Here is a 230,686-nt window from a genome sequence, read left to right as displayed (position 1 = left end):
TTTTTGGGTAAGGAAATTACCAAAGAATCATTATCCGACAGAGATTATAGCTTCAGCTATGCTGATCGTTTTGATGAAAAATTTGATATGGTTAGAGCTATCAGAAAAGGTAATTTTAAATATATCAGAAACTTTCAACCATTTAATTACGATGGTTTAATGAATAACTATCGCTATAAGCAATTGGGTTACCAAGAGTGGGCGCAATTATACGCGGAAAAGGATTTAAACAAAGTACAGTCACAGTTTTTTGAAACTAAAGATTGTGAAGCCTTGTACGACTTAAATAATGATCCATTTGAAACAATCAACTTAGCCAATGACCCGAACTATAAAACTAAATTGGTACAGCTTCGTAGTTTATTAAATAAGCAAATGAAAGGAATGCCTGATTTAAGCCTGTATCCTGAGTATTATTTAATAAATAATGCCTTTGATAATACTGTTAAATTTGGACAAGATCACAAAGAAGATATTGCAAAATATCTTGACGTTGCCAATTTAATGTATGAAGATTATGATGCGATAAAGAACACTTTAAAAGCGAAGCTACAATCTAAGGATACATGGGAGCGCTATTGGGCACTAAATGTTTGCTGCAAATTTAAAACTGAGGCTAAAGATTTATACGCAATAGCTTCAAAAATAACCAAGGCTGATCCTGTTCTAATCAATAGAGTTAGAGCTGCTGAATTTTTAGGTTTATGCAAAAAAACAAACCCTACTAAAGTTATCACAGAGGCTCTTTATCAATCGAAGGATGCCAATGAAGCTTTACTTATTGCTAATTCCATTGTAATGTTACAAGATGGTTATACTAACTACAAGTTTAATCTTGATATTAATAAGGTTAATGAAACTGTAAAATCGGACAAAATGGTTCAATGGAGATTTACCTATCTAGGGTTACTCTAATACTGCAATAAGAAGGGAAGTCAGCTATTAACGTTATATCTCTACCTTATATAAACAACAAAGCCCTCCATGCATCGGAGGGCTTTGTTGTTATACTAATTGTTCAATTATCGTTTAAACGATTTATCTTCTTAGATACTAATCTTCCGATTGACCTTCTGCACCATTTTTACTCTTTGCATATTTCGAAGGTAGTATTCCAAACTCCGCTGTAAAGCACTCTCTAAAATACCTTAAATCATTAAATCCTACATCATAAGTAACCTCTGCAATTGATAATTCACCTTGTTCAAGCAATTGACAAGCGCGCTTTAAGCGGATTGATCGAATAAAGCTACGAGCCTTCTGCCCTGTAAGCGCAAATAACTTCGAATTTATTGTTACCTGATTAAAACCGGATTCTTTAGCTAATTGATTTACCGTAAAATCTGTATTAGAAATATTTTTCTCAACAACCTGTAACAAAGTAGATAGAAAAGCTTCATCCTTACCTGATGGAGCCAATTCAGATGGATTAACAACAATTTTCTCTCTAAATTTTGATTTTAAATCATGACGACTTTTTAAGATAGAAGCCACATGAGCCTTTAATAAATGAATATTACATGGCTTTTTTAAATACAAATCAGCCCCATGCTCAATACCACTTAATTGATGTTCATCAGTTGTATACGCCGTAAGCATAATGATTGGAATATGCGATGTTTCCTGATTATCCTTAATCAATTTAGTCATCTCTGTACCATTCATTTTAGGCATAGAAACATCTGTAATTATTAAATCAGGATTTACCAGCTGACATTGTTCAAGACCTGCTTCACCATCATACGCATTATAAACGTTATAATCATCAGCAAAAGTATCTACCAACCATGCGCACAACTCTTCATTATCCTCAACAATCAACAATGTTTCTAACTTATCATTATTACTTGCTGGTTTAATTTCTATTGTTTTATTATCCTCTAAAATAGATTGCTTATCGTTTTCTATAATCTCAAAATTAGAAACTACCTCTTTAACAGCGTAACTATCCTTTACAAAGGAGTTTTTATTTTTCGGTATTTTCACAAAGAAAATAGTACCTTCATTAGCCTTACTCTTAAACTCAATTGTTCCTTGCATTAACTCAACCAAACTTCTTGTATAAGCCAAGCCAATTCCACTTCCCTTTTTCTTAATATCACTTGGCTGTGACGCCTGAAAGAAACGTTGGTAAATTTTCTCTTGTTCTTCTGTTTTAATGCCTTCTCCATCATCAGAGATCAGGATGGTAAGAAACTCGCCACCGTCGTCAATTAACTCTAAATCTATTTTCCCACCACTAGAAGTGTGTTTGAATGCATTCGATAATATATTATTTATAACCTTTTCTAGTTTATCATCATCGAACCAAACATCATCTTGAACAAGGTGTGAATTAAACTGAAAGTTTATTTTTTTGTTTAACGCAACTGGTAAAAATGATTCATGAATGCGTTTTAAAAACTTTTGGATATTTCCTTCTCCAATAGTTAATTTCAATGACCCTGTTTCAACCTTTCTATAATCCATTAACTGATCGAGCAAACGTATAAGCGATTTAGCATTACGCTGCATAACATGAAGATAGGTATTCATCTTATTATTAGATGTTACTTCTTTCATGCCCAACAGACTCTCTAATGGGTTTAAAATTAAAGTTAAAGGCGTTTTAAACTCGTGAGATATATTTGTGAAAAACTCAAACTTCATTTGAGTTAACTCTTCCCTTTTCGTTTTCTCAAGTTCTGAAATGGTGAGTTCATGTTTACGTTTTATATTGATTATAGAAAACTTACGGAAAAACATTAATAACAAAAGGAAAATTATTCCATATACTACAAACATAGCATTGGTAAGTAATAAAGGTGGCTCAACCTTGATTTTGAGCTTCTTTATATGGTCATTATAAACACCATCACCATTAGAAGCTTTGAGTTTTAGAGTATAGTTACCAGCTTTTAAGTTAGTATACTTTACAACAGCACCAGAATAATCCTCAACCCATTCTGTATCAAAACCCTCTAACATATATTTGCATTTATTACCCGCCGGTAAAGCATAATGCAACGAAGCCAATTGAACTGAGAAACTATTAAAACTATTTTGCAAAGTGATTTCGTCTACCAAGTTAATGTCCTTGGATAGAACTACCTTTCCGAACAAGGTATCTCCAACATTCACTTCTTTATTGAGTACGGACAACTTAGTAAACACAGGTGTTGCAGCACTCCAATCTTTTTTAATCTCTTCAGGATAAAAGGCATTAATACCATTAACTCCTCCAAAAATTAGCTCGCCACTTTTAAGCATGCAAGCTGATAAATCACAAAACTCATAATCTTGCAATCCGTTATTAACATCGTAATTCTCAAATGTTTTTTTCGATACATCAAATTTACTGATTCCTTGGTTAGTTGATATCCACAGGCTCCCAGCTCCATCTTCAACTATGGCCCTTATCACATTATTTATAAGTCCATCTTCTTCTTTAAATACTTCAAATTGGGCTTCTCCATCTTTAAATCCGATGAATTTATTGAGTCCTTCACCCATAGTACCTATCCAAATATCCTTATTTTTTGTTTGTATTATTGGAATAACATAATCATAACTAAGTGCGTTTTCTTTGTTAAGGTCCTCCCTAATTTTTATAATTTTAGGGTTCTTTTTTTGGAGTTCTTCATTTTTAATGATATTAATACCTTTTTCTGATCCTATCCATAAATTACCTTTATCATCAAAACAAAAACTTCGAATTACGTTAGATGAAAGTTCAAATTCTGTAAGTCCAGCTCTAATTCTTTGAAGACTGGATTTATCATATGGGTCGAACCTATAAATGCCCGATTGAATAGATGCAACCCAAACTAAGCCATATTCATCTTGAATAATCGAAAAAACATTGGTTCTGACGTCAGGAAAACTCAATTTCTCACCAGCTACATTTACTAATGAATTATTATACTCGCCGCCAGCAATAATAGATCGTTTCTTTTTATCTTTTGAAAATACTTCTGCAAAACATGATATACCTGTATTAGTTTGAATTGTTTTGGTCGGCTCTCCACTTCGACTTAACCATGCTTTTTTATTATACTCATATATTGCCCCATTATGATCGCCTATATATATAGATCTTTGTGAATCTTGAAAAACTCCTCTAATTTTCCCTGAACTTCCTTCCCCTGAGGCTAAATAATGTCGGAATTTTTTTCCTCTAGGATTTAATTTTATGATTCCTTTTCCATAAGTACCTATATAGATAATACCAGTTTGATCAATAAATAAATCTTTAATTTCAACTTCTGCTAAACCTAATTTAGTTTTCTCTTCTTCAAAATTTTCATCAAAAACATATTGCTTTTCAGAGCTATTGTAAGAATATTTAGTCAATCCACGTTTAGTTCCTATCCATATGCTACCTGCTTCATCAACAACTAATCTTGTTATATATGTATTTAACCTATCAAAAAAAAGATTTCTCCAAGTACCATTTTCAATACTAATCCCATACAAAACTTGAGTTCCTGCTACTATCGTTTGATCAGCATACTGAGCTACGCCCTTAAATGTGCCATACTTATCATTTAGCCTATACTTAAACTCCTCATCATCAAGATATAGCAAATTATACCTTCCCATTAATAAAATGCCACCTTCTTTATCTTTCTGAAATTGAGACTCCGTAAAGTTAACATTATAAGGGTACGATATTTCATTATTCACTTCTGACCTGCCTGATGCTATTTTTATATTACCCACACCTTTTGCGGTAACATACCAAATGGTTCCATTATCATCACATATTAAATCACGAATATTATTACTTATTAATTTATTATGCGAATCATCAGCTGAGAGGTACTCTTCAATAGCGCCTGTTTTTATATTTAACCTATTGATACCTGAATTCATAGTGGCCACCCATAAATTACCCTGTTTGTCTTCATCTATTGCTGTGATTAAACCACTGGATAAGCCATTGATTTCTTTATTGTATTTTTTAAAATCTAGTCCATCATATCTATTTAATCCATCGTAAGTGCCAAACCACATAAAGCCATAGGAATCTTGCAAGATACAGGTTATATCATTTTGCGATAAACCGGTTCGTGTTGTAAGATTTTTAGAGCTATAGTATTGGGCATTTAGGAATTGAGATAGGAATAAAAACACCCCTAAAAGAAATAGATGATATCGCATATATGTATATTTAAACTTGAATCTAATAACGGTAATGAACTACTCAAAGTTACATATTTTTTAACATTCATTACTAAAGAAAATACAAGTCCTAAGATATTATAAAACTATTTAAACTTACACATTAATTAGTAGGAAAAAGATTATCGGTCTTAAGTGACAAGCATAATTTCTTCTTATGAAGAATACCACGTTATAATTACAAAAAAACTACCGAAGCATTTTGCAACGGTAGTTTTTAATTTTAATATTCAATAAGGATCTACCCCATACCGAATAAACTAAAAGTCAACATATTCTGTTGCTATATGCATATCACCAGAAATCGTCAATACTGTATTAGGCACCTCTTCTTCTTCAAACTCAACATCTATACCTACTCTCTTTATATGGGTTGTAGTAATGACAGCTGCCCCTAAACCTTTTTCAATATCTCCCGTTATAACATAACTAAAAGTGTGTGTTTCATTAACAGCAAACTTAACAAGTTCTATTACTTGATTACCATCCTCATCTACAACAGGCAACTCCCTTGTTATTTCTGCGGTGAAGAACCCCTCAGTAATCAAATCCATATTATAAGTTAATGGTCTTTCATCGCTTGTTTCACCCTTTACATTTTCAGTATTTTCTTCTCCTTCCTCAGGAATAACAGGGTGCTCAACACGCTCTAAAATATCCTCACGTGTAAAATCACCTTCTAGTCTATTATTACGAAATACCAGAGGGTTATCCATATAAACGTTAATCTGATACTCAAGCTCATTCTTTTCACTCAACTGCTGAATTTGATATACATCAACAGGTTCTATATTTGGCTTTTCATAATCTATGGTAGGATTTTTTTCGCAAGCCACTAGCATTAAACAAAACACTAATAATAAATATAATTTGCTCATTTTTTCTTTATTTAAATTATTATAAAAAGGAGGAGATTCTACTCCTCCATTTAATATTATAATTCTGTATCAGGACGGCGTTCGTACTCCTTCATTTCAAAATTATCTAAGAATATTAAAGCCTTTACATACGCTGGTGAGGTACCATTATCAAACCTCATAAATACATTCTGATGCTCAAGAAGTGAGCCAATGGTAAATTCAGCAACATGATGTTGCCATTCGTCAGCTGGTGCTACATTAATATCAATAATTTGTGGAGCACCCCAAGAACTAATACCCAACCATAACTTTGCATCAGGAGCTTCATTAGATGTTTCATAAAGGTATTCAAATTCAAACTTATAATTTTTCCCAAGCTCGAGAGGTAGATTAATTGGAGATTCAGCCCATGAGCGCTCTGAATTGGCATCACCAGCAATTGACTGATGTCCATTTGCTTCCAATCTAAGTGAAAAATCTCCTTCAAATGTTGGTTCACCAGCGCTTGATAAACCAGTAATGGCACTACTATTACCATTTCTGTATAGATTCCATTGCTGCCAACCCATATTCCATCCGTTAATTGGTTGATCTGGTCTACCAGCTTCATGAAATTCGCCACTCTCAAAACCATAAATAGATTTATCCGCCATTAAATTAACTATATGCATGTCTACAGGTAAATCAGTAAACGTTTCCAATACACGATTGTCGATAGCTAAAATACTATTTCCGGTATAACTAACTGTAATTATATCTGTATTATAAATTGGTTGTGCTAGAGTAAGCTCGATTAATACTTTTTGCTCGTCATTTAACTTAGCTTTTGATACAGGTATTGTCGTAGACCATCCTTCATGGTTCTCATTTTTAACAGTTACAACAAAATCATTTTCTAGACCTTCAAACTCTTGTGCAAAACTAGTTAATGCAATCTGTATTGTTTGATCTTCACGCTCTATTCCATTCCCTGACACACCAAATGGCTTAGTAGAAGGTGTAACCCTAAATACTAATGGAATAATACTCTCCTTAGAACCTTTAATAAATGCTCCCTCGTCCTTAGGATCTCTAATGATTGTTATTTGCGAAGTATAATCTCCCGGAGCAAAATACTTAGCATCGTATTGTTTTTGTCCAATTACTTCACTAGGAACTATACCACCAATGTTCCAATTGGTTTGATTTGGCCATCCAATGCCCTCATCCCAAGTTTTATCAATGTACCTAATGTACCCTCCAGCTTCAAATTCAAAAACTTGCCATGTTTCAGTATCTTCAGCGTCAAAAACAGAATCGACCGGAAAATCCATTACTAACGAACTAAGAACACCTTCCTCTGTAACATGCCATATTTCGTAAGCAGGAGACATTTCGCCATAAACACGTACAGTAAAAGTTGTATCTATAACATACACTCCTTTTTCTTCATTGTAGTATGATGGGTAATTAGCCTCTCCATTATAAAACACTGAATCTCTAAACTCATTATATAAACGAATCGGGTACTCACCCTCTTTATTAAATAAGATATGAACAGTTTGATCTCGTGATAGTGTATCATCTGTATCAACAATAAACTTTGTGAAGTTAGTATCTTGTCTTGTGATATTCCCTTTTAACCAGTTTACATCACTCCCCTCAGGGAAAGTCCAATAATGTTCTAAAGTACCTTGTGACATATCGGAGAATGAATGATACTTGCCCACCTCAGTATTCAATCCTTTTTTATCATCCTCAGAATTTAACCAACCCACATCTGAGAAGTAATTGATTGGTTCATATTCTTCATCTTGACAGCTTACAGCCAAGACTGCTATAAACATCAAATAATATATAAAATTTATTTTCTTCATTGCCTTAATATTTAAATAATGCTCTTTGATTAAAGATTTGGATTAGATATCACCTCTTCTGTTGGTAAAGGCCAATACGCATGAACATCTTCGATATAGTTTTGAGCAGCTTGAGTAAAATCGATATACACGCCACGGTTAGGATCAGTAGCAAAAATACCATGCTTTAAAACCGCTTGCCATCTAGTAGCTTCATTACCCTCAGTATTAATATATTTAAAATGTTCGCCATAATACCTACGTGAAGATAATTCTCTGAAATACTCTCTTGTGTTAAACCACTCAAGGTTATTGCTCCATCTACGGATATCAATTAAACGTGTGTCCATTCCTTCCATTGATAATTCAAGCGGACGTTCAACATGCATCATCCACATCATCAAATTTTTAGGTTCTTTGATATTCATAAATACGCGCTGATCTAATCCACTTTCAGGATCATAAATTGGGAAATTCGAATCCTCTTGTCCTACGATATTTCTGAAATCAACCATATCACCAATATAAGTCAATGGCTTATTTGAAGTTGGATCTCCTAACTCTGGCCATTCTCCATCTGTTACAGTTCCTAATAAGCGTAGACCTGCTCTATGACGAACTTTGTTAACATATTTAATTGCTTCTGTAGTATTTGTTGCATCAGTACCTCCTTTAATTAAACATTCTGAATACATTAGGTATACATCAGCTAAGCGCATCAAACGATAATTAACACCCGATCGAGCATTTAACTCATTCTCATTTGTACAAATATCCCAATTGGTTAACTTCCTATAATTTGCTGTACTCTGACTGTATTGAAAGTTTGCAACAACAGACGGTTGATCGCCATAATATTCCAATGAATCATCTGGTAAAGCAATAGAATATGAAGCCCTCAAATTATATGGAATTGTTATAGTATCTGTTACAACAACTGTTGAACCATCTTCTTGCTCCTCATCTCTCGTTACAATATCAATGAAATTACGATCATCATTTAAATCTTTCTCATCATCCTTATAAGCCATTATTAACCAACAACTAGGAAAGCAAGTTCTCCATCCTCCTTGCGAAGATAGTTGCTGTGCATAATTACTGTAGGTTGAGTTTGCTGGCGAATAGTCTCCTGCCTCAGGTTTCAGGTTTCTATCATAAGCAATCTCTAATATTGATTCTGAGTTATTCTCCCCATCTGTAGTCATATTATCCTTAATGTGAGATAATTCAAAATACCCACTCTGTATAATATCCTCTAAATAAATTTTAGCACTATCATAATCTACGCCCACAGGTTGTGATAAATAACTCTGAGCCAATGCAAAAGCAGCTGAATACCTTGTAGCTCTTTCTCCGTATGCGAAACCTTGTCTATTACCTACTGCTGGTAATGAATCAAATGCGTACTTCAAGTCCTTGCGATAAAAGTTACGAACAGTTTGTTCTGACTGAATACCTTGATAAAAGTCGCCATTTGCTTCGTCTTCAGGAACAAAATCGTAAATTATTACCTCTCCTTTATTAAAAGAACTAGCTACCCAATAGTGGAAGTAACCACGAAAGAAACGTGCTTCCGCCATTAAGTCTTTCCATTTTTGCTTATCATTAACACTTGACATATCATCCTTAATGCCTTCCAACCCGCGAATTACTTGATTGGCTCTAAAAATGCCCATATATAATTCAGCCCATTTTTGATTAGGTGCTTGATCTGTATTTCCGAAAACTTGATTGTAAAACCTGGCATTTGTGGTGTTTGTAGGTGTTGGTCTTCCTAACCCAGGATACCCCATACCTGATCTTAAGTTCTCTGCAATAATTTGGTGTGCATTTTGACGACGCAATTGATTATACACAGTTATCATTCCCATTTCACAATCGTCAAGATTTTTCCAGTAGTTATCTACTATAATCGTATTGGGATTTGATTGTGTAAGATAGTCGTCGCAACTGCTAAAAGTTACCAAGGCCGCTATGGCAACCGCTACGTATGTTAATATTCTATTTTTCATTTTCAATACTTATTAACCATTAAAATCCTAGTTGAACACCTATTCTGTACTGAGATGCTATAGGATAATTACCCTTATCTAAACCTCTTGTTGCTAGACCATTCCCACCTACTTCAGGATCATAACCTGCATATTTTGTTAAGGTTAATGGATTATCACTAGCTAAATAGAACCTAAGTTTTGAAATACCTGACTTGCCCAACATTTTATTTGGAAGGGTATATCCTAATGTTACGTTTCGTAAACGAACAAATGAACCATCCTCAACCCATATATCGGCAGTACTACTTACATTCCAATCCTGTCTTCCTCTTTGCGCAGGAATACCAGCATAAGGATTCATATCAGACCATTGATAAATATAGTCAGCATGTGTTTCATACTGCATTGCATAGATTTTCGAACCATTAATGATATCGTTTCCAACAGATGCATACCATTGCATTGATACATCAAAACCTTTATACGAAGCATTGGCATTTAAACCCAATTCAAAATCAGGCATACCACTACCTCCGTAAACTCTATCCGCATCATCTAGAGTACCATCACCATTAGTATCTATGTAAATTAGGTCTCCCATATTTGCATCTGGCTTAATCTTTCTATACTCTGCTAGCTTAGATTCTGTATTTACAATACCATCTGTTGGCATCACAAAGAATGCACCTGCTTCATACCCTTCTTTAAGCCCCGATATTTTTTGAGTATTATTAACAGCCCAACCATCATTAAATAAGGTATATGAATCTGGACCACCGGCCATTCTTGTAATTTCGTTTACATTTTTAGTAAAAGTACCATTTACTCCCCATTTCACTTTTCCTGAGTTACGCCATCCTGCCGAAAGTTCAATTCCACTATTTGTCATATCCCCAACATTTAGTATAAGAGTCTGATTTTGACCTGCTCCTGTTGAACTTGGCATTAAGCGAGGGAATAACATATCTCGTTTATTTGATTGATAAACATCCGCTGTAAATGTCAAGCGATTTTTTAGCATTCCCATATCAACCCCAACATTAACCTGTTGTGTAGTTTCCCACTTTACATCGCCATTTGCATAATATTGCTGAACCAATCCATTTCCAAGTGTTCCATCAGCCCATGGATAATCAAATCCGGTTTGAATATTAGAAGTATAACTATAATCAGCAAAATTTTGATTTCCTGTAGTACCCAAACTGGCGCGTAACTTTAAGGAATTCACTGATTTTTTAATGGATGACCAGAAAGCCTCATCAGCAATATTCCATGCAGCAGATGCAGAAGGGAACATACCCCACCTATTTTCCTTAGCAAAACGCGAAGAACCATCACGACGTAAACTGGCACTAAACATATAACGACCTTTATAATCGTACTGAGCACGACCTAACATACCTACTAATGTATTTTCTCTATCTTGACCCCATTGTCCATTTCCAGAACTTGCATTCGGATCGTTAAGGCCACCATTAAGTACATAAACATCGCCTGAAATTAAATCCTTTCTACTTCCTGTAAATTGACCATATGTATATCTTTCAGTTGAGAACACTCCAAGTAAACGAATTTTATGACTATTAATTTTCTTAGTCCAGTTTAATGAGTTTTCCCATGTCATGCTTGTACTACGATCAGCTGTATTTTGAATTTGCGATCTATTTTGGGCATTTTCAACACGCTCACCCGTATTATCATAAATATAAATAGGAGGATTTAATACCACACGTGTTGTGTTCGCATATTTAGCACCGAAGCGGCTATTAAATGCTAAGTTTTTTGTAATACTATACTTCACGTTAAGGTTACCATTAAAAGACTCTCCATTCTTAACGTCAGTTTGCATAAACTTATACATTAAATTACCCAATTGCTGAGTGTTACCATCATCTGAGCCAGTACCTGCGTTAGATACAGATGTATTATTAGGATCTAATGGTTGTTGAAAAGGTTTATATTTATATGCTTCATATAATAATTGATATGGTGCACTTTCCTTTTCATCCACAACCAGACCTAAACCTAAAGTCACACTCCATTTATCTTTTGTGAAATTTGTATTTGTTCTTAAGTTAAAACGCTCATAACCTGAATTTATAATAATTCCATCCTGATTAAAGTATGAACCAACTATACTAAAACGTATATTTTCTTTACCTCCAGAAATATTAATACTATGATTTTGAACTACAGCATTATCACTTTGAATAACATCCAACAAATGGGTATTATTTGTAAACTGAGATTTATCATTATCTAGCTGAGTCCACATAGTATCCCAGTTTGTACCAGTACTATTTGCCTGATAGTTTGTTAGATATTTACCATACCAGTAATCTTCAAATCCTAGTAATTCAATTCCTGAAGTAATTTTTTGAATACCAACATAACTATCTAAATTAACTTTGATAGTACCAACTTTACCTTGCTTAGTTGTAATTAAGATTACACCGGCAGCACCTCTAGTTCCGTATATAGCACAAGACGCTGCATCCTTAAGAATATCCATTGTTTCAATCTCATTCGTACTCAAGTTAGGATTACCATCCTGCGGAATACCATCAACCACATAAAGTGGTCTATTAGAACCATCAATTGAACTTACCCCACGAATTTGAATGTTCGACTCTTCACCAGGAGCACCAGAACTTGCAGTAACATTAACACCCGCTACTTGTCCTTGAAGCGCTGTACCAATATCGGCCGTTGCAATACGGGTTAAATCTTCTGATTTAACTTGTACTACAGCACCCGATATTTCTTTTTTCTTTTGAGTACCATAACCAATCGCTACAACCTCATTTAAACCAATAGATTCAGGTTCCATAGCTACGTTCACAACTCCTCCTTTTGCAATAGCTGTATGATTTTTCATACCAACAAAACTAAAAGTCAGTTCTTTCCCTTGCCAAACCTTAATACTAAATTTACCATCAATGTTAGTAATTGTACCATTTGTTGTACCCTTAACAACAATACTTACTCCTGGTATTGGTAAGCCATCTTCTACGCTGGTAACAACACCTGTTACAATACTTTGCTGAGCAAAAGCACCCATACTTAACAAAGCCATAAAAAGCGTAAGCATCCACCTCCTTGAGGATTTAAACACTCGATTCCGTTCTTCCATAATTATATTTAAATTAAAATAAACCCCTTATACTAGTAGTATTAGCAGTACTATAACAATATTTCACATGGTCAAAACTATCCTAATAAATGTTAATGAAGTATAGTGTAGAGATTGAATATAAGGAGGTAAAATACACTATTTAGGGTGGGTGCAAACTCAGCCAAAGAGGGGTAAATACAAATTTAAACACACTAATACCTTAACTATAATACACATAACAGTTATCGAGCATAAAATGTACTAAACAGCATACACATATGAAAAATTAAGTTTTTTTCGACTTTAAAAATAATTATTAATTGATTGCCAACTAACGTATGTTACTATACGAAGAAGTATGAGATTAGTAATTTTGCATCAGAAAAAACAGGGGATATGGGCTTATAAAAAACAAAAAACTCCAACCTTAACAGATTGGAGCTTTAAAATCATTTAGCTTATTCTATTAAAAAAACACTTCCGTTTCTTCTAGCTCAAGAGTTTTTGTTTCATTCATTTGTGTTACTACAGTATCTTGACAGATTGCCAATTCATAAGAAACCCCAATAACCTCATCACCTGTATCTACTGAATCTGTGACAATGCCTAAATCCTTAATCACATTATCAATCTCTTCGCCTATTAGCGCCTTCTCAACATATCTATTATAGTGAATGTGTTCGGTAAATAAATCCATCGATCCAACATTTACTGCAGTATCCATATGATCTTCTGCGAGAATAATATATTTACGCAGATATGTATCTGAAATATATTCTTCGGCATTGTAATCTGGTAAATCATAATCAACAAGTTCCTTAAAGTCTTCCGTCATGGTAATTTCTTCCCATGTTGTAACACGTACTTTAAATATACTATCTACAATTGTACTATCACTATATTCAGAGGCTAAAAGTTCTTTTACTTTATTATCATTCCACTCAATTACCATTGGCATCTCCCTATAAATATTCATCTTAGGATTGGCTTTGCCATTAATGTTAGTTATTGAATATACTGGCACCAAGTCTATGTCCGCCTTTGCATCTGGTTCTTTTTCGCAACTATATAAGGTTAATGCCAAAGCAAAAACACCTATAACTCTATATATATTTTTTATCATGTTAATAACTTTATTTAGAATTTTTAGTACTGTGTCAACCCCAATAAAATTGGGATTGACGTGTTATTTTTGACATTATTAATTAAGGACGCTCCTCATATTCAAACATTTTGAAATCATCTACATATAGAATAGCCTCTTCACTTTCGTCGCCACTACCGTTATCAAATCTAATAATGAACCCATCTCCTCCAACATTAGTCAAAGTAAATATCTTCTCATAATATTTCCACTCGTCTGAAGGCGTTGCTGTAAATTGACCATTAGCACCCCATGGACCTTGTGTCCACCAAAGTACAGCATCTGGAGAAACATTTGAAGTAGGGTATAAATATTGCATTGAAAGCTTATAAACTTTTCCTACCACTTGCCCCATTCCCAAAGGAGGTTCAATCCAAGTCATTTTAGAGTTAGCATTTCCTGGTTTACCTTCAGTATCATCAGCGGTTAATTTAAGCGCACTTTCTCCTGAGAACTTAAAATCCTGAACTATAGAGGCTGTTCCTGTACTATTATTACTCGTATGGTTCCAAGCTAAATTCCATCCATTTCCATTATTATCTCCTCTCGAAGGATATAAAACTGTAGTCTCAAAACCATAGATACCTTCATGATCAGTTAAGGCAACATTATGCATTATTACAGTTTCTGTAAAAGGTTCAACAGTACGACCATCTAAACTTTTTATACCTGTTCCTGTATAAGCTATCGTAATCTCATCTGAATTATAAATCTCATCTGCTAATTCTAAACTAATAAAGGCACCTGATTCATGATCTGATCGTTTCGCATTTGTTACAGCAATTTGAATTGGAGTAGCTAATACGTCATTATTAACAGTAACTTCAAAACTTCCTTCTTGTCCTGTAAACTCTTTAAGCTTACCCGATATCTGAATCTCAATCGTTTGATTTTCCTGTTCTATAGGATTTCCAACTAAAACTAATGGCTCAGTTGAAGGAACAACCTCAATTTCTAATGGAATAATTACCTTATCAGAACTTGATGGAATATTATTCCCACTCCTATTAGCATTAAGAGAAATATTCTTTACTATTCCTGTGTTATAAAATATTACCGAAAGTGAATCTTCAGAAGAAGAAGCAGGCGTTCCACTAGGAAAATTCCAAGTAACATCAGTAATATTATAAATAGAATCAACATTCTGAGCGAAATGTAATTTTCCACCTGAGCTCATCTGTATCTTAATCGTATCCGCAGCTGTAAAGTCTATTAACTCACCATTTTCTGTATAAACATTATAATCAGCCACTACATCATGATATACATCTACAAAGAATGTGTGATCAAATACATGAAGTCCTAATTTCTCATCGTATACAGAAGAAATTGTACTATCCTTCCCTCTAAAGAAAACTTCTTCCTCAAAGGTATTGTATAAACGAACGCCCTGTATACCTCCTTCTGGGAAATATAAGTGTACAGTTCCATCTGTCGAAATGTCGCCAACTTCACCACCCCCTGAAATTTTCTCAACAAGCATTGTATCATTACGCACTAAATCACCTTTAAGAAAGTAAATTTCAGGATTCAATAACTCCCATTTATGCTCAATAGCCCCTTGAGAGATATCAGCAATAGAAAAATAAGCCCGCTGTCCAATAATAGGCATATATTCAGCACCTTGTCTTGCATATGCTGGTGAATACCACGCAACATCAGAGAAACTATTTGGAGCTACATAATCATCATCATCACAAGCCATAAACGCAAGTAACATGATCATTGTTAATAATATATTTATCTTCTTCATCTCAATTCTATTTATTGTAAATATTCGGGTTTGAAGTTTCTTCCACTAATGGAATTGGCCAGTAAGCATGCTGACTTTCAATATAGTTAGCTGCAGAAGCCTGATACTCTATGTCAAATTTGTCATCTCCAGCAGGTTTTCCATCCCAACCTACAGCATTATCAAAATATGAATCGTAATAAAGGATTGACCCCCAACGAATGTAATTCTTTTTAGTAATTGGATCATAAGGTGCATCTTCTGCCTTTGGGTATAAAAACTTACGAGTACCATCAGTATTGTCTGACCATATTTCTTCAGGGTAAGAACCAAAAGAATATCTTAATTGAGATAACTCTTGGAACCTTTCTTCATAAATTCCCCAACGACGTAAATCCATATGACGCGAAGCATGACCCAAGATTGAGATCTCAAGCGGTCGTTCAACATACATCAACTGATCCATTACTTTTTGAGCATCATATGTTTCTTCATCAAAGGTAGAAGAAGCAAACTCTCCCGTACTTGGACCTAGCAATTGCAGAGCAGAACGATATCTTACTTTATTTATATATGATAAAGCCTCTGTTACACCAGATTCATTTGACCCACCTTCAATTAAAGTTTCTGCATACATTAAAAAGATATCAGCTAAACGAAGCACTCGATAGTTAACTCCGGACTTATAATTCTCAGAATTAGATCTATTAGCATCTATATAACTGTACTCGTTACAGTTCGACATCATTTTAAAAGCCGCTGTACTCTTATTGTTAAAGTTCCAAGCCAAACATGTTCTTGCTAAATAATATTGTGTTGCTTCATCATCTACAAAAGCAATATAAGCAGAGGCTCTTTGGTTATATCTTCTTAGCTCCATGATAACCTCCCCGTTTTCATCCAATACAGGATCTCCTGATACTATATCAATTTGAGGAGTTAGGTTACGTGGATCATTTACATCCATCGGATCTTCTTTATATGCCATTTGCAACCAATAAGCTGGATACATAGCAGCTTGCCCCCACTGCGTTTCAATTGGACTTACGTCATCTCCATATTTAGAAGAAACTCCATCGCCAGAATTAGCAGTTTCTTCAGGTTTTAAGTTTTCTGAATAGACAATCTCTAATATTGCTTCAGAATTCAACTCATTAGTTGAACTTACATTCTCCTTTAAATCATCAGTTAAAGCGTAAGCGTATGCTGTATTATTAATTACATCACCTAAATACACTTTAGCAGAATCATAATTCTCTTGATATAAATATGCCTGACCAATAACAGCAGCAACAGCACCTCTAGTTATTCTACCTTCATTTCCTTTGCTCCATGTGTTAGGTAATATCCCCTCAGTATACGCGGCTTTTAAGTCCGTCATAAAGAAGTTAAATACATCCTTAGAAGAACTTACAGGAATTTGAAAATCCGCAATTACTTCAGGAATTGTATCTCTAATTACAACCTCTCCATTATTAAATGATGAGTGCAAATAAAAATAAAATAACCCTCTAAAAAATAATGCTTGTCCTCGCCAATTATTCCACATTTCCTCATTCACATCAGGATTAAGTTCTTTAAATTTATTTAATCCAATAAGCGCCTGATTCGCTCTAAAAACACCTGTATACAAACTCGCCCATTTATTCTGAATATCTGACTTTGAGTTATTATATGTTTTTAGGTAATAAGAATTCTCCGCATCATTTTGGTACTTATGTGCCATATCAGAACGCTGTGACTCAACTCTTAGAGCCATTAAATTCCTGTCCTTAAAAGCATTATAAATTGCGTTTATACCTAACTCACAATCTGCTTGTGTTTCCCAGAAAACTTCCGTTGTAATCTTATTAGGGTTTATCTGTTGCAACTCATCATCTGAACAAGAATGCAATAACAACCCTCCAACGAAAACTGATACTAATAAAAATATTTTGTAGTTCATTTTAAGTTCTTTTAAATATTAAAAATCAAGTTGTATACCTGCACGATACTGAGCAGCAACGGGGTAATTACCAACATCTAAACCTCTCTTAGAAAGACCATTGCTACCAATTTCTGGATCATACCCATCATATTCTGTAATAGTAAGGGGGTTTTGAGCAGCTATATATACACGACACTTAGATATTTTAGCTTTGCGAGTTAACTTCTTAGGAATTGTATAACCTAATATCACATTACGCAAACGTAGGAAAGAACCATCTTCAACCCATATATCAGCAAAAGATGCAGAGTTGATATGGTCACGTCCTCTAAATATTGGTCGCTGTGAGTATGGATTATCTGGTGTCCATTGGTGTAACATATCTGGGTGCATTTTATTAAACGAAGCATATAATTTACTACCATTAATAATCTCGTTACCTACAGATGCATACCATTGCATGTTAAAATCAAAACCTTTATAAGCAATATCAAAATTTAAACCCGCTTCAAAATCAGGCATACCGCTACCAGCATATGTACGATCAGCATCAGAAATTTCACCATCACCATTTGTATCCACATAAATTAAGTCACCCATTTGAGCAGAAGGAACAATTTTTTGAAATTCAGCAAGCTTTGCCTCCGTATTAACAATCCCATTTGTTGGCATCATAAAGAATGAACCCGCCTCGTAACCATCAGCAATTGCGGTAACTACATAATTGTTTTGTCCATCGGCAACAGGTTTACCATCTGTATAGTAAGAAATTTCCAGATCACCAGGCATACTCACTTCATTTAGGTTTTTAGAGAATGTAGCATTAATTCCCCATTTAAATTTACCCGAATGTCTATATCCACCAGAAAACTCGACACCTTTATTAGTCATATCTCCAATATTCATTGGCACAGTAGAATCACCACCTGTTCCTGCACCTGACGATGCCGGTACTTGAAATGGGAATAACATATCTTGCTTCTCGGTACTATAAACCTCTGCTGTAAAATTCACTTTATTATTAAGTAAATAAACATCGACTCCAAGATTTGAAGAAACAGAAGTTTCCCACATTACATAAGGGTTAGCATAAGAGGTTTGTGCAGCTCCTAAAAATAAAGCCTCACCTTCAGCTGGACCAAAAACATAGTCCTTACCTGTAGAAATAACATTATTATATAGATAATCACCGAAGTTATTATTACCTACTTTACCCCAACTACCTCTAAGCTTAAGGGTATTCACAACATCTTTAATACCTGACCAAAATACTTCATCAGAAATATTCCAACCAGCTGAAAACGCAGGAAAAACACCCCAACGCTCATCTTCACCAAACTTAGATGATCCATCACGCCTAACACTTGCAGTGAATAAGTATTTACCTTTATAATCGTAATTTAATCTTCCTAACATACCAATTAATGTAGTAGTACGATCTTGAGTCCAATTAGTATCTCCTGATTCTGCATTTGGCTCTTTACTACCTCCATTAAGTACCGTAACACTGTTATTATGCAAATCATACTTTGTCCCTAAGTGTTGGTTGTAATCTGATTTCTCATATGTATATACGCCTAATAGTTTGAATTTATGCTTTCCAAACTTTTTAGTATAATTAGCACCCGCCTCGGAAGTAATTTTAGAAGATGCACCTGATGTATTCTTAATACTTGAACGTGTTGTTTGAGCTCTTAAGTTTCCTTCCCAATCAGTTAGTTGAAACAATGGCACTACTTGATTTCTGAATGTATTTTTATAATTAGCACCAAAAGTATACGTAACGTTTAAACCTTTTATTATCTCATAACTCACATTAGTATTTGCATTAAATGCCTTACCTTCTGTAATATCCGTTTGAGCAAATTTAATTGCTAAAGTACTCGCATTAGTAAGGTCATTATCAGAACCTTCACTTGTAAGTGACATGTTGTTTGGATCAATCATTTCACTATAAGGCTTAAACTTATAAGCATCATATAATATCCCCCAAGGTGCATTTTTCTTTTCATCAATACTAAAACCAAAACCTGCACGCACTTTTAATTTCTTTTTACTGAAGTTTATATTGGCTCTACCATTCATTCTTTCATATCCGGAATTAATCAAAGTACCATCTTGAGAAAAGTAGTTTAATATAGCACTTGCTCTTAAATTTTTCTTTCCTCCCGATAACTGAATAGAGTGATTTTGTATTGCAGCATTATCCTCCTGCACTACATCCATAATATTATTATTATTGGACATTAAATGTGGTGATTGCTCTAAATTAAACCAGAAGTTATTTTCATGTTTAGTTGCATCATTATTCACTTGATTTAAAGTCTCAATATACATGTGGTCTTCAAAATCAACTAAGGGCATACCTGATGTAATTTTTTGTATACCATAATACCCATTATAAGATACTTTAATATCTCCGGCCTCACCTTGCTTAGTGGTTATTAAAATAACACCGGCAGCTCCACGAGTACCATATGCAGCAGCAGAGGCAGCATCCTTAAGTACATCAATAGTTTCAATTTCATTAGGACTCAATCCTGGATCACCGTCATACGGGATACCATCAACAATATAAAGCGGGTTATTATTAGCACCTTCAAAACTTGTGGCAACACCACGAATTTGAATATTAGCAGCTTCTCCCGGTGCACCCGAACTGGATTGTACGCTTACACCAGCTACCTTACCTTGTAAAGCATCCCCAAGGTCGGCTGTTGCAATTTTGGTAATTTCATCAGATTTTACCTGAACTACAGCACCTGTAAGCTCCTTTTTCTTTTGAGTACCATAGCCAATGGCAACTACTTCTTCGAGTCCAATTGACTCTGGCTCCATTTTTACATTAATAATACCCCCTTCAGCAACTACAGTGGCATTCTTCATCCCAATAAAACTGAATAGCAATTCTTTACCCTGCCAAACCTTAATATTGTACTTACCGTCCATATTGGTAATGGTTCCCGTAGTAGTTCCTTTAACCACTACACTTACCCCAGGAATAGGCAAACCATCTTCGGCACTTGTTACTGTACCTGTAATAAAACTTTGCTGGGCAAAGACTCCAATGCTAGTAAGACTCAAAATAAGCAGAATCACCCACCTATTTGAAAGGCTAAGCATACGACTTAGTTTCTTCATAATAATTGTTTTTTTACATAAATTTCGGATTAATGAAATACTCAAACTCCTTAGTAAGGAAGGTCAGCAATATTTCACTTTTCAAAATTATCCTAATAAATGTTAACAAAATATGGAGTAAGACCTGAAATGAAAGCGGTAAACAAAGTAACAAAGAGTGGTAAAATAAAAAACAAACAGCGGCAAATGCATAATTAAACATTACAAATCACTGATATGCCGAGCCTTAATTCCAACCACCCTATTTTAGTTATAATATTCTTCTAATTAATAAATATTTACACTTTGTAACTTTTGGAAAGCACTATAAATAATTTAAAAGACAATCCCTGCTAAGAAGGAACTAAAGCCCCGTGAATAACGGCCCATCCACCCTAGTTAATGCTATTTTCAACAAAAAGAGAAACAAATAATTTAATTGCTCTAATTATACCGTTAGTTGTAATAATTCATTACTTGATTGCATTTAATCTAAAAGAAAAGGAAATCTTTATGGTGCAGCTAGATTTATAAGCTTTCTAAGGACTACATGAAAGTAAAACACTAGATAAGCTGAATTGAAAAGGTAGTAACATCGCTATTACTAATAACAGAAATTGTAGCATTCAGTTTCTTGATGATTTGCTTACATAAACTTAAGCCAATACCACTACCATTATTCTTAGTAGTAAAAAATGGAACCCATATATTCTCGAGCACCTCATCTTCTATTTGTGGCCCATTGTTGGAGATGCTGAGTTTACCTTGTTTATAAACTACAACTACCTGAGGTGAAGGGGTATTTTTAAGCGCTTCGCAGGCATTTTTAATTAGGTTGGTACAAACACGCGATAGCATTTGCTTATCGGATGTAATTTGAACTTCTTTTACTTGCACATTAAATACTATATCCGGGCAATATTCCTTACCCAAAGCCACCCATTGCTCCACTTGTTCTTTTAAATTGAAGCTTTCTAATTTAGGTGTGGGAATCTGCGTAAGCGAACGGTAAGTGTTTACAAATTGTATTAATCCCTCGGCTTGGTTGTTGATTACTTTTAAACCCTTTTGGGCTTTGCTTAATTTTTTCTCATCACTGATATCCTGATCGGATAAGTTACTTAGGGTTTGGCTGATTGAAGTGATTGGAGCTAAGGAGTTCATGATTTCATGCGTTAAAACCCTGATGAGTTTCACCCAACTTTCAATTTCCTTTTCGTCGAGTTCAACTTGTAGGTTGCGGATGGATATTAAAGTCAAATCCCTTTGGCGCATTCTGATAGCTGATGCTTGAAACGACAATTGTTGTTTTTGCTGATAGATGGTGATATTTTCGAGCTTACTATCGCCTGGTGTGATGTTAGCAACAATTTGTTTTAATCGCACTGATACCCTATCAAACTGGTTGAGGTGATAAATACTCGGCAGCTTACATAAGTCACGCACCGACTTATTGGCTAATATTATTTTTTGCTGTTCATCTCGCACCATTAAACCCGTGGGCGATTGATCAATAATCGCTTGCAAATAATGCTCCTCAGCCACTGAGTCCATCTGTATTTTCTTTAACATTTGGTTCAGCTGATTCAATGCTTTGTTGAGCTGACCGCTGCTTTTTATGGGTAAATCATCGGGGAAGTTTAAGGTGGTATCTTTATTACGGACTGAATTGATAAAATAACTCAACTTGCGGTTTCCTTCATCGAACAAGTATAAAAAACGCCAAATAGAAAGGGTAATGATGCCAAGAATAAAGCAGATCAATAAGATGTAATAATGCGGATATAATTTAATGGTGGCGATTATTGATGCGCTTATTAGGCCAACAAGCCAAGCAATTATTTCAATTTTGACATTTTTGAACATAGAAGGTTTTTTATGGGATAGAATTAGATTTGGTATTTTTTGAGCTTGTTATACAATGTTTGTCGCGTTATACCCAATTTTTTAGCCACAGCAGAAAGGTTGTCGCCATACTGATCAACACTCGATTTAATCAGCTCTCGCTCCATTTCTTCAATGGTCATGTCGGTATCAAAACTAGGACTGCTCACTGCACTTTGGAACGAAAACAGAGTGGACTCAATTTCATTGGAATCGGATAAAATCACTGCTTTCTCGATGGCATGCTCCAGCTCCCTTACATTTCCTGGCCAAGTGTGCGTTTTCAATCTTTCGGTAGCTTCAGCACTCAGCTTCAAATCATTCTTCTTGTATTTCTTGCTTAATTTATCCAAATAATAATTGGCAATTAACACCACATCGTTACCGCGTTGTCGCAATGCTGGCACTTCTACTTGTATGGTATTAATACGGAATAATAAATCCTGACGGAACAGTTGCTCCTCCACCATTTGATTGAGGTTATTGTTAGTGGCGGATATCAACCTAAAATCTACCTTAATGGGTTTATTTGATCCTACTTTATAAATGGTTTGAGTTTGAATGGCTGTTAATAACTTGGCTTGCAGATTGAGCGGGATATTCCCTATCTCATCTAAAAACAAAGTGCCTTTATCGGCCATTTCAATTTTACCAATTCTATCTTCCTTGGCATCGGTAAAACTCCCTTTTACATGACCAAACAATTCACTTTCGAAGAGAGACTCAGCAATAGCGCCCATATCAACAGATACCATAAGTTGCTTAGCTCGTGGCGAACAGGCATGCAAGGAACGCGCTACCATTTCTTTCCCCGTTCCGTTTTCACCCGTAATTAAAACACTCGCATCGGTGGCACCCACTTTCTGAATCAGTGTTTTCATCTCTTCCATGGGCTTCGACTTACCTATGATGCTAGATACCTCAGGCATTACAGCTTTTTTTAAGGCCGTATTTTTTTCATTCAATTCACTTACCTCATCCTGCTGCATGGTTAGCTTGGCGGCATTGCGAAGCGTAATAATCATTTTAGAATTATCCCATGGTTTTAGTAAAAAATCAGTAGCACCATCCTTTACAGCTTTCACGGCCAATTCAACATCGCCGTAGGCCGTAAACATAACCACCGATATGTCGGGATAATTGGCTTTAATCTGATCTAACCAATAAAAACCTTCGTTACCCGAGTTTACACCCGCATTAAAATTCATATCGAGCAATACCACATGGTACTTTTTCTTCGCTAAGGCAGTGAGCATCCCATCAGGGTGTGATAGCGTTTTTATGTGATCGAAATAATCTTCTAGTAAGAGTTCTAGGGCCGAAAGGGCGCCTGTATTGTCATCAACAATAAGTATATTTCCAGTAGTAGGCATCGATTATGATTTATATGAAGTATTGTATCAAAGATAATTAAGTGTGTAGAAAATTGACAATACCTGTCCATTTTTTTTACAGTTTAAAATAAAGCTCAAATCATAAGTGGTTGATTTATTATTATTTGCGATTTTGGTACACTTTAGGTATTAGATCTGGCAAATAATAATCAGAACTCATGCAAAATCTAAGATACCTACTTACAGTATTAACAATAATTGGTCTCAACCAATGGAGCACAGCACAAAAAACATGGAGCCTGAGCGACTGCGTTAATTATGCACAAGAGCATAACATTAGCATGCAAGTGAGCGAAAACAACAGACGCATTCAGGAGCATCGTGTTACACAAGCCAAAGGCGATTTTTTACCCAATTTATATGCAGGTAGTAACGCTAGTTACAATATGGGACGATCGGCCAACCCGGATAACAACAGTTATTTTTTCGATGACAATTACCAGAACTCTTTATATGCACAAAGTACCTTGGCCATATTTAATGGTTTAAAAAAGCAAAATACCCTTAGAGCCCAAAAATATGCACTAAAGGCGGGCATCAGTTCGGAGCAAAACACCCGAAACGAATTGATTTTAGAAGTAGCGGATTGTTACTACAAATTGATTATTAGCATTGACAAGGAAAATGCTGCTCAAGAACAGTTGTCCTTATCGGAACAGCAATTGCAACGCATTGAGAAATTCCTCGAAATTGGTAAGGCCTCGGAAGTGGAACGCATTGAAATAAAAAGTCAGTTGAGTAATGATGAATACAATTTGATAATTGCCGAGAACGAAGTGACCTTTGCACGCAGTAACTTGTATAGGGTTATGAATTATAAAAATACCGATTCAATTAGCCCCATAAAACCTCCTTTTATTCCATTACAAACAGAGGTAGCCATGGTGGATTCGGTATATACTTTAGCAGCCAATAATTTACCCCGAATTAAAGAAGAAGAAGCCCGACTAGCAGTGGCCAAATATCAGGTTTCCACAGCAAGGGGTGATTTTATGCCAAGCATTAATATGCAGGCTGGCATACAATCAGTCTATACCGATATTAACGACGACCCGTATAAAACCCAACTTAAAAACAACAATAACCAATACATATCGGCCTCCTTAAGCATTCCTATTTTTACGCGCTTAAACAACCGATCGGAAATAAAAATTGCCAAAATAAATAAAAGCAATCAGCAGTTGCAGGTAGAACAAACTTTGCAAATGGTGTATCGGGATATTGAGCAGGTTTGCATTAATTACAATGCAGCTTTACGACTGGTAAATGCAGCTCAAGAAAAATTATCGTATGCCTCGATAGCTTACCAAGAAATGGAAAAGAAATTTGAGCTCGGCCTAGCCAACACCACGGAATTATTTGCCAGCCAAATGCGATTACTGAATGCCAAAAATGAGTTCAGTCAGGCTAATGCCGATTTGGCCATACAGGGTATGTGGCTCAGCTATTTTGCCACGGGAGATGCTTTATTGAGTATCTGATATTACAAATAAATATAGATTCTAACACCTAAAAAATATCAAATGAAAACGCTAATCTTTACATTATTAATAATCACCAGTGTATTTGCATCTGCACAAGATATTCCATTCAAAAAGATACGTATAGTTGAAGGAAACAATACTGTGCTCAATTTTAATTACAAAAAATTGCACCTGGCTGATTCTATCAATAGCGCTGATCTAGTAGCCTTAAAGGAATACGTTCTGGAACACACCAACATTGAAGCCAATAATGATCCTGAAATTTATTTTGAGTTAATGAAATGGGTATCGCAACAATGGAAACACAATGGATGGAATGCTGCCCCCGATTCGCTCAATTCGTTGGGAATATTAAAAAAAGTACACAACGAAGGCGAAGCATACAGATGTGTTGAATATGGCACAGTGTTAAACGACATCCTTAAATCGTTTGGTTATATATCGCGTTCCATCGGCGTAAAGCATAAAGATGTTGATTATGGTGGTGCAGGAATGGGTCACGTGGCCACCGAAGTTTGGTCGAACACTTATAATAAATGGATATTTCTTGATGCTCAATTTGGTATTTACGCCACAAAAGATGGTAATCCTTTAAACATATATGATATCTACCTGATAAAAAAAGCTGGTGATTTTAATCAAATAGCATTTAATGTGGTAACAACTGGTGGTTTGAATGATGAATATGGCAACGGATTTTTAACAAACTACCTAGGGTATATTGATATTTCTCAAACATCAAACAAACTCAATTATTCCTTATCTCTAAAAATGGAAGGCCAGAACGATTATCTCACTTTTCAGGCTTTTCCCTCAAGAAAAACAATTTTTACCGATAATGTTAATGAAGTATATTACAGTTTGAATCAGACTATGATATTAATTGATTATCCTGAGGAGGAAGTGAACAGAGCAATGGGTGAATTCTCTAAACTAGAGATCTCAACTCTAGACGACTTTAATAAAAACATGTCCTTATTTGCGGCACAACCGAAGTTTAAATTATCTTTTGATAACAACATGCCTTGGTTTAAGGAATACAAAGTATTTTTAAATGATGTGCTGGTTCCTATCGAAGATGGTCATTGTTTAGTGAATTTGAACGAAGGGCTCAATACCATAAAAGCCTTTGCTGTAAATGCAAATGGTATTGAAGGTATACCATCGGTACTGAAAATAATTTACGAGTAAAAAATAAAACACTAACAATAATAATACTACTACAATGGGAATGGATAAAAAGATAGAGCAAAAAAATGGGCTCAAGAAAAAACATATATATATTGCCATAGCTACCATCACATTTTTAAGCATTGTGTACTATGCTTTTGGTACAACACACGTTTCCACCTATAGAGCCAACAAAGATAGACTCACGGTTTCTGCGGTAACGCAAAATAACTTTGCCGATTACATTCGTTTAATGTCGCATGTTGATCCTATTTCGGTAATATACCTTGATGCTGTTGAAGGCGGACGTGTTGAAGAAAAATTAATTGAAGAGGGTGCCGAAGTGAAAAAGGGAGATGTGATACTACGTTTATCGAACCCCGATTTAAACTTATCTATTTTAAATAGTCAGGCTAATTTGGCCGAGCAAGAGAACTTTTTGCGTAATACTATGGTGACTTTAGAACAGCAGAAAATTGCCAACAAACAGGAACTGGTTAATGTATCGTACAATGTGATAAGGAAGAAAAGAGCTTTCTCGCAAAACGAAAAATTATATAAGGATGGCCTCATCTCGCAAGAGGATTATTTAATGGCCAAGGAAGATTACGAAATTGCCAATAAACATTACGCGCTTAGAATGGAACAATACAACCAAGATTCTATTTACAGAGCCATACAAGTTGATCGCATGCAAGATAACTTGGATAATATGGAGGCTAATTTGGCCTTGGTGCGTCAGCGCATCGAAAACCTTGAGGTAAAGGCTTCGGTTGATGGTCAGTTGGGTTTATTGGATGCCGAGATTGGACAATCGATATCAAGAGGGAACCGAATTGGGCAAATTAATGTACTTACCGATTATAAAATTGTGGCCAAGGTTGATGAGCATTATATCGAAAGGGTTCGTCGCGATTTAACGGCGAGTTTTGAACGCAACGGCAAAGAATACCAACTGCGCGTTAAAAAGGTATATCCAGAAGTAAGAGACGGGCGTTTTACTGTGGATATGGTTTTTACCAGCGAACGACCAAGCAATATTAGAACCGGACAATCGTATCACGTTCGTTTGCAGTTAGGTGACTCTAGCGATGCCATTTTGGTTCCGCGCGGTAGTTTCTTTCAAAACACAGGCGGACAGTGGATATTTGTGCTCGATCCTTCTGGCGAATTTGCCACCAAACGCAACATAAAAATTGGGCGACAAAACCCACGTTTCTACGAAGTTATTGAAGGTCTAGAACCCGGGGAACAAGTTATTACATCGAATTACGATATGTTTGGCGATAACGAGAAGATTGTGTTTTAAGTTTAGATCGTTATATAAGAGGCTTTGCTTTTTAACACCTGAACACCAGTTAAGCAAACAGCGTCTTTTAGGCTCTATTAGGTTTAATTAATAAAATGAATGAATAATGGTCTGTCGCTTCGTGCCACAGACCATTATTAAGTTATAAATAGCAAAAGCTAATCATCGGTGGTCCATTCCCATTCCCAATCTTTAAAGGCCACTTCATGTGTTGGCACAGTGCCCGTAGCACTTGGATATATACTTATAATCTCTGTTTGCAAACGGGCATCAACCGTATTTCCCCATCCCACTTTTGGCGTTTCTGAAAATACATTTTGGTTAAACGGTTCATTATCTATTTTAATGTACGCTTCCCTATTGGGTATATTCAATGTAAATTCAACTTCGCAATATTCATCACTTGGCTCTAAATTAACACCCATTTCATCCCAACCTTCTCCATTCCAATATAACAAAGCCTTATACCTTGGGTCCCAAGGATTAATGACCCATTGAAATGCTAAACCATAATCGAGTTCAGTATCAGGGCCATCCCATACAAATAAACCACCTTCAACAGTTTGTCCATTATAATCGGTATTGGCTGTAGAAATTGAGTATGGAAGTTTAAACTTATATTTTGCAAAATGATTATCCGTTAATCCTGCTGGATCAACAATACGTTTAAAGGTAATATTATGCGCCATAACTCTACGGTTCAAAACATTTGCCTTTAATACTGATTCACTTTGATTATCAACGGTGCACATATCGTTAATATCCACTTCGGGTTCAGGAGGTAAAGAATAATTACCATCACCAACATTCACAATCCAATTTTCTAAATTAGTTCCTTTTTCAAATCTTGTAACAGTCATAATATCATTTTTAAATTAGAAGTATAATTAGCTGAAGGCCTTAGTACTAATATAACCTAAAATTTACTTAAAGTCACACTTCACAAATCGTAAAACACTCATTTAAAGATGTTTTATCACCACGATAGTAGGTAGTAGGTAGTAGGTAGTAGGTAGTAGGTAGTAGGTAGTAGGTAGTAGGTAGTAGGTAGTAGGTAGTAGGTAGTAGGTAGTAGGTAGTAGGTAAATTTAAAAATAAGTATTTTAATTATTGAGATTCTTTGCGCCTCGTCATGGCGAGGAACGCGGCCATCTTAAGGCGCCTGGTTTTGCAGATCACCTTGAGATCGCTTTGTGCCGCGCGATGACGCAATACTATAATTATCAAATAATAATTTGTCCCTTTGATCTCAGGGAAGCTATCTTCAAATAGTTATGAGCTTCCTTGGGTTCAAGGAAGCCATCATCAGATAGTTATGAGCTTCCTTGGGTTCAGGGAAGCCATCATCAAATAGTTATGAGCTCCCTTGGGTTCAGGGAAGCCATCATCAAATAGTTATGAGTTCCCTTTGGGTTCAGGGAAGCCATCATCAAATAGTTATGAGTCTCCTTGGGTTCAGGGAAGCTATCATCAAATAGTTATAAGTTCCCTTGGGCTTAGGGAAGCCATCATCAAATAGTTATGAACCCTGATAGCAACTAAAATTTACTGATAATGACATATTTATAACTGATAACAATTGAACTCTACACAAACGGTAAGATCTTGACACTACCTTAATATCATAAAATAATTTTTAAAACGAAGGTGTCAAAACCTTCAAAAAAGATCTTACAATGAAAAAAACAAAATTCAGTAATAAGGTAGTTTTCATCTGCTTTATTACCATGATACTTATAAATGTATCAATTAATGCTACAAACTATTACGTTGCAACCTGGGGTAACGATAGTAATAATGGCAGTGAAGGAAAACCTTGGAAAACAATTCAGAAAGCTGCAAATACTGCAAAAGCAGGAGACCAGATCTATATTAAAAAGGGCTCCTATTACAATAACGTAGTTATTAAAAACAGTGGTACTTCTTCAAACTGGATCATATTTAAAGCATACCCCGGACACGAAAAACAAGTGGTACTTAACAACGCTTATTTCATTATTTCTAAAAAAAGTTATATCGCCATTTCTGGCATTAAAGTTCAGAATGGAAAACATGGTTTTTATATAGAGGGTCCTAGTGAGCATATTGAGATTACAAACAACCATACCTATAACACATTTGCTTCAGGCATTATTGTTTGGGGTGTTGCTTATGGACAAAATCCTGGAAACTATAATAACATCAGAAATGTAAAAATTAAAAATAATAAGGTTCAAAAGGCCTGTAATGGTGGTTGGAACGAGTGCATAACCATTGCCAATGGTGTTGTTGGATTTGAAGTAACTGGTAACGAAATTTATGATGGAGGGAATCCCATTAATGGAGGCGAAGGTATCGACATTAAAGAAGGGGCAAAAAATGGAATTATTGCATACAATAATATTCATAACCTTTCGAGAAGAGGAATATACTTAGATGCAGGAGGTTTGCTCAATTTTGCAAAGCCTACAATTAGTAATATTAAGGTTTATAACAATATTTCGCGTAATAATGTTGGTGCTGGTATGGCCATTATGACTGAAGGCAATGGTGATGTGTATGGCATATCTATATACAACAACTTATTCTACTCCAATACCGAAGATGGTATAATGTATTATAAGCATCCGGCAGGATCAGGAAAGATTTATAACATTAGTTGTAATAATAATACAATGTATAAAAATGGCAGATACGGAATATTAGTAAATTTCTCGGGTGCATGGGGACTTCAATTTAATAATAACATCTGCTATGAGAGTTCAAATTCTGATTATAAAAATATTGCAGGTAGTGTTTCTACAACAAAAAATTTATTTAACACTAATCCTCAATTTAAAAATGCCAATGGAGGTAACTTTAGGTTAAATTGGAATTCTCCTGCAATTAACGCCGGTACTTGGTCGGGGGCACCAACTGTTGATTATGATGGAAATGCACGAGTTGGAAATGTTGATATTGGGGCTTTTGAATATACCGCAGGTTTAAAATCAATCTCTGCAACAGAACAGGAGTTTAGCACTACTTGCGATGATTATAAAGTTTTCCCTAATCCTGCTACAAATGTTATTACTGTAAGCATTCCTAAATGTGACAATGAGTTTACATTGAATTTTTATGATGGAATGGGAAAACTTAAAAAATCGGTTCAGTCTAATTCTGTTAGCACAAATGTTGATATAAGCGATTTAGAAAAAGGCATCTATTTTATAGAACTTGGCGATAAAAAGACCCTACGTTTTATAAAGAAATAAACTTTACATTTTTAATATTAAGGTATTAGCCTGAGTTAAATACATCATTAGCTCAGGCTATAAAAACAATTTTACTTACAAGCTCCTAACACATTAAATTCGTCACATACTTAATAAGCTGAGTTCGCTTAAACTGGGAGCACTCAAATCAATAGCTATCAAATATTTTTACACTAGGTGTTAAATAAATTGACACAGTACAAATATCCCCAAAAGCATATATCCTAATTTTCAACACATTAAACATTTGGCACATTTTCAGATATAGCATTGATAACAATAAACACTCTAAACTAATTTATTATGTTATCATTCAGTAGAACTATATTTATCGCAATTATTGCCCTAGTGCTATCTCCAAATGTTAATGCAACAAACCCTAACCCATTAAGCACCGAACAAAAAGTAGCCGACTTTGATAGTTTATATTTTCAACTAAAGGGGGCATTCCCTTATTTCGAAGTAAATAAACGTTTAAACCAGGTTGATTGGTTGGGTAATTACGAGGCTTATAAAACTAGGATTAGCCAAACACAAAACAACAAACAATATTTGGCAGAAATTGATGCCATTATGGATGAGCTCAATTGCGGTCACGCTGATTTATTGCCAACTGTGTATTACAATTATATGTTTACACGATATAGAATGATATCGTGGACTCATAAATCGTACAAAAGACATCTACAAGAATTAAAGAAAAACGATGCCAAACAAAAGAATCAATATTGGGCACACATATACCAAGAATTGCACCCCAGTAAGAAAAGTAAAAAACCCACAGACAATACAAAGGCTACTGAAAATCTCACTTTCGAAATTTATGAAGATCAAAGCTTGGCAGTAATGCATATTAAATCGTTTTCGTATGAGCATGTAAAAGCAGACAAAAAAGCTTTACTCAAGTTTTACGAAAACCTAAATAACTACGAAAACCTAATTATTGATATACAAGGAAACGGAGGCGGAGATACGCGTTACTGGCAGCAAAATATTGTACCGTACATCTCTAACACAACATTAAATTATTCATCTTACACAGCGTTTAAAGATAATGCTGAATTTTACAACTTTGCTGGCCAATTAGAAGGAATGCCTATTGATAGTGTTCCTCTATACAACATGCCAGAAGAATTATATGAAGATGACTATCTGTTTAAGAAATCAAGTTGGTCTTTACATCCCAATAAAAAATCTATTCATTATAGGGGGAAAATTTATGTACTAACCGACCGCAATGTATATTCCTCTTCAGAAGCATTTGCTAACTTCTGTATTAACACTGGTTTTGCAAAAGTGGTTGGAGAAACTACAGGTGGTGACGGTGTTGGTTCTGATCCCTTCTTATTTACCCTTCCCATCAGTGGAATTGTAGTTAGATACCCCGGACTAATGGGGCTAAATGCCGATGGTAGCTCCAACGAAGAAATAGGTACCATTCCGAGTATTGAGATAGAAGGGAATACATCCGAAGAACGTTTTACCAACTTTATAAAAACCATTGATGGATAAGGAATTCAACAATTGCCTATCAAATATTTTTACACCACTTGTCTATAAATTAGACACATTGCAAATAAACAAAAATCACTAAGTACAACATATCAAACACTTACAAGTTTGGCATATTTTAAGCAAAGTACTTTATCAGAATAAATAACAAAACATTTAAACATCAACATTAAACAATAACTATCATGATTAAAACCGAGCAATTATCAAAAGTATTTAGAACAGAAGATGTAGAAACAACGGCTTTAAACAGCGTTTCATTACATGTAAAAGAAGGCGAATTTGCAGCCATTATGGGACCATCGGGTTGTGGTAAATCTACCCTACTTAATATTATTGGTTTGTTAGATAATCCATCCAATGGCAAATACTATTTTAATGGTACCGAGGTAGCTGGCTTTAAAGAGTCGCAACGTACACAGTTCCGCAAGGGAAATATCGGATTCATCTTTCAAAGCTTTAACTTAATTGATGAGCTAAATGTATTCGAAAACGTTGAGCTTCCGCTTACCTACCTTAAAATGAAAAGTAACGAGCGCAAAAAACGTGTAGAAGAAGTGTTGGAGCGTTTAAACATCGGCCACAGAGCCAAGCACTTTCCACAGCAACTGTCGGGTGGTCAGCAACAACGTGTAGCCATTGCCCGCGCAGTAGTCACCAACCCAAAGTTACTATTGGCCGATGAGCCTACGGGAAACTTAGATTCGAAAAATGGTTTAGAGGTAATGGAATTATTACAACAGCTTAACCAAGAAGGTACCACCATTATTATGGTAACTCACTCCGACCGCGACGCTGGTTTTGCGCATAATGTAATTAACCTTTTCGATGGCGAAGTAATTACCGAAAAAGCCAATGCCGAGGTTTCTGAATTACAAAGTGTATAAATAGATACTTCCTTTCAACGCATCCCTAATTTATCATCTCAAATATCTCAATATTATGCTTTCCTTAAAACATACCATCCGCATCATAAGCCGAAACCGTTTAAGTTTCGCAGTAAACTCAATAGGTTTAACATTAGGTTTAACTGTTTGCTTACTTCTTTTTTCATATGTAAACCACGAACTAAGCTACGACAAGCATTTTCCTAATTCCCATAGAATAGTTCGCATGCTTATTGGCTGGCAAATGGAAGATGGCATGGAATATATCCCTATTTGCCGTAGAAGTGCATTTACCGAGATGCCAAGTAAAGTACCTGAAATTGAATGTGCCTATCAGTTATTAAGAAATTCTGAAGCTAATATTGAAAAAGATGGTGAAAATTATGGCGACCTTACTTTAATAAAAGTAGATAGTACTTTCTTTCATGTATTTGGGTTTGAACCTACATTGGCTTCGAAACAACCCTTTGCCAATGAAAATTCTATTATGCTATCGGAAGAGATGGCTCATAAAATTTTTGGAAGGATTGATGTAATTGGAGAAGCGCTGAAGCTGAATCGTGAAGATTTTTTTGTGAGTGCAGTGTACCCAGATATACCAAAGAACTCTCACTTTAAGGCCGATATAATGGTACCCATGCCTAATGGGGTTAACAAGTGGCAAAGTTTGGAATTCAACACCTATTACCTGATTAAAGAAGGTGTTGAAATGAATACCGCAATTGCTAAAATTGAACAGGCAAATCAGGCTGCTCTTGACAAATGGGGTGCACAATTCGGAATAAAAATGGTAAGCAAGGCTGAACCTTTAGAAGGCATGCACCTGTTCACCGTAGCCGATTTTGACCTAGAACCTATTGGTAACATTAAGCAAGTAATAATGGTGGGGGTTATTGCTCTCGTTATACTATTGGCTGCCCTATTTAATAGCATCAATTTATTTTTAGCCACAGGACAAAAACGCTTAAAGGAAATAGGAATCCGCAAAGTTTCTGGTGCTGATAATAAATCTATCATCAAACAATTAATTGCTGAATCGGGCTTAATCAATGCCATAGCTTTAATAGCCTCGTTTATTCTAGCCGCCGAAATAATGCCCTTCTTTTCTGATTTGGTCAATAGAGATATCCCATTGACTACGTTATTTAGTTTTAAAGGCATTGCAATGGCTGTATCCGTATTTATTATGTCAACATTATTAGCTGGGGTATATCCTGTAATTACATTAGTAAAACACAATACCAATGCTATATTCCGCGAAAGCAAAAACACCAAATCAAGTTCTAGTTGGCTATCGCAAGCCATGATTATTACGCAATTAGCAGCTGCAGTGTTAATGTTATTTACTTTATCAGGAATTAACCAACACCTTCATTTTTTACAAAAAAGCGATTTGGGTCTTAACCCTTCAAATGTAATTGTATACAGTGGTATACATGCATCCTTAGACGATCAATTAGAAAGCATTAAGCAAGAGGTAGAAAATATCCCGGGTATTTCAAAGGTTGCTTTCTCTAACCATTCTATGGGTGGGGGTTACAGCGGACAGATGCTACGTTTAAATGGTAGCGGCGAAAAGTATAAAGATTTAAATGAATATAGGGTTCGAGAAGATTTTTGTGATCTATTTGAGCTGAATCTTGAATGGGGCCGCTTCTATAATGCCAATGACAAAGGAAATCAAAAAGTGGTGATTTTAAACAAAACAGCTGCCGATAAACTAGGCCTTAAACCAAACGACACGCGAACCATTGATATGGGCGATTGGAGAATGAATGTTGAGGTAATTGGTGTGGTATCCGATTTCTTTTACGAAGGAAATGCAACCAAAGTAAGACCAATGGCCATATCGAACACAGGAAATAACATGAACCACATGAGTGTGCGATATACCCCTAATGCAAATGTGAATAGCATTAAGGATAATATCGATACAATATTTAAATGTTACGATGCTCAATTTAAAGGCTACAGTTGGTATAACGAGGATAAATTTAGAGAAATGTATGTGCAAGAAGAAAGCATACGCCAAACCGTTGCTTACAGTGGCATGATTGCCCTCTTCATTTGCCTAATTGGAATTTATGCCATTACCGTTTTTAACTTACAAAAGCGTTTAAAAGAATTGGCACTTCGCAAAATCATGGGTGCCTCGGTGCAAGCAATACAAACATTGTACTTGAAAAAATACATCAAGCAATTACTTATTGCAGCACTAATAGCTTTGCCAATAGGTACTATAATTATGCATGAGTATTTCAAGAATTACCCAAAACACGAAAGCATCAATCCGCTTTTCTACATTTTGTCTATTGTGGTTCCGCTGATTATAATCTGCACCATTGTAGCCATTAGAGTATTGTATACTGCCAAGCAAAATCCGGTTAAATCATTACGTTACGAGTAACGAATCTAAAAAAACGATACAATGATCATTCAGAAACTCTTACTACGAAAAATACTTGCAAATAAAAAGGCAAACCTACTTACCTTAATTAGTCTTGTAGTTACATTCGTAGGAATTATAACCTTAACACTATTTATTGATTATGAGTTAAGTTTTGATAAACAACATAAAAACAACATTTACCATTTAAAAACTACGCTTTATCAGGATGCATTACCCATTAATATTATTGAATTAGTTGAGGGGAAATTAACAGATGTAAGCAATGCTACTCTGTTAAGAATAAAGAATGAAGAAGTTTCTTTAGATTATAACGACAACACATCATTTAAACAAGAACAGAAGTTAATATATACAGATGCGCATTTTTTAGAGATGTTCAACTTTGAGGTTGCAAGCTCTAGCATAAACGCAGTATTTAATAAGCCAAATCAAGTATTGTTAACAAAACAATGTGCTCGTAAATTCTTTGGAGATGAAGCCTCCATAAATAAAATCATCTGGATAAAAGAGAAGCAGTACACTGTTGCGGGCATATTATACGACGTTCCGAAAACCTCAACCATACAGTTCGATATGATCACTTCTATACATCCTATAATAGAAGAAAGTAAACGCACTGGTGAGAAAGCTTGGGGATTTATTTCTTTTTTGCAGCTAAGGCCTGATGCAAAACCCGCAGCAACATCGAAACAAATAGATCATCTTCTGGCAGATATACAACCCTTTAAATCTTTACTTACTGTTGTTGAGGATAATCCTTTATTTAAGTTGAGCGCCTTTAAGAATATCCATTTCGATACAAGTAACACTGTATTTAGCTCGTCAAATCCACTAATTTATAGTGTTTTATTAGTCTTTGTTATTATGATAATAGTTATGGGATTGATGAATTACATAAACTTTAAAGGAGAACAAGTTCCTTATCAAACCCAAACCTATTCGCTACTTCATTTTTTTGGGAACTCTAAAAGAAAAGGCCAATTTATTAATATCATAGAATCAATAATATGGTGCCTTATATCTTTATGTATCTCACTGCTTATTCACCAATTATTTTATAATAAATTACAGACCGCATTAAATATCGAGGGACTACAAATAAACGATCGTCTCATCTATATTATATACTTTATATTGGGAGCTGTTTGCTTTGGAATTGCAGGTTCTTACTGGGCTAGTAAACAAATTAAAAATACTCCTCTATCAGATGGCCTTAAAGGAAAAATATTGGCTAAAAATAAAACTTACTTGGTACGAAACATTCTATTAACTACTCAGTTTACTGTGGCTGTTACGTTAACCATATCTGTTTTAGTAATTAGTAAACAACTTAACTTTTGGTATAATTTTGATACGGGCATTAGTACAGATCAGGTAGTTCAAGTCAAATTACCTTCGAGCTTAAAAACGCAACACGAGGCTTTCACAAATAAAATTACCCAAAAATCACTCTGTGCAGATTATGCATTGGCCGATCAAGTGCCAAGTGCAGTAAACAACGGCATGGGTACCGGAATAAACGATAAGCTTGTTAATTTTAAAACATGGGTGGTTTCTAAAGAGTTTATAAACTTTTTTAATATAAATATAGAAGAAGGACGAGCTTTTCAGACCGAGAATGATGCTGATTTGGGTAAGGTAATTATTAACAAAAAAGCAGTGGCTGAAATAAACTGGCCCGATGAAGCATTGGGTAAAACAATGAGTACTGGAGATAAAGGGTATGGAGAAATTATTGGTGTTATGAATAACATACAAATTAATTCACTATACAGCGAAACAGGCCCGCTGCAACTATATTTAAGTGATAATTCTGATGATTTTGATTACTTATTTCTAAGAGTAAAACCCTGTAATTATAAAACGCTTTTTAATGAGATTAATACTGTTGCAAAAGAATTTGATCCGCAAGCAAATCTGGAAATAGAATTTGTAAACGAAGCAAGTAACAAACTCTATGCACAAGAAGAACGGATGGTACTATTTATCAAATGTGTAACTATTTGGTGTATAATAATCGCTTTAATTGGCATGTTAAGTATGACATTATTAGTGGCTCAGAACAAAACCAAAGAAATTGGAATACGAAAAATAAACGGAGCTAGTGTAGCCGATATTCTACTAATAATAAATAAGCAGTTTGGTTTAATTGTTTCACTATCCATTTTAATTGCCATACCCATATCATACATTTTAATGGAACACTGGCTCAGTAATTTTACCTATAGAACTAATATAGGTATTTGGGTATACCTAGTTACAAGTATTAGTACTTTCTTAATTTCAATTGCAGTGGTAAGTACTCATATTATTAAAGTAGCCAAACAAAATCCTATTCTGGCACTTCGTTGCGAATAAATAAAACCTAATACAGATAAAGATCATGAAAACATTCTTCAGAACATACTTCAACCGACTTATAAAAAACAGTACCTACTCTGTTATTACCATCCTTGGCTTCTCGGCTGCCATTACCTTTGCTTTGCTGCTAGGAATCTATCTTAAGCAAGAATTCTCTGTAAACAAACAACAGGTAAACAGCGAACGAATTTATCGTTTAACTCATAATATGGAATGGGCAGGATGGGCTCCACCAATTATTGATTGGATATCGGAGAAAGTTCCTGAAGTGGAATCAGGTTGTCGTATTGGAACTTCAGAAACAGTGGTTACTGGTCTTGATAATCAAAAACATATTACCAATATATTATTTGCCGATTCTACATTTCTGCAAATGTTTTCATTTAATCTGATTGAAGGCAATTCGATAACAGCTTTGCAACATCGCAACCAAGTTATTATTAGCAAAGCATATGCAGTTAGGGTATTTGGTGACAAATCTCCCATTGGACAAACCATCAGTTTTAGAAATGATTATAGCTGCACCGTAACTGGTGTTATCGAAAACTACTGGGAAGATTCATCATTTGCTGAGGCTGATGTGATTCTTAACTTTATGGATACTGAACATTTCTGGCCATATAATGACTTTTTAAATTCTCCGGGCACCAACAACTTCTCTTTATTTTTATTCGAAAAGCAAAATTCAAATTTACCAACGCAACACAATAAGATATTCAATACACTTAAGGAAAAAGATTTTTGGTTAATAAAACAAGGCTATATTAAACAATGCCGTTTAGAACCCTTATCTGAAACATACTTTAGCAGCATTCAAGGTGATGGTGTTCGAAGATCAAACAAAAGCTTACTCTCGGTTTTATCATTAGTGATAATATTAGTTTTGGTATTGGCCATTATCAACTACATTAATTTAGCCATTGCACAAGCCGAAATAAGAGTACGTAACATGGCCATACGAAAATTAGTAGGAAGCACTCGAACACAATTGGTATTTAGTCATATTACAGAAACTACTATTACTTTATTTATTGCCACTGCTTTTTCTTTTATTCTGGCTAGCGCATGCGAACCTCTAATTAACGACATTCTGTCGGCAAACATTCACTTAGCAAATGAAATTAGCCTTGAATTACTTTTACAAGTATTGGGTATTATTATTGGTATTGGCGTGATTTCAGGTATTATTCCAGCTTTAATTATTACCAAACAAAATGCTTTGCAACTGTTAAAAGGTGAAACAAAAAAGAAAGGAAAAGTAAGTTTATTACAATATTTTATTTGCACCCAATTTGTGGTGGTAATTGTATTGATAACATCGGCACTTTTTATCCAGAAGCAAACAGATTACTTACTAAATCAAAACCTAGGTTATAATACTAGCAATATTGCCGAGTTTCCATTAAATATGGATTCCAAAGAGTACAATGCCCTTAAAGAACAATTGTTACAAATACCGGATGTGAAAAACGTAGCTTTTGTTACGGGTAGTCCGATGGATGGAGGTAATAATAACTCGTTTGAATATAATGGCAAACCTGTAAGTTTTCAGGTCTTTGGTTTTGACAAAGCATTTATGGATATGATGCAATTTAAGATAACACCAACAGGAACTGCCTACTCAAAAGATGCTATTTATTTAAACAGAACTGCCATTAAAGAACTTGAGTTGGATGATTTACCTACTTCATTTAAACAGTATGAAGACGGAGACGCGGTTGATGTTATTGGTGTTATTGAAGATTTCACCTTCAGACCAATGCACATGAAAATGGGTCCGGCTAAAGTTTGGCAAAGAAATGAAAGCGCTGAAAACCCTGATGGTGCATGGACTATGTTTGTAGAGGTAGGCAGTGGAAACCCAAATGCAACAATGACAATGGTTCTGGATACGTACAAAAATTTTACTGGAATTGAAGCCATGGAATACCGTTTTATGGATGCCATTATAAACGATTGGTATACAACAGAACGTTCTACTGCTAAAGCTATCTATTATTTTACCATCCTAACCATCATCATTGCATCCATGGGGATATTTGCCATATCAGTGTTTTTTATGCAAAAACGTATTAAAGAAATTGGTATACGTAAAGTAAATGGTGCAACCATCACCGAAATATGCTTAATGCTGAATCAAGGTTTGTTTAAATGGGTAGTAGTATCATTAATTATTGCCACCCCAATTACCTATTGGGGCATGAATCAGTGGCTAGAAAAATTTGCATTCAGAATTAGTCTGTCTCCAACGCCATTTTTAATTGGAGGTGCACTTTGCGCTATTATTGTAGCCATAACTGTTTCAGTAAATACTATTAAATCAGCCAAGCAAAATCCTATTGAAGCCTTGCGTTATGAGTAATACCAACAAATTATCTCTTTTATAATGATAGCCAAAATAAAGCAATCTTTACGCAGTGTAATTAGTATGAAACACCATGCTATCATAAGCATTATTGGTCTTACAATAGGTATAAGCTGTTGCACTTTGGCAACAACATGGGCCTATGTACATTGGTCTTTCGATAAACATATCGATGATGTTGATGATATTTATATGCTCGCTTTCAGTGATACTATTGATAATGAGCTCGATATTGTAGTTCCAACAGTGGCTGCTGAATATATGCGTAATAACTTTTCTGAACTAGAAAACACCGCCCTCTTAAACGTCTGGCCCGAAAGTTTTTCTGTTAATATTAATAAACACTGGCATCAGTTCGATATTTGTATCGCCGATTATCAATTCTTAGAGATACTACCATTCCACTTTATTCAGAAAACTGAAAATCCATTACAAAATAAAGGTGGCATAATTATCTCTGAGAAGGAATCAAATCGTCTATTTGGCTCTACCTCGGTGCTTGGAGAGTCTATTATTTTGCAAGATTCCATCTTATTAACCATTGAAGGCATTTATAAAGATTTCCCTGAAAACACAACGTTTAAGCAACAGGCTTTTGTAAACTTTGAAACATCGCAATTTTACACCAATAATTGCGAAGGTTGGTTCAATTGGTGCGATTACATCATTACAAAAGTAAATACGAATAATGTTACAGAATTAGAGGAGCGCTTAAATGCAAATATGAACAAGGCTGTAGAAAAACTTGATGTAAAAGTTTCACTTTATCCTTACAGTAAGCTACACCTAGAAACTCCATTTGAAGTATCAAAAACCACCCATATTATAGTGGTTAGTTTAGCCGGACTAATTGTACTTTTGATATCTATAATCAACTACTTTTCCTTACTCACAAATTTGTTTTACAAAGGGCAAAATAAGTTTAAATTAAAACGTATTCTTGGGGCAAAACATAGACAAATTATAATAGATTATTGGCTCGATATTTCCATCGTTGTTATTATATCCTCTTTATGTGCCCTTATAATATGCATATTCTGCATTCCATTCTTTATTGAAAAAATGAATGTGAATTTTTTCAATACCATTGGTTATGGAAAGCTACTTTTAATAGTTTCTGTTTGCACTATTACCACAATAATTATCTGTGCTTGTTATCAGTATTTGTTATATGCTTTCGCAAAAAAGAGCACCTACAATAAAAAGCAAAACTTTGGAAAAACATTTAATACCTCAATGGTTATAGCACAATTTGCAATTGCAGTATTTATAGCCTTAAGTGCTTATATAATGCAAAAACAAATTAGTTTTGCTATTCATTCAGATAAAGGATACTCCAACAAAAACTTAATTCAAATCAGTACTTACAATTATCCCATTGATCAGAATTTTGATGTTATTTCAGCAAAGTTGAATCAAAATCCCAATATATTATCCTATAGTTTTAATCAAGGTAGCTTTCAAGAGTTCTCTTCGTCAATTAACAGCTATTCTATTGAAGGAAAAGAAAATGAGTATTGCTATATTTTTAGAACAAGTAGTAATTTATTTAAAACAACAGGAATAAAAATTTTAAAAGGAAGAGCCTTTAATCCAACACAATTTAACGAAGAATATTCCTTAATTATTAATGCCAAATATGCACTCGATTTAGGAGGGTATGATAAAGCATTAACCACACCACTAATTCATAACGATAAAAAGTACAAGGTAATTGGCATTTGCGATAACTTTAATATTGCAAATTTATATACACCCATAAGACAACTGGTGATAACATACAGCGAGCCTTCAAATTATTGTGGATGTTTACTTATTAAAACCAATGGCAACAATGCTGTTGCAATAAAAGATATCAACAAAATATTATCAGATATTTCGCCTCAATCATACATTCTACAAACCATGCAAGAAGCTAGCGCCAATTTATATGTTAATGAGCAAGCCGAAGCAAATATTCTTGGCGGATTTGGTTTACTAACTTTATTAATAAGTAGTATTGGCCTTTTAAGCATGACTATTTTTATTGTGGAGCAAAAAACAAAAGAAATTGGCATTAGAAAAGTTAATGGTGCCAATATTGCTGAGCTCATGAAAATGCTAAATATTAATTTCATTACCAAAGTAAGCATAGCCTTTGCTGTGGCTTGTCCGGTGGTTGCTATAGTTATGCATATATGGCTGCAAGAGTTTGCATATAGAATTACAGTCAATTGGCTGGTTTATATTTTCGCATTTATAATACTAATGGCGCTATCCCTTATATCTGTGAGTACAATAACCTATCGTGCCGCCAAACAAAACCCAATAAAAGCCTTACGTTACGAATAATAAAAACTATATGAAAACAACAACCTTATTTCTGTTTAGCCTAGTGTTTTTAACTAACACGTGCTTTGCGCAAGATTCCATAGTGGACTACCTACTCCATTCAAAAATAGATTTCTATCAGGAGGAGAAAATAATAAACCAACAAGCTATTGATAAGGCCGATATTGTATTCATTGGCGAATCGCATGGATACAATGCCAACCATAAAATTACCAATCGCCTTATAAATGAATATAAACAGGCCTGTGATTTTACCTACATTTTAGCCGAAACAGATTGGGCATACACCGAAGAACTAAATAAACATATTTTAAATGAAGACACGCTTGGCATAAAGGAAATGTTTAATGATGTAAAAGGTTCATTTGCTTGGTGTAAAGAGCAGTACCTGATTTATAAAAATATCATTGCGCTTAATAAGCAAAGTCAAAATAAAATTACCTACATAGGGGTGGATATACCCTCCGGGAACTATACCTATACAGCGAAATGTATACAACACATACTGGCCAAATACCAAGCAGAGGATCCTATACTAAAAAACATTGAAGGCAAATATAACCTAGATAGTACTGAACTATCGCACATTAAAGAACTATTACTTGCATCGGAAAATAAAAACTTCAAGTCCGAAGATCTTTTCTTTTACAAGTACTCATTAAATAATATCATTAATGGAGAGCTAGCACGTGCTGCCGATTACAATTGGGATAAGGTGCGAGACTCTTGCATTTTTGAAAACTACAAAGCCTTGGAAAAGCACTTACACCTACAAACCAAAAAAATGATTGGCACTTGGGGTTATGCACATACAAATCAAGCAGAGTTGGATGGTATAAAATGGTTTGCATCACAATTAAAAAACGATTTAAATAAAAACATTTACACCTACAATATTTTCTATTTAAACAGCAAAAGTATGACGCCCGAGTACTTTTTTCCAGGGGTATTTAAAATATTTAAATCAAAACAGAAATTGTATTATAATACTAAGTTACAAAACAGCAATTCGTGGGTTCAAGATAGTTGGCTAGTAGGCACAAAGGTCTATTTAAACGTACTTAAAAAAGCAACTGATAAAAATAGTATAACTTGCTTTGACATTGATAAACCCAACTCGCCATTCTCACATCAGCCCATTCTCTTAAAGTCTTTGAATATTCAATACAATACCACCGACTTAATGCAATCCATAATTGTGGTGCGCAACTCAGCACCCTCTACTCCATTTGGCGCAAACAAAAAATAGTAGTGTATTTAATAATTGACGCCATTTAGCCCTCTTTTATTTAGATAGAAGAGGGCATTTACCGCTCAATAGTAAGAATGTATGTAGCTCCTAAAGAAAGATTCAATAGGTCCTAGTAATCTCTATAACATCAACGCAATACTTGATTAACTCTTATAATTGAGTTAAATTAATCGATGCTTAAAGAGAAACTTAGAACTTGTATGTTATGAAAAACAAATATCCCATATCGCGTCGCGATTTTATTCGTTTATCTTCAGCAGTCGCTGCCGGAGTAAGTATTGTACCATTCGCATCATCATTTACCAATAAAGCACCAAGCCCCTTAAAAAGAAACTTCGGGGGAATCAACTTTAAGGTAAGTACCCTTGGTCTTGGCGGACAAGCTTCTTTGCAGTGGACACCTGATGATGTTAATCCCGAAGCAATCATATTAAAAGCATTTGACTTGGGCGTAAATTACTTCGACACCTCTAACCTATATGGGCCTAGTCAATTAAATTACCACAAAGCTTTTACCACGCTCAATTTAATACCTGGCAAAAGCAATTACAATAAAAAACTACGCCGCAACATTAAATTAACCAGCAAAACATTAATGCGCTGGGGTAAACCGGGATGGCCCGAACGTGAGCATGTGCGAAATGTATCGAACGGTGAAAATGTGGCTTGTGCCATTGGCGACTTAAAGCGTTCCTTATCCCAAGTTTTTGGCGATGGTGAGGGGTTTTACCCCGATGGAGCTTACCTAGATATTATGCTTGTACATAGTATAACAGGCATTGAGGAAGTTGATGTGCTGTATAAGGGTTTGGATACGCCTTTAAATACCAATGACAACTTTGGAGCACTTGTGGCTCTGCGCGATTATAGAGATGGCACAAACCATACGGGCACAAATCCTAAACACGAAAAGTTAATTAAGCACATTGGTTTCTCGGGCCATCATAACCCCGCTGCCATGATAGATATGATACAGCGCGACGAATATGATATATTAGATGCCATGTTGGTTTCAGTAAATGCCAACGATAAATTGTATTTTAATATGCTTAATAATGTACTTCCATTGGCCAAAGCCAAAGGCCTAGGTGTTATTGGCATGAAAGTTTTTGCCGATGCAGTTATGTACCATAAAGAACCGCGTTTTTCACTCACACCTGCCGATGTATATCGTAAAGTAGGCTCGCCAACCCTACCAAGTAACGAATTGATTGCTTATGTATTAAACTCGCCCTATGTAGATACCCTAATTATTGGCATTGGTAATATCGACGACGACCCGCTAAAATGCCAGCTTACGCAGAATTTTTATGCGGCGCAAATTAAACCCAATACCCTATCGGAACAAGAACAAAAGCAGATTGAAGAAAAAACAAGCAAGGTACGCAATGGGCAAACCAATTATTTTCAGTTACCCAAGGTTAACCTTTCGGCTCCGCGAGATATTACATTTACAAATTTGGATAACAAAACTCGTATTACATGGCAAACCGCTTTTGCTGCCGAAGTACCCATAGCTTATTATGAGGTAATGCAAAATGGCAAAAGTATTGGCCAAGTAAAACACCAACCTCAAGTCAGCAAAAACAAACCATTTAGTTTTAAAACTGATTTAACAGATGCCTCATCAATTGAGGTATTTACTGTAGATGAACAAGGCAATAGAGCTTAAATAAACCTGGCGAATATTTATAAATTAAATACAATGGCATGTAATAAAACAATACATGCCATTGTGATGTATCCCCTGCTCATAAGATTACCACATAAACAAAATAAGACCTTTAACACATCACAACTACAATACATTCCATTCGCCTAAACATATTTACCACTCACCGATTTACCTCCATTCTGTTTATTCTCATGCAATATATTTGAAGAAAAAACAGAGAGTCATGAAACATATTTTACTTTTATCAATCACCTTAATTGCCTTAAGTATACAAGCTCAAAACTATAATTACTTAGGCACCTACACCAGCAACGGAACACCTGAGTATTTACTAGATCCTTCTGACAATGTAAGTCAGGAAACTTTAGATATGATTGCCAACGCTTTACCCGAAGGGTATCCAGTTCCTGATTATAATCCGCATTATATAAGTTCCGGATATGAAACAGATATTCATTTAAATGACAATGCAGAGGTGTTTGTAACCTTTGTTGGTGAGGGCGCTGGTTATAAAAATGTATTGGGTTTTTACACTTACCCAAGCGGTCAAGCACCTGAAGATGCACCAAGTAAAGAAGATATTACTATAATCTTCCCTAATGTATCCGCGCTTTATAGTGGTGGCGGACTTCTTACCGGTAATAAAGTGAAAATTGGGAACTTTAAAGCAGGAACCAGCATTGGTTGGGTACTATTAGCCAATGGCTGGAAAAATGGTGCCGTTACTGACGGGCATTGGCAGGTATATTCAAACACAAACTACAATCCTGAAGCAGATAGCAACTTACGTCAACACAACGTACTATTAGCAGACCCTGAAAACGAAAGAATCATATTAGGTTTTGAAGATATCAGAAGAGATTATGCCTCGTGTGATCAAGATTTTAACGATGCCATTTTTTACGTAACTGCAAATCCTTACGACGCTATTACAACCGAAAACATTACAGATGTTTCAACAGCAACTGATGTTACATCGGGTAATAACGGGGGATTAGAAAGCAACGGTACTCTAGCTGAAAAAATTGCAAAACGTAATTTCTCACGAGGTGTAAAGCAAAATTTTACGAATACTAAATCTGCTCAGATCAGTATGGCAGCGCATCAAAGTTTAAAATCCTCATCGACATCTAAACTACAAACTTATATTCCTTCAACAGGTATGTTTGGCACAGAAACGGCTTATGTATCGAGCCCTGAGGACTTGGTGGAGATTACCAATGCCACTGAAGTATTCTCTGTTGATTATTACAAAAATGATAAACGTATTGCAGTAACTTTAGCAACCTATACTCCCAATGCGGTATACGATCATTCAAAAGCCATCTGCGACCGCTTAAATAACTCAAGCTTACAAGATGTGCGTTTAGTTCAGGTACGCGGACATCAAATTATTCATTCTAAACTACTACGCGCCACTGGCCAAGTAGAAAATACCTTAAGTTTCTCTATTAAAGAAAATGGTAACAATTACGAGCTTTTTAGCTATTGGAATATCGACCAATACCCTGAAGGAAGCTATTATAATTTTCAGATATGGGGTGGTAACAATGCTCAGGTATTTGCCATTGCCAATCAAATTATCGACCAATTTAAATCAGAAAAGAATGTAATCAGCGATGTTAATGTTGAGAAAATACCTAGTGTCTTTGTTAAATCAGGATTCTATCAAAACGGGAAAATACATTTAGAGCTGATAAATAACGATGCCAGTAAAAGTGTAAACTTCAATGCCAATTATAAAGAAACCGAACATTCTTCAAACCAAAATATGAGTAAAGCCGTGGCATTATCGGGTAATAGATATGAAACTGTTATTGTAGAAACTGGAAGTTTATTTGATGCTGGTATCTCACTTAAATCAGATGCTACTGAACAAATGGATGCGCTATACTTGGCCGATGGCCCTTGGGGAGTTGATTATTTAAAATCAAGCGCTGAAGTAAGTTTCTATGATATTTCGAGAAGTACAACAGAAGCTGCTGAAGACAGACATTTTGTGGAACGTAATTTATATACTTCGGGCAAGATTAAAAACACTTTTAATGTATTCCGACAAGTATTACCCGGTGATCAAACTCTAAATGTAACCGATTTTAATACTATTGAATTTACTAGTCAAAGTACACATCCTATCGAATTGGTATTGATGCACGAAAGCATTAATAATTGGGAAAACCGATTCCGCTACATACTTCCGGCAAATACAAATGCAGAAACGTACAGTATTAATTTTAATGATTTTGTGGATAACAACGGCAATAGTGCGAATATTGAAGATGTAAAACGAATTGTATTCTCGTTAAACGGTAATGGAGAGACTTTCGAAGATTTTGAGTTAAGTATTGATGATGTAAACTTCACTACTAAATCAGCAATAAGCACTAATATTATTGAGGAAGAGGCTGATGATACATCGAACAACACAGTTTTTCCTAACCCATTTACTGACCAAACTACCATTAAAATTTCATTTAACATGAGTGCTCCAATTATTAGTGTGTACAATGTAGCTGGTAAATTAGTGGATCAACAAAAATTAAGTGTTGTTTCAGCAAGTAATAGAATACTATATACCAATTCAACACTGCAGAATGGGCTATATGTTTATGTAATTAAAGAAGAGGGTAGTGAGAGTGAGAGGGGCAGATTTATGGTGAGCAAATAAGAATTCGGGATTAGTTCTTATTTAGGTTCGGTGAAATTCACCGAACCTTTTTTTTAGAATCCCTGTAAATTATTACAATTCGGCTTCTAATTCGTTGGCAAACGACAAGTAGTAATTACGAGCAGGCGCATTAATTTGTTGAGCAGCCAACTTTCGTAACAAGGCAATCTTTAATCCAGTAACCTCACTTGTTTTGTAATTAAGCTGCAACAAATAATCAGACAATTGCAGTCCCCATTGATAATCGCCATCTTCAAAGGCACTATTTAAATGCGCCAATACTTTTTCTTCTCCACCGGCCATTTTTACAATGTGCGCTGCCTCATTAACTAATTCTAATGGATAAAGGTGGGTAGGATTACCATCGAACCATCCCACATAAAACGCAAAAATAGACCGAACTCCCCAAGCTACTGAACCATAAAACTCTTGTAAGTTATCTTGCTCGCGCAAATCAGCCGGTAGTTTTACACTCTCTACGGCTTGTTGTACGGTATAACCTTTATTCATGCAAGCAATAGTTTGCTCGTAAACACTTAAAATAGCAGATGCATAGTTTGTAAGATTCTGATGAACATTCGCAGCTCCAGTTAATGGGCGGGTATGTCCTGGAACTAGGTGTTCAACAGGGAAAGTACTCATGGTTTTTACAACTTCGCCCCAAGATTTAACATCTCTATAGCGCGAACCTCTAATGGCATATAAGTTTGGAAATGCTTTGTAATAATTATCACCAGTAAATAATGCCTTTAAACTTGGTGTCCAAACAAATAAATGATCGTTTGTTTCAGCATTTACAGCATATAACTCTAGGTCAATTCCTGCAATAGTAATAACTAGTGAATCGCTAAAAGTTCTATTCGGAGCTATGTAACCCTTCCCTACTCTATCTGTTGGTGTTCTACCCGCTGTTACTCCCCTATTAATAATCTCACTATCGGGTAAGTTACGACCGAACTGACGTGCATTTCTTTTTGCTAAAATCTTTTCCACAGGGGAGTGCTCTTGCAATTCCTCTTTAAAACCCTCGCGGGCGATAATTTGTACAGCTTTATTTGCACCAACAAAAGCGGATGTACCTCCGGTATGATCTTGATGACCGTGGGTGTAAATTAAAGCTACAACGGGCTTATCACATATTTGCTTAAATGCTTCCTCAACTTTCTCTGCAGCGCCTAACGATCTTAAAGCATCAATAATTATAACACCATCATCACCTATAATCATGGCAGAATTTGAACCGTCATATCCCACCGCAACATACACCTGCTCATTCATTTTAATAATCTCAGGTCTAAATTCAGCAGTTTGATTTTTAAGCTTTGTGAGATTTGGGTGTTCTACCTCCTCTTTTTGAGAAGTTTGCTGGCTGCACGAACCAAGCCATAAAGCTCCCACAAGAATGGTTAGTATAATTTTATATTTAATCATATTATCAATTTTAATATTATTTGATCTATCCCTACTCGAATTACACTCTGCCATAACACATTATGCTTCGTAATATCAATCGCTTAAACACAAATATAAAGCATCGTTTTTTACTGAGAGAATTAAAACGTAGAAATAGCAACACTTTAACAGCCAAAAAATAGTTCTCTGGCAATTTTTGGCATAGTGTTTGAATAAACTAAAAACGAAGAGCAAGAGAGTTTTTCATAGATTAGGTTAGGGTTTAGGTTATAAATTGGAAGGTTGCAAAGCCTTCCAATTTTTTAGAAGCACCCACATTAAACAGACATAAGAAGTTTTTTTTCATAGATTAGGGTTTAGGTTAAAAGAAAGGGATTCAACAACGGTTGATATCCCTTTTTTTATGCGCTAAATGATACGCAAAATCAAGTCGCAACACCAATAACCAACCCTCTACAAAGGAGTTACGTCTCGTTTCAATATTAGTTCTGGGCTAAGTTTATATTACAGTCTCAGTATATACTTTGAAGAATTATCATGAAGTAATCATAATTAAGTTGAAAAATATTTGAAGCACCACCCATATTGGCATAAATTACCACTCTTTTGTATATATCAAAACATTATCTTTGCTACCCCCTCATACATAGCCTAAACCTTGAGTATATTGTTATATATTATTGTGTAGGATATTTTGAGCCTAAAAAAATCACTTAATAATTAATATACCCTTGCATGAAATTTACGCAAAAACTCACTAGTGTTTTACTGTCCCTTTTTTTAACCTGCTCTTCAATAATTGCACAAGAATACAGAGTTAATTTTAACGTAGTAACAGAGAATATTTATCCTGAAGAAGTTACTATAATCAATACCACAACTGGTGCCACATACGATGTTAATGGTAACGATCTGATATATTTTGTTGCAGATAATGCTACAAATATTGATAAGGATGCATTTACAGAATCTCCACTAAAAGTTTACCCTAACCCAATGGTAGGTAACACTAACATTGAATTTAGTACTTCTGTTAAAGCAAAAACTATGGTATCTATTTACGATTTACAAGGTAGAGTTGTAGCTAATGCCCTTAACAACCTGGATAAAGGAACGCACAAGTATACTCTATCAGGATTAAGTCAGGGACTCTACTTTGTACGTGTAACATCATCACAATTAAATGCTACTGTAAAACTTGTTTCAAAAAACATGGGTAGTGGTAATCCAAGTTTAGTTTATGCATCTAATACTACCGAACAATGGCAAGTTAGCAATGATGTTAATAAGCAACCAAAACTTAAATCAGAACCAGAAGAAAACAGAATTGAGGTAGCATATAATTTAGATGAGACATTTACATTTGAGGCCAAACAAAATAATGTATACGCTACCGTTAGTAATGTAATTATTGATTCTCATAAAAAGGTTTCCTTTAATTTTCATTATCAAGATCAACAATATTGGACTTCACTTGCCGATTGTGAAACAGGCTTGATAGGTGTATATAAAAAGTTGAGAGATCTAAGCTGTACCAGTCTTATACAAAATACTTTGAGGAGTGATTTAGCATACCCTGGTATAGGGCGCCCTGCTCCAACAAATGCTAGTAATGCAGAAATATATAATCAATTGTTTACAAATGCGTCAGATGCACCTAATCGACAATGGATAAATCATTATTTGGCAATATTTAAAGCCAACAGGGTAATCGAAGGTTTACTGAATATTGAAGCATTATTAAATACCCCAGAGGATAAGGATAAATGGAACTTACTAATGGGAGAAGCACGATTTTATAGAGGCTTATTTTACTTTTGGCTACACTCTAACTTCAATAAAGGAAGTGTTTATTTATTCGAAGATGCTCCTAAAGCGCCAGACGAATATGCTGTTGAGTTACAAGGTGAAGCTAAAATAAGAGCCTTTTTTATTGCTGATTTGGAATATGCTTATAACAACTTAGGTACTACTGCAAAACTTAAGGAAGCAGAGACTGAAGAAGATGATCAGTTTGCATCACGCCCTGTAAAAGCAACTGCGGCAACAGTACTGGGTAAATACTATTTGTATCAAGAAGATTTTATAACTGCTATATCTTATTTAGAAACGATTATTAATAATGACGCATATACCTTGGCCAATGTAGATGAAAATATGACTACAAAGGGTGAGCTTAATAGCGAATCGTTATTAGAGATTGTATGCACTTTCGACAATCATAGCACATATAATCATATAGCTAAGTACATTTCAGCTCATGGAGGGTATAAATCATTAATACCAAGTTGCTGGTTAATTATGGCTTATAAAAATGATAAACTAGATGCAACTGATGCTCGAAATAAATTTTACTATACTGATGAGAATGGAATTCAACAAAGTATTACACGCCCATATTCTTTAAGAGCATCGCACTCTATTGCTCTGCCCGATGATTCATTAGTTTATTATGGTAGTAAACCTGCAATAAATACAAATTATCAATATAGCCAGGGGGTAGCTTATTATAGAAAGTTAACCAATTGGGATATAACAACAACGGAGAACTCAATTGTAGAAGGTTCTGATTTACCAAACTATCGTTTATTTAATCTCACTGATGTTTACTTAATGTATGCAGAGTGCTTAGCAAAAACAGGTAAGGTAAATGAATCTCTACTGTATGTTAATAGAGTAAGGCATAGGTCCGCATTGGAGTTATTAGGTTCAACTGCGGAGTTCACCAATTCAACATACGATAATCAGGATTATACCGGAACTGATGTGATTAACCAATTGATGTATATTGAGCGCCCATTGGAACTATGCTTAACGGGTTACAACGAGCGCCAAATTGATATGCGTCGCTGGGGAATTGCCACTCAGCGTTTTTTCGACTTATCACAGTTGGTTTATCATGGAACACATTACCATTACACAAAACCTGATGGAAGTATGGGTACCAGGTGGGGAAGTATTTTACAAAAAGGAGAAGCCCCAGATAACTACGGCTCTCCATTTATAGATTTTGAACAAGCTGCAATTAATTATTCAGATAATACTAAAGGTTGGTGGCCAATGCCAATAGCAGAATTTGAGAACGCTAATACTGTAAAGGAAATATTTGATCAAATAGTACCTGAAACAGCATTATATGTCATAAACAGTGAGACAGGGCACGATGAATTAGTTTATGAACAAAGTGGTATAGTTGATTGGGATTACTGGGATCATCCTCAGGTATTAGAAACACAAACTATAGAGTTAAATACAGGTGAGAGTATAAAACTCGTAGACAATTCTACTATTGGTAAACCAGATTCGCGTAATTGGGATATTGTTGAGCTTTCATATCGCAATAGTGTTTTAATTGAAGAGGCTAATGAAGCTACAATATATACATTTAATAATGAAGGTACTTATCTCGTATCATTAGGTTCATTACGTTTAAATAATGGACCATATGCTTATAAATCAGCAAACCAGAAACTATTAATTAGGGTATCAGATGCAACAAAAGAGGATATAAAACCCTTGGTTAAAGTTTATAGAGTTTCAGGTGACACCGAAACTCTTGAATTAGAAGTATCTAGTGATGATGTTATTGACGATTCAGAAAATTGGCCAATATTAGAATTAAAGTTTGACGAAAAACTAAAAATTGTTGATGCAACCACGGTAGGAGAACCAAACGAAAGAAATTGGTATGTTGATAGTGAACTTGTAACTACAGGTCATAGCCAATCCCAAGAAATTATTTATATACCTAAAAAATTGGTAAATGATCCATTTATGATAGGAAGACTGATTTCTGAAAGAAATACATTTAACCCTAATGGTAAAATATATGCTTCTGTTGAGGTACCACTAAAAGTTAAAGTTATACCAACAACAAAACCATTTACAATGATATCTGCTCACAGAGAGAATTTGAATAAGATTCAAATTTATTTATCTTCCTCTGCTCAGGATATTGTAGGCGATATTTCTTCATCATTTGCTGTATCTATAAATAATGCGGATGCTGGTGTTAGTAATAAGAATATAGCGGTTTCTGAACTTGATTTTTACAACGACATGAGTTTTATTTTAGAATTAACTTTAGCAGAGCCAATTTATACCAATGATGATATTATATTATCTTACACTGGTTCAAGTTTAATTTCGCTTGATGAAAGAACATTAGAAACATTTACAGAGGTTTCGGTAAAAAATGAAGTAATTGACTTGTGTGAAGATCAAAATATTTATGGTTTTGAGAGTGGAATAATTTATACATATAGCTATGAAGGTGATGATGCATGGAACTATTCTTGGAATCATATAAATGCTAGTAATCCTCCTAGTGATGGCACTATAGCTGTTTCTACAACTAATACTAGTGAAGGTACATTTGCAATGCGATTAGCTTCAACAGGGGCAGTTATGGGAAAATGGTGTTGGGTTGAAACACCGCGAAATATAAAGTTGGTTGAGGGTAAAAGTTATCAGTTTGATTTTGATTATTATGTTCCTTCTGAAGAAACAGTTGCCGTGCCCAGTTTATGGTATAGTGTTGCGCCTTGGGGAAGTCCTGCACAAGAAGAAATTTTGTTAGAAACTAAAGATAATTGGGTAACTAATAGTGTTAAATTTGTTTGGAATAAAACAACTGATAATTTTGGATATATCATGTTAAGATTTGGCAACGGTGGTAATTCTACAAATGAGGCTGTTGCTTACTTTGACAATTTTAGTCTAAAAATACTTGAAGAGCGTCCAATGCCTTGATTATTTTAAATTAAAAATTTAAAAATCGCCCAATTAAAAACCATCAATTGGCGGTTAAAAGAAAGGGATTCACCAACGGTTGATATCCCTTTTTTTATGTGCAAAATATTACAAAAAAAGCACCAGAAATAAATCCTGATGCTAACGTAAAAACAAAAACTAAATTAAATTTTTTTTTAATAATCAACTATTTTAATACATATAACTCATCCTAAACCTTAGGCGCTATAGTGTGTTGCTATTTTGGTTAACTGTCCTACAATTTTTAGTGAGTCTTTCATCGATAATTTTGAACCATCCATATGTTCCCACCTTTTTAGTGGCTGCTCACAAATTAAATCTTTCACCCTTTCTTTACCATAAAAACTTTTCATTCGCATAAAAATCTCAACATCAAATAGCCATTGGGTAACAAATCTTTTATTAAACATATTTTGAGCTATCTCCTTGGTCATAATTTTAGCGCCACATTGAGTATCCTTAAACCCCATTCCTAATATGTTTTGAATGATCGTATTTATGCTTAAACTGATAATCTTACGCGATGATTCTTTAGCAATAGTTGCTCCCATTCTATCAATCCTAGACCCACTTACTATTTGATAATTAGAATGCTCGATGGTATAAGCTAAATCTTTAAAATCTTCAAAATTAGTAGATAAATCGGCATCTAAAAATCCAATAAAGTCGAGCTGCGAGTTTTTACTCAAGTGCAATACACCTTGACGAACAGCCTCTGCTTTGCCTCCATTTTCTTCTAGATCTAATACACTAATTGTATTTAAATTATTGTCTCTTAATTCCTCAATAACCCCTAATGTATGGTCAGTACTACCATCATTTACAAAACATAAATGATAACCTGGATTACGGCGAACAAAGTTTTCAAAAGCTTCACTATCTAGGCGATCTGCCTCATTGTAACAGGGTACAATTACCCCCACACAATGTTTATGAATTATAGTAGACTGCTTTGTTTTTATATTCACAGAATTTGGGTGTCCCTCGTTGTTGAAAATTCTTTTAACTCGCGCTCCTATTTCTTTTAAACTTACAGGTTTCTTCATGTAATCATTAATACCAAGGTTAAATGCTTCCGTAATGGTATTTTCATCCATATTACCCGATAAAACTAAAATTGGCGTGTCAGACTTCTTTTTATTACGAATGTACTTTACCACTTCTAGTCCTGAAAGACCTTCCATGTTAATATCCACTATTACCAAATCAGGATTATACTTATCAAAATTTGCTATCCCATGCATACCTGATATAGCCCTAATTACTTCGTAACCTAATTGTCTAAACCTCTTACTAATTGACATTAGAATCAAATTCTGATCATCTATGGCTAAAATTTTCATGACTCAAAGTTTTTGTTTACATGTCAAAACTAGCACTTTGAGCTAGCCCTATAAGAGCTGCATAGACGAATGGTACTATTGTATCGATAGATATAATATATTAGCAGTTAATTCATCTTGGTAATATATTTAAATATGAAAATTTCTTTTTTAAAGGAGTTAAAACAGAATGGTATCCATTTATAAGGAAATTTAGTTTCCAAGGCAAAATAATAAAGCATCCCTGTTTTAGGGATGCTTTATTATTTTTTAAACTTGTTAAAAATGCGTCTACTTGAATTATTAGGATCTATAATGAGTAGCAATTTTTGCTAGTTGCCCAACTATTTTTATGGAGTCTTTCATTGATAATTTTGAACCATCCATATGCTCCCATCTTTTTAGAGGCTGCTCGCATATCATTTTTTTGGCTCTATCTGCACCATAAAATAATTTCATCCTCATAAATATCTCAACATCAAATAGCCAACGAGTAATAAAAACTGTTTTAAACATATTTGTAGCTACCTCTCTATCCATTACTTTTGCTCCACATTGGGTATCCTTAAATTTCATACCTAAAATAGCTTGAATAATTGCATTGATTGTTAAACTGATTAAAGCCCGAGAAGACTCTTTAGATATGTTTGCTCCCATTCTATCAATTCTGGAGCCACTCACAATTTTATAATTAGAGTGCTGTATGGTATCTACTAAATCTTTAAAATCCTCAAAATTAGTTGATAGATCAGCATCTAAAAAACCAAGATAATCTAATTCAAGATCTTTAGCTAAATGAAGTATACCCTGTCTAACTGCTTCAGCTTTCCCTCCATTTTTCGTTAAGTTTAGAACACTTATAATATCCTTATTCTTTCTTTGTAAATCTTCAAGAAGTTCCAAAGTATTATCTGTACTACCATCATTTACAAAACAAATATGATATCCAGTATTATACTTGCCAAAGTCAGCAAATTCCCCTCCTAATAACCGTTCTGCTTCATTATAACAAGGCACCACAACACCTATACAGTTTTTTTGTAACATAGTTACTTCATCAACCTCCAAATTGAGAGATGCTGGATGGGGTTGATTATTAAATATTCGCTTTACCCTAGCTGTTACCTCTCTTAAGCTAACGGGTTTCTTCATATAGTCATTAATCCCTAATTCAAAACCATCCATAATAATCTCTTCCTCTTGGTTTCCTGAGAGAACAAGTATTGGCACGTTAGACTCTTTTTCATTTCTAAGGTATTTTACCACCTCTAAACCTGACATACCCTCCATGTTAATATCTACAATAACCAAATTTGGATCTTCCTTTTCGAATAGTTTTATTCCCTCTGATCCTGATTGTGCTGTAAATACTTCATACCCCAATTGTGAAAATCTTTTTTGGATTGACATTAGAATGAGATTCTGGTCATCAATTGCTAATATTTTCATAAGTTAAAATTTTGATTAATGGATTATACGTTTTGTTATATGATAAGTAAGTGTTCCATGTATATGTGAGTTTATCTAACGTGCCTTTCGCTATCTAATTTATAATAAATCAATTAAGCAAACAACTTTTCTAAACATATTTGTAGTTCCTTATATTTTAATAAACAGCATATAAATCGTTAATTCCCTTATGAATACTAAGATTAATGCAAATAATTATATTAAATACTCTATATTTATATATGAAAGTGTAATTCGGATGCTTATAAAACTTTATTGAATACCTACTTAAAAAAAGTTACTAGTCAATGAATACAAAAAACTCTTTATTATATATTGCACTTATAACAGCATTGGCATTTCATGGGTCTACTTTATTTTTCACATTAGAAAGTACATATGATGCACTAATTCATTTGTTCTTTGCCGACCATTATGCAAATAGCTGGTTTGATCCTTGGGAATACAGATGGTATACAGGATTTACTGTGCAATCCTACCCACCACTAGTTCATCAGAGTATTGCTCTACTTTCTTATATTGCCGGACTAAAATTTGGATTATTTACCGTTGCTTTTTGTGGTATTATCTTATTCATTACAGGCATATATCGATTTGCTTTAATGTTAACTGGCAACTACAGTGTTGCTGGTTACACAGCTATATTAGCTTGTTTTTCAACAACCTTTATAGAAACGCTTCACCTTTTTGGGCAATTACCTAGCATCGTGGGTGTTTCTGTATTATTACATTCGCTACCTAAAATATATTTATGGATTAAGACTGGAAAAAGGGTAGAACTCGTTAAAGGGTTATCTTTAATTGCCTTAACAGTTACATCACATCATGTTACACCAATTTTTGGTATGGTATTCTTCATTTTTCCACTTATAGGTATGGCTGTTATGGACTTGGCTAGAGAGCAAGTAGACTCCTTTAAAGCAATACGCCTTCTCCACTTTTGGATCGCTTTTAAACAAGCATTTTGGCGCATTGTTGTATTTGGTGGTTGTTCTTTATTTTTAATTATATTTTGCATTCTTCCGTATTGGATTAATTCAAAAAAGAACCCCATAACGCAAGTTGCTATTCCACATGGGTCGCGTGATAATTTTATTGAAGTAGGATCTTCTGGCTTAGTATTTTTTCTAATTCCATGGGGAGTAATGCTTTTTATTATGCCCTATCTTTTTTACCGCTTCTTTAGTAAACGCTATGTTTTCTTCGGTTTGTCTTTAGCCCTATTAAGTCTGTTAGGTACTGGAGGTACAACACCTTTGCCAAGAATGATGTTAGGAGAAACTGCTTTCAATATACTTACATTAGACAGATTTACATTATGGGCTACCATTTTGGCCTTACCCATATTTGGAGAGCTTGTTTACCGATTAGCAGAAGGCGATTTAAAAGCATTTTTCACAAAATACTTTAGCTCAATTTACCACAGGCTTATTGGTGGATTTATGGCGGTAGGTTTATTGTTTATGGTGGTATTTACTGTAAGTCTAAGTTACTTTAGACCATCGCAACCCGAGAAGATTAATATGCTTCCCATTATAAACTTTCTGCATCAAGATCAACACTACCATTGGCGCTACCTAACTTTAGGGTTTGGAGATCAAATGGCCTGGTTGTCTGCACAAACATCAGCATTAACTGTGGATGGAAACTACCATTCTGCACGACGATTACCAGAATTAACAACAAGGGCAGTGGAACGACTTGAGAATTCAAAATTTAGAGGTATTGAAGGAATCGGTTCGTTGCAACAGTTTTTAGTTGTCCCTGAAAAGTATAATCTGAAATATATTTTTTCTAACGATAAGTTTTACGATCCATTACTTTACTTCTGTGGTTGGCAGCGATTAAGTAGATTAGAAAATGGCATTCAAGTATGGGAGAAGTTGGGGGTACCCCCATTATCCAAAATTCTACCAAAAGATGAATCATCAAAGTATATAAACCTGATGTGGGGAATTAATCCCATACTTACACTAATTCTTGCTTTTATAATAAGTATACTAAGACGTTGGTATTTACAAATAAATCCTAAGAAGAAAGGGTGTCCTGATTATTTAAAATTTACAACAAAGTATGAAAGGTTCCCAGGCAAACTAGCATATTTTAATCATGTTTGGGCTTTTATGGTTATCGTATGTTTGGCTTTTGGTATTCACTATTACTACATGAGAAATACTTCTCACGTTAGTCCTGAGAATATTGTAAACGCATATTACGATGCCCTTGATTTTAAAGAGTTTGAACGAGCCTTTAGTTATTTAGACCCCGACTCTGGAGAGGAAATGGATATGTATATGCAAAAAATTGCTGTTACTGATGGATTATTAAGCTCATACGCTAAGTTAGACTCAATAGGAACAACTATAATTGATGAAAAAGATAATAAGGCAATTATTAAGGTTGTTGCAAAATGGGTTACTCCTTTAGAAGTTATTCAAAGAACTTACCGGAGAGAAGTTGTAAAGCACAATGCAAAGTGGTACATAAAGCCTTTAAAATATGGAAACTACATACCTCCAAACCAATTTTACTCCGGCAATAAAAACGAATATTATAACCATGGCCGCAGACGCATTACAACCCAACAAACCAATCACGAGGATGCTCTAAAACAGCCAGTTATAGAAATTCTTTCAGCTAAATTAGTCCAGTTAGATAGTGTTTATGCAATTGTTGGTGAAATTCAAAATGTAGATAATGTTCCTGCCGATGTAAACATTAAGGTTTCCCTTTATAATCAAAACGATCAAAAACTTGCTTCGTACAATTCAAAATATATGATTAAGCATAAACTAATGCCCAAAGAAACAAGCGTATTTAGAGTAGATTTTGAGGGCATAGCTTGGTCGGGAAATTCAGATACTAAACCCACAGTTTTTAATCCCGACGAGTTTACCAGTGTCGACTGGCTGGATAAACCACAAAAATTTAACATCCAATGCGAAGGAAATATTGCCATAACCGATTTATATAAAAGTTTAAATTTACAAGGGATCCAATTTATTGATAGCGTATACTATGGCTCTGTTTTTAACAGCGGACTTCAGGAAACAACTGTTCCCCAAGTAATCGTATCTTACTATAATACAGGGAAAGAACTAATTTGGATTGACAATATATTCATTACTGAAAGTGCACGAATTCATCGTCCACAAACTTTTAAATACAAACCAGTAGACTTATCTAATTTACAGATAATTAGTAGCGATATTAGTAATTGTTTTGTGAATGGTTTATCTAACAAAACAATTGGTAAGATATTATTTCCCTACAGAAATAACGACAATAAAGAGAATCAGTTATTATCTTATAAAAATGATAAATCGGCATATTTAAAATTTGAGACTAATAGTTACATAGGGAATCCTAGGTAAAATAAAAACATGTGTTTTTATGATAAAATGGAATACTAAAATTATATATTTTGCGTGCTTAATAATATTAATAGCTTGTACCAAAGCTAACAAGGTTGAGAGTAGTGCAATCTCATATGTAAGCTACCTAGATACAATTACAGATATTTATGCGGGCAAGCCTGTTGACCTGCGTTTTAGTTATAAAGGAGATAGTGCACTACATTTAATTATAAGTAATTCCTATGTTCAAACTATTCAAAAACCTTTAATAAAAGAGGACACACTAATTTTCAACGTGGATGATCGTATAATCAAAAAAGCAGGATTATGCGAATGGCAACTTGTACATAATGGTATTAGTTTAGAATCTGGTATAATTAACATATTACCTCTAAACCAATCACATAACAATCTAGAAAGTTACCTTGGACCTCGCAGTATTGTAGCTGGAGGTCATGATTTTTCGATGTTAGTTGTTGTGCCAACTGATATCTATGATAACCCATTAATAAATGGCAGTTCAATAATTGTAAGTGAACAATTTAAAAACAAAAGAAATAAGATAGCACTCAAAACAAATGATTTCTTGGTCCATCATAATATTTTTTCTACAAAACAGACAGGTCCTTTTTATATAGCTGCAGCAACAACAAATGGTGAGAGTAAGGAAATGGAAAGCAGCGTTACACCTGCCATACCAGACAACTTTAATATCTACAGCAAGTGTAATCATAATTATGCAGATGGCAATCAATTAATGGAAATATACACCAGTCAGATTAAAGACATTTATAACAATATAATTAGCGATGGAACCATTATAAACTTTACTATTCATTCAAATAAAGATCAATTCTTTTCTGCCAGTGGAACCACTATTAATGGGAAAGCAAATGTTAAATTCTTGCATCCATCCGAAGCTCAATATTGGAAAATAAAAGCTTATGTAGATGGAGCTTCAAGCAGTAACACTATTAAGGTAAATTTTAAACAATCTACCTTGAATTACCAATTATCTTATGATACTACTCAGAGAATTCTAAAAATACACTCTATCTTAAGTTATATGGGTCAGAAACTACCTGATGGTAACATAGTGGAATGCAGAATAATAAATAAACAAGGTAATGTAACCTACGAAACAGAAGTTGATACCCAAGGTGGCACAGCTTTTATTGATCTTTCTACTCATTTCTTTGATGCAGATGTTTATGTTGCTGAAATAATTCTAATGGGAATTAAAAAAACTATTCAAATAGAAATTTATGATGATGTCTATTAATAAAAACCTTTACAGAGTACTTGTTATTATTTCTTTTTTACTAGTCAATGGAATCATAATTTTTGGGATTAGTTCTGCAATAGCATATATGAATACAGGAGCTGATCGCTCTAAAATATTAAATATAGCAACGCCGCAACAATTAAGCAATTCAATAAAGATCAATTGGGAAACGGCCAACTGTATAGGGCGGACAATAGAAAAACAAACTATCTTAAATATTGAAAAGGATTATCTTCAAGCTTGGCAATTAAAACACAATGCACTCAGAGATAATAATTTATACGGCATAAAAAACTACTATACAGATAGTGCATACCAAAATATTAAAAGGACTATACTTTCTAATAAAAAAAAGAAAGTTGAAGTTCAATCAGCTGCTTTAACTCATAATATCGATGTGAAGTTTTATAGTGCAGATGGACATATAGTAATATTAGAAGATAAAAATATTGAGTTAGCCTCTCATTATATTAATAATGGCAACACCATTGCTACAACACAAAATATTTGTGATTATAGAGCAATGCTACTTTTTGAGGATGGTTATTGGAGAATAAGACATTTAAAACTTGAGAAAATTAATAAGCGTGACGAATTACCTACCCTAACTAATGATAGTGTGCTATTAAAGCAAATAGCAGAAATTAAAGGTCTTAATTATTATCCACAATCTGCACCTTGGAAAATGTTTGGAGAAGAATTTGATCCAAAAATAATAGCTGAAGATTTTGCTTTACTAAAAACTATGGGATTAAATACTGTACGAATATTTGTTCAGTACGAAGAGTTTGGTAAAGAAAATGTTGATCAAGAAAAAATTAAGAAATTAAAAAAAACACTCACTTTAGCGGATAATAATGAACTAAAGGTGATTGTTACTTTATTCGATTTTTACGGGAATTATGATGTCAAAGATATAGCTCCAACACTAAAACATGCACATTCTATAATTAATAGTATAAAAGAAGAACCTGCCCTATTTGCATGGGATATAAAAAATGAACCTGATTTAGACTTCGAAACAAGAGGAAGAGCTAATGTTATTTTGTGGCTAAACGAAATGATTAGAAATATGCAAATTTGGGATACAAACCATCCTATTACAATAGGATGGTCAAATACAGAATCTGCTGAATTATTAGCCTCACATCTACACTTTGTGTCTTTTCATGATTATCTCGACCCACAAACTTTTAACGAAAGAGTAGCTAAACTAAGTAATAGTATAAACAACAAAGCTATCATGCTACAAGAGTATGGGTATAGTTCGTATTCAGGTATTTGGAATGCCTTTTCTAGTTCTCAACAAAAACAAAGAGAATATTACAATCTAATGCAAAAACAAATTGATAAATTAAACCTTGGTTTTGTTTTTTGGACTCTTTACGATTTTAATCACATACCCAATAGTGTAGTTGGTTATAAACCATGGCACAAAAGCAAACAAAGCAGTTTTGGTATTATTGATAAGAATGGTAATAGAAAAGAAGCTTTCCCTTTATTTGATGGTCAATAAAAACCTTACCCATCAAACAAAGGGCCAATAAAATAACAATTAGTTAAATCTATGCAGTTTGTGATTTAACTTTCCCTACACGATTACTTTTATCTTTTAATGCAAGAAGTTTATTAAATTCTTCTACATATATTTCTGCAATTCTAGACATTGGTATGGAACAGGCAGCTTCATAATTGGCTACGCCAAGGTCTATTCTATATTGATCATTTACAAGTACCTTTTCAATTGCCTCCGACATTGAATCAACATCCTCAGGAATAAAAAACTCACCCTGATACCCTTCTTCTTTAACTAAAATACTCAAGTCTCCTAAATCTGGCATAGCAACAGCCTTTCCATAACTCCCTGCTTGATGCAAAACACCAGAACTTCCGGTGGTAGAGGTATAAGGAAAAACGGCTATCGCGGCTTCACTAAAAATGACAGGTACATCTTCTTCAGCAACATAGCCAGTAAAACGAATTTTTTCAATATCACTATATTTTTTAGCAACACCATCTAAATAACCAGGAGTATTTGGACTATCAGTTCCGGCAATAACAATTTCAATATCCTCGGAGGTACGTTGGCGTACTTTCTCAACAGCCTCTATCATAGCTTCTACTTTCTTATAAGTTCCAAATTTACCAAATGACATTACTTGTTTAGGCCCGTTTGGAAGGTCATAACTAGGTTCGGGAGGCGTTTCGAAGGAGCCATGTGGTACTAACTTTACTTTTTTTGTTTTATATTTCTCACTCAATACAGTTACGTATTTACTAATGGTTACAGCTACAATATCTGAACTTAAAATAAATCGCGTAAGCATATTCCCTACCCCTCTATAAAGTCTCTTAAGTATTGGATTTTTAGTAAATCCAGCACTTTCTAAATCCACCTGTTCAAGAATATTATGCAACAGAGAAATAGTTGGTATTCCTTTAATTTTATTAACAAGAGGTAGCATTAAGCCCAAGGCTGCAGGTATTTTTTTATCACCAAATTTTAAAAACTGTAGGTTAATAAAAACACAATCAGCCTTAGATTCTTTTATTGCCTTAGAAATACTAAAAAGATTATTATAACTATTGAATTCCCAACATTCCTTAATGGTTATTTTACACCCATCAGAAGAATGCACATTAACTTTTTCGTCTTGAGTTTTATCACATAATAAGATAATCTCGGTAATACCTTTTTGCATTTTAAAGTGCTGTAACAAATGATACCCATATTCATTTAAAGTAACCTTACTTGGTGGATAAGCTGTAACAATTCCTAATTTCATAGCTGTCAGTTTTACGTTGATACTTAATCTTTTATTATTAAATACTATGAGTACCTAAATGGCTACTCGTTATAAGATTATATTCGTCCTTTCTATTTGGTTTATCTTAAACCTTTAGATTTTGATCCATTTATAGTCAATAAAAAAAAAGCCAATTGTGCAAATAAAAGAATAGCCATGGCTATAATTTGCACATGTACAACTTCATATAAAGTATTATGAAAAAACACCACTAAAAAAACTTGTAACAAACCAAACAAACCAGACAGAACAACTGGTAAATATTGATCGAGTGATAAAAAGTAATAGGCAAAAATATTAGCCAAAGCAAATAAGGAAGTAGCTACTGCATATTGCCAAAGTAGCGGAGCCATGCTTAGATATGCAGAACCAAACATAAGAGTAATAATAAGGTTTGGGGCAAAATAACAAGTACATACAATAACAAAAGATAGTACTGCTATCATTGACATGTACTTAAAAAGTAATGGTTTTGTTTTTTCATTATTTTTATTTTTTTGAACAACTTTAGGGAGTAGTAACATTACAAACATCCAAGCCACGAAATATACAACTCTCCCTATTAAGGCCAAAGCAGAATAAAGTCCAGCCTCCGTGTCATTAAAATAATGCTTAACGAGTAACACATCACTATTATTAATAATGATCTGGCTAAGTTCATACCCCGCAGTTACCATCATAAACCTATATATAGGTCTAGTATTTATATTCCTAATCTCTGACTTAGTAACACTTTTATAATTTTTTAGCTTTGATGGGTACAAACCAAATACAAATGATAGAAGAATACCTATAGCAACGATTACTGATGATTCTATACCCGTTAAATAAAGGAAAGAAAGAGTGATAACAAGCCTACTCAGCATTTCTGATTGATACGAAATAGATAGTTTCTTAAATGCCTGTTTTCCTTGATAGGTACCCCTTATTACACTCATTATGAAATATAATGGCACACCAATACCAAGCAATATAAATACTAATTTGGTTTGGGTATGAAATGTTGTTTGAAGCAGGGAAGAGAATATAATTAATAAAACACCAATAATAATACCGGCTATTGAAGATACTACAATTAAAAAATGACGTTGTGCAATCCAATTCTTATTTTCCTGTTCTACGGCAAATCGAGCAGTTGTTAACTGAAAGGTCATACCTAAAAAGGAAAGAATTAATAACAAGGTAATCTGTAAGGCAGCGTTCGCAAATTCAGCAGGACCTAATATCCTACCTAGCAATAGATTATAGAGATAATTACCTCCATTAACAAGTATTACACTTGCCATAAATATTTGTTCCTCACTAATCCTTTTTAAACTTAGCTGTATCATATTGGGCATTAGGCGTTAAACTTATTTTAAATTACACAAAAACACGAACATAAAAAAATAAATATGCTGATATGTAAAAAAAATATTGCCATATGTATTTGGTTGTTAACTAGCTTAATGTAACTTTAATTGAGCCAATTATTCTTTAATCATCATAATTTAGAAGAACATGAATATGATAGTCAAAATTCTAGCCTTAAGTTTTCTTTGTTGCATTTCAGTTCTAAGCAGAGCTCAGCTTAACATGAAAGAAGGATTTGATTATCTAGAAAAAGGGTCTTTTGCAAAAGCGGAGTCATATTTTGCCGAGGTTCTCAATAATTACCCTAACAATAAAACAGCCCAACTCTGTTACGGAAGAGCTGTTGGTTTAAATGGAGATCCTGAAAAAGCAATTAGCCTATTTCAAGATTTATTATTGATCTACCCAAAAGATTTAGAAATAACTCTAAATTATTACGAATCCTACTTATGGGCAAAAAAATTTGAAGAGGCCTTACCTCTGTATAAAAAATTAGTAAGTGACTACCCAAGCAACTTCACTGCGAATCTAGGCTACGCAAATACACTGAGTAATTTAAAAGAATATGAAGCCGCACTTTTGTGGATTAATAAGGCATTAGAATTAAAACCTCAAAATGCGAATGCAAAGGTATCACGCAAGTATATTAAGTTAGGATATGCCAATGCGTATAGCACACAAAAACAATATGCAAAGGCTGAAGAAATGTTACTATCAATATTCGATGATTTCCCAGACGATAAAGATATACTCTTAAATTTAGCTAACCTGTATTTAGTTTCTTCTAATAAAGATAAAGCGATTGATGTATACGGTAAAATGGCAATCTCAAAAATTGATTCTATTAAATCACTTGCAGGAATAAGCTTAGTGTACCACATTGCTGAAAAAGATAAAATAGCATTAAGCTATGCTACCAAAGCCAAAACAAAAAGCTTAAGTATTAATGATTCTATTTCAAATATACTGGCTAATGAAAGGTTTACCCAAGCTTTAATTTGGAATAGAAAATTTAAACTGGCCGAAACCCAATTGGATAGTCTATCATATGAACACAAAAATAAGAAATGGTATTTAGCGCTTGTGGCCACATTAGGCATGTACAAAAGTGAGTATGATAAAAGCATTGATGCTTATAATAAAATATTAGATATTGATAGTGCATCATTTGATGGTAACTTAGGAAAAGCGAATGCCCACTTTGCATCGAGCCAAATAAACAAAGCCTATAAATCGGCTTTCACTACTTTAAAATATTACGACCAACAAAAAGATGCTTTGGCATTTATAGCCAAATTAAATAAGCAATATAGCCCCTACGTGCACGAACAATTGGCATTTACATTCGATAATGGAGATAATAGTGCATTATGGAGCAACACTAGCCTTTACATTCCAATTAATGAGAAACTAACAACTTTTGCATGGTATAAATACCGTAAAACTCAAAATAGAAGTACCCTTTATAATGCAGAATCTAATACTATTGGGGCAGGAGCTTCGTATGTAATAAACAGTAAAATAAAACTTAATGGTCAAATTGGTATAAATAAAGCAAATGCTGATTCGTTAGATTACATGCAACCAACCATTGAATTAACAATGGCTATTAAACCTTTTCCCTTGCATGATTTATCGATTGGGTATAAAAGGGAAATGCAAAATTTCAATGCTGAACTAATTGCTCAAGAAATTGTAATGCAACACCTCAGTATGACCTATAATCTAGGTACAAATATAAACCTAGGTTGGTATACGCAAATGATGTATACTATACAAACTGATCAAAATAGTAGAAATCTATTATTCACCTCGGTTTATTATAACCTACTGAGAAAACCATTACTTAAGACAGGTATTAATTATCAGTATATGAGTTTTAAAGACCAGCTACCAGCCGTATATTTTAGTCCGGAACAATACCATGCCTTAGAGTGGTTTGTTGATTCTCGAGGAAAATTATTTAAAAACACCAGCTATATAAGTAATTTTGCCCTAGGACAACAAAAAGTTGAAGATGATGACCTGAGCACCTTATTTAGAGCTGAGGTAGGCTTAACTCAAGAAATAAGCTCGCGATTATCAGTAAATATATATGGGCTTTATAGCAATGTTGCGTCGGCAACTGCAGCTGGATTTGAATATGTTGAGTTTGGTTTAAAAATAAAATGGCAACTTACTAAGCTGCCATTATTTTATAACAAATTAGATAAACAATAATATTACAGAAGATTTAACCTACGCATAATTTCTGGTCTGTTTGCCCTACTTATTGGTATCACAGATTTTTCAATTAGTATACTATTATCTTCAATATCTACAATTTTAGAAAAATTGATAATATACGATCTATGCACTTGTTGAAATAACTGTTCAGGTAATTTTTCTTTTATTTTCTTTAAGGTAGAGTGAACGCGATAAAGCTCTGTATTTGTTTTAACTTCAATATAATCCCCTTTAGCTTCAACGAATAAAATATCACGATATTTTATTTTGATTAAGCGTCTGTCAATATTTATAAATAACTCGTCTCCTACTTCAGACTCATCACTATTATTTACTGGAGAAGTAACTGTCGTTGTCAAAGAACTTTTGGCTTTTTCAATCTTTTTTATAGTTTTTTCAAAGCGATCAATTGTAACTGGCTTAACAAGGTAATCAATTACAATTTCGTACTCATAAGCATCTGAAGCAAAAGATTTATCCGATGTTGTTAAAACTATATAAGGATCGTACCTTAATGTTTGTAAAAAATCAAATCCTGTAAAACCAGGCATGTGAATATCTAGAAAAATAATATCAACAGTTTCCTTATTTAAGAATTTAATTGCATCAATAGCGTTTGAAAATTCTTCTATAACATCTAAATTAGGAAACTTGCTACAATGTTTACTTATAACCAATCGAGCTAATGATTCGTCATCAATAATTATACAATTCATTTATATGTCTTTAAGATAGGTTTCAATAGTATCTAAAGTAATAAAAAAATCTTGTACTAACGAAACGTTACCTACTTTCAAATATTCTTCATGTGTAATGGCTACATTATATCCTTCTAATAAGCCTAAAATATTAATCTTATTTTTTAGTTTATGAACTACTAAACCTGCCTCTAAGAGTTCTTCTTTTTTTAGGTGTGCTAGGTATTCATCTCTTTCTTGTGGAAACTCAGATTTTAAAACACTTATAAAATGTTTTTCAAATTCCTTATCTCCATCTGCTAATTCTTCTAAGTACAATAAATTAGGTTGTTCCATGGCTTATTTATTTTTGGCTAATGTAAAATAAAACTCAGTTCCTTTGCCTTTAGCCGAGTCTAGGCAAATTTCACCGTTATAAATTTCAATAATCTTTTTAACAATTGATAAACCAATACCAGTTGATCCTTCTTTATTTCCAATAGTCTGAAATATATCAAAAATCTTTTCATGATATTCTGGTGGGATACCAGTGCCGTTATCTTTAATCCTAAAGGTCCAACAATCTCCACTATCCCTACTCCCAATTTCTACAAGGCCTTCTTCACATTCAATATGAGCTACTGCGTTAGTTAATATATTTTGTAGCAACTGATGAATTTTTGTTTTATCAGCAATAATTGTTGGTAAAGTATTAACTATATTAATTTTAACATGCGGTGGTATATATATAATTTCTTCAATCTCCTTAACCACCTCGTTAACATCAACACTAGTATTTTTTGAGACATCATCCTGAATACTTGAATATTGTAATATCCCATTTATAAGGTTATCCATAGCCTCTAACTTATCTTCCATAAGGTTTAGGTTTTGGATTCCAGCATCATCAAGCACATCTCCGTAATCTTCCTTCATCCAAGTTAAAAGGGCATTTAAACTACGTAAAGGAGATTTTAAATCATGTGATACAATATGAGCATACTCTTTTAAAGCAACATTACTCGATTCTAGTTGATTGAGTAATTGTTCCTTTTGAAGCTCAAGTTGTTTTTGTTCTGTTACATCTAAATGAATACCTATGGTTCCTACAACTTTTCCTGTCTCATCATATCTCGGAGCACCACTAATGAGCCAATAACGCCATTCCCCATCTTTATTTTTCACCTGTACTTCGTATGAATCAGAATGATGTTTCAGTCGTTCTTTGCTTTTACTTAAGAGAAGTTCTTTATTTTTTACCGATAATATATCCGCTCCTTTTTCACCTAGTAGTTCTGCCTCTGAATAGCCACTCATTTGGCAAAAACTTTGATTAGCCAAAAGTATAATATCATCATTATTAACCTCAATAAGGCCTAAATTCATATTGGCTATAATACTACTATATTTCTCTTTTTGAATTTCGAGATTACGTCGGTAATTATTTCTTACCGTTACATCATTAAAAATCCATAAATGCCCAGTATATAATCCATTACTATAAATAGGTATATAATCTATTTCAATAATCTGGCCCCCATGCAATTCTATAATTTTACCAAGTACTGTTTTTTTCTCCTTAAGTAAAGTTTGAGTAAGTTTTTTAAATGAAGGTAAATCTACAATCCACGAATCCACTAGATCTGAAACAGAAGACACGTGTTTACCTAAGAGCTCGTCAGGTGATTTTCCTATACTGAATAACTTACAGAACATTTGATTACTAAGAACAATATTTTGCTTCTTATCCTCAAGTAATACCCCCAAATGTAAATTAGAAATAAGCGATGATAAACGACTCTCAGATTCTTTTAATAAATCAGCCGCTTCACGCTCTTTAGTGATATCTTCAACGATAGCCACTTGATATTCCATGATACCTATACTATCTCTTACCGCACTAACCGAAGTACGTGCCAAAAATTGGGATCCATCTTTCTTAGTATAACGCTTTATGAGAGTAAACTTATCAATATCACCTTCTTCCATTTTTTCCATTAAACGAAGGGATTCATCTATGTCTTCAGGTGAAGAAATTTCTTTCACAATCATTCCTTCAATTTCAGACTTCGAATAACCTAGGTAATTTTGAAAAGCTTGGTTTGATTTTATTATCTCACCTTTATCTGTTAAAACAATTCCAAGAGGTGAGTTTTCAACAATAATATCCAATTGTCGTTTTTGTACTGCAAGTAATTGTTTTACTTCTTCTTCTCTAGTAATATCTCGTAATATGCCTTGTGCTGCAATGGCTTTTTTGTGCTTATCGTAAATAACGCTAGCATTAAGCTGAACAAGTATCTCTGATTTATCATTGGCAATAATCTTTGTTTTGAAGTTTTTTATAGTCCCAACTTCATATAACTGTTCAAATGATTTTTTGGATTGTTCGAGATAATCTGGGTGTATAATACTCTTTAAATTAAAATCCTCATCTTTAAAATTATATCCTAATAACGATATGGCAGCCTGGTTCATCTTTATCACCTTGCCACCAGGATCCATAACAATGTATGGATCGATAATATTTATAAAGACCCCTTCTAATTCAGATGTTTTTTCAGACAATAGATTTTCAAGTCGCTCATTGGTTTCTCTCAGCTGCAATGTAAGGTCGTATAAATCTTTCGACTTCTCTTCTAAGATTCGTTCAGCCTGCTTTCTAGCTTTCTTTTGGCGCTCTATGCTTCGTTTTAATATATCTATCTCATTATTAGACATTCTGTTTCGCTTCAAATTTCACCTTAGTTCCATCTTCTTGCAATAATGTATAAGTGATTGATACATCTTTACCAAAGTGACGAAAAGCTTGTTCCATCAAACCATGAGCTAGTGCATATAAACCTCTACTGGATTCATATATTGTAATAATAGAAGTATCTGTTTTCTCCAATACATTAAACGTTGGCAATTCGGCATCGGGATATAGTTTTTTTACGTGCACATGAATATGATCTTCGATGGATTGTATCATATTAATAGGATCTGTATAACTTTTTATCACTTCAGGATGTGCTTGCCCTAAACTATTAAACAGAAACTTACCAAACTCATACAATAAATCATTAATTGATATTTTTACTTTATCGCTTAAGTTTGATATTAGAGTGAGCATTTCAGAAAATTCATAAGTGCCCACAGAAGTGTATATTCCTTCTGATTCTAAATTTGCTTCTTCAATAATCTGATCAACTACTTCAAGACCAAAAGTTTCCTCCACCATTTCGAGGAATTCTGTAAATACAATACCCTTCATAATTTGAATGTTTAAGATTAAGCTTGTAATTATTATAAAATGTAGCGCAAAGTGGATTGAATATCTAAATTAGAACCTTGATTTCATTGGCTTCAGCATATTTTTATTCTTTATCAGTTACTATCTGATAAAAAATAAACTTTGCCAATATAAATCAAATTACCAATCTCAAAACTTTCCTTAAGACCCTTAACTACACCTAAATATAATTATTAACATCGGCAACATGAAGAGACTTTGCTATTTTTATGGCTTAACTAATGAATTAATTTCCCAATACTTAAAGATCTTATCCAAATTTTCTTCATAATCTGCATAGCGTAGAGGTTTTACTACATAGCCTGCAATACCAATTTTGTAACACTCGAGTAAATCTATTCTATTCTCTGAGGTTGTTAAAACTATTGTGGGCAAATATTTTAAGACCTCATCAGCCTTTAAGATTTTCAGAAAATCAATACCACTCATACGCGGCATGTTTAAGTCAAGCAGTATAATATCGGGTTTAACCTGATAGGAATTAAGGTACTCTAAGGCCTCTTCGCCATTTTTAGCCTCAGCAATATTATGGTTACAATTTAACTTCTTCACAGCTCTGTGAAGCTTCATAGTCTCAATGGCATCGTCTTCTATAAATAAAATATTCATACGGCTTACATTATATAGTTTATAGTGTAACAAATATTCAAATATTTGAGGGATTACGTCTCTAACTATCGTTAAAATGCATTTAAGTATCGACGAATGGTAGTTGAGTTTCGATGAATAATTATAAGTATTTTACCACCCAATAATACTTAAATGGAGTAAGCTATACTCTACCTAAACGGTTTGGGTTTCTGATTTTGGCTGGCATTCACTGCTATCTCTAAAATCCTTTTCTTTCGGGTTTCATCGCGTTTAGCCGAAACTATCCAATACAGCAAAATCTTTTTTTCAGACTTGCTTAGCTTATTAAAGTTTGTTTTTGAGCCATTGTACTTTGCCAATGCTTCTTCTAAATCCTGCGGAACTATTAGTGCCTCCACCGAATCCAACAGTATCCAAGATCCATTTTCTTTGGCAAGCGCAATACTTTTATAACCGCTTGCTTGCATAAGGCCTTGGGCAATTAAGATATCTACCTTATCCTTATTAATTCTCGACCAATTACTTTTAGCCTTACGCTTGGTAAAATACTGTTTGTAGCTATTATTATCGATGGTTCTTTTTGTACTATCAATCCATCCGAAGCAAAGCGCTTCATCAACGGACTCACTCCAACTTAAATTATACTGGGGTGAGTTCTTTTTGTAGAAAACAAGCCAAACCGCCTCCTTTTTATTGTGGTTTAATTCGAGCCATTTTCTCCAATCGCTTTTGTTTTTGGGAGTATAATCTTCAATGTTTTTCATAGCAAAATATTCTACCATTCCTTTTTCAGGATGGCATATACAATATCATCTACCCATTCGCCATTAATAAACAAGCTTTCTTTAAAGTGGGCTTCTTTCCTAAAGTTTAATCTTTCAACTAAGCTAATGGAACTCATATTAAGTGGGTCTATTGAGGCAATGATTCGATGCTTGTTTAGCGTGTGAAACAAATAGTCAATCACAGCTTTTAGTGCTTCGCTTGCATAACCTTTACCATGCTGATTCTTTGCCAAGGTACAGCCAATTTCTGCCTGCGCTGCATCAATAAAATGAATGCCTACATCACCAATTATTGTAGATGTTTTTATATCGATAATTACAAACTGAAACCAGGTATCTGAAATGTTAATCTCGGTAGAAACTTTAGCTACAAAGGAGCCTACATCTTCAATAGTTTCAGGAATCCAGCCTTGATATTTATTTGTTTCAGCGTCTGATCGATAGGTAAATATTTCCGCTGCATCACTTGCTTTTATGGGCCTAAGAAGTAAACGCTCTGTTCTTAATTCTAAATGGGTTTTCATACTGTACTTTTTATAGCTTAGAGTAAGTTGTTTATTTAATTATTAAAGGTCAAAGTATATCTTAATACCTTGTAGTACATTAGCCACAGCCACTGATGAAAGAATAAGGCCCATAACCCTGCTGATTATTGCAGCACCACTATTACCTATGTATTTAAATATTTTTGCTGATAGAAGCATAAATATCAATGCGATAAAAATTACAGCCAACATCATTAATGCAGTTAACGATTGATCAACAATGCTGTACTTGCTATTTTCGGTTAGTAGAATGGCTGCAAGTATTGCCCCTGGACTGGCCAAAGATGGCATGGCCAAAGGGAATATGGCTTTATCTTCTTTTTTATCAAGATGAGATAGTTCTTCTTCAGGTTTACTTTCTCCAAAAATCATGGTAAGGGCAAAAAGAAATAGTACAATGCCACCAGCAATCTGAAACGTGGGCAAGGGAATATCAATTGCATTAATAATTATCTCCCCTAATACTATAAAAAACAACAATACTCCTGCGGCAGTTGCTGCAGCTTTAATTGCAATCTTCTTTTTATCATTATTATTGACAGATGCTGTTACTGCTATAAAAACAGGTATAGTACCGATTGGATCAATTACGGTAAAAAAAGTAATAAACGATGTTAATAAGGTATCTATCATATAAATATGGTTTTATTTAGCTTTACAATTATTTATTTTGACCTAACCGAAATTAAAGATTAGGGGAATATAGGCTATCCCTGCAGATCACACGAGTCTCATAGTTTACTTATGCTATGTATAACCACACGTGGAAACACGTGCGCCAGCGGAGTATCGTATTCATTGCTTTCATCTCAGTAAATACTGAATTGTAGTTTACCTCCTTCAATATAAATTGAATAACTTAAATTATTTAATTCCCATATAACATAATAGCTATAGTCATTTTCAAAATTTGAAATATTAGAAAATAAATCTTCTACATTTATGTAAGTCTCTTTTTTATTTGCATCATAAATACTAACCTTATAAATATATGTTGGGGGTTCATTAAAATTATAATTAATTAATTTCTCAACTATATTTAGGTCAACGAAAGTTCCATATACTTGATTTGATAATTGCCCCCAAAGTCCAGTAATATCAGCGGATTCAATATCATCATAATTATTAAAATCAATAGTAATTTGGTACTCACCTTCAATTGTTGGAATCAAAAGAAAGTTGGGATATTGCCAATATTCGCTTTTCAAATTGTAAATTTCAGAATAAGATTTCCCAATAAAAGTTGATAAATCAATAAGATTAATATTCTCATCTACCTGACCTGATTCCTCAGTTTCGTTACTGCAGCTAAAAATTAATGTAACTATTAAAAACAATATAATTGGTTTCATATTTTCTAATTATTTGATTTGCCCATCATGATTGCAAATTATACCCAACGGTTTTAATTAAGGACATTGGCTGATTTGAAAACCAAATCTACAAAAACCAACAGAGCAGAAATTATTGTATGCCCAAAATGTCCAGTTTGATACTGTCTGCCTATGACCATTAGTTTTTGATGACAAACGTCATTTTCACTCTGTTTCTGACCTTCTACGAAATTTAGTTTTTCGGTCTACCCAACCATCTATACGCAATTCTTTACCATGTAAATCATTAGGTATAAACAACTCTTCTTCTGTAGGCAAATAGTTCAAGTAAATTCGAATTGTATTATCTACATTTTTAGTTCTTGAAACATCTAATTGTTTTGCCTTTTCAAACATATCAAAAGATAAGCAATAAATTAAACTCCATTCCATAACATTAAATTCACTAATATTTGTAGAACATTCCCATGCATATTTAGCATAAATATTTCCTAAAAGGATGTACGCAAGACTACAGGAATTATCAATTTTCAATATTCTATCAGCAGTATCTCTGCTTTTTTCATATTCTTTCTTTTCCAACAATTCCATTGTTTGTTTTACTAAAGAAACTACTTTTAAAGAATCCTTTTCTTGAGCATTAACCGTAAAACAGAATATTAAAATTGCTATAGATAGATAATACATTAATTTGCTCTCTCTTTTCATATAGTAACTTAATTTAGGTCAATATATTATATTTCTTAACTAACCTACACCCCACCATATATTCTACATACTCCCCCAATGTGCCAATATAAGTTTATAGCTAGTGCTTATTTTGCTCATGAAACTAGCGAAAATTCTAGTTTATTTTGTTTTATAGGCTCAATTTTTACTCAAATTAAATAAGGTAACAATCATTTGTTATTAAAATTGAGAGGTATTTAATGATAACGATACAATATGATACGCCCACTAATACTTTTACAGTATCCCCTGCACCTATGGGCATCCCCCCGAGGGAATGGCAATAAACTACTAAATATTTAAGGCGTCCCCTAGCGAGTTGAGGGCAAGCTACTAAAGGTTTAGTCCGTCACCTAGACTAATGACATGCTCACCTAGAGGATATGGCACTCCCCCATATTTTCTTGTCGCCCCCTAGAGGTTTGCATAGTCCCCTAGCGGGATACAGCGCTTATTTTAAATAAAAAAAGGCTGCCGTAGTTGGCAACCTTCTTCGTACTTATACCTACAAGGCATAATCCTTAACTAACTTACGGTTTCCTTCTTTTTATTGCGTAAGTATTGTTTGCGTTTGTATTCGCTACTGTATCCGCGTAAGCGATCGCTGTTGCGCCAAAATAAATACTTGCCACAGCTACGTATTTCGTCTACATATCTTTTTAGCAAAGTATACATCTGATCTCTAATAATCATACTATCGCTAGCTTTAAGCTTTTCGCCTATTATCACTAAATATCAATGGCACAAACTAGCAATACTTTTGCCTTTTGTTATATGAGTAAGGTATAAAAAGTCTTACTTTTGCAGCTATGAAAGTTGGAATTATAGGAGGTGGAGCAGCAGGTTTTTTTTCGGCAATTACTGCCAAAGAAAAATACCCCGAAGCAGAAGTGACCATTCTCGAGAAATCGAGCAAGGTATTGGCCAAGGTTAAAATATCGGGCGGCGGACGCTGTAATGTTACCAATGGCTGCACTTCAATAAGCGAGCTTTGCAAGGCCTATCCTCGCGGTGCCAAAACACTAAAAAAGTTATTCCATACTTTTAACACCAAACATGCCATGCAATGGTTTGAGGAGCGCGGTGTTCCCCTAACCACACAAGACGATAATTGTGTATTTCCTGTTTCGCAGGATTCGCAAAGTATTATCGATTGCTTTTTAAAGCAGTGCAAGCAATTGGGTGTAAGCATTAAAACCGGACTTGCCGTTAGTGCTATTAACGAAACAAAGCAAGGCTTGCAGCTTTGTTTTTTAGATGATAAAATGCCTCCGCGCTTATTCGATAAGGTGATTGTTACCACTGGCGGATCGCCACAAGAAAAAGGTTTAGATTGGCTCAAAAATATAGGTCATGAAATTGAAGCACCAGTGCCATCACTATTCACCTTTAACATGCCCAACGAAAAAGTAAAAAAGCTAATGGGCGTGGTGGTTGAAGATGCTTTGGTGAGCATACAAGGCACCAAATTAAAAGCCAACGGTCCTTTATTAATCACCCATTGGGGCATGAGCGGACCAGCCATATTAAAGCTTTCGGCCTTTGGAGCTCGCCTGGCCAACGAGAGCAATTACAATTTTAAGGTTGCCGTTAACTGGTGCAATACCATCAACACCGAAGCCGTAAATGCGCACCTAAAAGAATTGGCCAATGAGAATAAAAACAAAATTGTTCAGAATGTAAAACCCTATGGTTTATCAGAACGTTTGTGGTTGTTCTTACTAGAGAAATGCGACATTCCGCAAACAAAAAAATGGAGCGAATTGGGCAAAAAAGGCATTAATAAACTGAGCAATATACTCACCAACGATGATTATCAGGTAGAAGGGGCTTCGAAATTCCGAGATGAGTTTGTAACCTGCGGTGGTGTGAGCATCAAAAGTATGGATACCAAAACTATGCAAAGTAAGGTTGTTGATAACTTATATTTTGCTGGCGAGGTTTTAGATATTGATGCCATTACTGGCGGATATAATTTACAGGCTGCTTGGACTACCGGATACGTGGCTGGGCAGCTCAATTAATTGAAGCATATTATATGAATAGTTCTACAGTTTTTAGGCAGTAGCCAGTAGTAAAAAATGGAACTATTCAGTATGATTTTCTGCTATCTGCAGGAAAGATTAATGCTAAGTTACAAAAGGCTTTGTAGCTTTCTACGGTATTACGTCGTTGCGAGGAACGAAGCAATCTTAAGGCATTTTACCTTTTGTTTCTCGCCATGACGAGGCGCTTAAATACAAAGCTGTGAAAAAGAACAATATAATAACAAACTAAATAATAACAACTTAGAATTAAAGTTACGAATCATTTAGGACGCTATTGGCCGAATCCTTTTTTATACGTATTCTAAAGCTTAATTTTGCACTCATGAACGGAAAAAACAGAAAAGATATAAGTATTGGTACCGAGGTTAACATTGTATTAAAGCAACACCAACGTACGGGCGAATTAACTCATGGTTTTGTAAAAGATATTCTGACTAAAAGCGCTTTTCATCCCCATGGAATTAAAGTTAGACTTGAAGATGGCGATGTGGGCAGAGTGCAAGAAATTATCGAGGAGGACTAATAAGCATAGTAAGTTAGTTTTTAGACTGTAGACAGTTGTGAAAATACAATGTACTGACTATATAATCTTAAAATAGGACTAGCAATCAATACGCAACAGTTCGATAAAACCCTGTGATGTATTGATATAAGGGATTAACATCTAGTCTTATCAAAAACTCTACAGTCTTCTATCTTCAAACTAAACATCTAATTAAATACCCAAGCTAAAGAAATACCACACATGGAATATATTGAGTACGATATAAAGCAGAAAATTGAAGAAATACTTCATGATAGAATTGTAACACATAGTGTTGAGCTCAATTGCGAATTAATAGGCACATCGCTCAATCGCATCTACGGTAGTAATGTGTACTATAAAGATGAAGTAAATGGCTTTATTGAAGTAATTGCCGATTTCAACTGCAAACTAGTGGATGTGCTAGGTAATAAAACTGAGGAAAAAGGAACATTCACAGGTAACTATAATGTGGATCAGAAACATTTTGAAGATTCTGGTAATTTTGTAAACTTTTAATTCGCCATAAAGCCCCTATTAGAGTGATTAGGCGATACTGAATTGGCAAATGGTGCTAAAATTATTTATTATTGCCTGCGGTTCTAAATAATTTTCTATGAATGCACTAATTTTTGCCGCCGGATTGGGCACGCGACTCGGAAGTATCTCAAAAAATAAACCCAAAGCATTGGTCGAAGTGGCTGGTAAACCTATGCTGCTGCATGCTATCGAAAAGCTATCTGCAGCAGGTGCAACCAATATTGTTGTAAATGTGCACCACCATGCCGATATGATTAAAGACTACATTGCTACGCTTCATTTTACGGGTGTTGATATTTGTATTTCCGATGAGTCGGAAGAACTCTTAGAAACAGGTGGAGGCCTCTTATTTGCTAAGGATTTATTTATTCCTAACAAAGCCATTATATTATATAATGCAGATATTATTACTTCTGCAAACCTTGCTGAGATGATTGCGTATCATAAGCAGAAAAAAGGCATTGCCACATTAATGGTTAAGGATAGAGAAACATCGCGCTACTTCTTATTTAATAAGGATATGAAGCTTTCGGGATGGAAAAACATCAATACCAACGAATTTATATATACACGAAAAGCTGAAAGTTATGAGTCACTTGCTTTCTCGGGTGTTCATATTGTAGATTATTCGATATTAAATTTGCTTGGCGATGTCAGAAAATTCTCAATTACAAATGGATATCTTGATTTATCAAAAGAACATTCTATTTTTGCATGGAAATGCTTAAATAATTATTGGTTTGATATTGGAACACCTGAAAAGTGGGAAAAAGCCAATGATTTTATGAAAAAACAATAAACTCATAATCAATAACTGAAAAAAAAATGACAAGTGTAACTAATACTAAGGATGAGAATATATTCCGGAACTTCTTTAAAGCTATAAGCAATGGAAGTGTGCTATTGATGCTTGCTACCTTTGCCGCGGTAGTTTGGGCTAACGTTGCACACCATGGCTACGAGCACCTTTGGCATGATATGTTTGCAATTGAAGTGGAGATGTTTGCAATTAACATGACCTGGCACCATTGGATCAACGATGGTTTAATGGCCATCTTCTTTTTTGTAGTTGGTTTAGAGATTAAACGCGAATTCTTAGCCGGTGAATTAAGTTCGTTTAAACAAGCTGCTTTACCAATTTTTGGTGCTATTGGAGGTATGATTGTTCCTATCTTATTTTTTGTAAGCTTTGGTATCTCTGGAGATGCTGCTGATGGTTGGGGAATACCAATGGCTACTGATATTGCCTTCTCGTTAGGTATTTTAGGTATGCTAGGAAAAAGAGTACCACTAAGTTTAAAGGTATTTTTAACGGCATTGGCCATTGTTGATGACTTAGGTGCTGTTTTAGTAATTGCCTTATTTTATGGTGGCGATTTAAACTGGACATACCTTATGATTGCCGGCGTTCTATTACTTATTTTAACCGTAGCAAACCTAAGAAATGTTCAAGATCTAAAAATTTACACATTCCTTGGTTTCATTATTTGGTATTTGGTGCTTATGTCGGGTACAGAAGGACCTGGTAGCGGTTTACATGCCACCATAGCAGGAGTGCTTATTGCCTTCACAATTCCAGCACGACCAAAAGTTCATATCGACAAATTTGTACCGCGTATGCAACGTGGTATTTCAACCTTTTTAAACATCCCCAAAAACGCGCATGAGATTGTGCTAAGTGATGAACAGTTAGAAGCAGTTGATGAAATGGAATATGCAGTATCTAAAGTACGTAGCCCATTACAATATATCGAACACCAATTCCACGGTTTCATCAGTATTTTTGTGCTTCCTATTTTTGCATTAGCCAATGCAGGTGTTATGCTTAGCGGCGGACACGAGGGTGCTCCTATCCTCACTTCAGTATCAATAGCTATTGCGGTTAGTTTAATATTTGGTAAGCTGATAGGGATTACTTTATTCTCATGGCTAGCCGTACGATTAGGCATTGCCATTAAACCCAAAGGATCTTCGTGGTTATCATTTGCAGGCTTGGCTTTACTCGGTGGTATTGGTTTTACCATGAGTATTTTTATCGCCAGTTTGGCCTATAGTGGCGACCTACTTAACCAAGCTAAGATTGGTATTTTTATTGGATCAATAATAGCCGGACTTTGTGGTTTCTTCTTACTCAAATATTCGCTTAAGCGAGATGAAGAAGTAATGCAAGGAAAAAAATTATAATACAAAAAAAGGGAGTCCGAACAGGACTCCCTCATAATATCTAGATTATTAACTGAATCTTAAGCCAATAACTTTTTTACTAATTCCGATATTTCTTTACCATCGGCCTTACCAGCTAATTCTTTGCTAGCAACACCCATTACTTTACCCATTTCCTTCATAGATGAAGCACCCACTTTTTCGATAACTGCTTTTACTGCTTCTTCAAGCTTTTCTCCTGTTAACTGTTCTGGTAAAAATACCGATAACACTTCAACCTCAGCAACCTCAGTCTCTGCAAGATCTGCTCTGCCTTGTTCATTATAAATAGAAATAGAATCCTTGCGCTGTTTTACCATCTTAGTGATAATTTTAATCGCCTCATCATCTGTAATCTCAGCATCTACGCCTTTCGCCGCTTTAGCTTCAATTAATTCCTTTTTTACGCCTCGTAAAGCACCAAGCCTTACTTTATCCTTAGCCTTCATGGCTTCTTTGATACCGCTATTTACTTCTTCTACTATTGCCATTATTATATTTTTTCTTAAGTCTAATCTACATTATCATGTAAGTAAGGGTTATCTCTTACTATTTTCGTCTTGCCACTTTTATCTTCAGAAATCGTAAACCTTGAAACTTTAAAGTCTTCCTCTTCAGCTTCGGTACTTTGAAGTTTTACACGCTTACGTTTATATGCTGGTATATTTTCTATTCGCTCAATATACCTATCATCTTCCATATCTTCTTGCGAAAGCTCAAAACGCTCACTAACTCCAGTTTTTATAGCATCTGCTTCAAAGGCTAATTCCTGTTCTCCCTTTGTTTCTTTAGCTGGCTTGCGTGTGGCTGTATTATAAAAAAGATTGATTCGCTTATCGGCATCTAATTCCTCATTCTCCTCAGGAACCTCTCCCACATTTAAATCAATTACTTCCTCGGTATTGTTTTCAACTCGGGCTTCCTCCCCACTACTACCTTCCAAAGTAAACTTCTTTATTTTGGGTTCATTACGTTGAGAAAATTCAGCAATACTTCTTGTATCAAAACCAGTGGCTATAATGGTTACATTTACCTGATGGTCTAAATCAGCATCAGTTCCAGTACCCCATATAATTGAAGCTGAAGCTCCCACGGTTTCTTGAACAAAATCGGTAATTTCACCAACCTCATCCATGGTAATTTCCTCTTCGCCAGAAGTAATATTCAATAGTATATTTTTAGCTCCTCTAATATCGTTACTATTCAACAGCGGCGATTCTAAGGCCTTAGTTATGGCATCAATGGCTCTATTAGGACCATCAGCATTGGCACTACCCATAATGGCAACACCACTTTCGCGCATTACAGTTTCAACATCTGCAAAATCCACGTTTATATACCCATGAACGGTAATAATTTCAGCAATTCCTTTTGCTGCTGTTGATAACACATCATCGGCTTTAGCAAAGGCATTCGATAGTTTTAAATCGCCGTACATGCCACGCAACTTCTCATTATTAATTACTAATAATGAATCCACATTGCGCTCCATTTCAGCAATACCATCCAGAGCTTGTGTTATTCTTAATTTTCCTTCAAAACGAAAAGGAATAGTTACAATTCCTACTGTAAGTATTCCAAGTTCGCGTGCTGTTTTAGCAATAATAGGTGCAGCTCCAGTTCCTGTTCCTCCACCCATACCTGCGGTGATAAATACCATTCGGGTATTATCCTTTAATACCTTTTCAATATCACCAATATTTTCGATGGCTGACTCTCTACCTTTATCCGGTTTATTTCCAGCACCTCTTCCTTCTGTAAGCGACTCTCCAAGTTGTATCTTAATAGGCACAGGACTATTTACCAATGCTTGATAATCGGTGTTACAAACCACAAAGCTCACATCTTTAATCCCTTGACTAAACATGTGGTTTACAGCATTACTTCCTCCACCTCCAACTCCGATAACCTTAATGATACAGTCTTCATTTTGAGCTAACTCAAAGTTCATTATGTCCTCACTCATATCGCTTAATTTTCAAACTCTCTATTTCACAAATAATACAAAATCACACCTATCAGACAAACTTACATTTCCATGTCTTTCTCATCAAATATACCTGCTATTTGATTCTTAAGTGTTCCGAAAAGACTTCCTGTTGTTTCAATCTTCTCTCTTTTCTTTTTCTCCCTACGAGGGGCAGTTGTAATAGGTTTCTGTTCAACCTCAATATCCGGAAATAATTCCTGCTCTACCACCTGTTTTACCGGGTTTTCTACCGCAGACAATAATATCCCTATACTAGTTGAATACATTGGTATTTTTGCAAAATCGTCAGTCTGATTTTGAATAAACTTATTAGGTAAGCCAACTCTCACTTCTAAACCTGTTCGGTACTTTACCAAATGAGATAGATTCTTTAAAAGAGAACCTCCTCCGGTAATTACAATACCAGCACCCAATTTATCATACATTCCTGAAATTTCGATTTGCTGAATCACATAATCAATAATTTCTTCCATACGTGCTTGAATAATATAAGCCAGAGATTTGAAGGAAATTTCCTTCGATTCCCATCCTTCAATTCCAGGAATAGTAACCACCATATCTTCACGCTCCTGATCACCTAATGCACTACCATATTGTACCTTTAAGGCTTCCGCTTGCTTCAGAAGCACAGCGCAACCCTCTTTTATATCAGAAGTAACCACCTGTCCGCCTAATGGAATTACTGCAGTATGACGAATTAAACCATCTACATAAACGGCAACATCCGTGGTACCACCACCAATATCAACAAGCACAACACCTGCTTCTTTTTCCTCTTCAGTTAATACTGCTGTAGCAGATGCTATAGGCTCTAAAATGATATCGTTAATTTTTAAGCCAACTCTGTTAATACACTTTTCAATATTATTAACAGATGCTTTTCGTCCAATTACAATATGATAATTTGCCTCTAGCTTTCGACACGACATTCCGATTGGATTACGAACACCTGGTTCATTATCCACAACATAATCCTGGGCTATTACATGAAGTATATTTTCACCTGGATTTAACGGAATCTTATAATTTTCATGAAATAAAGAATCAACATCTAGTTGTGTAATCTCATGATTGTTATCGATGTACTTATACCCCTTATTCTGACAACTTCGGATATGCTGACCCGCAATCCCAACATAAATATCACTTAGGGTAAGTTCGTATTTATTTTCGATTATGGAAATAACATCTTTGATCGCACTAACTGTTTGATCTATATTTAATACAACCCCACGTTTCACACCTGTTGATGGCACCTTTTCAACTCCAATAATATTTATCTTACCATTGGGTTCAGCGTTTCCAACTACAACTACAATCTTTGTGGTACCTATATCTACTGCTGCAATTAAATTGGACGAATTACTCATAATATTAGCGTTTTGTACAAATGATTTGACCTTCGTATTGTAAATTTATACTCTTATAATTATTCCATTCTCTAGGGTGTAAACCTTTGGTATATAAAGCGTATAAATTTCTCATTTTGATAGGATAGTTTTCTAAAGATCCTAAATATATATTTTGATCTCCTACTCTCGGAGCAAGAGAAAACTCTCCATTCTTTTCAACATATATTTGTTCAATTTGTGCATTCCAAAACGTATCATTTGAAATAAACTGAGCAAATTCTATTACTTCTGTTAAGCTGTCTAAATTATTCACATGACCACTTAAAACCAAAACTCTAGCCGTATATTGGTCAAACAGTGGCATTGATTTACCAAATTCATCAATATAATACGACTTATAACCCGAAAATACTCTTAACAAAGGCTTTCGTTGTTCAATAAATACATTTAACCTACCTTCAATAGTCCTGTATGTTTCACAGCTTTTAATGGCTTCATGTTTGATTAAAAATGATTCAATATCTTCACAATTAATCGACTTAGTGTTTCCTCCCAATAAATTGGGGTATTTTTTAAGAATTACTTCACTAATTTGGTTAGAGTTTACAAATGCGGCATTAGTACTATCAACAACAGCCACACTTACTCCTGTACAAACTTGTTTAGATTTTGTTACCGAAATAAATGCAAATAAAATTGGGAAGTAAGCAATTACCACCACCCACAAAATAATATTTTTAATTTTTGCAACCATTAATAACCAATTCCTTTAGACATTTTAAATATAAAAATTAACTTCTTATCACCCTTATAATTAAGGTACTATTCTATATGTTATTTTTTAATTACTGCTATTTCAGTTTTCCTTAAACTTACTTACTAACTTTTGTATTTCCTTATCAATGTCGCCAGCCCCCATAGCTAATATAACTTGCGGATTTAAAGCCTTGATATGATCATATAAATCGTCTTTTGTACTCACCATTTTTTTATCGAGCTGAACCAGATCTAAAATCATTTCTGAATTGACACCTTCGATAGGTAATTCACGTGCTGGATATATATCAAGCATCACTAGTTCATCAAGCTGACTAAGACTTTTAGCAAACTCTTTATAAAAATCTTTTGTCCTACTATACAAGTGCGGCTGAAATACACCCGTTATTTTTCTATTAGGATAAAGTGCTCTAACCGAATTTAATGTTAAATTAATTTCTTCAGGATGATGTGCATAATCATCAATCAACACTAAATCATCGGTATTAATCTGGTAATCAAACCGTCTTCTTATTCCTTTAAAATTCAGTAAGGCATCCTGCAATTCTTGATGCTGTGCTCCTGCTAAAACAGCTAATGCCAAAGCGCCTATTGCATTTTCAACATTAAGTAATCCTGGAATCCCAAGAGTTAACTGCTTGAATAATCCCTCTGGCGTATTTAAATCAAAACAGTATTTACCATTCTTGAGTTCAATATGCGAAGCATAAAAATTGGCTTCTTCATCATCTAAAGAGTAGGTTAATTTTTGAACTCCTTTATTTGAATTTATTGAGTTATTTAGCTTGTGACTAACTAATAAAACACCACCATCTCTAACTAAAGATGCGAAATCTTGAAATGATTTTTTAATCTCTAAATCCGTTCCATAAATATCTAAATGATCAGCATCCATGGAAGTTACCAATGCAAAATACGGCTGTAATTGCAAAAATGATCTATCGTATTCATCTGCTTCTAAAACAACATAGTCGGATGTATCTGAAAGCAATAAATTGGTTTTATAGTTTTGAGATACGCCTCCTAAAAAAGCACTACAATCTACTTTTGATTGTTTTAATAAATGTGCGATCATGGTTGATACCGTGGTTTTACCATGCGTTCCGGCAACACAAATGCCTTTATGCGCAGCGGTAAGCATCCCTAATACTTGCGAACGCTTCTTTACTTGGAAACCATTATCAACAAAATAATTTAGCTGCTTATGTTCTTTGGGAATAGCTGGAGTATAAACCACTAGTGTTGTAGCAGAGTTTAAAAATTCAGGAGCAATTTCCTCAATTGCATCATTAAACTTAATCGCAATTCCCTCAGTGATTAGTTCTGAAGTTAAAACTGTTTCTGTTTTATCATAACCAGATACAATAAAACCATTGGCATGGAAATAGCGTGCTAAGGCACTCATGCCAATACCACCAATACCAATAAAGAAAACACTTTTTACTTTTTCTAAATTCATTACTTCTTTTTTACTAGGGCTAACACTTCATCTACAATTAAACTTGACGCGTTACGCATTGCAAATTGAGCTATATTGTTTTTTAATTCGGATAGTTTTTTTGTATCCTCAACTAACTTTATCACATCTGGAACTAGAACTTCAACCGCATCTTTATCCGCAATCATCAATGCTGCATTCTTATCAACCAAGGCTTTCGCATTTTTTGTTTGATGATCTTCGGATACATTTGGTGACGGTACAAATACCACAGCCTTTTGCAGCGCCGACATTTCTGAAATTGAAGAAGCCCCTGCTCTTGAAACCACAACATCTGCCAAAGCAAATGCAGCTTCCATATTATCAACAAATGCCATAATTTTAATGGATTCAGTTTCTGATACTTCCTCCATGATGCTTTTGTAATAATATTTACCCGTTTGCCATATTAACTGAATATCATTCTGTGTAAACTGATCTATATACTTTTTTATTCCTTCATTAATTGTTCGCGCCCCAAGACTACCGCCTGTAACAAAAACAACTTTCTTATTTGGGTCTAAATTAAAATAACGAGCCGCTCGTTCGCGTGTAATTCCTTCGAGCAAACTCTGGCGAATCGGGTTACCTGTATAAACAATCTTTTCTTGAGGGAAAAATTTCTCCATGCTAGGATAAGCCACACAAATCTTACTAACTTTTTTTGATAAAATACGATTGGTAACTCCTGGGAAAGAATTCTGTTCTTGAATTAAAGTAGGAATATTTTTATTTGTAGCTACCCTTAATACAGGACCACTTGCATAACCTCCAACTCCAATTACCACATTTGGTTTAAATTCTCTTGTAACCTTTTTGGCCTTTAGCATACTTGCAAAAAGCTTATAGAAGAAGGTTATGTTTTTAAGCGTTAAGCGACGTTGAAAACCAGCAACCGGAAGCCCTACAATTTTATAACCAGCTGCAGGTACTTTCTCCATTTCCATTTTACCTTCAGCACCAACGAACAGAATCTCAATATTTGAGATTTGTTTCTTTAATTCATTGGCAATAGAAATAGCCGGAAAAATATGTCCCCCTGTTCCACCTCCACTTATAATTGCTCGTATTTGCGAATTATCTTTTGTCATAAAAAAGTAACTATACGGTTTGCTTTACGCTTTCTGCTTTTAATTCTTCTGCTTCTTCAATATTATTTCTGCTCACACTTAAAATAGCTCCCAAAGCCACACATGTAAACAAAATGGAGGTTCCCCCCATACTTACCAACGGTAGCGTTTGTCCTGTTACTGGCAATATACCAACTGCCACTCCCATATTTATAAAGCCCTGAAATACCAATAAGTAAGATAGTCCGATGGCTAAAAATGCTGGGAAGGTTCGGGAACTTGCCCTAACAATAACTCCTGCACGATACAAGAATACCATGTAACACATTATAATAATTAAGGCCCCAAAAGAACCAAACTCTTCAACTATAATGGCAAAAATAAAATCGCTATAAGGGTGTGGTAGAAAGTTTCGTTGTTGACTATTACCCGGCCCTTTACCAAACAATCCTCCTGTTGCAACAGCCATTTGTGCTTGTTGCGATTGATAATTACCTTCGGATTGCGTATCATCATCGCTCATAAACCTTTCAACCCTTGCACTCCATGTTTTAGCACGATGAAAGAAGGGCAATTTAGGTGCTAAAAACAACATAAAAGCCACAATTCCGAAACCCGCCAACATCACGTATGATAATTTTTTAATTGGTACGCGACCAATAAACATCATAATAAAACTGATTAGAAAAATCAACATTGCTGTGGACAAATTCTCTTTTACAATTAAACCACAAACTATCATCACATAAACCATAATGGGCTTAAATGCATCTATAGCGCCATCTTCATCTTGATATCTAGCAAGGGTGCGTGCTATAAATGTAATTAACGCAAGCTTTGCTAACTCTGAAGGCTGAAAGGAGATTCCTATTCCAGGAACGGTTAACCATCGTGATGCTTGGTTTAAATTAGAACCAACCAATAATGTGATAAACAGAAGTGTGATAGATACCCAAAGAAATACCGTTGCAAACTTTGCAAATATTCGGTAATCCATAAGGTGAATTGTATATATAATAACCCCACCTCCAACTAAAAATGCCAAATGCTTGAACATGTAGTGGTAGGTGTTACCTTCTTGATATTTATAAGCAAGAGAGCCTGTAGCACTATAAACTGCTAACAATGAAAATGCCGCAAGAATAGCAATAACGCCCCACAAAATAGGATCGCCCTTAAAGTACTTTTGTAAATTTGCTTTTATTCCCATTACTACAACTTATAACTTTCGCACATACTCTTTAAAAAGATTTCCTCTCTGCTCGTAACTCGTGAATAAATCGAAGCTAGCACAAGCTGGCGACAACAAAACAGTCTCGTTTTCAACAGCTAAATCGGATGCAAGCTTAACTGCTTCCTCAATATTATCGGTTTCTACTATCGTTTCAATAAAATCCTTAAAACCTGATGTTAACTTTTCATTATTGGTTCCTAAACAAACCAAAGCTTTTATTTTTTCCGAAGCCAAATGTTTCAATTGCGAATAGTCGTTGCCTTTATCAACACCACCTGCTATCCATATAATTGGGGTATTTATACTTTCTAAAGCATACCATGCACTATCCACATTAGTTGCTTTTGAATCATTGATAAAAACAACCTTGTTAACAATTCTCACTTCCTCTAATCGATGTTCTACTGCAGAAAAACTGCATAATCCATCTTGTATATCTTGATTCTTTAATTCTAATATTAATGATACTAAACTAGCTGCTAGTGCATTATATGCATTGTGCACCCCCTTAATTTGTAATCCCTCGAATGGTATTTCTAAAGCTTTACCATTTAACTGAGCTATAAGGGTATCATTTTTATAAACGCCACCATCACCCTCTAATTGATTAGCAGAGAAGGCTAACTTTTGAGGTTTACATTCAATCTCCTCCAATTTTTGAGTTATGGTTTCATCATCTGAACAATAGATAAAATAATCTTTATCGGTTTGATTTTGAATAATTCGAAATTTAGAATCCACATAATTCTTCATCTCATAATTATATCTATCTAAATGATCAGGAGTAATATTTAATAACACAGCAACATCAGCTTTAAACCGATACATTCCATCTAATTGAAAACTGCTTAACTCAAGCACGTACCAATCCACCTTATTTCCTAATGCCACCTGACGGGCTAAACTTTGTCCAATATTTCCGGCTAGCCCAACATTAATCCCGGCATTCTTTAACAAATTATGAATTAACAAAGTCGTAGTGGTTTTACCATTACTTCCGGTAATACAAATAAACTTTGATGATGTGTACTTTACAGCAAATTCAATTTCTGAAATAACAGGAATCCCTTTTTTTGTTAGCTCCACTATTAATGGTGCAGTATCAGGAATACCAGGACTCTTAACTACAGTTTTGGCTGATAATATAATATCCTGAGAGTGCTTCTTTTCCTCGTAAGCAATTGATGCCTCATCTAGCTCAGCTTTGTAGTTGCTTTTGATTTCAGACAAATCAGAAACAAAAACTGACAGCTGCAGTTTTTGAGCTAACAATGCAGCCCCAACTCCACTTTCTCCAGCACCTAATATTACAACATCAACTCCCATATAGTTTATCGAACTTTAAGCGTAACAATGGTTAATACTGCCAACATAATACCCACAATCCAAAATCTAGTAACAATTTTAGATTCCGTATATCCTTTCTTCTGATAATGATGATGCAAAGGCGCCATTAAGAAAACTCTTCTGCCTTCGCCATATTTCTTTTTGGTGTATTTAAACCAAAACACTTGTATCATAACTGATAAATTCTCCACCATAAAAATTCCGCAAAGAATTGGGATTAGTAACTCTGTACGAATTGTAATAGCAAATACTGCAATTAATCCTCCAAAAGTTAAACTACCAGTATCTCCCATAAAAACTTGAGCAGGAAATGAATTATACCACAAAAAGCCAATGGTTGCTCCTATAAATGCACTCATAAAAACCACCAATTCTTCAGAGTGTGGTATAAACATGATGTTTAAATAATCGGACCATAAAGCACTTGAGGATACATAAGCTAATATACCAAGAGTAGTACCAATAATTGCCGATGTCCCTGTTGCCAGGCCATCCAAGCCATCAGTCATATTGGCCCCATTAGATACTGCTGTGGTAATGAAGATTACCGCAATTACAAAAACAATCCATGCCCATGAGGCTGCCTTATCGCCTAAAAAAGAGACGAACCAGGCATAATCAAATCTATTATTTTTCAAGAAAGGAATGCTTGTTGCAGTTGATTTCACATCTCTGGTAACTTGCTTTTCAATACTTGTTCCATCTTCTAACTGAACTTGAATAGTTTCGCCAACCACATTTTCGCGTACCACAACCGAATCGCTAAAAGATAGTGTTAAGCCAACAATTAAGCCTAAACCTACTTGTCCCACAATTTTATATCTACCAGCTAATCCTTCTTTATCTTTTTTAAATACTTTAATGTAATCATCTAAAAAGCCAATTGTACCTAACCATAGTGTAGATACTATCATTAGTATTACATATACATTATCGAGTTTACAAAACAATAAAGTTGGAACCAAAATAGAGGCAATTATAATTAGGCCACCCATTGTTGGAGTTCCTTTTTTTGCAAACTGACCTTCCAAATTAAGATCTCTTACTATTTCGCCAATTTGCTTTTTTTGCAATAATTGAATAATATACTTGCCAAAGAAAGTACTTATTAACAATGATGTAATTACAGCCAATCCTGAACGGAAAGAAATATATTTAAATATACCTGCTCCAGGTACGTCAAGTTCATTGAAAAACTCAAATAAGTAGTATAACATATTGTTGTAATTATATCAGTTCAAATATTTCCTTAATAATTTCTCTATCATCAAAAGGATACTTTACCCCTTTGATTTCTTGGTAATCCTCGTGACCTTTACCTGCCACTAAAATTATATCACCTGGCCTTGCAAGTATACATGCCGTTTTTATGGCTTCCTTTCTATCAGCAATTGATAATACCCTTAATCCATCTGCCCCATCAACACCTTTCATCATATCATTAATGATTGCCTGAGGATCCTCTGATCGTGGATTATCCGAAGTAAGCACTACTTTATCACTCCCCGAAACAGCTGCTTTAGCCATTTCTGGTCGTTTGGTAGCATCTCTGTCTCCGCCTGCTCCAACTACTGTAATTAAGTTTTGCTCAGTATTCCTAATCTGATTAATGGTTTCTACTACGTTAATTAATGCATCTGGTGTATGCGCATAATCAACTACAGCAGTGATTCCATTATTTGATCGGATAGTTTGAAATCGGCCATCAACAGCATTTAATTTACTTATGGCCAGTAATACTTCATCCTCTTCCTGATTTAGACTCAATGCTACGCCATATACTGCTAGTAAATTTTGCGCATTAAACTTACCCACGAATGGAGTCCATAACTCCTTATTATTAATCTGCAGTTGCATTCCTTCAATCATACTCTCAATAATCTTAGCCTTGAAATCGGCCATGGCACGAATAGAATATGTTTTAACTTGAGCTTTGCAATTTTGCATCATTATCATCCCATTCTTATCATCGGCGTTAGTAATGGCAAATGCATTTTTTGGCAAGCTATCGAAGAAGGCCTTTTTAGCCGCTATGTAAGCAGAAAAAGTTTTGTGATAATCTAAATGATCATGTGTTATATTGGTAAATACTCCACCCTTAAAATTGACTCCTGCAATTCTATTTTGATGGATAGCATGAGAACTCACCTCCATAAAGCAGAACTCACAACCAGCATCAACCATATCGCGTAGCAACGCATTTAATGTTACTGGATCGGGAGTAGTATGCGTAGAACTTAATTTCTTTGAACCTATATAATTTGCTACCGTTCCCAACAGACCACTTTCATACCCTAGGTGTGCAAACAATTGATACAACAAAGTAGCAATAGTAGTTTTACCATTAGTTCCTGTAACCCCAATTATTTTTAATTCTGAAGAAGGATTTCTGTAATAAGCTGAGGCAATTTGGCCTAAAGCAACCGAACTATCCTTTACTAAAACAAAGGTTATATTCTTATATTCTTCATAAGGCATTTGTTCACAAACCACAACAGAACATCCTAAAGCGATGGCTTTACTGATGTATTGATGACCATCAACTGAATAACCTTTTACAGCCACAAACAAATCATTCTCGGTCACTTTACGCGAATCGAAAACTATATTATTAAATACCACAGAATCATCACCAACTATGTTGATAACCTCGGTACAGTTATATATAGATGAAACCTTCATTAACTTAACTTTAAAAAAACTTGTTTACCCTTTACTACTCTTGATCCTGCACTTACAGACTGCTCAGTTACTTTACCCCTGCCAGATACGATTACCTTTAATCCAACATTCTCTAATAAAGAAACTGCATCTTTAGCACCCATACCTTTTACATTAGGTACTAAACCATTTGAAAAGGATTTTCGACTAAAATTAATTTTATGCTCCTGGGCTAGGGTTGAGATCCAATCTGCTTCAACCTCCTTGCCATCTATTGGTGCTTTTATGGTTGTAAACACAGTTAGTAGATCATTTTTAGTACCTCCCTTGGAGTAAGGTAAAACTCCTGATGTCGGCATTGCTTCAACTACTTCTTCTGCCATATCAAAACCCGAAGCATGCACTCGATCAGCGATATCCTTAAAAACGGATCCGGCAACAATATTGCCGTAATATCCCTTGCTCGATAAGCCTTTAACCACAACAATGCAAGAATACTTAGGTCGTTCAGCAGGAAAATAACCACAAAAACTTGCTTGATATTCTACTCCTGAACCACCCTTATAACCTCCTGAACCTTTTGCAACTTGTGCGGTACCAGTCTTCCCAGCAATCTTATAATTACTATTTCTAATATTTTTTGCTGTTCCATTTTCAACTACTCCAACGAGCATCTCATGCACCTTTTCAATAGTTGGTAAAGAACAAATAGATGGATTTATTATTTCTGGTTTGTATTCCTTCTTCAAAGAACCATGCTCGTAAATACCCGTAACAAAATAAGGTTTTACCATCTTACCGTTATTGGCCACGGCATTATAGAAGGTTAATGTTTGCAGAGGTGTCATTTTCACTTCGTAACCAATCGACATCCATGGAAGAGAAACTCCGGACCACGACTTAGAACCAGGATACTTAATCATTGGCTCACCTTCTCCTTTAATTTCAATGCCATTCTGCCTGTTTAAACCCATTGAATACAAACGCTCCACAAAACGTTTCGGATCACTCTTATAATGATCTACGATCATTTTTGAAGTACCCACATTTGAAGACTTTTCAAATACTTGCTGATAAGAAATTTTCCCAAATCCACCTCTATGACTATCTCGCATCCACCTATCGTAGAATTTCATTTTACCATTGCCAGTATCTATTGAATCTTCTAAATTGATATAGCCATCTTCTAATACTGATATAAAACTAGCCAACTTAAATGTTGACCCAGGTTCCGTAGCTTCTCCAATTGCATAATTAAAATGATCTTCAATGTATTTACCATTGCTCGTTTTGTGCAAGTTTACAATGGCCTTTATTTTACCGGTTTCCACTTCCATAACAATGGCTGAACCGTGACCGCCTTCGTACTTATTCAGCTGCTTCATTAACGATTTTTCAGCAACATCCTGAATATCGATATCTAATGAAGTTTGAATATCTAATCCGTTTTTCGGCGCAATGATTTCTTCGGGAACCCACCTGCCGGAAATTCTAGTATAAGCACTTAATCCCTCTCTACCTTTAAGCTCATTATCAAACGCACGTTCAAGGCCAATCATTCCACCTTTTTCTTTTTCTTCGTATAACTTTCCGATAGTTCTAGAGGCCAACATACCAAAAGGTAGTTTTCGTCTATCAATTTGTTCAGTTATAAACCCTCCCCTATTTTTCCCTAAACGGAATATTGGAAATTGCTTTATCTCTTTCAACTCGGTATAAGAAATTCTTCGTCTGTGTATTCGGTAATATCTAGACCCCTTTTGACGAGCTGCAATTAGTTTACGTTTATAGTAAGTTTTTGATTGATCTTTAAAAAATGAAGAAAGACAATATGCTAAACTATCAATATTTGCATTAAATATTTCATCCGTTAAGCCATTTGCTTTCATATCCATATGCAAACGATAACTTGGAACAGAGCAAGCCAATTTACGACCATCGCATGCTAATATATTTCCTCGGTTGGCTTCAATACTTTTTTCGCGATTGGTTAAATGCGATTGCATCTCTCTCCACTCCTCGCCTTCAACTACCTGCAGATAAACAACCTTACCAAAAACAAATATAGCCGCAGCAACTAGGAGTAAATAAACTACCCCTACACGCCAAGTTATGTCTCTTTTAATAGTCATTAATCTAACTAATTATTAATTTTAATACGTCGAGGAGGCTCTGTTAGCTCCTCAAGTTCAACCCCTGCTTCCTTAACTTTATCTAGAATAACAGATTGCTTACTGATATACATTAAATCTGAAGAAGTCGTTATTGCTTCAATTCTTAACTCTTGTATCTCTTTATTTAGGTTGGCATTTTCTTTCAATAATTTCTCAACCTTAAACTGATTAGATATATAATAGAATGCCAATAGGCTCAAAAAACCAAGAAATGGCAATTGCTTTACTACAATTTGACGCGTAAAGAACCTCCCTGAAATCAGGTCGCGCAATGAGAACCGTCTTAATCGCTCATCACCACTACCTACAAATTCTTGATCTTTACTTTTTGCACTATTCATATTCTTTCAGCAACTCTTAACTTGGCACTTCTTGATCTTGTATTACGCTCTAACTCTTCTTCTGTTGGTAGAATTGGTTTACGATTCACTAGTTTAAATGGAACTTCACTTTTACCATAGAAATCTTTATCAGGCTGTGTTTTATCCGGATCTCCGGTTTTTAAATGATTCTTAACCAACCTATCCTCTAACGAATGATAAGATATCACAACCAAACGTCCAGATTCAGCTAGCACATCATTAGTATGACGTAACATTTCCTTTAAAGCATCCATCTCTTCATTAACCTCTATCCTTAATGCCTGAAACACTTTTGCCAAAAACTTATTTTTATCTCTAGCTGGCACACATGGCTCTACAACCTCAAGTAAATCAGATATCATAACAAATTGCGATTCTGCTCTTTTTGATAGAATACCTCGCACCAATTTACCAGCATGTTTAATTTCGCCATACTGCTTAAAAATTCGGAAGAGATCGTTCTCCTCATACTCATTAAGTATATCCGATGCTTTGATTTTAGCATTTTGATTCATTCGCATATCCAAAGCACCTTCAAAGCGAAATGAAAAACCACGCTCTGGCGTATCGAAATGATGCGATGAAACACCAAGATCAGCTAAAATTCCATTTACCTTATCTATCTTTAAATATTTTAAAAAGTGTTTTAAATATCTGAAGTTATGCTGTACAAATATTAAGTTCGGGTCATCTGGTCGATTGGCATAAGCATCCTCATCTTGATCGAAGACAATTAGCTTACCATTTTCTAAACGCTTTAACACCTCTTTACTGTGTCCGCCTCCACCAAAGGTTACATCTACATAATACCCATTCGGATCAATGTTTAATCCATCCAAACACTCATTCAATAATACTGGTATATGATATACGTCTTCCATAACTTACCCTTCAAAATTTGATTTACTTCCTAAAATTGTTTCAGCCATTTTAGCTAAATCTTCCTCACTCATCTCATCTTTCTCATAAGTCTCCTTACTCCATAATTCAATCTTCATATCCACCCCAACCATAACAAGTTCTTTAGGACATTCAATTTTCTCTAACAAACGTTTTGGAATAAGCATTCGCCCATTTGCATCCAAATTAATTTCTGCCGCACCCCTAAAATACTGACGGTAGAATTTATTCTCCGTTCTGTTATAAAGATTTATACGAGACCGAATATCCTCCATTTCTAACTCCCACTCTGAATAAGGCATTAAAACCAAGCAAGGTTCAAACAAATCTTTACGCACCACAAAACGCTCCACATTTAAAGCCACCATAGCTTTTTTAAATACAGAAGGCAACACCACCCTACCTTTGGTGTCAATTTTCGAAACAAAATCACCTATAAATGTGGACATTACGTTTTAGGTATTTTTTTTGTAAAAATAAAAAAATTACCAACCATTATCAACCACTTTTACCCACTTTATTCCACTTGTTGATAAGTTTTCCCTATAAATACATATTTAGATTCTGAGTTATAACAATACTGATATCTACTCAATACGCCAACATCATACATAATCAACAAATTAATTAATGCAGCACAAAGCAATATCTCGAAAAAATAACCGCAGATACGCTCAATACATTATCTTTGCCGATAACCTTATGGTAATTTTGACGTAGTAAGGTCGTGTTAAAACACGACCGATTACTATCTCTTAATTTATTTGATAGAATATTAACAAATGAAACAAGGAAGTACTATTAAAACAAAAATATTAGATATAGATAGGATTTTTAAAGAAAAGAATCCAGGCTTATATAAATGGATACCCAAATTCGTGTTATCATACGTAAAAAGAATAACACATCAGGATGAACTGAATGACCTGCTAAATGACAATCCAGGTTTATATGGAGTAGACTTTGGCGAAGCTTGCACAAAAAAGTTCAACGTTAGCTACGACTCAATAAACTTAGATAAAATAGACAAATCAGGACGGTACTTATTTGTTGCAAACCACCCTTTGGGAGGGCTTGATGGAATCATACTCATGAACATTATGGGACGTTTTTTTAAAAATATAAAATTCCCAGTAAATGATATCCTTCTACATATTGGTAGATTCAATGACATTTTCATACCTATAAATAAACACGGCAGCCAAGCAAGAAGTGCGGCCCAACAAATTGAAAGCACTTTTGCCTCTGAATCTCAGGTATTGTTTTTTCCTGCCGGCTTAGTGAGTAGAAAAAACAATGGCGTAATTAAAGACCTTGAATGGAAAGCAGCATTTGTAAAAAAGTCGATTAAATACAAAAGAGATATCGTTCCCGTCTACATTGATGCCCAAAACTCCAAATTCTTTTATAACCTTGCACGCCTAAGAGGCAAACTCGGCATAAAAGCTAATATAGAAATGCTATACTTGGTAGATGAAATGTTTAAACAAGAAGGAAAAAAAATAAACTTCAGTTTCGGCAAACCAATTAAATGGCAAGAGTTAGAAAATGGAGATAGCGCAAAGAAATGGGCAGAAAAAATAAAAGAAACAACATATAGGTTACCGAAATTAAATTAATTTTGCATTTTAAATCTGTAACACATGGATTCAACACAAGATATAATAGCTCCAATAGCCAAAGAATTATTGGAAGCTGAATTAACCAAAGATAGATTTGTACGAAACACCAATAAAGGTGGGAATAAAATTTATGATTTTGTTGGTACCGAAGCTCCCAACCTTATGAAGGAAGTTGGCCGACTAAGAGAAATTTCTTTTAGAGAAGCTGGCGGCGGAACTGGTAAGGGAGCAGATATTGATGATTACGATATGGCTGAAGTACCGTATCATCAATTAATAGTTTGGGATCCTGACGAAAAAGAAATATTAGGTGGTTACCGTTACATAATGGGTAATAAAATACCGAGAGATGCTAACGGAAATGTTAGACTTGCCACATCAAGAATGTTTCATTTTTCAGATAACTTTCTCGACAACTGGTTACCTTACACAATTGAACTAGGTAGATCTTTTGTGCAACCTCAATACCAATCGAGCAAACAAGGAGCAAAGAGCTTATTCGCCCTTGACAACCTTTGGGATGGATTAGGTTCCTTAATAGTAAATCATCCTGAGATGAAATACTTTTTTGGTAAAGTAACCATGTACGACCACTTTAACCAAGAAGCTAGAGACTTAATATTAAGCTTTATGGCTAAATATTTTGGCGATCCTGATAAGTTAGTTTATCCACTTGATAGCTTTAAACTCAAAGTAGAATTGAGTGATGAAGAGATAAAGAAAATTGTAAAAGGCGACTCATTTGTTGATGATTACAAATCGTTAAATAAAAGAGTTCGAGAATTGGGAGAAACCATCCCTCCTTTAGTGAATGCCTATATGAACTTGTCTCCTTCAATGCGTTCGTTTGGCACTGCTATTAATGATAGGTTTGGAGATGTTGAAGAAACTGGAATAATTATAACCATAAAGGAATTCAACAAAGCAAAAACACAAAGACATGTTGAAAGCTACAACCCAAATGACTTACATTAAAGATTACAAATAATCTATATAACAAAGCACTTCTGTTTTTTCAGTGGTGCTTTTTTTTATTTTGATAATAGAATTGAATTTAATACATAAAACTCCTATTTTCACAAAACAATAATGAACATTCTCTTTTGCAATTCATTATTCCTAATGCACATAGATATACATCATACATGAAACAATACGACTTAATAATTATTGGATCAGGACCGGCTGGATATTCTGCAGCTATCAGAGCTTTAGATTACGGATTAAAGATTTGCATCATTGAAGGATCACACATCGGTGGTGCAGGTATAATGAACGGAGCATTAACCTCTAAAACCATGTACGAATTAAGCATGGACTATTCCGTTGCTGCTCGTACTGATAGAGGATATAGATCCGGCAGTCTCAGCGTTGACTTCAGACAAGTTATAAAAACTGTAATCGACGCTGCAAAAGAGAAGCAATACCAAATGTTAAGTCAGATTGAAACATTCTCTGAAAACAAAAGTAAAAATGGCTCACTTGAATTGGTAAAAGGCTGGGCAAAATTTAAAGATAAAAACACCGTTGAAGTTACCTCTGAAGAGAAAACTCAATTGCTCCACGGAAAATATTTTATTATTGCCACTGGAGCTAAACCCCGAAAAGCACCCGGACTTGAAATAGACCATGAAAGAATTATTGATTCTGAGGACATCCTTAAACTCAAGAAATTTCCTGAACGAATGCTCATTATTGGATCAGGAATAATTGGCTGTGAATTTGCCACCATATTCAGCAACTTCAAACAAACAGAAGTACACCTCTTAGATAGAGCGAACAGAGTATTGCCAAATGAAGATGATGATGTGAGTGATTTTGTGGCCAAAAACCTCGAGAATAACGGAGTAAAAGTTCATCATACTGCACATTTAAGAACAATAAACAAACACAAAGACCACCTAGAAATAATACTAGATTACGATGCTGGAAACAGTAAAGTAATTGAAGTTGATGTTGCCCTAGTCGCAATTGGGAGAGTTCCAAACACCAATAAACTAGGTCTTGAAAATATTGGGATAGAAACCAACGAAAGAGGAAATATAGAGATTTCTGACGAATGCTTACTTCATGACGAAAATAACCACTGTAACATTTATGCTGCTGGTGATATTACAGGTCATACGCAATTATACAGTGTTGCCGAATTCCAAGGTAGATTAGCTGCCGAAAAATTAGCTGATATACCATGCTATGCTCTTGACTATAGCAATATGTCTACATTAATGTTCTTTAAACCAGAACTAGCATCCGTAGGTTTAAATGAAAAACAGCTGCAGGAAAGAAATATCCCTCACAAAGTAGCCTTTTACTCAAACCAACTTATTAACCGTGCCATTGCTATGCGAAATACAACAGGCTTTGTAAAGGTTATGGTCAGCACTGATGAGCAACCTAAAATTTTAGGCATGCGAGCTGCCGGACCCCAAGCATCAGCATATATTGTATCTGTAGCGCACCTGATTAACCAAGGAAATAGCTTACAAGAGGTTCTCAAAATATTCTATCCACACCCTAGTGTTGCTGAGGGAATACAAGAATGCTTACGTACTGTCAGTAATAAATCAATTTATAAACCAGCAGCTTTTCCTGAGCTTATTAAATTAAAAGAGTGGTACCCAGAAAATAAAGAGTAGAATAATCAATCGTCAATCAAAGGATATAATATGAAACTATCTAAAAAGAAATTAATCATTACACTAGCTATTGCTAGCAGTGCTTTATTCTATTTAGTAACGCCTTCTTATTTGAAGAATGCTGTTATATATTTATTCCCTGGAATTGACGATTATACCATTTTTTCAAATAGAAAGATAGAGATTGGAAATAAAGTAAGGCCCTGGAAAACAGCTGATAATTACAACAAACTAAAACTCAAAAAGAAAGAGAGAGAGACATTAGAAAACTACAAATCAATCGCATATCTAATTATAAAAAATGACAGTATTCTATACGAAGAATACTGGGATAATTATTCTAACAGCTCACTATCGAATTCATTTTCGGCAGCAAAGAGTGTTGTTGGTTTGTTAATTGGTGCAGCAATTGATGATGGTTACATAAAAAGTATCGACCAAAAAGTAGGTGAATTTATCCCTGAATTCAACAACCCTCCAAACGATAAGCTTAAAATAAAACATCTTCTTACGATGAGCAGTGGTAGTAATTGGGACGAAAGTTACACAAGCCCCACCTCACTAACCACACAAGCTTATTATGGCAATAACATAACCGGACTTGTTAGTGATTTAAAAATAACCGACGTTCCCGGAAAATACTTTAGTTATAAAAGTGGAGACACCCAATTGCTATCACTAGTCTTAAAAAATGCTACAGAAAAATCGCTTTCCGACTATGCATCTGAGAAACTTTGGAAACCACTAGGCTGTGAAAGAGAGGCATTATGGTCGTTGGATAAAAATAACGGAACAGAAAAAGCATATTGCTGCCTCAATAGCAATGCACGAGATTTTGCTAAGATTGGGGAATTAGTATTAAAAGATGGACTTATTAACAACAAACAAATAATTTCGAAGGATTTCATTCAATCAGCAACTAGTCCAGCAAACTACCTCATTGATTCTGACGACAACAAACCTGTGAATCATTATGGTTATCAATGGTGGATTATTAATCACGAGGGAGATAAAATACCTTATGCTCGTGGAATATTAGGCCAATATATTTTTGTACTAAAAAAAGAAAATGCAATTGTGGTACGCCTTGGGCATAAAAGAAGCAAAAACCTGATTGATCACCATCCTAGCGATTGCTATGAATATTTAACTACTGCCAAACGCTTGCTTAATAAATAACAAAAAAAGGGCTGCAAAAATTGCAACCCTTAAATATCATATCTAAAATTCTGACCTTAGTCTTTTTTAACTTCTGACAATTTAATACTTAACTCATTCAATTGCTCAGTGGCAACTGGAGAAGGAGAATCAATCATAACATCTCTACCTGAGTTATTCTTAGGAAATGCGATAACGTCTCTAATGGTATCTAACCCTGCAAATAACGATGCTAATCTATCAAAACCAAAAGCAACACCACCATGAGGAGGTGCACCATATTTAAAGGCATTCATTAAGAACCCGAATTGAGCTTCAGCCTCTTCTTGAGTAAAGCCTAATAACTTAAACATTTTATTTTGTAGTTGATCGTTATGAATACGAATTGATCCACCACCTATTTCAACTCCATTAATCACCAAGTCATAAGCATTAGCTCTTACCTTACCGGGATCAGAATCTATTAAGTGTAAATCCTCATCTTTTGGAGAGGTAAATGGATGATGCATCGCATGAAAACGTTCTGAATCCTCATCCCACTCTAATAACGGGAAGTCCACTACCCATAATGGTGAAAACATATTCTTATCTCTTAAGCCTAAACGCTCTCCCATTTCTAAACGAAGTTCGCATAAGGCATTTTGAGTTTTTGACTTATCCCCAGCTAATACTAAAATTAAATCACCTGGTTTTGCTCCAAATGCATCCGCCCACTTTTGCAGTGCATCAGCATCAAAGAATTTATCTACCGATGATTTAAAGGTTCCATCTTCGTTACATTTAACGTAAACCAAACCATTAGCACCTATTTGCGGCTTACGCACAAAATCGGTTAATTTATCTAATTGCTTACGTGTATAATTTGCACATCCTTGCGCGCAAATACCACCAACATATTCGGCATCTTCAAACACTTTAAAACCACAATCAGCTAACATTTCTTTCATTTCAACAAATTTCATATCGAAACGAATATCTGGCTTATCAGAACCATAATATTTTATAGCATCTGAAAATGGCATTTGAGGAAACTCAAAATCAAATTCAACATCCTTAATTACTTTAAAAAGATGCTTTGTCATTCCTTCAAATGTACTTAATACATCTTGTTGATCAACAAAGGCCATTTCGCAGTCAATTTGTGTAAACTCTGGCTGACGATCGGCTCTTAAGTCCTCATCTCTAAAACATTTCACAATTTGAAAATAACGATCGAACCCGGCTACCATCAATAATTGCTTAAATACCTGAGGAGATTGAGGTAGTGCATAAAACTCTCCTGAATTCATACGCGATGGCACTATAAAATCACGCGCTCCCTCAGGAGTAGACTTTATTAGAACAGGAGTTTCAGTTTCAATAAAATTTTGGTTATTAAGAAAATTTCTAACCTCGAAACCTAATTTATGACGTAATTCTAAGTTACTACGAACCGGGTTACGACGTAAGTCGAGATAACGGTATTTCATTCTTAACTCATCGCCACCATCAGTTTCATCCTCTATAGTAAATGGTGGTAACTCTGATGCATTCAATAACTTTAATGAGTCTATAAGTATTTCAACATCTCCAGTTGGCATTTTAGCATTTTTGCTACTTCTTTCTGCCACATTACCTGTAACCTGAATTACAAACTCACGACCTAACTTGTTAGCTTCATCGCTTAAGGCTTTATTTGATTCTACGTCAAGAACCAATTGTGTAATTCCATAACGATCTCGCAAATCAATAAAAGTCATTCCTCCAAGATTTCTAACTTTTTGCACCCATCCACTTAGAGTAACATTTTGATTTACATGAGCCATACGTAGCTCTCCACAAGTATGTGATCTATACATTTTATTTCTAGTTTATTATTGCTGTTCCTATTCAACTTATTTAATCAAAATAAATTGATCAAATAAAATCATGCGAAAATATAAAGATTTTGAATAACATTGTTGTTTCAAAGCAGATAATAAAGATAAATATGAGCAAAATCAAGTTCTCGGATGATTACTTCATGAAACAAGCATTAATTGAAGCACAAAAAGCCTTTGATTTAGATGAAATACCTGTTGGTGCTGTTGTAGTATGTAATAACCAAATTATAGCTCGGGCACATAACCAAACCGAACAACTTAATGACGTAACTGCCCATGCAGAAATGCTTGCAATTACAGCTGCTACAGAATATTTAGGAGGCAAATACCTAAATGAATGCACTCTATACGTTACTCTTGAGCCATGTGTAATGTGCGCAGGTGCTTTAAAGTGGTCTCAGATTGCGAACATTTATTTTGGTGCAGAAGATAAAAAAAGAGGTTTTTCAAAATACACCCCCATAATAAAACACCCAAGATGCACTATAAAAGGTAATATTATGGAAAACCAATGCTCTGATTTAATACAATCTTTCTTCCAATCAAAAAGATAAGTTTTATCTAATTATCATTTTTTGTATATTTAGTGCTATGAATTTTAAAAGCATTTTTGAAGAGTTAAAGAATTGTGGAACCAAACAAAATATAAAGGTTTACAGAAAACATGGCGCCAAAGGTGATTTATTTGGAGTTAGCTTTGCCAACTTAAAGAAACTTAAAGCTTCAATAACGCCTTCCTCCAATAAAAAAGACATTAATCATCGAGTTGCGCAACAACTGTGGCAAACAAGAAATATAGACGCACGCATTTTAGCATGCATGGTAGCCGACCCTATTGAAATTACTAGAAATGAAGCCAACCATTGGGTTGCAGATATACAATATTATGTACTAGCAGATTATTTTGCAGAGTTAATTGCACAAACTAAATTTGGCTTGGATATCATGTATCTTTGGATCCAATCTCCCGATGAATATATCAAACGCGTTGGTTTTGCCATATTAAACTTCATTGCCCGCAATGATGACGACAAAAGCGAACTCTTCTTTCATGGGTTTTTAATGAAAATTAAGCAAGAATTACATTTATCTCCCAACAGGGCTAAAGAAGCTATGAATAATTGCTTAATAGCTATAGGAGGAAGAACTCAAAACCTTAGAGAAAAGGTGATAGAGGTAGCCGAATCGCTTGGAGAAATTGAAATAGACCATGGTGATACATCTTGTAAAACATTTATTATAAAAGAATATTTAGATAAAATGTGGGAACGAAAAAAGTAAAAATTTAAATGTCTAAATCTTATATAAGAACAAGAAAGGCGGCCATTGGCCGCCTTTCTTGTTCTTATATAATTACAGTTATTAATTAACTACAACCTTACATGTTTTTCTATTACTTAAGTCTGTATAAACCGATATGATATATACTCCTGGCTTAAAGTTTTCTTCTAACAAGTGCGTTCCGCTATTATGTGAATCGACTTCATAAACCTTAGCACCCCGAATATCGGTAACCGAAATAAACACCTTATCACTCTTACTTTGTTCAAGTAGATTTTCAACAACCGTTATTCTTTCATTAGCAAAATAAGCAAACACCTTTACTTTAAAATCGTCGCTATCATCAATATCTGTTGGTATTTGTGGTTCTGTAACTCTAGAAACAAAAGCTAACTCAAATCTATCTTCTTCGCCACCGGCTAATGCCATAAATTGATATTGAGAAGTACGTAAATCCGTTTCTGTGTCTAATACATTATCTCTCAAATACACTTGAGCCTCACCATCAAACAAATCACTATTAGTAAATTTAATAGTTGATAAAACATCTTTTTTAGAGGAATATCCTAAAGGAATAATATACTCATCTGAGAAATCAGGCATCACGTTAATTGTTAATTTAACACCTTCCTTTTTTGAATAAAAATTAATAAAATCATCAGAAGTAGACATCCTCTTCTTAGAGTCTATATTTGTACTTTGTAATCTACCTGCATCCTTAAAGGCAATAACACTTTCATCCACGCTATTTTCTGTAACTAATGACAGTCGAACAATATCACTTTCGTTTGAACTTGTTGATTTTAATTCCATTGTTTCAGTATGCGTTCTGGCCCCTTTTTTTATCGTAAAGTTATTATTACCACTATTAAGTATCCAAAAAGCTTGCCCTGGTATAACGAATTCTGATCCGCCATTTGCACCTATACCTGTTTCTATATTATAAGTTGCAAAACCTCGAGAACTAAATGTTTCTCCAGTACGCGTATAAACCGTTTTATCTGCTGTACCAAACTCCCATTCTGAAACATTACTAAGATCTAGGTAACTTGGATATGGATTAGAAACAAGGTACCATTCATCAGCCAAATAGTTCTTTGTATACGAACTATTATTATTTAGTATACCAAACTGTGAGATTGTTGCAGGATCTTTAAAGATCACAGAAGTTCCTACTAATGGATCACTCAAAGGATCCCGTGCAGGATACAAGCCTTTACTTATATCAGACCAAGCACCTGAGGGGTAATCATAAAGAAAATAATCATTTCCACCTGATATTATAGCATCATATGACGCAATACTAGCACTTTCTGTTGCATGCCCAATATACCAATACCTACGAGACTCGTAAGACCACACAATATTAGTATTATCACTCACATTACCTAGAGTTATAAATGAAGTAGGTTTTTCATTAGAATTCTCGATTATCAAACCATCATTAGTTAATAAATTTCCATTCACTGTCATTCTTGTGCCAGGTTTTAATGTTAGGCTAGCTCCCGAATTAATAGTAAGGTCATTCACTTGAACTACATTTGAATTTATTGCTGGATCAATTACTGGATCTAATTGAGGAGCTGTTACTGCATTAATAGTTACATGCGATGATGCCGATGGAACAATTGAATTAGTCCAATTAGAAGCATCAAACCAATCTGCATTATTTCCTAACCAAGTATAAGCTGGTGTAAGAATTGACCCAAAAGTAAACACACTACCTTCAGTAAACTCATTAAAGTCAATTTGCAATTGAGACGAAATACTTCCACCATTAGAATCTCCAGTTGTATTAGATACTGCAAGTTGTGACCAAGCATCTGTTGCTAAATCCTGCCATTGCGTTATTCTAAAATTAGCATCTGGATTGACTCCACTCTCCGTATCCCAAGTCAAAGTTAATCTCGCACTTGATCCTGATGGACCTTTAACTTTCCAATATTCATTTTTATTCACAAACTCCACAGGAGCAACCACACTAGTTGGGTCATAACCCCCTGTTGCTGGATTGGTATTAAAATATTGAGCTTCCCACAAACCACTACCTGAAGTATTTGTACTAAATACTTTAATAGTACCATATCTTCCTGAACGTCCAATAGGAAAGTCAAAATACTCATTATGATTGATCATTTTTGCCATTGGCCCTTCTACAAATGCAGAAGAAGTACCTCCTTGTAAAGCTTCAACTTCAGAGTAAGTTAGTGTTAAACTCCCTGCCTCTGTATTTAGAATTCCATTAGTGAGCGTTAAAACTCTATCTACCTCAACACCTGTTTGTATATCAACTCCGGCTGCATTTGCAATTGTTAAGTTATAAAGTGCATTTGATCCAGTAAGCAACGAAGCACCTTTTATATATTGACGCGAAGTACCATCAAATATCATGGTTGCATTGTTTCCTTGACCACTATCTAAATTCCCTGAATTAAATATAAAATCACCCTTTAAACTAATTGATCTGTCAGACTTATTATCAACTAATAAAACTCCTGTTGACTCTATAGTAAGATCACCAAGAATATTTAAATCAACATTTGGTAAGTCACGTTCCCCTGTACCTTGAAACTTTAAGTTATTCACTTCTGATACTCCTGATAAAACAGGATAAGTAATCATGTCTCCTCCAAACTCTAAAGTTCCTCCATCTGCCTTAAAAAACTCGGTATAATCACCTGCCGGTAATGATCCTGTTTCAAGATAAATAGATCCAGTTCCTAATACATTCCCTAATCTATGCCCTTCTGTTCCTTCAATTAAAATACGTCCATCTGTTGCACCACTTATGGTAGTTCTATATGATGATATATAATCGATAGGGACTGCAACTTGATCATTAATAACAACCATAGCACCTCTCGGCCCACCAGCAGGTGGTGTTGGAGCCCAAACAGAGGTGTCATTCCAATCACCATCTTTTACCGAAGTATAAGTAGGTACCTGATCAGGAATAGCTTCATCTAGTCCTGCCGTATAGTCACCTATAATACCATCATCATCTGTAGCTGTTGTAAAATCGAATGTTAATATATCATTAGTAGTATCGATTGTACCAATATCCTTATTCCAATCTCCGGTACCTCTTGATAACAATCTAGCTGTTATATAGTCGTCATAAGCTTTACCTGCTGCAGTAACACTAACCAATGAATTAGGATAACTCATTGTTATAGTACCTGTAAAATCGTTAAAGCCATTGGCATCTATAATCCAATAATACTTAAGTACATTGTCTTTTTCATCCCAAGCAGTAGCACTTAAATCAACTACACTAGGGTGAACCTCCTTAGCTCCTTTAACTCTAATATATGAACTTGAAGAGGTGTTATTGGTAATATTTAAATTTACAGGAGTATAAATTCCTCCCGACCCCAAAGGAAATATAAAGGACTGCGAACCTGGATTTAATAATTTCTTAAGCCCAGCATCTACAAATGATATATTAGTTTGTATCATATTAGTTGCACCAAAACCTGCGATTGAATTTACGGTAGCTCCTTCGTTAAATACAATTAAATTTTTCCCAATATCCAAAATCCCAGATTCCATCTGTAGTAGTTGATTTATCTCAATAATATTTCCATCTTCTTGAGTAAAACCAGCACTATTATCAAGATAAATTCTATCATAAGAACCATTACCATATATACGTTGAGATACTGCACCATTCAATACAACTCCGTCTCCTCCACCTGAAGTAAAACTTCCATTATTAATTATATCACGTAACACGTAAATTGCATTACCTCCATCATTTATAGTTCCTGAATTCAGGGTAAGCTCATATTCTACAGTTAGTTCAGTATTTGTAGTTAATAATAACTCATCACTACCAACATCTTTTGTTAATTTATAAAATGTAGTATTACCTGATATTTGCTGAGCAGAGCCTCCTACAAAATTCACTTCATTATTTGAATGAATAAAGGTGCCATCATTAACAAAATCTCCTGTTAAATTCATATCCAAACCTGCTGCATCTAGAGTAGCTCCAGAGTTAATATTTAATTCTCCCTCAACATTTAGGGGACGCACAGTTAATTGAACCTCAGGATTATTCGCTCCCCCTATATTAATATCGTTTAAAATAATTTTAGAATTAATTTTAAACGAATTTTGATTAGAAGGTGTATCTAAATTAAAAATATTGATTACACTACCATTAGTACTATAACTTGAAGGCTCTAGATGCAAGGCAGCCGCAGTTGGAGTATTTGAATTTTGCTGAATAAAACTCAAGTTACCTCCTGTATGATGGAAGCTACTTCCTGTATTCAGTATTTCTAACATTCCTCTTGTTCCATCTCCGCCAGATGATACTCCTATCTCAACACTACCTCCTGATTGAGTATATTTCAATACGCCAAGCTCGTCAGAAACTGATCTTCGTATTTGAGAACCCACAAGTAAAGTTCCATCACTAATTTCGATACTTGAATTACCTGAAACTGTGTAAACTATTGCATTATCTCCGCCAGACATATCAAGTGTTCCGCCAGACAGCTTCAACAATCCATCGAGTGATAAATTAGAACCTCCATTAATAAATGCAGAACCTTGAATTATTTCCAATCCTGAGGTACTATTAATACTAAAATCATCATTTCCTGTTGAAAGATTAATACTTGTACCTATATTATTAATAACAAACAGACCATTTAATAATTCTAAGGATTTATCAATACCTAAACCATCGGTTGCTCCATTTAGTGTAAAGGCCCCATTAAACTGAGCTTTTATATTAACAGAGTTACCTTTTGTAACAACTATTCTATATAAGTCTGCGATATCTCCATCATGGTAATCGTAAACCATATCGGCATTACCATCTAATATCAAGGTTATTCTATCTTGATCGTCGGCTGTCCAAAACTTTAAACCATCTACGGTTCCAGCTTCAGACTTCTGATAAATATTGCCCGCCAATGCTAAGGTATGCGTATTGATTGTATTATCAGGAGAGTTTACACTAATCAATGCTCCTCTGTTCGAGAGAATTAAATCTCCTTTAACTACAACAGTTCTTTCAATTGAGTTAGGAAAATCAATCCTTGCCCCTCCACCACTTGGGCTACCTTCTACAGGATTTGTAACTTCAAATAATAATAAATCTCGTCCAACAGTTATATCTCCACTGGCACTGTTCGAAAGTACTAAGTTTGCATCACCTAATATTTCAAAATTTCCGTTTGTTTCAACATCATGTGGAAATGTAATATTTCTATTGTTACCTCCCCATCCATCATTAGCAATCATTAAATTTGGGAATAATGATGGAGCGTTATTAAATATTTTATCATTTACATTGTTTTCATATACAATATAAGATGAATCGCTAGCCGCAAAATCGCCAATATCCATCAATGAAAAATCTGGATCTGAATTTCTATTCCAGAACATACCTTCTCCACTAACTCGACCCGCTGTTAATACCCCACTACCATTAATGCACAATGTTGGTCTAAACTGGAATGATGATCGATATACTCTTTCTGTTGGGTTTCCCAAAATGTCTGTCATAGGAGTAAACACCAATTCCGCAACCTGCTCAGTTGTGCCATCAATCCATATACCATGAGGCTCTCCTTCATTTCCAGAACTTCCTGTATTTCCCCATGGAACCCATCCTATAATTGCAATATCTCCTTCTTTCGGATAATCTCCTGCAGCAGGTTGTCTACTATCATGAGGACCATATGAACTATCTAACATGTCACTTCGTGTCCAAGCATTTGTATTTGTCCACCTAGGTTCACGTGAGATATCTCTAGTATAATAAACTTCAGGCACACCCGAAAAACGTGCTACCTCACCAGCTGTGAAATTAGCATTCGCTAAAGTAAAACCTACGAACCCTGCTTGAGTAAACTCACCACCTGTTGAAGAACCATTAAATACAATTCTCCTAGCTGTGCCTGACGTTTCTGTATTAACAACATCACTAATATCAGATATTGGTTCCGACTCATAATATCTTGTATAAGGAGATTCTCCTAAAACATATCCAGGCACATAATTTGCTTCTTGAGAAGCACCTGTAATTTTGTCAATTCCTGTAACATCATCTTTATCTTGATAATAAAACTGAAATGCTACTGTTGGCAATGTATTAAACCCATCATGTGTAACTCTCCAGTAATGCTGAAGTATTTCACTCGAACCGGTTGGGTTAGAAGTCTGCAATTCACCAGATACTGTTCTGACGGTTACATAACCATTATCAACAAAGTCTTTAACTTTAATTTGTGCAGGTCGATAATAAACAGTTGATCCTCCATCGTTTGTAAAACCAATTGGGAAGGTGACTGGACTTCTATTCTTATCCCTATTTCCTTTGGATTCATTTGGTGTATTTTGATCGATCAATAAAGATAAGCCACCATCAGATGCTTTACCGTCGGTATAAATTAGTTTGTTTCCTACAATTCCATCATCAATTAAAGTTAACTCATCTGAGTTATCAATATCTGAGAATAGATCACCACTACTATTAAGGTTCCATATCTCATCAATGGTCAAATTATGGTTTTTAAGATATATAGCTCCTTTTGTAAATTCCATTCTTTCAATTTTCATATCACTAGTTAAAGTAACATGTGTAGTAGTTGGATTTACATTAAACCTCAAGTTTCCAAAAACTGCATCATCAGATGTTTCAATTATAACAGGTGGTTCTTCTCTGAAACGAATTTGAGCTGTACTTGGCGTTCCTCCTGATACCGGATAACTTCCGGAAGAATAATAAGTACCCATTCTATCATTATTAACAATTTTACCCCAGGTTCTAAAGGTCATCCTTCCTTGATCTAGAGTTCCTGATAAAACACTTGCATCACCATTAACATCAATCAAAATTTGATTGTTCTTTATATTCGATTTAGCTACCGTTCGTAATTCGTTCCCGCTTGTTCTGTCTAAAATAAAATTACCTAATTCGAAACGCTGATCCTTATCAATATCATCGTCTCCACCCCCGGAATGCCCCCAATAAAGCGTATCTATTGAAGAGGTTGCTATAGTTTGGTTAAAATAAGTAGTATTAACCTGTGTTGGTTGTTTATTGGTTCCATCATATGGCGATGTACCGCCTGATAAACAATTATAAACACCGCCTTCTTCTATAAAGAAAGAACCACCAACATACAAATCACTTACTACACTATTGGTTGAAAAGACTGATAAAGTAATATCTGGATAGTTTGCATTAGTATCTTCACCTCTAATTCTAAAATCATTTAATACCACTAAAGGTTGCGCCTCTAAATACACATCTGTAGAACCTACATCAATGGCATCATCCAAAACAAACTCGGTCGCATTTACAACAGTTTTAGTCAGGTTTAAATTATAAAATGGTGCTTTTGATGAAATTTTAAAAGTATTAGAATCTCCAATATTTAAATTTACAGTACCCCCTGTCACATTCTGGTTTGCTGTGGAAGAATTAATAAAGATACCACCTTTTGAATTCGCTTTATCAATATTTAAAACCCCACCTGACATTTGAAAAGAATTACCTTCAAACGTTAAGTTAAACGGATAATAGTCGGTATTTGTAGTAGTTGCAGTAACATTTACAACACCTCCTGATTGCTTGTAACCTCCTTTATGCTCAGCTCCTAAAAGAGAAGTCCTAATCTGATAAACATTAAGTTCTCCCCCTTCAATATTAATATACCCATTCTCTCTTAGTGTTATTCCACTATTAACATTAATATTAGCAACACCTGAACTAATTTTAATTTCACCATAAGGTACAATTGCAGTTCCCGTAGTTTTAGATACGGTTCCTCCATCAATCCATAAACGTGCTGCTGTCGATATATTATAATTAGAACCTGTATTAAGTTGGGCAATAGTCACGTTCTGACCAATCCTAACTGTACCTCGCAATAACCCTAAGGCATTATCATTAGTTGCTAATTGAGAAATTGATCCATGGTTGTGATGAGCAGAGCCATACAAATTAAAGTTTGCTACATCAGAAGCATTAATTGACGCAATATAAGTTTTGTCAATCCCCTTATCTATTTCTATTCTATAAAAATTAGTAATACCATTACAGGTAATAACTTGGTTTTTTGTATCATTTAATAAATTAAAATCTACAATACCATCCGTTGCATCACTATTGTAACTTGCAGCAGTTCTATTTGTAAAATGAACAGTACCTCCTTGATTTTCAAAATCGCCTAACAAGCTAAACTGATGCCTTGCATTTCCTGTACCAAGTAGAATCTGTCCGTCTGATAATACAATCGCATCCCCATTAACTCTGATATTAATTGCTTGTGAAGATAAATTATCATTTATGGTAAATATACCTCTCTCAATTCTAAAATCTCCATTAACCGTTAAATCTCCCAATAGCGTAATCTCTGAACCTGATGCATCTAATTTTACATCTACATCAAAAAACTCATGGGAATCACTAATGGCATAACCACTACCATAAAACTCAACTTTCCCTTCATCTTCTCCTGCAGTAATAAACTTTGAGGCATCTCCTTCCGGAAAATTATCTGCTGCCATAGTAACTAATCCGCCACCTTCAATAGTCGCAAAACTATGATTTGATGTTGCTCCTAAATCTAATTCCCCATTTATTATTAACTCAGCATTTGCTAAACCATTAACCCCAGCAGGAACTGTAATTTTTTTTCCGCTCAAAATAACCACCCTATCTGATATTGCTGTTGGGGATGTTATGGGAGTGTAACCTTCTGGATTATTCGGCAAACAACCGCAAGGTTCAAGAGTCCATGCCTCAGGATTATTCCATTCTGAGGTAGATCGCAGTGTATACCATATTCTTCTATCACCACCTTCTAATGGGCTCAAAGTTTCATCCAATGTACCCAAGGTAAAATACCCATTTGAAAAGTTAGCAAAGTCAACATCAAAGTAAATTCTATCTGCAACCTCTACTCCTTTGTTGACAACAGTTACCTGTGAATAATTTCCTCCATCACTACTTTTAGTTAATAGCACATAATTTGTAATGTCCTGAGGAAACTTTCCACCAAGGGCTTCTGATAAATCAAAACTTAATCGAACTGTAGGAGTACCCGTAGTTTCAGTTCTTTGCACATACCATGATCTATTCCATGCACTAGTAGCTCCAGAAGCAGTAACTTGTGCTGAATTAACAAAATCTGCAGAAGTGTTAGACACACCATTATGTGCTGCCGCTAGATAATCTCCATCAGAGGAATTACTTAGTGATAAATATAAACCACTTGAGTTTGCCTCGTTATTCTCTCCATCAGATTCAACACCTACCCCTGCAAAGTCATTGTTATAATTTACATCACCGTCTGAAAAAATATCCTTTGCTACAATAATTCCATATTTCTGAGACAAATAGGATTCTATTATAACTCGTTGAGCAGTATTTAAACCATTTCTAAATACAATTATCTCAGCTATATCACCATTAAAATATCTATTATCACCTTCATCGAATAATCCGATAGTAACATTTTCTGTACGATCAGGAATCGTTACTGAAGTATTTACATGCGACTGATAATCGCCATTATTGTAAAGAGTAAGTGCCGATCCATCATAAATATAACTAGCTATTGCTGGAGAAACGCTAATATTACTTCCTCCTCCTGATGCTTGGTTACTTACATATCCATTTAACTCATAACCATTATTGAAGAAAAAAGCCCATGACTTATTTGATGCATTTAACCTTTTTGATATTATTGCCCTTGTATCATTTGACCCCGAATTTAATACTGCAAAAATGGATAACTCATTGCTATTATCAAGCTTATTCGCACCTGATTGATCATCCAATATTCTAAGGTATTCATTTGCTACCCCGGAAAATTGTAGGGCTGGCTTCCCTCCAATAACACTAGAGTTCAATGTTGGTGGAGTACCTCCGATATGAACTGCATTATTATTATTACCTGATTTATCAAACCAAGTATCAGCATCACCAAATGATGATAAATCTGAGGCATCAAGCCAAATAATATTTTCAGGCTGGCCACTATCCCCATTACTATTACCAATACCTCCAGGACCACTTTGTGCCGATACGCCCAGGGTTAGTACTAGCACACACTTAACTAATAATATAAGTTTTATATTCTTCATAGTGTTATCTCCATAAATTTAGAATTCCCCAATTCTTTTGTTCTTAGTAACATTTAAAACGTTAAGAGGTTCACAAAGTTATTCATTCCCAACGGGGAAGAACTATGAAACACCTCACTTTATGGGAAAGTGATATTATGTATTGATTAACGAGCAATATTAATTGACTAAACATTCTGTATCAAGTTTAGTACTTCATTAAGAGAGAAATCTGCATAAAAAGATAAAATAGAAACTTAATTCTATTTTTTACTTTAGACTCTTATCTTTGCAACAAAATAAAAACAAGAATATTTTGAAGTTTACTGAATTAAATTTAAACGGCCCAATATTAAACGCTATCGATGATATGGGTTTAACTGAGGCTACACCCATTCAAGAACAAATTTTCCCCATTGCAATGTCTGGAAGAGATGTAGTTGGAGTGGCTCAAACAGGTACTGGTAAAACCATTTCATACATATTACCATTGCTACGAAACCTCAAATTCAGTAAGCAAAAACATCCTCGAATTTTAGTATTAGTTCCTACCCGAGAATTAGTAGAGCAAGTTGTTGGTGAATTTGTTAAGCTAACAGAATATATGAATTGCCGCATCAGTGGTGTTTATGGTGGTACTAACATTAATACTCAAAAACAAATGGTTTATGACGGGATTGATGTATTAGTTGCTACTCCTGGTAGACTATTGGATCTTTGCTTAACAGGAACCTTAAGGTTAAAAGCTGTTCAGAAGTTAGTAATTGACGAGGTTGATGAAATGCTTAACCTTGGGTTTAAAGTTCAATTAGAACGTATAATAGACCTTCTTCCTGAAAAACGTCAGAATTTAATGTTTTCGGCAACCTTAACTTATGATGTTGAGGTGCTTATTAAAAAATACTTTTACGACCCAATAAAAGTAGAGGTTGCATCAAGTGGTACTCCGGTTGATAAAATTTTCCAAAGTGGGTATAATGTTCCTAATTTTTACACCAAAATAAATCTATTACTGTATGCGCTAGATACTATGCCAAATGCTGATAAAGTATTGGTATTTGTTAAAAGTAGGCAAATGGCAGATTTATTATACACAAATCTAGAAGAGATATTTGAGGAAGAATTAGGGGTGATTCATTCCAATAAATCGCAAAACTACCGTTTCAGAATGGTAAATGAGTTTGCTGATGGTACCTTAAGAATATTAATTGCAACTGATCTTATTTCAAGAGGTCTTGATATTGAGAACGTAAGCCATGTAATTAACTTTGATATGCCTGATGAGCCTGAAGCTTACATGCATCGTATTGGTAGAACAGGAAGGGCTGAAGCAGAAGGTCAAGCTGTGGCTTTTGTGTCTGAGGAAGACCAAAATATTTGGAAAGAAATTCAAGCTTTAATGAATATTAAAATTGAGCTAGAAGAATTACCAATTGATGTTGAAGTATCAGAACAAATAATCGATTTAGAAGCTCCGGTAATTGCCGGCAAACTATTGGTAAAAACTCCTAAAGTGGATACCTCTAAGGGAGCTGCTTTTCATGAGAAGAAAGACAAAAATAAGAAAGAGAACCAAGGAGGTTCATACAGAAGAACTATAGCAGCCAAATACAAAAAGCCAAAAACTAGAGGTCAAAAACCTAGAGGCAAAAGAAAATAATATAAAGAAAGCCAGTAGCAATTAAGTTACTGGCTTTACTTTTATAAAAAACTTCTTTTAAAACCCTACAGATATCCCTATCTGAAAACCTCTATTAGCAACCTTGCCAGCACTATCTCCATTTATATCGGTTAACCCCCATTGATAACGGGCCTCTATACCAATCATAAGTACATTAAAACCGGCACCTAAATAAACAGGAATATCAAAACCTTTTATATCTAATTCTTCATACCCATCATGCTCACCAACTTTAAAGTTAATACCCGTTCCTCCAATTGCAGAAATAGGCCCTAATTTAGCTTTCAAGCCAATAGGTACGCCTAAATAATTAAGATTCCTGTTTTCATCCAAAAACTTCATACCCATTTGAGTATATTCTAAACCTGCACTTAGGCTTAAGAGAGGTATTAATTGATGCTCTCTAAATGCCCCAATATAAAACCCACCTAAATTATCTCCTAGCGCATCACCATCAGAATAAATATTTGTATTCTGATAACCTGCTCTTACACCCCATTTGTTATCTCCGGCATTAGCCGTAATAAAGGTTGAGGCTAACATCACCATACTTAAAAACAATACTACTTTTTTCATAAATTACGCGTATTACAATAGACGATTCTAATTAGAGTCTATCTTTAGGTTAAAATAATATCATATCGAATATACAATATATTCGTAACACAATAACCATAAGCATTATGAAAAGTTCTTTAAGATGAGACTTTATCAAATCAATACTGCATAAAAAAATGTTAATATAGGTAAGTTATGTGTGTTGAATTTCTATTTTTGTGTTAATTTAAAGTTTCAACAAAATAAGGTTGACTAATGACTAAAAATGAAAAACAACGTTTAGAAGCATGTGCTCATGAAGGGATTGAGTGGAAAAAATGGGGACCCTACCTAAGCGAACGCCAATGGGGCACAGTACGCGAAGATGATGGCAGTACAGATAATCCTTGGATTTCATTTTCTCATGACCAATCAAGAGCAAGAACATATAAATATGGCGAAGATGGCATTGCTGGTATCAGTGATGATAATCAGCATCTTTGTTTTGCACTAAGCCTTTGGAACAAGAAGGATCCTATTCTAAAAGAACGCCTTTTTGGATTATCAGGCCCAAAAGGAAACCATGGTGAAGATGTAAAAGAGTATTACTTTTATCAAGATTCGACACCAACTCATTCATATATGAGGTATTTATACAAATATCCGTTAAATGAATTTCCTTATCAGGATTTAGTTGATGTAAACGCTGCTCGTTCAAAAAAGGATTTTGAATATGAGCTTTTAGATACCAATGCCTTTAAAGAAAACAACTATCTAGATGTTTTTGTAGAGTATGCAAAAAAAGATATTAATAACATCCTAATTAAGATAACTGCACACAATAGAGGTAGTAAGGATGCAAATGTTGTATTACTGCCCACACTTTGGTTTCGTAATACTTGGTGGAACTATAAAACAATTGAACCAAAAATAGAATTACTTGATGATAATTGCATTATTGCAAAACATGACTTCCTAGGAGATTATGTACTGAGTGCTAAAGAAACACCACTATGGTTATTTACTAATAACGAAACCAACCATGAAAAACTTGGAACGGGCAATAATAGCACAAAATACGTTAAAGATGCTTTTAATGAATTCATTGTTGAACACAAATTCGACTCTGTTAATCCTGATAACCAAGGAACAAAGGCTGCAGCAATGTACGATTTAGAAATTCCAGCTGGTGAGAGCATTGAAATTAGTCTAACTCTTAAATCAACAAACAGGGCTAAGTACAGCTTCAAAAGTTTCGAAGAAACGCTCAGTCTTCGAAAGAAAGAAGCAGATGAATTTTATAACGATATTTATCCTCCAGATTCAAGTGAAGACGAACAGCGTATCATTAGACAAGGCTTAGCAGGTATGCTATGGACCAAACAGTATTTTGAATTTGACGTAAGTGAATGGTTAGATAATTATAAAGGTGGTCCCAGAAAAAAACTACGAAATAACGATTGGGAGCACCTTAAAAACCACGATATTATTAGTATGCCAGATAAATGGGAATACCCCTGGTATGCCGTTTGGGATTCTGCGTTTCACACACTTCCTCTTTCTGTTGTTGACCCATACTTTGCTAAAAATCAGCTCGAATTATTTTTACAAGATAATTACCTGCACCCAAATGGACAAATCCCTGCATATGAGTGGAGTTTTAACGATGTAAACCCTCCCGTACATGCCTTTGCTGTTGTTACATTGTATAAAAACAACAAACAAAACCATGGTAAGGGAGATGGCAAATTTCTAAAAACCTGTTTTGAAGGGCTTAATAAAAACTTTTATTGGTGGATCAATCATAAAGACCCCATGAAGAATAATACCTTTCAGGGAGGTTTTTTAGGGTTAGATAATATTGGAGTATTTGATAGAAGCCACGAATTACCAACTGGAGGACATATTGAGCAATCTGATGGAAATGGCTGGATGGCTTTGTATGCTCAAAATATGCTAGAAATATGTCTTGAATTAGTAAGACTTGGCTATGAAGAGTATGAAGAGGCTGTAGTAGATTACTACAACCACTTTTTAGAAATTGCATCAGCAATGGATAAAGTGGGTGAGAACCAAGATGAAATGTGGGACGAAGAAGATCAATTTTTCTATGATGTTTTACGTTTCCCCGATGGCTCTGCTACACGACTTAAAGTTAGATCAATGGTAGGCCTACTGCCACTTTGTGCTTCAACTGTTATTGAGAAACAACATTTAGATCTACTTCCTCCAATTATGGAGAAATATAAATACATGATAACGCGAACAAAACGCTTATCTAAAAACATAGCTAGTCCTTTTAATCAAGGGGAAAATGATCGGCGTTTATTAGGTATACTTAGCCAGGAAAAGTTAACAGCTATTTTAAAAACTATGCTCAATGAAGACGAGTTTTTAAGTGAATATGGTATTCGATCCCTATCAAAATATCACGAAAAAAACCCATACATCTTTTCTTGGAATGATGAAGAATTCAGCGTGAAATATGTTCCTGGGGAATCAGACAGTAGCATGTTTGGGGGAAACTCAAACTGGCGTGGTCCAATATGGATGCCTACCAATACCATGATTGTTCGTGCTTTATTTCAACAATATGCATTTTATGGCGATGACTATAAAGTGGAGTGCCCTACAGGATCGGGAAATATGATGACCTTATTAGAAGTCGCCATTGAAATAGTGAACCGTTTAGAGAAGATATTCTTAAAAGACGAAAAGAACTATCGACCTGTGTATGGCTGGTACAAGCACTTTCAAGAAGACCCTAACTGGGAAAACAATATTTTATTTTACGAGTATTTTCATGGAGATAATGGAGCAGGTATCGGAGCTAGCCATCAAACTGGATGGACTGGAGTGATATCATACCTTATGCTAATGTTCAGAACTTATAATTTTGATCAACTGAAGGATAATGCTCATTGGGATGAGAAAACAGTAAAAAAGCAATAAATCCAAGGAGGCTGTTTTAGTTAAAACGGCCTCCTTTTTTATTGAAATTGTTTCTTATACTGCAAAGGAGATCTACCTTTTAAGCGTTTAAATTGTCTGTGAAAATAGGGTAAACTTTCAAAGCCACAATTAAAACAGATTTGAGTTATTGATGCATCACTATCTTTGAGTAAGCTACATGCCCGTGCAATTCTAAATTCGTTTAAGTAAACGAAAAAAGTTTTTTGAGTGTGCCTCTTAAAAAAAAAAGCAAATGCTTCTTTACTCAAATGAATTGCATCAGCAACATCTTGTAAATAAATTTTGCTAGCATAATTTCGCTTCACAAACTCATATACAATGTTGAGTCGGTTTAAACTCTTTAAATTCGTTTTATTTGCCAACAAACCTGATTTTAGCAAAGTATACTTCTTCTCTGCCTGTAATTGACTCAACAAGTCTATAAACTTTTGTAATCGACCAATTCCGGTACTTTGCAATACGCCTTCAAGTAATGGAAATACTCTATCCGAGAAAGTTCCCGTGTAAGAAATACCCCTACGGGCTTGTTCAAATAGGTTTTCGAATTCTGAAAACTCGGCTAAATCATGTAAAACATCGGGCACCCATTGCATGACTATTGAATGGCATTCGCCTGAATAATCTGCTGCATCCATCCAACAGTGGCTAATATTAGGTGCCAATAATACTAAATCTCCTTCTTTAAAATTTGATAAGTTATCACCAACATAACGAATACCTCTCCCTTTAATAATATATACTAATTCAAACTCTGGATGAAAGTGCAATGGTGTTTCAAAGCTTGGCTTAAGGTATTCATAAATCTTTATGGTATTATTCTTATCATGTGAAACGTCTTCGTAAATAGCCTTCATTTATACACTATTATTTAACAACTACCCAAACTAAATGTACAACACATTAAAATAGGTTATGTTTTAAACAATAAAAGACAAGTTTGTCTTTTATATATCCATTAGATTTACTCTTGCTAACGTATTGCAATGCTACAATACACATTAAATATTTAGCACTCTTAAAGTTGAATAGTTAATTAAATTAATCTCTAATGGAAAATACAATCACACTTCACCGCGATTTAGCGGAATATTCGAATTTAGTATCGAATATGTTCTCATGGCCCAAAACTGAAGAAGAATGGGAACAATACAAATTGAGCGATGAACAAATTGCTTTTTTTAATGAGCACGGTTATGTAGATAATATAAAATTATTAGATGGACATCATGTGAATCAGCTCAACGAAGAATTGTTGAAAATAATGGATACAAAGTATGAAAAGCATGACTTACTCTATGAGTTTCATACCAATGAATCAACTGATCCTGATAAAGTTATTTTCCATTGTTTAGGTCATTGGCGATTAACTCCAGGATTTCATGATGTAAATTGGAACCCTGCTTTTGTTATGGCAGCGCATCAATTATTAGGAAAACAAGGAGTACGTTTTTGGCATGATCAACTTTTTTGCAAACCCGCGAACCATGGAGGTGTTGTGGCCTGGCATCAAGATTACTCGTATTGGACAAGAACATCGCCAATGCAACATCTTACTTGCTGGGTTGGATTGGATGATTCAACTAAAGAAAATGGGTGTTTACAATACGTTCCTGGCAGTCATAAATGGGGATTATTGGATAAGCCAATCTTAACCGGAGAAATGGATGGTTTGATGGAATTTTTAACGGATGAGCAAAAAGCTCAGTTTAAGCCTGTACCAATTGAAATGAAAAAAGGATATGGTGCTTTTCATCATCCTCTGTTGGTACATGGTTCTTTTGAGAACTCATCAGATAAGCCTCGTAGGGCATTTGTGATGAATGTATTTGCTGATGGCACATTAAGTGATTCAAATGATGAGATTTTAACGGGAGTTCCGCCAATTGCGAAAGGAAATAAAATGGAAGGTAATTTCTTTCCGAAGCTCTACCCTTTAAAATAGAGTTTCGAGGCTTGAACACGGATAGCCCGCCCTTTAGGGAAGCCCAAAATAATTTTATTAACATAAAGACTTGCCAAAAATTTAATTATTTTAGCGCAAGTCTTTGTTTATGTAATAGTTGAGTATATGGAAATAAAATACATGTGCCCTTATTGGGGAAGCGAGGAAATGCCTATAGAAGCTTTTATTGAGAAAGTAGCCGCTTATGGATATGATGGCATTGAGATAAATTTGCCAGAGGATAAACTATTTATAAGTAAGGTAGGAAAACTATTGGAAGCGCATAAATTAGATTGTATCGCTCAACAATGGTTAGAACCTCAAGACGAAAGTGCCGATAGTTATTTAAAAAGAATGCTAAAAGCATTGGATTATAAAGCTGAGATTGCCCCTATAATGATAAACTCGCATACGGGCAGGGATTATTATTCATTTAAGGATAATGCTAGAATAATTGAGACATGTTATAAGTTTGAACAGCAGTATGATATTCCAATAGTACATGAAACACATCGTGGTAGATTTCCATATAGTGCTATGGCAACATCTGCATTTTTAAAAGAGTTTGGAGACCTAAAACTTAATGCCGATTTTTCGCATTGGGTGGTGGTATCTGAGAGTTTTTTAGATGAACAGTCGGAACAACTTGCTGCTGCAATTAGCCGCAGTGCATATTTTCATGCCAGGGTAGGACATACACAATCACCTCAAGTAAACGACCCGTTTGCTCCAGAGAACAAATTATACTTAGATACTTTTACACATTGGTGGGAGGCTATTATTCAGCAAGCAAAAATTGGTGGTAAGGAAACATTTTATATTTGTCCTGAATTTGGCCCTGAGCCCTATATGCCAGCAATTCCGTATACCAATATGCCCATTATTAGTCAGTGGGAGGTGAATAGTAAAATGAAAAACTATTTAAAAGCGATATTGTAAAATGGATATTAATAATTTAGGGCATTAAATTGAAAGTGTTACTTTTAAGGCTATTAATTCAAATTCCCTAAACTAAAAAATCATGTGTTTTTCTGCAGAAGTAAGTTTTGGCGCTAGTGCTGTAATATCATCGGTTGGAGTTCTCGCCATTAAAAAGAGCACCTCTAAAGAACAGAAGCTATTTGCCATGATTCCTATTTTATTTGGCATTCAGCAATTTTGTGAGGGCTGGCTTTGGGTAGCACTACAAAATGAGGGCTTCGTTATTACAGAACTAATTGCAACTTATGGTTTTTTAATATTCGCACAGCTAATATGGCCCATATGGGTACCTTTGTCGGCATTTACTTTAGAAAAAAATAAGCGTAGAAAAAATCTAATTGGCTTTTCATTGGCCGTTGGTGTTATTTTAACAGCAATACTAGCTTACCGCATGAGTATTTATGAGGTTACTGCACAAATAGATGCGCATCATATTTTTTATACGGTAGGCCATTTTAAAAGTACCAACTGGTGGAGTGGCATATTGTATTTACTACCTGCTGTTTTTCCTTTTATATTCTCAAGCAATAAGCACATTAACTATTTGGGCATAGCCATGTTGCTGCTTTTTATAGTATCGAAAATATTTTATTTAAAGTATATGATTTCTACTTGGTGCATGTTTGCGGCGGTATTAAGTATTTATATTTTCTACATACTAAAGAAAGAACAAAAAGAAGCTATGTTGCACTAAAATCACTGAACTACCACCTGTTTTATAGGGTTTGTTGTTCATATCTAGTTTTATTTACATTTCTTAAGTCTTAATGTTGCTATTAAATTGGCGAAGCCGAAAATTTAAAATAAATTTGCGCTTTCAATAAAAACAAGTAGTTACTTGAGGATATGAGCGATCAAATTAAACATGAATGCGGGTTTGTTTTAATACGTTTACGCAAGCCTTTAGAGTATTATAAAGAGAAATATGGTACTTGGATGTACGGTTTAAACAAACTGTACTTATTAATGGAAAAACAGCATAATCGCGGACAAGATGGTGCTGGTGTTGCTAGTTTAAAGATCGATCAACCTTCGGGTTCTCGCTACTTAAATCGACGTCGTTCTAACAAGGCCAATCCAATAGCAGATGTATTTGCTGGTCTTAACGATCAGATAGAAAAGGTAGAAGGCATTACTCCTGAATTAATGAAGGACCCAACTTGGGCTAAAGATAATGTACCTTTTGCTGGTGAGTTATACCTAGGTCATTTGCGTTACGGAACTTTTGGGCGTCATAGCATCGACTACGTTCACCCAGTGATGCGCGAAAATAACTGGAGATCGCGTAACTTAGTGGTTGCTGGTAACTTTAACCTAACTAACGTTGATGAAATTTTTAGAAACCTACAAGAGTTAGGACAACATCCGAAAGATTTTACGGATACAGTTACAATTCTTGAGAATGTGGGTCACTTCTTAGATGAAGAGAATCAATTCTTATTCCGCCAATACAAAAACGAAGGATTATCAAATCAAGAGATCTCTTCTAAAATTGAAGAAAACCTTGATGTTAAAAAAATATTAGAACGTTCGAGCCGTCGTTGGGATGGTGGATACGTAATCTCTGGAATGATGGGACATGGTGATGCTTTTGTGGCACGTGATCCATGGGGAATTCGCCCAGCCTCTTATTACATTGATGATGAAATCATAGTTGTAGCTTCAGAGCGTCCGGTAATTCAAACTGCATTAAATGTAGGCATCCGTGAGGTTAAAGAATTAAAACCAGGACACGCACTTATCTTAAAAAAGAATGGCGATGTTTCTGAAGAATTAATTAGAGTTCCGCAAGAGCGTAGAAGTTGTTCATTTGAGCGTATTTACTTTTCAAGAGGAAGTGATAAATATATTTATCAAGAACGAAAAGAATTGGGTCGCTTATTGGCAAAAACACTATTAGAAAAGGTTGACTACAATTTAAAAGATACCGTATTTTCATATATCCCAAATACCGCTGAAACCTCGTTTTATGGTATGATGGATGGAGTTCGTGATTTAACTACACAATGGAAGTTAGATCGAATAATGGAACTCAAAAACGAAATGGATCGCGAGCATATTGATGAAATTTTGAAAGTGCAACCTCGCATGGAAAAAATTGCCATCAAAGATGCTAAAATGAGAACTTTTATTGCTGATGATGCCAGTAGAGACGATTTAGTAGCACACGTTTATGATGTTACCTATGGTGTTGTTAAAAATCAAGAAGATACATTAGTTGTTATTGATGATTCTATTGTAAGAGGAACTACGCTTAAGAAAAGTATCCTACGTATTTTAGATCGTTTACATCCTAAAAAGATAATTATAGTATCCTCAGCTCCGCAAATTCGTTACCCGGATTGCTATGGTATTGACATGGCTAAACTAGGTGATTTCTGTGCATTTAGTGCTGCAATTGAGTTGCTAAAAGAGCGTGGAATGCAAAATATTATTGATGATGTTTACGCTAGATGTAAAGAGCAGCAAAATCTTCCGAAAGAAGAAGTTGTGAATTATGTGCGCGAAATTTACAAACCATTTACGGTTGAAGAGGTTTCTGATAAAATTGCAGAAATGCTAACTCCTGAGGATATTGATGCCGAAGTTGAAGTGGTATATCAAACTGTTGAGAACTTGCATAAAGCATGTCCGAATGACAATGGTGATTGGTACTTTACAGGAAAGTATCCTACTGCAGGTGGAAACAAAGTTGTAAACAACTCATTTATCAACTTTATTGAAGGTAGAAATACAAGAGCTTATTAATAGTAGATTAGTTTTTAGTTTTCACTAAAAACTAATAAATACTTTAAACAAGTTTTATAAAATACAAAAGGGTTTTCAAATCATGAAAACCCTTTTTCTATTTTATAAAGTGTATTACTATTCCTGATAGAAATTCTTAACCGGATTTGAGTACATTTCTAGTAATGTATTTTTCACAAAATCAGTATCGCCCTCTACCCTAGCAATACGCTCTTCCATATAATTTTCAAACCACTTTAAATCTTCAGTAGTATACTTATCTGCAAATTTATTTTCTTTATTCATTAAATCACTTGCAATAAAATTACCTGGCCAAAGCTTATAATTATTGTGTATTTGCTCATCAATAGTTGAGGCTAATTCTTCAAGTCTTTCGTTTTTACCGAGCTTCTCAATACTTTCGAGCTCATTAGCAATTGGTGTTCCAAACGAATAGTGAATACGGCCTTTTCTTCCGTTAATGCCCGATTGCATGTGCTTTAAATCATCTGCAGGCGTCTTTTTATACTCAGGATCTTGACTCTTCAAATAAAACTCTTGAGCTTTTAAATAATCACATGGATCCAATTCATATGAGATAGCAACAGGAACAATCTGAATCTCTTTAAAATTTTCAGCAAAACTATTTTCGCCACTCATGTTAATCATCTTCAAAAGACTCGATTGCGTTCTATCATCACCATCCTTTGATCTTCCTTCGCGCTGCGCAATCCAGATACTACTATTCTTTTCAGTGCGTGCATATCTAATATATTCAGATAGTACTTTAGAACTAGCCAGCATTTGTCGTGCTGGTAAATTACGCTTTACAATAAACGATTTGTTTAATTTAACCACCTTACTTATCCAAGGGTAAATTAACAGATTGTCGCCAATTGCTATTTCAACAGTATCCCGACCGTTTTCAATAAATACTTTATTCATAAAGGTTGAATCAAGCGTTATATCGCGGTGATTAGAAATAAACACATAACCTTTATTTGGGTCCAATTTATCAAGCCCATCAAACGAGATTCCCTGCGAAGTAGTATCTGCAATCTTTTTCACATATGGATAAACTACCTTTTTCTGAAAATCAGCAACATTAGTAATACTTCTCAAGTGCTGCTCAAACCCATCTAGTGGAGTATCAGGAAAGATATTAGAAAGTACCTTACGGAATGATTCCTCCGCTAGTAATTCTGTAAATATATCCTGAAGTTCATCATCATTATAAGGGCGTATTGAACTAAAATATTCGTCTTTTGACATGTTTTTGTAAATTGAATTTGCCACAAAAGTATTATAATCAATTGAGTTATAAAATCAATAAGTAGTTAAATTATCTTATGCCGTTTTTTTAGATGGTGATTTTCTCTTTGGTATAGAACATAAGTAAACGAAGTTGTAAAAACAAAATAACACACCCTATCCATAATTAAAGTAGCCAGAAAGGTAATACTTCAGAACTTTCTTCTATTTTAATACCAGATTATAAGGTATTATCGTTATGGTTTAATTCTCACAATAAGTAAATATATTATCTTTGTATTCAAATTATATAGTTTACAATGGGTAAGAGTTTATTTTTCGGTTTATTTTTAATGAGTGGCACTTTGTGTTACGGACAATCTAATGAAGAGTTTAACTTATTTTCTGAGGTTCAACAACCTTCTGAAAGTGGGTCTCTTGTAATTGCTCAAGATTTTGAGATTGAGGATATCGTAAATATCCATTTAGATGTGAATAAACGAAATACGGGAGTGGATGGTTTTAGGGTTCAATTATTCTTAGGTTCTAATTATAATGCTAAAAAAGAATCCAAGGATGTTAAAACTGAATTCTTATCCTTAATGCCTGATGAATCGATATACGTAATGTACGAAGCTCCTTTTTGGCGTGTTCAGGCTGGAGATTTCAGAAGTAAGAATGAAGCTTTAGTTTTATACAACAAACTCAAAAAGGATTTTCCTAGCTGCTATCCTGTTCCTGTTAAAAACGTTGATTACAATAAGTTTAAATAAGCACACGCAATACTATCATTATAATAAGACTTGTAATTTACAGGTCTTTTTTTGCGTTAAACATCCAGCTAAAGCATACTTTACAGTTTTTTATTCTGTGAGATCTTGTAAAAAACAAAGGCCAGCTTTGTATAAAGATGGCCCTTATCTCCCATATAATTATTTCTTAAAACTTAATATTTACACCTGCAAGGTATAGTACTCCAATTGTATCCATAAATGCGTACTCTTGTGTTTCGTTGTTTAAGGTATTTGTACCATTAATAAAAACCTACGAGTAACATCTTGATTTCATTGAAATAAGTGAATTATCCACCAAATACTTTTATAAACTCTTCTACTTTTGTAACCATATTTTTTGACCCTGCATAAAATGGCACTCTTTGGTGCAATGACGTTGGTTTTAATGCCATAATACGTTGGTGACCATCTGTTGCTCTACCACCTGCTTGTTCCACAATAAATGCAATAGGATTACACTCATACAATAACCTTAACTTTCCTTTAGGAGCACTCTCCGTAACAGGATACATGAAGATTCCACCTTTCAATAAGTTTCTATGAATATCAGAAACTAAAGAACCTATATATCTACTTGAATAAGGTCTGTTTGAAGCAGGATCTTTTTCCTGACAATACTTCATATATTGCTTAACTCCGGCTGGAAACTTTAAATAGTTCCCTTCGTTTATTGAATAAATATATCCATCTTCAGGACTTTTAATTACTTGATGAGATAAGCAGAATTCTCCAATAGAAGGGTCTAAAGTAAAACCACTAATCCCTTGCCCTGTTGTATATACTAGCATTGTAGATGATCCATATAATACATACCCAGCAGCTACTTGCTCATCACCAGGCTGAAGAAAATCTTCCATAGTCGCTTTTTCACCAACCTTAGTTTTACGTTTATAGATAGAGAAGATTGTGCCAATAGAAACATTTACGTCAATGTTTGAAGATCCATCCAAAGGATCCATTAAAAATACATACTTCCCCAGGCGCGATCTTTCATCATCAAAAAAGATAAAAGTTTCGTTTTCCTCAGAGGCGATGGCACACACTTCTCCGCATGAATGCAGAGCACTTATAAAGTGATCATTGGCATAAACATCTAACTTCTTTTGATCCTCTCCTTGAACATTTGTACTTCCCATTTCACCCAAAATATCAACTAATCCAGCTTTATTAACCTCGCGATTAATGATTTTTGCTGCTGTTCCCACATGGTGTAATAAGTGAGATAAATCGCCTTCTGCTTTTGGGAATTTAGACTGGTTATCTAAAATAAATTCGTTAAGTGTTGTTACTTCAAACTGATTCATAGGCTTTTTTCTTTTATGGAGAAGTAAAAGTTTCATAGTTTAATCTGGCTCTCCATCTGTTTATGTTTATTTTAACTGATAATTAACTTCGTTAGTACTCATGCAAATTATTACATTTGTTTTTTGTTAAAATCCATCACAAATGATTCAAGTATATAAGTTTGGCGGAGCATCTGTAAAGGATGCGAATGGCATTAAGAATATAATAAATATAATAACTAAAGCAAAATCGAAACTCGTAGTAGTAGTTTCTGCAATGGGAAAAACTACTAATGCTTTTGAGAGTTTGTTAGATGCTTTTTTCTCTGAAAATACAGAGGAAGTTAATAAAATTCTACAAACAATATATGATAAACATAACCATATTATTACTGAATTGTTTGGAGAGAAAGATCCTTTTATATATGATTTTAATCAATGCTTTAACACATTACGTCAACGCCTCGAGAAACGCCCATCGCTAAACTATGATTTTGAATACGATCAAATAGTATCCTTCGGAGAGATATTTTCTACGAAGATCGTGAGTGCCTATGCTAATTTGATTGCGGTGGAAAATACTTGGGTAGATGTTAGAGAAGTATTAAAAACAGATGAAAACTACAGAGATGCCGGAGTTAATTGGAACCTAACAAGTGAGTTTATGAAGGCTCAATTCAGCTTTAATACTACGTCGGTTTATTTTACACAAGGTTTTATTGGTTCAACAATAAACAATATTTCAACCACCCTTGGCAGGGAAGGATCTGATTATACGGGTGCTGTAATCGCACACATATTAAACGCGAATGCATTAACCATTTGGAAAGATGTTCCTGGCGTATTAAATGCCGATCCTCGCTGGTATGAAAAAGCTGTTTTACTACCTGAGATATCTTATTCAGAGGCTATTGAACTATCCTATTACGGAGCTCAAGTAATTCATCCGAAAACACTTAAACCACTACAAAACAAATCTATTCCTTTATATGTACGATCGTTTATTGATTCTGATAAAGAGGGAAGCGTTATACAAAATTCAGAGGTGAACACTACTAATTTACCTGTATTCATTTTAAAAAAGAACCAAATATTTATTACGGTTTCTCCCAAAGATTTCTCTTTTATTTTAGAGGATAACCTAAGCGATATATTTCATATTTTTAGTGAGCATAAAGTGAAAATAAACTTAATGCAGAATTCGGCACTAAATTTCTCGGTATGTGTTAATGAAGGACGAACAATAACTGCATTACTCGAAGCTCTATCTGCGGACTTTATTGTGAGATATAACACTGGTGTGGAATTATTAACCATTCGATCATATAATGACGAGGTTATAGAAGAACTTACTTTTGGTAAAGAAATAATAGACTCTCAATTGAGCAGAAAAACTGCACGTTTTGTAATTAAAGAACTTAACTAAAGCTCTAAAACTAGACATAAAAAAAGGCAGTAACTTTTTAAAATTACTGCCCCATATTATAATTAAAACTTCTTAAAAATCCTTTAGATAGAACGCCGCTTTATAACCTCTTAATTCATTTGAATCATTATAAAGCTCATAAGCCAACAATATAGATAGTACTTTTTTGTCCATCTTTTTGTTAGCCAAATCCATTTCCCAAGTTTCGGTAAATTGCAACTTACCTAACTTATCTCTGCTATAGTCATCTCGCCGTTCAATCTCTTCAACCTGCTTTATCGACAATTCTTCGTTGGTATAGTAGTTATAGGCTTTCTTTTCTCCATCATATACCATCTTAAACAAATCATCAACAATCTTTTTACTATTAACTCCCTGAAGTTTTGTTGTTTCCCATTCGTTTAATTCGTCTGGGTTTGTAAGTAACACCTCGTAAATAATAGTATCAGCCCAAACAACATTGTGCTCCGGAAGTAATACTTTATCACTATTCAACTCAGGCTGTTGATTACACGAGCTTATAACAATTACCAATAAAAGTAGACCTAGCAGACAATATCTCATCCTCATAAAAACCTAATAATTAAAGGCTAGTCTTTCTCCTTTTTTATCATCATTAAATACACCATTATGAAAAGCTAAATGCCCGTTAACAAAACAGTGGCTTACATAATGTGAGAATTTCTGACCTTCAAAAGGACTCCATTGACATTTAGAATAAATATTACTTTCGGCTACAATCCAATCACTTTGCGGTTCAATAATAGCCAAATCAGCCTTATATCCTGGTCGGATAAAACCTCTATTCTTTACCTTAAATAAGTTTGCAGGAGCATGGCTCATCTTATCAACCACTTCCTCGTATGTAAATACACCTTGATTTACCATTTCGAGCATGGCTACCATGGCATGTTGCACTAAAGGACCACCTGATGGGGCCTTAAAGTAAGTGCCTTTCTTTTCTTCTTTCGTATGTGGTGCGTGATCTGTGGCAACTACAGCAAGTGTACCATTCTTCAATCCGGCACGTAAGCCATCTCTATCCTTCTCAGTTTTAATTGCTGGATTCCACTTTATATTGGCACCATATTTTTTGTAATCGTCGTTGGTAAACCATAAGTGGTGTACACAAACTTCACCCGTAATTTTTCTTTCTTCTAAAGGCATATCTTTATCTAAAAGTTCAAGCTCTTTTGCTGTTGTTAAGTGCAAAATATGTAAACGTGCTCCATGTTTACGAGCTAAATCAGAAGCTTTTTTACTTGATTTGTAACAAGCCTCTTCAGAGCGAATTAAATGGTGCATTTCTGTTGGAACATCTTCACCATATTTTTCTCTGTATGCAGCCATATTGGCTTGAATAGTATCTTCATCTTCGCAGTGCGTGGTAATGATGGTGGGACACTTTGCAAAAATTTCTCCTAAAGTCTCCTCATCATCTACCAACATATTCCCTGTAGATGATCCCATAAATACCTTTACGCCACAAACCTTTTTAGGATCCGTTTTTATAACTTCCTCTAAATTATCATTTGTTGCTCCTAGGTAAAAAGAATAGTTTGCTATAGATCTATCTGCACCTATTTTATATTTCTCTTCAAGAACTTCGTGTGTTGTGGCTTGAGGTTTGGTATTCGGCATTTCCATGAAAGAAGTAATTCCTCCAGCAACAGCTGCCCTTGCTTCAGTGTAAATTTCTGCCTTATGAGTTAAACCTGGCTCTCTAAAGTGAACTTGATCATCAATAGCTCCTGGAACTAAAAGTTTACCTGTACCATCAATTACCTCATCAGCATTTAAAACCTCAATGCTACCCTCAACTACTTGTGCAATAATATCATTCTCGATTAATACACTACCAACGAATGATTTACCCTCATTAATAATCTTTATATTCTTGATTAAAACAGTACTCATAACTTTAATTTTAATAATTACACCAACTTTAATTTACAAAATACTAAGCTGCTCTGTCATATTTTCTGAACCAGCTTGATACCTTCATTTTAATAACACCCCAAACGGCCTCATTAAAAATACCTCCACTCATTTTAGAAGCTCCTGCTTGTCTATCTGTAAAGATAATAGGAACCTCTTCAATTGTAAAGCCATATTTCCAGGTAGTAAATTTCATTTCTATTTGAAATGCATACCCCTTTAACTTTATTCTATCTAAAGGAATAGTTTCTAAAGTTGTTCGCTTGTAACATTTAAAACCTGCTGTGGTGTCCATTATTTTCATGCCAGTTATAAATCGGACATATACTGATGCAAAATAACTCATCAACACTCTGCTCATTGCCCAATTAACCACATTAACGCCTGATTTATATCGTGATCCGATGGCTAAATCAGCGCCGTTAGCACAGGCTTCATACAAGGCCAATAATTTCTCAGGAGGGTGCGAGAAGTCGGCATCCATCTCAAAAATATAATCGTATTTTTTATCGATTCCCCATTTAAAACCTGCTAAGTAGGCAGTTCCTAAACCTAATTTCCCCTTGCGCTCAACCATATGAAGTTTTCCTTCATATTCTTTTTGAAGTCGCTTTACAATGTCAGCAGTTCCATCAGGAGAGCCATCCTCAATTACAAGAATATGAAATTCCTTTGGTAGGCTATAAACAGCTTTAACAATGGCTTCTATATTCTCTTTTTCGTTATAGGTTGGTATAATAACTAAACTATCACTCATAGCAAGCTTATTTCTTAAAATATAATTAAGGCACGAAGATAATAACTACTCACGTAACTAAAAATCTGTGTTCAACATAAATTAAGTATTCTGAGATAATACGGCAGCAGGGAGGGAAAGAGAAACCTATGAAAGTAGAAACGTGAAATATCTTTGTTTGCAGTAAGTATTCATCCTAAAACATTTAAGGATTTACCAAAACAAAGATATTTCACTTTATATATTGTTAATTATCTAGAAATAGCACTCTTAATTAAGAAGATTAGTGTTCGGATTAAGCCTGTAACAATGTACAAAACTAGACTTATTGTTATTACAAACCCAATTGTTGTGACTAACTCACTCCATGGAGTTTCGTACTTTATGATGGAGTAAATATTTGCAATATATGCTACTACAAAGAATACAAGATAAATTACTAATTCTTTTTTAACACGATTTGCAGTTATGACGATGTCCTTCATTTTAGATATTTTAAAAGGTGAACAATTAAATTATATACTTTTCAGGACAAGTAACCTTTGTTCCTGTTTCCATTGCTTGCTCTGTTAATAATGTCCAGATACTTGCATTATAGCCTTCGCGTAATAACCATTCTGGTGCTTTATGCTGTTTCACAAAACCCATAAAACTGACTAATTGCTCGCGGGTACCATCGCCTTCTTGTCCTTTATAAATCTCAACTCCATTGTGTTTTAATGCCGTTTCAGGAGCCCAACTTGCACCGCCAATAGGCACCTCCTTAAATATGCCCTCTTGAATATCGTTAACCAACTGCATTATACCAGGCGCGGGTTTTGGTTTCGGTGGTTTTTCAGGTTTATAAACATTGGTTTCGAGAAACATAGTACCAAAATCACCATTAATTCGCTCTTCGCAGCCTTCTAATTTATTTGAAGTTATAGTATCGTATAAGAAATGCGTTCCATCATCGTATTCAAAAATAGCGGCTACATTATCCGGTACCTCTCGGCCATCTTTATAATAACTGATGCTCCCCATACTCATAACCGAAGTGGGTAACTTTTGTAAAGCCCAATTGGATACTTGTAATTGATGCGACATCAACTCGGTATATAATCCGGCAGAATATTCTTTGTACAAACGCCAATTTATCTGACGTTCTAATTCAGGTTTGTCTTTGGGTACTTTTCGGCGCCAATCGTTATTTCTATGCCATTGGGCTTTAATTTGATTAATGGCTCCCAATTCTCCCTTGTGAATTTGATCCATTGCATGTAGATACTTCTGATTAAACAGGCGTTGATGACCTATTATTAAAATTGCACCCGTTTTTATATGTGCATCATACATAGCTTTGGTATCATCTAAAGTACGCGCCATCGACTTTTCGCACAGCACATGAATTCCTGCTTCTAGGCAATCTATAGTTATATGAGCGTGCGTAAATAGTGGCGTGGCAATTATAACACCATCAACACCTGAATGCTTTATTAATTGACGGTAATCAGTATAAGTTTTTGGGGTAACCTTATTATTTTTACAAAGCTTTATTGCAGCATCCAGCGAAGGCTGATAATTATCGCACAATGCAACAATTTCATAATCTGAAGTGAGTGTTTGTTTAAATAAATGGGTAGTAAGATAACGACCTCTTCCGCCGGTACCAATTACTCCCAACTTTACTTTTTTACCAGATGAACTGGCTAAAGCACTCCCAAAGGGCGTAGCACTTAAAGCGGCTGCTGCCCCAAATAAGGCTGTAGTTTTTATAAAATCGCGTCTACTATTTTTCATTTGTTTGAGTTTAATTTTACGAATCAGAATACAATAGCTTTATAATATTAAAGGCAGCCAGTATTTCTTCATGCTGGTTTTTAGGTGCAGCAATTAATGTTGTTGATAAAACTTCAGCATCCATTGCATTATCTGTTTGCACGCAAACACCTAATGGTTCAGTTATCAATTGTTGATTGATTGGATTTACTATATGTGCCGCATCATTATGCAGTCCGCTTATTGATAAACAATCGTTGTTAAGCTCAAGAACCGCGTCAATACCCATATTATTTTGAAACGCAAAGGGCCAATATTCGCCATGCGGATGTTTTCCACGAGTTAATATAGAACTCTCGCCAAAACTAATTAGCGCATTTTCAATGCAGTTATTTTTTAATATGGTATCCACCTCTTGCAATACGATTCCTTTACCTATGGCACCAAAATTAATTTGAACGCCCGCTTGTATAGACTTACATGTACCATCCGCATTAAATTGAATGGGCCAAATAGAACCTGCCGTTCTGTTTTGGTAACACACATCAAAATAAGCTTTGGTCATTTGAAAGTACTGTTCGCATTTAGCGAGTACCTCAGTCAATACTGCACTAGTTTTAAATGCAGCTCCTTTCAGCAAAGCCTGATTTAATAGATACGTTTCTGCATCAGGGTTGAACCGACTCAAGGTTTTCTCAAGTTGCTCCGCACATGCAGTTATGGAACAAAAAACAGATTCCATCTTTTCCTGCGCATCACCCCATAGGATCACATCCATACGGGTATTCATGGCTAAAAAGTTATTATGAAATACGTTTTTATTCATATTCTGATGCTATATAAGTTAGATGTAAAGGGTAGTTTATTAGATAACAAGGTGCAAAAAGCAATACTATAGCTATTGCAAGTTGCACCTTGATTATCTAAAAATTATAGTTTTGGCTCCCAACCTTTTTCGTATTCTCGTTTCCACATTTTTTGTGCATCCTTATTTTTTAGCACTCGCCCTGTTTTAGGATCTACATCGATGCTTACTTTTACATCTTGTGCAATATTTCCTAAATGACACAGCTGAGTTGATATACCTCCATCGTAAATAGGTGCATTTAATTTTTCACCTTTTACCACTGCAGCAGCTAAATTGCGCATATGGTTAACAGTTAACATATCAAAACCAATAGAATCGTTGGTATCGGTAGCAGCCTTATGCTTACCTTCCCATTCCGTTTTAAGTTTTTTACCCTTTAAATCCATTAAAACATACTTCCCTCTATCTAATTGAATAACACCCTTTGAACCGTAAATAACAGTTCCTCGGCCACCACCAGGATTAAAGGCTTGTGCACTATATCCTTCCCAGGTAATTTGCTTATTTCCTTCAAAGTTATAACTCGCAATTTGCGTATCAAACCATTCCCAATCATCGCCAGAGTGCGCCAAACGCCCACCATTTGAAACTACTCGGGTAGGATAATCGACTCCCAAAGCCCAACGTGCAATATCAATCTCATGCGTTCCGTTGTTATGTATTTCACCTGTTCCCCAAGTTCTGAACCAATGCCAGTTATATGGATGAACATTATCTCTGTATGGCTCACGAGGCGCAGGACCTTGCCATAAATCCCAATCTAAATGTTCAGGTGCAGGAACTTTTTTTCCTACTCCAATAGGTTGACGAGCGCGAGCATAAAAGGCCTTTGCCATATATGGATCTCCAATGATTCCCTCTCCTATTTCGTTAATGGCCATAGCCGATGTTTTAGACGAGCGCTGTTGGTTTCCCATTTGGCACAGTTTACCAGTCTTTTTCTGAACGGCAATTAAAAGTTCTGTTTCATAAGGATTATGACTACATGGTTTTTCAACATAAACATGTTTACCTGCCTGCATAGCCCATATAGCCATAGGAGCATGGTAATGTTCTGGTGTGGCAATTACCACAACATCCACATCTGTTTTTAGAAAAACCTCGCGAAAATCTTTCTCTAGTTTCGGGTTAAACTTTAGCTCCTTACAATGCTTGCTAAAGCTATTCAAACGCTTTCCGTCCACATCACAGATATAAGTAATATTAGCCTTATCAACAAAACCTATTGATTTAGCAAGGCCATGTGCTCTACCTCCGCATCCAACAATTGCAAAGTTAATGATATCGTTAGCACCCAATACACGTGCATAACTCTTTGCAGAGCTAAACATTGCAGCACCGGCCGCAGCTGTTACTGTTGATTTTATAAAGTTTCTTCTTGAGTTCATGTTATAAAGTTTAGATCTTCTTTTGATAGTTTACAATTCTTTAATTTTGATGTTCTTAAAGTTCACCTCATCACCATGATCTTGCAATAAGATTAAACCTTCCTCCTGCTCACCAAAGTTGGGCCAATTATGGTATTTACTATAGGCAACCAAGGCACGCCACATCTGAGTATTACGTTCGTATTCTACAACCTTACATCCATTTAAAAAATGTTGCACTTTATTACCATTAACCACAATTCTGGCTCTGTTCCAGTTGTAGCCGTTCCAATATTTTTTAGTGTATAAAGATGGAATATACTCCTGAGCATTGGCAGTCATTAGGTCGTATAAAGAACCTACTGTTCTATTACCCTTAGTCCCTTTTTTAGCATCAGGATGAAACTTATCATCTAATATTTGAAACTCACAACCTATGGCAGAACCCTTTCCTTTGTTAAGCTCAGTATCTACAAAATACTTAATACCACTATTGGCTCCTTTTGTAATTTGAAAATCAACCTCAAGTATGAAGTTTTTATAAGGACGGGTAGTAACTATATCTCCAATTTTATCAGCTTCCTTACCCCCTGAGGCTTGAATAGTAAGTATACCATCTTTCATAGTCCAACCTTTTGCTGGAAAATCATCGCGCTTAGCGCCTCTCCAACCTTCAGAGCTTTTACCATCCCAAAGAAATTTCCAACCATTGGCTTTCTCTTCATCTGTCATCACATTAAGCATGTGGTTTATAACAGGAGCAGTAGTTTCAAATTCATAATCTGCAGGAATCTCTTGAATAGTGATATTTCTCCAACGAGTTTTGCGTCCTATTTTTGCGCCTCCGGCTGCATGCACCTGCAAGGCGATAAAACCAGTTTCTATTTGTTCTTCGTATAGGTTGGCACAATTAACACCATTTACCCATGTAGCAATGCGATTACCAGAAGCAATTACTTTTATTTTATTCCACTCAAGATTTTTATAAGCTTTGCGACCGGCATCATTATATTCTAGATTATATCTCCAACCATATCTCGATTGGTCGTATATTCCTCCTGTCCATCCACGTGGTGAATCATCAGCCTCTACCTGAGGACCATAAACACTGTTCTTTCCTTTGGATTTATCATATTGAGAACGGATTTGAACACCGCCGTTTAAGGTTGCATCCATTTTAATTTCATACTCTAGAATAAAGTTGGTGTATTTCTTTTTTGTAGCGAGGTAAGTACTTGGTGAGTCTTTAGTAGAAACCCCAACAATAACACCATCTTCTACTGTAAAAGGAACAAATCCATTTAAAGCTTCCCAGCCTTTAAGATTTTTTCCATTAAATAAAGCTTTTGGTTTGCTTTGCGCACTCATCAGCGTTGCCATAATAAGAAAGCAAGCTGTAATAAGTTTTCTTTTCATCATTTCGGATTTATTTAATTAATGTAAATACTCTTTTACAAATGTTAATTTCATCTAATGTAATGTAGTTCAATAATAATAAGCAGTTTTTACGTTGTTTTAACCCTTGTTTTAATGGTTAAAACATAAGCTGTATGCCTTACAAAATGGAGAATTAAGATTTTTTAATTACATTCGCCTATCCTAAAATATATGTTAACAGATCAAGAGAAATACGACGCCCTGAATGAGATTTTGAATAGTAAATTATTCTCAAAATCTACCACTGCCAATGTGCTGCTTAAGTTCTTGGTAGATTCATCGGTTAATAATATTGAGTTATCAGCATCTGCAATAGGGTTAGAGTTATTTGGCTCGCAATACCCACGCGATAAGGGCGAAGCCAATGCACGCGTTAATATTTATCACCTACGCAAAAAACTTCAAAAATATTACGATACAGAAGGTGCTGATAGTGCTATTACTGTTACCATTGAAACCGGACAATACGGTGTAACATTTACTAAAGCGTCAATACGTAAAAAGAAACAATCCTATACGCTTGCAATAGGCTTAACATTTATTGCACTTATAATAGGAATCTCTTTAGCTAGTATTAATTGGAATAAGGATTTAATATGGCAGAGCACTTTTAGCAATAACAAACCTACTACTTTGTTTATCAGCCCAGTATTTGGTTATAACGGTCCATCAATAAAAGGAACATCTATTTTTCACAGGGATGCTCAAATTAATTCGGAAAAAGAATTACAAAGCATATTGGATACGATACCAAACGGACATTTATATCAAATGTCACGACCTAATTACACTACCTACGAGGATGCGGCAACCATAAAACATTTTGCCCGTTTATTTGCATTTAATGATGCTGACTTTTCAGTAAGAAAAGCAACCGACTTTACATTTAATGATTTAAAGGAGCAGAATATTATATACCTGAGCCCTATGCGATATAAAACTACTTTTAGTGATGTATTTAACGAGCTCTCTAAAAATGTAACACTACAGAAGAAATATAGCAACAACAATCAGCGCTTAGTATATAATAAAGCAAAAACTGATTCTGTTTTTTTACTCAATACCGATACACAAAGTTTTGAATATGCCCTTGCTGCCAAATTTAAAGGCAGTAATAACACCAATCATTTAATGTTCTTTGCTGATCATGGTATGGGGCTTTCTGCCATGAGTGAGTACTTTACCAATAAAGATTCTATTAATAGTTTTTCTGAAAAATATTTAAAGGAATCGGAAGAGTTTGTGGCTTTATTTTACGTGGGTGGTAAACAACGTACCAATCTTAAGCTCGACATGGTTTTTATTGATGATAATCAATAAAAAGACTTTGTGGTTATTTCACCTTCCAACTTATTCCTAAACTGGATTGAATAGCATATATCTCAATCGGCTAATATGCAGCAAACAAAGTAAGTGCCCAATAATGCATCTACACCCTAAAAAAAGAACTACAACTACAGCAGCTAGGTAATTATTTACTACTGCGTACAAAGTAAATAATAAAAACACATTGCTACATTAATAACTATACCCTACTATTTAAGGCTTTTAGGGATGGTTGATTTATTAAGTGTATTGTAATTTGCACATGGTAAAAAACAACATTCTTAATAAAAACATCCTTACAATGAAACACTCTATTTCAAAAGGTATTATTATAATTATGGCGCTCGCTTTTGGTTATAATATAAACCTAATGGCCAAAGGCAAAAAAAGTAAACCAAACATTGTAATACTATTTGCTGATGATATTAGCGCACGCGAATTCCCTATTTATGGTTCAAAGGTATGGAGTAAGCCCACAGGCGGAAATACTACTGACCCTAAATATAGAGCACACACTCCGGTAATGGATAAATTGGCCAACGAGGGGGTATGGATAAAAACAGCATGGGCAGCCACGGTTTGTTCTCCTAGTAGAGCTATGATGATGACAGGGAGATATGCCCATTTACACAAATGGTGGAATAACGGCGATTTAGGAACCTCAAAGGCGCCCGATGGTAGTAAAAAGAAAACACAAATATATCCGTTTTACGAAAGTACTGAATATACAATTGGTGCCGTAGCAGCAAAAGGAGGCTATAACAGTTATTGGGCAGGTAAAACGCAAATGAAAGGTAATAACCTACTAAAGTATAGTTTTGACGAAGGGTGCTTTACCCCGGGCGAGCAAGGTGCTCCAGAAAATCCGTATACCGATTTTGCTGTGGTTAATGCCAAAAGGGATGGTAAAAAAGTAGTGGTTAATAAAGATAATGGCAAGGTAGTAGATTATTACGCGCAAAGCGGATGGTATTGGAAACCTCACGTAAGATTAATGAACCACCCTGATACTAAAGGAGGTTTAACTTGGTGGCCAAATACACCTGAAACCAAAAAAGAATTTGGCTTAAATACTTATGGTCCTGATGTTGAGTTGGATTTCATATTTGACTTTATGGATAGAAAAAAGAATGATAAGAAACCATTCTTAATATACCATACCACACACTTAGGCCATGATGGTTGGGACTTTTTTAATACCGATGCCAAAGTAAAGAGTAAATGGCCCAGTACACCTAAAATTGAATGGAAAAATGGCAAGTACACACGCACTAAACCAAATATTACTGGTGATAAAGGAGTGTACAACACACACGGAACAATTACAGAAGCAGGTATTCATAACCACATTAACTACATTGATTATCAGGTATGGCAATATTTAAATAAGTTTGAAGAACTGGGTGTAGCTGATAATACGGTTTTTATTATTTGTGCCGATAACGGAACATCGGGCTATGGTAAAAACAGTCCGGTTATGCAAAAAGGAACACATGTGCCAATGATTATATATGCACCCGGATTTAACTTTACCAAACATGGTGAGCAAGATATATTAGTAAATATTGCTGATGTGTTACCTACCATTGCCGAATTAGGTGGTGTTACATTCCCCAAAAATTACGAAGTTAATGGCGTAAGCTTATGGCCTTATTTAACTACTAAAACTACCAAACACCGCGATTGGATTTATGCTTACCGCAAAGATGCGCAGTTAATACGTGGTGAAAAGGTGATGAAGGATGGTAAGGACAATTGGTACGATGTATCGGGCAGTCCGGATGATTTAATTAGTTTCCCTAAAATTACAGATTGGGGCAAAGTAAGTGAAGTACACAGGGCAGAACGTAAGAAACTAGAGGAAGTATTACCTCGTTTTGATTTACACGACAAAGAGCATGATGCTCCAGTGAATAAATAAGAGTTTGTATTATACCAAAAACATCATCAAATGATTGATATAAATTGCTTCTATAAAGCTTCTACTGCTTCATAAAATATCAATGTAGCTACGGCTATATCTCTATTTTATTCATTGTAGAAACTTTAAATAATTCAATTTCTTATCAATCATTCAATAATGCATTTGGTAGTATTGGTTTGGTGATGCCTCTTGAGGAGATGTTTTATAGGGAAACATCGTACTTAAGAGGCATTTTGTATATTTGCCTAAAAATTAGGATATGCGAACTTTAGGAAATGTTATTTGGTTTGTTTTTGGTGGGATATTCATCTCCATTGGTTATATATTGGCTAGTATTCCGTTATTTGTATCTATAATAGGTATTCCGTTTGGTATTCAGACGCTTAAATTGGCTGGCGTAGCACTATGGCCCTTTGGCAAACGCATTACCGAAAGTGCTGGTAATAGTGGGTGCTTATCGTTATTTATGAATATTCTTTGGCTTATTACAGGCGGTTTTGGCATATGCCTATCGCACTTGTTAATGGGCTTACTCTTTTCTATCACCATTATTGGTATTCCGTTTGGAAAGCAACATTTTAAATTGGCCGGCTTGGCTTTAACGCCTTTTGGGAGGATTATTAGCGAAAAATAATTAGCCGTTTTTACTGATTACATAAGCAAGTTGTTTAATGTTGTATCTAAAATAACAAGAACCAGATTACTCTATTAATCTGTTTTTTTTGTGCTTGTACGTGTTATTAAAACAAGCCTTATTGTTAAATACAGCTTTCTACATATTTCCCCCAAAGAGGTTTCAAACAATGTGCTGCATTGCAGATAATGCTATGGTTTAAAGGCTCATTTTTCCAGATATTTCAGCGTAGGTCACAATCCTTGTAATGTATTATTAATTAACACAATGCGTGTGTTTTAAAAATTGTTGTATTGAAAATTAAAAAATGTAGGATGTTTTTTAATTTTCGTCAGGTGCATTTTTGTTTTTCGTCAGGTGCATTTTTAAAAATGCTCCTGTTGGTTTTTGAAAATACTCCTGTTGCAAAATAAAAGCCCTCGTGAGCTTAATCATTTATGTGCCGCTTGTGATTAAAAATGAAGCTTTGTATTTAACAGAATAAGTGTGTTGAAAATGCTTTTTTTGTATTGTGATTTTGGCTTAGGGATAGAAGCGGCATCCTTTGTGAGCCTTCGTTTTGGCGAAACAAAGATATAGCGCATAGCCCGACCGACTATTATAGTGGTTTATGGTTTATAGTTTTTTTTTGGAGGGAAGCCCCTCATTTATTTTATAGCCCATGCTTTTTGGTATCGTTTTAGCTTTCGGGTGAATCGCCATATGAGTAAAATGGCTCCGGCACTGAGTCCTAGTGGGAAACCAAACCATATTCCGATTTCGTTATAGCCCCAAACAAAGGCGCTTAGGTAACTTACCGATAAACTTATGGCGAATAATGAAACTAACGTGATTAAGGCGGGTACTAATACATCGGCAAGGCCACGTAGGGCAAAGCCGTAAATGAGCATGAGGGCATCGGGTAGCTGATATATGGCCAATACGATTAGAAATTGCGATGCTAGGTTTATTACTTCGGCATTGGTGGTGAATAGCGATGGTAGCCAATGGCGGCTCAGAAAAAAGAAACTGCCCATGCATATTACCATTAGTAGTAAAATGTGTACTGAGGCTGCCATGGTGTTACGCATACCGGTGATGTTTCGCCCTCCTTTTAACTGACTTATGCGAATGGTTGTTGCGGCACCTATACCTTGATATACCATAAAACCGAGCGTTGATATGCTAATTCCGATTTGGTGCGCGGCTAGGCCTTGTGCGCCCAACCACCCCATCATTACGGTGCTTAGCGCAAAGGCTGAGGATTCCATTACAATTTGTCCGCCTGAGGCGAGTCCCATTCTGAAGAAGGGTTTCATACCTGCTAAGGTAATGTTGACTTGTGCTATGCTTGGAAGGTGCTTTTTTAAACTTGGCGTGCGATAAAACCACCACATGGCGGCTAATAACATAAAGATACGCGAAATGAGGGTTCCTATTCCGGCGCCAAGAAGGCCTAGTTCGGGGAAACCTAATTTGCCATAAATCAACAGGTAATTAACTGCTACGTTTATTAGGTTGGCTGCAATGGTTATTAGCATACTTACCTTGGTGTTTCCGATACCCTCAGCGTATTGCTTAAAGGCGAAAAAGCCCATCATAGGTAGTATTGAGGCCATTAATATAAACATATATTGGCGGGCCATATCAATTATTTGTGGCGGCTGCCCCATACTACCCATAAATTTAGATAGGATGAATAATAGGATGGTTAATGCTACGCCTACAATTGCATTTGATGCCAAGCCATTGGCGAATAAGGTGGGTATTTTTTGTGGTTTGTTTTGTCCGAATGCATTGCCAATTAAAGGCGTTATTATATACGAAAAGCCCGTTCCGAAAAGGATGGTTAGGGTAAATAAGGTATTGGCAAAGGAGGCCGCAGCAAGGGGATCGGTACTATTGCCTGGTATGTGGCCAATCATCATATTATCGGCTATACCAACGGTGATTTGCCCTAATTGTGCCAATACAACTGGGAGTCCTAATGTTAGGATGGATTTGTAATACTTGCTTTGTTTAATCAATCTCATTGTGTAAATATTTGCTTGCTAACAAACTAACGAGACCTTTCCCTATATTGTATCTCCTGGTATGGAACGATTGAACAAAGTTGGTGACTTTGGGCTTCAAGGTGTGAAACAATTCCTACTATCAACAATAACAATATAGTCGTGTAGACTTTTTGCAATAGATCGCTAGTTTTCAGTTAGAAGTCAGTAGTGAACTATAAACTACAATACTAGTATTACAACAAAATACCGTTGAATATACTTAGCTCTAACAAATACTAAAACTTAACGAACTACTTATTTTTATTATGTATGTAAAAGTAAAGTCTTTATTAAAATGATGAAACTTTTAGAGCGCTAAAAGATGTTAAGTTTTTAACCAGTTGCATTGATAAACTCCGCACCTGACTAAAAACGAGCATACTATTTCAAGGCTTCATATAATATTTCAACCGGATGCTGGGCTTGGCGCTCAGTGCCGTCTTTAATTTGATGACGACAGGATGTTCCGGCTGCAGATATTAAGGTGCTTTCTTGTGTAGCACGAATTGTTGGTAACAGTACCAATTCGCCTACCTTTTTAGATAAGCTATAGGTGCTTTTTTCGTATCCGAATGAACCTGCCATACCACAACAGCCAGACTTAATTTCCTGGGCTTCGTAGTTTTTAGGGAACGATAATACTTTTTGCGTATAACTTGTATTTGATAGTGCCTTTTGATAACAGTGCCCGTGAAACTTTACCTTTTTTGATGCTTCGGTAAACGAATTTTGCTGAATACGACCGCCTTCTATTTCCTTAGCCAAAAACTCCTCAATGGTATATGTGTTTTTAGCAACTGCAATGGCTTGCTGATGTAAGGCACTGCTTACCAAATCGGGATACTCGTCTCTAAAAGTTAAAATAGCACTGGGTTCAATACCTATTAAAGGGCTCTGGGCTGAAACCATAGGGGCCAAATACTCAATATTCTTATTGGCCAGCTTCTTGGCTTTCTTTACCAATCCTTTTGATAGGTATGTACGTCCGCTATTGGTATGCTGCGGAACAATTACCCTATAGCCTAAAGTTTCTAACAACAGAATGGTTTTAATACCTATATCACTTTCGAGGTAATTGGTAAACTCATCGGCAAACAAATAAACTGTTTTATGAATTGCCTTAGCTTTCTTTCGCCACTTACTCCACACCTTTAAGGTTTTAGGCGACATGCTTGGCAAATCTCTTTCTGTTGAAAACCCTATGGTGGATGCTATTAGTTTACGCAAGGTTGGTACTTTTAATACCCCATTATACAACCATGGAGTAAGCGACATTAATTGGTTTATTTTTGGATAATTACCCACTAACCACGCTTTGCTTGGCACGCCTGTTTGCTGATAGTAATATTGTAAAAATTCGGCCTTAAGCTTAGCTATATCAACCCCCGATGGACATTCTGATTTACAAGCTTTACACGATAAACAAAGTTGTAATACTTGGTTTACATCTTCAAGGTAAAGGTTATCCTGATCGAGCTTACCAGCAAAATATTCGCGTAATATATTGGCTCTTCCGCGTGTACTATTTTTTTCGTCGCGAGTGGCCATGTAACTCGGGCACATTGTACCCCCAATAATTTCCGATTTTAAACAATCGCCCGAACCCGAGCATTTGTCAATGGCCCTAATCATACCGTCGGTTTTATCCCAACGCATGGTTGTTTCAAATACCTTTTCTTGGTTCTCTACCCTATAACGCAATGATGTATTCATTTGCGGGGTATCAATAATCTTTTCCGGATTAAGGATATTGTCCTTATCAAATACCTTTTTAACGCGTAGTAGTAATTTATAGTTTGAATCGCCCACCATAAATGGAATAAACTCACCACGCAACCTACCATCGCCATGTTCGCCACTAAGCGAACCGCGGTACTTTTTAACTATATCAGCAGTATCTTTTGCTATTTTTCGAAAAATGATAACATCTTGCGAGCTCTTTAAATTTAAAATAGGACGAAGGTGCAGTTCTCCCGTTCCTACGTGCGCATAAAAAACACATTCTTTATCGTATTTCTTAAGCATGGCTTGTATATCTACTGCAAAGTTTGGCAAGTCAATTGGACGGATGGCGGTATCTTCAATTACAGCAACAGGTTTATGGTCGCCTTTCATGTTAGATAAAACACCCAAACCGGCTTTTCTAAAATCCCAAACCTTTTTTATATCGCCTCCTGTTATAACAGGAAATGAATAACCCAAGTTATTCTTTTTAAAGTCTGCTATTAATGCAGCCGTTCTCTCTTGCAGTGCCTTCTCTGAATGCTCAGCAAATTCTACCACTAAAAGCCCTGCTGGATCGCCCTCTAAAAAGAAACGATTGTGCTCTTGCGATTTACTCTGTCCGGATAACTCTACAATTTTATCATCAATTAATTCAACAGCTCTGGGCTGATGCTTTAAGGCTACTAGGTTGGCTTCGAAGGTTTCGTTTAATGAATTAAAATGGGCGCAGACCAATGCTTTATGTTTGGGCGGAACATTATTTAAATGCAGCTTAATGCTTGTTATTAACATTAAAGTTCCCTCTGATCCGGCAATTAGTTTTGCCATATTAAAGGAACCTCCCTCCTCAACAAAAGGTTGCATATTGGCTAACAAATCAACTGCATAACCAGTATTTCTTCGCTTGATATCTGGATGTGGAAAGTGCTTGTGAATCTCCACTCTATTGTCTTCTGATGCTAATAATTTATTAATTTCTCTGTAAATATCGCCTTCAAGATTCTTCTGTTGGCATTTTTTATCAAACTCCCAATTAGAGATTTCTTTATACGTTACCTCTTCGCCATTAGCTAAAAAGCCACTTACCTCCAAAATATGATCGCGGGTGCTACCATATACTAAAGAGCGCGAGCCACAAGAGTTATTACCAACCATACCTCCAATGGTACACCTATTAGATGTTGAAGTTTCTGGACCAAAGAATAAACCATATTTTGCAAGTTCAATATTCAGTTCATCGAGCACTACGCCTGGCTCAACAGTAACCCAATTCTCATCTTGATTAACCTCAATAATGGAATTCATGTACCTACTGGTGTTTACCACCAAACCGTTACCCACAACCTGTCCGGCCAGCGAAGTTCCTGCACCACGTGGTATTAAAGGAATTTTATGTTGATGGGCAAAATCAATCAGTAGATTAATATCGGAGTAATCGCGGGGCCAAACAATACCTAGTGGTTTTTCTCTGTAAGCAGAAGCATCCGTTGAGAATTGTGCTCTATCAGAGTTGGAGAAAGAAGCCTCTCCTTTTAATAAGGTATTTAATTGAGATAATTTATTTAGTTGCGAAGACTCATCCATATTTCGAATTTTCAGTAAAAGTATAAAAATTCGAAATATAGATAAGTAAACTTGTTGTGATATTAACTAGTAAATTGGATACTGGTCTTCACTTAAAAAATCTTTGACGGTAGAATTATAGAGAACCTGAAAATTTTCTTTTACCCATTCTAACAAGTCTCCAACCTCTTTGGGAGATAACCACTTAATAGATTTAAACAGTTCTTTTTGAAATAACTCTTGGTTGTTTTGCAATCCCAAAAGGATCTTTTTTTGGTGTTCTAGCATACTCTTACGGTTTGTAACTAATTATTAATGAGAATATACAAACCACATACCACAATTAACAAATTGAAGCAGGATTAGGTGGTTTTTTTAATTTATTAATGCCAAGTTAAACCTCATTTTTATTTGATTGGCAGTGAACCAAGTTGCTAATGAAGCAGGTTTACAATATTATATGCCTACTCCGAAGCCTACACTAATTTGCGGTTCGCCTGACTTATAAGGACTATTATCATCTTGCAGAACATCAAATAAAACTCTAACCGAAAAAAACGAACGCTTACTAATCATGGTTCTATAACCACCTCCAAGCCATATATACGGAACAAATATTCTATCGCTTGAGCTAATGGTATAATAACTATCGTAGTTATAACCTGCCAATTCGGCATGGGCAAATATTTTCTTGATTAGATCATACTGTCCGAATAAACGAGCCCCATAATCGTGTGCATTAACGTTCATATCGAAGCGATCATCCATTGTATAAATATATTCAATACCCAAACCTGCGTAAAACTTTGGTGTGAGTTTAGCACCCAGAAGTGGGCTTACTCTTATGGATAAATAATCACTAAAATTACCTGATAGTCCTACATTACCTCCCGTGTATAACTTATCCTTAAATGGCTTTTTTTGAACTGTATTAGCTACTGGTTTAGTGTTAGAAATACTATCAGACTGATAGGCTACTTGAGCAGAAATGATATTAAATATAAAAAACAGGATAGATATAAGTATAAGCCTCATAACATTATAAATTTAGATTATTATTTGGTGAAGTTGTTTAAAGTTGTATCGAAAATCTGCGAGTAACACCTTGATTTCATTGGCTTCAGCTAATTTTTATTCCGTAGCTACGGCTATGCAATAAAAAATTGAGCTTTGCCACTGATAATCAATTTGTCACTCTCGCAATTCCCCTACAACCTTAAACAACTTCGGTATTAATTTAACCAACAATTTGTGTAATTGTTTGCTAATTAATTACAATAGGACTCAATTAAAGTACAATAATTATCCTGATTGAGCTTTTACAATACTATTACTACACCTAAAAACAACAATAAATAGGGTGTAGATGAAACTCTCCATATAGACAAAAACTAACATTTGCTGATTTCATCTACATTTTCGCGAAATGTAATTTTACCACCCGTTAATTTTATCTCTATCACGTACCTTGTAGCTAAATATTATTAATTCCATTATTATAATTCACTATGAAACAAACTAAATTCTTAGGCATTTTAACAATTTGTCTATTTACCTTTTATGTTAACTCTATTAGTGCTAAAAAAACAAATATTGTATTCTTATTTGCGGATGACGCAGGATACCATGATTTTGGTTTCCAGGGTAGCAAAACTTTCGAAAGCCCTAATCTTGATAAATTGGCTAAAGAAGGTATGGTATTCAAACAAGCCTATACTACCGCAGCTGTTTGTGGCCCATCAAGAGCAGGGTTACTAACCGGAAGATACCAACAGCGTTTTGGAATTGAAGAAAACAACGTACCTGGATATATGAGTCATTCATCTAAGCTTTTAGCCGATGAAATGGGCTTACCTTTAGATGAAAAAACAATTGCTGATTACCTCGGCCCTTTGGGCTACAAATCAATTATTTTGGGTAAATGGCACTTAGGCAATGCCGATAAGTATCATCCGATAGCACGAGGTTTCGATGAGTTTTACGGTTTTAGAGGTGGGGCGCGAAGCTTCTTCCCATTAACGCAAAAATTAGCTTTTGATAGAAAAGAAGACCGTTGGGAAAGAGGTTATGCCAACTTTGAAGAGCCCGACAGATACACCACTGATGCTATAGGTGATGAAGCTTGTGATTTTATTGAACGCCATAAAAACAAACCCTTTTTTGTGTATGCTTCTTTTAATGCGGTACATACTCCTCTTGAAGCTTTGCCTGAAGATTTGGCCAAAGTAAAAGGCTTAAGTGGAAAACGCAAAAAGCTAGCTGCCATGAACATTGCAATGGATAGAGCTTGTGGTAAAATTATGGATAAGCTTAAAGAATTAGGACTTGAGGAGAATACTTTGATTGTTTTTTCAAATGACAATGGTGGTCCTGATGGATCTATGACCTGCAACTACCCCTTAAGCGGATGCAAATCAAATCACCTTGAAGGAGGAATTAGAGTACCCATGGTTATGAAATTTCCTAACGTAATTAAAGCAGGTTCTACTTACGATTATCCTGTAAGTATGCTCGATATGTTACCAACGTTTGTAAATGCAGCAGGTGGTAATGCCGATGCTATAACAAATATTGATGGCGTTGATTTAATGCCGTATGTTACCAAACAAAACAAGGCTCGTCCGCATGAGGTATTGTTTTGGAAGAAAGAAAATAGAGGTGTAGTTCGCCAAGGAGATTGGAAATTATTGCGCTACCCAGATAGACCTGCTGAGCTTTATAATTTAGCCAAAGATGTTACCGAAAGTAATAACCTTGCTTATAAACATCCTGAAAAAGTAAAAGAGTTATTTAAAGTATTATGGGAGTGGGAAGGTGAATTAGAGCGTCCGCTTTGGCTACTTAAACGTGTTTACGAGGTAAATGCTATGGAGCGCATGGATGTTAAAAGAACACCTGTATTAGATTAACTTTTTACACATCTTTATTGTGATAAATACCACCCATACTTTAGCTCAGTACTCACTTAGTTTGTGGTTAAACAATATGATTATGATTTTACTACTTCAAAGAAAAGAATATTCGTTATTACTACTATTGGTAATATTCGGATTGATCAGTACAATGGAAATTAAGGCTCAGCCTAAGGCTCCGGAAGGCATGGAATGGAAAGAAATTCCTCAATTATGTGATGAGTTTGATGAATGGGACAATACCAAATGGACAAAGTCATTGTGGAACTATGGAGTACCCGTTAAAATGATGGCTAAAAATTCGGGTGTAAGTGATGGTAAGCTTTGGATTAAAGCATCTTTGGATAAAAAAGAAGCGAAAAAAGAAGATGGGCGTTGGTTTGAAACCTCAAGAGTGATGTCGAAAATGAAAGTTAAGTTTCCGATGTATACAGAATGTAGAATGAGAACCTCTCACCTATCGGCCTTTTCTACTTACTGGCTTAATAATGGAAATAGCGCAAATAGAGATGAAATTGACATTTGTGAGCATAACTCTAAGCCTTCATTTACCAATCAGGTGGACCGACCATACACCATGTATTCGCAATATTTTATTGTTAAGGATGACGAAACGGAAAGGCATCATGGTAATTTTGATAATCGCAACTTATCGGATAACAATCCTGCCAAAGGACGCAAGTGGAATGAAGAATATCAAGTACTTGGTTGTTGGTGGATAGACGAACACCATGTTCAGTTTTACATTAATGGCGAGAAGGCTGGTAAAGTAGAATCGAAACAGACCTTTACGCGCGAACAGAATATCATTTGGGATTTATGGACGAGTAAAGATTCTTGGACTGGTGGAATTGCTGATAAAAAAGATTTATCAAATGATTCAATAAATACAATGTATGTGGATTGGATACATACCTACGAACTGGTAAAAAGCAACTAATTTGTTTTAATAGCTCGTTAGTTTTGAGGCTGAAGTTGGCAGAAGATCTAATAAGGCCCTACAAATTATGAACTACTATTCTTATTGAATTACAAACTAAAAACCTCGCATTGTCTTTTTTAAGAAAATGTGAGGTTTTTTTATCGTAATTTTACCAACTAAAGGATTTACATAAAAAATACTGGATAAATCATTTCGCCATAAAACGCCTCAAAATCAGATAACTAATCTTCAGATCAAGTTCCCTCTATTGTAATTATTTTTCCTGCTTCATCATATTCTAACTCAACTACCTTCATGCTTCTAAGCCATGTTTTTCCATTCGATGGCACACAATCGTGGTGAAACAAATACCATTTACCTTGAAATTCGCAAATGGAATGGTGGGTAGTCCAACCAACCACAGGTGTTAAAATAATGCCTTGGTAACAATATGGTCCATATAAGCTATCGCTTGTTGCGTAACACAATTTGTGTGTATTACCTGTTGAGTATGAAAAGTAATACTTGCCCTTATAGGTGTGTAACCACGAGGCCTCAAAGAAACGTCGATCATGATCTCCTGCTGTAAGCGGATTCCCATTTTCATCGAGGATCAATAAATCCTTAGGTGCTTCTGCAAATTCAAGCATATCATCACTAAGCTTGGCCACTTTTGGGCACAAACTAGCCTCCGCATCCTTTGGTTCAGCACCAACTTCAATGGCCTTGTTATCGCGATAACGCTGTAATTGTCCGCCCCAAATACCCCCAAATAGAATATAACGCTCATTACCCTCTTCAAAAACACAAGGATCTATACTATAACTACCTTTCATTGGGTATTCTTGTGGAATAAAAGGCCCTTCAGGTGTTTCGCTTACCGCTACTCCTATTTTAAAAATATCATTGTGGTCTTTGGCCGAAAAATAAAGGTAATACTTGCCGTTTTTATGCGCCACATCAGAATCCCACATCTGGCGACTAGCCCAATCTACATGATCCACATCCAATATCACACCATGATCGGTAATTTCTCCATCAATGGTATCCATTGAGTAGGCATGATAATCGCGCATATTAAAATGATCTCCATTATCATTTTCGGCTACGCCCGATTCAAAATCGTGAGAGGGGTAAATAAATAACTTGTTATTGAAAACATGAGCTGATGGATCGGCTGTAAATAAGTCTGATACTAAATATTTGGCTTCTTTCATTATTGTATTTTTTGTATGAATTTCTCTTACTTAATAAGCCAAACGCATTACTGCAGCATAAGCAGGCTTTGGCTCGTTTTCTCTGTTGAATAATAAAGGATAATCTGTTCGTCCGTTTATTGGCCAATAGTTACGCCAAGTTTGCGCATCGTTCACTCCCCAAAAAGTGATTCTAGAAATGTGGTCTGAATGTCTGTTATAAATCTTAAATAACTTGGCGTAATAATCGCCTAGTTCAGTTTCCAGATCATCGGGCAAACCATTGGTATACGGGTTGTACTCAGGTTTATTGGCATACGATGTGCTTACTTCTGCTGTTAACTCTTCGCTAGGGAAAGGCAATACAGAAACATCTAATTCAGTAACCATTACCTTAATACCAAGGCTTGCAAATGTGTTGATACTGTTTTCTATTTCCTCAAAATAATCGGCACCCAAACCATAGTGAGCTTGCATTCCTACGGCATCAATTCTAATGCCCTTTTCTTGCAAACGCTTCACTAACTTTACTACCTCTGCTCGTTTTGCAGGTAAGTACATATTGTAATCATTATAATATAACTCGGCATTGGGATCGGCTTCGTGTGCAAACTGGAAAGCTAATTCAATAAAGTCAGGACCTACAATTTGATGCCACAAACTCTTTCTTAAACCGCCCTCATCAAGCACTGCTTCGTTAACCACATCCCATCCTTTTACCTTGCCTTTATAACGCGAAACTACGGTTTGAATATGCGTTTTCATGCGTTGAATTAGTGTATCTCTGGTAGTTAGTTTCCCATCTGCATCGTGAAACATCCAATCAGAAGTTTGGGAGTGCCACACTAAGGTATGTCCCACCATAAAAGCATTGTTATCGGCAGCTAGCTGAACAAGCTTATCCGCCAAAGCGAAATCGAATTTGCCTTGGTTTGGCTGCACTACTTCTGGTTTCATGCAGTTCTCAGCAACTATAGAATTAAATTGAGTTTTAACCACTTTTAAAGCGCTAGTGTCAGAACCTTCAATTTGCTCGGAGTTGAGTGCCGTTCCTATTAAAAATTTACTTTCATATGCTTTTGCTAAAGATAATTCTCTAACATTTTTGGTATTACCTGTATTTTGGGCACACGCAGTAAAACTGCATGCGGCAATTAAGGCTAGTGATATATATTTTATAGTATTCATTGTATTTTCTGTTTATAGATATTATTGAATAGTTTACTCATTCCGACGGGCTGCCAAATCTTTTTCTATCTCAACTTCTTTGGCTTTGTCAATCTCATAAAAAAACAAACAAGCAATAGCTAAGGCAAAGGTGATGGTTGGAAAAAGGCTAACGGATAACTGTATTCCTGAAATGGCACTATCCACTTGTACTGCCAAGCCTTCTTGATAACCAAAGGCGGCTAAAATTCCGGCTACTAAGGCACCGCCAATACTCAAACCTGCTTTTAATCCAAAAATCATGGCTGAGAATATAATAGCAGTGGCTCTACGATTGTTTTTCCATTCCGAAAAGTCGGCAACATCAGCAATCATTGCCCACAATAATGGAATGGTTATCCCATAGAAAAAGCCGTGTAATATTTGACTGATAAAGGTTATGGCGATGGCTTTGGGCGGAAAAAACCAAAAGGCGAACACGCAAAGAGTAGCCAATATTAATCCCACAATAAAAACATCGCGCTTACCATATTTATCGGCCAATGGTTTAGAGAAACCTATGCCTACAATCATAAAAATAATACCGCCTGCATTAAACAAACTGAAGGCAGATGTAACTGCATCATCGGGCCAATCGAAACCGGGCATACTCGTCTTTAATCCGGCAATCATGCCATTGAAACCAATATCATTTAAAAATGTATTTAGTGAGGCTGTATCTAAATAGTTATCGAAGTAATACACATACATTCCTCCCTTTAAGGATAGGGTAATAAAAATAAGAATGGTAACAAATAACATCACCAACCATGGTTTATTCTTACTCAAATCCTTGAGATCTTCTTTGAGCGATGATTTCTGTTCTTCCGTGGCAACTACCCTTTCTTTTGTGGTAAGAAAAGTGATGATTAAAAACACTACTCCAACCACAGCAAACACACCCATTACCTTCTCAAAACCGAGGGCTTTATCTCCATCGCCAAATATAAGAACCAAAGGTAATAGTAAGGCTTGTATGGTAAATTGAGCGATCATAACAGCTACAAATCGGTACGATGAAATGCTATTTCGCTCGCTCATACTGCCGGTTATAACTCCACTTAAGGCTGAGTAAGGTAGGTTACTGGCCGAATATATTAACACCAATAAAATGTAGGTGATTAATGCATAGGCTATTTTACCCGAAGGACTAAAATTAGGCGTACTAAAAGCTAATAAGGCAAATACGCCAAAGGGAACTGCTGTCCATAAAATCCATGGCCGAAACTTACCCCAACGGGTATTGGTTCTATCGGCAATAGCGCCCATTACAGGATTGAAGAAAGCCCCAATCATTCCGCCAGCAAAAATAATAGCTGATGCTGATGCTGGCGGAATTCTATACACATCGGTATAAAAGAATGCCAGAAAGGTCATTAGTGTTTGAAAAATTAGGTTAGCTGCCAAGTCGCCAAGGCTATAACCTATTTTTTCTATTACAGATATTTTTTGCGTTGTATTCATTAGAATAGTTCGTTAGTTGTTAGTCTGAAGTCTGAAGTGAAAACCGATACTTATTACAAAAAGAATGGATATAAGACTTACCATCATTTCACTAATCCTTCAAGTACACCGTAATAGGCGTCTTTCTCTTCAAAATTATTGTTGTATAACAATGGCCAATCTATATGCCCATGAAAATCTAAGAGCCACGATTCATTGTCTTTTAAACCCCAAATAGTTAAGGCATACTTGTTTACAGTTGGTAATGCGGTATAAAGCTCAGCAATCTCTTTATATTTCGTTTTCAACTCTAAAGAACGCGCATCTGTAAGTGTACTTTGGTCGTTATTAGGATTGGCACGTATATCAAGCTCGGCATAATGTACTTTTAAATTTCTGTCGAGAATATCTTGTGTGGCATCCTGAATATCTTTTTTAGCTGGCCAATTGTAGGCGATGTGCATTTGATAACCTACTCCATCAATAGCTACAGAGTTGCTAATTAAATCATCAACCATAGAAAAAACCGCATCGCGTTTGGTTTGATCGCTGCACATATTGTAATCGTTGTAAAACAACAATACATCAGGATCGGCCTCGCGTGCCCACTGAAAACATTTAGAAATAAAAGAAGCTCCCATGCGTTGATAAAAAACTGAATTTCGGTAAGTACCCGAACCATCGTTAAAAGCTTCGTTTACCACATCCCACGATGTTATTTTTCCTTTATATCTTGTTACAACCGTTTTCACATACTCTTCGAGCATGGTTTCAAATTCGGCATCCGTTCCCGAAAAATTCTCAACCCAATTGGGTGTTGCATTGTGCCAAACCAGGGCATGGCCATGTATGTTTAATTTATTCTCAACAGCATAATTAACAATTGCATCCGAAGCAGTCCAATCGTATACTCCTTCGCTAGGATACATGATGTTCATTTTCATTTCGTACTCGGCAGTAATACTGCTAAATTCGCGATTAATCACTTCGTGATGCATACCCGTCATTCGGTTTGACTGAACAATTGTACCTATGAAAAAATCTTGAGTAAGCTCTTTTAATACCGAGCCATCAGGAATCTCAGTAGTAAGTGAAATCACCATTGAATTGCTCGATTCAGCAGTTCCGTTTACTGCACGTACGCGGTAATAATAACTGGTGCTAGGACTCAAGTTATCCACAACAGTGTAAATACCGTTAACGCTTAAGGCCTGATAACCTTCAACAAAACTTGTAAAATCAATATCGCTTGAAACATCAAGCACATACGATTGTGCATCTTTTACTCCGGCCCAGTTGGCTACAAAGGAGTTTTGGGTAATATCACTGGGGTTTAATGCCAGAGGAGCTGACAAACTAGGTGTTGCATTGTCGTCACTACTGCATGACACTTGCATGAGAAGCAAAAATATTAAGCCGATTATATTTTTGAATAGAGCCATAATTATAACTTTTGAGATTCTTGTTTGATGAAAAATATAATCTACGCACTTACATTATCACAATGTTTTTCAGGATCATAAGGTTGTAAGTACGTAGATTATAGTTGAACCCCCTCGCAATCGTTACTGCAAGAGGGGTATTGAATTAATAGTATTCGTAAAAACGCATGTTATCAACGCGAACTATTGTAGGAACTGGTCCCCATTGGTTAATGGCAACTTTCACATAATTAATATTAGGACAGTCCATACTATGAGTAACATTACCTGGATCATAACCTGCACCAAAGTCGTAACTAAGCATTTCTACCGTAATCCATTTACCCACTTCTTCAGCAGTAAAATCATAATTATGGGCCCAAACGGTGGTTCCATCATCAATCTGAATTTGCATTGTGCTTCCAGCAGGACTGGAGCAGTATACTTCGAAAACAAATTTCACTTTCTCCTGATTTGTTTCTGTTATACCAGGATTCATCCCTGAGGTAGGTTCTGCATTACCCCATCCGTTAGATGTAGAACCACTCCAAGTAAACTCGGCATAATTACCATCAAAACCATCTACATCGCTAAATACAACAGCATCGGTAATATCACCATTGTTTCGCCAATCGTTAGTAGCATACATTCCACCGCCATCAAAATCATTGTAACGATACACATTGTAACCCAAATCAACATCTAAATTTTTAGTTGATGAGCCAATATTAGTAGTTACCACAACATCAGCAGGTTCTGCTCCTTGGGGTACACGTAACAATATTTGTGTTGAAGAAATATACTCGTAATCGGCAGGCTCACCAGCAAAAGTAACGCTCTCAAGACCCATAAACCATTTCCCTACAATAACAGTACTACCACCAGCTTTTGGTCGCTCTGGTAAAAAACCTGAGATTTCAGGATCGGGTTGTAATATCTCAAAGTCTTGCATCACTTCTTTTCCATTTTTATTGATGAAATAGATTTTCTGCATACCTAGCTTACTACCCTTGGTTTCATCATAGGGCACTTCAAACATTATGGCTATTGATGAATTGAGTGCTGGATTAAAAACTACGTTAATTGAATCGGCATCCGTTACAAAAAGAACGCTATCCATTTTATCTAACTCAATACCTTCGGCAACTATTAAATCACCGGGATAACCTTGCGAAGCTGTTGATACATCCTTATTGGTAGAATTAACCACCGATATCTCTGGATTGTAAACCTCTTCTTTGGTACATGAAGTAGCCAAGAACATTGAAGTAACAAGGGCTACAATTAAATATTTATTCATATATCTTATCATTGCTCTGAAGTTTATTTGTTAAAATCGTATGGTACTGCCTCATCTAACAACAGTGGATTTATATCCGTTTCAACCTGAGGAAGCGGTAATAAAAAGTCGCTTTCTTTAGGCACTACAAAACGGCCACCATCGGCACTCCCACTCTCTGGGTCATTTCTATCTGCTAGATAAGCTCTATCTGTATTTGATAAAATTTCAATGGCCTTAGCCCTGTCAATACGAGCCAAATCGAACCAACGGTCGCCACTTTCAATGGCCAACTCCATTCTGCGCTCTTGCAAAATATCATCTAAAGTAATTTCGGTTAATGCAGGTAAACCCGCTCTGGCTCTAACCTTATTAATATCGCCCAAGGCAATGGCATCAGTGGTAGAAGTAGCTGTTCCTAATATGGCTTCTGCTCTTATTAAAAGCACCTCGGCATAACGCATAATGTGCGTATTTACATCGGTATTCATAAAGTTAACCGATGGCCACTCCTCAGGAGAACCAACCACATATTTACGGTAACCTGCGTAGTTATTTGTAAGTGCATTTTCTACTAAAAATCCACCTTCTTTGGTTACCAACTCAGGATAAAAATTTCCTTTTTCCATAATAGTTGGCTGACGTCTTAAATCACCTTCCTCGTAGGCTCTAATGAAATCTAAGCAAGGAATAAAGGTTGCCCAACCATCGCCAACACCTGTTAACTTACTAGCTGCTGCTAAATAAGCTTGGTGCGTGTTGGTATAATACCAATGCTGACCTTGTGGAGGAGAAACCCACTGTAACTCAAAAACCGATTCGTTATTATTATCTGGAGTTACTCCATTTTTAGGCTGAAAATTATCAGAATACTCAGGCATTAAAGAATATAATCCGCTGTTAATTACTAAATCAGCGTGCTCCTTTGCTTTATCGTATTCGCCTAGTGTTAAATAAACCTCGGCTAACAAGCCATGTGTTGCACCTTTTGTGGCTCTACCAAGGTTGGCATCGGACCACTTAATAGGTAGTAACTGTGCCGCCTCTGCTAAATCGCGTTTAATTAAGGTATAGATATCCTCAACATTATTTTTACGTACCACAACATCGGTACCGTATTGATTGATATCCTCTAAAATAGGCACAGCGCCAAAGGTTCGAACCAAGTAGAAATAAGCCAACGAACGCATAAATAAACCCTCGCCTCTCGACCACTCTTTTACTTCAGTAGTAACTGCCGGGCCTGCTTTGTTCTCAACAATATCGAGCAAACTATTTGAATAGGCTATTACCGAAAATAATGATTGATAACCCTCTGTTGTAAACTGGTTTGCCGCGAAAACAGCAAACTTATTAAACTGTGCAATATCAACGTAATCGCCCGAAGCATTTCCGGCATACACATCTAAACAGAGAACGAACTTTTCGTTAAACAGGAACCATGGTCTATTGTAAAGACTAGCCCCTCCGGTTAGCATTTGCGTATCATCGTTGTAGTAATTATCAGTAGTTAACCTATCTTCTGGTGCAATCTCAAGAAAACTATCTGAGCAAGCTGTAGTAATAAACAACAGCATCAGTATTCCAAATATCTTATTTTTATTCATTTCTAAGATTTTTTAAAAGTTATCCAATGATTAAAAATCAAGTTTTAATCCTATCATATAGGTACGTGGCACTGGGTAACGTCCGTTATCTATACCTGCTAATAATGCGTTATTACTTTGTCCGCCAATATCAGGATCGTAACCTGTGTATTTAGTAAATGTATACAGGTTTTGAACTGTAGCATAAGCTCTTAAGTTAGAGATAAAGCCAGTGCGTTTTAATAGAGACTTTGGTAATGAGTAACCTAAAGTCATGTTTTGAATACGAAGAAATGATCCATCCTCAACGTATCGGTCAGATACCCTAGCATTAGCATTTGGGTCACCAGCAATATAACGTGGCATATCCGTGTCGGTATTACTCGGTGTGTATCTATCAGCTACATTTACTGATTGGTTCCCAAACTGATCCGTCATACCTTCGGTAATTTTTCGAGTCCAGTTTATGATGTCGTTACCATAAGAACCGTAAAAAGAAAGCGCAAAATCCCAGTTTTTATACGATAGGTTATTACTGAAACTGAAAGTAAAATCAGGATGTGGACTACCAATTATAGTGCGGTCGTCGTCATTAATTTCACCATCATCGTTAATATCTTTAAACTTAATATCTCCCATCCAAACACCGTTTCGTTCATCCATATCACCTTGGTAAGGAGAATTCTGAATCTCCTCTTCGCTTTGGAATAAACCATCGGTTACATAACCGTAGAATTGACCTACAGGATTACCTACTGATGTTTGTGTAACTGTTTGGTTAAATTGAATAACCTGAGTTATTGTGGCATTTTCATCGGCTAACTTTGTTAACTCATTTTTATAAGTTGACAATACAATTGCCGATGTCCATTTAAAACCACCAGGGTTATCGATATTAACCGTATTTAAAGAGAAATCGATACCTGTATTTTGCATCTCGCCAAGGTTTACATACGGTGCAGAAAATGCCTCGCGACCATAATAATAAGCCATTGGTAACTGGTATAAGAAATCCTTCGATTTTTTAATATAGAAATCAGCATCCATATTAATACGGTTGTTGAAAAAGCCCAACTCAATACCAATATTCGATGATGTTGTGGTTTCCCATTTTACATCAGGATTGGCAATATTTCCGGGAATAAATGCAGGTCCATATGCCGATGTGATAGTATTTAATGACTGCCCGTAAGCATAGGCACCAATATTTTGGTTTCCTACCTCGCCATAACCGGCGCGTATTTTAACCCAATCGAGCGTACCTTGCAGGCCTTGCATAAAGTTTTCTTCACTCATTACCCATCCTCCAGAGAATGATGGAAAATACCCCCACTTGTTATTCGGTCCGAAGTTCGATGAAGCATCAGCCCTAAACGTTGCAGTTAGTAGGTAACGATTATTGAAACCATAATTGGCTCTGGCAAAAAACGATTGCATTGCCCATTGGTTTCTTAAGCTTGAGGCTCCGGCAGTCTCTGAATCACCCAAAGCCAACTCTGTTAAGTCGTTTTGAATAAAACCACCCCGACTACCTTGCAATTGCTCCCAAGTAGAATGCTGTGCCTCATGACCTCCCATAACTGTTAAGTTATTTTTACCAAACTGGTTGCTGTAGGTTAAGAAGTTTTTAAATATCCAATAAAAACTATTGGTATTGGTTTTAAACGAAGTTCCTAAATCGTTTACCTGATCGCCCAATTTATATACTGGATTGTACGATGACATTTTATTAAAATTGAAATCGTAGCCCAACTCAGTTCTTAATTTCAGATTTTTAGTAAAGCTGATATCCGAAAATATATTTCCTAAAACCTTGTGTCTTTGTAATTGTGACGAACGAATTTTAGACCAAGCTACAGGATTGTAACCACTTCCCGATCCTACTCCATCCTCGGCACTAGGTCCACCCCAGCTTCCATCAGAATATTTAACCGGTACTTCTGGTGATTGACGTAAGGCAGCCATAATAACACCGTCTTCCGAATCGTTATAAGCAATTAACTCATCACTCATACTAGCCGTTAAACTGTTTCCAAATTTAAACCAATCGTTTACTTGGTGGTCAATATTTAAACGCATTGCAAAACGCTCGTAATTAGTATTTATCAATATCCCATCCTGATTAAAATAATTCAAGGATGAATACACCTTTGTTTTTCCGTTTCCTCCGGCAATAGACAATTGGTGGTTGGTAATAGGAGCCACTCTAAACACTTCGTTTTGCCAGTTGGTTCCAGGGCCTAATAACTCTGGTCGTAGAAAAGAGGCTTTTGGCTCTCCGCCTTCTTGTACCGCAATTTCGTTTAAATATTGTGCGTACTGCGGAAGGTCCATTACATCGATGGTTTTAGTAACTTCTTGGATACCATAATATCCATCGTAACTAATTGTAGATTTTCCATCTTTACCACTTTTGGTTGTAATTAATATTACTCCGTTTGACGCACGTGAACCATAAATGGCTGTTGCCGATGCATCCTTTAGTACTTCGATTGAAGCAATATCCGAAGGGTTTATGGTAGATAAGGCACTCACTTTAGTTTGTCCACTTTCTCCTCCCATTGAAGAAAAATTAAAACTATCGTTACCTGAATTACCGTCTATTGGCACACCATCCACAACATATAATGGCTCATTACTCCCTGTTAAAGAAGTAATACCACGTACACGAACAGAGATACCTCCACCCGGTGCTCCAGAATTTTGTGAAATGGTTACACCCGACACTTTACCCTGCAAGGCCTGATCGATAGAAACCGCTGGTTGCTCTCCTAATTCATCAGCCTTAATTGAGCTAACGGCACCCGTTAAATCGCGTGCTTTGGTTGAACCGTACCCCACAACCACAACCTCATCTAAATCTTTAAGGTCTTCGCGTAAAGTAACATTAATGGTTGTTTGACTATTGATATCGATGGTTTGCGAAAGGAAACCAACAAAACTAAATAGCAATTGACTTGTGGATGGCGCTTCAATATTATATACCCCATCAATAGTTGTAATAGTACCTGTGGTTGTTCCTTTAATAGAAACATTCACACCTGGCACAGGTTCTCCCGTTTTATCAACAACTGTACCTGTAATTCGCATATTTTGTGCGAAAAGGGACATCTGCATGCAGATAAAAAAAGAGAGAATAATGCCTTTTTTCAAAAACTTAATCTTTTTTTTCATTTGATTAATTTTAGTTTGAAATTCACTTTTAAGCCGCACTCTTTATGTGATGATGATTGAGATAAAAATGGCTCAACAATAGTGATTTGTAGTTTAAATTAATTGTTTACATGAGTGTTAACTCATAATCTTCAGCACTTCATTGCACATTTAGTTACGCACTAGATTCTAAAATTTTCATGATTTTGGATTTAATAATAATGTGATTATAAGGTGCTTTTTACTTTTTATTTATTGGATACAACTCTCCCTCTGCGAGAGCAATAGCCACTTTTTGCTGCAATACATTTTGCTGTTTTAAGGCCTTTTGGTTGGCTTGCTGGCCTCCTACTGAAATCTGAATTGCTCCAGAATCGATGTAATATTCGTTATCATCGTTTAAAATGGCAATATCCTTTGGCTGAAGGCTGAACTTGACATTTTTGGTTTCTCCTTTTTTTAGAGCAATACGCTTAAATCCTTTTAAACTTCGGATAGCCTTTTTTCCTGAGAAATTAGGGTGACTAACGTACAACTGTATAACTTCCTCGCCATTATACTTGCCTGTGTTTGTTACATCCACACTAATTGGAATAGAATTACAAGGTTCTACCTGGGTTGGCACTTTTAAGTTTGAATATTTAAAAGAGGTATAACTCAAGCCATAACCAAAAGGATATAAAGCTTCGCCATTGAAGTAACGATAAGTACGACCTTCCATATTGTAATCATCGAAAGCTGGTAGATCTGTAACTGATTTATAAAATGTAACCGGTAATCGTCCGGATGGATTATAATCTCCAAATATGATATTAGCCAATGCCGTTCCTCCGGCCTGACCTGGATACCATGCTTCAAGAATAGCAGATACATTATCGGCTTCCCAGTTAAACGCTAATGCACTGCCATTCATTAAAACAAGTACTGTCGGTTTCCCAATTTTCTGAATTTCTTTTATAAGCTCTGTCTGATTCTTTGGTAAACTAATATCAGTTCTATCGCCCTGTACAAAACCATCTACCTTAACGGGCATTTCCTCTCCTTCGAGCAAAGGACTTAGGCCCATACACAGCACAACAACATCCGACTGACAAGCCAATTCAATAGCCTCCTCTTTTAAAGTTGTACTAGGCTTTTCCCATAACAAACGTGCAATGGCCGATTCTGTTTTATCTTGCACATAGTCAACCTTTATGGCATAACTCTTCCCTTTTTCAAGCTGAATATATTCATATCGCTTTTGCGGATGATGCTCACTATTGTAAGAAATCAATTCTTCCTCATCAATGGTTAAACTAATGGTCGGAAACCCTTCAACTCCGATGGCATACTTACCTGTAAACTCAGGAATAATTACGCCTTCAAATCGCACACTAAAAGTATCTGCACTTAAGGCTGTATAAGGCGCTTTATCCCACCAATTAAAATCTATATTGGTTTCTATTTTTGTTACCTCAGCATTACCGCTAAAGGTTTTATTATTGTAATATGAACCGATTAGTCCATTCGACTTTTTATCCTTATTCGTAAATAAAACATCAGATGACATTGGGGTTAGTACTGGTAACCCCTCTGCTAATTGACAACCCGGGGCATACTTAACAGTGGCGGTTGGTAACTTAGCTTTAATTCCTTTATATGGGGTAACGGGACTGGAAGCATAGCCATGATAATTCCCCAATAAAACATCTACTTCGTTGGCATTTGGACCAATTACGGCAACGCTTTTAATCTCCTTCGAAAATGGTAAGGTTTGTGCTTCATTTTTTAGCAACACAATTGACTTTTGTGCTACATCTAAGGCCATCTGCTGATGCTTTTCTGAGTCAATTACACCTGTAGATATTTTTGAATAAACTACCTTTTCTTCCTCATCAAACATGCCTAACTTAAAACGAGCAAGCAAAATACGCTTTAGCGAAATATCAATTTGTGCTTCTGTTACATAACCTTGCTTAACAGCCTCAACCAGTGCTGGGTATGAATCGCCACAGTTTAAATCGGTACCGGCCTTTAAAGAAATGGCAGCAGCCTCAGCTTTGGTATTCACAATCTCGTGTGCATCTTTATCATAAAAATCGCGAACAGCCCAACAGTCAGAAACAATGTAACCATCAAATCCCCAATCGTTACGTAACAAGCCACTCAACTCTGTATTTCCACAGCATGGCATGCCTTCGTATCTATTATAGGCACACATTACAGAATATACTTTTGCCTCGTCAATTGCCATTTTAAACTGAGGGCTGTAAGTTTCTTTAAAATCGTATGACGATGGTGTTGCATTAAAGCTATGTCGCGTTGCCTCGGGTCCACTGTGCACAGCAAAGTGCTTGGCGGTGGCAATCAACTTATAATAGTTAGGATCGTTCCCTTGCAAACCATTGATGTAAGCAACCCCTAATTTACCTGTTAAATAAGGATCTTCACCATAGGTCTCCATGCCACGCCCCCATCTTGGATCGCGAAAAATATTAATATTAGGAGTCCAAAAACTTAAACCTTGATATATACCACGTTTGTTTTGTCGCTGAAAATGATGGTATTTGGCACGGGCTTCATCTGAAACCACATCAGCAACCTTAAACATGGTACTATCGTCGAACATGGCAGCCATTCCAATAGCTTGCGGAAAAACAGTAGATACACCTGCTCTACCAACACCATGTAGGCACTCATTCCACCAATTATATTCAGGTATATTTAAACGAGGAATTGCTGCCGAAGTATAAGATAGTTGAGAAACTTTTTCTTCAAGAGTCATCTCTTCAATTAATAGATCTGCTCTTTCTTCAAAAGACAACGAAGTGTTGTTATTTACACATGAACTAATCCCTATTATAATAAGAATTAGAAATAAGTTTATACTACTTTTTGTACTGAATGCTATTCCCATATTCACAAAATTTATGATGGTTTTAATGTCTTTCATTTATTTTACAATGAAGTTTTTTGTTTCACATCTCTTAACAAAAACTCATACCACAAATTTATACCAGGCAGCGCTAACCAATATTTACAGGGGTTACATAAGCTTTCAAATTTGTAACACCACTTTACTATTTGTTACATAAGCTTTATGGAATGTAACATTTGAGGGTAATTGGGAATATTATGAGAATTAAAAATCTCAAACCAAGCGTTTTTTTATATTTTAGATTCGTTAACAAAAAACGCTACCTATGCGCTTGCACTTAAAATCTATATTCATAATCATTAGTCTATTTTTTACCTGCTCAATTACGAGTCAGAATAAGCGTTTTTTTGATTACAATCAGGGCTTATCAAATAGTTTAATAAACGATATTCATCAAGATCATTTAGGATTTATTTGGATAGCCACTGAAGATGGATTAAATAGATTTGATGGTATTAAATTCACAACCTTCACTAAAGAGAGCAATAATCTAAAAGCCAACTATATCACAAAAGTTAAAGAGGATACAAAGGGAAATTTGTGGGTAGGCTTATTTAATGGTCTATTAAAATACAATCATCTCAACCAATCTTTTTCTGAAGTAAAAATTTATATTGATGACCAACAAATACATCCATTTATTACCGATATCATTATAAGTGAAACACAAGATATTTGGATTGCTACTTCAGGATATGGTTTAATTAGAATACCCACTCAGTTGGGGCGACCTAGATATTCTACTCGATTTAACAACCGTTTTCCTAGTCTATTAATGCGCTCATTATTCGAAGATAGTGAAGGTATATTATGGATAGGAACAGATAATGATGGTCTTGTTTATTTTAATCCGAAAACCGATGAGAACGGTACCGTTGTGGATAAATATTCTGGTAAAGTTTTAAAGCATGATATCACATCTATATGCGAAGGTGAGGATGGCAATATATATGCAGGAAGTTTAAAGAACGGATTACTTAAAATAGATAAGCAAAACTTAACAGTTCAATATTTAGATAAAGCATCGGACATAGCGGTAAAAACGGTTTACCGGGACTCGAAAAATCAGTTATGGGTAGCTAGTGACGGAATGGGTTTATACCATCTAAATTATAAAAACAATAAGCTAGTACCCTACTCGCCACCTAGTTCGCCATTCGACTTCTCAAAAAGTAAAGTTCATAGCATATTAGAAGATAACAACGGCAATATTTGGACTGCTATTTTTCAAAAGGGTTTATTTCTATTTCCTGAGTCTCAGAATATTTTTAGTAATTATGGCTATAAAGCGTTTGGGGAGAACAGTATTGGTTCAAATTGCATTTCGGCAATTACGGGAGACAAAAACAACATTTGGATTGGAACAGATGGCGACGGTGTTTACCATTACGATTTAACCAAAGAGAAAGTAACCAATATACTATTAAGAAATAAAGGTAAGCTTGAGGGCAATAACATTTTTAGTTTTAAAGATGCAGCAAAATACCTTTGGATAGGAACCTATTCTAGTGGTCTAATAAGACTTAATAAGGAAACAAAACAAACCAAATATTTTAAGCACGATACAAATAATCCTAAAAGTATACCAGCTGACATTATAACCGTAATAAAAGATGGAAATAATGAGGACTTTTGGTTGGCAACTTTTGGCGCTGGCGTTATAAACTTCAATCCTAAAAATGAAACATTCACAAATAAGCTTCCTGTATCTGACTCTCTAAATAATATTATACCCAAATGGGTAAACGATGTACATCTTGATAATAAAGGTCGTTTTTGGGTTGGCACATATGATGGCTTAGTATTAGTAGAACCCAAAACCGATAAGGCCACGTTTTTTAATGTGGATAATGAAAACATACCCAACAATGTGGTTTATTGTATTAAGGAGGATTACAAAGGAAATATTTGGACGGGTACTTATGGCGGTTTGGTAAAAATTAATCCGAATACTTTAGATTGTAAAACCTACACTACCAATGATGGCCTTGCTAGCAATGTAATATGTGCCATAGAAGAAGATGAATATTTTCAGCTTTGGATGAGTACGCACAAAGGTTTGAGTAGGTTGGATACTGGCAAAGAAGCATTTGTGAATTATTATGCTTCTGACGGTTTACAGTCCAACGAATTCTCTAGAAATGCCGTATACAAAACAGCAATAAACGAATTGTTTTTTGGAGGAATTAACGGCATTACCGAGATTAAGAAAGATTATAACACCTATAAAAACAAAGCCCCTAATGTGATTTTAACCGATTTTAATAAAAACAATAAAGCGGTTAATATTGGAGACAAATCAGGCAAATACAAAATTCTATCAGAATCTATCATATTAGAAGACACCATCCATTTAAATGAAAAGGATAATATATTTTCCATAGAATTTACCTCTGAAAACTTAGCCGGCCAATCAAGTATATCATATGAATATATGATGGAAGGATTTGATAAGGTATGGAACCAAAGTGATGCACAAAGTAGAAAAGCAAGCTATACTAATTTACCACACAATACCTATATTTTTAAAGTGCGCAGTATTAACAAAGATGCTTACTCTGAGCCTCGGGCACTTACCATTATAATTCATCCCCCATGGTACAAAACTACTTGGGCAAAACTATTATGGTTTGTAATAACAGCAACGCTTTTGTGGTTGATTATTGGTTTGTATAAAGACAAATTTAGACACATCGAGATTGAAAAATTGAATGATAAAAAAATGCAGTTTTTCATTAATGTGTCACATGAAATACGCACGCCCTTAAGCTTAATTATTGATCCTTTAGATAAATTATTAGCGCAAAAAAGCAATGCAGAAACTATGCGACTTTATAGTATTATGCAGCAAAATTCAAATCGTATTCTTCGTTTGATAAATCAATTGCTTGATGTTAGAAAATTGGATAAATCGCAAATGCTCACTAAGTTTCAAAAAACAGAATTAAAAACTTACATCGAAAATATTACATCTTCCTACAATTATTTAGCAACGAGTAAGAATATTAAATTGTTGGTATTGAACGATTCTGAAAATATTGAGGTTTGGATTGATCCTCTTAATTTTGAAAAAGTAATCATTAACCTGCTCTCAAATGCCTTTAAATTTACCCCCAACGATGGTAAGATAAGTCTAACAATTTCGCAATTTAAAGCAAACGAAAGAAGCTTTGCAAAAATATCGATACTCGACAATGGTATTGGGATAAATAAATCTCAACATGAAAAAATATTTGAGCGATTCTACCAGGTTGATTCGAAAGAAACCCGTAATAATGCGGGCACAGGCATAGGGCTGCACCTTTCCAGATCATTGGTTGAGCTGCACAAAGGTAGACTTTACATGCAGAATGGTGAAAATAATATCGGTTCTGAATTTATTATAGAAATTCCATTGGGCAATGCACATTTACCCAAAAAAGATTTACTTATTGATGAAAATATAATTCCAGCTCCCATACACCAACATAAGCCTAGCGAACTTGTTGATGACAGCACCAGCGATACCAAAGCTAAAACGAATTACAAATTAATGATTGTGGAAGATGAATTGGAGATTAGAAACTACCTAATTAATGAGTTTTCTGAACGATATACCGTAATTGCATACGAAAATGGGAAACAAGCGCACATCAATATATTAAACGATAAACCAGATATTATAATTAGTGATATAATGATGCCTGAGATGGATGGCATTAGCTTTTGTAAAAAGGTAAAAAACAATATCGATACGAGTCACATACCTATTATTCTGCTAACCGCCTTAACCAAAGAAGAGGATAAAGCTGAAGGTATTGAAACCGGTGCCGATATGTATTTGAGTAAACCTTTTAACACTTCATTTTTAAAAAAATCGTTAACTAACTTACTTGAAAACAGAAGACGCATAGCAACTAAAATTGAGAAAAAAGCAGAACAGTATACGGTTGAAGCTCCCAATATTAAAACTCACGATGAAATTTTAATGCAAAAAATAATGACCATCATAAAAGATAATATCTCAAATAGTGAACTTAATGTTGAAATGTTAGCTGATAGCGTGGGCATTAGCCGTGTACACTTACATCGTAAACTAAAAGAATTAACCAACCAATCTGCTCGTGATCTAATACGAAACATCAGAATGAAACAAGCCTCGTACATTTTAACCAATAAAAAAATGAATGTAAGCGAGGTGGCCTATGCCATTGGTTTTTCAAGTTTATCACACTTTTCATCTTCATTCAAGGCATACTATGGCGTATCTCCTAAGGAATACGTTGCTTTACAAAATAAGCAATCTAACAACCTAGATAGCCTTGATTTTACAAATGATTAAGGTTGCAAAACCCAATAAATACCGCCAAATATCATTTTCATAAAATCATCATTTTTGTAACTCTCGGGCTTATGACCGAGGGCGGTATAAAAAACCCTAGCTCCATCAAACTGATGATACCAAGCAACAGGGTGGCTTTTGCCCATTCCTTTTAATGGGATATCATCATAACCTAAAGTGTAATTGTAAGAACCTTCATCAACAGTTAAAACCACATTTACTTTATCAGGATGGAATTCATCAAAATTATACCATTCATCACTCCAAACAAATCTTTTCGGTAAATGCAACACTGCAGGAAAGTTGTCGTTATGTACATCAACATTTGCCGATTGAAACCTAGGATGATCAGTAAATGAACCGCCTATTAGTTGTGTAAACCACTTGTTCTTCACCTTACTATCCGAAGTACTGTGGATCCCCACAAAACCTACTCCTTTATTAATAAATTCCCTGAATTGATGAATTTGCTCTGTATTTAATAAATCTGTATTTGAATTGACGAAAACAACCACAGACACCTCTCCTAAATAGTCCATTAACTTAGCTGGTTCATCAGCCCAAAACAATTGAAATTGATGCTTCTTTGATAACAATTTAAAAGCTTCTACTGCAGCAGGGATACTCTCTGAGTGCCACCGATCTGGTTGGGTATAAAGTAAGAGTTTAAATTGATCCTGTGCATTTATGAAAGTGGGCATTGCAATGATAAAAATAAGTACTAGATATTTCATTGCTTCAAATTTATCTAGTTATTTAATAAAGTATGGTATATATATTCCCATGCCAATGAGGTACTATAAAGTGGCGGATAACTATAATCTTCAACCTCTGCAATTATATATTGCACACCAGACTTCTCTGCATATTCAACATACTCTCCAAATGGAATCTTATCACTCTCTCCTAACTCTTTATGATCTTTTATATGCCAACTAAAAAAGCGTCCAGGGTACTGGTGAAAGTAATTAACGGGATTGGCTCCACCGATATGCATCCAATATAAATCAGGCTGAAAAGCTACCAATTCAGGATTGGTATGCTCTAGAAAATAATTATAGATACAAACACCTTCAACATACCTAAACTCATCGGAATGATTGTGGAAAACAAACTGAATTCCATTCTTCTTACACATATCACCGATAGCATTGTAATAATCGCAAAAAAGCTGTAGTTCTTCCTGAGTACTAACTTGTTTTAATTGGTTATTTGAGGTTGATATATACTTAACCCCAGCCTCTTTGTGATCTTGTATACATTTCAACCACCAATCCATTGTTGATTTCCAGGCCCCATCCGTAGGCAGATCCTTAAAAGTCATTGAACCAACAAATTCCATTCCTACACTCTCAACTTTCTCTTTAAAATGATTGGGGGACATACCGTAGAACATCCCTTCTTTATAAACAAAAGTTTCTACATAGCTGTATCCCATTCTGCTCAATTGTAACAATGTATTTTCCGCATCATGTAACATCTCATCATGTACTGAAACTAATTGAACTCCTATTTTTTTATCCTTCGGGTTTTGTTTGATATAACGTGTTTGCCACAGTCTTTTTTGTTCATTGTTAAAACCCTGAACCAAAACATCGGTATAGCTATTGAATTTAAAACTTACGTTCATTACGTCATTACCCAATAGGTCTTTATCAAACATCACCCAATCTATTTCTGAAGTATATTTTCCTTTGCCTATAAAGCAACTTCCATCAGACCGCTGCCCCAAAGCAATAATAGTATCTGAGTTTTTATCGTAACTAATCATTTCAACCAATAGGTTTTGATATAGAGAATCTTTCAATTGTTCTACTTCAACAAATAAGGACTTACTATCCCCCCTCACATTATTAAACATCCTTATACTTGGCTTAACTGAAACACTATCTATATTTGGGTGTATTGAACTATTCCAAGTACCAGAATATTGTCGTAACCTACTACTCTGATCTGAAAGATGATATTGTGCTAATATTGGTGAGAAGCTCCAAATTGCATTAAAAAGAAGAGGAATATTTAAACACAGTAATACAAAGCTATATTTCATCTGATTTTATATTTAAAATTTTCAGATGCAATATAAGGTCACAAAATGATACAAATAATCAGATGTTACTAATTTGAAAGTAATGGTTACGGTGTTGAAATATTTTAGAAGTACTCTCTAATTGAGGAAGATTATTCAACTTTATAAAAACAAAAAAAGCAGCTTCAAATTAATGAAACTGCTTTCTAACTTTTCGTCGGGGTGGAGAGATTCGAACTCCCGACCCCCTGGTCCCAAACCAGGTGCGCTAACCGGACTGCGCTACACCCCGAAAAGTGTTTTATATTTTTCTGTTTGATTGAAGTCTTTCGTCGGGGTGGAGAGATTCGAACTCCCGACCCCCTGGTCCCAAACCAGGTGCGCTAACCGGACTGCGCTACACCCCGAAAAATCTTCATTAGAAAAAAGCGGAGAGAGGGGGATTCGAACCCCCGGTACCAGTTTCCCAGTACGCATGTTTAGCAAACATGTGGTTTCAGCCACTCACCCACCTCTCCTGGTGTCTTATAAAGTCTAACTTTTCAGACCCTGTTTGCAATACTTATTTCGTTATTGCGGGTGCAAATATAGATAAATGTTTTAAGCCTGCAATACCCTTGTGTAAAAAAAATCAACTTTTTTCTAAGCTAAATTAGCCCCAAATAGGCTAAGATATTACATATCAATAACAAATAAAGATTAAGAATTTTAAATTATTATTTCAAAAAAAATGGGTCTACAAATATTGCAGACCCATCAGCTATTCTAATTCTTTACTTTACTTTTTTGGCTTATCCGGAGAAGATTTAGAAATTGAATCTCTCATTGAAGTATCCGCTTCAATATTCTTCATTTTATAGTAATCCATAATACCTAAATTACCGCTTCTAAACGACTCTGCCATTGCTAATGGAACCTCAGCCTCAGCCTCAATTACTTTTGCCCTAGCTTCCTGTGCTTTTGCCTTCATTTCTTGCTCTTCGGCAACAGCCATAGCTCTACGTTCCTCTGCTTTCGCTTGCGCGATATTTTTATCAGCTTCAGCTTGATCTATTTGTAATACAGCACCAATGTTTTTACCTATATCAACATCTGCAATATCAATAGATAATATTTCAAATGCTGTACCGGCATCTAAACCTTTTTCTAATACCACTTTAGAAATCGAATCTGGATTCTCTAAAACAGCTTTATGAGATGCTGATGAACCAATTGAAGATACAATACCCTCACCTACACGTGCCAAAACAGTTTCTTCACCGGCACCACCAACTAATTGCTTAATACTGGCTCTTACGGTAACTCTTGCCTTAGCAATTAACTGAATACCATCTTTAGCAACTGCGGCTACAGGAGGTGTATCAATTACCTTAGGGTTAACCGACATTTGTACAGCTTCGAATACATCACGACCAGCCAAATCAATAGCTGTTGCCATTTGAAATGACAAATCAATATTAGCCTTCGCTGCCGATACTAATGCATGAACAACACTTGTAACGTGTCCTCCTGCCAAGAAATGCGTCTCCAACTGTTCTGCATCTACTTCTTTAATATCTGCCTTATGTGCTTCGATAAGTGCACTCACAATAATTGACGGTGGTACTTTACGTATTCTCATCAATACCAGTTGCACCAATGAAATTTTAACCCCAGAAACTATGGCTGAAAACCATAACATTACAGGTACATAATATAAAAACAAGAAAAACAGGACAACTATTCCTGCCAACATGCCTATAAATCCAATGCCTTCCATTCTCTTTTATTTTTTTGGTTTAACAATTATATGGGTCTTAAAAATCTTAGTTACAATTAAGGTGGTGTTCTCGTCGATAAAATGACCTGGGCAGTGGGCTTCAATAATATTATTATTAACCATTGCTTTACCCGTTGGGTTTAGTCGAGTAATTGCTTGCGCTTCGTCACCAATATTAATATCTAGTTCTTGTTTATTTTCAACTGTACCTTCAACTGAAGAAGTTAGCATCATTTTATTCCATGTTCCAGAGCGCAATGCGCCAACAACAACTAAAACACTTGCTATTAATGTAGCTGAAAGTACAATGTGTCCTCCAACAGTACCAAATTCCTTGTATCCTAAAAAAACACCAACTCCAATAAATAAAACGCCTCCAATACCAGCAAATGATACACCTGGGAAAACGAAAAATTCTAGTATCAATAAAAATAACCCTAATAGGATTAGGAGTACAATCATTAAGGTTGTCATAGTGCTTCTATTTTTACATTAAGGTTCTTTGATTCGAGCGTATGCTTTATAGATATCAATTCATCTAATGAACCAGACATTACTCTATATTCGCCTTTATTATGCACTATTAAAGCACACTGTTCTGCTTGTTCTATGTTATGATCACATACTTCACATAAAGCATCAATTACATCATCAAAGCTATTTACATCATCATTGATTAGTAATAAAGCATTTTGATTGGTATCCCCCATAACAGGTTCTTGTTTTTCTTCGTCGTTGAATGGTTCCATTTGAATATATTAACGCTACAAAATAATTCTTTTTAATTGAAATGAACCGATATAGCTTATAAATAATTAATGATTTCTTAATTAAGGTTTAGATACTACACCATCCTTAACAAATACTACATAAGCACCATTAAAACCGGCTGCTTCAATACTCTCAATTGCATTGGTTGCTTCTTCAATGCTATTATAGTGACCAGCCATATATTTGGTAAGATCTTTACCTTCTATTTCTAATGTTGTGATAGGTGGTATTTTTGCAAGAGAATCGGCATTTGGCGAATTTCTAAAAACACCAATCTGAATTCTATATTCTCCCTTATCTACAAGTGGTTTATCTTTAACAACCTGAGCTTTTGGGATGGCTTCATCTCCTTTTTGTAATTCGCTATACGATTTTTGTATACTACCCTTAGGCTCTTCTTGTTGTTCAATAACTTTGCTATTATTTTGAGCATAAGTTATCAATGCCTTTTCTTGACTTTCAACCCCAGCTTTTTTGATAGCGGCAACTTTTTGATATTCCTCGATAGTTACGCCCCCAGCCTTTGAAAGAATATTATTGGCCTCGTTAAAATATGCATTTCCTTTTGATGCAAATCCAACCACTTCTGCTTGACTATTTCCTTCTTTTTCAATAATCCCATTCAACTTTAACCAATATATTGGATATTTTTTATCGAAAGACTTATGATATAATTTAGTAGATAGTGTAGCTAGAAATTTAGATTCTTGTATAAGTTCACCACTTTCTGAAGTTTCTTGCACTGCATCTTTCTTTAGGATATTACTAACCTGAATCGTTCGTTCTTCTTGTGAACTAGCTGATTCTGCAAGAATATTTGAAGCCTCCATATGTAAAAGGCTTGCCCAAACATATAATGAATCAGCCATTTTTAGCTCCTCAATATCAGATGCCGAGAATAGGGATACGTACATATCTTTCAACTTCAGTGCTTGCTGTTCGAACTCATCAGATACTAAATAATTATATTTTGCAGGAACCGTTAAAGCTTCTTCAACAATTCCACTTGGTTGACTTGATGAATTTGGCTGATAGGTACCATTAGAAATCTGTTTCTTAATTTCTTGTAGTTCTATATAGCGTACTTTAATATTCTGCTCCTTTATGAAGTCGTCAATATTATATACTTCGGTTTCAAGTTTAATAATTTCATTAACAAGGGCATTTTGTTCTTCTGCCGAATTGGTAACGGCATATTCTTTTCTTTTAGCAGTCATTAAAGTAGATAATTCATCCTTCTCCAATTGCTTCTTATAACTCACTCTAAACAAAGCTAAAGCTTCATCGCTTAAGAAATCTTCAAAATTTAAATATGTTAGTGTATCGTTAATCGCAAACTCAAATTCGGCCTTAACGCTAACTCGTTTCTTCTTTTCACTATATGTAAAACCAACATTACTATTTTCTTCTTGCTCACCTGCAAGCAATAGTTGTCCGGCAACAGATATTTGGTTGGCATCTTGTGCCATATTGCGTACTTGTGAGCCATCCCACTTAACGGAGTACACCATTACATCATCACCATTCGTTTCTCTATTGGATGCAAACCATGCTACCCCATTGAATTCATCAGCTACAAATAAAAAATCGTCTTCTGAAGAATTAAACGGTACACCTAAATTTATTGGTTCCACGTAACTTTGTGTTTCAACATCAAAATAGGTTTTATAAATATCATAACCTCCAAAACCTCCAGGACGATCAGAAGCAAAATATAATGTTACACCATCCGTTTCAATAAAAGGATACGCATCATTAAACTCTGTATTAACAGGGTTTTTCAGGTCTGTTTTACTACCCCACCCATCAATTAGTTTTTCCATTTTAAAAATATCCAAACTATCCGTTTCAGATTCTGAAGTAAAATAAACAATATCCTTTCGTTCCGTTAAAAACAAGGTTACATTTGGTTTTACACCGGAGTCAAAAAACTCCTGATTCAACATAACACTACCCACATCTGGAGATGGATAATACAGCTCTAAAATACTGTCTTTATGAGATATGCTTTTATCTAAAACAGAAAGCTCATATATTTTTGCTGATAATCGCTGTGCGGTTCTACACTCCTCTATTAGGTTTTTAGTTTCCTCTACTCGCTTATCTGATTTAGAAGCATATTTAAGATACATCGAAAAGTTGCGTATGGCCTCATCAAATCGGAAGTTTGCACGCTGTGCTTTTCCTAAATAATAGTATACATTACGACTAACTTTTTTTACCCTTGCGTAATTCAGCTTTTTTATGGCTCCTGAAATATCGCTCTTATTGTTTAACTGACATATGCCCATGTAAAAATTATAACTGGCATCGCGAGGAGTCTGATTTAAAAGATAAGAATAGGCTTCCTCCGCCTCGATATAATTACCTGAATTGAATATTTTTAAGGCTTCTTTTGATGTGTATGTTTTTTGTTGAGCATTTAGGATTGAAGTTCCAACGCCAAATATTATGATTGCGAAAAGTAAACTCTTCGTATAAATGTTTTTCACTTTAATCATTGTTGACAATATATTTTTTGTCAAAAGTAAAAATATAAGCTAAACAATAGAAGTAATAGTAAAAGAAACTCGCTATTGTAAACGGAATTAGCCAACACAAAATAATTTTGAACCAAGTAAGGCCAATATCGTTTTTTAAAGAATATATTTGTAACCAATAATAAAAACAAGATGAGCATATTAAAAGAAGGTGATAAAGCACCTAATTTTCAAGGATTAAACCAAGATGGGAAAGAAATTTCTTTAGCTGATTTTACGGGTAAAAAAGTTATTTTATACTTCTACCCTAAGGATAACACCCCTGGCTGTACTGCTGAATCGTGTAATTTAAATGACAATTATGCTGATTTAACCAGTAAAGGTTTCGAGGTAGTTGGAGTAAGCCCAGATAGTGCAGCTTCGCACCTGAAGTTTATTGCTAAATTTGACTTCCAATTCAATTTAATTGCAGATACAGAGAAAGTAATTCTTGAGCAATACAATGCTTGGGGCTTAAAGAAAATGTATGGCAGAGAATACATGGGTGTTATCAGAAAAACTTTTATCATTAATGAAGATGGCATCATCGAAAAGATTATTGAAAAAGTAAAAACAAAAGATCACACCAATCAGATTTACAAAGAATTAAACCTTATTTAAATATCATTTCAAAGCATAAAAATGGCAGATAAACAAGAAATTAACAAGGAAAAATTAAAAGCGTTGCAACTTACCATGGATAAGATTGACAAATCTTATGGTAAAGGAACAATAATGAAATTAGGCGAAGAAAATATTGAAGACATCCCTGTTATTTCAACTGGGTCTTTATCGCTTGATATGGCCTTGGGAGTAGGTGGTTTTCCTAAAGGTAGAGTTATTGAAATATATGGCCCTGAATCATCTGGTAAAACTACTTTAGCAATACATGCAATTGCTGAGGCCCAAAAAGCCGGAGGTATTGCTGCTTTTATTGATGCAGAGCATGCTTTTGATCGATTTTATGCTGAAAAATTAGGAGTTGATATTGACAACTTATTAATTTCTCAACCGGATAATGGGGAGCAAGCTTTAGAAATTGCTGACCAGTTAATTAGATCTTCTGCCATTGATATTATCATTATTGACTCGGTTGCTGCTTTAACTCCAAAAGCTGAGATTGAAGGTGAAATGGGAGATTCAAGAATGGGACTACAAGCTCGTTTAATGAGTCAGGCATTACGTAAACTTACTTCAAGCATTAACAAAACAGGTACTTGTTGCGTATTCATTAACCAATTAAGAGAAAAAATTGGTGTTATGTTTGGTAACCCTGAAACCACAACTGGTGGTAATGCACTTAAGTTTTACGCTTCGTTAAGGTTAGATATCAGACGTGCTGCACAAATAAAAGATGGTGAAGATGTTGTTGGTAACCACACAAGAGTGAAGGTTGTTAAGAACAAGGTAGCACCTCCATTCCAAAAAGCTGAGTTTGATATAATGTATGGAAAAGGAATTTCTAAAGTAGGTGAGATTCTTGATTTAGGAGTTGACCTAGAAATAATTAAAAAGAGTGGCTCATGGTTTAGCTATGGCGAAACAAAACTAGGGCAAGGTAGAGAAGCTGTTAAAAATGTAATTGCTGACAACCCTGAACTAATGGAAGAGTTAGAGCAAAAAATAATTGAAGCAAAAAATGCTAAATAACTTTAGCTAAAACAAATATACTAAACCGGGTATATCCCGGTTTTTTTATACCCTAAAATAAATGAACAAAAAAAGCTCATTAAGAGGATATCTATACGTTTTTCAAGCGTTTGCGATGTGGGGTGTGCTCGCCATATATTGGAAAACACTTAAGCATATTCCTAGTTGGGAGTTACTTTCGCACAGAGTGATCTGGTCCTTCATCATACTTAGTGTTATCACCTTCTTTTTTCAAAAGGATAACATACTTACCATTTGGAAAAATAAGAAAGATAGATATACACTACTTGTATCGTCAGTTTTAATAGGTATTAATTGGGGCGTTTTTATTTATGCTGTAAATGCAAACAGAATAGTTGAAGCCAGCTTGGGCTATTATATTACTCCTTTGGTTAATATATTTTTAGGCATTGTTTTTTTGAAGGAAAAATTATCTCCAATAAAAACTGTTGCCCTTATTTTGGCTGTTACGGCCGTTTTATTTTTAGCCATACAAGCGGGTAAACCTCCTCTTATATCCTTATTACTAGCATTTTCATTTGGTATTTACGGACTTATAAAGAAAACTACTACTGTTGATACATTACCCTCATTAGCCTTTGAAACTACTGCGCTCTTACCGATAGCTCTCGGTTACCAAATCTTTTTATTTAGCAATGGTTCAAATCACATGCTTAATACCGATATTCAATCGTTATTAATGCTATTGGGCACAGGAATCATAACTATTTTACCTTTGTATTGGTTTATGAAAGGAGCTAAAAAAATCAGCTTAATTTCGGTTGGTTTCTTTCAATATACCGCCCCAACAATAATGCTACTTATTGGTATTTTTATATACGATGAACCTTTTAACTTAAATGAAGCCCTCGCATTTGGAATTATTTGGCTCGCGATAATCCTATATGTAGTTTCTTTAATCAATGATAAGCCAAAACCTGAAAAATAATTTTATTTACATAACATAAATTAATATATTCGCACTCAATTCTTTAATCTAACCTATTTAAAATGATTAATCTAAACAACAAAGTTTTTATTACTGTTGAGAATTCAACGTACGGAGATACAAATAATCAAACTTTCTTCCATTATCAACAAAAAGGGAATAAAGTAAGTGCAAAGTACTTTGGAGGTCCAATAAAGACCGGCTTTTTAAGCGGAATTATTGATAGTAACGGAGAATTAGATATGCAGTACCACCATGTTAATTCAAAAAATGAATTATTAACAGGTGTATGCCATTCGAAAATTCGGAAAATGATAGATGGCAAAATCAGAATAATTGAAAACTGGAGTTGGACTAGCCGAACCTTTGCAAAAGGCCAATCGATACTTGAAGAAGTAAATGATGATGATAAAGCCAACTTCCTTAAAATTGCCACAGGCTTTTAAGGAAAGCTGTGACAATTGAATAGTATATTACTCTCTAAAACATATACTGAATACTTGCTCCAAGTCTTACATAGGAACCATCAGAGCTTGTATATCGAAATTCTGATGCTAAATTCAAGTTATCTGCTAATTTATAATTACATCCAACACCTAAATTGATACCCACCTTTGTTGTTGAGTTAGTATAATTAGTGTGAATAATATCTTCTCCCGGTTTTATATATATTGGATAATCATACTTTACAAAGGTAAATGCCAAACCACCTATACCGTAAAAGTTTAGTCGCGAATCCTGTTCGTGAAATATATAGTGTGCATCAAACTCAAGTATATTATAACTCAAATTATTGTTCTCAAATATATGGCTATAGCCTATGGCTCCTTCCCACTCATTGGTAAACTGATAAACCCCATTAAATTGAAGCCCTAAGTTGGATACATTACTACAGTATACCAAGCCTCCCCCTATACGTAATTTACTCTCATCAAATGATTGTGCTGAAATTACATTCACAACCATAAACATCACCACTAACAGATAAAATTTTCTCATTATATAATTACATTTATTTTGCCCACATAAAGCCAATAAGGCAAGAGGAAATACTATACTCATTTGTAGAAATAGCTAGCTTTATTGTTAAAACATAAAGCTAAACTCTAATAGTTATCAAAATGATAAGTGATAGTTCCTTTTTGGATAGGCGATTTTGGATCTTGACTAAACTTTGCTTTAAAGGCAGCCTTAATAGCCTCTGCTTTTAAAGCTTGGCTTTGCGAACCTTCTGAACCTCTTAACTGATATTCTGCACCAATAACATCACCGTATTTATTTACTGTAATGGCAATAACTACAACACCTGTTTCCTGAATATTATATGCTGGTCGAGGCAAGTCACTTTTTAAAGATCGCCCTGTTAAATCGAACCCAGTTCCTGAATTCCCTAAACCACTGCCTGATCTATTCTTTGAATTAGGATCGCCAGTAACATACCCTTGATTTCCTGAACCTCCTGCATCGCCTTCTGATGCACTTGTACTATTTGATTTACCAAAAGCAGACCCCACATTATTGCGGGCTTCATCTTTTATTCTTTGTTCTTCCTCTCTTTTTTTACGCTCCGCCTCTTCTTTTAATCGTTTTTCTTCAGCCGCCTTTGCTTCAGCTATTGCTTTTTCGTTAGCAATACGCTCCTCTTCAAGTCTCTTTTTACGATCTTCTTCTTCCTTTCTCTTCTGCTTGGCTTTCTCTTCCTCGCGCTTTTTCTTTTCTTCTTTTTCTTTCTGTAATTGAGCCTTTGTTTTTACCACAGGAGCTTCTTCAAAATCTTGCGTTTTAACATTCTCTTCCGATTTAGAGCTTGATTCCTCAACTGGCTTTGGCGGCGGAGTTGTTTTTTGAACAGGAGGCGTTGATGGTGTTGTAGAGGCTTTGGGAGGCTCTACCTTACCCTGTCCGGTTTGCACATTACCTAAGTTCACTAATATACCTTCCTCTTCGTTTGGCAAGGCTTTCAAGCCAAAGAAAATTAAGATTAACAATATTATGGCATGAAAAATTACAGAACCTATAACTCCTTGTTTATTATATTTCTTTTCCATAATTAATCTTACTTAGGTTGTGTTGCTAAAATAAGTTTATACTTATTACGAATAGCAATGTCTCTTACTTTCCCCACTATCGAAAAAGGAACTGATTCATCTACATGCAAAGCAATATAGGTTTCAGGTTCGTTAGCCATTATTTCCTTTAGCGTGCGTTCAATCTTCCAAAAAGGAATGGGTTCTCCTGCTAAAAAATATTTCTGATCTTTATTTATAGATATTGTCGTGTTTGGCTTAGCAGAAACTTGATGATCGCTTTTAGGTAATACTAAATCTTTATTGGCTGGAGGCGTTACGAGTGTAGAAGTAATCATAAAAAATATCAGTAACAAAAACACAATATCGGTCATACTACTCATACTAAAACCTGAATCTACTTTACTTCTTCGCTTTAAAGCCATCGTGTATGCTATTTTTTACTTTAAAAGTTCTAACTATCGTATATCCAAAACTACTTTAACACCATAAGATTCTGCAACATCAAGTATAGGCGCTGTAGCACCTGTTGAAGCGCCTCTATCCGTTCTTAACTTTATAAACGTTTTATTGGGCGAATTTGATATATCTATAATCGCTTTTTCTAATGAAGTTTGAGTTACCCTCTTATTATTGTAATAATAATTACCTACCGGTGAAACTCGGATATTTACAAATTCATCAACAATTACTTTTTTCGATGCTTGTTTTGGTATCAGTAACTTTATGGCATTAGGATGCACCATTGTTGATGTAATCATAAAGAATATCAACAATAGAAATACAATATCAGTCATGCTACTCATGCTGAAGCTAGTACTTATTTTAGATCTGCGCTTTAAGGCCATAATACAAATAAACTATGCTGCTGGTTCATTTAATAAATCCATAAACTCCATGGTTCTAGCCTCAAGTGTAAACACTACTTTTTCTACACGAGCTACTAAAAAGTTATAGGCAAAATAAGCTATAATACCAACAACCAAACCGGCTACAGTAGTAACCATCGCAGTATAAATACCTGAAGACAATACTCCTACATCAATATTACTACCTGCACTGGCCATATCAAAAAAGGCTTTAATCATACCTATTACTGTACCTAAAAAGCCAATCATTGGCGCTCCACCTGCAACAGTTGCTAAAGTTGGTAGACCTTTTTCTAATCGAGAAATTTCGAGGTTACCTACATTCTCAATAGCAGTATTCACATCTTGCAAAGGTCGGCCAATACGACTAATTCCTTTTGCTATCATTCTGCTAACCGGGTTATCAACTTGCTCGCAAAGGCTTAATGCCGAATCTAATTTACCCTCCAATATGTAATCTTTAATTTTGTTCATGAAGCTTAAATCCTCGGTAGCGGCTTTTTTTATAGCAAAATACCTTTCAAAGAATATATAAACTGCAACAAATGATAATAACAATAGAGGTATCATAATCCAACCTCCTTTTATAGCCATATCAATGTAGTTGATTTCATTTTCAGCAACTTCGGCTGCAATTTCTGATCCTTCGGTTACTGCCGATTGTATAAAAAGTAACAAGCTCATGATTTTTGATAATTAGTTTCGAATAGCAAAAATATAAAAAATAGCATATCAGCAACATTAAAACTCTTTAAGTTAGCGATGAAGTTACTCATCCTCTAATTTAATCTCATCTTCATTTTTACCTTTTCCGGTAATTATTTTCCAATATTTCTGAAATAACTCTCCAAAAGTATTAAAGTCTTCTTGATAAGATAAACCGACACCCTGTGTTGTTGGCGAGCTATCATAGCTAAAATCATCGTTGCTCCGAGTATACACCTTGGCTCTAAGACTGCCTTTTTTATTAAGTTTGATATCCATATCGAAATCACCTACAATGTTACTTGCATTTTGCTGAACAGGAGCTGAGTTTTCGCTATACTTACCATATTCAACATTACCATTTATGGTAACTCTATCGTTTAGTATTTGAGTAGATAAGGCTACTTCAATCTCCTCACGAGAAATGTTATCCTCAGGACGATAAGCGACTCCAATATCAACATCTTTACTAATTTGAGATAACAAACTACTTAACTGACTTGATAAAACCTCAGAAGCATTAGCACTAACTGCATTACCAACTCCTTGGTTTTGCCCTCCAGAATTTGCATTATATTCAGGAGTGTAGAACTTATTTAAAACCAATAACGATAATATCTGGCGGTTTAGTTCCTCTTCGGTACTAATAGCATCCTGAATTAAATTTTGATTGGTTTGAGTTAACGTTGGTGCATTTATCTCAAAGCTAACTGCGGGTCGGGTTAATTGATCTTCTAATATCAAGTCACAATGAATCGGCACTCTCCTCGAGGCTTCTCCTGTTAATTCTTCAGAACCATATACACCCGTTTGAATTAAAGGAGCTATACTAGTTTTAATTTTATAAGTTGCAGTTAAGTCAATAATGGCTTCATACGGATCGCCCTGCCATGTGATAGTACCTCCATTATTAATGTCGAATTTTTTATTAATTACATTCTCTAATGAAAAGAAATACTCTCCGCTAGAGGCTGTGTATTGGCCAAAGAAGAATATTTCTTTGTCCCTATTCATTTGTATTTGCAAATCCGCTTTTCCATTTGATTTTAGAAGGTCGCCCACATTAGGATCGAATATAACTTGAACCTGAGCTTCTGGAGTTATTTCCATTTCCATATTCAGCTCATAATTATTCCTTTCCGCTACATATTCCTCTTCTTCAATGGCAACCTCACTAGAATCTATATTAGGATTATAAAATTGAATAAAATTATTATTTAAAGATGCAGATCGATTATTCAGAGGTATGTATAAACGTGAGTTTTTTTCATTTCGGGCTTTTATATCAATTTCCATGTTATAAGTAGTACCAGTAACCGATAAAGCACCAGAACCATATACCGTTCCATAATACATTTCATTATCCAACTCACGCGTATTTAGCAGAAGCATATTATTAGCATTAACTGATAAATCGTAATGCATATCCTTAAAACTTTTATGCGCAATTATCCCTTTTAAAGCTCCTTTTTTATTATGAATATCAGTTAATTCATTATCAAAAATTATTTGCTCTGGTTTCAGAGTAATTGAATCATCAACAAAGAATGAACATTTAATTAAGTCCACACTAAAATTAACATGGTTTAAAGCAACTTTACCTTCAAGCCCAATTCCCGTATCAGTTTTCCGTAAACCAACATTGCCCGAACTAGTTCCACGTATATTTTGCATGACTTTATTTAGATAAATTTCTAGAAACCCAACAGGTAAGCTATCTAGCTTAAAATCGAAATTATAATCTTTACTTTTAGGATTAAAAAAACCACCGCCACCAAGAAGTTCTCTATTCCCTTTTTTTATTTCTGTACTTATCTTGACCTCTTCCTCCTGTCTATCATAGACTGATTCTGCAAAAAAATCGCCAATTAATTCATGGTTAACATCAAGGCTATCAATTCTAACATCACTCGATATTACAGGATTTAAATAACTCTCTTCAAACTTTAAGTTTGCATTAAGCAAGCCAGCTATATGTACTTTGTTTAGAGCCCTAAGACTCATGGCATTTTCCAAATCAAAGTTCTGTATATTTACTTCTAGATCCGCGTTTTTATCTGATAACGAACCATTCATATTAAGTTCCTGCCTTGCATTAAATATGCGCAGGGCATTTATATGCATTCCATTAGGTACTATATTGATACGAGATTGCTGAATAGTCCATAAAGAATCACTTATAACGTAAGATGATGGTTCAATATTTAACTGAGTAAATAATCTTTCATTAGGTTTATTAAATTTGGTTACAATGTTTAAGTCGCCTTTATAATTTTCAATTTCCTTCTTGTCATCCCAATTTATATTAAGTAATAAACTATCTGAAAATGCTTCTTGGGTAGTATTAAAATTGTTAAACGATACTAAAGATCCAATATTAAAAGCATTAACGGATATTGAATTTTTAATATTACCACCATTTAAATTAAGAGCCATTTTTAACTTATTCGCTTCAACATTGCCGTAGGTAATTGATTTTGAGTTGGCGTTAATTTGGATTGTTTGTTTATCGGAATTCAAATTACCCTGTAAAAACGAACCTTTAGCAATTTTAACTGACGGGCTTATAATAGATAGTAAAGGATTAATATCTGTTGCAACAAGCTTAAAATCTATACTATTACCAGAAATCTCATAAGGTTCACTTTTCGTAAAAATAGAGGGTAAGGTTTTATGTAAGTAGTAATATACCTGATTAGACAATGTAGCAACTTCATATCTACCATTAAAATACCCATTAATTATATCTGATGTTATCGTGATATTATGCGTACTATCTAGGTCGTTAAAACTTACATTTAAACTATCCAATTGATACTGCTTATCCAAAGCAGACAAATGACCATCATGTATTAAAACATTACCATTGATTGTATTTAAACTTTGTCCGAATAGTTTTGCATTAACTTTAAATCCGATTTCACTATCATTTAACTTAGGAAAGAAATGGAGTTGATTCGGCTTTATATTATTCACATCGGCAACAAAATCAAACTCAGGTAGATCCTTTGTAAAATCAACTTGACCATCAAACTCTAAATCAATATTCGGGTCTTTTAAAATAACATTCCCATTAAACTTTTTATTGGATAGGTAACCTTTTAACTGAACATGCTCGTAATTGTATCCTCTAATATCTATCGAATCAATTTTACCATCAACCAAAGCACGATATTGCATATCGTTTGTTCTATACCCATTAACTGATAATGCCAATGAGACCCTATTTAAATTCTCTTCTGAATTGAATAATTCGCCAATTTTAAATTGTTTGGTATCTAATAATCCCGCATAAATAATTTTACCATCAGCTGTAGTTTTCACACCAATATCAGTACTTAAGTCACCTAATTCTGTTTGGAAATTACCGAATGCAACAATATCATTTGAAAACCCTGAAATTTTTCCCTTAAATTTAACATCCCCAATTTTATTAATTGAATTAGCAATTGTTAAATTCTGGTTTTCCCTGTTTAGGTTAATTAGTTTAATTATATCATTTGGGGTTGTTCGGAGATCTTTAATATTTAAATAAACATAAGCATCTTCAATATTCGATAAATCTCGAACTTGGAAATTGGTTTTCACACTCGTTCCTGTACCAAAACTCAAAGAAACCGCACTACCTTTAAAATCATTTAAAGTCCCTCTAAATTTACCACTCAAATTAATAGCATTCTTAAAAACTGGTGATTTAGGTATAAACTGCTGAATGTCCTTTGACGTACTTTTTAAAGATTTAATTTTTAAAGCGAACTGTGGTCCATCCCAATAATCATTTAAATCAACAATAGTATCGTATTTCAGCCTAAAATAATCAATGGCTAAAAAAGTATTTCTCGATTTTAAAGATAAATCTTCAAAACCTAATCCATTTTTTCCATAACCAACTGAGCACTTTAGTTCATTAATAGCAATACCCTGATGTTCTATAAACGAGAATTTATCAATCCTCAACGAAAGAGAATCGTTAACTGTTTTAATGTTACTAATTGTTGCATTAAAATTGTCTATTGTAAAATTATTTGGATTAAACTTTAAACTAATACTATCTGCATCGTAATTGATATACCGAAGCTTACTCTTTCTTATTTTTATTGTTTGAAGAGTAAACTTCCAGTCAAAATCCCCAGAGCTATTTTTCCCTAATGAATCAAGTAGAAATTCAAAATTACTTTTATTCTTTTGCTTTACAATATGAGACTGCAAGCTGCTTACACTTACATTACCAAAATTAATCCGTTTTCCTTTAATACTAAAGCTATTTATAGGAGCTTCAAATCGCTTTACATATAAAAGAGTGTCATTATTTACATCTTTTAGTAAAAGATCATTGATTTCAATATTCTTTATTGGCTTAAAATAAATGGTTGAGAAACTAACTTCTGTACCCCAATCGTTTGATAAAGTTTTAGTAATAGAATTACCTACATAATTCTGAACGCTTGGTATCAGAATTACGAGACTCAACAATACCGGTAGTATCAACAAACCTAATATCGCTATAGATAATATTTTAACGGATTTTTTAATATTTTTGTGCTTTAATTGCAAAAGTAATCAAAAAACGTTTTTAGCTTAGTTTTATTCCACAAACATTAAGCTAAATGCAGTAAACTATTTATTAAGGGTAATATATTATCTATATAAATAAAACACAGAAATAAAATGAGCATTTATATACTTGGAATAGAATCTTCCTGCGATGATACATCAGCTTCAGTTTTTAAAGATGACACTGTGTTATCAAATAAGGTAGCAAATCAAGATGTTCATATGGCATACGGTGGCGTTGTGCCAGAGTTAGCTTCAAGAGCGCATCAGCAAAATATTATACCTGTAGTAGACAAAGCGTTAAAAGAAGCTAATGTTAAACCTGAGAAAATTGATGCCATTGCATTTACAAGAGGTCCTGGACTAATGGGATCTTTATTAGTAGGCACTTCCTTTGCAAAAGGCTTTGCATTAGCAAATAACATTCCACTCATTGATGTAAACCATTTACATGCTCATATAATGGCTCATTTTATAAATGAACCTGATAACGATATAAAACATCCATCTTTCCCTTTTTTATGCCTATTAGTTTCAGGAGGAAATAGTCAGATTGTTTTGGTTAAAAGCCATACAGAAATGGAAGTAGTAGGACAAACTATTGATGACGCAGCAGGCGAAGCATTTGATAAATGCGCCAAAGTTATGGGCTTGCCATATCCTGGAGGTCCATTAATTGATAAGTTAGCAAAAGATGGGAATCCTAATGCTTTCAAGTTCTCTAAACCACGAATAAAAGGCTACGACTATAGTTTTAGTGGATTAAAAACCTCATTTTTATATTTCCTGAGAGATCAACTAAAAGAGAATGAAAACTTCATTGAAGAAAATAAGAACGATTTGTGCGCCTCATTACAAGCTACCATAATTGATATTCTTTTAATCAAACTGAAACTAGCTGCAAAAGACTTGAATATTAAACAAATTGCCCTAGCAGGAGGTGTTTCAGCAAACTCAGGCCTAAGAGACAGCTTACAAAAACTAGCAAAAACACAAAATTGGGAAACCTTTATACCAAAATTTGCGTACACCACCGACAACGCAGCTATGATAGCCGTAACTGGCTATTACAAATATTGTAACAAAGATTTCATTAGCCATGATGCAGCTCCTTTTTCAAGAGTTGTATTTTAGTCTACGAAAATCTGCAATTAGATAGGCTGTAAAGATTATTAATCAAAGTCAATTTTAAATTAACTATTTATAACAGTCATAAAATTGCTTTTTTTATACTTTTGGGGATTACTATGAACAAAATTAATCTAAACGTAGTTTATAAAAAGAGTATTGACTTTGTTGAGAAGCAAATAGGAAATGAAACTGTGTTAGTACCCATTTCCGATAACATTGCTGATATGAATAAAGTTTTTACTCTCAATGAGGTGGGGACCTTTATTTACAATAAGATTAACAACAAAAATTCAGTTAATGATATTTTATCAACTTTAACTGAAGAATATGAGGTAGATAAAGCAATTGCCCATAATGACATTGAGCAATTTATAAATCACGCCTTAAGTAAAGGTGTTATTTTATAACATTAGGAGTGCATTAAACCAATTATGAAAAGAGAGATTAAACATAGAAAATATTATAACTCCCCAGTTATGGACGAGATTATTGTTGATCAAGAGATCTCAATGGTAATGATGTCACCACCAGTTGATCCTGGCCCAGATCCATGGGCTAGCCGAAGCTCATCATCAAGCTCAAGCACCTCAATACAGAATAGCTTTCCATCACAAGAGAATGATCCATTCGGCGGAAATACAGTATCTTATTAGTAGCTTTACGCTATGAATGATGCCAATTTATACGTCAATATTTCAGGTATTAACATTTTAATATCAACTAAAAGTAAATTTATTCAACTTGATTTAAGTTGTTCTATTTCTGCTTATTCCAAAGTTTTTCCTAATCACGCACCAGATTACCATCTAAACTATCATTATTCAGAAGATAGCTATAATCTAACTTCGTATCAAAGAGTCTTTTCTGGCAATTTAACTACGGAAGAATTCCTGAAGTATAAGTGGCATATCTTTAAAAATAAAGAATCGGTTGTTATTAAAATAGATTATGAGAATCACCCTGCAATAGATGAGATAGTTGCTGTTAAAAATAATAATAGCAATACAGTTAATGCATATGTGAAAGGTACATTTCACAACAAACTCATAGTCGACCCATACTCTCACCCTTTTGGTGCCCTATTAAGTTTATATCTATTGCACTGGAACAATGGAGTATTAATACATGCATCGTGCATTATCAACAATGATGAAGCATATGCATTTACCGGCATATCAGGCATTGGCAAATCAACCATGGCAAGATTATGGCACCAAGCCGGACATACAGTCATTAATGACGATAGGCTAGCAATAAGAAATATAGGAGACCATATAAAAGTCTACAATACCCCTATGCCATACTATACCCAAAAACCAATAGAAAGCACACTAACTAAAATATTTATTTTAAAACAACACCCTAATAACTATATAAAACCCTTAAGTGGTGTACATGCATTTACTAAAGTACTGAGTAATTTTATTCAGCAGTTTTATGAGCAAGGTATGATTCAGAATCATTTAGATATAGTTGAATCTATTATCAATAAAATAAAGGTTTACGAGGTAGGCTTCAAGCCAGACGGTGAAATTGTTAAACTAATTAAAGAATTAGACTATTGAACACCCAACGCAAACAACAACTATTACTAGAAGCGATAAAAGAAATGATTGCAGATGGGGTTTCTGTCGAAATTCCTGTACATGGATTAAGTATGTTTCCGTGTTATTTACCAGGCGATGTTGTGAAGGTTATACCAATAGATTTTAACAACCTGAAGAAAGGTGATGTGGTATTCTTTGAGAGACAAAACAGAATTATATTTCACAGACTTATAAAATTTGACCACACTAAAGGCCAATACCTTACAAAAGGTGATAGTTTAATTAATTTTGACAAAACAATTAACAGAGATAAACTATTAGCCATTAGCGTTCTACACAAACGCAATGGTAAGATATTAAAGATACGACACTCTATTTTTATTAAACAGCTGATAGTTATAACTACACCAATATTAGGCTACTTCACCTATTACCTAGCCCGTATTTGGTATAAACTCAAAAACGTCCCCAATTAAATTCATATTTTTATCTTTACATTACTAATTATCATCTAACAAGTAATATTAAACAATTGAAGGATAAAATTAAACACATACTCCGTTCACTTAAAATAGTTTGGCAAAGCTCAAGAAAATGGTCTGTTATAAACGCCTTTGTTATTTTAATCAAAGGATTTTTACCTGTTTGCCTTATATATATTATTAAATTATTGGTTGATGAAATTGCTACATCAATTCAAAACAATAATAACGAGGACTTTACTTTATATATTACACTCTTCTTAACTGGATTATTATTTATACTCAATGCTATATTAACGTCTATTGGCTCGCTAATAAACCAAAAACATTCCTATTCAATAAACGATTATATCCAAAACATCATTCATTCTCATACAACCACTTTTAGCTACAGTTCTTATGAAAATGTAAACTTCCAAAATATATTTCACCGGGCTATAAATGAATCAACAATTCGACCCTCCCGAATATACTATGGTTTTATTAAGATTCTGCAAAACTGCATTACCCTTTTATTAATTGCTGGACTATTAAGCTCGCTGCATTGGTTTGCTATAATTACACTTATAATCACATCACTCCCAATAGTAATACTGAGGTTAAATTATTCGAAACAACTATTTAGCCTTAAGAATAATCAAACCGAAAAAGAAAGAGTTGTAGGATACTACAACAGACTATTAACAGGTAAAGAGTATGCAAAAGAACTTCGTATATTTAACTTAAGCTGGCTTTTTAAGAACCAATATGAGAATCTAAAAGATGAGCTAAGGAACGACCAATTAAACTTATTACGAAGGAAAACAAGCCATGAAATATTCCTACAGATATTTGCATCCGTATCGCTATTCTTAGTATTCGGTTTTGTAACAAAGGAAGCCATCAATGGAAATATCTCACAGGGCACTATGGTAATGTATCTGCTAGCTTTATATAGAGGCTTCGGAATTCTTCAAGAACTTTTAGGAAATATCACAGCTCTCCTTGATGATGGCAATTTCTTAAAAAACTTATTTGAATTTATCGATTACAAACATCCAAACACAAAACACAAAACGAATATTAGTTTTCCAAAAACTATTCAGAAGGGTATTTTTATAGAAAACTTAAGTTTTAAATACCCAAACAGTAAACGTAAGGTATTTAACAATTTTAATTTAAACATAAATAAAGAAGAAACCATAGCCTTAGTTGGGGCAAATGGCGCTGGCAAAACAACCTTAATTAAACTCTTATGTGGATTATACAAACCTAGTTCTGGGAAAATTCTCATTGATGACATTAATTTATCTGATATAAGTAACGAGTCCATTTCTCAAAATATTAGCGTAATATTTCAAGATTTCATGCTTTATAATACAACAGCCAAGGAAAATATTTGGTTTGGTGATGTCAATAAAGAGATGAATGAGGAAGACATTAAGTTGAATGCTGAAAAGGCTGGTATAAAAGAGACTCTAGAAAAATTACCCCAAGGTTTCGACACTAAACTCGGCACTTTATTTAAAGACAGTGAAATGTTGAGTATGGGTGAATGGCAAAGAATGGCCCTCGCGCGTTCATTCTATAATAATGCCCAGTTAATTATTTTAGATGAACCAACAAGTTCGATGGATGCCTTTACAGAAGCTCAGATGATTGAAAATTTTGACAAAATCACTAAAGGAAGAACTGCATTAATTGTGAGTCATCGATTATCAACTATAAACCTAGCAGATAGAGTTGTTGTAATTGATAATAACGAAATTGCTGAAGTTGGTAGTCCAAAAGAACTAATGGCCAATAAAGGTGTTTTTTATGAAATGGCAAATGCTACACAACGTAGCATTATATAAACCTAAAACCTAAAACTAACGCCAGTAAACAACCCGATAGAATAAGGTTTATAATCTGTTGAAGTATCACTTGATACAGAATTCATAAAATACTTCAATCGTGGCTCTAAATTAAACTGAAGCGTTTTCCAAATTGGAGCTTGAAGGCCCAAACCAAACACTGCACTATAATTAACATTATTGATTTGTTCTGTTTCTCCAATCCAGGTTTTATTACCCCCTTCTAGATAGTATACATTGTTATCAACTAAAAAATTTGTACTCATACCTCCGGCAAGAGACAAATTAACCTTACTATCTATTAAGTGATAACGAACCAATAAAGGCACTTCTATAAAATCTAATTCCTGCTGAATATCAATCATTCCAACAGTATTATTTGGACTTCCTAATTCTGGATTACTCACGTTAGGAAGAGATGGCATTTTACCATAATTATCCTCACCAAAAATAGGAACATTCTTAAGGTTTATTTTCCCTAGAGAATTATTTAATGGCACCTCAGTTTCTTTTTCAGTGACTTTAGCTCTATTAGCTCTCATGAATAAAGATCTATCATCACCATATACTTCATTAGAAAATTTTTGTCCTGACTGGGTATAATAGGCCCCTGTTTCAATACTCCATCGACTCTTTGCTTTCACATTTACATTAAGCCCACCGGAAATTGTAACAATTCCTGATTCTTTACTTGCAGTGTTTGAAGCCCCTGAAACTTCTTTATCAGAATAACCAGGTGCAACTTGCCCACCTAAGGTTATTACGTACTTTGACTTACTCTTTGTTGGATTATACACAGAAGGCTTACCTGGAAATGGTTCGTATTCTTTTTTCTGATTATTTTGAGCCAAAATAACTTGAGAGCCTTCTGAATAAACAATTGGTAATGATTCATTCAATTCTTCAGAGCTTGGGGTTTGCTCATTACTACCATCATCTAAAACAACAGCACTTGAATCTACTTCAGTCTCCTCTATTTGAGTTTCTACAATAAATTCTTGCTCATTAGATAAATTAGGTTTCTCGTTATCTTGAGCATTACTTGTCTTAGCTTTATTTTCATTACTTTTTCTAGAGTCGCTAAATTCAGATTGTTCTGATAAAAAGGTCTTTGTTGGCACAACTACTTTTGTGATTGATTCAATTTGCTTTTCCTCCGTTTTAGGTTCATCTGAAGAAATTACGGCAGCCTCCTTAACTATTTTTTCTTTCTCTACTTTTTCATTATTTGAATGATTGTATCCAATAACCTCATTTGAGTTTAAATTATCATCAATACCTTTAAACAACAAACCACTTAAGAAAATAACACCAATAAATGCGGCTGCAGCAAGACTGCGCCATATTACAATACGATTATTATTAGCACGTGCAGTACCTAACTCACTATTGATAGAATCCCATATAAACGCAGGTGGCTCCTCGGTATGACCTTGGAGTCCATCTTTAAATATATTGTCGATATCTTTATTCATATTACTTATGCGGTTTGAATTTCAGCCACATTTGCCTTATTCAATTTATCTTTTAATAATTTTCTTGCTCTAGATAGATTTGATTTAGATGTTCCTTCACTAATACTTAATATCTCTGATATTTCACTATGCGTGTACCCCTCTAATGCATATAAATTAAATACTAATTTATATTTAGGGGGCAACTCTTCAATTAATTTCAATAATTCAGGAAGCTTAACTTTACTTTCCTCAACTTGCTCTTCTATATAATCCCTTTCAAAGTCCTCAATATTATCGGTAAAATAAACCGGGTTCTTTTTTCGGAAAGAAGCTATTATTGTGTTCACCATAATCCTTCTCATCCATCCTTCAAATGAACCTTGGAAATTAAACTGTTTAATATTACTAAAGATCTTAATAAATCCTTCTTGAAGATTGTCTTCTGCTTCAGTTCTATCCTTACAATATTGCAAACACACACCGAACAACCTAGGCGAAAAAAGCTGATAAAGCTCCTTTTGCGCAGCAGGCTTATTCTTTCTGCATTGTTTAATAATATTGTCTAGTTTATCCACCCCAAAAACATTGATACCATTATGTTTTACATCTAAAACAATCATTATGGTAACAACACTTGCTACCATCAAAGATGTATTAGAAACACAAAGGTTGCGTATTATTTAATATATTTTCTTTGTTCTGTCCATTTCGCGCTTAGCATCTTTAAGTTTTAAAGTTTCACGTTTATCATGAGACTTTTTACCTTTTGCTAAGCCTATTTCAACTTTAGCCCAACCCTTATCTGTAATAAATACTTGTAAAGGAATAATGGTTAAGCCAGACTCTTTTGTTTTTCTATTTAATTTTTGCAATTCTTTTTTATGTAACAATAATTTACGCTCCCTTAAGGGCATATGGTTATTATAAGTACCATAAAAGTATTCTGAAATATTAAAACCTTTAACCCAAAGCTCACCATTTACAAAATACGAATAAGCATCAACCAAACTTGCTTTACCAAGACGAAGCGACTTTATTTCAGTACCTGATAATTGAACCCCTGCGACATATTTTTCAATAATTTCGTAGTCAAAATAGGCTTTTTTATTTCTTATATTTATTTTTTGTTTACTCATTACAAACCTGTTAAATTCCTGCACTCATTTGTACAATAACTTTTGATAAAAAAAATGGCATAATTAATACAATACCACTTATTATAATTGTTACTACTACTTTAAAATCTTTTTGCTTAAAATTATCAAACTCAGATACACCAATCCAAATTAAATAAATTGAATAAAGTAGAATAACTGCCAATATCGATAAATCTGGCATCAATAGTATTAAAACCTGATAAATAAAAACACACAAAGAAGAGTAAGCTATTAAACTAGCCGATATCCTATTCAACGATGATTTACTAATTTTTTCATTTAAAAATCCAGGTAAGGCACGTATCAAAATTTGATATCCAATGATATATGTGAAAAACAAAGATGAAAAAACTGCTAAAGATTGCTTAATTGCTTCTCCAAACTCAAGATTGCTGTATATCACTAAATACTTGACAAAAGTAATAATAGTTGCTAAAAACACATAAGGCAGCACAAATGTGCTTAAAATAGCATTCGAGTCATTCTTCTCGTGTAACACTGCAGCCCACTCTTTCTTAGGTTTCACTATTAAGTTGATGCTCCTAACAAATAAATGCTGGTACCTTTGAGTTAGCGATTCTTGTTTAACTTTATCATTCATTAATTAAAAATTCTCCAATGCATAAGCAAATATTCGCTCATTTATCTAGTTTTGTGGTGCAAAATTAATAAAATTCAGGTCATCTTTACTTTTAGTCACTAATTCTACTTATTTAACGATGAAAAAATCAGAAAATTATAATCTAATAGTCGTTCTTGGTCCAACTGCTAGTGGCAAAACTGATTTAGCTACCCAATTGGCTTACGATATAGATGGCGAGATAATTAGTGCCGACAGTCGTCAAGTATACAAACAAATGGACTTGGGTACAGGAAAAGATTTAGATGACTATACCATAAATGGAACTGAAATTCCTTACCACCTCATAGACATAGTTGAAGCAGGAAGCAAATACAATGTATATCAATACCAAAATGATTTTTTTAAGGCTTTTGAAAAAATTCAGAATAAAGGTAAAATACCAATTATGTGCGGCGGAACAGGCATGTATATTGAGGCAGTACTAAAACATTTCAAATTAGTACAAGTGCCTGCCAATTATGAATTTAGAGAGACCTTAAAGAATAAGACACTTGCTGAACTTACAGAAATACTGAAGTCGTATAAAAACCTACATAACAATAGTGATGTTGACACTATAAAAAGGGCTATTAGAGCAATTGAAATTGAGGAATATTATAAAAGCAACCCAAAAATTGATATCACTCTCCCTGAATTAAGACCTCTCATAATTGGAGTTGATATTGACAGAGAACTAAGAAGAGCTAAAATTACCAAGCGGCTCAAATCCAGATTGGAAGAAGGTATGGTTGATGAAGTGAGAAATATAATGGACCAAGGAGTGAATGCCGAAGACCTAATCTATTATGGTTTAGAATATAAGTTTCTTACGCTATTTGCCACCGGAAAAATAACCCACCAAGAAATGTTCGACCAATTAAATATTGCAATCCATCAGTTTGCCAAACGACAAATGACTTATTTTAGAAAAATGGAACGTGGAGGAATAGATATAAAATGGATGCAGGCTACTACACCAATAAAAACAAGAGTATCTAAAATAATAGAACTTCTATAAATCAGAATATTTAAAATTAATGTTAGTCCCCAAATTAACAACTCTCATTATCTTAATTACCCTATTTACCGAATTAAAACACACATAACAAAACTTAAATAATCTTTTCGCGTATATTTTGTAGGTATCGTATTTTTATTTACGTTTATTTCTCTAACAGAGACGGTATCTCCATTAAATTATCCGTTGTTATGTAGTGCTATGAAAGACAATTTAGAATTATACTTAGATAGATTATCAAGCTTAGCTAAAAGAAGTAGCACATTGTCTGTTGATAAGAAGAAAGTTACAGAGCGATATTATTTCATTCAAAAACAAGATGATAAATACCTAAACCTTGTTGCAGATCATAACTTCAACATTGATAAAAAGAAAAGTTCGAAACTCAGTAAGCTAAAACGGTTTAATAGAGTTTCCCTATTATACGTCTCGATTGATGGCTTCAAACGACTCACCAATCATCCTTTAGCTGAAAATTTAATAGATAAATTGGATGAGCTAAAACTTCTGTTTGACGATATTGCAAAAAAATACTCTATTGTTAAAATTAAAACCATTGGTGATTCAATTGTGTTTGGCGGAGGAATGCTGGAAGAAAATAGAACTAACCCAATAGACGTCATTCTAGCAGCATTTGAGATGCAACAAGCTGCAATTGATGTAAATGGAGGTGAAAATGGCAGTTCGTTTTGGGATGTTAGTATAGGCATTCATACTGGCCCTGTATTAGCAGAACCAACAAACAGGAGATCGACTCCATTTCGTTTAGCAGGCTCTTCTATAGATTTAACATGTAGGTTAGGTATGGCTTGTAATCCGGGTGAAATTCATATTTCCTCAATGACTTATGAGCTTATTAAAGAATTCTTTGAGTGCAAATATTCGGGAAAGATGCCCGTTAAATACAAAGGTGCCATTGAAATGTATACAGTAGTTGGATTATTACCCCAGCTTCAGGATGCGAATAAAACAAATGAGCTCAATAGAAAATTTTTAACTAAATACTCCCTTATTCAATTCATTGATATTCAGGAATATATCTTAGATATGCTTGAGCAAGAATTACCCAATAACCTCTATTACCACAATGTAAAACACACCATTGATGTGGTTACTGCAGTAGAACTAATAGGTTGGGCCGAAGGTCTTAATGAAGAAGAAATACTTATCTTAAAATTTGCAGCAATTTTTCATGATACTGGACACACATTAGGTTACGACCAACATGAATATCATGGAACAATAATAGCTCGCAAATTATTAGCGAAATACCATTATCCTGAAGATATTATAGATAAAATATGCGAACTAATAATGGCCACTGAGTATCCTCCTGAACCCAAAAATAAATTGGAAGAAGTAATTTGTGATTCTGATTTAGATTATCTTGGAAGGTCAGACTTTATTCCTGTTTCAGAGAAACTTTACGATGAACTAAAGGTTCGCGATATGATAGGCTCATATAACGATTGGATAAAACGCCAACTTTCGTTTATTAAAGGACATCAATATTTTACAGAAACTGCAAGAAACTTACGACAAGTAAATAAACACAAACAAATAGAACGCTTAGAAAAGCTGTTAACCAACAACAAATCATAGCGAAATTACATACAACAATTTCAATCCTAAAAACACTTACAACATGAGCTTAGTAACCATTAAAACATCGCACAATGAAATTGATTTATTGTTTTTAAAAAGCAGACTTGAATCAGAAGGTATTACGTGTTACCTAAAAAACGAATATTCTACGCAAGTACTAAACCACATTCAATCAAACGAGGTTGAATTGCAAATATCAGAAGCTGATATTGAACGTGTAAAACTAATTTTAGAAGAAGAAGAAGAACAGTTATAGCTTTTTGTAGCTGTATTTCGATTCATAAAAAACGCCAAAGCAAAATAAATGCTTTGGCGTTTTTATATATCTAGAAGCTTAGAAGCTTACTTCAAAGTTTCATCCAACCATTTAAAAAATTCACGATGCCACAAGATGCCATTTTGCGGAGAAAGTACCCAGTGACACTCCGTTGGGAAATATAAGAAACGTGCATTCAGGTCTCTTAATTTAGCAGTATTAAACGCCCCCATTCCTTGAGTATATGGAATTCTAAAATCCTTTTCTCCATGAATTACTAATATTGGAGTATCCCATTTACCAACAAATTTATGTGGAGAATTTGCATAAGTATTTTGCGCAACCTTATTGTCTTTATCCCAATAAGCACCTTTCATATCCCAATTCACAAAGAATTGCTCTTCGGTTGTAGAATACATTTGCTCAAAATTAAAAATCCCGCAATGCGATATGAGTGAATTAAAACGCCCGTTATGGTTACCTGCTAACCAATAAACCGAGTAACCACCATAACTAGCACCTATAGCTCCCAATTTATCATTATTAACATATGGCTCTTCTGCCAAAGCATCAATGGCTGATAAATAATCTTTCATATTTTGTCCGCCATAGTCGCCACTAATTTGCTCATTCCACTCTTGTCCAAAACCTGGTAAACCTCTACGATTTGGAGCTACAATAATATAATCGTTGGCAGCCATCAATTCAAAGTTCCAACGGATACTCCAAAACTGACTTACAGGACTTTGCGGTCCGCCTTGACAATATAAAAGCGTAGGATACTTCTTAGTCTTATCAAAATTAGGAGGATAGATTACCCAAGTTTGCATTTTTTTGCCATCGGTAGTTTCAATCCATCTACTCTCAACATCACCCATTTTGATCTTAGCAAGAATATGATCATTTACTTGGCTAATATTTTTATCGGTTCCCTTCGCTACATCAACTACAACAATCTCTGTAGGTTGTTTCATGGTTGTTTTTGTGGCAATATACTTTTCACCCACCTTAATGGCTGAATTGTAATTTTGCACACCATCAGTAAGTTTAGTAATCTTTTTATCAGCAAATGTGATATTGTAAATTTGATTACATCCATGATAATTACTTGTAAAACTTAATTCAGTTCCGGATGCATCCCACATAATGGAATGAACATTATAATCAAAACCTTCTGTAATATCAGTTTTAACACCCGTTTTTACATCTAGCACAAATAATCTATTTCTGTCCGACTCATAACCATCACGTTCCATGCTCTCCCAAGCTAAGTATTGTCCATTAGGAGAAAACTGTGGATTTAAATCATAACCCATCATTCCCTCTGTAAGGTTAATGGTTGACTTATCTGTTGTACTATATAAATATAAATCAGCATTAGTAGATTCGGCATAAGCTCTACCTTCTAATTTTTTACAAGCATAAACCAGTCCTTCCGAATCCTTACTCCATGCTAATTGCTCAACCCCACCAAATGGTTTCAATGGCGCATCAAAACGCTCGCCAGGCATAATATCAGTCCCGGAAGTTACCATTGCCGACATAGCTGCAATAAAAACGTGGCTGTAATTTTCATCTTCCCATCTATCCCAATGACGATACATCAAATCGTTTTCGATACGTGCGTTTGCTAAAGGTAAATCTGGGTGAATATCGTGTATATCCTCATCTAATTTAACTTCGGCTGTGTAAGCGAATTTTGAACCATCAGGAGAAATTAAAAAGTTTGTAATTCCACCTTTAATATCTGTTAATTGCTTACGGTTAGAACCATCTGCACTCATTTCCCAAAGTTGACTTGATCCCGACTCCGACGAAATAAAATTTATTTTGCTACCATCAGCATTCCAAACTACGGCATTTTCATTTGCAACCGTATTTGTAATTTGCTTTTTATTGCTACCGTCCACATTCATGGTGTACACATCGGTATAGCTCTTGTTTTCTTTAATATTTGTGTAAGCAATGGTGTACAAAATAGTACTTTGATCGGGCGATACCGAAACATTACCTACCCTACCCAATTGCCACATTAATTCTGGCGTTAGTTTATCCGAGGAAATTTCAATATCCTTATTTGAATACCCTGCATCTGACTTTTTTGCTGGGGAACAAGCAAATAACAAAGCCAAACTAGCTACATATAGTAGTTTCATTTTTTGCATAACTGTATTTATTGATTTGTAATGAATTTTGCCGCAATATAGCTACAATTCGTTGGATGAGAAACCACTCTTTTTTGAATATAGAACTTCTGTTTGACCCAAGAACTATAATTTAAAAAGGAATTACCTTAATCAGTTCCAAATCTAAACTGGTTCTCTCTTTTCCGGTAGCCTTATAAATAGCTGTAAAATAAGACTTATCCTGAAGGTATTTCTGGGTGAAAACTTTGATGGAATCGAAATTTGTAAAATATCTAATGGTTGCCGAAGCTCCCATATCATGGTTTGAGAAAAATACAAACTGTGTTGTTCCCATGGGCCCAGGGTATTTAGAAACTATGGCATAATCTGCTACCTGCCCTGATGTGGCAATATTTATTTGGCTACTTCCTAAGCTAGGATGATCCTTAATTTGCAACTTATTTTTATGAAGCGTAAGGTATGGGTTGCCACTATTAAACAAACCGATAAACTTATTATCGTTGAAGAGTGGACCAATGTATATGGAATTCCCGCCCCTTATAGTTTCAAACGATGCATTAGAATTGTATTTAATCGCGAAGTCTTTATGGTAAGTAGAGAACAATTGAGCTATATTTTTTGAAGCAACTGCTCCCATATTGGTAAAATACTGATAATGTGAAGCACTTAAGCTATTCTTCAATTCAGGTTTCTTCTCTAATAATTTATAAAACTGTTCAAGGGAATTAATTGAGTAATCGCGTGTAAAGCCATCATTACCAGTGATTGTTTTACCTCGTATTCCAAAGGCATCACCAATAAATAGGGTTACAGATTTATCTTCCTCTAGAAATTCGCTCCATAATTGAGGTACTCTTTTGGGAATGAGAAGAAAAAATAGCAAAATGGCAATAATACCAATTAATAAAACATAGGATAACGCTCGTAAACTAAAGATATTTCGCTTGCTATTACTTGTTCTTTGCTGTTTCTCAAAACTTAATTTATACTGCCCCTTTTCAATATTCACTCTCCATTGTTGGTCAGCTCCCTCGTTACTGTAATAATCAACTAACTTTTTACGCAGGTTATACATACTCACCCTAACACGAGTACTCGATTTTTCAACTGAGCCTTTATTTCCGAAGAATTCGAGATCGATAATATCTTCTTTCAAAAAAGTATTATTGATGCAACATTTACCCAAATATTTCAAAAGAGCAGAACTAGTTGTAGCTTTTTGAAAGGTTTTACTTTCGGTAATTTGCTTTATTATTTCTAATTTTTCTTCGTTAGAGGGCATATTATTTATGAGATGCGTTTCTGTGTAGTGAATTTATTAACACCTGGTAATCAACCTATAATTATATATCGTAACGGTTACAGCTACCGTTACAGATAGGTTAAAGATAATTATTTAAGGTAGAAACTCTTTATTTGCTTTTATCAATTTTAAAACCTAGATGATGAAACAGATCATAACACTATCACTATTAATTAGCATAATGACCTTTGCAAATGCTCCCAAAATTAAGGTACATTGGCCCAACACAAACACAATTAATGAAAATTGGCTCTACCTTGAAAAAGATACAGAAGATTTACCCCGTGAAAAGGATGGTGCATATACACAAATAAACTTACCTCATACTTGGAATGCAAGCGATGTATTAGAAACAAAAGATTACCGAAGAGCAGCATCGTGGTATCGTAAAAATATAACTTTCGATGCAGAACATTTGCAAAAACGCAATTACATCCGCTTTGGTGCTGCTGGCCAGCAATGCAAAGTATACTTAAACGGAGAATTACTGACCCACCACTTTGGAGGCTACGGTGCCTTTACCTGCGAGCTTGTGAATATAAAGGAAGGAAAAAATGTAATTGATGTTTGGGTATCCAATGCCAATAGTCAGGTAATTGCGCCAACAAGTGCCGACTTCAATTTTTATGGTGGATTATACCGTTCTGTACAATTAATTGAAGGACCTCAGATAAGTATATCGCGTAAGGAATTTGGTGGCCCGGGCTTTAGAGTTTGGAGCGAAAAGGTAAGCCAAAAATCATCGGACTTAAAAGTACGTGTGAAGCTAGATAATGCATCGCAAAAGAAAAGTAAGTTATCACTTAAAATGCTATTACAAGATGCAAACGGAAATATAGTTTCGGAACTGCTACAGAAAATAAGTGTAGAAGCAAACTCTGAAATAACACCACAGTTTGAAATGCCTACTATTATAAACCCCAATTTATGGTCGCCTGAGAATCCGAATTTATACCAATTGAAAATAAGTATCCTAAAAGGAAAAACCGTAGTTGATGAAGTTGAATGTAATTACGGTTTTCGTTGGTTTGAATTTACGGCGGATAAAGGTTTCTTTTTAAATGGAAAATCGTACAAACTAAATGGGATTAATCGCCATCAGGATTACTATAAAAAAGGAAATGCAGTTCCGTTGCAATTACATTATGATGATTTAATGTTAATGAAGGAGGCTGGCATTAATTGGCTCAGGTTAGCACATTATCAGCAAGATGATTATATGCTACAATTATGCGATGAATTGGGTATGCTTGTGTGGGAAGAGATTCCTTTGGTAAATGGCTTTAAGAATAACGATGGTTTTAAAAACACCTTAAAATCGATGATGACTGATATGATTTATCAGCATTATAATCATAGTTCAATAATACTCTGGGGAATGGGCAACGAGGTATGGATGAAAGACAGAGGTGATGGTAAAGCACAGGTATATGATATTGTTTATATGCTAAATGAGATTGCTCATAAAGAAGATCCAGTACGAAAAACAGTAATGGTAAGTGGCGATAATGACCGATCGTGCGACTACTTAGTGAACCAAATTCCGGATGTATTTGGCTACAACCTATACCGTGGTTGGTATAAAACCGATTACAACGATTTAACCAATCGCTGCCTTGATTTGAAAAAGAAGAATCCAGGTATTCCATTAATTATATCGGAATTTGGTGCCGGTTCAGACATGGATATACACACAGATCATCCGGTTCGACAAGATTTTAGTATTGAATACCAAAACGATTTTTTAGAGGCTCATTTAGATCAGTTTGCCAAAATGGATTGGCTTTGTGGTGTGAACCGTTGGTCGTTTGCCGACTTTGGTGCTGCGCATAGGGGCGACTCGAAACCCCACGTAAACCAAAAAGGCTTAGTTACTTTTGATAGACAAAAGAAAGATGCCTACTACTTATTACAATCAAAATGGAGCGATACACCTGTGGTTTACATTGCATCTGCTAGCTGGAAAGTACGTGGTGGAAAAGCAGAAAAACAATATCGTGTATTCACCAATTTGCAATCGGTAGAGTTTTTCCTTAATGGCAAATCCTTAGGCTCGCAAAGGAAAGGGTTTACATGGAATGTTAATTTAAAAGAAGGCAACAATACGCTTTTGGCTAAAGGAATAAAAAATGGTAAAAGCTATCAACATACTTGCAATGTAATTTACGATGTATCACAGTCGGCTTATGGTATTTCTGCAAGTAAAGAATTACCTGGGCATGCAGCTGCATCAGTATTAGATAATGACACTGCTACTTATTGGGCTGCCGATGAGCAGGCATCTCTTCTTCTCGATTTAAAAAGAATCAGTCTGGTAAATGGTATCAGTATAACTTTTCTCGATCCTGATGTTTATCTGAATAATATTGAAATCAGTGGCTCACTGAATGGTGAAGATTGGACTGTTTTATATACCGGAAAAATAAACCAATGGTCGTTAAAGGAAACATTTATGTACCCGAAACAGCAAGAGCAGCGCTATATTAAAGTAAAATCGTTGGCCAATAAAAAGGATAAATTCGATATGGGAATACGAGAAATAGAGCCACTTATTAGCTTTGAAAAAGCTGAAAAAAACTTGTACGAAAGAGTTGGTGCAGGGGAATAATTTAAAAGCTAAAAAAAAGAACAAATACCTTAATGTGACGCAATAACAATAAAATAAACCTATGAAATCTACATCAGTATTACTCCAATTAATCATCCTTACATTAATAAGTTCATGCTCCTCCTCGCCAAAAATACCTGAGGCAGAGGAGGTGTTTGAGCTTAACAAAAGTGTAGCCGATTGGCAAATAAAAACATGGAATGAGCAAGGCAAATACAGGGCCTTGCCTGCCCCTGAAGATTGCAAAAAATGGCATCACAGAAATCAGTATCACGATTTAGAATGGCTGCCGGCTACTTTTTATGCTGGCTTGTATCAGTTTAGTGAAATTACCGACGATAATGCATACACTGATTGGCTAGTTGAGATGGGCCAAAAGTACAATTGGAAATTGCACGAGCGTATGTATCATGCCGATGATCATGCAGTAGGGCAATTTTATTTAAGTTTGAACAGACTTACTGCCAAAGGTTATATGATGCGCCCAACCATGAAACAGTTTGATGCCATTATGAAAAGTGATAAAGCCAACGATTGGCACTGGCATTGGTGCGATGCCCTTTTTATGGCTCCACCTGTTTGGGCACGTTTGGCCAAAATTACCAGCTACAAAAAGTACTTAGATTATATGGATAAACAGTACCATATGACCTATGATAGACTGTGGGATAAAGAGGAAAAACTATTTTTTAGAGATAAGAAATACCTTACAAAAACCGAAAATAATGGCGAGAAGTTATTCTGGGGTCGCGGCAATGGATGGGTTTATGGTGGATTGGCTTTAATGATTCCTGAGTTTCCACAGCAGTGGGAAGGACGCCAGTTTTACATACAACTGTTTCAAGAAATGTCAGAAACCCTAAAGCGCATTCAACGACCTGATGGCACTTGGTCGGCAGGTTTATTGGGCGATATTGCCGATTATCCTAATATAGAAACGAGCGGTACTTCCTTCTTCACTTTTGGCTTGGCTTGGGGCATACAAAACGGAATTTTAGATAAGGAAGCCTACGAACCTGTATTGCTTAAAGCTTGGAGTGCCTTAGCCAGTGCAGTAACCAACGAAGGTATGTTAGGCTATGTTCAGCCCGTTGGAGCGGCACCCGGATTAAGTTATCCTAATTATACTGAACTATACGGAAGTGGTGCTTTTTTAGCTGCCGGATCACAGATGTATCAGTACATCCAACACTTTTATCCTTCGGAAGATGAAAACAAAGCTGAAGATGTACACCCCACCATGATGGAGAATGGCGGTTGGTGTTGGTATCAAGATCCTAGAGCCACTATTAAAAACGGAAAGCTCATTATTGCGGGTCTTGATGGGCAAAATGGCGATGTGAACGTGGGCATCTTCGATTTAAAATCGGAAACCATTGATGGTAAAGTTACCTTACATAAAGAACTACAGGCCGACGACCACGATGTACCCGCACTTTATACCCGTTCTGATGGCAGTATATTGGCTATGTGGGCCAAACACGGCAACGAAAAAATGCACCATTATGCCATTTCATCTACCAACGATTATTTAAAATGGGGAGATCCGCAGCAATTTAAATATACGTATAACGATCGCCGTGGTGTTACTTATATGAATTTATATGCCTTGAAGAACGAAGGTAAATTGTATAATTTTTATCGCGACGGCGAAACCTTTAATCCATCTTTTATTACTTCGGATGACGAGGGATTAACATGGGGAAACCGCACACATTTTATTGCTAATGATGTAAAAGGACGTCAGCGACCTTACGCACGCTATGCTCAACCCGATGCCAACACTATTGGCATTTCGTATACCGATGCACATCCGCGTCAGTATGGCAATAGTTTGTATTATGCGCAATTCAGAGATGGGGCTTTTTACAAAGTAGATGGCACTAAAATTAAAGATATTACAGAGGGCCCTTTGGGTACTTCTGAAGGCGAAAAAATATATACTGGTAGCGAGAACAACCATAAACCCGAGGGCTGCGAGAGTGTACCAAACAGCGCATGGACTTGTGCCATGGGGCAGGATGCCTGTGGAAATCCGCACATTGGATACTCCTTATATTTAAGCAACAGCGATCACCGCTACAGGATAGCCTCGTGGGATGGCAAGCAATGGAACGACCGCGAAATTGCCTATGCTGGCAAGTGCTTATATTATGTTGAGAGTTCGTACACGGGTTTAATGGCTTTTGACCCTACTGATCCAAAACAAGTTTATATCTCCACGGATGTGAATCCATCTACAGGCGAAGATTTAGGTGGACGACACGAGATTTATGGAGCTACAATTAATGCCACCGACGATATCAACACCATTAAATGGGAAGCCATAACATCTCACTCAAAATACAAAAACATCAGACCTATTATTGTGGCCAACGAGGGCTACAAAGTACTTTTATGGCTACATGGCCCTTGGGATACCTTTGTGAATTACGACGCCAATGTGAAGGGTGTTATTTTGGAGAGATCGAATTAGATATTTTAGACTTATTTACATGATAAAAAAGGCACAAAGAAGCGTTATATCAAACGTTCTTTGTGCCTTTTTACTTTAAAGTTGTTTTAAATTATACTTAAAACTGCGAGTAATCTCCAAATGGTCAGGCAACTTTAAACAAGTTCTATTATAATTTTGTAAATACTAACATCAGCTTTCCCGATGTATGCATAGAAGCCTCTACCTTATATTCTCCCTCTTCGGTCACCCTAAAGTTAATTTCTCCATATTCATTGGCTGGTGCAGCCTCCACTAACCCGCTTGGTATCGATTCAACGGAGTAACAATCATCGTAAAACCAAGAAACTGGCCCCCAATCTATATTTTGACCTAAGAACCTAAAAGTATACTGCATTCCATCCTGAGAAGTAATAAAATCGACTGTACCTTCGTTAATTCCACTCTCAATATCTTTAACTAGAGGTGTAGACATTCTTGGATCCCAACCACCAGGAGTTGCATCCCCAACAACATAAATATTAGTATCTTCAAGTTCTGTAACTATCAGAGTATTTTTTTCAAGGTCAACTACCAAATGCCAATTACCCTTTTGAATTCGCAAGGCGAGGTGTCCGTCTGAGTATAAAACATATTCACCCTCGCCCACAACATAATTATTTTTCACTCCAAAACCATTAGTCCATTCGAAGTCATCTCCTATAAATAATAGACTAGCCTCAGCAGTATAGCTATAGGTAAATTCAAATACTCTGTTAGATTGTTTAGTCATCTTGGTTGCACCCTCAAGATCCCATTGATTAAAATCACCAACAACATATACGTCATTATAGGTTAACAAAGGCTCATTATTAGGCTGAATAAAAACAATACTATCAATATCTGATATCTTTTTTTCAGATTGTATCAAACCATCTTTGAAAATATACATTTTTTCTTGTGCATTCCCCGCTATTGCAGCTACACACAATATCAATACTAGACTTATTCTTGCTATCATTTTCATCTTGGCTTAGTTTTTTATGAATTTAAGATTCTCAATTTTATCACAGTAATAAACACGACATATATACATGCCTTTTTGCAATACTGATACATTTATGCTATTGATAGCACCAAGGTCTTCTTTTAGCAGAATAGTACCTTTTAAATCGAGAATTTCGACTATACAATTGCAGTTATCTGAAGTGTTATTTTTAATATTTAAGATATCCTGTACAGGATTAGGGAAAAGCTCTATTTGGTTTAAAGCTGCTCCTTTTGGAGGCATATTTGTGGGTGTATCGCTAAAAAATAGCTTATCAATATTTGCTAGGGCAAAATTACTTGTAGAAGCATCCCAAGTAATTACGTTTAAATTATCACCTGTAAAGGTCAGCTTTCTAATTCCGTTTATCTCATGTGTGAAATTCTCAGAACCAACTTTTACATTTAAAATACTTTGAGCTTGAACTCCTATAAGTCCTATACCCAGAAGTAATACAACACAAAACTTCATTTTTCGTTTTCTCATATTTAGAATTAATTTAAGATTATTGAGGGCAATATACTTCTTTTCTATAAAAAGTATAAGTACAAATACAAGTAGATGTGGGCTTGATTTCTCCCGCATCTACTATATGATAATAATATCTTGATGGGTATAATAAGTTACATAAGATTTGTCATTTTGCTGCATTTCATTAATTTCGTAATCCGAATTTTTAACCCATACAAAATGACCCCAATAAATAAAATCTGCAAAGCTGCGGTATACTCATGCAGCCAAATCATCTTCGAAAACAATTTTATCAAGCACTCAAAATTTCTGTATACAGGCGTGTGTAAATGTACATAAGTTACCTGGGCTAAAAATAGCTTGTGTACAAACGTATAAAGCACAAACTGAAGTTATTTTGCACTTTATGCAAACCTAAATATGCCAAACTGGCAAGGGGAGCTCTTTATACGTTTGTATTTTTTACGAACTGGACTCGGGAGATACTTTTTACGTTTGTACATACGCCAAACTGGCACAACACCCTTTGTATACAAACGTACACGCCACTTTAAATTATTAACAGCGTGTTTGTTTGTACACACGTGATTATAAAATGAAGCCCTTGTACAAATTATAACGAAATCCCTTTTATCTAAACTATAATAAATAATACCTATGAAGATTATTCAGAAAGTTTTAAGCTCTATGCGAAATGCCGAGCTAAACAATGTAGTTAGTAAAATTATTGGTGTATTTAGTGCCGATTTACTAACTAAAGATACAGCCTTGGCTGGTGTAGTTAACGAAATTACTACACTGAACCAAGCATTAAACAAGTCTATTAACAAGGATAAAGCCTTATCTGATTTAGAACATTTAGATGATTTACGCGATAATGATTTTAGAGCTATAGTAGCATTAACGGATGGTTAAACGCACTATCCTACTAAAGAAATTGCTGACGCTGCAATACTATTGCAAGGTTTAAACGACAGGTATAAGAGAGATATATTAAACTCAAGCAACGGAGCCGAAACAGCTTACCTAAACTCGTACTTTACCGATTTGGCAAAAGAAGAAATGGTAGCAGCTATCATGGCTTTGCCTGGAGTAGCTCCTTTAACTGAAGCACTAAAGGTATCGGCTAGTAATTTTGAAAACTCGCAAGCTAGATTATTAGATACCCGATTAAACGAGAAAGAGGTAATAGCAGCAACTAAGCTTAAAAAACAATTGGTAGTATTGGTAAACACCAAACTAATAAGTGGTTTGCGTTATCGCCAATACATTGCCGATAAAGATTACACAAATGTATGCGCCGCTGTTGAAAAGCTAATTGCTGATGAAAATAGCAAAACACGCCAACGACGTAAAAACAAAGAGGAATAAACTAAACAATTAATTATAAAAGGGATTGATATGGGAAGACCCGCTGAGAGGCTGGTCTTTTTTGTGTTTAACACTTTACATTTGTTCGCATACTCAGAAGCACTCGCTCTTTTAGTCCAAAGCACACAATATGTACACATACAAACAACAAACTGCATCATATTCACTTATTTTATTCATCGAAAATCAGAATCATATAAACTTTTGAATAATGAATATCATAAAACTTCTTGTTGTGGCCTTATTGGTATCAACAACTGCATTTGCAAAAACATCAAAGAAGAACGAAAAGCCGAATATCATACTCATTTATGCCGATGATTTGGGCAGAGGAATGCTTAGTACATACGGACAAAAATATATTACCACACCCAATATTGATAGAATTGCCGATTTTGGTATGCGTTTTGAAAATGCCTATGGCTGTAACTATTGCGCCCCTGCCCGTGCTAGCTTATTAACCGGAATGCACGATGCTCGACGCAATTTATTTAATATTTCCACAGCGGGTATTTACATGAATTTAGATAATGGTATGTCGTTACAAGAAATTAAAGATGAGATACACGATGTGATGATTCCTGCCAAACCTAATGATGTATTTTTAGCTGAAGTAGCTAAAAAAGCTGGTTATGCCACCGCCGAATTTGGTAAAATAGATTGGGGTTTTGCCACTACTCCCGAAAGAGTTGCGCGCCATGGATGGGATTATCATTATGGTTTTTACGATCACCAACGTTGTCATGGTTTTTACCCACCGTTTTTATTCGAGAATGGCGAAAAGGTAGATATACCAGGTAATACATATGTTGATTGTGGTTTAACCAATATGGTAGAATCGCCCGAAGGTTATAAAGCACGTTGGGATATGACTGGAAAAGCCCAATACTCTGAAGATTTAATTGTGGATAAGATGATGGAGTGGATGGACGATCATCACAAGAATAAGCCAGAGCAACCATTTTTTGCTTACTTCCCTTCACAATTACCGCATGGCCCCATTGCAGTTCCAGCAGTTCATCCCGAAGTAAAAAACAATCCTGATTTAACAGAAATGGAAAAAGAGTATGCCTCGATGATTAAGTATTTAGATAACTCAGTGGGGCAAATATTTGCCAAGCTTGAGGAGCAGGGCATATTGGATAATACCATTATTATTTTCACAAGTGATAATGGCCACGAGGTATATGCGCGTCAGCCGGGGCACACAGATACCAAAAAGAACATGGAAACGGGTGAGACTTATAACGATGTACACTCTCGCTTTTTAAGCGATTTAAGTAACGATGTGTTTGATGGCAACAACGGTATGTCGGGCTTAAAGCGTGCCAACTGGGAAGGCGGAACACGTGTACCTTTATTCTGGTTTTGGCAAGGTAATATTGAAGCCGGAAGTAGCTCTGACCAGCGTGTGGCCAACTACGATATATTAAATACAGTGGCCGAATTAATGGGGCAAGACCAAGAAAAAGGTAAGGATAGTAAATCGTATGCCAAAACCCTATTGGGCGGCAAAAGTAAAGCACACGATTATATTGTACTATCATCACGAACCATGGGCCCATCAATTGTAACCCAAGATGGTTGGAAAATGAAATACCATATTAAAGGGAACTCGTTTCAGTTATACAAATTAGATGATGACTATAAGGAGTTAAATGACTTGGCCATGAAATACCCTGAGAAATTAGAGACGCTTAAAGCCATATTATTAAAAGAATGTGGTGGCGATTGGCAAAATGGCTTAGGACCTGTTAAGGTAAAAATGGCATCGCAACAAAAAGCTAAGAAAAAGAAGCACTAAATATTAGATTACCCAATAGTATAGGCCATCTCATTTGAGGTGGCCTATTTTGTTTATTCATTTATGCCATAAGAGCATTAAACTACTCCTTACTATGTGGTAACTGATAAGTATTAAGGATAAGCTATTGCAATATCTTAGACCTAAACAATTATCTTTTATAACTTATTCATATCACAAGGCATTGTGCAAAACAAGAAAACATAATGCACACCTCTACAATACAACACAAAAAAAGGCACCGTAAAAAACGATGCCCAAAAATTAAATTGTGTGTATGTAATTCTTAAACTCTTAGTAAACTCTTATCTCATCAATACAAAGTCCATCGCCTTGTAGTGTTGTAATTTTAATGGTATTGGCACCCGCTTTTAAATTCTCGGTGGCTCCTATAATCTCCCAATTATTTTGGTAATCCTTAGTTGTTGGTAAAGTCATCTTCTGCTCTACTCCATTAATGTTTAAAATAATTTTATACTCGCCACGTAACATATCTGAAGCACTGTATCTAATTTTAAAGTTAAACTGGCCTGCTGCACCATCATTCTCGTAGTACCACTCAACGCTACCACCTTCTTGCTTACCCATAAATACGTACGACTGTCCGTTAAAACCTTTACCCTTGTTTTGCACCACCGCATTTACGAGTTTGGCATCCTCGGCCTGATCGCCAGCTTCTACCATTTCACCTACCTCAGCATCAAAAATAAAACCTTCGTCCATAGCAAAACGCTCTTCCATTACGTAAAGGGCTTCGCCATCGGCAACTACTAAAGCTTTAACCGTAGTACCTAAAGCCACCTCGAAACTATTTTTATATTTCGATGATTTTGTTGTGGGCTGGCTGCCATCGGTAGTATAGTAAACCTGAATATTTGGATTTACTTTATCACCTCTAATATTCAACATTTGTGCATTAATACTCACTTTATTTGACGTGATTTGCTTTTTCTCACCCAAAATAGATGCTGCCAATAAATTAATACTTCCCGCGGCATCAGTAGCCTCAACATAAGCTCTGCTTAAGCCATAAAAAGCATTCCGACTTTGTGCAAGGTAATGTTGCTCCACATCCATCGGACTTCCGTTATCTAAGGCTTTAATATAAGCTGATCCAAATACTTTAAAGTAAGTACGGTTTTCGCCATACGGATACATTGTACCCTTAGCATCGGTAGTAGTTACGCGTACTTGCACCAAATCTTTCTTTTTGTTGGCCATTGGCGCTCCATCAATACTCAAAGCAATTTTAGCAGGCGCATTGGCAGTAGTCATCGTTTTAGTTACGGTAGCTTTTCCGTTTTTATAGGCTACAGCCTTAATGGTTCCTGGTTTCCAAGGCACCAACCACTGACAATTCATGGTATCCCAAGTTTTACCAGGTTTTATTTTGCCTAAAGATTGATCGTTAAAAAACAATTCTACCTCATCGCAATTAGAATATACCCAAACCGGAATCTCCGTTCCTTCTTTAATGGTTGGATGTGTCCAGTGTGGTAATATATGCGCCATTGGTTTACTTGTCCACTGACTTTGATACATGTAATATAAATCCTTCTCAAAGTTGGCAATATCAACCGCTCCTGATGATAATGCCTTAAAAGGCCATCCTCCATGATACTTAGTCTCGCCCAGATAATCGTAACCCGTCCATCGGTACGAACCTGCGAAATATGGAATATCGCGTAGCTTCTCCACATTATGGCGCGAGTTTAAGCGGATAGTGGCATTATCGTAACTCGATAAGAAAATCTGCTTTGAGTTTACTTTTTCAGAGTCCGGTGCCCAATCGTGTGTAAAAACTTCTTCCTCTGTTAAATCAGGATAATAATGCGGGCGACGTTTTTCGTTAGGATATCCGTTACGATACCATGTTTTTGTACGATAATATCCTCTTACCTGTAAAGTATGTGTATTCTCCGTTCCGATAAAAACTTTGTCTTTAGAAACTTCATTCTCTATGAAACCCTTCATTTCACTAGAACCATTTACGCCAAATACATCCATATCCTCAGAGTTTGAATGACCCGAGGTTACTGGTCGTGTTGGATCTAAATCATGACAAGTAGCCACTAGCTCAGGCGCTATATCACCATGCGTTTCGTTACCTACACTGTAAATTACTATGGAAGGATGATTACGATCGCGCTTTAGCCAATCGGTCATATCTTGTTTCCACCACTCATCGAATGAATGCGCACCATAATCGTTTTCTGCTTTTCGGTGCCAGCCATCAAAAATTTCATCCATCACTAACATTCCCATCTCATCACACAAGTCGTAAAACTCTGGAGGACGCGGATAGTGCGAAGTACGAATGGAGTTTACCCCCATATCTTTCATCTGTTGAATGCGGAAGCGACGAATTTTATCCGGAACTGCCACACCCAATGCACCAGCATCGGCATGATTACAAACACCCTGCAGTTTAACATTTTTGCCATTCAACCACATGCCTGTTTCGGGTATCCATTTAATATCGCGCACTCCAAAAGGCGTATTCACCACATCAAGAACTTGCTTACCTTGTTTTACTTCGGTTTGCAAGGTGTATAAATACGGATTATCGGTATCCCAAAGCATTGGGTTTTCAATAGTCAGCACTTGTTTTTCAACACTCTGTTGCTTGCTTTCTAATTTTAGTTTTGCATTGGCTGATGCTACCACTTTTCCGTTGGCATCCTTAATGCTCGAAACCAATGTTATTTTGCTGCCTTTTTCTGTTTTATTAAAAAGTTCGGTATCTATACTAACCACATTACCCTCTGTGCGAATGCAAATACCCGATTTAGGCACGTATATATTCTCTTTCACATTAATCCAAGTATTGGCATAAATACCAGAACCGGTATACCAACGTGCCGAAGGTTGTTTATCATTATCAACCCTAACTGCAAAACTGATGGTGTTTGATTTTGCTACCTCCTCAGAGATATCGTAAGCAAAGGAAACCCATCCGTAAGGGCGGTCACCAAGCTTTCGGCCGTTAGCCCACACGGTACTATTCATGAATACACCATCAAAGGCAATTTCAATATGTTTGCCTTTCCACTCTTGCGGAACTGTAATGGTTTTACGGTACCAACCAATACCAGCAGGTAAATAACCACAAAAATGTGCCATCGGATTATCTTTGCTGTATTCGCCCTCTATGCTCCAATCGTGAGGTAAATCAAGTTGGCGCCACGAGGCATCGTTATAGTTGCTTTGTTCCCATCCGTTTTCATCGCCTAAACTAAAACGCCAATCCTCATTAAAATTAATGTGCTGGGCGCTGATATTTATACATAAACATAAAGCCGCAAAAAATAATAATTGTCTCATTCTGTAGGTATCTTTTATTCAATCATTTTTTAATAAAACGATCTATTTATGATAATTGACCGTCACTTTCTTTCTCAAAAATAACTCAAGAGGAAGAATCATCTGTGCTTACTTGTGTTGCAGTTGTTTCTGTGCGTATATCATATATCTAAGGCTCTATAAACTTTTTTAGATATCGCCTTTATTGAGTTTATTAACGGTAAAAAACGTAGCAATTAGATACATGAAAGCCAGTTGGATAATTAAATCCAACTGGCTTATTCTTTTATTTATCTCTGATTTTCTGAAGCTACTTCATATTGTATTAAAATACCATTAGCATCTTCTAAAAATTACCATTTATAGTCATCAGCAAAGGTTTTTTCGGGAATTGTATATTCAGTGATTACTGCTGCATAATTTGTTTTATGAGCATTATCATTCTTAAGCTTATAATCCTTTTGCAAGTTAAAAGACAATCCATTCTTTTGCATGATATCTACAAATTGCGCTTGGCTTGGCAGTATTAAACAACATAGAAACATTGCTATTACAAAAGTTTTTATTTTTTTCATATCCTTACTTATTAATATTTTACTCGTAAATCAACTTGTATTTAGGATCTAGTATAGGCTCATCAAACTGCTTCATTCGAGCTTTTAATACTGACATCATTTCTTTGGCTGCAGCTTTATATTCGGGATGTTTGTAGTAATTAACTACCTCATCTGGGTCGCGCTGCAAGTCGAATAACCAAGGCTCGGTTTTGCGTGTCAATATTAACTTATATTTACGACTCACCGCACCAACCCATATTTGGTTTGCTTCGGCCATGTGCACAATCCTATCATCAACCACCAATTGTTCTTTATTAAAGAAGTCTTTAGCAGTAGCCTCCCCATCAAATTTAGCTTGGGTTTTAAGGCCTGCCATTTCAATTAAGGTAGGAGCAAAATCGGCATTGGTATAAGCTTTTCGAATCACTTTTCCGGCAGGGATTTTATTTGGATAACGCACTACATAGGGTATTTTAGTTGACCCCTCATACGAGATACCTTTGTTTATCTTTTTATGTTCAAAAAACATATCGCCATGATCTGAAGTAAATACCACTATGGTATTATCAACTAAATTATTATCATCCAAAAATTGTAAAATATCCCCCACTCTATCATCAATATGTTTTACCATTCCAAAATATTGGCGAAGTGCTTTTACGTTAAAACCCTTAGCTTCAGTTTTCTCTCCCAATGCCCAAATAGGGCGTATATCTGCATACTCAGGAGTCATAGTTTTAGGCATCTGTAAATCCATATCATCATACATGGTATGGTAAGGAGGTTTGGCATAATCGGGTGTATGCGGATCAGGAATTGAAACCATTACACAAAATGGTTTGTCTTTATCGCGTTCTAATACATCCAGGGTTTTATCAACAAAGTAATCCGTTAAATGCACCACTTCATCTTGAGGGAAATCTTTATATCGTTTTGCATTTAATGCTTTTACTCCATCAGCAGTTACATGGAAATATGGGTTGTGCCCTCCACTCATCATGTAAGTATTATCTTCCCAACCGGCTTTATACTGTATATTAAAGGTATATTTAGGGGCTTCCTCTAAATGCCATTTTCCTAAATAAGAAGTAGCGTAACCATTCTCTTTGAGTATTTGCGAAAATGTAGGTACATCATGCCGTAAATCCATTCCATTTTTAATTACACCAGTTCCCTGACGATATAAGCCTGTCATCATTGAAGCGCGCGATGGACCACATACTGGAGATGTCGCATAATAATTCATACAAATAGCACCTTCATTTGCAATACGGTCAATATTAGGAGTTTCTACTCCCAAACCTTTACCCCACACGTAAGCCTGATCTTGGCTCATTTGCTCACGATAACAACTTAAGGTTCTAAAGTTATGCTCATCGGTGTGAATAATAACAATATTTGGTTTTTGTGCCCTAAGTACAACAGCACAAACTAATAGTAGTAAAACGAATTGTAGTTTTAAGAGATTCATGTTTTATAATTTTGGGTTTCTGAATTTAAATGATTCTAATTTTAATTTAAAGAAATACAAAACTAGCTAGTTACCTGTGTCTCCCCGTTTTATTAATGTGCTCAATTATTTTAAATAATAAAGCCTATATTTCAAACACTTACAAGCACACAACTATAAAACACCAAGGGGTTAAATACCGTAAATTGCTATACTTATTAAAGCAGTATACTGAGAAGTTCAAAAGCATTAAGCCTATTTTTCTTCAAAAAAATATTACAGCCTTATTTACATTACATAACCACCCTATAGTTTCAATTATATATATTTATTTTGATGCCTTAATTATTTACAAACAACACCTATGAAAGTCAAGTTAGCTCTATTTACAATAGTTACCCTTTGTGCGTATTCATGCTTAGAATCAAAGAATAACGTAGGCCATACTAAACCAAATATCTTATTTATTTTAGTGGATGATTTGGGTTATACTGATCTTGGCTGCATGGGAAGTCAGTATTACGAAACCCCAAATATAGATAAGATTGCAGCTGAAGGAACTTTATTTACTGATGCCTATGCTGCTTGCCAAGTTTGTAGTCCATCAAGGGCAAGTATACTAACTGGTCAGTTTACTGCACGACACGGCATAACAGATTGGATTGGTGCTAAATCGGGTGAAGAATGGCGTACCAGAAAACGCTATAATAAATTATTACCTGCAGCATACAAACATCAATTAAGCACCTCATACCTAACCCTACCCAAAGCTTTAAAAGCTGAAGGTTATGCTACTTTTTTTGCTGGCAAATGGCATATTGGTGGCGAAGGTTCATTACCTGAAGATCATGGTTTTGATACTAACATTGGAGGTTACCATGCTGGTAGTCCAGGAAAAGGAGGCTACTTTTCGCCTTTTAAAAATCCTAAACTGGAGGATACAACACCTACTGAGAACCTTAGTATACGCTTGGCAAACGAAACAGCACAATTTATTAAAGCAGACCACGATGAACCTTTCCTGGCCTACCTATCGTTTTATGCGGTACATGGTCCAATACAAAGTTCGAAGCAGAAATGGGAAAAGTATAGAGCCAAATCAGAAGCAATGGGCATTGCCGATTCGGGCTTTATGAATGGCGATTTACTGCCCATGCGTTTGCATCAAGATCATCCGGTATATGGCGGTTTGGTTGAAACCATGGATGATGCAGTGGGTATTGTTTTAAATGCCTTAAAAGAAACAGGCCTAGATCAGAATACAATTGTTGTTTTTACCTCGGATAATGGAGGTGTGGTTTCTGGCGATGGATATGCTACGAATCTTGCTCCACTAAAGGGTGGAAAAGGTCAACAGTGGGAAGGCGGCATAAGAGTGCCCCTTCTAATGAGTGTACCTTGGATAAAGAACCAAGTGAACACTTCAAATATTCCTGTAATGGCTACGGATCTTTATCCAACATTATTGGATTTAGCAGGACTTCCTTTGCAGGAGGATGCCCACTTAGATGGAAAAAGTATTAAACCAATTATTATAGGAAATGAATTTGAAGAACGTCCTTTATATTGGCATTACCCGCATTACGGTAATCAAGGGGGCAGACCAGTTTCTATTATGCGCCAAGGCGATTGGAAGGTGATTCATTATTGGGAGGATGGCCACTTTGAATTATATAACCTTAAGGAGGATATACATGAAGATAAAGACCTATCTACAGAATTAAGCGACAAAGCACAACAGATGGATACGCAATTGCTCACCTGGCTAAAAAGCGTTAATGCACAATACCCAACAGTGGATACTGACTATGATGAAGTAAAGCATATGCAATGGGTAACGCGTAACAAAACCAAGCTTAAAAATTGGCTTGAAAAAAGTAGAGCTGACATGCTTAAAGAAGATTGGCAGCCTAATAAAGACTGGTGGGAAAGTATGCAGACTGTGGATTAATGAAAATTACAAAACGTTAGGTTCTTAATGAGCTTGTGTATCTTAAAAGTGTAAACAAAATCAGCCTTTCATCTATAAATAAGATAAAAGGCTGATTGTTATTATTACTAGTAATTCAAACTACTCTATAAATGGCTCCGAGAGCTCAACATCTATAAAGCGGAATAAACCACAGGGGATATCAATAATCGTTTTACCTGCTTTATTTACTTTATAGGTTTTACCATCTACAACATCGGTAATTTTTACTGGAGTAATAGTATTAAAAGTAACTGTGGCATTTCTGTCGTCAGGGTTAATATAACCGCCATCAATAAGTGTTAATCGTAAATGCATAGGCGAAGTTTGAGCTACTACCCAAGCAACTTCTCCCTCAACTATTATGGGCAATGTTTTAGCACCATCCTTAATACTATTTTCAACGTTTTTATAGTATTCGTCAGCCGCAAGCGTTTCTTTACCATCCGCGGAAATATAATTACGCCCGTTGGTAACGTACTCTACCATTTTATCCTTATAAAAAGGATGAAGATTATCCACCATCTTCCCTCGTGGTGCATCCTCATCGGCGAAAGCCCCATTCTGAACCGGAGTTATTAACACCATTCCATTATTGTAAGGCGCTAAGAAATGTAATCGATGATCGACCACTCCAGCAGCATATCGTGAGAAATCGTATTCTTTCAATCGTGCTCCTGCCCAGTCGCCCGTTAAATTAGTAAATACATAAGGGTTGTACGGGTGAAAATCTTTATCGTACCTAGTGAGAGCTGTTGAACCATTTCCCTCACTCATGTACCTTTTATCAGGATTTGTGATACTCAGGTGAACAGGCGAAAAGCTTAATATCTCTGATCGCTTAGGAACATAAATAGCTCCTTTGGCAATTAGTTCCCAAAATATAGACATATACTCTGAACCCTCTCCTTTTAGTGCAAAGTTGTTTACATACTCGGCTCCATATGATGCATGATAAACTGCATTTCGCAGAAAATGGTTGGGCAGATTTTGGTTTGAAAACTGACGTGTTCTTAGGTAACTAGGATTATCGCGTGCGCAACGCGTTACCCAACTATTAGAAACACCACTAGTCCATAAACCCAAGCGACTTGCCAAGCTGAGCTCCATGGTCATATCCTGCGTTTCTTCCATTCCGGGTAAAAAGGCATCGGCAAACTCGCCTGATAAAAACCTTTTCCACTCTGGCTTATAAATAATCGACTGCCAAAACAGATGCTTGCTACGTAGGTAGATCATTGCATTATTCTCCTGCCCGTATTCGGCAAGCGGATACAAAAGGTTTTTAGTTACATAATCGTACTGGTCTTTATACAGGATGGTAATTTCGGGCCACACCCAAATAGATTTTTTCCCATTACCGGCATCAATTACTCTTTTTATGGATTCGGTACCATAATAAAAAGGATCTACACCATGCCCTCCCCATGTGGTTAAACCATTTTCGTTGTATCCTTTTATCAATTTATTCTCGAGCTGCGTTGCCGAAATTGAGTAACTTTTACGACTATCACGGGCGTTTTTAAATGATTCATTCGTTAATGCCGATCGATCCCAAGTGCTCACCTGTTTGGTAAAAGCGTAGCCCATAAAAACCGGACTATTGTAATTATTCTTTATGTTATCAATAGCAGCTTTGGGCTCTTTTGGCGGCGACATTAAATAAACATTTAAAGGATCGCGCTCCCAAGTAGGCGCTTTAAATTTGTTGAGTTGCTTTTTCAGATGAGCTGAGTTATCAACAATTTGCTGTATTTTTCCTGGAGGAGCAATACTCTTAAACTGCTTTTTCCAAGCTTTATTTTTAAGGTCGATAACATGTACACAACTACCCCCACTTTGTGCACTTGCCAAAATAATGCGTTGGTTAGCCTTATCTAAACACATATCGTTATAAGAATAGGTATTTTGTATATGCTCGGCACTTTTTTCATTCATATCAGCATCTGTGATAAAAATATCTGCTCCGCATTTTATAAAATACTGATGGGTATTCCCATTCTCTATCATCTCCGTTTGCACTACCTTATAACCAAACGATCGGCCCAAAGCCTTCTCAATATTAAATGTTTTAAGCTGCTTGTTATTTTTATGCTGTGTAGGTATATACTGTGTGAAATTTAAAGTTTTTCCAATACCTGAGGTTCCTATTAATATTTCGTAATCGGCATTTTCGTTTGCTCTACGTACCCTAAAATCTCCAATGGGTCCGTGTCCATAACCTATTTGAAATGTTTTATGAGGTTTTGCTGCCATTGGCTTAAAGTAATAGCATAATGATTTTTGATCGGCATGACCAACAATGGCATTCATTAGTAAAACATCTGTTCCGTCAGCTTGTGGCAGGGGGCGCAAAAAATTAACACTATGCGCATTGGGCATTACAATGGCATCGCCTTGCCATTTTTTTGTCATTTTAAGAGGCGTTGGGTAAGTGTTAGATGGGATCGTATTTAGCAACTCCCCCTTGCTATTGATGTAATACAAATTTAAATCGTTACCTCCGCAGGCAATATATTTTGAACCATCACTCTTTGTTATGCTACAAACCGAAACCATAGGCATATCTGTAGGATGAAAACTCCATTGTAGCGTACCATCTATACTCAAACAATGTACATTTCCATCGGCAGCAGCCAAGAGAATTTCAGTTTTTCCATTAGCGGTGATATCGTCGCACCAAATATCATAATTCATGATGCCTTTGCCAATATCATTTGTCCAAAGTATTTTACCTGAGTAATCAAGTGCTGTTATAATACCCTTATAACTTGAGGTAACAATTACATCTGTATTCCCATTTTTAGCCATAGCCACTTTTGATATGGTTAAGCCGGTATCAAAACTTAGCAGAGCACTTTTCATTTTAGGAGCAGTTGCAGTTTTTGATGCTGAAATGGTAGATAGAGCAGAACTGAGAATAGCTCCCTGAAAAAAAAGTAGCATTATAATTTTATAAAATCTATTCATATTATGAGTTTTAGTATTGCCAATTATTAATGCTCAAATTTACCTGTAACCAAACTTGGCTTTGTACTTAAGCGTTATTTTATGCACACAAACAATATTACATTTGATTAACACATAAACCCATAAACTCTGTTTATGTGACACTTAGCTAAGAATACAACTATAATACTGTGCCACATTATTATTTTACACACTTCAATAAGTATGCTCATAAAAAAACGTGTTATCAATTTTCAAATCATTTAACCTGTTTATATCTTCTTAATAACTTTATTTAAGACCTTGAAGTCTTTATTGGAAAAACATTCTACTTTTACATTTGAAAATTGATGTAAGGGAATACTGTTTAATTCAGTAACTGTACCCGCAGCCGTAATTTGCGCTAAATATTTTGGCACTGCAAAGCCACTGTTCTTTAATGGATGGGAAGGCAAGCCAAAATGCACTAAGTCGGAAGACCTATCAATTTTTCTAATTCGTAGCTTTCGGGAAAAAGAGCTTAGGAAAACCGCAGGTACTGCCTTTCTTATATTTTACCCTATTTGCTACCATTGTTTAATTTTTTAATAATAAACAAATGGAACAAATACATGTAGTAAAACGCGACGGAACGCGTTCTCCTATTGATTTAACCATGATTCATGAAGCCGTAGAATGGGCTTGCAATGGGTACGAAAATGTTTCGGTTTCTGATATCGAGATTAACTCAAAACTTCAGTTTTATGAAGGCATAACAAGTGCTGAAATTCAAAAGGTAATGATCAGGTCGGCAGCCGATTTGGTTAGTGAAAAAAATCCTAACTACCAGTATGTAGCCGCGCGCCTATTATTAATGGACTTGCGAAAGCAGGTATACAAGCAGGCTGAACCTATTCCGTTTGAATATTTGGTACGTAATAATATTTACAAAGGAATTTACGATAATGTTCTTCTGGAAAAGTATACGCCACAGGAGTTGGTATATTTTAGTAAGTACATAGATTATGAACGAGATTACAATTTTACTTTTGCGGGCCTAAGCCAAATGGTAGATAAATACCTATTGCAAGATAGAGCATCGGGTGAGCTTTACGAAACGCCACAGGAAGCCTTTATGCTTATTGGTATGTTTATGTTTATGGATTACAAACCTGAACAACGAAAGAAATACGTAATCAACTTCTATAATGCGCTCTCCCTCTTTAAAATAAGCCTACCAACCCCAATTATGTCGGGAGTTCGCACACCGCTTCGGCAGTTTAGTTCTTGCTGCCTTATTGATGTTGACGACTCTATTGAGTCCATTATGAATTCGAATACTGCAGTTGGATATTATACAGCACAAAGAGCCGGTATTGGCTTAAACTTTGGCAGAATAAGAGGGATAGATGCAACCATTAGAAATGGAGAAGTTATACATACTGGCTTGGTTCCTTTTTTAAAAATGTTTGAAGCATCTACTAAAAGTTTTACGCAAAATTCGATTAGGGGCGGGGGATCCACCTCAACAATGCCATTTTTTCATTGGGAAGTTGAGACTTTTATTCAATTGAAGAATAATAAGGGTAATGATGAAAACAGGGTTCGCCGCATGGATTACTCCATTGCATTAAATAAACTTTTTAGAGATAGGGTTAAGCACAATCAGAATATTACCCTTTTTTCGAGCGAGGAAACCCGAAACCTATACCATGCTTTTTACAGTTCAGACTACAATGGGTTTGAGGAACTTTATTTAAAATACGAGAAAGATTATACGGTTAGAAAAAAGCAAATAAGTGCACGTGAGTTTTATATGGCTTTACTTAAAGAGCGTTACGAAACTGGGCGGATTTACATATTAAATGCCGATCATGTAAATACACACAGCTCATTTAAAGATAATATTTACATGAGTAATCTTTGTCAGGAAATCACATTACCAACTACCCCACTCACTGATATTAATAAAAGTGATGGCGAAATTGCCATGTGCATTTTAAGTAATATAAACCTAGGCAAAGTAAATGATATTAATGAGCTTGATGAACTTACTGATTTATTGGTTCGTTTTCTTGATGAATTAATCGATTACCAAGAATATCCGGTTAAAGCATCTGAAAAATCAACAAAAAATAGGCGTAGTTTGGGGATTGGTGTATCTGATGTATTTCATTTTTTAGCGAAAAATAAGGTGCAATTTAATTCAACCGAAGGCAAAAAACTTATGCATACCCATATGGAAAGATTTCAATATGGACTGATAAAAGCATCTGCGCATTTAGCTAAAGAGAAAGGAGCCTGTAAATATTACACAAGAACAAAGTATGCCGATAATATTTTCCCCATTGATACCTACGCTAAAACAGTTGATGAAATATGCCCCAATACCCTGCATTGCAATTGGGAAGAACTGAGAGAATTGGTAAAGCAATATGGTATACGCAACTCTGCATTAAGCGCAATACCACCAGCAGCTTCAAGTTCTATTGTATCAAACTCAACTGCAGGAATTGACCCTGTTCGCAAATTACTTATTACTAAAATGAGCAAATATGGCCCTTTAAAACAATTGGTACCTGGTTTCGAAAAATATAAAGAAAACTATCCATTGGCATGGGATATTGACAATGAAGAATATGTAAAGTTTGTTGCCATTTTTCAAAAGTTTATCGACCAAAGTATTAGTACTAATTTGTATTACGACATTGCTAAATACGATAACAACAAGGTGCCTATTCGTGATTTAATTAAGCACGAGGGGAGTGCTTATAAGTATGGATTAAAAACACTTTACTACTTAAATAGTAATGATAATTCGGGCGAAGCATCGCAAGAACTTGCGCAAAAAGAGAACACTTCAAACGAAAAGCATATCAATAAAGAACTAGCCTTAGAATTAGATGCATGTGAAGGTGGGTCATGTTCTGTTTAACCCTTTAAAAATTATTACAATGACACAAATACCAAGTTTATATAGTGATAAGAAAATTGATTTTTTAAACGAAAAAATGTTCTTTGGTGAAGGCAAGAATGTACAACGGTACGACATTCAGAAATATCCGTTTTACGAACACTTATCGCAACGAATGTTAAGTTTTTTCTGGCGTCCTGAAGAGATTTCATTAATAAAAGATATCAACGATTTTAATACCCTCACTGAACAAGAGAAATTTATATTTACAGAAAACCTTAAATACCAGATTTTGCTCGATAGTGTACAGGGACGTTCTCCGTTCTTAACCTTCGGACAAGTGGTAACATTGCCTGAAGTAGAAGAAGCCATTATTATATGGGATTTTTTTGAGACCATACACTCTATGAGTTACTCGTACATTATTAAAAATGTATATGCCGATTCTGAAAAGATTTTTGACGATATTATGAGTAACAACATGATTGTGGAACGCGCAGGATCAGTAACCGACCAATACAATAGTTTTTACCATTACCTAATTAAATATCAGGCCCAACAATTAGGTATGAAAGGTAAAGAAACCATTTCGTTGAAGGAATTAAAAAAGAAGCTCTACCTGGCTTTGGTATCTGTTAATATCCTTGAAGGGGTTCGTTTTTACGTTTCGTTTGCTTGTTCTTTTGCCTTTGCCGAGAATAAAAAAATGGAAGGAAATGCTAAGATTATTAAATTCATTGCACGCGATGAAAATGAGCACTTAGCCATAACACAGAAAATGATTCGTGATTTACGCCAAAACAAAAATGAAGGCTTTGCCGATATTATTAATGAGCTCGACAATGAAGTATATGCCCTTTATCGTGATGCAACGGAGCAAGAAATGCGCTGGGCAGAGTATTTATTTGAGAAGGGTTCTATAATAGGGTTGAATGCTAAACTATTGGGTAAATACATGAAATACCTAACCGACAAACGTTTAAAGGGAATAGGTTTAAAGCCTATATATAACGAAACATCCAACCCTTTATCGTGGATGAATCATTGGTTGCGCAATGATGAAGTTGAAGTTTTACCTCAGGAAACTGAGATTAGCTCGTATGTAGTTGGCGGCATAAATATGGATGTTACAGATACAGATTTTGATATTTAATATCTGAATTAGATAAAACAATAAATGGGCGAATACAGTTGAATTCGCCCATCTTATATTTAAATCCTATCCGTTATTACCCTTATTGCACAAATACTTTTTTAAAGGCCGATTGAATGTGTTCACTGTCGTGAAAATGCATGGGTACTGTTTTTATAACAAACCAATAAGTAGCATTGGGGTCAAGCGGTTTTCCGGCATCGTAGGTCAGTTTGTAGGTGCCGCTTTTCCAACAACGCTTGCGTAAAACTTTATATTTTTCGAGGGTTTGCACGTTTTGTAGTTCCACCCAAATATCATTGGCTTTAATCGATTCCATTTCTATTTCGAAGTCGACAATACCTGATGCCGAAATGGTATCAGGGAAGGTATGGTTTACAATACCATCCTGCTTTGGTTTGCCTAAAGTATGTATCTCAGCATTTTTATAACGCGCAAAACCTGTTTCTGCCGAGTTATTAGATGTACTTGCTAAACCCATATAAAAGGTCTCGTTTAAATCTATTTTAAGTTTACCCACCATTTTCCAATTTAGGCGGTTGCTCGATGAGATATAACAACTCACCCAATTATCTTTCTTTACCATTCGTAAATAATAGGGAGCTTCCATTTTTGTTTTGTGAACTATCGATACTCTTCTGGCTTTTTTATCGCGCTTTGTTAAGGTAAACCCAGTTTCCTTATCAATAGCTGCGTAAATAAAAGGAGCATCATCCTCTAAGCTACTTCTAATCATTAATCCGGATTTAACCGGATTTTCAGATACATCGTGCGACAGCACCAATACTTGCGAAGCAATATCGCCACTCACTTCTTGATATACATATCGGAATGCATCTTGTGTAGCATCAATTTTATTTCCACTTGCTTTTACGCGGATAGTATTTACCTCCGCATCGTAACCCGTATTACCATTGGTTTTTACGGTTCCAATATCGGTACTTTGCCATGGCGCCGGTGCAGGCGTAGCATCGCTTAAGTTATTTTCTGCTTCTACAATTTGGTTAATATGCTTGCGAAATGCCTTGCCATCGAACGGAACTACAATTACTTTACTACCATGATTATCGTTGGCTTTATCTTTTCCTTTATGCACATCAATAACCGAAAAGTTAAAGGCTTTTACTTCCTCATCTTCAACATAAACTGTTGGGCGTTGCACCGTAAACCAGTTTTCAACAGTTCCATCGGTATGTTTAAATACATTGCGAGAGTTATGATACACCAAACCTCGGTTTTTCCAGTTATGGATACCATCGGCTGAGGTCAGGTGAAAAGTTGAATCGGCACCATGGAAGTTAACGGCAATGTGATACATATTATCGCTATACCAAACCGTAGGGTCTTCCATTTTAAACTGCGGCAGTCCTTTTACGCCCAACCAAGCTTTATCGGCAAGCATTTTATAGGGCCCTAATATTCCGTTATCACTAATCATTGGAACACAGTGACGTGCTACCATCATATATCGGCCATCGGGGCGAAGAATAATCATTACATTAGATAGGTGGCCAACAACACCTGCTTTCATGGCTCCATCATCAAGTTCGTTATAGCGTCCCCAACCAGGATAATATCCATTCGGATCAATTGTAAAATTACCCAAGCGCTCAAACGGACCTTCTGGACTATCGGATACGAATACTTCGCCCGGAACCACCTCACTATTTACCAATGCATATCTTCCATCGTGCATACGTAAACCAATTACATTATGTCCCATGCCATTGTTCCAATTGGGCCATGCTTCTCCTAAATCTTTATAGGGCCCAAATAAATGATCGGATACAGAATGCATTCCCTTTGAACCCTTATTCCAACCCTTACTATGGCTTAACTCTTGAGTCCACCTACTGGCGTACATGTGGTATTTGCCGGCATCGTCTTTTACAATGCTGCCATCCCAGTAGCACCAATTTTTAAGTGTAGCATCTTCGAGGCCATTTGCTGTGTCGCGCGGCAAAATTACTTCAGCTCCCCATGTACCTTCACTAACCAAAGGTGCTTGATTGGGTAATGGTAAAAAGAAATCGATTAATGTTTTTTGGGGCTTTGTATTTTCTTCAGATGCAGTACATGAAGTTAAAATACCGATAAGCAGTATAAAATATAAATGTTTCATTGATTGAGAATTGATTATTATTTACGCTTCACAAAATACTAGCATACATAATATAAGTGGTAGTTGTTAATTTATGATGTGTACTTACGGGTACGAATGAGCACTCTTTTTTATGGTTTGATGCCTCACACGCAGCGCAGATAGAAACGGCAACAAAGGCCTTGGTTTGCCATGATGCAGGGAGAACGGAGGCGACTTTAGGAGCCCACGTACCGACCATGCAGCATGTGCAAACCAAGGCTTTTGTTATAGTGGATAGCTGCTTAAGCTGCCCAACTAATTCGGACATTTTACTACTGCATCTTTGGCTTGTACGTAGTGCTGCGATGGTAAAAATCCTTCGGCATTTTTTATTTCGCTGGGGCGGATGTTTATTTTGTATTGCGCAGTATTCAGAACCACTCCTATGGATGGCCCATTGAAGCTATCGCCACCCTCACGGATGGGCGCTGTAGCACAAAGGGAACGCATATCGCAAGGAATATATCGGTAATGCTTCTTTTTGTTTTGAGCGGTAGTGGGCGAATAAGTCGCTTTTATATTGGCTATAACAGATTCGCTGCTGAAAGTTCCGGGCGTAAGATGACGCTCTTCTTCCTTCTTTTTACTGGTAAAACCTGCTGCTACACGAACGGCCCAACCGCTTCCGATGGCTGTTATATCGCGTACGTCTATTTTGCCATTATCGACAAAGTGTGGCGATACCATAAGTGCCGAGTTGCCTTTTTCGGATACCACATTGCGGGCCACAATATTATTGAGGGGCTTAAATTTAGAGGGGTCGTGCATGGTTGAATTGTGCGTT

At 35.2% G+C, this 230,686-nt stretch carries 159 protein-coding genes, 3 tRNA genes and 1 riboswitch (2 of these 163 cut by a window edge); of the genes, 65 read left to right on the top strand and 97 right to left on the bottom strand.

All coding sequences use genetic code 11. The features are described 5' to 3' along the window. On the top strand, positions 1-915 hold the end of the coding sequence (locus tag A8B35_RS04025) for a sulfatase family protein (protein ID WP_075602113.1). Its footprint begins 945 nt before the window's first position; only the last 915 of its 1,860 coding nucleotides appear in the window; its start codon lies beyond the left edge, outside the window; the stop codon is at positions 913-915. A gap of 138 nt (positions 916-1,053) precedes the next feature. On the opposite strand, the gene A8B35_RS04020 is transcribed toward A8B35_RS04025, so the two are convergent. From A8B35_RS04020 to A8B35_RS03970, 11 genes are all read right to left on the bottom strand, one after another. After that, on the bottom strand, positions 1,054-5,142 hold the full coding sequence (locus A8B35_RS04020; protein ID WP_075602112.1) for a hybrid sensor histidine kinase/response regulator transcription factor: 4,089 nt from the start codon (positions 5,140-5,142) through the stop codon (positions 1,054-1,056). 281 nt (positions 5,143-5,423) lie between these two features. Next, complete coding sequence (locus A8B35_RS04015) at positions 5,424-6,041, bottom strand: hypothetical protein (RefSeq protein ID WP_075602111.1); 618 nt, start codon at positions 6,039-6,041, stop codon at positions 5,424-5,426. Between the two features lie 56 nt (positions 6,042-6,097). Beyond that, complete coding sequence (locus A8B35_RS04010; RefSeq protein WP_075602110.1) at positions 6,098-7,879, bottom strand: hypothetical protein; 1,782 nt, start codon at positions 7,877-7,879, stop codon at positions 6,098-6,100. A gap of 29 nt (positions 7,880-7,908) precedes the next feature. After that, the gene (locus tag A8B35_RS04005) at positions 7,909-9,870 is read right to left on the bottom strand and encodes a RagB/SusD family nutrient uptake outer membrane protein (protein ID WP_075602109.1); all 1,962 of its coding nucleotides are present in this window, start codon (positions 9,868-9,870) and stop codon (positions 7,909-7,911) included. A gap of 19 nt (positions 9,871-9,889) precedes the next feature. After that, a complete protein-coding gene (locus tag A8B35_RS04000; RefSeq protein ID WP_222844093.1) occupies positions 9,890-12,985 on the bottom strand; it encodes a SusC/RagA family TonB-linked outer membrane protein in 3,096 nt (1,031 codons plus the stop codon). A gap of 448 nt (positions 12,986-13,433) precedes the next feature. Beyond that, complete coding sequence (locus tag A8B35_RS03995) at positions 13,434-14,090, bottom strand: hypothetical protein (protein WP_075602107.1); 657 nt, start codon at positions 14,088-14,090, stop codon at positions 13,434-13,436. Positions 14,091-14,172: 82 nt separating this feature from the next. Beyond that, positions 14,173-15,864 (bottom strand): hypothetical protein, encoded by a 1,692-nt coding sequence (locus A8B35_RS03990; protein ID WP_075602106.1) that lies wholly within the window; start codon positions 15,862-15,864, stop codon positions 14,173-14,175. Between the two features lie 7 nt (positions 15,865-15,871). After that, positions 15,872-17,788, bottom strand: a complete 1,917-nt coding sequence (locus A8B35_RS03985; protein WP_075602105.1) for a RagB/SusD family nutrient uptake outer membrane protein — start codon at positions 17,786-17,788, stop codon at positions 15,872-15,874. A gap of 18 nt (positions 17,789-17,806) precedes the next feature. Next, on the bottom strand, positions 17,807-20,911 hold the full coding sequence (locus A8B35_RS03980) for a SusC/RagA family TonB-linked outer membrane protein (protein WP_222844092.1): 3,105 nt from the start codon (positions 20,909-20,911) through the stop codon (positions 17,807-17,809). Positions 20,912-21,454: 543 nt separating this feature from the next. Further along, positions 21,455-22,756, bottom strand: coding sequence for a sensor histidine kinase (locus A8B35_RS03975; protein WP_075602104.1), 1,302 nt, complete (start codon positions 22,754-22,756; stop codon positions 21,455-21,457). A 23-nt stretch (positions 22,757-22,779) separates the two neighbouring features. Next, the gene (locus A8B35_RS03970) at positions 22,780-24,147 is read right to left on the bottom strand and encodes a sigma-54-dependent transcriptional regulator (protein ID WP_075602103.1); all 1,368 of its coding nucleotides are present in this window, start codon (positions 24,145-24,147) and stop codon (positions 22,780-22,782) included. 179 nt (positions 24,148-24,326) lie between these two features. On the opposite strand from A8B35_RS03970, the gene A8B35_RS03965 reads away from it, so the two are divergent. From A8B35_RS03965 to A8B35_RS03955, 3 genes are read left to right on the top strand one after another with little or no spacing between them, the layout of a single operon-like run. Beyond that, a complete protein-coding gene (locus A8B35_RS03965) occupies positions 24,327-25,649 on the top strand; it encodes a TolC family protein (protein WP_075602102.1) in 1,323 nt (440 codons plus the stop codon). Between the two features lie 42 nt (positions 25,650-25,691). Next, positions 25,692-26,843 (top strand): hypothetical protein, encoded by a 1,152-nt coding sequence (locus tag A8B35_RS03960; RefSeq protein WP_075602101.1) that lies wholly within the window; start codon positions 25,692-25,694, stop codon positions 26,841-26,843. A gap of 40 nt (positions 26,844-26,883) precedes the next feature. Next, positions 26,884-28,131 (top strand): efflux RND transporter periplasmic adaptor subunit, encoded by a 1,248-nt coding sequence (locus tag A8B35_RS03955; RefSeq protein WP_075602159.1) that lies wholly within the window; start codon positions 26,884-26,886, stop codon positions 28,129-28,131. Positions 28,132-28,289: 158 nt separating this feature from the next. Here A8B35_RS03955 and A8B35_RS03950 read toward each other — a convergent pair whose 3' ends face one another. Beyond that, positions 28,290-28,991 (bottom strand): hypothetical protein, encoded by a 702-nt coding sequence (locus A8B35_RS03950; protein ID WP_075602100.1) that lies wholly within the window; start codon positions 28,989-28,991, stop codon positions 28,290-28,292. Positions 28,992-29,807: 816 nt separating this feature from the next. On the opposite strand from A8B35_RS03950, the gene A8B35_RS03945 reads away from it, so the two are divergent. The 10 genes from A8B35_RS03945 (at position 29,808) to A8B35_RS03900 (ending at position 48,825) form a co-directional block, all read left to right on the top strand. Next, positions 29,808-31,364, top strand: coding sequence for a T9SS type A sorting domain-containing protein (locus A8B35_RS03945; RefSeq protein WP_075602099.1), 1,557 nt, complete (start codon positions 29,808-29,810; stop codon positions 31,362-31,364). Between the two features lie 303 nt (positions 31,365-31,667). After that, on the top strand, positions 31,668-32,876 hold the full coding sequence (locus A8B35_RS03940; protein ID WP_075602098.1) for a S41 family peptidase: 1,209 nt from the start codon (positions 31,668-31,670) through the stop codon (positions 32,874-32,876). Between the two features lie 185 nt (positions 32,877-33,061). Beyond that, on the top strand, positions 33,062-33,763 hold the full coding sequence (locus tag A8B35_RS03935; RefSeq protein WP_075602097.1) for an ABC transporter ATP-binding protein: 702 nt from the start codon (positions 33,062-33,064) through the stop codon (positions 33,761-33,763). 55 nt (positions 33,764-33,818) lie between these two features. Then, entirely contained in the window at positions 33,819-36,170 is a 2,352-nt protein-coding gene (locus A8B35_RS03930; protein ID WP_075602096.1) for an ABC transporter permease, read from the top strand. A gap of 21 nt (positions 36,171-36,191) precedes the next feature. Beyond that, positions 36,192-38,531 carry an ABC transporter permease gene (locus tag A8B35_RS03925; RefSeq protein ID WP_075602095.1) on the top strand — a complete coding sequence of 780 codons (2,340 nt, stop codon included), beginning with the start codon at positions 36,192-36,194 and terminating at the stop codon, positions 38,529-38,531. Between the two features lie 25 nt (positions 38,532-38,556). Then, positions 38,557-40,896 (top strand): ABC transporter permease, encoded by a 2,340-nt coding sequence (locus tag A8B35_RS03920; protein ID WP_075602094.1) that lies wholly within the window; start codon positions 38,557-38,559, stop codon positions 40,894-40,896. Between the two features lie 24 nt (positions 40,897-40,920). Continuing rightward, entirely contained in the window at positions 40,921-43,230 is a 2,310-nt protein-coding gene (locus tag A8B35_RS03915) for an ABC transporter permease (protein WP_075602093.1), read from the top strand. Positions 43,231-43,240: 10 nt separating this feature from the next. After that, positions 43,241-44,479, top strand: coding sequence for a TraB/GumN family protein (locus A8B35_RS23660; RefSeq protein WP_075602092.1), 1,239 nt, complete (start codon positions 43,241-43,243; stop codon positions 44,477-44,479). Between the two features lie 208 nt (positions 44,480-44,687). Beyond that, positions 44,688-46,154, top strand: coding sequence for an aldo/keto reductase (locus A8B35_RS03905; protein WP_075602091.1), 1,467 nt, complete (start codon positions 44,688-44,690; stop codon positions 46,152-46,154). 226 nt (positions 46,155-46,380) lie between these two features. Further along, positions 46,381-48,825 (top strand): DUF4114 domain-containing protein, encoded by a 2,445-nt coding sequence (locus A8B35_RS03900; protein ID WP_075602090.1) that lies wholly within the window; start codon positions 46,381-46,383, stop codon positions 48,823-48,825. A gap of 72 nt (positions 48,826-48,897) precedes the next feature. Here the strand turns inward: A8B35_RS03900 and A8B35_RS03895 are convergent, their stop codons facing one another. Further along, positions 48,898-50,256 (bottom strand): alkyl/aryl-sulfatase, encoded by a 1,359-nt coding sequence (locus A8B35_RS03895; protein WP_075602089.1) that lies wholly within the window; start codon positions 50,254-50,256, stop codon positions 48,898-48,900. A gap of 717 nt (positions 50,257-50,973) precedes the next feature. Here A8B35_RS03895 and A8B35_RS03890 point away from each other — a divergent pair. Beyond that, complete coding sequence (locus tag A8B35_RS03890; protein ID WP_075602088.1) at positions 50,974-54,990, top strand: RagB/SusD family nutrient uptake outer membrane protein; 4,017 nt, start codon at positions 50,974-50,976, stop codon at positions 54,988-54,990. A gap of 218 nt (positions 54,991-55,208) precedes the next feature. Here the strand turns inward: A8B35_RS03890 and A8B35_RS03885 are convergent, their stop codons facing one another. Beyond that, entirely contained in the window at positions 55,209-56,354 is a 1,146-nt protein-coding gene (locus A8B35_RS03885) for a response regulator (protein WP_075602087.1), read from the bottom strand. A 282-nt stretch (positions 56,355-56,636) separates the two neighbouring features. After that, entirely contained in the window at positions 56,637-57,782 is a 1,146-nt protein-coding gene (locus tag A8B35_RS03880) for a response regulator (RefSeq protein ID WP_075602086.1), read from the bottom strand. Between the two features lie 308 nt (positions 57,783-58,090). Here A8B35_RS03880 and A8B35_RS03875 point away from each other — a divergent pair, with 308 nt between their 5' ends. Genes A8B35_RS03875 through A8B35_RS03865 form a run of 3 tightly spaced genes read left to right on the top strand, consistent with a single transcriptional unit; the run spans position 58,091 to position 63,960 of the window. Next, complete coding sequence (locus tag A8B35_RS03875) at positions 58,091-61,177, top strand: hypothetical protein (RefSeq protein ID WP_075602085.1); 3,087 nt, start codon at positions 58,091-58,093, stop codon at positions 61,175-61,177. A 19-nt stretch (positions 61,178-61,196) separates the two neighbouring features. Then, a complete protein-coding gene (locus A8B35_RS03870) occupies positions 61,197-62,441 on the top strand; it encodes a hypothetical protein (protein ID WP_075602084.1) in 1,245 nt (414 codons plus the stop codon). After that, a complete protein-coding gene (locus A8B35_RS03865) occupies positions 62,425-63,960 on the top strand; it encodes a glycoside hydrolase 5 family protein (protein ID WP_139314799.1) in 1,536 nt (511 codons plus the stop codon). Before A8B35_RS03870 ends, A8B35_RS03865 begins: the two co-directional genes overlap by 17 nt. Before the next feature lie 49 nt (positions 63,961-64,009). On the opposite strand, the gene A8B35_RS03860 is transcribed toward A8B35_RS03865, so the two are convergent. Further along, a complete protein-coding gene (locus tag A8B35_RS03860) occupies positions 64,010-65,230 on the bottom strand; it encodes a glycosyltransferase (protein ID WP_075602083.1) in 1,221 nt (406 codons plus the stop codon). 101 nt (positions 65,231-65,331) lie between these two features. Then, entirely contained in the window at positions 65,332-66,537 is a 1,206-nt protein-coding gene (locus A8B35_RS03855; RefSeq protein ID WP_139314805.1) for an oligosaccharide flippase family protein, read from the bottom strand. A gap of 289 nt (positions 66,538-66,826) precedes the next feature. Between A8B35_RS03855 and A8B35_RS03850 the strand changes: the two genes are divergently transcribed. Continuing rightward, a complete protein-coding gene (locus tag A8B35_RS03850; protein WP_222844091.1) occupies positions 66,827-68,824 on the top strand; it encodes a tetratricopeptide repeat protein in 1,998 nt (665 codons plus the stop codon). Positions 68,825-68,826: 2 nt separating this feature from the next. On the opposite strand, the gene A8B35_RS03845 is transcribed toward A8B35_RS03850, so the two are convergent. The 11 genes from A8B35_RS03845 to A8B35_RS23250 all read right to left on the bottom strand — a co-directional run bounded on the left by A8B35_RS03845 (position 68,827) and on the right by A8B35_RS23250 (position 77,479). Beyond that, positions 68,827-69,546, bottom strand: coding sequence for a LytR/AlgR family response regulator transcription factor (locus A8B35_RS03845; RefSeq protein WP_075602080.1), 720 nt, complete (start codon positions 69,544-69,546; stop codon positions 68,827-68,829). Next, positions 69,547-69,864, bottom strand: coding sequence for a hypothetical protein (locus A8B35_RS03840; protein ID WP_075602079.1), 318 nt, complete (start codon positions 69,862-69,864; stop codon positions 69,547-69,549). Between the two features lie 3 nt (positions 69,865-69,867). After that, on the bottom strand, positions 69,868-72,228 hold the full coding sequence (locus A8B35_RS03835) for a PAS domain-containing sensor histidine kinase (protein ID WP_075602078.1): 2,361 nt from the start codon (positions 72,226-72,228) through the stop codon (positions 69,868-69,870). Further along, positions 72,221-72,763: a heme NO-binding domain-containing protein gene (locus tag A8B35_RS03830; protein WP_075602077.1), complete on the bottom strand. Its 543-nt coding sequence runs from the start codon at positions 72,761-72,763 to the stop codon at positions 72,221-72,223. Before A8B35_RS03830 ends, A8B35_RS03835 begins: the two co-directional genes overlap by 8 nt. A 246-nt stretch (positions 72,764-73,009) precedes the next feature. Continuing rightward, complete coding sequence (locus tag A8B35_RS03825; RefSeq protein ID WP_075602076.1) at positions 73,010-73,411, bottom strand: response regulator; 402 nt, start codon at positions 73,409-73,411, stop codon at positions 73,010-73,012. 170 nt (positions 73,412-73,581) lie between these two features. Next, entirely contained in the window at positions 73,582-74,157 is a 576-nt protein-coding gene (locus A8B35_RS03820; RefSeq protein ID WP_075602157.1) for a YdeI/OmpD-associated family protein, read from the bottom strand. A gap of 11 nt (positions 74,158-74,168) precedes the next feature. Beyond that, positions 74,169-74,702, bottom strand: coding sequence for a GNAT family N-acetyltransferase (locus A8B35_RS03815; RefSeq protein ID WP_075602075.1), 534 nt, complete (start codon positions 74,700-74,702; stop codon positions 74,169-74,171). A 42-nt stretch (positions 74,703-74,744) separates the two neighbouring features. Then, positions 74,745-75,356, bottom strand: coding sequence for a MarC family protein (locus tag A8B35_RS03810; RefSeq protein WP_075602074.1), 612 nt, complete (start codon positions 75,354-75,356; stop codon positions 74,745-74,747). Positions 75,357-75,532: 176 nt separating this feature from the next. Then, positions 75,533-76,075 (bottom strand): hypothetical protein, encoded by a 543-nt coding sequence (locus tag A8B35_RS03805; RefSeq protein WP_075602073.1) that lies wholly within the window; start codon positions 76,073-76,075, stop codon positions 75,533-75,535. Between the two features lie 186 nt (positions 76,076-76,261). Then, complete coding sequence (locus A8B35_RS03800) at positions 76,262-76,765, bottom strand: hypothetical protein (protein ID WP_075602072.1); 504 nt, start codon at positions 76,763-76,765, stop codon at positions 76,262-76,264. Between the two features lie 546 nt (positions 76,766-77,311). Continuing rightward, positions 77,312-77,479: a hypothetical protein gene (locus A8B35_RS23250; protein WP_171973151.1), complete on the bottom strand. Its 168-nt coding sequence runs from the start codon at positions 77,477-77,479 to the stop codon at positions 77,312-77,314. 116 nt (positions 77,480-77,595) lie between these two features. On the opposite strand from A8B35_RS23250, the gene A8B35_RS03790 reads away from it, so the two are divergent. The 5 genes from A8B35_RS03790 (at position 77,596) to nhaA (ending at position 82,081) form a co-directional block, all read left to right on the top strand. After that, positions 77,596-78,810, top strand: coding sequence for a BaiN/RdsA family NAD(P)/FAD-dependent oxidoreductase (locus A8B35_RS03790; protein WP_075602070.1), 1,215 nt, complete (start codon positions 77,596-77,598; stop codon positions 78,808-78,810). Between the two features lie 346 nt (positions 78,811-79,156). Continuing rightward, positions 79,157-79,357 carry a YwbE family protein gene (locus A8B35_RS03785; RefSeq protein WP_075602069.1) on the top strand — a complete coding sequence of 67 codons (201 nt, stop codon included), beginning with the start codon at positions 79,157-79,159 and terminating at the stop codon, positions 79,355-79,357. 222 nt (positions 79,358-79,579) lie between these two features. Beyond that, entirely contained in the window at positions 79,580-79,876 is a 297-nt protein-coding gene (locus A8B35_RS03780; RefSeq protein ID WP_075602068.1) for a hypothetical protein, read from the top strand. A gap of 97 nt (positions 79,877-79,973) precedes the next feature. Then, entirely contained in the window at positions 79,974-80,696 is a 723-nt protein-coding gene (locus A8B35_RS03775) for a nucleotidyltransferase family protein (RefSeq protein ID WP_075602067.1), read from the top strand. A gap of 26 nt (positions 80,697-80,722) precedes the next feature. Next, complete coding sequence (gene nhaA, locus A8B35_RS03770) at positions 80,723-82,081, top strand: Na+/H+ antiporter NhaA (RefSeq protein ID WP_075602066.1); 1,359 nt, start codon at positions 80,723-80,725, stop codon at positions 82,079-82,081. Positions 82,082-82,140: 59 nt separating this feature from the next. Here the strand turns inward: nhaA and A8B35_RS03765 are convergent, their stop codons facing one another. The 14 genes from A8B35_RS03765 to A8B35_RS03700 all read right to left on the bottom strand — a co-directional run bounded on the left by A8B35_RS03765 (position 82,141) and on the right by A8B35_RS03700 (position 97,892). Next, positions 82,141-82,590 carry a GatB/YqeY domain-containing protein gene (locus tag A8B35_RS03765; protein ID WP_075602065.1) on the bottom strand — a complete coding sequence of 150 codons (450 nt, stop codon included), beginning with the start codon at positions 82,588-82,590 and terminating at the stop codon, positions 82,141-82,143. Positions 82,591-82,610: 20 nt separating this feature from the next. Then, positions 82,611-84,065 carry a cell division protein FtsZ gene (gene ftsZ, locus A8B35_RS03760; protein ID WP_075602064.1) on the bottom strand — a complete coding sequence of 485 codons (1,455 nt, stop codon included), beginning with the start codon at positions 84,063-84,065 and terminating at the stop codon, positions 82,611-82,613. 62 nt (positions 84,066-84,127) lie between these two features. Beyond that, positions 84,128-85,459: a cell division protein FtsA gene (ftsA, locus tag A8B35_RS03755; RefSeq protein WP_075602063.1), complete on the bottom strand. Its 1,332-nt coding sequence runs from the start codon at positions 85,457-85,459 to the stop codon at positions 84,128-84,130. 4 nt (positions 85,460-85,463) lie between these two features. Then, a complete protein-coding gene (locus A8B35_RS03750) occupies positions 85,464-86,195 on the bottom strand; it encodes a cell division protein FtsQ/DivIB (protein WP_075602062.1) in 732 nt (243 codons plus the stop codon). 102 nt (positions 86,196-86,297) lie between these two features. Next, the gene (gene murC / locus A8B35_RS03745) at positions 86,298-87,677 is read right to left on the bottom strand and encodes a UDP-N-acetylmuramate--L-alanine ligase (protein ID WP_075602061.1); all 1,380 of its coding nucleotides are present in this window, start codon (positions 87,675-87,677) and stop codon (positions 86,298-86,300) included. Then, on the bottom strand, positions 87,677-88,786 hold the full coding sequence (murG, locus tag A8B35_RS03740; RefSeq protein WP_075602060.1) for an undecaprenyldiphospho-muramoylpentapeptide beta-N-acetylglucosaminyltransferase: 1,110 nt from the start codon (positions 88,784-88,786) through the stop codon (positions 87,677-87,679). The genes murC and murG overlap by 1 nt, the downstream gene beginning before the upstream one ends. Positions 88,787-88,796: 10 nt before the next feature. Next, positions 88,797-89,975 carry an FtsW/RodA/SpoVE family cell cycle protein gene (locus A8B35_RS03735; protein ID WP_075602059.1) on the bottom strand — a complete coding sequence of 393 codons (1,179 nt, stop codon included), beginning with the start codon at positions 89,973-89,975 and terminating at the stop codon, positions 88,797-88,799. A gap of 9 nt (positions 89,976-89,984) precedes the next feature. Further along, a complete protein-coding gene (gene murD / locus A8B35_RS03730) occupies positions 89,985-91,325 on the bottom strand; it encodes a UDP-N-acetylmuramoyl-L-alanine--D-glutamate ligase (RefSeq protein WP_075602058.1) in 1,341 nt (446 codons plus the stop codon). Positions 91,326-91,330: 5 nt separating this feature from the next. Then, positions 91,331-92,563 carry a phospho-N-acetylmuramoyl-pentapeptide-transferase gene (mraY, locus tag A8B35_RS03725; RefSeq protein WP_075602057.1) on the bottom strand — a complete coding sequence of 411 codons (1,233 nt, stop codon included), beginning with the start codon at positions 92,561-92,563 and terminating at the stop codon, positions 91,331-91,333. Between the two features lie 10 nt (positions 92,564-92,573). Then, positions 92,574-94,028, bottom strand: coding sequence for a UDP-N-acetylmuramoyl-L-alanyl-D-glutamate--2,6-diaminopimelate ligase (locus tag A8B35_RS03720; protein ID WP_075602056.1), 1,455 nt, complete (start codon positions 94,026-94,028; stop codon positions 92,574-92,576). Then, the gene (locus tag A8B35_RS03715; protein ID WP_075602055.1) at positions 94,028-96,139 is read right to left on the bottom strand and encodes a penicillin-binding protein; all 2,112 of its coding nucleotides are present in this window, start codon (positions 96,137-96,139) and stop codon (positions 94,028-94,030) included. The genes A8B35_RS03720 and A8B35_RS03715 overlap by 1 nt, the downstream gene beginning before the upstream one ends. A gap of 8 nt (positions 96,140-96,147) precedes the next feature. After that, entirely contained in the window at positions 96,148-96,522 is a 375-nt protein-coding gene (locus A8B35_RS03710) for an FtsL-like putative cell division protein (protein WP_075602054.1), read from the bottom strand. Beyond that, positions 96,519-97,424 (bottom strand): 16S rRNA (cytosine(1402)-N(4))-methyltransferase RsmH, encoded by a 906-nt coding sequence (rsmH, locus tag A8B35_RS03705; RefSeq protein WP_075602053.1) that lies wholly within the window; start codon positions 97,422-97,424, stop codon positions 96,519-96,521. The genes A8B35_RS03710 and rsmH overlap by 4 nt, the downstream gene beginning before the upstream one ends. Positions 97,425-97,427: 3 nt before the next feature. After that, complete coding sequence (locus A8B35_RS03700) at positions 97,428-97,892, bottom strand: division/cell wall cluster transcriptional repressor MraZ (protein ID WP_075602052.1); 465 nt, start codon at positions 97,890-97,892, stop codon at positions 97,428-97,430. Positions 97,893-98,225: 333 nt separating this feature from the next. Here A8B35_RS03700 and A8B35_RS03695 point away from each other — a divergent pair, with 333 nt between their 5' ends. From A8B35_RS03695 to A8B35_RS03680, 4 genes are all read left to right on the top strand, one after another. Continuing rightward, the gene (locus A8B35_RS03695; RefSeq protein ID WP_075602051.1) at positions 98,226-99,062 is read left to right on the top strand and encodes a 1-acyl-sn-glycerol-3-phosphate acyltransferase; all 837 of its coding nucleotides are present in this window, start codon (positions 98,226-98,228) and stop codon (positions 99,060-99,062) included. Between the two features lie 24 nt (positions 99,063-99,086). Beyond that, the gene (locus A8B35_RS03690) at positions 99,087-100,040 is read left to right on the top strand and encodes a GNAT family N-acetyltransferase (protein ID WP_075602050.1); all 954 of its coding nucleotides are present in this window, start codon (positions 99,087-99,089) and stop codon (positions 100,038-100,040) included. 170 nt (positions 100,041-100,210) lie between these two features. Continuing rightward, entirely contained in the window at positions 100,211-101,701 is a 1,491-nt protein-coding gene (locus A8B35_RS03685) for a dihydrolipoyl dehydrogenase family protein (protein ID WP_139314798.1), read from the top strand. 30 nt (positions 101,702-101,731) lie between these two features. Then, positions 101,732-102,880, top strand: coding sequence for a serine hydrolase domain-containing protein (locus A8B35_RS03680; protein WP_075602049.1), 1,149 nt, complete (start codon positions 101,732-101,734; stop codon positions 102,878-102,880). A 56-nt stretch (positions 102,881-102,936) separates the two neighbouring features. Here the strand turns inward: A8B35_RS03680 and aspS are convergent, their stop codons facing one another. After that, entirely contained in the window at positions 102,937-104,697 is a 1,761-nt protein-coding gene (gene aspS, locus A8B35_RS03675; RefSeq protein ID WP_075602048.1) for an aspartate--tRNA ligase, read from the bottom strand. A 131-nt stretch (positions 104,698-104,828) separates the two neighbouring features. Between aspS and A8B35_RS03670 the strand changes: the two genes are divergently transcribed. Further along, complete coding sequence (locus A8B35_RS03670; RefSeq protein WP_075602047.1) at positions 104,829-105,275, top strand: nucleoside deaminase; 447 nt, start codon at positions 104,829-104,831, stop codon at positions 105,273-105,275. A 37-nt stretch (positions 105,276-105,312) separates the two neighbouring features. Further along, a complete protein-coding gene (locus tag A8B35_RS03665; protein ID WP_075602046.1) occupies positions 105,313-106,002 on the top strand; it encodes a DNA alkylation repair protein in 690 nt (229 codons plus the stop codon). Between the two features lie 81 nt (positions 106,003-106,083). Here A8B35_RS03665 and A8B35_RS03660 read toward each other — a convergent pair whose 3' ends face one another. Then, a complete protein-coding gene (locus A8B35_RS03660; protein WP_075602045.1) occupies positions 106,084-116,118 on the bottom strand; it encodes a hypothetical protein in 10,035 nt (3,344 codons plus the stop codon). A 295-nt stretch (positions 116,119-116,413) separates the two neighbouring features. Between A8B35_RS03660 and A8B35_RS03655 the strand changes: the two genes are divergently transcribed. Then, on the top strand, positions 116,414-117,757 hold the full coding sequence (locus A8B35_RS03655) for a DEAD/DEAH box helicase (RefSeq protein ID WP_075602044.1): 1,344 nt from the start codon (positions 116,414-116,416) through the stop codon (positions 117,755-117,757). 57 nt (positions 117,758-117,814) lie between these two features. Here the strand turns inward: A8B35_RS03655 and A8B35_RS03650 are convergent, their stop codons facing one another. Next, on the bottom strand, positions 117,815-118,354 hold the full coding sequence (locus A8B35_RS03650) for an outer membrane beta-barrel protein (protein ID WP_075602043.1): 540 nt from the start codon (positions 118,352-118,354) through the stop codon (positions 117,815-117,817). Positions 118,355-118,591: 237 nt separating this feature from the next. Here A8B35_RS03650 and A8B35_RS03645 point away from each other — a divergent pair, with 237 nt between their 5' ends. Beyond that, positions 118,592-121,267, top strand: coding sequence for an MGH1-like glycoside hydrolase domain-containing protein (locus tag A8B35_RS03645; RefSeq protein WP_075602042.1), 2,676 nt, complete (start codon positions 118,592-118,594; stop codon positions 121,265-121,267). A gap of 38 nt (positions 121,268-121,305) precedes the next feature. Here A8B35_RS03645 and A8B35_RS03640 read toward each other — a convergent pair whose 3' ends face one another. After that, positions 121,306-122,142: an AraC family transcriptional regulator gene (locus A8B35_RS03640; RefSeq protein WP_075602041.1), complete on the bottom strand. Its 837-nt coding sequence runs from the start codon at positions 122,140-122,142 to the stop codon at positions 121,306-121,308. 194 nt (positions 122,143-122,336) lie between these two features. Between A8B35_RS03640 and A8B35_RS03635 the strand changes: the two genes are divergently transcribed. The 4 genes from A8B35_RS03635 (at position 122,337) to A8B35_RS03620 (ending at position 126,959) form a co-directional block, all read left to right on the top strand. Further along, entirely contained in the window at positions 122,337-123,230 is an 894-nt protein-coding gene (locus tag A8B35_RS03635; protein WP_075602040.1) for a phytanoyl-CoA dioxygenase family protein, read from the top strand. Positions 123,231-123,356: 126 nt separating this feature from the next. After that, positions 123,357-124,169 (top strand): sugar phosphate isomerase/epimerase family protein, encoded by an 813-nt coding sequence (locus A8B35_RS03630; RefSeq protein WP_075602039.1) that lies wholly within the window; start codon positions 123,357-123,359, stop codon positions 124,167-124,169. A gap of 82 nt (positions 124,170-124,251) precedes the next feature. Next, entirely contained in the window at positions 124,252-124,905 is a 654-nt protein-coding gene (locus tag A8B35_RS03625) for a DUF6629 family protein (RefSeq protein WP_075602038.1), read from the top strand. A gap of 152 nt (positions 124,906-125,057) precedes the next feature. After that, positions 125,058-126,959: an amidophosphoribosyltransferase gene (locus tag A8B35_RS03620; protein ID WP_075602037.1), complete on the top strand. Its 1,902-nt coding sequence runs from the start codon at positions 125,058-125,060 to the stop codon at positions 126,957-126,959. Positions 126,960-127,076: 117 nt separating this feature from the next. Here the strand turns inward: A8B35_RS03620 and A8B35_RS03615 are convergent, their stop codons facing one another. Continuing rightward, a complete protein-coding gene (locus A8B35_RS03615) occupies positions 127,077-128,210 on the bottom strand; it encodes a 1-acyl-sn-glycerol-3-phosphate acyltransferase (RefSeq protein WP_075602036.1) in 1,134 nt (377 codons plus the stop codon). A 299-nt stretch (positions 128,211-128,509) separates the two neighbouring features. On the opposite strand from A8B35_RS03615, the gene A8B35_RS03610 reads away from it, so the two are divergent. Next, positions 128,510-128,962, top strand: a complete 453-nt coding sequence (locus tag A8B35_RS03610; RefSeq protein ID WP_075602035.1) for an SPOR domain-containing protein — start codon at positions 128,510-128,512, stop codon at positions 128,960-128,962. Positions 128,963-129,270: 308 nt separating this feature from the next. Here the strand turns inward: A8B35_RS03610 and fbp are convergent, their stop codons facing one another. Beyond that, positions 129,271-130,287 (bottom strand): class 1 fructose-bisphosphatase, encoded by a 1,017-nt coding sequence (gene fbp / locus A8B35_RS03605; protein ID WP_075602155.1) that lies wholly within the window; start codon positions 130,285-130,287, stop codon positions 129,271-129,273. A 142-nt stretch (positions 130,288-130,429) separates the two neighbouring features. Here fbp and A8B35_RS03600 point away from each other — a divergent pair, with 142 nt between their 5' ends. Next, on the top strand, positions 130,430-131,692 hold the full coding sequence (locus A8B35_RS03600; protein ID WP_245820767.1) for an aspartate kinase: 1,263 nt from the start codon (positions 130,430-130,432) through the stop codon (positions 131,690-131,692). Positions 131,693-131,764: 72 nt separating this feature from the next. Here the strand turns inward: A8B35_RS03600 and A8B35_RS03595 are convergent, their stop codons facing one another. The 8 genes from A8B35_RS03595 to A8B35_RS03560 form a co-directional block, all read right to left on the bottom strand. Continuing rightward, positions 131,765-132,262 carry a hypothetical protein gene (locus tag A8B35_RS03595; protein WP_139314797.1) on the bottom strand — a complete coding sequence of 166 codons (498 nt, stop codon included), beginning with the start codon at positions 132,260-132,262 and terminating at the stop codon, positions 131,765-131,767. 6 nt (positions 132,263-132,268) lie between these two features. Then, positions 132,269-133,609: a dihydroorotase gene (locus A8B35_RS03590; protein ID WP_075602033.1), complete on the bottom strand. Its 1,341-nt coding sequence runs from the start codon at positions 133,607-133,609 to the stop codon at positions 132,269-132,271. Between the two features lie 43 nt (positions 133,610-133,652). After that, entirely contained in the window at positions 133,653-134,387 is a 735-nt protein-coding gene (locus A8B35_RS03585; RefSeq protein WP_075602032.1) for a polyprenol monophosphomannose synthase, read from the bottom strand. 230 nt (positions 134,388-134,617) lie between these two features. Continuing rightward, complete coding sequence (locus A8B35_RS03580) at positions 134,618-134,851, bottom strand: hypothetical protein (RefSeq protein ID WP_075602031.1); 234 nt, start codon at positions 134,849-134,851, stop codon at positions 134,618-134,620. Between the two features lie 25 nt (positions 134,852-134,876). After that, positions 134,877-136,145 carry a Gfo/Idh/MocA family oxidoreductase gene (locus tag A8B35_RS03575; protein ID WP_075602030.1) on the bottom strand — a complete coding sequence of 423 codons (1,269 nt, stop codon included), beginning with the start codon at positions 136,143-136,145 and terminating at the stop codon, positions 134,877-134,879. Positions 136,146-136,161: 16 nt separating this feature from the next. Continuing rightward, complete coding sequence (locus A8B35_RS03570; protein WP_075602029.1) at positions 136,162-136,950, bottom strand: FAD:protein FMN transferase; 789 nt, start codon at positions 136,948-136,950, stop codon at positions 136,162-136,164. A 104-nt stretch (positions 136,951-137,054) separates the two neighbouring features. Further along, positions 137,055-138,380, bottom strand: a complete 1,326-nt coding sequence (locus tag A8B35_RS03565) for a Gfo/Idh/MocA family protein (RefSeq protein WP_075602028.1) — start codon at positions 138,378-138,380, stop codon at positions 137,055-137,057. A 30-nt stretch (positions 138,381-138,410) separates the two neighbouring features. Beyond that, on the bottom strand, positions 138,411-139,778 hold the full coding sequence (locus tag A8B35_RS03560) for a 3-keto-disaccharide hydrolase (RefSeq protein ID WP_245820766.1): 1,368 nt from the start codon (positions 139,776-139,778) through the stop codon (positions 138,411-138,413). Between the two features lie 189 nt (positions 139,779-139,967). On the opposite strand from A8B35_RS03560, the gene A8B35_RS03555 reads away from it, so the two are divergent. The 3 genes from A8B35_RS03555 (at position 139,968) to A8B35_RS03545 (ending at position 143,680) form a co-directional block, all read left to right on the top strand. After that, entirely contained in the window at positions 139,968-141,116 is a 1,149-nt protein-coding gene (locus tag A8B35_RS03555; protein WP_075602026.1) for a hypothetical protein, read from the top strand. 307 nt (positions 141,117-141,423) lie between these two features. After that, positions 141,424-143,043: a sulfatase-like hydrolase/transferase gene (locus A8B35_RS03550; RefSeq protein ID WP_083634298.1), complete on the top strand. Its 1,620-nt coding sequence runs from the start codon at positions 141,424-141,426 to the stop codon at positions 143,041-143,043. A 262-nt stretch (positions 143,044-143,305) separates the two neighbouring features. Then, positions 143,306-143,680, top strand: a complete 375-nt coding sequence (locus A8B35_RS03545; protein WP_075602025.1) for a YccF domain-containing protein — start codon at positions 143,306-143,308, stop codon at positions 143,678-143,680. 647 nt (positions 143,681-144,327) lie between these two features. Here the strand turns inward: A8B35_RS03545 and A8B35_RS03540 are convergent. From A8B35_RS03540 to A8B35_RS03525, 4 genes are all read right to left on the bottom strand, one after another. After that, the gene (locus tag A8B35_RS03540; protein WP_075602024.1) at positions 144,328-145,692 is read right to left on the bottom strand and encodes an MATE family efflux transporter; all 1,365 of its coding nucleotides are present in this window, start codon (positions 145,690-145,692) and stop codon (positions 144,328-144,330) included. 402 nt (positions 145,693-146,094) lie between these two features. Further along, positions 146,095-149,022, bottom strand: a complete 2,928-nt coding sequence (locus A8B35_RS03535; RefSeq protein ID WP_075602023.1) for an FAD-binding and (Fe-S)-binding domain-containing protein — start codon at positions 149,020-149,022, stop codon at positions 146,095-146,097. 66 nt (positions 149,023-149,088) lie between these two features. After that, on the bottom strand, positions 149,089-149,289 hold the full coding sequence (locus tag A8B35_RS03530) for a hypothetical protein (protein WP_075602022.1): 201 nt from the start codon (positions 149,287-149,289) through the stop codon (positions 149,089-149,091). Positions 149,290-149,457: 168 nt separating this feature from the next. Next, positions 149,458-150,036, bottom strand: a complete 579-nt coding sequence (locus A8B35_RS03525) for a hypothetical protein (protein WP_083634297.1) — start codon at positions 150,034-150,036, stop codon at positions 149,458-149,460. A 473-nt stretch (positions 150,037-150,509) separates the two neighbouring features. On the opposite strand from A8B35_RS03525, the gene A8B35_RS03520 reads away from it, so the two are divergent. Both A8B35_RS03520 and A8B35_RS03515 read left to right on the top strand, forming a co-directional pair. Continuing rightward, positions 150,510-151,910, top strand: coding sequence for a sulfatase (locus A8B35_RS03520; protein ID WP_075602021.1), 1,401 nt, complete (start codon positions 150,510-150,512; stop codon positions 151,908-151,910). A gap of 82 nt (positions 151,911-151,992) precedes the next feature. Beyond that, positions 151,993-152,853, top strand: coding sequence for a LamG domain-containing protein (locus tag A8B35_RS03515; protein ID WP_075602020.1), 861 nt, complete (start codon positions 151,993-151,995; stop codon positions 152,851-152,853). A 236-nt stretch (positions 152,854-153,089) separates the two neighbouring features. On the opposite strand, the gene A8B35_RS03510 is transcribed toward A8B35_RS03515, so the two are convergent. From A8B35_RS03510 to A8B35_RS03475, 8 genes are all read right to left on the bottom strand, one after another. Then, complete coding sequence (locus tag A8B35_RS03510) at positions 153,090-154,052, bottom strand: glycoside hydrolase family 43 protein (RefSeq protein WP_075602019.1); 963 nt, start codon at positions 154,050-154,052, stop codon at positions 153,090-153,092. A 30-nt stretch (positions 154,053-154,082) separates the two neighbouring features. Beyond that, on the bottom strand, positions 154,083-155,219 hold the full coding sequence (locus A8B35_RS03505; RefSeq protein WP_075602018.1) for an endo-1,4-beta-xylanase: 1,137 nt from the start codon (positions 155,217-155,219) through the stop codon (positions 154,083-154,085). 33 nt (positions 155,220-155,252) lie between these two features. Next, a complete protein-coding gene (locus tag A8B35_RS03500; protein WP_075602017.1) occupies positions 155,253-156,701 on the bottom strand; it encodes an MFS transporter in 1,449 nt (482 codons plus the stop codon). Between the two features lie 83 nt (positions 156,702-156,784). Further along, entirely contained in the window at positions 156,785-158,122 is a 1,338-nt protein-coding gene (locus A8B35_RS03495) for an endo-1,4-beta-xylanase (protein ID WP_075602016.1), read from the bottom strand. A gap of 145 nt (positions 158,123-158,267) precedes the next feature. Then, positions 158,268-159,401 carry a hypothetical protein gene (locus tag A8B35_RS03490; RefSeq protein WP_075602015.1) on the bottom strand — a complete coding sequence of 378 codons (1,134 nt, stop codon included), beginning with the start codon at positions 159,399-159,401 and terminating at the stop codon, positions 158,268-158,270. A gap of 23 nt (positions 159,402-159,424) precedes the next feature. Next, entirely contained in the window at positions 159,425-160,987 is a 1,563-nt protein-coding gene (locus A8B35_RS03485) for a RagB/SusD family nutrient uptake outer membrane protein (RefSeq protein WP_083634295.1), read from the bottom strand. Between the two features lie 30 nt (positions 160,988-161,017). Continuing rightward, complete coding sequence (locus tag A8B35_RS03480) at positions 161,018-164,140, bottom strand: SusC/RagA family TonB-linked outer membrane protein (RefSeq protein ID WP_075602013.1); 3,123 nt, start codon at positions 164,138-164,140, stop codon at positions 161,018-161,020. A 220-nt stretch (positions 164,141-164,360) separates the two neighbouring features. Beyond that, positions 164,361-167,051: a glycoside hydrolase family 3 C-terminal domain-containing protein gene (locus tag A8B35_RS03475; RefSeq protein ID WP_139314796.1), complete on the bottom strand. Its 2,691-nt coding sequence runs from the start codon at positions 167,049-167,051 to the stop codon at positions 164,361-164,363. Positions 167,052-167,301: 250 nt separating this feature from the next. Here A8B35_RS03475 and A8B35_RS03470 point away from each other — a divergent pair, with 250 nt between their 5' ends. Next, positions 167,302-171,357 carry a hybrid sensor histidine kinase/response regulator gene (locus A8B35_RS03470; RefSeq protein WP_075602012.1) on the top strand — a complete coding sequence of 1,352 codons (4,056 nt, stop codon included), beginning with the start codon at positions 167,302-167,304 and terminating at the stop codon, positions 171,355-171,357. Here A8B35_RS03470 and A8B35_RS03465 read toward each other — a convergent pair. The 9 genes from A8B35_RS03465 to A8B35_RS03425 form a co-directional block, all read right to left on the bottom strand. After that, positions 171,354-172,091, bottom strand: coding sequence for a ThuA domain-containing protein (locus A8B35_RS03465; RefSeq protein WP_075602011.1), 738 nt, complete (start codon positions 172,089-172,091; stop codon positions 171,354-171,356). The genes A8B35_RS03470 and A8B35_RS03465 overlap by 4 nt on opposite strands. A 14-nt stretch (positions 172,092-172,105) precedes the next feature. Further along, positions 172,106-173,407, bottom strand: a complete 1,302-nt coding sequence (locus A8B35_RS03460) for a sugar phosphate isomerase/epimerase family protein (RefSeq protein ID WP_075602010.1) — start codon at positions 173,405-173,407, stop codon at positions 172,106-172,108. A gap of 196 nt (positions 173,408-173,603) precedes the next feature. Next, positions 173,604-173,678 (bottom strand) — tRNA-Pro (locus A8B35_RS03455). Between the two features lie 40 nt (positions 173,679-173,718). Beyond that, a tRNA-Pro gene (locus tag A8B35_RS03450) sits at positions 173,719-173,793 on the bottom strand. Positions 173,794-173,815: 22 nt separating this feature from the next. Then, a tRNA-Ser gene (locus A8B35_RS03445) sits at positions 173,816-173,904 on the bottom strand. A gap of 260 nt (positions 173,905-174,164) precedes the next feature. Beyond that, a complete protein-coding gene (floA, locus tag A8B35_RS03440) occupies positions 174,165-175,145 on the bottom strand; it encodes a flotillin-like protein FloA (RefSeq protein ID WP_075602009.1) in 981 nt (326 codons plus the stop codon). A 6-nt stretch (positions 175,146-175,151) separates the two neighbouring features. Next, entirely contained in the window at positions 175,152-175,619 is a 468-nt protein-coding gene (locus tag A8B35_RS03435; protein WP_075602008.1) for an NfeD family protein, read from the bottom strand. Further along, positions 175,616-175,894 carry an ATP-dependent Clp protease adaptor ClpS gene (locus A8B35_RS03430; RefSeq protein WP_075602007.1) on the bottom strand — a complete coding sequence of 93 codons (279 nt, stop codon included), beginning with the start codon at positions 175,892-175,894 and terminating at the stop codon, positions 175,616-175,618. The genes A8B35_RS03435 and A8B35_RS03430 overlap by 4 nt, the downstream gene beginning before the upstream one ends. An 81-nt stretch (positions 175,895-175,975) precedes the next feature. After that, complete coding sequence (locus A8B35_RS03425) at positions 175,976-178,417, bottom strand: SPOR domain-containing protein (RefSeq protein ID WP_075602006.1); 2,442 nt, start codon at positions 178,415-178,417, stop codon at positions 175,976-175,978. A 171-nt stretch (positions 178,418-178,588) separates the two neighbouring features. Here A8B35_RS03425 and bcp point away from each other — a divergent pair, with 171 nt between their 5' ends. The 4 genes from bcp (at position 178,589) to A8B35_RS03405 (ending at position 181,480) form a co-directional block, all read left to right on the top strand. Continuing rightward, the gene (gene bcp, locus A8B35_RS03420; RefSeq protein WP_075602005.1) at positions 178,589-179,056 is read left to right on the top strand and encodes a thioredoxin-dependent thiol peroxidase; all 468 of its coding nucleotides are present in this window, start codon (positions 178,589-178,591) and stop codon (positions 179,054-179,056) included. A 21-nt stretch (positions 179,057-179,077) separates the two neighbouring features. Continuing rightward, on the top strand, positions 179,078-180,085 hold the full coding sequence (gene recA, locus A8B35_RS03415; RefSeq protein ID WP_075602004.1) for a recombinase RecA: 1,008 nt from the start codon (positions 179,078-179,080) through the stop codon (positions 180,083-180,085). A 61-nt stretch (positions 180,086-180,146) separates the two neighbouring features. After that, positions 180,147-181,034, top strand: coding sequence for an EamA family transporter RarD (gene rarD, locus A8B35_RS03410; RefSeq protein WP_075602003.1), 888 nt, complete (start codon positions 180,147-180,149; stop codon positions 181,032-181,034). A gap of 62 nt (positions 181,035-181,096) precedes the next feature. Continuing rightward, positions 181,097-181,480, top strand: a complete 384-nt coding sequence (locus A8B35_RS03405) for a hypothetical protein (RefSeq protein ID WP_075602002.1) — start codon at positions 181,097-181,099, stop codon at positions 181,478-181,480. Positions 181,481-181,514: 34 nt separating this feature from the next. Here A8B35_RS03405 and A8B35_RS03400 read toward each other — a convergent pair whose 3' ends face one another. The 6 genes from A8B35_RS03400 to A8B35_RS03375 all read right to left on the bottom strand — a co-directional run bounded on the left by A8B35_RS03400 (position 181,515) and on the right by A8B35_RS03375 (position 189,105). Further along, positions 181,515-182,033, bottom strand: coding sequence for an outer membrane protein (locus A8B35_RS03400; protein ID WP_171973150.1), 519 nt, complete (start codon positions 182,031-182,033; stop codon positions 181,515-181,517). Positions 182,034-182,140: 107 nt separating this feature from the next. Beyond that, complete coding sequence (locus A8B35_RS03395) at positions 182,141-183,082, bottom strand: TonB family protein (RefSeq protein ID WP_075602000.1); 942 nt, start codon at positions 183,080-183,082, stop codon at positions 182,141-182,143. A gap of 8 nt (positions 183,083-183,090) precedes the next feature. Next, positions 183,091-183,486 carry an ExbD/TolR family protein gene (locus A8B35_RS03390; protein ID WP_075601999.1) on the bottom strand — a complete coding sequence of 132 codons (396 nt, stop codon included), beginning with the start codon at positions 183,484-183,486 and terminating at the stop codon, positions 183,091-183,093. A 33-nt stretch (positions 183,487-183,519) separates the two neighbouring features. Continuing rightward, the gene (locus tag A8B35_RS03385; RefSeq protein WP_222844089.1) at positions 183,520-183,867 is read right to left on the bottom strand and encodes an ExbD/TolR family protein; all 348 of its coding nucleotides are present in this window, start codon (positions 183,865-183,867) and stop codon (positions 183,520-183,522) included. A 54-nt stretch (positions 183,868-183,921) separates the two neighbouring features. Then, entirely contained in the window at positions 183,922-184,614 is a 693-nt protein-coding gene (locus A8B35_RS03380) for a MotA/TolQ/ExbB proton channel family protein (RefSeq protein WP_075601997.1), read from the bottom strand. 84 nt (positions 184,615-184,698) lie between these two features. Then, positions 184,699-189,105, bottom strand: a complete 4,407-nt coding sequence (locus A8B35_RS03375; RefSeq protein WP_171973148.1) for a translocation/assembly module TamB domain-containing protein — start codon at positions 189,103-189,105, stop codon at positions 184,699-184,701. Between the two features lie 198 nt (positions 189,106-189,303). Here A8B35_RS03375 and tsaD point away from each other — a divergent pair, with 198 nt between their 5' ends. From tsaD to A8B35_RS03350, 6 genes are all read left to right on the top strand, one after another. Next, a complete protein-coding gene (tsaD, locus tag A8B35_RS03370) occupies positions 189,304-190,323 on the top strand; it encodes a tRNA (adenosine(37)-N6)-threonylcarbamoyltransferase complex transferase subunit TsaD (protein WP_075601995.1) in 1,020 nt (339 codons plus the stop codon). Positions 190,324-190,436: 113 nt separating this feature from the next. Then, the gene (locus A8B35_RS03365; protein WP_075601994.1) at positions 190,437-190,727 is read left to right on the top strand and encodes a PqqD family protein; all 291 of its coding nucleotides are present in this window, start codon (positions 190,437-190,439) and stop codon (positions 190,725-190,727) included. 24 nt (positions 190,728-190,751) lie between these two features. Continuing rightward, on the top strand, positions 190,752-190,973 hold the full coding sequence (locus A8B35_RS23135; RefSeq protein ID WP_139314794.1) for a hypothetical protein: 222 nt from the start codon (positions 190,752-190,754) through the stop codon (positions 190,971-190,973). 12 nt (positions 190,974-190,985) lie between these two features. After that, complete coding sequence (locus tag A8B35_RS03360; RefSeq protein WP_075601993.1) at positions 190,986-191,885, top strand: phosphoenolpyruvate carboxykinase (ATP); 900 nt, start codon at positions 190,986-190,988, stop codon at positions 191,883-191,885. Next, the gene (locus tag A8B35_RS03355) at positions 191,882-192,343 is read left to right on the top strand and encodes a S24/S26 family peptidase (protein ID WP_075601992.1); all 462 of its coding nucleotides are present in this window, start codon (positions 191,882-191,884) and stop codon (positions 192,341-192,343) included. The genes A8B35_RS03360 and A8B35_RS03355 overlap by 4 nt, the downstream gene beginning before the upstream one ends. A gap of 56 nt (positions 192,344-192,399) precedes the next feature. Continuing rightward, positions 192,400-194,184 (top strand): ABC transporter ATP-binding protein, encoded by a 1,785-nt coding sequence (locus tag A8B35_RS03350; RefSeq protein WP_083634294.1) that lies wholly within the window; start codon positions 192,400-192,402, stop codon positions 194,182-194,184. A gap of 2 nt (positions 194,185-194,186) precedes the next feature. Here A8B35_RS03350 and A8B35_RS03345 read toward each other — a convergent pair whose 3' ends face one another. The 4 genes from A8B35_RS03345 to A8B35_RS03330 are packed head-to-tail and all read right to left on the bottom strand — an operon-like array spanning position 194,187 to position 197,399. Next, positions 194,187-195,659, bottom strand: a complete 1,473-nt coding sequence (locus A8B35_RS03345; protein ID WP_075601991.1) for an outer membrane beta-barrel protein — start codon at positions 195,657-195,659, stop codon at positions 194,187-194,189. Positions 195,660-195,664: 5 nt separating this feature from the next. Beyond that, complete coding sequence (locus A8B35_RS03340; RefSeq protein ID WP_245820765.1) at positions 195,665-196,285, bottom strand: RNA polymerase sigma factor; 621 nt, start codon at positions 196,283-196,285, stop codon at positions 195,665-195,667. A gap of 36 nt (positions 196,286-196,321) precedes the next feature. Next, the gene (gene smpB / locus A8B35_RS03335) at positions 196,322-196,777 is read right to left on the bottom strand and encodes an SsrA-binding protein SmpB (protein ID WP_075601990.1); all 456 of its coding nucleotides are present in this window, start codon (positions 196,775-196,777) and stop codon (positions 196,322-196,324) included. A 10-nt stretch (positions 196,778-196,787) separates the two neighbouring features. Beyond that, positions 196,788-197,399 (bottom strand): Yip1 family protein, encoded by a 612-nt coding sequence (locus A8B35_RS03330; RefSeq protein WP_075601989.1) that lies wholly within the window; start codon positions 197,397-197,399, stop codon positions 196,788-196,790. 118 nt (positions 197,400-197,517) lie between these two features. Between A8B35_RS03330 and miaA the strand changes: the two genes are divergently transcribed. From miaA to A8B35_RS03315, 3 genes are all read left to right on the top strand, one after another. Next, positions 197,518-198,438 (top strand): tRNA (adenosine(37)-N6)-dimethylallyltransferase MiaA, encoded by a 921-nt coding sequence (miaA, locus tag A8B35_RS03325; protein WP_075601988.1) that lies wholly within the window; start codon positions 197,518-197,520, stop codon positions 198,436-198,438. Positions 198,439-198,639: 201 nt separating this feature from the next. Continuing rightward, positions 198,640-200,040: an adenylate/guanylate cyclase domain-containing protein gene (locus A8B35_RS03320; protein WP_075601987.1), complete on the top strand. Its 1,401-nt coding sequence runs from the start codon at positions 198,640-198,642 to the stop codon at positions 200,038-200,040. 43 nt (positions 200,041-200,083) lie between these two features. Continuing rightward, a complete protein-coding gene (locus A8B35_RS03315; protein ID WP_075601986.1) occupies positions 200,084-200,299 on the top strand; it encodes a putative signal transducing protein in 216 nt (71 codons plus the stop codon). Between the two features lie 86 nt (positions 200,300-200,385). On the opposite strand, the gene A8B35_RS03310 is transcribed toward A8B35_RS03315, so the two are convergent. Next, a complete protein-coding gene (locus A8B35_RS03310) occupies positions 200,386-202,455 on the bottom strand; it encodes a S9 family peptidase (protein WP_245820764.1) in 2,070 nt (689 codons plus the stop codon). A gap of 121 nt (positions 202,456-202,576) precedes the next feature. Then, positions 202,577-203,728, bottom strand: a complete 1,152-nt coding sequence (locus A8B35_RS03305; RefSeq protein ID WP_075601984.1) for a hypothetical protein — start codon at positions 203,726-203,728, stop codon at positions 202,577-202,579. Between the two features lie 163 nt (positions 203,729-203,891). On the opposite strand from A8B35_RS03305, the gene A8B35_RS03300 reads away from it, so the two are divergent. Next, on the top strand, positions 203,892-206,357 hold the full coding sequence (locus tag A8B35_RS03300) for a glycoside hydrolase family 2 protein (RefSeq protein ID WP_171973147.1): 2,466 nt from the start codon (positions 203,892-203,894) through the stop codon (positions 206,355-206,357). 61 nt (positions 206,358-206,418) lie between these two features. Further along, positions 206,419-208,833: a glycoside hydrolase family 88 protein gene (locus tag A8B35_RS03295; RefSeq protein ID WP_075601982.1), complete on the top strand. Its 2,415-nt coding sequence runs from the start codon at positions 206,419-206,421 to the stop codon at positions 208,831-208,833. A gap of 148 nt (positions 208,834-208,981) precedes the next feature. Here the strand turns inward: A8B35_RS03295 and A8B35_RS03290 are convergent, their stop codons facing one another. Then, a complete protein-coding gene (locus tag A8B35_RS03290) occupies positions 208,982-209,818 on the bottom strand; it encodes a hypothetical protein (protein WP_075601981.1) in 837 nt (278 codons plus the stop codon). Between the two features lie 6 nt (positions 209,819-209,824). Next, positions 209,825-210,325 (bottom strand): T9SS type A sorting domain-containing protein, encoded by a 501-nt coding sequence (locus A8B35_RS03285; protein WP_171973146.1) that lies wholly within the window; start codon positions 210,323-210,325, stop codon positions 209,825-209,827. A 642-nt stretch (positions 210,326-210,967) separates the two neighbouring features. On the opposite strand from A8B35_RS03285, the gene A8B35_RS03280 reads away from it, so the two are divergent. The 3 genes from A8B35_RS03280 (at position 210,968) to A8B35_RS03270 (ending at position 213,485) form a co-directional block, all read left to right on the top strand. Continuing rightward, complete coding sequence (locus A8B35_RS03280; RefSeq protein ID WP_075601979.1) at positions 210,968-211,225, top strand: hypothetical protein; 258 nt, start codon at positions 210,968-210,970, stop codon at positions 211,223-211,225. Positions 211,226-211,267: 42 nt separating this feature from the next. Then, positions 211,268-211,681, top strand: coding sequence for a hypothetical protein (locus tag A8B35_RS03275; protein ID WP_075601978.1), 414 nt, complete (start codon positions 211,268-211,270; stop codon positions 211,679-211,681). Positions 211,682-211,892: 211 nt separating this feature from the next. After that, complete coding sequence (locus A8B35_RS03270) at positions 211,893-213,485, top strand: sulfatase-like hydrolase/transferase (protein WP_075601977.1); 1,593 nt, start codon at positions 211,893-211,895, stop codon at positions 213,483-213,485. A gap of 294 nt (positions 213,486-213,779) precedes the next feature. On the opposite strand, the gene A8B35_RS03265 is transcribed toward A8B35_RS03270, so the two are convergent. The 3 genes from A8B35_RS03265 to A8B35_RS03255 all read right to left on the bottom strand — a co-directional run bounded on the left by A8B35_RS03265 (position 213,780) and on the right by A8B35_RS03255 (position 218,816). Then, entirely contained in the window at positions 213,780-216,809 is a 3,030-nt protein-coding gene (locus A8B35_RS03265) for a glycoside hydrolase family 2 TIM barrel-domain containing protein (protein ID WP_075601976.1), read from the bottom strand. A 332-nt stretch (positions 216,810-217,141) separates the two neighbouring features. Continuing rightward, complete coding sequence (locus tag A8B35_RS03260; RefSeq protein ID WP_075601975.1) at positions 217,142-217,363, bottom strand: hypothetical protein; 222 nt, start codon at positions 217,361-217,363, stop codon at positions 217,142-217,144. A gap of 19 nt (positions 217,364-217,382) precedes the next feature. Continuing rightward, positions 217,383-218,816: a sulfatase-like hydrolase/transferase gene (locus tag A8B35_RS03255; protein ID WP_075601974.1), complete on the bottom strand. Its 1,434-nt coding sequence runs from the start codon at positions 218,814-218,816 to the stop codon at positions 217,383-217,385. Positions 218,817-219,159: 343 nt separating this feature from the next. Between A8B35_RS03255 and A8B35_RS03245 the strand changes: the two genes are divergently transcribed. Further along, positions 219,160-220,746 carry a sulfatase gene (locus A8B35_RS03245; protein WP_075601972.1) on the top strand — a complete coding sequence of 529 codons (1,587 nt, stop codon included), beginning with the start codon at positions 219,160-219,162 and terminating at the stop codon, positions 220,744-220,746. A 120-nt stretch (positions 220,747-220,866) separates the two neighbouring features. Here the strand turns inward: A8B35_RS03245 and A8B35_RS03240 are convergent, their stop codons facing one another. Beyond that, positions 220,867-223,734, bottom strand: a complete 2,868-nt coding sequence (locus tag A8B35_RS03240) for a PQQ-like beta-propeller repeat protein (protein WP_083634291.1) — start codon at positions 223,732-223,734, stop codon at positions 220,867-220,869. Positions 223,735-224,044: 310 nt separating this feature from the next. Then, a riboswitch (cobalamin riboswitch) is annotated at positions 224,045-224,215 on the top strand. Positions 224,216-224,311: 96 nt separating this feature from the next. Here A8B35_RS03240 and nrdA point away from each other — a divergent pair. Both nrdA and nrdB read left to right on the top strand, forming a co-directional pair. Continuing rightward, on the top strand, positions 224,312-226,627 hold the full coding sequence (nrdA, locus tag A8B35_RS03235; RefSeq protein WP_075601971.1) for a class 1a ribonucleoside-diphosphate reductase subunit alpha: 2,316 nt from the start codon (positions 224,312-224,314) through the stop codon (positions 226,625-226,627). A 19-nt stretch (positions 226,628-226,646) separates the two neighbouring features. Continuing rightward, positions 226,647-227,759, top strand: coding sequence for a class Ia ribonucleoside-diphosphate reductase subunit beta (gene nrdB, locus A8B35_RS03230; protein ID WP_075601970.1), 1,113 nt, complete (start codon positions 226,647-226,649; stop codon positions 227,757-227,759). 82 nt (positions 227,760-227,841) lie between these two features. Here the strand turns inward: nrdB and A8B35_RS03225 are convergent, their stop codons facing one another. Both A8B35_RS03225 and A8B35_RS03215 read right to left on the bottom strand, forming a co-directional pair. Beyond that, on the bottom strand, positions 227,842-229,881 hold the full coding sequence (locus A8B35_RS03225; protein ID WP_075601969.1) for a glycoside hydrolase family protein: 2,040 nt from the start codon (positions 229,879-229,881) through the stop codon (positions 227,842-227,844). Positions 229,882-230,157: 276 nt separating this feature from the next. Continuing rightward, positions 230,158-230,686: the 3' portion of a glycoside hydrolase family protein gene (locus tag A8B35_RS03215; protein ID WP_075601967.1), read on the bottom strand. 740 nt of this gene lie beyond the right edge of the window; the window shows 529 of its 1,269 coding nt (coding positions 741-1,269); its start codon lies beyond the right edge, outside the window — the gene reads right to left on this strand; the stop codon is at positions 230,158-230,160.

The sequence above is a fragment of the Saccharicrinis aurantiacus genome, from assembly GCF_001660705.2.
Taxonomy (GTDB): Bacteria; Bacteroidota; Bacteroidia; order Bacteroidales; family Marinilabiliaceae; genus Saccharicrinis; species Saccharicrinis aurantiacus.
The sequence above is the reverse complement of the archived record's forward strand: the minus strand, read 5'-3'. Positions and strand labels throughout refer to the sequence as shown.

Coding starts and splice junctions, on each gene's coding strand:
- ftsZ (WP_075602064.1), bottom strand. CDS start 84,065: ATGAGTGAGGACATAATGAACTTTGAGTTAGCTCAAAATGAAGACTGT.
- A8B35_RS03925 (WP_075602095.1), top strand. CDS start 36,192: ATGATCATTCAGAAACTCTTACTACGAAAAATACTTGCAAATAAAAAG.
- A8B35_RS03395 (WP_075602000.1), bottom strand. CDS start 183,082: ATGGAAAAGAAATATAATAAACAAGGAGTTATAGGTTCTGTAATTTTT.
- nhaA (WP_075602066.1), top strand. CDS start 80,723: ATGACAAGTGTAACTAATACTAAGGATGAGAATATATTCCGGAACTTC.
- A8B35_RS03470 (WP_075602012.1), top strand. CDS start 167,302: ATGCGCTTGCACTTAAAATCTATATTCATAATCATTAGTCTATTTTTT.
- A8B35_RS03380 (WP_075601997.1), bottom strand. CDS start 184,614: ATGAGCTTGTTACTTTTTATACAATCGGCAGTAACCGAAGGATCAGAA.
- A8B35_RS03570 (WP_075602029.1), bottom strand. CDS start 136,950: ATGAATAAAAACGTATTTCATAATAACTTTTTAGCCATGAATACCCGT.
- A8B35_RS03225 (WP_075601969.1), bottom strand. CDS start 229,881: ATGAAACATTTATATTTTATACTGCTTATCGGTATTTTAACTTCATGT.
- A8B35_RS03695 (WP_075602051.1), top strand. CDS start 98,226: ATGAAACAAGGAAGTACTATTAAAACAAAAATATTAGATATAGATAGG.
- A8B35_RS03845 (WP_075602080.1), bottom strand. CDS start 69,546: ATGAATTGTATAATTATTGATGACGAATCATTAGCTCGATTGGTTATA.
- A8B35_RS03495 (WP_075602016.1), bottom strand. CDS start 158,122: ATGGCTCTATTCAAAAATATAATCGGCTTAATATTTTTGCTTCTCATG.
- A8B35_RS03820 (WP_075602157.1), bottom strand. CDS start 74,157: ATGAAAAACATTGAAGATTATACTCCCAAAAACAAAAGCGATTGGAGA.
- A8B35_RS03525 (WP_083634297.1), bottom strand. CDS start 150,036: ATGAGGCTTATACTTATATCTATCCTGTTTTTTATATTTAATATCATT.
- A8B35_RS03970 (WP_075602103.1), bottom strand. CDS start 24,147: ATGCCTACTACTGGAAATATACTTATTGTTGATGACAATACAGGCGCC.
- A8B35_RS03400 (WP_171973150.1), bottom strand. CDS start 182,033: ATGAGAAAATTTTATCTGTTAGTGGTGATGTTTATGGTTGTGAATGTA.
- A8B35_RS03310 (WP_245820764.1), bottom strand. CDS start 202,455: ATGAAACTACTATATGTAGCTAGTTTGGCTTTGTTATTTGCTTGTTCC.
- A8B35_RS03635 (WP_075602040.1), top strand. CDS start 122,337: ATGGAAAATACAATCACACTTCACCGCGATTTAGCGGAATATTCGAAT.
- A8B35_RS03580 (WP_075602031.1), bottom strand. CDS start 134,851: ATGAAGGACATCGTCATAACTGCAAATCGTGTTAAAAAAGAATTAGTA.
- A8B35_RS03435 (WP_075602008.1), bottom strand. CDS start 175,619: ATGACAACCTTAATGATTGTACTCCTAATCCTATTAGGGTTATTTTTA.
- A8B35_RS03835 (WP_075602078.1), bottom strand. CDS start 72,228: ATGTCTAATAATGAGATAGATATATTAAAACGAAGCATAGAGCGCCAA.
- A8B35_RS03890 (WP_075602088.1), top strand. CDS start 50,974: ATGAAATTTACGCAAAAACTCACTAGTGTTTTACTGTCCCTTTTTTTA.
- A8B35_RS03515 (WP_075602020.1), top strand. CDS start 151,993: ATGATTTTACTACTTCAAAGAAAAGAATATTCGTTATTACTACTATTG.
- A8B35_RS03505 (WP_075602018.1), bottom strand. CDS start 155,219: ATGAATACTATAAAATATATATCACTAGCCTTAATTGCCGCATGCAGT.
- A8B35_RS03430 (WP_075602007.1), bottom strand. CDS start 175,894: ATGGAACCATTCAACGACGAAGAAAAACAAGAACCTGTTATGGGGGAT.
- A8B35_RS03940 (WP_075602098.1), top strand. CDS start 31,668: ATGTTATCATTCAGTAGAACTATATTTATCGCAATTATTGCCCTAGTG.
- A8B35_RS03685 (WP_139314798.1), top strand. CDS start 100,211: ATGAAACAATACGACTTAATAATTATTGGATCAGGACCGGCTGGATAT.
- A8B35_RS04000 (WP_222844093.1), bottom strand. CDS start 12,985: ATGGAAGAACGGAATCGAGTGTTTAAATCCTCAAGGAGGTGGATGCTT.
- A8B35_RS03290 (WP_075601981.1), bottom strand. CDS start 209,818: ATGAAAATGATAGCAAGAATAAGTCTAGTATTGATATTGTGTGTAGCT.
- A8B35_RS03985 (WP_075602105.1), bottom strand. CDS start 17,788: ATGAACTACAAAATATTTTTATTAGTATCAGTTTTCGTTGGAGGGTTG.
- A8B35_RS04020 (WP_075602112.1), bottom strand. CDS start 5,142: ATGCGATATCATCTATTTCTTTTAGGGGTGTTTTTATTCCTATCTCAA.
- A8B35_RS03830 (WP_075602077.1), bottom strand. CDS start 72,763: ATGAAGGGTATTGTATTTACAGAATTCCTCGAAATGGTGGAGGAAACT.
- smpB (WP_075601990.1), bottom strand. CDS start 196,777: ATGAGTAAACAAAAAATAAATATAAGAAATAAAAAAGCCTATTTTGAC.
- A8B35_RS03825 (WP_075602076.1), bottom strand. CDS start 73,411: ATGAATATTTTATTTATAGAAGACGATGCCATTGAGACTATGAAGCTT.
- A8B35_RS04015 (WP_075602111.1), bottom strand. CDS start 6,041: ATGAGCAAATTATATTTATTATTAGTGTTTTGTTTAATGCTAGTGGCT.
- A8B35_RS03625 (WP_075602038.1), top strand. CDS start 124,252: ATGTGTTTTTCTGCAGAAGTAAGTTTTGGCGCTAGTGCTGTAATATCA.
- A8B35_RS03775 (WP_075602067.1), top strand. CDS start 79,974: ATGAATGCACTAATTTTTGCCGCCGGATTGGGCACGCGACTCGGAAGT.
- A8B35_RS03600 (WP_245820767.1), top strand. CDS start 130,430: ATGATTCAAGTATATAAGTTTGGCGGAGCATCTGTAAAGGATGCGAAT.
- A8B35_RS03720 (WP_075602056.1), bottom strand. CDS start 94,028: ATGAAGGTTTCATCTATATATAACTGTACCGAGGTTATCAACATAGTT.
- A8B35_RS03995 (WP_075602107.1), bottom strand. CDS start 14,090: ATGATAAAAAATATATATAGAGTTATAGGTGTTTTTGCTTTGGCATTA.
- A8B35_RS03390 (WP_075601999.1), bottom strand. CDS start 183,486: ATGGCTTTAAAGCGAAGAAGTAAAGTAGATTCAGGTTTTAGTATGAGT.
- A8B35_RS03645 (WP_075602042.1), top strand. CDS start 118,592: ATGACTAAAAATGAAAAACAACGTTTAGAAGCATGTGCTCATGAAGGG.
- A8B35_RS03260 (WP_075601975.1), bottom strand. CDS start 217,363: ATGAAAAAAATAAAAACTTTTGTAATAGCAATGTTTCTATGTTGTTTA.
- A8B35_RS03560 (WP_245820766.1), bottom strand. CDS start 139,778: ATGATGAAAAGAAAACTTATTACAGCTTGCTTTCTTATTATGGCAACG.
- A8B35_RS03975 (WP_075602104.1), bottom strand. CDS start 22,756: ATGTTCAAAAATGTCAAAATTGAAATAATTGCTTGGCTTGTTGGCCTA.
- A8B35_RS03690 (WP_075602050.1), top strand. CDS start 99,087: ATGGATTCAACACAAGATATAATAGCTCCAATAGCCAAAGAATTATTG.
- A8B35_RS03805 (WP_075602073.1), bottom strand. CDS start 76,075: ATGAAACCAATTATATTGTTTTTAATAGTTACATTAATTTTTAGCTGC.
- A8B35_RS03980 (WP_222844092.1), bottom strand. CDS start 20,911: ATGAAGAAACTAAGTCGTATGCTTAGCCTTTCAAATAGGTGGGTGATT.
- floA (WP_075602009.1), bottom strand. CDS start 175,145: ATGGAAGGCATTGGATTTATAGGCATGTTGGCAGGAATAGTTGTCCTG.
- A8B35_RS03965 (WP_075602102.1), top strand. CDS start 24,327: ATGCAAAATCTAAGATACCTACTTACAGTATTAACAATAATTGGTCTC.
- A8B35_RS03875 (WP_075602085.1), top strand. CDS start 58,091: ATGAATACAAAAAACTCTTTATTATATATTGCACTTATAACAGCATTG.
- A8B35_RS03620 (WP_075602037.1), top strand. CDS start 125,058: ATGAGCGATCAAATTAAACATGAATGCGGGTTTGTTTTAATACGTTTA.
- A8B35_RS03500 (WP_075602017.1), bottom strand. CDS start 156,701: ATGAATACAACGCAAAAAATATCTGTAATAGAAAAAATAGGTTATAGC.
- murG (WP_075602060.1), bottom strand. CDS start 88,786: ATGACAAAAGATAATTCGCAAATACGAGCAATTATAAGTGGAGGTGGA.
- A8B35_RS03255 (WP_075601974.1), bottom strand. CDS start 218,816: ATGAATCTCTTAAAACTACAATTCGTTTTACTACTATTAGTTTGTGCT.
- A8B35_RS03460 (WP_075602010.1), bottom strand. CDS start 173,407: ATGAAATATAGCTTTGTATTACTGTGTTTAAATATTCCTCTTCTTTTT.
- A8B35_RS03265 (WP_075601976.1), bottom strand. CDS start 216,809: ATGAGACAATTATTATTTTTTGCGGCTTTATGTTTATGTATAAATATC.
- A8B35_RS03270 (WP_075601977.1), top strand. CDS start 211,893: ATGAATATCATAAAACTTCTTGTTGTGGCCTTATTGGTATCAACAACT.
- A8B35_RS03895 (WP_075602089.1), bottom strand. CDS start 50,256: ATGATTAAATATAAAATTATACTAACCATTCTTGTGGGAGCTTTATGG.
- tsaD (WP_075601995.1), top strand. CDS start 189,304: ATGAGCATTTATATACTTGGAATAGAATCTTCCTGCGATGATACATCA.
- A8B35_RS03530 (WP_075602022.1), bottom strand. CDS start 149,289: ATGCTAGAACACCAAAAAAAGATCCTTTTGGGATTGCAAAACAACCAA.
- A8B35_RS03870 (WP_075602084.1), top strand. CDS start 61,197: ATGATAAAATGGAATACTAAAATTATATATTTTGCGTGCTTAATAATA.
- A8B35_RS03510 (WP_075602019.1), bottom strand. CDS start 154,052: ATGAAAGAAGCCAAATATTTAGTATCAGACTTATTTACAGCCGATCCA.
- A8B35_RS03885 (WP_075602087.1), bottom strand. CDS start 56,354: ATGAAAATTTTAGCCATAGATGATCAGAATTTGATTCTAATGTCAATT.
- A8B35_RS03815 (WP_075602075.1), bottom strand. CDS start 74,702: ATGAAAACCCATTTAGAATTAAGAACAGAGCGTTTACTTCTTAGGCCC.
- A8B35_RS03860 (WP_075602083.1), bottom strand. CDS start 65,230: ATGAAATTAGGAATTGTTACAGCTTATCCACCAAGTAAGGTTACTTTA.
- A8B35_RS03990 (WP_075602106.1), bottom strand. CDS start 15,864: ATGAAGAAGATAAATATATTATTAACAATGATCATGTTACTTGCGTTT.
- nrdA (WP_075601971.1), top strand. CDS start 224,312: ATGGAACAAATACATGTAGTAAAACGCGACGGAACGCGTTCTCCTATT.
- A8B35_RS03660 (WP_075602045.1), bottom strand. CDS start 116,118: ATGAAGAATATAAAACTTATATTATTAGTTAAGTGTGTGCTAGTACTA.
- A8B35_RS03670 (WP_075602047.1), top strand. CDS start 104,829: ATGAGCAAAATCAAGTTCTCGGATGATTACTTCATGAAACAAGCATTA.
- A8B35_RS03535 (WP_075602023.1), bottom strand. CDS start 149,022: ATGGATGAGTCTTCGCAACTAAATAAATTATCTCAATTAAATACCTTA.
- A8B35_RS04005 (WP_075602109.1), bottom strand. CDS start 9,870: ATGAAAAATAGAATATTAACATACGTAGCGGTTGCCATAGCGGCCTTG.
- A8B35_RS23250 (WP_171973151.1), bottom strand. CDS start 77,479: ATGATTATTAGAGATCAGATGTATACTTTGCTAAAAAGATATGTAGAC.
- A8B35_RS03465 (WP_075602011.1), bottom strand. CDS start 172,091: ATGAAATATCTAGTACTTATTTTTATCATTGCAATGCCCACTTTCATA.
- recA (WP_075602004.1), top strand. CDS start 179,078: ATGGCAGATAAACAAGAAATTAACAAGGAAAAATTAAAAGCGTTGCAA.
- A8B35_RS03900 (WP_075602090.1), top strand. CDS start 46,381: ATGAAACATATTTTACTTTTATCAATCACCTTAATTGCCTTAAGTATA.
- A8B35_RS03790 (WP_075602070.1), top strand. CDS start 77,596: ATGAAAGTTGGAATTATAGGAGGTGGAGCAGCAGGTTTTTTTTCGGCA.
- A8B35_RS03955 (WP_075602159.1), top strand. CDS start 26,884: ATGGATAAAAAGATAGAGCAAAAAAATGGGCTCAAGAAAAAACATATA.
- A8B35_RS03590 (WP_075602033.1), bottom strand. CDS start 133,609: ATGAGTACTGTTTTAATCAAGAATATAAAGATTATTAATGAGGGTAAA.
- A8B35_RS03765 (WP_075602065.1), bottom strand. CDS start 82,590: ATGGCAATAGTAGAAGAAGTAAATAGCGGTATCAAAGAAGCCATGAAG.
- miaA (WP_075601988.1), top strand. CDS start 197,518: ATGAAAAAATCAGAAAATTATAATCTAATAGTCGTTCTTGGTCCAACT.
- A8B35_RS03475 (WP_139314796.1), bottom strand. CDS start 167,051: ATGAAAGACATTAAAACCATCATAAATTTTGTGAATATGGGAATAGCA.
- A8B35_RS03945 (WP_075602099.1), top strand. CDS start 29,808: ATGAAAAAAACAAAATTCAGTAATAAGGTAGTTTTCATCTGCTTTATT.
- murD (WP_075602058.1), bottom strand. CDS start 91,325: ATGGGAGTTGATGTTGTAATATTAGGTGCTGGAGAAAGTGGAGTTGGG.
- A8B35_RS03840 (WP_075602079.1), bottom strand. CDS start 69,864: ATGGAACAACCTAATTTATTGTACTTAGAAGAATTAGCAGATGGAGAT.
- A8B35_RS03480 (WP_075602013.1), bottom strand. CDS start 164,140: ATGAAAAAAAAGATTAAGTTTTTGAAAAAAGGCATTATTCTCTCTTTT.
- A8B35_RS03315 (WP_075601986.1), top strand. CDS start 200,084: ATGAGCTTAGTAACCATTAAAACATCGCACAATGAAATTGATTTATTG.
- murC (WP_075602061.1), bottom strand. CDS start 87,677: ATGAATTTAGAAAAAGTAAAAAGTGTTTTCTTTATTGGTATTGGTGGT.
- A8B35_RS03780 (WP_075602068.1), top strand. CDS start 79,580: ATGGAATATATTGAGTACGATATAAAGCAGAAAATTGAAGAAATACTT.
- A8B35_RS03960 (WP_075602101.1), top strand. CDS start 25,692: ATGAAAACGCTAATCTTTACATTATTAATAATCACCAGTGTATTTGCA.
- A8B35_RS03305 (WP_075601984.1), bottom strand. CDS start 203,728: ATGCCCTCTAACGAAGAAAAATTAGAAATAATAAAGCAAATTACCGAA.
- A8B35_RS23660 (WP_075602092.1), top strand. CDS start 43,241: ATGAAAACAACAACCTTATTTCTGTTTAGCCTAGTGTTTTTAACTAAC.
- A8B35_RS03935 (WP_075602097.1), top strand. CDS start 33,062: ATGATTAAAACCGAGCAATTATCAAAAGTATTTAGAACAGAAGATGTA.
- A8B35_RS03630 (WP_075602039.1), top strand. CDS start 123,357: ATGGAAATAAAATACATGTGCCCTTATTGGGGAAGCGAGGAAATGCCT.
- A8B35_RS03245 (WP_075601972.1), top strand. CDS start 219,160: ATGAAAGTCAAGTTAGCTCTATTTACAATAGTTACCCTTTGTGCGTAT.
- ftsA (WP_075602063.1), bottom strand. CDS start 85,459: ATGAGTAATTCGTCCAATTTAATTGCAGCAGTAGATATAGGTACCACA.
- A8B35_RS03615 (WP_075602036.1), bottom strand. CDS start 128,210: ATGTCAAAAGACGAATATTTTAGTTCAATACGCCCTTATAATGATGAT.
- A8B35_RS03850 (WP_222844091.1), top strand. CDS start 66,827: ATGAAAGAAGGATTTGATTATCTAGAAAAAGGGTCTTTTGCAAAAGCG.
- A8B35_RS04010 (WP_075602110.1), bottom strand. CDS start 7,879: ATGAAGAAAATAAATTTTATATATTATTTGATGTTTATAGCAGTCTTG.
- A8B35_RS03880 (WP_075602086.1), bottom strand. CDS start 57,782: ATGAAAATATTAGCAATTGATGACCAGAATCTCATTCTAATGTCAATC.
- A8B35_RS03240 (WP_083634291.1), bottom strand. CDS start 223,734: ATGAATAGATTTTATAAAATTATAATGCTACTTTTTTTTCAGGGAGCT.
- A8B35_RS03300 (WP_171973147.1), top strand. CDS start 203,892: ATGAAACAGATCATAACACTATCACTATTAATTAGCATAATGACCTTT.
- A8B35_RS03330 (WP_075601989.1), bottom strand. CDS start 197,399: ATGAATGATAAAGTTAAACAAGAATCGCTAACTCAAAGGTACCAGCAT.
- A8B35_RS03555 (WP_075602026.1), top strand. CDS start 139,968: ATGTTAACAGATCAAGAGAAATACGACGCCCTGAATGAGATTTTGAAT.
- A8B35_RS03710 (WP_075602054.1), bottom strand. CDS start 96,522: ATGAATAGTGCAAAAAGTAAAGATCAAGAATTTGTAGGTAGTGGTGAT.
- A8B35_RS03365 (WP_075601994.1), top strand. CDS start 190,437: ATGAACAAAATTAATCTAAACGTAGTTTATAAAAAGAGTATTGACTTT.
- A8B35_RS03485 (WP_083634295.1), bottom strand. CDS start 160,987: ATGAATAAAAATAAGATATTTGGAATACTGATGCTGTTGTTTATTACT.
- A8B35_RS03810 (WP_075602074.1), bottom strand. CDS start 75,356: ATGATAGATACCTTATTAACATCGTTTATTACTTTTTTTACCGTAATT.
- A8B35_RS03930 (WP_075602096.1), top strand. CDS start 33,819: ATGCTTTCCTTAAAACATACCATCCGCATCATAAGCCGAAACCGTTTA.
- mraY (WP_075602057.1), bottom strand. CDS start 92,563: ATGTTATACTACTTATTTGAGTTTTTCAATGAACTTGACGTACCTGGA.
- A8B35_RS03855 (WP_139314805.1), bottom strand. CDS start 66,537: ATGGCAAGTGTAATACTTGTTAATGGAGGTAATTATCTCTATAATCTA.
- A8B35_RS03585 (WP_075602032.1), bottom strand. CDS start 134,387: ATGAGTGATAGTTTAGTTATTATACCAACCTATAACGAAAAAGAGAAT.
- A8B35_RS03425 (WP_075602006.1), bottom strand. CDS start 178,417: ATGATTAAAGTGAAAAACATTTATACGAAGAGTTTACTTTTCGCAATC.
- A8B35_RS03320 (WP_075601987.1), top strand. CDS start 198,640: ATGAAAGACAATTTAGAATTATACTTAGATAGATTATCAAGCTTAGCT.
- A8B35_RS03700 (WP_075602052.1), bottom strand. CDS start 97,892: ATGTCCACATTTATAGGTGATTTTGTTTCGAAAATTGACACCAAAGGT.
- A8B35_RS03340 (WP_245820765.1), bottom strand. CDS start 196,285: ATGGTAGCAAGTGTTGTTACCATAATGATTGTTTTAGATGTAAAACAT.
- A8B35_RS03540 (WP_075602024.1), bottom strand. CDS start 145,692: ATGAGATTGATTAAACAAAGCAAGTATTACAAATCCATCCTAACATTA.
- bcp (WP_075602005.1), top strand. CDS start 178,589: ATGAGCATATTAAAAGAAGGTGATAAAGCACCTAATTTTCAAGGATTA.
- A8B35_RS03610 (WP_075602035.1), top strand. CDS start 128,510: ATGGGTAAGAGTTTATTTTTCGGTTTATTTTTAATGAGTGGCACTTTG.
- A8B35_RS03920 (WP_075602094.1), top strand. CDS start 38,557: ATGAAAACATTCTTCAGAACATACTTCAACCGACTTATAAAAAACAGT.
- A8B35_RS03490 (WP_075602015.1), bottom strand. CDS start 159,401: ATGAATAAATATTTAATTGTAGCCCTTGTTACTTCAATGTTCTTGGCT.
- A8B35_RS03550 (WP_083634298.1), top strand. CDS start 141,424: ATGAAACACTCTATTTCAAAAGGTATTATTATAATTATGGCGCTCGCT.
- A8B35_RS03295 (WP_075601982.1), top strand. CDS start 206,419: ATGAAATCTACATCAGTATTACTCCAATTAATCATCCTTACATTAATA.
- A8B35_RS03950 (WP_075602100.1), bottom strand. CDS start 28,991: ATGACTGTTACAAGATTTGAAAAAGGAACTAATTTAGAAAATTGGATT.
- A8B35_RS03865 (WP_139314799.1), top strand. CDS start 62,425: ATGATGATGTCTATTAATAAAAACCTTTACAGAGTACTTGTTATTATT.
- A8B35_RS03405 (WP_075602002.1), top strand. CDS start 181,097: ATGATTAATCTAAACAACAAAGTTTTTATTACTGTTGAGAATTCAACG.
- fbp (WP_075602155.1), bottom strand. CDS start 130,287: ATGAATCAGTTTGAAGTAACAACACTTAACGAATTTATTTTAGATAAC.
- A8B35_RS03905 (WP_075602091.1), top strand. CDS start 44,688: ATGAAAAACAAATATCCCATATCGCGTCGCGATTTTATTCGTTTATCT.
- A8B35_RS03345 (WP_075601991.1), bottom strand. CDS start 195,659: ATGAATAAAGATATCGACAATATATTTAAAGATGGACTCCAAGGTCAT.
- A8B35_RS03575 (WP_075602030.1), bottom strand. CDS start 136,145: ATGAAAAATAGTAGACGCGATTTTATAAAAACTACAGCCTTATTTGGG.
- A8B35_RS03785 (WP_075602069.1), top strand. CDS start 79,157: ATGAACGGAAAAAACAGAAAAGATATAAGTATTGGTACCGAGGTTAAC.
- A8B35_RS03735 (WP_075602059.1), bottom strand. CDS start 89,975: ATGGGAATAAAAGCAAATTTACAAAAGTACTTTAAGGGCGATCCTATT.
- A8B35_RS03750 (WP_075602062.1), bottom strand. CDS start 86,195: ATGGTTGCAAAAATTAAAAATATTATTTTGTGGGTGGTGGTAATTGCT.
- A8B35_RS03285 (WP_171973146.1), bottom strand. CDS start 210,325: ATGAGAAAACGAAAAATGAAGTTTTGTGTTGTATTACTTCTGGGTATA.
- A8B35_RS03280 (WP_075601979.1), top strand. CDS start 210,968: ATGAAGATTATTCAGAAAGTTTTAAGCTCTATGCGAAATGCCGAGCTA.
- A8B35_RS03715 (WP_075602055.1), bottom strand. CDS start 96,139: ATGACTATTAAAAGAGACATAACTTGGCGTGTAGGGGTAGTTTATTTA.
- A8B35_RS03595 (WP_139314797.1), bottom strand. CDS start 132,262: ATGAGGATGAGATATTGTCTGCTAGGTCTACTTTTATTGGTAATTGTT.
- A8B35_RS23135 (WP_139314794.1), top strand. CDS start 190,752: ATGAAAAGAGAGATTAAACATAGAAAATATTATAACTCCCCAGTTATG.
- A8B35_RS03665 (WP_075602046.1), top strand. CDS start 105,313: ATGAATTTTAAAAGCATTTTTGAAGAGTTAAAGAATTGTGGAACCAAA.
- A8B35_RS03360 (WP_075601993.1), top strand. CDS start 190,986: ATGAATGATGCCAATTTATACGTCAATATTTCAGGTATTAACATTTTA.
- nrdB (WP_075601970.1), top strand. CDS start 226,647: ATGACACAAATACCAAGTTTATATAGTGATAAGAAAATTGATTTTTTA.
- A8B35_RS03915 (WP_075602093.1), top strand. CDS start 40,921: ATGATAGCCAAAATAAAGCAATCTTTACGCAGTGTAATTAGTATGAAA.
- A8B35_RS03650 (WP_075602043.1), bottom strand. CDS start 118,354: ATGAAAAAAGTAGTATTGTTTTTAAGTATGGTGATGTTAGCCTCAACC.
- A8B35_RS03800 (WP_075602072.1), bottom strand. CDS start 76,765: ATGAAAAGAGAGAGCAAATTAATGTATTATCTATCTATAGCAATTTTA.
- A8B35_RS03545 (WP_075602025.1), top strand. CDS start 143,306: ATGCGAACTTTAGGAAATGTTATTTGGTTTGTTTTTGGTGGGATATTC.
- A8B35_RS03640 (WP_075602041.1), bottom strand. CDS start 122,142: ATGAAGGCTATTTACGAAGACGTTTCACATGATAAGAATAATACCATA.
- rsmH (WP_075602053.1), bottom strand. CDS start 97,424: ATGGAAGACGTATATCATATACCAGTATTATTGAATGAGTGTTTGGAT.
- aspS (WP_075602048.1), bottom strand. CDS start 104,697: ATGTATAGATCACATACTTGTGGAGAGCTACGTATGGCTCATGTAAAT.
- A8B35_RS03565 (WP_075602028.1), bottom strand. CDS start 138,380: ATGAACTCAAGAAGAAACTTTATAAAATCAACAGTAACAGCTGCGGCC.
- A8B35_RS03520 (WP_075602021.1), top strand. CDS start 150,510: ATGAAACAAACTAAATTCTTAGGCATTTTAACAATTTGTCTATTTACC.
- A8B35_RS03680 (WP_075602049.1), top strand. CDS start 101,732: ATGAAACTATCTAAAAAGAAATTAATCATTACACTAGCTATTGCTAGC.
- rarD (WP_075602003.1), top strand. CDS start 180,147: ATGAACAAAAAAAGCTCATTAAGAGGATATCTATACGTTTTTCAAGCG.
- A8B35_RS03385 (WP_222844089.1), bottom strand. CDS start 183,867: ATGAGTAGCATGACTGATATTGTATTTCTATTGTTGATATTCTTTATG.